The following is a 230686-nucleotide window of genomic DNA, read 5'->3' as shown; positions in this document are numbered from 1 at the left end:
TGGCGCTGGGATGCACGGTGGTGGCCGGCTTCCTCACCACGGTGGTGATGTTCCTGCTCGGGGTGAATGCCGGGGGCTACACGGGCGGTACGGTGATGGCGTCCATCCTCTGGGTGGCATACGGCTTGGTGATTGGGCGGGGGCAGACGAACTTCTGGGGCATTCCGTTGTCGGGCAATGCCTTCGCGGGCATTGGCGCGGGCTTCGTGGTCCTGGGAATCCTCACCTCGCCTGGTGGCATCCTGGTAGGCGTGTTGGGCCACCTGCCGGAGATCTTCGGCCTGTTGCTCGCCTTGGGCTACGTGAAGGGCGGGAGCCCGCGAGGGCTGTGGCTGCACTTCAACCACTGGCGCCTGCAGCGTCAGTTGCGCAATCGCTCGCGCAACCTGCACGTCATCTCGTCGGATCGCCCGGACGACCGGTACCTCAACTGATCGATCAGTTGGGGGCCTCCGGGTGCCCGTACTGCTTGAGCTTGCGGTAGAGCGTCGCAAGCCCGATGTCGAGCTGCTCGGCTGTACGTGAGCGGTTGCCTCCGTTGCGCGCCAGCACCGCGAGGATGTACTCGCGCTCCATGTCCTCCAGCCGCTGGGGCGTGCTCCCAGGCAGGAAGCTGGGGGGCGCCGCGCGGACCTCCTCGGGCAGGTCATCCCGCTCCACGCGGGTGCCCTCGCATAGCGCCACCGCTCGTTCGATGGCGTTGCCCAGCTCGCGCACGTTCCCGGGCCACGCGTAGCGCAGGAGCTGGTCCGCTGCCTCCGGAGCGAAGGACATCACCCTCCGCCCCAGTCGCTCCGTCGCGTCCACCAGGAGCAGCCGAGCCAGCGGGAGGATGTCGTCGCGCCGCTCTCGCAGCGGAGGCACCCTCAGCTCGATGACGCGCAGCCGGTAGTACAGGTCCTGCCGGAAGCGCCCACCGTTCACCTCTTCGAGCAGGTGCCGGTTGGTGGCCGCCACCACCCGCACGTCCACCTTGCGGCTCTGGTTCTCTCCCACGCGCCGCACTTCCTTCTCCTGCAGCGCGCGCAGCAGCTTGGCCTGCATCGCCGGAGGCACCTCGCCCACCTCGTCCAGGAAGAGGGTGCCGCCGCTGGCCGCCTCGAACAGGCCCGGCCGATCATGCGTGGCGCCCGTGAAGGCCCCCTTCGCATGGCCGAACAGCTCGCTCTCCAGCAGGCTCTCCGTCACCGCCGCGCAGTTGACGGCCACGAAGGCCTTGTTCGCCCGGCCGGACTCGTCGTGGATCAAACGCGCGATGCGCTCCTTGCCCACACCGCTCTCACCGGTGATGAGCACCGTGGAGTCCACCTTCGCCGCCCGGCGCGCCAGCCCCAGCACCCGCTTCATCTCCTCCGTGCGCGCCACCATGCCTGAGGGATCGTCCGCCTGCCCCGTCACCCGCGCCAGCGTCCGCCGCTTCTGCCGCAGCTTCTGCTCCGCCTGCTTCAGCGCTTCCGCCACCTGCCCCAGCGTCCCCTCCATGCACTGCGTCTCGAAGAAGCGCAGCGCCTCCACGCAGTCCGGGCCCCACTCCTCGGCCGGCTTGCCGACGATCTGGCAGACCGCGTCTCCCTTCCCCACGCACCGTGTCTCCAGGCAGTAGATCTGCTTGCCGTGGCAGTAGCTCATGTACCCGCTGGCGAACCCCGTCAGGCTCCAGCACACGGGCTGATCCGCCCGGCCCAGGTGCAGCAGGTGCTGCTCCGCCTCGTAGGACTCTCGCCACTGCGCCTCGGCGAATGGGGGCGGGCCGTCCTCGGGCCGGCGCTCCATCGGCTCGAACACCACCTGGCCCTGCAGGGTGTGCAGCCGGCCTCCAGCTCGCCTCCACGCCGCCTCGTCCGGCCAGGGGAAGGCCGTCTTCATCGCCTCGGCCGTCCGCCAGCCGTGCGCGTAGCCCAGACGCGTCAGGATGCCTCGCGCCGCCGTCATCCCCACCGTCCCCATCAGCTCCTTGCGCAGCAGCCCCAACGCCACCGCGTCCATCAGCAGTGCCCGCTGGCCCGCGAAGTGGATGAGGCCGCCTCCCGGCTCGAAGGTCAGCAACTCCCGAAGGTCCAGCTCCAGTCGCCCCGCCACGTCTCAGCTCCTTCCAGAACGATGCGGTTTCCTATCAATTTGAGAGCCCCCGCGCACTCCTCCCTGCAGGGGGGGCTGTTATTTCACGCACTTGCAAGGTTCGAGGAGGATGGCGCGGCTGTTGCTGTAGTGTGCGTCGGCCGTTCTACTCCCCGCGCACTGACGCGCTGGGAACTCGAGCCCGCCTTTGGAGAGACACATGAAGACTCTGTTCAAGTCCGCCGTTGCCGTTGCTGCCCTGGCCCTTCCCTCGCTCGCGCTGGCGAGCACCTGGGATGCGGATCCCGCTCACTCGACCTCCACCTTCACCGTGAAGCACATGATGATCACGAACGTGACGGGCGCGTTCGGCAAGACCGAGGCCACGATCAACGTGGATGACAAGGACATCACCAAGTCCACCGTCACCGCCACCATCGACGCGAGCACCATCGACACGCGCGAGCCCAAGCGCGATGCCCACCTGAAGAGCCCGGACTTCTTCGACGTGGAGAAGTTCCCGTCCATCACCTTCAAGTCGAAGAAGGTGGAGAAGGCCGGCGAGGGCAAGCTCAAGGTGACGGGCGATCTCACCCTCCACGGCGTGACCAAGGAGGTGGCGCTCGATGTCACCGGTCCGACCTCGGAGGTGAAGGATCCCTGGGGCAACACCCGCTCGGGCGTCACCGCGAGCACCAAGCTCAACCGCAAGGACTTCGGCCTGAACTGGAACAAGACCCTGGAGACGGGTGGCGTGCTGGTGGGCGATGAGGTCTCCGTGGTGCTGGACCTCAGCCTCATCAAGAAGGCCGCGGCTCCCGCGCCGGCCAAGACCAAGTAACGCCGGACCGCTCTTACGAGCGGACTTCGCGAGGGGCCTCGGTGAACGAGGCCCCTCTTTTCATTTCGGGCTACCCCTCGGCGACGGCCTGGACGCTGGAGCGGTAGACGAAGATGCGCGCGGTGTTGGTGCGGTTGTCGGCCGGGATGAGGAAGAAGCCCTGGCCGCCTTCCTTGAAGTCCTGCGAGAAGCCCGCGACCTGGCGGCCATCATTGAAGGTGACGCGGATCTTCTGTCCCGAGGCCTGCGGCAGCCGCGCGCCGGCCGGGAGCATGAAGAAGATGGCCTTCACGCGCTTGCCGGGGATGCGCTCCGGCGTGAAGCCCGTCTGCTGCTCCAGCGCGATGGCCTCGTCGAGCAGATCCACGTCGCGGATGATGCCGCGCTTCACCTGGCCTTCGATGGTGTGGATGATGACGCGGTGCTCGCCCTCCACGAAGCAGGAGCGCGGGCCGGCATCCGAGGGCGCCAGCGGAGCGCCCTTGGGCTCGAAGAGCGGCGCTTCCTCGATGGCGATCGCGGCCTCGGACTGGGCCGCGCGAGGCGCCGGAGGAGGCATGACCACCGGTGCCTTCGCCGCGGCGGGGGCACGAGGCGGAGCAGGCGGGGGGGCGGCCACTGGCGGCGCGGGCGGAGGCAGCGCCACCGCGGAGTTCATCGCCTGCACGCTCGGAGCCGGACGCGCACTCGCCGGGGAGGGGAGCGGGATGGCCGCGGCGGGAGCCCGGGCTGCGGGAGGCGGCGCGGGAGGCACCACCACCGCCCCGGCGTGAGTGGCCGGGGATGACGCCAGACGGGCCGCCGGAGGCGCGGGTGGAGGCATCGGTACGGCGGCGGCGGGCGGAGGCATCGGGATCGCCACGGGCGCACGCGGAGCGGGCGGAGGCATCGGGATCGCGGCAGGAGCCGGTGCGGGAGCCTCCTCCGTGAACTCGATCTCGGCGACCTCCATGACGGGCAGCTCCTCGCTGGCGCTCGGCACGGGGGGCGGAGTGGGAGGCACGTCATCGAAGGTGACGTCGATGCTCGGCTCGGCAGCGGCCTCGGCGGGAGGCGGGGCCGGAGGCGCGTCATCGAAGCTGACGTCGACGCTCGGTCCAGCGGCTTCAACCTCCACGGGAGGCGGGGGCGGAGCGCTGGGAGCACGAGTGCGGCGCGGCTCCGACGCGGAGAGGTTCTGCATCGGCTTGCCGAAGGCCGAGTGGTCCGCCTGGTGCTGCTGCGCGGAGTGCGCACCAGCGCCCATATTGTCCATGGACGCATCGAACGGGCTGGGGCCTGCGGGCCACTGCTCGCGCGGGGCGTACTCGTTCTCTGCTTCGGAGGCGAGCTTGCCGATCTCGGAGGTGGCTCCGAACAGATCCCGCGAGGGCGGATCATTGGCCCACTCGGGCTCGGGCTCGGCCCACTCGGCGCGCTCGGGCTGCTTCGGCGGCTGAGGAGGATGCTGGGCTGGCGGGGCGTGGGCGTGCTGCTGCGGAGACCACTCCTCCACGGGATCCACGGGCGTGGCTTCCCAGTCGGGCGTTTCGGCGGCGGGCTCCGGAGCCTGCCAGCCCGTGTCCTGGGCGGGAGCAGGGGACCACTCGGCCTGGGCTGCGGGCTCGGGCTGCGCCGTCCAGGGCTGTCCCTGATCCTCGGGGGTGGCTTCGAGGACCGGTTGCTCAGCCTGAGCCGACGGGCTCCACTCGGCCGTGGGCTGAGCCTCGGGAGTAGCGCTCCACTCGGCCGTGGGCTGAGCCTCGGGAGTAGCGCTCCACTCGGCTGCGGGCTGAGCCTCGGGGGTGGCGCTCCACTCGGCTGCGGGCTGCGGCTCGGGAGTAGCGCTCCACTCGGCTGTGGGCTGAGCCTCGGGCGTAGCGTTCCACTCGGCCGTGGGCTGAGCCTCGGGGGTGGCGCTCCACTCGGCTGTGGGCTGCGGCTCGGGGGTGGCGCTCCACTCCGCTGCGGGCTGAGCCTCGGGAGTAGCGCTCCACTCCGCTGCGGGCTGAGCCTCGGGAGTAGCGCTCCACTCGGGGGCGGCAGGGGCCTCAGGAGTGGCGCTCCACTCGGGCGTCACGGCAGGCTGAGCGGTGGCGCTCCAATCGGAGGACGCGTCGGCTGCGGGCGCTGCGCTCCACTCGGGCGTTGCGTTCGCCTCGGGTGTGGCGCTCCACTCCGAGGGCGATGCGGGCTCGGCCCACGGGTTCTCCGGGGCGGGTGCAGCACCCCATTCGGGGGCCACATCCGTCGCGGGAGCGGGGGAGCGTGACGTCTCCAGCCAGTCAGGCTGGCCGCTGTCGGAGGCGGTGGACCAGTCAGTGCCTTCCGTGGTGGTGCCTGCGGCCTCCTGGCCTGCGGGAGCCGTCTGGGCGCTGGCATCGGAGCCGGCCCAGTCCTGCGCGGCGGGCGACTCGGGCGAAGCCTCTCCCGCGCTCCAGGTATCGATCGACGCGGCGGAGGACTGCGCCGGCTGCGCTTCGATCGACGACTCCGTGAGCTCGATGACGTCGCTGCCCGTGCTCTGCGAGGGCTCGGAGGACAGCTCGATGGACCGGTCCGTTGATTCCCACGCGTTGCCCGTGGCGGGCATGTCCGGCACGAGGTCCGCATTGGTCGCAAGCGGGACGGCCTCCTCCGGATCACCGGAGAGGTCCACGTCGTCGACAGCCACAGCAGAGGAGGCGCTGGCGGCCTCGCTCGTGGGCTCGGGCGAGGCGGCGGGCTGCGAGGTCTCGATGGAGTCCTCGGTGAGCTCGATGGTGTCCGCCTGGAGATCCGGTCCGACCTGCACAGGCCGCAACTCGAGCGAGGGCGGCTGCAGGGTCTCGGCCAGGGACGGAGCCGGGGGCGTGGGTTCGACCTCGGCGCCGAGATCGCTCACGTCGAAGGTGGGCGCCTCTTCCGGGATGCTCGCAGCGGGAGCCGCTGCGGCTTGCTCAGGCACGGGCGCGGGCGCGGGCGGCGGAGAGACTTCCGCGCCCATCTCCATCTCGAACTCGGAGACCTCGAGCGTGGGCTGCTCGGAGCTGGCGGGAGCCTGTGCAGGCGCGGGCGGCTCCTCCACGGGCGTGGCTTCGAGGACCAGGGTGCTGTCGGCGCTCGTGGCCGGCGACGGCATCTCCTCCACCGAGGGCTCGGCGAAGGCTGAGGGCTGGGGCGCCGCGGGAGCGGGCGTCGCCTCGAGCATGTCAGCCGAGGAGAGCGAGATCTCCTCCGCGGGCTCGGGGATGGCCTCGACGGGCAGAGCCTCGAGCGTTGGCTGCGGCTCGGAGGGCTCGATCGCCGTCGTCTCCACCGCGAGCGGCGCGGAGTTCCAGCTGTCGCCCTCGGACGGAGCGGGCTCGGCGATGAGCTGCGACTCGCTCGTGGCCGCCGCGGGTTCGGGAGCCGGGAACGACGAGGAGACCGGAGGCTCCGGCTGCACGTCGTCCAGGGACAGCTCCTCGAGGGGCGAAGTCTCGAGAGGCTGCGGCTCGAGCTGCGGAGCCTCCAGTTCGGGAGCGGGCTGCGCGGCCACGGGAGCCTGGGGCTCGGGCTCCGCCTCGGCGTCGATCAGCGAGACGTCGTCTGCTTCCAGCTCGATGGGCTCGGCGACTTCATCGGCCGAGAGTTCGGTCAGCTCGCTGTCAGCGGCCGGCTCGGCCTCGAACGTGGGGGTCGCAGGCTCGGCGATGGCGGCCTGGATTTCGGGGACAGGCTCGGCGGCGGGCTGCGAAGGCGCGACCTGGGGGGCAGCGTTCAGATCCGCGAACGAGGAGGCATCGTCCGAGACGTCTTCCGCCTCCACGCTCTCCACTTCGTCAGCGGACACCTCGACGAAGTCATCCGCCTCGGCCTGCGGCACGGCCTCGTCGCTGGAGAGTGCCTGCACGGGCTCGGGAGCGGCCTCGGTGGGCGCGTTCCAGGAGGTAGGACCGCTCAGCGAGCCGAAGTCCACCTCTTCCGCAGCGGATGGAGCCAGCTCCTGCGTGGGCGCGGGAGCCGGCTGCTCGTAGGAGGACGCATCGGGAGTGGACTGCCAGTCCGTCTGCGCCGGAGCCTGCTCCGGGTAGTAGGGCTGTGCGTAACCTGCGGCGTAGCCCTGGTTGGGATCCGCCGGGTACGGCTGCTGGGCCTGCGTCGCGTAGCCCTGGGCCGCATAGCCCTGAGCGGCATAGTTGGGATCCGCGTAGCCCTGGGCGCCATAGCCCTGGTTCGGGTCATAGCCCTGATTGGGATCGTAGGCGGGAGCGGGAGGATAGCCGCCGTAGCCCTGGGCCTGATTGGGGTCGTAGGCAGGAGCGGGGGGATAGCCGCCGTAGCCCTGGGCCTGGTTGGGATCGTAGCCCTGCGCGGCGGGGTAGCCCTGGTTGGGATCGTAGGCGGGAGCGGGAGGATAGCCGCCGTAGCCCTGGGCCTGGTTGGGATCGTAGCCCTGAGCGGCGGGGTAGCCCTGGGCATAGCCCTGGTTCGGGTCATAGCCCTGCTGCGGATAGCCAGCGGGGTAGGCGTACCACTGGCCATCCGCGCCGTAGTAGCCCTGAGGCTGCGGCGGGTAGGGGGCCGGAGCGGCGTACCACTGGCCATCCGCGCCGTAGTAGCCCTGGGGCTGCTGTGGCTGGGCATAACCGGCGGGGTAGGCGTACCACTGGCCATCCGCGCCGTAATAGCCCTGGGGTTGCTGAGGGTAGGCCTCGGCCGCAGGTGGCTCCTGGTACGGCGCGTCCTGGACTCCCAGGAGTCCACGCAGCTCGTTCCAGCGAGCCTCCTCTGCGGGGGACAGGCTCCCCATCTTTCGCTTCTCATCGAGGAAGCGAAACTCTCTCATCGCCGCGCGCGTGTCGGACATCCGTCCACCTTGCTACGGGGGGTATGGCGTAGGCAGGGCGAGGTTCCCGCCAGAACGCCTGAAGCGCAAATTTGGAGGCGAGAGTGTAGGAGAGTCTCATCAACGGGTAAACGGACCAGAATGGCTCGATCGCCCGCTACCTCTGGGAGAGGGTGGATTTCACCTCTTCGTCCAGCTTCGCAACATCCATGTCGTAGTGGGTCTGGAGCGCCTGGTCGAAGGGGGTGCCCTGTCCTACCTCGCGGATGAGGGCGAGCAGGCGGGGGGCCCCTCCCCGGCGCATCAGCTCCCGGACGGCGACCGCTGAGGTCGCATAGGCCATGGAGGGGTCCGAGGTCTGGATGAGCGCGCCTTGGGAGAGGGCGTTGAGGCTGGGGAGCCGGCCGCTGCGAGCCGCGTTGCGCAGGGCATTGCCGGTGATGACGGGGGGCCCGTCTCCGCCCAGGTAGCGCCACTCGACGTACTCGGCGAGTCCCTCGTTGAGCCAGGTGGGCAGCTGGTGGTCGGCGCCGCCGCAGAAGTCGTCCACGGCGGCGTGGACGTACTCGTGCACGAGGGTGGCCTTGGTCTGCTGGGTGAGCTCGGTGGCATCGTTGATGCGGATGGCGCCGTCCGAGTACAGGCCGGCGGCGGCGCGAGCCAGGGAGGCGCCCTGGTGGGTGCGGAACTCCTCGCGGGTATAGAGGATGACGTCCACGGGGGACTCGCGCGCCTCGCCGAGGATGCCGCGGGTGTGCTCGTAGGCCTCGTCCAGGGTGGCGATGATGCGGCCCTCGTAATCGGCGCGCTGGCCGAAGTCGCGGTTGTTGTTGAAGTACTTCACGACGAAGCGCCGGTTGGAGCGGGTGCGCATGCCGTCCTCGCCCACGCCGGACTCGTAGGTGAGGCTGGCCGAGCGCGTGTCGCCCTCATCCTGAGCGATGGCGGGCTTTGTCTTGCCGCCGGCGGGGCCGGGCTCGCCGTTCATGCGGCGCTCGAGGTTCTCTGCCTGGGCGCGGGCCTGGCTGTCCTCGGCGGAGAGGCTCAGGGCCTTCTGGAGGAGCTTCTTCGCCTCGGCGGCCTGGGGGGAGCGGGGCGGCACCTTGCCGAGCGCCTCGGCGGCCCCGGCACCGTCCTTCTCCGCGAGCAGCAGCTTGCCCAGCTCCAGCCCGAAGGCGCCGTCCTTGGGATAGGTGGTGAGGCCCTTGCGCAGTACCTCCTCGGCGGTGCCGTGCTGCTCCGTGGCGCTGGCCGCGCGGGCCAGACAGTGCAGGCCGGGGGCGGACTCCTCGAAGGCCACGGCGCGCTCTCCCAGCGAGTAGGCCATCACGGCGTCATTGGCCACCAGGGCCTCGCAGCCCTTGAGCAGGGGGCCGGCGATGGCCTTGCGCTCGGCGGGCGGGTAGCCCTTGGGGTCCACGGATGAGTAGGCCAGATACAGGTCCTCCCATGCCTTGTCCTTGGCGAGCTGCTGAGCCTTCGAGGCCGGAGGAGGCGCGGCGGCGAGGAGGAGGGTGAGGAGGAGGGTGCTCATGGCGGCCCAGTATGGCCGAGCCCCCACGTAGGGTTGAAGGGCCCCCTGGCTATGTCTCCTCGGCCACCTGCCAGCCCTGGCGGCCGAGGGCGTCGATGAGCTCCAGGATGTGGGGGCGGCCGGTGGTTTCCAGCGTCACCTCGACGGTGACTTCGCCGAGGCTGGCCTTGGAGAAGGCGCGGTTGTGGTGAATCTCCACGATGTTGGCGCGCCGCTCGGCGATCTGCGAGGTGAGCAGCGCCATCATTCCGGGGCGATCGGGCAGGCGCACCTCCAGGCGCACCAGGCGTCCGGCCTTCACGAGGCCTCGCTCGATGATGCGGCTGATGACGTTCATGTCGATGTTGCCGCCGCCCAGCAGGACGACGACTTTTTTATCGTTGGCGCTGGGGATGTGGTTGTTGATGAGGGCGGCCACGCCCACGGCGCCCGCGCCCTCCACCACGCTCTTCTCCTGCTCGAGCATGACGAGGATGGCGTTGGCGATCTCCTCCTCGTCCACGGTGACGACCTGGTCCACGTACTTGCGCACCATGGAGTAGGTGAGCTCGCCGGGCTTTCGCACGGCGATGCCGTCCGCGATGGTGGCCCCCGCGGGCAGCTCCACCACGTGCCCCGCGTCCAGGGACGCCTTCATGCTGCCGAGCACCTCCGTCTGCACGCCCACGACCTGGATGCGCGGGTTGGTCTCCTTGAGCGCGCACGCGATGCCGGAGATGAGGCCTCCACCGCCAATGGGCACGACCACCATGTCCACGAAGGGGGTTTGCTCGAGCAGCTCCAGCCCGATGGTGCCCTGGCCTGCGATCACCTGTGCGTCATTGAAGGGGTGGACGAAGACGAGGTTCTGCTCCTGCTGGATGCGCACGGCCTCGGCATAGGCCTCGTCGAAGTTGGCGCCGGTGAGGACGACTTGCGCGCCGTACTCGTCTCGGGTGCGGGACACCTTGATGAGCGGGGTGCGCTCGGGCATGACGATGGTGGCTTTCACGCCGAGCTTGCGCGCGTGGTAGGCGAGCCCCTGCGCGTGGTTGCCTGCCGAGGCCGCGATGACGCCGCGTGCCTTCTCCTCGGCCGTCAAGGTGAGCAGCTTGTTGAGGGCGCCGCGCTCCTTGAAGGCGCCGGTGCGCTGCAGGTTCTCCATCTTGAACCAGACGGCCGCGCAGCCCGTGCGCTCGGTGAAGTAGTCCGAGGCGGGGCAGGGCGTGGGACGGATGGCGCCGCGGATGCGCTCCCGCGCGGCGAGGATGTCCTGGAGTTTCACCATGCGGTGGCCCCATAGCGGAAGCGGAGCGCCGGGACAACCTGGGCTTCACGGGGGCCTGCTGACCTGGACGTTGGTGGTATCAGAGTCGATCCTGGAAGGCGGCTCGAAGCCGAGCCTCCTCGCGTGTGAAGATGCTGCCTTCCAGGGATAGCTCGATCACGTGGGGGCGCGAACGCTTAGAAGCAACGCGACTCCCTGCGACAGTGGAACTGCATCTGCTTGGGCCGGAGGCACAGAGGCCTGTGCGTCACTCGGCCTCAATCGTCCGTGTTCGATCCGGGTCCGCATGGGGAACACCCGCATCGAGAGCCGTTGGAACGGCGCGCTCAGCACGAATGCGTACCCGAGCGACGTTCTTGACGTCGACAGCATGGTACGCAACCACCGCTTCGAAGCACCGAGGACTCGGCTGATGGGTGGCGTGCTCGGCGAAGAGAAAGAGGCGTACCTGTTTCCCGTACCAGAAGCCGGGCTTGAGCGTCAGGATGTCCTCGTCCCGGCGCGATGGCGCCGATGCATCCAGGATGAGGTAGGGAATGGCTTCACCCGTCTCGCACGACACGACGGAGTCCACTGTCAGGTCGATGCTCTCGATAAGGCGCTTGTCGATGCGAAGCTCCACCTCAATAGGGCTGATCAGGAGACGACCCCAGAGGTTCTCCCCGTCATAGGAAGCCTCTTGGAATTCCAGGTGGGCGTGGGCGAAAGCCCCATCAACAGTTCGATGGGATTCTTCTCCGCCGCTGGTGCGCGTCGAACCGTGAGAGAAGAAGGGCAGGCCTTTGCAACCTGCGAGTATCAGGAAGAACGTGGGGACAAACAGGAGCGGGCTCAATCGCATGGCAGGTTCCCATCGTCACCAGGTACCCCGAGCCCCTGGTTGTGGCGCCAGCCGCACGCATGCGCCAGTTCGTGGACCATGGCTTTGGCTCGGCAGTCCCGCGAGGCGGGCTGTTCGCACCAGTTGACCTCGGTCCAGGGGCTGTTACACGAAGTAGGACGATCGGAGAACCTCACCACATAGCCCAGGGCTACGATGCCTTCATTGCTCTGCTCCTTGCATTTCTGCTGTATCTCCGGGCTGCCGCAGTTGATTTTGACACCTGCGCACTGCATCTCCACACTGCCTGAGGCAGTCGTTCGTGATGACTCCTGCGGCTGCCTGACATTCCTCGACGGTAGGCAGCTCGCGGCAGGTCGTACTCATCGGCGTGCCGGGGTGGATGCAATTGCTCCAAAGTGACAGCCCGAGCAACAGGACTGGCCATGCGCGGCCAGTGTCGCGCAGAGCTCCGTGTGTGGAGAGTCGCAGCATGTGAAGGAAACGTGCCGCCGGAGGCTGACTGGCATCAGATGCCGCGCATCACCGTGGCCTTGCCCACTCGGCCGATGGCGAGGATGAAGGCCGCCGTGCGCAGGGGCACCTTGCGCGAGCGGGCGATCTGCGTCACGCGCTCGTAGGACTCCTTCACCGTGCGCTCCAACTCGACGTTCACCCGGTCCTCTTCCCACGACAGGTGCTGCAGATTCTGCACCCACTCGAAGTAGCTGACCGTGACGCCGCCGATGCTGGCCAGGATGTCCGGCACCACGAGGATGCCGCGCTTCTCCAGCAACTCGTCCGCCTCCGGAGTCGTCGGGCCGTTCGCGCCCTCGATCACCAGGCGTGCCCTCACCGCGCTGGCATTGTCCTTGGTGAGCACATGGCCGAGCGCCGCCGGGATGAGCACTTCGCACTCCGAGGCCAGCACGTCCTCGTTGGAGCAGGCCTGTCCACCGGCGTAGCCCGTCACCGTTCCGGTGCGCTGCACGTGCTCGAAGAGGTTGGGGATGTCCAGCCCCTGCGGGTTGCGCACGCCGCCCAGCACGTCCGACACCGCCACCACCGTCCCCCCGTCCTCCCAGAGCAGTCGAGCGATGTGGCTGCCCACGTTGCCGAAGCCCTGGATGGCGAACCGCGCGCCCTTGATGGGCACGTGCACGTCCCGGAGGATCTCCCGGCAGATGTAGAGCAGCCCGCGCCCCGTGGCAGCCTCGCGGCCCTTCGAGCCGTAGAGCTCCAGCGGCTTGCCCGTCACCACCGCCGGCGAGTGCCCGTGGTAGCGCGAGTATTGATCCATGATCCACGCCATCACCTGGGGGTTGGTGTTGACGTCCGGCGCGAGGATGTCTCGCGTGGGGCCGATCACGTCCTGCACCTGGTCCACGTACTTGCGCGTGAGGCGCTCCAACTCCTTGAGGCTGAGCTGGGACGGATCGCAGGTGATGCCGCCCTTCGCGCCGCCATAGGGCAGGTGGGCCACCGCCGTCTTCCAGGTCATCAGCGAGGCCATGGAGACGCACTCGGCCTGATCGAGCCTCGCGTGGTAGCGCAGGCCACCCTTCATGGGGCCGCGGCTGTTGTCGTGCTGGATGCGGTAGCCGGTGAAGGTGCGGATCTCTCCGGAGTCCATCTCGATGGAGACCTGCACCTTCACTTCACGCAACGGGGTGGCGAGCAGCGTCTCGATGGGAGTGCCCACGTCCATGATGCGCGCGGCCTTGCGGAAGAAGTAGTTGGTCTCCTCGACAGCGTTCATGAGGGCGACCTTAACAGATGGGGTGCGCTACCATAGGAAACGGAATGCGCCCCGGTTCTCCGCACGCACCAGACACGAGCGGACACCTGCAGGGGCTCGCGCGCCGCATCCGGGCCCTGCGCGAGCGCCGAGGGCTGACCCAGGAGGACTTCGCCGCCCGTTGCGGCATCTCCGTGAGCTTCGCCTCCCTGCTGGAGCGCGGCGAGCGCAGCCCCAGCTACGAGACGTTGCTACAGGTTGCTGCAGCGCTGGGACTGCCTCCCTCCGAGCTGTTCCGGCTGGAGGAGGAGGACGACACCGGAGCGGATCGGCTGGTGCACTTCATTCGCGCGCGGCAACTTCGGCGCGAGGATGTGGATCGGCTGCTCACGGTGGCGGAGCTGATGTTCGCCGAGGTGGGGCCCCGGTTGGAGGAACAGGCCCCGGATCCGGCCCGCTGCTCCGAGCCGGGCTGCGGCAAGCCAGTGCTGGCCCGAGGCCTGTGCGTGGCCCACTACCACCGGGCCCGCAGGGCGAAGAGCCCCTCTCCGTAGCAGAGAGGGGCCCGCGCGCTACCGCTTCCGGGCGCGCTCGATCTTGAGGGTCTTCTCGCCTTGCTGCTTGCCGTTGAGGGCCTCGAAGGCGGCCACATCCTCGTCGGCGACGAAGACGTAGGCGTACGTGGGCCGCAGATCGACCCGGATCACCTTGCCCGCCGGGGCTCCAAGCCCCTCGAGCGCGGTGGTGACGCCTGCGTCATCGAGCCCCTCCTGCTTGCCCAGGCCCACCCACAGCCGGGCTTGCCCTGGCACCTCGGGAGGCTCCTCGCGCCGCTCGCGGCGGCGGTCGTCGCGGGAACCGCGCGGACGGTGCCGCTCGAGCTTGAGGGCCTTCTCGCCATGCGGCTTGCCGTTGAGCGTCTCGAAGGCGGGAGCATCCGCCTCGGCCACGTAGGCGTAGCCGTAGGTGGGGCGCAGCAGGGCCTTGATGACCTTGCCCGCGGGAGCGCCCGAGGCCTCCAGCGCCGCGATGAACTTCGCGTCGTCCAGGCCGTCATCCATGCCCAGGTTCACCCAGAGCTTCACCTCGCCAGGGCCGGCATCGGGCGAGGGTGCCGGACGAGGCCGGTCCTCGGTGCGCTCGCTGCGAGGCTTGCTCTTCTCCACGCGCAGCGTCTTCGTGCCGTGCTGCTTGCCGTTGAGGGCCTCGAAGGCGGCCACATCCTCCTCGGCCACGAAGACGTAGCCGAAGGTGGGGCGCAGCTCCGCGCGGAGCACCTTGCCCACGGGAGCGCCGGCATCCTCCATCGCGGTGGCGATGCTGCCGGGCCCCAGTCCATCCGCGGTACCCAGGTTCACCCACAGCTTGGCCTCTCCCGGGCCCGCCTCCAGGGTGGGAGCTGCGCGCCGGGTATCATCCCTACGGGGCGGCCGGGGCTGGCGCTCACCGTGCTCGGTGCGCGGTGGGCGATCCCGGTCGCGCTCGCGATCCCGGCGCTCTCCGCGCTCGCCTCGCTCCTTGCGTCCCTCACGGCCCTCGCGGCCTTCACGGCCCTCGCGGCCTTCTCGGCCCTCGCGCCGGCCCTCGGACTTGCGCTCGGGGGCGGGAGCCTTCTCGGTCTCCTGCGCCGCCTGGGCCTTCTCCATGCGCAGGTGGCTGAAGAAGTATTTGATCAGGAAGGCGATGAGGTCATCGGCATCCGGGCGCTGCTTGAGCTGGGTGGCCAGGGGCAGGAAGCCCTCGAACACGCTGCCGGAGGCCCCATCGCGGATCTCCCGCAGGTGGCGCTCGGTCCACAGGCGCATGGCCTCCTCGGGAGCCGGCATCTCGCGCTTCTCGAACTTGATGCCGTACTTCTTCTCCAGCGCGGTGTACGTGGCCAACTCGCGGCCGGAGAAGAGGTTGATGGCCGTGCCCTTGTTGCCGATGCGGCCGGTGCGGCCCACGCGGTGCAGGTACACCGCCGGATCCTCGGGCAACGAGTAGTTGATGACGTACTCCAGCCCGGAGATGTCGATGCCGCGCGCGGCGATGTCCGTGGCCACCATGAAGGCGACCTCGCCGCGCTTCACCTTGCCCATCACCCGCTCGCGCTCCTTCTGCGGCAGGTCTCCGTTGAGGAGCTCCGCGTCGAAGCCGTTGCGGTTGAGCACCGCCGTCACCAGCGAGGTGTCATCCCGCGTGTTGCAGAAGATGATGGCGTTGGGCGGCTCCTCCTTCTCCAGCACGTAGATGAGGTTGCGCGGCTTGGGGAATGCGTCCGACACGTCGTAGCGGATGTGGTGGATGTGCTCCACCGTGAAGACGTCGCCGGACAGCAGCAGCGTCTCCGCGTTCGTCGTGTAGCGGGCAATCAGGTTCTGGATGTCCGTGGGAACCGTGGCGCTGAAGAGCAGCACCTGCCGGTTCTTCGGGAGCCTGTCGAGGATGCGGGTGACTTCCTCGTAGAAGCCCTGGTTGAGCATCTCGTCGGCTTCGTCGAGCACCGCGTGGTCGCAGCCCTCGAGCTTGAGGTTGCCGCGGTTGATGTGGTCGAACACGCGGCCCGGCGTGCCGACGATGATGGGCGTGCCCTCCTCGAGCGCATCCTCCTGCTGCTTCATGGAGGCGCCGCCGTAGATGGCCGCCACCTTGATGCCCTTGTGCTTGCCCAGGGCGCGCAGCTCCTCGGCCACCTGGAGCGCCAGCTCACGCGTGGGGCAGAGGATGAGGGCGCGGACGTGCTTGTCCTCCGGGGAGATCTTCTCCAGGAGGGGCAGACCGAAGGCGGCCGTCTTGCCGGTGCCCGTCTTGCTCCGGACGATGAGATCCCGGCCTTCCATGGCCGGTTGGAACGCCTTGGCTTGAACAGGGGTGGGGTTGGTATAGCCGCGCTCGGCGATGGCGCGTCGAAGGGGCTCCGAGAGATTCATATCCGCGAAGCTGATGTCCGCGACGTACTCGGCAGGGCGGCTCGGAGCTTGGGACTCGGGGGCGCCCGAGGAGGGGTTCGGGTCTTGGGGAATGTCGCTCATCAGGCAGGGGCATAGCCCCTGCATTACGCTCTGGCAACAATAGCCGTACTTTGCTGTATGGAGTCCCCATGGCGAATGGGCGGAAGAGAACCAAAAGCCCGGCCTCCCGGCCCCGGGCGAAGCGTCCGGAAACCCCGTCCTCCGAGGCGGAGGCTCCCGAGGCGGAGGTGGAGGCTGAGGGGGGCACGGAGCCGGAGGCGCTCGAACCGGAGCCCGAGGAACTGGCCGAGGTGGACGCCGAGATCGAGGGGGCGGAGGCCCCGGTGGCGCCCACGGCCGCTCTTGTTCCGGCTGGAGAGGCGGGGCTTACGCGGAGGGATCCCCTCCAGGCCTACATGGCTGAGGTCACCCGGCACCCACTGCTGACGCGGGAGGAGGAGCACACGCTCGCCAAGAAGTACCAGCAGACCGGGGATGTGCAGGCGGCCTACCGGTTGGTGGCCTCGAATCTGCGGCTCGTGGTGAAGCTGGCGCACGAGTACCACCGCAACCCGCTGTCCCTGTTGGACCTGGTCCAGGAGGGGAACATCGGGCTGATGCAGGCGGTGAAGAAGTACGACCCGGACCGGGGGGTGAAGCTGAGCTCGTACGCCGCGTGGTGGATTCGGGCGTACATCCTTCGTTACATCATGGACAACTGGAAGATGGTGAAGCTGGGGACGACGGAGGCCCAGCGGAAGCTCTTCTTCAAGTTGCGGCAGGAGCAGGACAAGCTGATTGCGCAGGGCTTCGAGCCGAACCCGAAGTTGCTGGCCGAGCGGCTGAACGTCACCGAGCAGGACGTGGTGGAGATGGACCAGCGGCTGGGGCACGACGAGCTGTCCATCGACGCGCCGCTGGGGGACGACCCGAAGAACACGCGGGCGGACCGGTTCCTGCCGTCCTCGGCGGCGGGGGCGGAGGAGCGGCTGGGGAATGAGGAGCTCAAGGAGCTGTTCCGGGAGAAGCTGGCGGAGTTCGCCAAGTCGCTCGAGGGCAAGGAGCTGTTCATCTTCCAGAACCGGCTGACCGCGGACGAGCCGCTGACGTTGCAGGACATTGGGGACAAGTACGGGGTGAGCCGCGAGCGGGCCCGGCAGATCGAGGCGGCGCTGATCAACCGGATGCGCGAGTACATGCGCGAACAGATTCCGGACTTCGACATGGTGGCGGTGCCCAAGGGTTGAGGCCCGGGCCGCGGATGCCGGCGAGGAGGAGCGGATGAAGAGGCTTGCACGGCTGCCGGTGTGGGTGGTCATGGCGCTCTGCCTGGTGACGGGCTGTGCGTCTCAGCGGGAGAGCTTCCTGAGGGACAGGGCAGGGGAGCACGTCTACAAGCAGCCGCTCTCGGAGATCTGGCCGCGGGTGAAGGCAGTGCTGGATGACCAGGGGTACTATTTCGAAGAGGCGCCCGAAGGCTTCCTGCTGGAGACGGATTGGAAGCAGACGGACCGGACCAACAATCTGGGGAGCGCGTACGCGAAGCTGCTGGTGCAGGGCACGGAGGTGAAGGAGGGGGGGACGAACCTGCGGGTGCTGCGCAAGGAACTCTCGGCGCGGCAGGTGGTGGTGGACCAGATGGGCCGGCCGGTGGGGCCGATTACCAGCGCCCAGTCGGCCATGGTCGATTCCTCCCACACGGGCTACTCCATCCAGACAGAGGTCTGGAAGCACGCGGAGAGGGATCTCCAGATGGAGTGGGAGTTGCTCCGGGCCATCGAGCCTGAGACCGCCGCTTCGCTGCAGAAGGATGCAGAGGCGAAGTTCCCGAAGTGAGTGACTCCTTACCGGAGCGGTAACTCGCGGAAGAGGATGTCCTCTTCATAGCCAAGCCTCCGCACGGCATCTACGAAGCGCTCGGTGGCGATGATCATCGTCATGAAGTCCCCCATCCGGAACAGATCCAAGCCAGCCGGTAGGGTGGTTGCGTCGAGGATGGGCTCCTCCGGGAGCGACAACCCAAGTCGGCCGCACCGGCTACAGGGGGGACGGCGATCCACGGGCAGACAGTCTGGATGCACGTGGCCGTGCGGCAGCAGCTCCAGTTCCAATAGCTCCGGTGGGTTCTTCTTGCGAAACCGGAACTTCGCTCGGTAGCCCTTCAACCCTCGGACACCTTCAGAGGTGAGCCGCTCCAACGGTTCCGGCCTTATCAGCAGGGTCCAGGGGTTGTGCAGGCACAGTGGGCCGAACTCTCCGCGAGCGGCACCCACCATGGGGCCAAAGTGGGTTCCCGGACCTAGATGGACTCCGGCGGGAGCGAGCGGACGTACCAACTCTCGCAGCCGCTCGAACTCAGCGTAGTCCTCCTCCAACCGCGCCGCGTACTTCTCCTGCTCCGGGAAGTCGGACAGATCCACAGAGGGATAGGTATCCGAGCCATCCGACCAGATGGCACCACACGTGGGACAGTGAATGCCGGGCAAGCTCCACTTGTGTTCATCGTCGTAGCTGCCCGAATAGCGTGGATGCTCGACATCCCGTAACCAGTAGAAGCGCATGGCTCCTCAATAGCTTTGGATGGGGGGAGGAGGCAGCAGCCCTCGGCGGCCGTATGGAGTGACAACGCCGAGCAGGCCGAACTCGTAGATGAGTTTCCCCGCGTACCGATAGATCTCCTCCTTGGTCGCACTTCGGTTGCTCTCGATGAACTTGCGCCATGCCGCATTCCATGGGCCTCCTTTCGTGCCGCGGTGGATGCGATGGTGCTCCTCCACTTCGAGGAGCAGCGTGAATTCATCGATGTCGATTCTCTTGCTGGTGAACCACTCCCTGAAGGCCTGCGGGAAGATGTGGTGCTGTTCGTGCGGTCGCTTTCGAAAGGTCTCTGCCTTAGCCAGCAGGTGCTTCTGACTGGGGAGCAGCTCCAGCGGTGGTGGTGGTCCCCAAGGGATGATGAAAACCGGTCGCGTGTCCTGGGGGAGTTCCTGAGCGCTTCCCCAATACCGCTGCACGCCCAGCCCAGCGCCTGGCAGAGCGAGTGCTCCTCCTCTTGTGAGGACCACCTGCCCTGTCGAGAGGTGATCCAGCACCTCCCTGCAGGCGTACACCCCACACCCTCTTTGCCCACAGAGAGCCAGCAGGCTGTTGTCTTCCTCGCACAACTGCGCGAAGGGAGCAGGGCTAGCTGCTACCTCACACCCTTCTTCCAGGTTCTCCTGAGGGCGTGATGTCGCACAGGCCGCCAGCAGGCCGCACACCAGCAGGCACCACCTTCGTAGTCCGCTCATGGTGCCTTCCAGGTTCTGGGTGCGCTCTTGCAATGGCTCAGCGCCAGGGGCGCGAGATGACACAGGCGTTGATGCCGCCCACACCCATGGAGAGCTTGCCCGCCACGCCCGAAGGCGTCGGCGTCTCCTGGTTGAAGACGAACCGGCTGTGCACCTTGCCGATCTCCTTGTTCAGCTCCGCGTTCTGCAGCGGCGTGGGGAAGATGCGGCCTCGCGCATAGCCCAGGTACTGCGCCGTCAGCTCCCACCCACCGCCCGCGGACATGCCGTGGCCGAATGTGCCCTTGCGCGCCGTGACGAGCACCGACTCCGGCAGCAGCCCCCGCAGGGTCTCCACCTCCAGGAAATCTCCCGGAGTCGCCGTGGCGTGCAGATCCCAGCTCCCCACCTCGGAAGGAGCACAGTGCGCCGCCGTCAGCGCCGCGTGGATGGCCGCCGTCGGGCCCTCCTTCGATGGCGTGATGATGTGGTCCGCGTCCGCCGTGACGCCCACGGCCAGCGGCTCCATGCCCAGCGGCTTGAAGCCCTTCGCGGTGAAGTGCTCCAGATCCCCCAGGATCCACAACACCGACCCGCCCGCCACGTGCGTCCCTCGCAGCGCCGTGAGCGGCTTGGACACCGTCCCGTCCGCTGCGATGACCCGGGCGTTGTAGAAGCCTCCCACCACGAGCGGATGCGGCGGTGGATCCGTCATCCCCAGCACCACCGCCTTCGCGTCACCGCGCTGGATGGCGTCCAGTGCCAGCTTCAGCCCGTAGCCGAACGACGAGCACGCCGCCACCGGAGCGAACGTCATCCCGGTGATCTTCCCCAGGATGGATACCTGCGAAGCCGGGCTGTTGTGGATGTTCCACAGCACGTTCGACGACACCGAATTCCACGGCGGCTCGGGCGCTCCCCACTTCTTCTGCAGCTTCGCGTTCCGGGTCCGCTTCTCCTTGATGACCGCGAGCTTGGCGGACTCGACATCCCCCTCCACCCCCAGCGCCTCGATCTCCCTCAGCTCACCCAGGTACTCCCGCAGCTCCGTGGACTGCGAGGCCCAGTAGTGCCACCAGGCCTCCTCGGCCTGATCGCGCTCCAACTCGTCCACCGTCGCCGGCTCCGCGGGCATCCCCGGCCGAGCCTCACGCGTCTCCTGCCACTGGCGCAGCGCCGCGTTGCGCGAGGGGTCCGCCCAGAACCGGTCCCACCGCCGCTGGGCCCGGTGCAGGTCCAGGGTGATGTCATGGATCGTCGGCAGGTCTCCCAGACCCGTGCCCACGTACACATGGGCGCGGATGCCCAGCGCCTGCAACTCCTGCTCGAGCCCCGGGTTCTGCCCCAGCGCCTGGATGAACGCACCCACCGCGTACAGCGACGGCTGCCCCATCTTCTTCTCCAACTGCGCGAAGCGGCTGGACGGGAAGCGCGCGTCGATCCACGGCTTGTACTCGGCGAAGTCGAAGTCCGGCTTGCCTACCAGGAAGTTGTCCGGCCCGAAGCCGTTGAAGGGGGACAGCCAGCTCTCCCCAGAGGCGAGGTTGCGCTCGAAGGCTTCGATGTCCTTGGAACGAGGGGCCACGACACCCCAACCGAAGATTCCTACTCTGCGCACGTGTCTGTTCCTCGAGTCCACCAGTCGCGGACTACAGCGGCTGGATCTTCAAGTTGTCGAAGTAGACCTTCGTCTCCCAACCCGAGAACCCGAAGTACTGGTTGCGCGGGCCTTCGAGCGGAGATGCATCCCGCAGGGAGAGGAAGGGCTGGCCGTCAATGCTCCACTCAATGGTGGCGCCACGGCGGGTGATGGTGAAGTGGTAGTGCTTTCCGGGCTCCACGGCCTTGCCGTCCCGGACGGCCCGGTCAGGCGTGTGCTCGGTCTGCCGGGCGATGACGGACTGGGTGTTGCGCCAGCCACCGAAGATGAAGACGTACCCCGTCGCCGTGTACTGCATCCGCAGATCCCCCGAGTAGAAGGCGCGGCCGTCGCCCCACGCCTCCACCTTGATGTCCCCCTGGGGATTGTCCGTCCAGGCGTCGAACTCGATGGTGGCGTTGGTGGGAATGGGCTGCTTGAGCCACACCGGACGGTTGTGCGTCATCTGCAACGTGAGCGCCCCGTTCTCCAGCGTCACGGCGGACGGGTTGGTGACGTTCCAGGCATCGCCCAGCGTGGCGCGATCGAAAGTGTCCGCGAAGGGCCCGGGGGGCGGGGGAGGAGGCGCTGCGGGAATCGCCGGGAGGGGAACCGAGCCATCCAGCGGCAGCACGCGCAGGTTGTCGAAGAAGATCTGCGACTCGAAGCCGGACAGGCCCATCCGGTCATGTCCCGAGCCCTTGAGCGGGAACGGATCGTTGAGCTCGAGGAAGGGCTGCCCGTCGATGCTCCACCGCAGCACCGTGCCGCGCCGCTCGATGCGCCAGTGGTAGGTGCGGCCCACCTGCACGGGCAGGGTGTTGGACTCCACGCGCACCTTCGTGTCCGCTTCGTACACCCCCGATTTGACCAGGTCCGCCGACGGCAATCCCAGCTTCTGGGCCGCCTGCTGCGCCTTCTGTTCGAGCGAGCGCATCGGGGGGGCGTTCAGGTCCTGGCGTGCGATGACCGACAGGGAGTTGTTCCACCCGCCGTGAACCAGCACGTAGCCGGAGGCCGGATCGATGCCGTTGCCGAACAGCTCCAGCCGGACATCCCCCTCGGGGTACTCCGAGCGCACATCGAACTCGATGAGCACGTCATCCGGCAGCCGCGTCTGGAGCCACAGCGGGTTGTTCTTCACCTGGGGCGCCAGGAGCTGGCCGTTGACCACGCGCCAGAAGCCTCCGACGCTGGAGAAGTCCCGCTCCACCACGCCGGGATCCGAGAAGTCCTGCTGATAGGGCACCTGGGCGGTGACCGCGGCCTCCGGGCGGAGCAGCGCGCGGTGGATGAGCGGGAACTGCACCACCAGGATGACGGCCACGATGAGGGCCCAGCCGCGCGGAGACAGCCCCTCGGGCTTGACCCAGGGCGTGAACGCGGTGGCATCGCCCTCCGCGGGCTTGCCGGGAGCGGCCTCCACGGGCTGTTCCCGAGCCACCTCCACGCTCTTCCCGAGAGCGCGCTCCTGGCTCTTCGCCTTCGCCTTTTCCTTGCGCTTGGCTTGACCCATCGGTGTCGGTGTGCCCTGGAGGTGGGAAAGGGCGGCGGACTCTACGCGCCGCAGCATGTCAGGTAAAGCGTGCCGACCGGCGCCCGGAAGCCTGTCCGGAGGTCTACTTGACACCCCAGCGTCGCTCGAGTGCCTTCTGCTCGGCCTTGCGCAGTTTCAGCCGCTCCTTCTCGGCGCGGATGCGGTCCATTTCCTCGGGAGAGGGGCGCACGGCAATCTGGTACACGCTGCCGGCCAGGGCGAACAGGCCCGCGGCGATGATGACGCCCCAGGGCTGGTTGGCCACCGTCGCCACCAGTCCCACGAACTGGTACAGCGCCGCCAGGGCGCCGATGACGAGGATCCACGCCCCCACCACCGAGGACACCACCGCCCCAATCACCCGGTGCATGATGGCGGCCACCAACCCACTGATGAGCAGCGTGGGGATGAAGCCCAGCAGGAAGTCCTCCTGGCCGGCGATCTGCCCGGCGAGCAGCCCCAGGGGGACGCCCACGCCCAGGAAGGCGATGGCCGGAGGGAACAGGAAGCCCATCACCGCCAGCACGGCCCCCAACAGGGTGGGCAGCCGAGGGTCCAGGTTGGTGAACCCCAGCTTGGCGGCGATGAAGGCAGTCCACATCAGCCCGATGAGCGCGCCCACGGGACCGGCCACGAACCGGAAGATGCGCCCGCCGCCGAAGAGCAGCAGCAGCAGCCCCAGCGCACAGCACACGATTCCCGCCCACATGGGGAGCAGGCGGTAGATGCCGACCCAGCCCTGGGGATTGTACGTCTGGTACGCCTTGAGCGCCTGGATGAGAGCTTCCACGGCTCCACCTTAATAGCGAGAGAGTGCCAGTGCGACGAGCAGCCCGAGGATGACGAGCACGAGCACGGCGAAACCATACACGGCGGGCGGCGTCCGGGTGCGGCTCAGCAGCTCCTCGGCCTGGGCCCTGTCCTCGGCGGAGGGGTTGGAGGCGAGGAGGCGCGAGGCCTCCCGGCGAGCGCCGGCCACGTCCCCGGCCTCCATCCGCTGCCAGGCGGCGCGCATCTCCGGAGAGGCCGGATCCTGGGGCGTCTGTCCGCCTTTCGCCATGGGGGGCCTCTATAGCGGGGAATGCAAGGACGCGTCGACGGTATATAGAGCCTTCCTATGAGCGCCCGGCGAGTCACCCGTCGAAACCTCCTGCTCGGCACCGCCGCGCTGCTGCCCCTGGTGTCGCGGCAGGCCTCCGCCTTCGGAGAGAAGAGCCGCTTCATCCCCGCCGTGGTGAAGCACGGCGGCCGGTGGGACGCGCGCCTCAACGGCCTGCGCCGCATCGCCTGGGAGCTGCAGCGCCGCACCTCGGTGGAGGTGCTCCCCGAGGCCCGGCCCTGCCTGCTCGACAGCGCGGAGATCTTCGAATACCCGTTCCTCTACTTCGGCGGGGAGGGCGAGTTCCCACCGTTGAGCAGCGCCGAGGTGGAGAACCTGCGGCGCTACCTCACCTTCGGCGGCTTCGTGCTGGCGGACGCCAATGACGGCAGCGACGGAGACGGCTTCGACGAGAGCTTCCGTCGGGAGATCGCCCGGGTGCTGCCCCAGAGCCCGCTGTCGACGGTCCCCTCCACGCACGTCATCTTCAAGTCCTTCTTCCTGCTGGATGCGGCGCCGGGTCGGCTGCTCAACAAGCCGCACATCCAGGCTTGCATGCTGGGCAAGCGCGCGGCGGTGATGTACTCGCAGAACGATCTGGCGGGTGCCTGGAGCAGAACGGAGGCGGGGGACTACGAGTTCGATGTCTCCCCTGGCGGAGAGCCCCAGCGTGAGTTAGCCATCCGCATGGGCATCAATCTGTGCATGTATGCCCTCTGCCTGGACTACAAGGACGACGCCGTCCACCTGCCCATCATCCTCAACAAGCGGCGCTGACCGAGGGGCCTGGCTCCCCGCCGAGCGCGATTGATGAACTCTCAGCCCTTCAACGACTGGAAGCTGGTCAGCCTCTCGCCCCTGCCCGTGTGGGCGATGGTCCTGTTGGGCGTGGGGCTCGTGCTGGGCATCGCCCTGGCGGCCTGGGGCGTGCGCCGCGAGCCCTCGCGCCTGCGCAAGGTGCTGCTCTGGGTGCTGCGCGTGGGCGCCGGGGTGGCCGCGCTCTTCTTCCTGCTGGAGCCCGGCATCCGTCACCTGCAGGTGGCGCGGATGAAGAACCGGGTGGCGGTGCTGGTGGACCGCTCGGCCTCCATGAGCTTCCCGGGCGAGCCGGGAGGGCCCACGCGCTCGGCGATGGTGGGCACCTTCCTGGAGAAGGCGGCTCCGGCGCTGGCGGCGATGCAGGACCGCTTCACGGTGGAATTGTACGGGTTCGATCCGGAACTGGCACCCGTGACTCCGGCCGTGCTGCAGAACGAGCCGCCGCGGGCGGGCACCACGGACATCCTCTCGGCGCTGCGCTCGGTGGGCGCGGGCTCGCAGGGCGCGCGGAAGCTGTCCGGGGTGCTGCTCTTCAGTGACGGCGCGGACAACGCGGAGCTGGCGGCGGGCGTGGTGGGCAAGGCGCGCTCGGCGCTGAAGGACCTGAATGTGCCGGTGTCCACCTTCGTGGTGGGCCAGGAGGCCCTCAAGGATCTGGCGGTGGAGGGGCTGAAGGTGGACGACTTCGCCTTCGTTCGCAACTCGCTCACCGTGGAGGTGGAGATCCACGGCCGGGGCTTCTCCGGCAAGGACATCCCCGTGGTGCTCAGCCAGGAGGGCAAGACGGTGGCGAGCAAGACGGTGCACCTGGGCTCGTCGGATGACGTGCAGCAGGTGGCGTTCACGTTCACGCCGGACCAGACGGGGCGCTTCGTCTACACCGTTACGGTGCCCACCTTCCCGGACGAGGCGGTGAGCGACAACAACACGCGCTCCTTCACGCTGAAGGTGATCCGGGACCGCGTGCGCGTGCTGCTGGTGGTGGGGCGGCCCTCGTGGGACGAGCGCTTCCTGCGAGGCCTGCTGCGCCAGGACGCGAACGTGGACATGGTGTCCTTCTACATCCTTCGGACGATGTCGGACGATCCGGGCGTGGTGAGCCAGGAGCGCGAGCTGTCGCTGATCCCTTTCCCCATGGAGGAGATCTTCGACACGAAGCTGGACACGTTCGACGTCGTGATCTTCCAGAACTTCGGGTACGCGGATCCGTCGCTGGCCATCACCGAGTACGAGCGCAACCTGGAGCGCTACGTCTTCAACGGTGGCGCCATCGTGATGATCGGCGGAGACAGCGTGCTGGGCGAGGGCCGCGCGGCGATGCCCACGCTGATGGAGGCACTGCCGGTGGAAGCTGCGGGGCCGGCCAATCCGGAGCCCTTCAAGGCTCGTCTGACGCCGGACGGCCTGCGGCATCCGGTGACGGCGCTGGGCACGGGCGTGTCGAGCACGGAGGCGGCGTGGGCGGAGCTGCCGGCCATTCCGGGCATCAACTCGACGCGGGCGCGGCCGGGGGCCACGGTGCTGGTGGACCACCCCTTCCACCTGGTGGACGGGAAGAACGCGCCGCTGGTGGCCGTGTGGGACTACGGGCGGGGCCGGGCGATGACGGTGGCCACGGACGGCAGCTGGTACTGGGCCTTCACCTCGCACAAGGGCGGCTCGCCGAACCGGACCTATGACCGCTTCTGGAGCAATGCGCTGCGCTGGCTGGTGAGGGATCCGGACCTGACGACGCTGAAGGTGACGGCGGATCCGCCCTCGGTGGAGCCGGGCAGACCGGTGGGCGTGGTGGTGTCGGCGCGGACGGCGGACTACCAGGCGGCGCAGGACGCGCAGGTGCGGGTGGAGCTGTTCTCGGTGGCTACGCAGAAGCCGGTGGCGGTGCAGACGGGGACGACGGGGCCGGACGGCGTGGTACGGCTGGAGTTCCCGCCTCCGGCGCCGGGCCCGTACAAGCTGCTGGCCACGGCGAAGAAGGGCGAGACGGATCTGGGCCAGGGCGAGGACGCGGTGGCGGTGCGCGCGGTGGGGCCGGAGCTGTCGGACGCCTCGGTGCGGCCAGAGCTGATGGAGCAGATCGCCAAGGTGACGGGCGGCAAGGCGTACCGGCTGCTGCAGGAGAGCGCGATGCCGGAGGTGCCGCTGCTGGATCCACCCGTGGTGGAGGTGGGCCGGGCGAAGGATCAGCCCCTGTGGGATCGCTGGTACTACCTGGTGGTGCTGGTGGCGCTGGCGGGCACCGAATGGTTCCTGCGTCGTCGGTTCGGCTACGTGTGACACGGCAGCTCGACCGTGAAGGTCGAGCCCTCATCTGGCTGGGTCTTCACGTGGACCGTGCCTCCCAGCGCCTCCACGATGCTCCGCACGATGTAGAGCCCGAGCCCGAAGCCCCCGTAGTGCCGTGTCGACACCGCGCGCTCGAAGCGCTCGAACACGTGGGGCAGACGCTCGGGCGGAATCCCGATGCCGTGATCCTCCACCACGAGGCGCGCCATGCCGTCCCTGCGTGCCACGGCGAGGGTGACAGGCTTGCCCGCACCGAACTTCAGGGCGTTGTCGAGCAGGTTGGCGACCACCTGCTCCAGCCTGCTGCGATCCCATATCCCCACGACGGGCTCGGGGGCGCGGAGCCCCACCTGCGACCCGCTCTGCGCGATGCGCGCGGCGAAGTACTCCACCACCTCATGCGCCACCGCTGACAGGTCGACCTGTTCGCGCTGGAGGTCGAGGTACCCCGCGTGAAGCCGAGAGACTTCGAGCAGTTCGTTGACCAGATGCAGGAGCCGATCGAGCTGCTTCTCCGTCGTCCGGAGGACCTTGCCGAGGTGCTGCTCGGGGAGGTGCTCGTGCCTTCGAAAGAAGGCCTGGAGGGTGAACCTCATCGTGGTGATCGGGGTCTTCAGCTCGTGGGCGGCGATTCCGAGGAACTCCTCGCGGACGCGGATCCCCTCCTGGGCTTCCTGGTAGAGCCGCGCGTTGTCGACGGCCATCGCGGCGCGGCGGGCCAGCTCCTCGGCGAAGGTGACATCCGACGGCCCGTAGGCGCGCCGCGCGTTGGAGGAGCCCACGGTGATCGCTCCCAGTGTCCTGCCACGAGCGATCAGGGGCACGGCGATGAAGCTGCGCGTCGCGAGTTCTCGGACGAGCCGGGCGTTCTCGGCATCCCGGGAGTGGGTGACGACCAGGCTCTCGGTGAGCTGCGGCACGAGGACCGGCTGCCCGGAGAGCATGGCGCGGACCGACGGCTGGGGTGAGCTCCAGTCAGGCGCGGCCCGCTCCTCGAGCGCGCGGAGCACCCAGGCCTTCGTGGGATCTGAGTGGTTCCACGCCACGCGGCGGATCTTCCCCGTCTCCTCGACGACATCGATGATGCACCACTCCGCGACCGTCGGGACGATGAGCCCCGTGAGGCTCCGCAGTGTCGTGGGGTAATCGAGCGATTCGGCGAGCACCTTGCTCACGTTGGCCAGGAAGCGGACGGTTTCCTCCGCACGCGTTCGCTCCTCGACCTCCACCTTGAGCTTCTCGAAGAGCAGGCTGTTCTCGAGCGCGATGGCGATCTCGGCGGACAGGAGCTCCAGCACCCGCACTCGCTCCTGCGTGAAGGCGTGGGTCGTCAGATCGTTCTCGAACAAGAACGTGCCGAGCAGGGACTCCTTTCGCTGGATGGGGAGCACGAGGACCGATTTCACATGGCCCTGGGCCAGGGAGGGCTCGGACACGAAGGCCGGATCCCCGGATGCATCGTCGAGGACGAGGAGCTTCCGTGACCTGCGGACGTGCTCGATGAGCCTGCGAGGGAGCTGCTTCGCTCCGGCGAGGGGGATCCGCTCGGTGGTCGCGGTCTCCCCAGCCCGCGCGATCGCCCGGACGAACGGCCCGCCCTCCTCCTCGAAGACGAGCACGCCCCGCTCGGCTCCTGCGGCCTGGATGCAGACTTCCATCAGCTTTCCGAGGAGGCGGGTGAGCACGATCTCGCTCGAGATGGTCTCCGCCGCCTTGAGCAGGCTGAGTGCATCGAGCGCGACTCGATGAGCGCTCTCCACCGGGACGCCCAGGCCTGGAAGTCCTCCACCCAGGGCGAATTCGTCATCGAGAGCGCGGGCCTTGCCCAATGCTCCCCAGCGAGCCCAGCCTTGCATGGCCGAGCGGAGGTAGAGCTCCGCGACGCGGCGCCGGCCGAGCGCGCGGTACAGGCGCCCACAGAGCTCGTTGCCCAGGGCCTCATCCTGAAGGAATCCCAGCTTCGCCGCCGCCTCGATGGCCTCATCGTAGAGGCCGGCGGCATCGAGGAAGCGTCCCTCCAGCCGGGCGAGCTCCGCCTCCACGAGGAGGCACTTGTGGCGCGTATTCTCGGCACAGCCCTCCCCTCGTTGCTGGAGGCCGTGTTTCAGGCTCTCCACGCGGGTCAGCAGCTCCGCCCGCTCCTCGGTCTTGGCACCCTCGCAGAGCACGAGCAGGGTCAGCGCCATGAGGAACGTGCCTTCGATGAAGTAGACGTAGCCCACCAGGGGGTGGAGCTGGCCGTGTAGGATCTCGGACCAGGTGCGAGCCGCAGCGAAGTCGCGGAACAGGTACGTGCTCTGGAGGCGGAGGATGCTGTACCGGTACTGCGTCGTCTTGTTGTTCCGGGTGGCGGCGAGGAATGCCTGCTCGTCGAAGTCGGCATCATCGAAGCAGCTCCGGCCCCGCGTGAGCCCCTTGAGGCAGCGAATCGCCTGACGGTAGGTGGTGAGATAGAGGAGCGTCCCCTGGCTGCCGACCCTGCGGCAGAACGACATGCCTTCATCGAGCTCCGCGAGGATCCGATCCAGCTCCCGGCCCGAGGCGAAGGAGGTGAGAAAGACCTGCGAGAGGGCATAGGAGGCGGTCCTGAACTCACCGGTTCGGGACGCCAGCATGAAGGCATGCGAGGCATCGGCCACGCAGGAGGCGAGCGGCTGTCGCCACGGACAGAGGTACGCATGGATGCCGAGGGCTTCGGCCTCACGCCCGGTGTCGCCGTGTTTTCGAGCCAGCGCCAGGGCGAGACAGATGAACCCCTCGGCCTCCACGAGTTCGCCCGTGACCGCCAGGAAGAAGGAATAGGTGGCATACGCCGTGGTGGCATGAACGCTCTGGCCGTGCTCGAGGGCGAAGCGGATGGTCCTGGCTGTCACGAGGGCATAGATACCGGGCTCGAAGAAGTAGGTCGCCGGTAGCATGATCGAGAGCAGCTTCGCGCAGGCTCCTTCCTCGGCGGTGGATACCCCTGGCGCGTCGAGCAGCTCTAGCGGGGCGCGACTCGCGAGCAGTGTCCGGATGGCCGCGCGCTCCGATTTCAGAGCACGGTCGGGATCCTCCAGGGGCAGCTCCACGCCCAAGGCTCGCAAGGTCTCGCTTCCCCCTTGGAACGCCGTCCTGAAGTCTCCCGAGGTCGTCGCGCTCATGATGTGGATGCCATGGAGCTCCGCCTTCTCGAGCAGTGAGATGGCATGGCGGAGCCCCTCTTCGACCAGCGTGCCGCACAGCGGATGATCCCCCGTCAAATAGGCGCACTCGGCCGCGTCGCGGTGGAGCGAGAACGCCAGCTCGTGGTGCGCCTCCCATGCTCCCCGCGGGAGGAGGAGGATCCCCATCCGGAAGTAGGCGAGCGCCGGCCCGTAGGCCGCGGAGCTCCGGGCCCTGTTGCCAGCGCGATGGTTCATTCGAGCGAGGTCGATCCGCTCATCCTGGGTGAGCAGCTCCGCGCCCAGGTTGAGCTGGTCGGCGATGTCGAACAACTCCACCGAGAGCTCTTCGTCGCGCCGGGACCCGAGCAGGGCGCGGCCGATTCTCAGGTGGAGCTCCTTGCGCCGGTCCTCCGAGAGGAGCGTGTACGCTGCATGCTGCACACGGTCGTGGACGAAGCGGAAGCCGAGCTGACCCTTGGGGCCGGATGCGTCATCGGGAACGAGCAGCCCCTCTCGCAGTGCCTCGCCCAGCCGCGTGGTGGCCTCGTCGACCGGTCTGCCCCACACGGCCGCCAGCAAGGAGAGTTCCACGCGCTTGCCAACGCATGCGGCGATCTGCAGGAGCTGTTGCGCCTCCCCGGACAATCCGCGGATGACCGTCGTCATCAGCTCGACCACGTTCTCGGTGATCCCGACCCGCTCGAGCCGGCGCAGATCCCATGTCCACGTGCCCTGTGACTCCTCGAAGACGAGCAGCCCGTCGCGCTGCAGTGAGCGCAGGATTTGCTGGATGAAGAAGGGATTGCCAGCGGTCTTGGAAGAGATCAACTCCGCGAGGGGTCTTGCTCGCTCCGGTTCGCAGCGGAGGACGTCGGCGAGGAGCGCCACCAGCGCTTCGAGACTCAGGGGACCGAGGTCCAGCCGCGTGACAGCGGCGCCCACTCGCTGGAACTCATCGAGCGTGCGCGTCAGGGCGTGCGCGGAGTCGACCTGCCGAGGGCGGAACGCACCGAGCAGCAGCAGGTTCCGGTTCTCCACGTCCAGGACGAGCGAGCGCAAGACTCGCAGGGACGCCGCGTCGGCCCATTGCAGATCATCCAGGAACATCACGAGGGGACGGCTCGCGGCCACGGCCCTCACGAACACCCGGAGCGTGAGGTGGAAGCGCGTCTCCCGCTCCGCGGGGCTGGGCGGGAGAACCTCTGGCATGTCACCGAAGATGTCTTGCAGCTCTGGGACGAGCTCCGTCAGCACGCGGCCGCTCAGGCCTACCGCCTCGCGGATCCGCTGGAGCTCTTGCGCTCGGAGTTCCTCGGGCTCGGACAGGAGCGAGCGGGCCAGGGCGCGGAGTGCCTCCAGGACCGACGCATACGGCACGTTGGCCGCGCGCAGGTCGAACTTTCCCGAGACGAAGCGTCCTCCCTGGGTGACGGCCTCGTCTCGCACGGCCTCGACGAGCGCTGTTTTGCCCACGCCCGCCTCTCCCGCCACGAGTACGAGCTCGGAGCCCTGGCTCGAGACGCGGGCGAAGGCCTTGAGGAGGAGGGCGAGCTCGTCCTCGCGCCCATACAGGCGCTTGGGCAGCGGCAGTTCCCGGGCGAGGTCGAGCCGGCCCAGCTCGAAGGGTTCGATGGTCCGGGACGCGAGCCATTGCCGCCGTGCCTCGCGTAGATCAGAGGCAAGGGACTCCGCGCTCTGGTAGCGCCGCTCCGGCATCTTCGCGAGCAGCTTCTGCACGATGGCGGAGAGCAGGGGTGGCACGCGCGGGTTGACGATCGAGGCTGACACCGGCAGGCGGGCCAGGTGCGCGTGGATGAGTTCGAGGGGATCCGCCGAACGGAAGGGCGGTGCGCCCGCGAGCATCGCGTAGAGCGTGACTCCCAGGGAGTAGAGGTCCGAGCGCCAATCGACGAGCCGGTTCATTCGCCCCGTCTGCTCGGGGGAGATCCATGCCAGCCGGTGAGCTGACTCGATGTCGAGCGGTCCGGGAATGCTGGTGAGCGTGGAGGCGTCACTGAAGTGGACGAGGGTGACCTTCCCTGCGCTCCCAAGGACCACGCGAGCGGGAGAGAGCGCTCTGTGGACGACACCCCTGGCGTGGATCAGCGTGCAGGTGTCCGCGAGCGCGAGCGCGATATCGAGGAAGGCATCGAGAGGAAAGGGCCCGGCCCGGAGCCGCTGCTCGGCATCCTCGCCTCCGGCGTCCTCGAGCACGAGTGTCGGGAGCTCCTTCGGTCCTTCGAGCGCGAGTGGCCGCACGACGCCGGGCACGTCCAACCTGCGCAGCACGGCATGCTCGTGATGCATCAGGGCGGCCGCGTGCGGGGACGGGATCCACTCGCGGAGGGACTTGAGCACGACCGCGGCTCCATCCCTCGTCGTCCTGCGAAGCACGAAGTGCCGACACCGGTGAATCTCGAGCAGTTCGTCTGGCATCGCACACTCCCCCCAAGGATGTGCTCTCCTGACTGTTTGCGGCCTGGCACCCGGAGCGCAAGCGGAGGGGCAGGCCTCGGGCCCACCCTTGGCCGCCTGGCCGGTTCTGGTCGGTGTGGCTACTTGGAGACGATGCCGCAGGCGATGCGGCCGCCCGCATCACCGGCCGGATCCGTCTTGTAGTCGTCCGCCTTGGCATGCACGACGACCGCCGAGCCGTCCGCGTCCAGCAACGACTGCGTGGTGAGGCCATCGTTGGCGAAGAACTCGAATTGGACCTTGCCGTCCTGGCCGGCGACGAGGTTGGGCAGATCGCCCTCGTGCTTGCCCCCCGGGGACAGCATGCCGTGGGTCTTCTTGCTCGGGTTGAAGTGGCCTCCGGCAGTCTTGAACTCGGGGGCCTCGCACTTGCCCGTCTCGTGGATGTGGATGGCGTGCGTGCCCGCGGGCAGGTTGGAGAGGCTGCCCTTGATGAGGACGCCATGGGGCGTCTGCTCGAGCGTTACATCGCCCACCGGCTGGCCCTTGGCATCCTTGAGCGAGGCCTTGAGCGTCTCGGAGGGCTTGGCCTCCTGGGGAGGGGTCGCCGGCTTCTCATCCTTCTTCGCCGCATCGACAGTCTTCTCGCGGACGGCTCCGGGAGTGGCCTTCTGGGCAAGCGAGGGAGCGGCGAAGGCGAGGGTGGCAACGGCGAGCAGGGTAGGTGATTTCATTCGGGGGCCTCGTGTTGGAGTAGGTGAAGCGCAGCGGGCTGCACACTAACCACGGTTGAAGCCACCCGCTCGCATGGAAGTGCGCTCCTGCTCGTGGCTCAACAGCAGCTGGGAACAGGCTCAGCGCGGCGGTATCGGCACGGACACCACGCGCGAGGCGCCGAACACGGGCGCCCAGTGCTCCTGCACCTCCGGACCGTTGAGGAAGCGGACGAGCTCGTGGAAGACGTGCAGCGGGCCGCCCAGGTGCTCGGCCCAGGCAAGCCCTCGGGGGGAGAGGTTGGGCACGAGCGGTCCCAACTCCTCCACGGAGCGCACATTGCGAGCCACGGAGAGCCCCTCCTCGCGGATCCGCTGTGGCACCAGGAGCGGGGCGAAGCGGGCATGGCGGTGATCGTGGACGCAACCTTCCTCTTCGAGCAGGGCCGCTGAGAGCGGAAGCTCGCGCACGTTGAAGAGGAGCTTCACGGCGCCCAGGTGCGGATCATACGGCCCCCGCAGGCGGTGATCGCCCCGAGGGATGAGCCGCCGATCCAGGTAGCAGTAGGCGCGGGCCTCGGGAGGCAGGGAGCCTCGGTGGCGGGCACCGGCGTAGCGGAAGAAGGGGCGCACCTGGGACAGCTCCACGCGCAAGGGGGGCCCGTGTTTCAGCGCTTGGAGTTTGGGGAGGAGCGTGGAGGGAATGCCGTGGGCTCGTGCGAAGGCAGGGAGCCCACGCGGCGGAGTCCGGGCGAAGTGGCGCAGGCGCTCGATCAGCCGCTGCGGATCCTCGTCGACGAGCAGCTCATCGAATCGGGTCTTCAGTCCGGGGAAGCTCACGGGGACGAGTGTGGTGAGGGGTTCACCCTGGGCCCTCCAGCGCGAGTCGAGCGTTGCGGCCTCTCCAGGCGTGGGGGCGAGGCGCCACTCGGGGGCCTCAGGGGTGAAGCTGAGGTGCTTGCCCTCTCGTTCGAATGAGGGAGGCCTGGCGCGGCCGGGGAGGGAACTCCAGACCGTGATGCAGGTGCGCACCTGGGTTCCACTGAAGGCCCCAGAGCCCAGATCCACCACGGCGTGGAGCCGCAGCGTGCCCAGCAGGGCCTGGCGCAGCGGGGCATAGAGGAAGGCGTCGAGCAGGCTGGAGGGGGTGATGAAGGCGAGCACGCCTGGGCGCGTGGAGAGCCGGTGCGCCGCGAGCAGGAGGAAGAAGGCGAAGTCGTCGCGCAGGCTCGTTCCACGAGGTAGGGCGAGCGGCATGAGCGAGCGAAGGCGGGCCCAGGCCGCACGATCCTTCAGGAGGGCGGAGGTGCCGTTGTAGGGAGGGTTGCCTACCCACAGCTCGCGGTGGCCCGAGGGAATACGCGCCAGCAGGGGTGCCAGCCCACCACGCAGCGCGTCACCCACGTGCACCTCCGCGCTGGGGACACGGGCCTGGCAGAGGCGGGCGACTTCGGGCAGCAGCTCGAGCCCACACAGGTGGGCTTCCGGTCTCATCCGTGCCGCGGCGGCAAGGAAGGCGCCCGCGCCGCAGGCTGGGTCCACCACGGTGAGGGGCCCGTCCTGCAGGTGCGTGAGCGCGAGTCTCAGCGTGCGTTCCACCAGCGGCGCGGGGGTATAGAAGGCCCCCAGGGCGCGCCGGTCGATCTCCGGGAACTGATGAACGAGCGCCTCCTCATCGAGTTCGAGCGGCGCGAGACGTGCACGGGGCATCCAGGACCCATCCTAGCGGTCGCCGGGAGTCGATTCCGATCTCTCGTTTGTTCTTGCACCTTTCGCTGCCGTGCTAAGCACGGTTTCTCCGCGCTTCGACTGCCGCGATTCGCGGTGGGGGGATGAACATGCAGAGAACGTCTCGTGTCGCGCTCCTGGGAGTCCTGGTCCTCACTCTGGGGGCCTGTTCTTCGGAGTTCCCGGAGGGCGAGCCTCCGGACAGTGTTGCCACACAGCAAGCCGGACTGACGGGCCCATGCGCGGGCAACACGTCCTTCCAGGTGGGCTCGGGCATCTACGACATCACCGGCCCGGCGGCGGAGCTGGGGATGATGGGCTACGCGATGGTGGACCAGAAGACGGCGGGCATCCACCAGCGGCTGCGCGCGCGGGCCTTCGTCATCGCCTCGCCGTGTAACGGCAAGCGCGTGGCGTTCGTCAGCGCGGACCTGGGGCAGATCTTCCAGGGCGTGAAGCAGCAGGTGGTGGAGCGGCTGCAGGCGCGCTACGGCACGGTCTACTCGGACGCGAACGTGCTGCTGAGCGCCACGCACACGCACAGCGGGCCGGGAGGCTTCTCGCACTACGCGCTCTACAACCTGACGATCCTCGGTTACGACCAGCAGAACTTCGAGGCCATCGTGGACGGCATCGTCCAGGCCATCGTCCGGGCGCACACCAACCTGGTGCCCGGCTCCATCCGCATCAACTCGGGGGACCTGCTCAACACGAGCACCAACCGTTCACCGGAGGCGTACCAGCTCAACCCCGCCACCGAGCGCAGCCAGTTCGCCTACGACACGGACAAGAAGATGACGTTGCTGCGGATGCAGGGCACGGATGGAACAGAGGTGGGTGAGCTCAACTGGTTCGCCGTGCACGGCACGTCCATGGGCAACGACAACCGGCTCATCAGCGGAGACAACAAGGGTTACGCCTCCTACCTCTTCGAGAAGGCCAAGGGGGCGGACTACCTGGCCTCCAAGACGTTCGTGGCCGCCTTCGCCCAGAGCAACGAGGGAGACGTGACGCCCAACATCTACGGCGGCACCAACGGCGGCGGCGCCAACGACATCGAGAGCACGGAGCTCTCCGGCAGCAAGCAGTACACTCTGGCGAAGTCCCTCTATGATGGTGCATCCACGCTGCTCACGGGCGCGGTGGACTACCGGCACACGCACGTGAAGATGGACGCGGTGCAGGTGGCACCGCAGTACGGAGGGGGCACGGCGCGCACCACGTGCACGGCGGCCATTGGCATCTCGATGCTCGCAGGTGCCGAGGACGGACCGGGCTACGGCAGCGAGGGCGCAAGCTGCGCGCAGATCCACGACTTGTGGAGCGCCTTCACCTGCGCGGTGACGACCAAGCCCTGCCAGGGCGAGAAGCCCATCGTGCTGGAGATGGGGAGCATGACGCCGTACCCGTGGACGCCCGAGGTGTTGCCGCTGCAGGTGGTGACGCTGGGGAACCTGGCGCTGGTGGCGGTGCCCTTCGAGATGACGACGATGTCGGGCCGGCGGCTGCGCCAGGCCGTGCTGACGCAGCTGGCTCCTATCGGCGTGGACCAGGTGGTCATCGCGGGGCTCTCCAACGCGTACGCGGGCTACCTGGCCACGCGCGAGGAGTACGCGAAGCAGGACTACGAGGGCGCCTCGACGCACTTCGGGCCGTGGACACTGGGCGCGGTGCAGCAGGAGACGGAGAAGCTGGCGGCGGCGCTGCGCGATGGCACCTCGGTGCCGGCGGGCCCCACGCCTCGGGATCTGCGCAACGAGCAGACGACGCTGCAGACGGGCGTGGTGTTCGACGACAAGCTGCTCTGGGTGGACTTCGGCAGCGTGGTGACGAACGCCAACGCCTCGTACACGCGAGGGCAGACGGTGACGGTGAAGTTCTGGGGCGGCCACCCGAAGAACAACCTGCACAGGCAGGGCTCGTTCCTGCAGGTGCAGCGCAAGTCCGGCTCTTCGTGGGTGACGGTGGCGTACGACTGGGACTGGGAGACCAAATATCTTTGGGAGCGCAACAATTGCGTGCCCACGCTGGCGTGCTCGCACGTGACGATCGAGTGGAAGATCCCCTCCACCGCGACGCCCGGCACCTATCGCATCCGGCATGACGGCGACTGGAAGTCGGGCTGGGATGGGCTTATCCGCCCCTATACGGGGTACTCGCGCGAGTTCACGGTGAATTGAGAAAGTTGAATGCAGGATGTCCCTGTGCGTCAGTAGGGACAGATACCCCCAACAAGGAAGCAGCCATGAGGGCTCTCGCCCTTTCCGTTGTGATGCTGATGTCCGCCGCCGCCGCGGCCCAGACCGCCCCGACCCAAGCTCTCCAGCGCCAGCCTCCCCCCGGCCAGGCTACCGGCCCCGCGCAGCCCTCCACCCCCGTTCCCGGCTACAACAACGGCCCCGCGTACGGCTATGACGACTGGGAGGTTCCCCAGGGCTTCCGCCGCCAGGGCGTGCTGGTGGTCGTCGAGCGTGAGCAGATCATCGATCGGCTGGCCCGGATGGAGGAGCAGTTGGGCAGGGCCCTGGAGCGCGCGGATCGCAACAACAGCCGTGACAGCCGGGACCTGCGTGACGCTCTGAGCAAGGTGCGCGCGGAGATGAATGGAGTCCGTGCGGACGTTTCCAATGCCCCGGACCTGCGCGTCTTCCGTCGGCGGTCCACTCCTCCTCCTCCTCCCCCCGCTCCGGTCCCGGTGGCGCAGCCGATCTCCGAGGGCCAGCTCCAGCAACTGCTGAACGCCATCAACAAGGAGTCGTTTGGGGATGGCAAGCTCCGGGTGCTCGAGTCCGCGTCCCCGACCCAGTTCTTCCTGGTGTCCCAGGTGCAGAAGATCCTCCAGCGCTTCTCCTTCGGTGACGACAAGCTGGATGCGGTGCGCACCCTCTGGCCGCGAGTCCTCGACCGCGAGAACGGGTACCAGCTCTACGGCTCGTTCAACTTCCAGGGTGAGAAGGACAAGCTGCGCGACATCATCGGCAGATAGCGGTCTGGCCGAGCCGTGGCCGAGCGGGTACACCTAGACGGGTGTCCAGCTCGGCCGCGGCGATCCCCCCGGAACTCGGGGGCCGCAGTGGACCGTACGGATTGTGACCAATGAATGACTCTGTAGATGCTGGTCCGTCCGTGGGGGTTCCACTAAAACCCGGAGTATGACTACGGAGCGTACTCCCTACGTCCCCAAAGGCTTTCCCTTCGTCGGAGTCCTGCTTCGCCTCCGGCGCGATCCTCTGGGGACATTCACCCAACTGGCGCGAGAGCACTCCGGGCTGGTGCAGTTGAGGAAGAACTGGTTCTTCGTCTCCTCTCCCGCGGACGTGCAACGCGTCCTGGCGGGCCCCGTGCCCTACACCAAAGGGGCATTCTCCAAGGCCGTGTCCAGCAACACCGTGGATCCGCTCCAGGAGGCTTTGGGCGAGGGGCTCCTCACCAGCGAGGGCGATGCCTGGAAGCGGCAGCGGCGGCTGTCTCAGCCCGCCTACCACAAGCAGCGGCTGCGGACGCTGGTCCCGGCCATGGTGGGAGCCGCGCAATCCCTGGTCGACCGATGGGCAGTCCCCGCTCAGCGCGGTGAGAGCATCGATGCCGTGGAGGAGATGCGCAGGGTCGGTCTGGACACCATGGGACGTACGCTCTTCTCGGTCCCCATCGGAGGGGATGCCGATGAGTTCGGCTCGGCACTCGGCGAGAGCGTGGTGATCACCAACGAGAAGTTCTGGTCACTGATCCCCAACTTCGCCTGGTTGCCCACGGCCAGGAATCGCCACTGGCGAAAGCTGATGGACACGATCAACTCGGGTGTCCACCAGCGCATCCAGCAACGCCAGAAGGACTCCTCCGAGTACTCGGACATGCTCTCCATCTACATGAGTGTCCGGGATGAGCAGACGGGCGAAGGGATGAGCGAGAAGCAGTTGCGCGACGAGATGATGACGCTGCTGATCGCGGGGCACGACTCGACCGCGCAGGCGCTGTGCTGGACGCTCCATCTGCTCGCGGAGTACCCCGAGGCCCAGCAGCGGGTTCGCGCGGAGGTGAAAGAGGTGCTGGGAGACCGTCCGCCCACGGCGGAGGATCTCCCCCGCCTGGCTTACACGCTCCGGGTCATCCACGAGTCGATGCGGCTGTATCCCCCCGCCTGGTTGCTGGTACGCAGCCCCACCCAGGATGACGTCATCGATGGGTGCCACGTGCCTGCGCGCTCGGTCGTGTTGTCCTGCCCCTTCGTGACGCACCGGCGCCCGGATCTCTGGGAGGACCCCGACCGCTTCGATCCCGACCGCTTCACCGCGGAGCGCTCGACGTCACGCCCGAGGTACGCCTACTTCCCCTTCGGGGGCGGAGGGCGTCAGTGCATTGGTAACACCTTCGCCCTGCAGGAGATGCAGATCATCCTCGCGCTGGTGGTGCAGCGCTACCAGCTCACGAGCATGCCGGGGCACCCCGTGGAACTGCAGGCGGCGCTCACCCTCCGGCCCAAGAATGCCCTCCGGGTGAAGGTGTCGGCGAACGCCGCCTGATGGGCTCTGGGGGGCACCTGCCCCCCTCCTTCAGCGGCCCAGGAAGAGCTCGCTGCGGATGAAGGGCATGTCGGCGGTGAGCCCCTGCTCCCGGCAGTAGTCGAGCAGCTTGCGGGACTCGATGAGCTGCGGAGACGTCTCGGTGTAGCCCATCACCATCACGTGGCTCAGCCAGGGCTCGCGTCCCATGGCGTAGACGTACACGTGCTTGGGATGCAGCCGCTTGACGATCTCGATGCCCCGCTCGCCGTTCGAGCCATTGAGCCGGCGCGACTGGTCCATCTTGCGCTGCAGCGGGGTGTGCAGCAGAGGCCCGTACATCCAGCTCATCGGCGCGCCCTCGCTCTCCATGCCGAGGAACAGGGCATCGATCTTCCCCACCACCCGCTGAACATGATCGTAAACGCGGGGCTCGATGGCGTTCGAGTCCGCGGCCATCAGCATGGACTGGCCCTGGAGCCGGATCAGGTGGGCCGTCTTGGCGCGGATGTTGAGATCGCCGTGCTCACCGAGGAAGGGCAACCCCGTCAGTGAGCCTCCTGGGATCTCGAGGGAGTCCAGATCCTCGATCTCGATCACGCGGGGGAAGCCCACGTTGCGCAGCAGCAGCTTCAGGGAGGGATCCGCCAGGGAGCCACCGGTGCTGCGCGGCACGATGATCGTGCCAATACGGCCGCGCAAGGGAATCAGCGTCTCCAGCATGAGGTGATCGGCGTGGCCGTGGGTGATCAGGACATAGTCAATCCGCTCCGGCAGATCCGCATGGGTGAAGCGAGGAAGATCCGTGGGGAAGTCGTAGCTGACCACGGGATCCGTGAGGATGCTCACGTCCTTCGACTCGATGAGCAGGCAGGCATGGCCGAAATAGCGCAGCCGGACGCCCTCTCCGTCGTAGCGGGGAGCCGCGCGCGGCGGCTCCTCCGTGAAGAAGGTGGAGAATGTCTTCTCGTCCGCCGCGCCGATGCCCAGCTTCTCGCGGATGGCATCCACAGAGCCCGGCTGCTTGCGCATGGCGAACAGCGCATCCACGCCCTCGTGGCGGAACGGGAGGTGCAGGTGAATGCCGCCGTCCGTGTCCAGTCGCGGAGTGCTGAAGATGTAGGAGCGCGCGTCCTTGTCGATGGTCCGCAGCAGCATGCTCTGCGAGGACTCGCGGTAGTGGGGGCTGTGGTACAGCAGCGGCTCGATGAAGCGGGCGGTCGCGCGGTTGTTCAGATCGTACGTCAGCTCCACGTAGCCGCGGAGGATGTCGGGGACCTTCGGATAGAGGCTCTCGAGGGAGTGGCCCGTGGACGCCAGGAGCATCTTGTCCAACTCCGCCAGCGCTTCCACGAACTGGTACGAGGCGGCCTGCTCCTTTTGCGTCTTCTCCAGGAGGAGTTTGACTTCGTTGGCCCTGTCCGCGGGGTAGTTGATGTAGGGCCCGCCCATGAGAGCTGGGTTCTTCAGCGCCGCGACGTGAATATCCGGGGCAGCCACGAAGGACTGCATGATCCGCGTGTGCAGTTGCGCCACGAACATGGGCGCCGTCTGGGGAGGGATCAGGTACCACCACGCGTACCACTGATTGTAGAGGGGCTCCAACGCGACGTTCTGCTTCAGATACATGGGCTGCGGCATGACGACTCCTATGCGAAGTTCTGGACGCCGAGCGCTGGGGGAGGAGACACCAGCTTGCCGGCTTCGAGCCTGAGGATGCGATCGGCGATGTGGAAGTAGCGATCGTCGTGGGTGATCACGAGCACCGTCTTGCCCTGGCTCTTCAGCTCGGGCAGGAGTTCCTCGTAGAAGACCGCCTTGAAGGTCGGATCCTGATCCGCGGCCCACTCGTCGAAGACATAGATGGGCCGGTCCTCGATGTAAGAGGCCAGCAGCGCCAGCCGCTTGCGCTGACCCTGTGAGAGGCTGGTCGTGGAGAACCGGCCCTGGGTGATGCGCACCTTGCGGTCGAGGTGGAGCCGGGTCAGGTAGCCCTGGATGCGCGCCAGCGTCTCGGGATCCGACGGGGCGCCGAGCAGGCTCTCGAAGAGGTGGAAGTCCGAGAAGACAGCCGAGAAGTACTGGCGGTACTCCTCGCGGTTCTCGTGGGCGATGAGCTTGCCGTTGAGGCGGAGCTCTCCCCCCTCGGGGGCATAGAGGCCGGTGATGAGCTTGGCGAGCGTCGTCTTGCCGCTGCCATTGCCGCCAATCAAGAAGACGAGCTCTCCTTGGCGCAGGGAGAGATCGATAGGCCCCAGGGTGAAGCGATCGTCTTCCTGCTCGCGGTGATACGCGTGGGTGACGGCGTTCAGGGAGAGGTGCTGGAACGCCGGAGTGGCCTCCCCGGCTGGGAGGAGGTGTGGCCCGGCGGGCTCGGTGGCGGGTGCCAGCCCCAGCGATTGAATCCTCCGCAGGGCCACCCCTCCCTGGTTCAGCGCTGGGAGCGCTTCGAGGATGCCCGCCAGCGGCTGCTGCAGGTAGAGGATCGCGAAGACATAGCCGGTCAGGACGCGCACGCTCTGTTGGCTGAAGTGGGGCAGGACGAAGAGCACCAGCCCGATGAGCAGGAAGAAGAGGAACAGGCCCCAACTCGAGGTGGCGCCGTAGATGTCGTGGGTGCGGACGGTGAAGCGGCGCAGATCATCCGCCGTGGGATCCAGGCACTCGGCCAGGAAGGCCTTGCGCCGCGACTGGTTGAGCCCCAGCTCCTTGGCGCCCTCGGTGAGCGAGCGGATGTACTTGAACAGATCATCCTCTCTCGCGCGGGCTCGCTCGGAGACGCGGACCGCGCTCTGGGTGGGGAGCCAGTAGCTGAGGACTCCCAGCGTCCCGAAGGCGAGCAGGGCGAGGAAGGCGGACCACGAGAGCCATGCCAGGTAGACGAGGCAGCCCACCGCGCTGGTGAGGCTGATGAAGAACGAGGGGAAGAGGCGGAGCCCCTCGCCGAGAGCGAAGATGTCCGCTGTCAGCGTCGCCTGCAGGCGCGGGGTCCCCACCTCTTCGAGGATGCGCAGGGGGGTTGCCAGGATGCGGCGGCTCAGGTGCCGTCGCAGGTTGAAGATCGCTCCCTGCTGAAGCCGACTCAGCAGGCTCATGAAGGCGATCCGCGTCAGCAACGAGAAGAGCGCGACCGCGGCGAACAGGTAGCCCGTGGAGGTGAAGTCTCGGCTGAGGGTGTCGCTGATGAGCCAGATCAGCCCCGCTCCGCACGCTCCTGAGACGACGCCCAGGAGCAGTGACAGGATCGCGGTGCGCCTGGAGCTCGAGATGAGCCGCAGCAGCTCTTTCATGCCGATGCCTTCGTCTTCGCGGGGAGGAGGTTCTGCTCAGGCAGCCCGGGAGCGAGCTCCAAGACCGGCTCCGTGGACCAGTGGGGCAGCTTCTCCAGGGTGGCGCGCAGGGCTTCGAGCATGATCTGGATGGTCTCCGGCTCGAAGCGAGCGCTCTGGTAGGCGATGTGGAGGAAGAGCTCCGACTGCGGGAGCACCGTGAGCATCAGCGGGAACGTGAGCCGCATCACCGTGGCGTGGAAGTCCCGGACGTCCAGGCCGCTGGAGGTGCGCATGTGCTCGACGAGCCGGGCCGCGCCGTCCGCCTGGGCCTGGGAGATCGCCTCCTTCGAGGAGGCTTGCGTCTCGCGCGTCCCCTCCAGAGGGAAGTTCTCGACGACCAGCACGCTCTCGAACAGCGAGGAGCCCTCGGGCAGCTCGCTCCACCCATGGAGCCGGGAGGTGTCGACGTGCTCATACTGGCGCAGCTCGATCTGCTGCGCCTGGATGGACTGGAGCCACGTCAGCAGGTCCATGTTGCCGGGCAGGGCGATGCGTATCGGGAGCGAGGTGGTGAAGAGGCCGATCATCCGCTCCACGCCGGGCAGCTCCGCGGGACGGCCGGAGGACACGGCGCCGAAGAGGACCTCCTGCGTGCCGGCGTGACGGCCCAGCAGCAGGGCCCAGGCCGCCTGGATGAGCGTGTTGAGCGTCAGTTGGTGCCGCCGGGCGTAGGACTGCAGCGACGCCGTGGCCTCTTCCGAGAGGCAGAGGCTCTGGTCGCCCATGACCGGCTGTCCCTGGGAATAATGGCCCGGCCCCTTGTCTCCGGGCACGGGAGTGGGCTCCGTCAGGCCTTGGAGTGTCTTTCTCCACCACGCCTCGAGCTCCGCCTGGTTCTGCTTCCGGATCCAGGCGATGTACTCGCGGAAGGGCGCGCTCGGCTTCAGACGCGGCGGCTGGCCGCTGACGAGCGCCTTGTATGCGGAGAAGACGTCCTGGAAGAGCACGCTCATGGACCACCCGTCCAACGTGACGTGATGGTGCGTCCAGACGATCTGGTAGACGTGCTCCTTCAGGCGCAGCACGGCCACGCGCATGAGCGGAGCGCGGGACAGGTTGAAGCCGTGATCGTAGTCCTCTCGGAGGAACGCCTCGAACTTCGCCTGTTGCTCCTGCGGCGGCAGGCCGCGCCAGTCGTGCTCCTGCCAGGGCATCGTGGGCTGCGGGTAGACGACCTGGTGCAGCTCCTTGAAACCCTCCGCGGCGATGCCGGTGCGCAGGGCGGGGTGATGCTCGACCACCGCCGTCCAGGCCACTCGGAAGGCGGAGAGATCCAGCGGCGAGTAGCAGCGCCAGTGCGATTGCACCAGGTAGACGGTGGAGGTGCGATCCAGGATCGTCTCGTAGCTCATCTCCCGCTGCATGGAAGTCAGGGGATAGATGTCCTCGATGGCGGCGCCCGGGGGGAACATGTGATCGAGCTCGGGCTGCGTGACGCGGGCCAGCGGGAAGTCCAAGGGGATGTAGCGAGAGGCGTCCAAGGACTTGCGCTGGGTGATGAGCTCGCGGAGCGCGTCGAGGAATTGGTTCGCGAGAGTCTCGATGGTCTCGCGTGAGTGGAGGTTCTCGCTGTAGGTCCAGGACAGGCGCAGCTGGCTGCCCTCCGCGTTGCGCACGACGATGCCATCAATCACGAGGACGTGATTGCGGTTGCCGCGCGTGGAGTGCGCAGGCCCGGTGGGCTCCTGGGTGAAGCCGAAGAGGGCATCGGCTTCGGCGCCGGTGGTGGCCTGGCCCAGGTAGTTGAAGGCGATCTGGACGGGGGGCAGGGCACGCAGATCCTGAGCGGACTCATTCTGGCAGAGGTAGCGCAGCACTCCGTAGCCCAGGCCCAGGTTGGGCACGCGCCGCAGGGTGTCGCGCACCGAGCGCAAGGCCTGAGCCGGCGAGGCGTTCTGGGCCAGATCCAGGCGCACGGGGTAGACGCTGGTGAACCAGCCCGCGGTGCGAGACAGGTCGACCTCTGGGAAGAGGGTTGTACGGCCGTGGGACTCCAGGTCGACCCAGAGGGAGTCTGCATCGGCCCATGGCAGAACGCTCTGAGCCAGAGCGGTGAGCAGCACGTCGTTGATCTGAGCGTGGTAGGCGGAGGGGACCTCCTGAAGCAGGAGCTTGGTGTCCTCAGGCTCGAGAGAGACGGAGACGGTGCGCTCGGAGTCCAGGGAGTTGGGACCGCCCTTGCCGTCAGTGGGAAGAGGCTGGTGCTGGCGAGGAGTGAGCCAGTGTGGCAGCTCCTGGAGCAGAGCGTCTGACTGAGCGTAGTTGGAGAGGTGCTGAGCCCAGGACTTGAAGGAGGTGGTCTTGGGGGCAAGGGAGGGGGGCTGTCCCTGGAGCAACTGGCTGTAGAGAGAGCTGAGGTCCTCCAGGAGGATGCGCCAGGAGACGCCATCGACGGCGGCGTGATGGATGACGATGAGCAGGCGGGCTTCGAGCTGAGGTCCGCGGTTGAAGAGAGCGGCGCGCAGCAGGGGCCCGTCAGTCAGGGAGAGGCTGGACTGGAGGCGGGAGGCGATGGGTTCGATGTCCTGCGTGTCGAAGGACTGGAGGACGGAGGGGTGCTCAATGCCGGAGAGCTCCTGGTGCCACTGTCCGTCGGAGCGGGAGAAGCGCAGGCGCAGAGCATCATGGTGAACCAGCAGGAGCTGGAAGGCCTTCTCGAGCAGCTCCGGCTGTAGGGGCTGGAGGACCCTGAGCATGACGGACTGGTTGTAGTGGTGAGGCTCAGGCAACTGCTGCTCGAAGAACCAGTGCTGGATGGGCGTGAGGGCCACGGGGCCCTGCACCACTCCCTGCTCGTCCCGCGTGGATGCCTCGCTCGCTGCCACCTCGGCGAGCGCCGAGATGGTGTGGTGATCGAACAGTTGCTTGGGCGTCAGGTGGATGCCCGCCTGTCGCGCCTGCGCAATCACCTGGATGCTGATGATCGAGTCGCCACCCAGCTCGAAGAAGTCGTCATCGATGCCGACCCGGTCCACGTGGAGCAAACGGGTCCAGATCTCCGCGAGCCGCCGCTCCGTCGAGTTGCGAGGAGCGGTGAAGGCCTTCGCCAGCGAGGAGCGGGTGCCATCGGGGGCTGGCAGCGCCTTGCGGTCCACCTTGCCGTTGGGCGTCAGGGGGAAGGCGTCCAGCGCCACGAAGATGGAGGGCACCATGTAGTCGGGCAGCCGCTCCTTGAGGAAGGCGCGCAGCGCGTCCGTCTCCAACGTCTCTCCCGACTGCGGGACGGCGTAGGCCACCAGACGCTTCTCGCCCGGCACGTCCTCCCGGATGATGGCGACGGCCTCGCCCACCGTCGGGAAGAGCCCCAGCACGCTCTCGATTTCGCCCAGCTCAATGCGGAAGCCGCGCAGCTTCACCTGGTGGTCGATGCGGCCCAGGCAGTCGATGCGGCCATCCGGCAGGTATCGCGCGATGTCTCCCGATCTGTAGAGGCGCGCACCCGGTGTCTTGCTGAAGGGGTTGGGGATGAAGCGCTCGGCCGTGAGATCCGGGCGCCGCCAGTAGCCGCGCCCCAGCTGGATGCCGCCGATGAACAGCTCGCCCGGCACGCCCACAGGGGTGGGCTGCAGGTTCTCATCGAGGATGTAGAGCTCGGTGTTCGCGATAGGCCGGCCAATGGAGATGTTGCCCGTGATGGGATCGTCCGGGGACACCTCGTGGATGCAGCAGCCGACGACGGTCTCGGTCGGACCGTACTCGTTGATCAGCCGCGAGGCCGGAGCGTGCTTGCGCCAGAAGGCCGCCGTGTCCGCCGTGAGGGCCTCGCCGCCGATAATGAAGGCGCGCGTGCGGCCCGCGGCCGAGGTGGCGTCCAACTGCTGCGAGAGCAGACGCAGGTGGCTGGGCGTGAGCTTGACCAGGCTGAAGTTGTGGGCCTTGCGCAGCGCCTCGCCCAGGCTCTCCGCCTTCAAGTCATCCGCCACGAGGATGGCCGGCTTACCCACCATCAGCGGAGCCAGGAGGCTGGTGACGGTGAGATCGAAGGCCACCGAGGAGTGCACGGGCGAGCCCGTCCCCTCATCGATGCGGTATGCGCGGGTGCACCAGCTCAGGTAGTTGACCAGGCCTCGGTGGGGGAGCATGGCCCCCTTGGGGCGTCCCGTGGAGCCCGACGTGTAGATGACGTACGCCAGGTTGTCTGGGAGCGAGTGGACCGGAGGATTGGTCTCCGGCTGGCGCGCGATGTGGGGCCAGTCGGAGTCCAGGCAGACGAGCTGCTCGCCTCGGGAGGGCAGGTTCTCCGCGATCGAGTCCTGGCTGACCAGGACGGGGATGGCGGCGTCCTCCAACATGAATGCCAGACGCTCGATGGGGTAGGACGGATCCAGCGGGACATAGGCACCCCCCGCCTTGAGGATGCCGATCATCCCGACCACCAGATCTCCCGTGCGCTCCATGCAGAGGCCCACGCGTGTATCCGGACCCACCCCGAGCTGGCGCAGGTGGTGGGCGAGCTGATTGGCGCGGCGATTGAGCTCGCGGAAGCTCCACTGTGTCTGTCCGAAGACGACCGCGATGGCATCCGGGGTGCGCGCCGCCTGCTGCTCGAAGAGCTGCTGCGCGCACAACTCCTCGGGGAAGGCCGCCTGGGTGTTGTTCCACTCCACCAGGATCTGGTGACGCTCCTCCGGCGACAGCAGCGAGATGTCATCGAGCCGCTGGGTGGGCCGCGCCACCATGTTCTCCAGCAGGGTGCGCAGGTTGCCCAGGAGCCGCTGGATGGTGTCCGCGTCGAAGCGGGACACGTGGTACGAGAGCCGCAGCGAGAGTTCCTTCTGCGGGACGACCGTGAAGACGAGCGGGAAGGTGACTCCCTCGTTCACCTGAACGTCCTGGACGTCCAACCCCGCGGACAGCTCCTTGACGGAGGCATCCAGGGGGTAGTTCTCGAAGACGAGGAGGCTGTCGAACAGCGACGCGCTGCGAGGCGCCTCGCTCCAGCCCTGGATCCGGACCAGCGGGGTGTATTCGAACTGCTGCTGCTCGGCCTGCTGCAACTGGAGGGCCTGGAGCCACGGCAGCAGCTCCGTTCCCCGCGGCAGGCGGACGCGCACGGGCAGCGAGTTGATGAACAACCCCATCATCGACTCGACGCCCGGCAGATCCGTGGGGCGTCCCGAGACGGTGCCGCCGAACATCACATCCCGCTCACCGCTGTAGCGGCTGAGCAGCAGCGCCCACGCGCCCTGGATCAGGGTGTTGATCGTGAGCTGGTGCTGCCGCGCGAAGTTCTGGATCCGCGCCGTCGCGGCCGCGGAGAACTGGAAGGACCGCTCGTGGGTGCCCTTGGCCGCGCTCGCCTCATGGCTGGGGCGCTCGCCCGGCAGCGGGGTGGGCGAGGTGAAGCCACGCAGGGCTTGTCTCCACCAGGCCTCCGCGCGGCTCAGGTCCTGCCGCTGGAGCCAGGAGAGGTACTCGCGGTAGGCCGGCTTCCGCTCCAAGTGCGGCTGCTTGCCACTGGCGAGCGCTTTGTACGCGTCGAAGAAGTCCTTGAAGAGCAGGCCCACGGACCAGCCGTCCAGGATGGCGTGATGGTGCGTCCAGACGATCTGGTAGACGTTCTCCTCCAGGCGCAGCACGGCCATGCGCATGAGCGGAGCGCGAGACAGATCGAAGCCGCGATCGAAGTCCTCCCGGAGGAAGGCGTCGAGCTGCTCCTGCTGCTCGTCCGGCGCCAGGTCACGCAGATCGCGCTCCTGCCACGGGAGCGTGCTGCGGGAGTGGACGATCTGAACCGACTCGGTGATGCCATCCCAGCGCAGCGAGGTGCGCAGGATGGGGTGGTGCTCCACGAGCGCATCCCAGGCTCCCCGGAAGGCGGTGGGGTTCAACAGCGAGTGCACCCGCCAGCGAGACTGGACCAGGTAGACGCTGGAGTTGGGATCGAGCAGCGTGTGGAAGAGCAACCCCTGCTGCATGGGCGTCAGGGGGTAGATGTCATCGATCGCGGAGCCCGGGGGCAGGATGTGATCGATCTCGGGCTGCGTGAGGCGAGCCAGCGGGAAGTCCGAGGGGGTGTAGCGGCCGGCATCCAGGGACTTGCGGTGGGCGATGATCTGGCGCAGAGCGGCCAGATACTGGTTCGCGAGTGTCTCGATGGTCTCGTGTGAGTGGAGGTTCTCGCTGTAGGTCCAGGACAGGCGCAGCTGGCTGCCCTCCGCGTTGCGCACGACGATGCCATTGATGGCGATGACGTGGGTGCGGTTGCCTCGGGCGGAGTAGGTGGGGCCCGTGGGCTCCTGGGTGAAGCCGAAGAGGGCGTCTGCTTCGGCGCCGGTGGTGGCCTGGCCCAGGTAGTTGAAGGCGATCTGGACGGGGGGCAGGGCGCGCAGGGGCTGAGCGGCGTCGTGCTGGCAGAGGTAGCGCAGCACTCCGTAACCCAGGCCCAGGTTGGGCACGCGCCGCAGGGTGTCGCGCACCGAGCGCAGGGCCTGACCCGGTGAAGCGCTCTGAGGCAGCTCCAGGCGCACGGGGTAGACGCTGGTGAACCAGCCCGCGGTGCGTGAGAGGTCGACCTCTGGGAAGAGCGTTGTACGGCCGTGGGATTCCAGGTCGACCCAGAGCCTTTCCGAGCGAGCCCAGGGAAGAACGCTCTGAGCCAGAGCAGTGAGCAGCACGTCGTTGATCTGAGCGTGGTAGGCGGAGGGGACTTCCTGAAGCAGGAGCTTGGTGTCCTCAGGCTCAAGGGAGACGGAGACAGTGCGCTCGGAGTCCAGGGAGTTGGGTCCGCCCTTGCCGTCAGTGGGAAGAGGCTGGTGCTGGCGAGGAGTGAGCCAGTGTGGCAGCTCCTGGAGCAGGGCGTCTGACTGAGCGTAGGTGGAGAGGTGCTGAGCCCAGGACTTGAAAGAGGTGGTCTTGGGGGCGAGGGAGGGAGGCTGTCCCTGGAGCAACTGGCTGTAGAGAGAGCTGAGGTCCTCCAGGAGGATGCGCCAGGAGACGCCATCGACGGCGGCGTGATGGATGACGATGAGCAGGCGGGCTTCGAGCTGAGGCCCGCGGTTGAAGAGAGCCGCGCGCAGCAGGGGTCCGTCGGTCAGGGACAGGCTGGACTGGAGGCGGGAAGCGATGGGTTCGATGTCCTGCGTGTCGAAGGACTGGAGGACAGAGGGGTGCTCGATGCCGGAGAGCTCCTGGTGCCACTGCCCGTCGGAGCGGGAGAAGCGCAGGCGGAGGGCATCATGGTGAACCAGCAGGAGCTGGAAGGCCTTCTCGAGCAGCTCCGGCTGTAGAGGCTGGAGGACCCTGAGCATGACGGACTGGTTGTAGTGGTGAGGCTCAGGCAACTGCTGCTCGAAGAACCAGTGCTGGATGGGCGTGAGGGCCACGGGGCCCTGCACCACTCCCTGCTCGTCCTGGGTGACTCCCTGGAACGCCGCCACTGAAGCCAGTCCCGAGATCGTCTGATGCTGGAACATCTGCTTCGGCGTCAGGTGGATGCCCACCTGACGGGCGCGAGCGATCACCTGGATGCTGATGATCGAGTCGCCACCCATGTCGAAGAAGTTGTCGTGAATGCCAACACGACTCACGCCGAGCAGACCCGCCCAGATGTCCGCGAGCTTCTGTTCCGTCGGGTTGCGAGGAGCGATGAAGTTCTTCGCCAGCGCCGGGCGATCGCCGTCCGGAGCGGGGAGCGCCTTGCGATCGAGCTTCCCGTTGGGAGTGAGGGGGAGAGCGTCGAGGGTGACGAAGACGGCGGGGACCATGTAGTCCGGCAGCCGGTTCTTGAGGGATTCACGGACGGAGGCAACGTCGATGGTCTCGTCCGGAGAGGCGACCAGGTAGGCGACGAGCCTGCGAGGCGAGCCCGGGTCTTCGCGGACGACAGCGACGGCTTCGCGAACGGAGTCCGCGGCGAGCAGAGCCGACTCGACTTCTCCCAGCTCGATGCGGAAGCCGCGCAGCTTGACCTGATCGTCAGCGCGACCCAGGTACTCGATCTGGCCATCAGCCAGGAAGCGGACCCTGTCGCCCGTGCGGTAGAGGCGAGCACCGGGAGAGGAGCTGAAGGGGTGTGGGATGAACTTCTCGGCGGTGAGCTCGGGCCTGCCGTGGTAGCCGCGAGCGATGCCGGGGCTCTCGACGAACAGCTCGCCAGGGATGCCGATGGGGGCGGGCTGAAGGGCCGAGTCGAGGACGAAGGTGCGGACGTTGTCCCAGGGCTTGCCGATGGTGATGCGCTCCGGGGAGACGGAGCCGCGGGTGATGGTGGCGCAGACGGTGATTTCGGTGGGTCCGTAGGCGTTGAGCAGGGTGCGTCCGTTGGACCAGCGTCGAGCCAGCTCCGGAGGGCAGGCCTCGCCCGCGGAGATGATGGTCTCCAGCAGAGGCAGGCCCTCGGGCTCGAGCTGAGCCAGCACAGAGGGGGTGAGCGTCACGGCGGTGATGCGCTGGCTCTCCAGGAGCGACTTCAGCGGAGCGCCGGGCATCATCTCGTCCCGGGTGCTCATGACGAGGCAAGCGCCCGCCATGAGGGTGGAGAAGACTTCGCAGACGGAAGCGTCGAAGCTCGCGGCGGCGAACTGGAGCACGCGGCTGTGAGGCTTGAAGCCGTGGAACTTGGCGGCGGCCAGAGCGGTGTTGCACAGGCCGTGGTGCTGGAGCAGGGTGCCCTTGGGCAGGCCGGTGGAGCCCGAGGTGTAGATGACGTAGGCCAGGTTGTGTGCCGTCACCTGGGTGACGGGGTTGTTCTCGGGCAGAGAGGCAATCTGAGGCCAGTCGGTGTCCAGGCACACCAGCTGTTCGCCCTGAGAGGGCAGCTCATCGGCCAGGGCGTCCTGGGTGACGAGGACCGCCATGGCCGAGTCGCGCATCATGAAGGCCAGGCGCTCCTGGGGATAGGCGGCATCCAGGGGGATGTAGGCGCCCCCGGCCTTGAGGATGCCGAGGATGCCGACGACCATGTCCAGTGAGCGCTCGAGGCACAGGCCAACCTTGACCTCTGGGCCAACGCCGAGCCGGCGCAGGTAGTGTGCCAGCTGGTTGGCACGTCGGTTGAGCTCGCGGTAGCTCCACTGGGAGTCACCGAAGGCGACGGCCGGAGCATCGGGAGACTTCTCGACCTGGCGCTCGAAGAGGTGGTGGATGCAGGCGTCGGCCGGGAAGTCGGCGCGGGTGTCGTTCCACTGCTGCAGCAGCTGCTCGCGCTCCGACGCCGGCAGCAGGGCCACGTTGGAGATGCGCTGCGCGGGATCCGCGATCACGTTCTCCAGAACGGTGCGCAGGTGTCCCAGCATGCGGACGATGGTGTCCCTGTCGAACAGATCGGTGCTGTACTCGCAGAGGCACAGCAGTCCTCGGGACGTCTCGCGCACGGAGAGCGTGAGGTAGAGCTTGGAGGTGCCGGTGTCATTTCCCTGCGAATGCAGCACCAGCCCGGGGAGCTTCAGCTCGTAGTCCGCGTTGTACTCGAAGGAGATCTTGACCTGGCAGATCGGCGCGTGGCCCAGGCCGCGCTCCGGGTTCAGCGCCTTGACGAGCTCCTCGAAGGGCACATCCTGGTGGGCGTACGCATCCAGCGTCACGTCGCGCACCTGGCCGAGGAGCTCCCGGAAGGCCGGATCCCCGGACAGGTTGCTGCGCAGCACGAGCTGGTTGACGAAGAAGCCGATCAGCCTCTCGGTCGCCGCGTGGTTGCGGTGGGCGACATCCGTCCCCATGACGATGTCCGTCTGGCCCGAGTAGCGGTGCAGCAGCAGCTTGAAGCCCGCCAGCAGGGTCATGAAGGGCGTGACGCCCTCCTTGCGGCTGAAGGCCAGCAGCCCGTCGGAGAGGCTCTTGGGGTACAGCACCGTCTCCTGGGCGCCGCGGGTGGAGCGCACCGCTGGCAGCGGGCGATCCGTCGGCAACTCCAGCGTCGAGGGGATGCCTTCGAGCTTCTGCTTCCAGTAGGTCAGCTGCTTGTCGAGCACCTCGCCGCGCAGCCACTCCTGCTGCCACACGGAGTAGTCCGCGTACTGGATGGGCAGCTCGGGCAGCAGGGGCGTGTTACCCGCGGAGAGGGCTTCGTAGAGCGCCGCCAGCTCCTGGATGAGGATGCCCACGGACCAGCCGTCACACACGATGTGGTGCAGCGTCAGCAGGAGCACCTGCTCCTGGGGCGCGAGGCGCAGAAGCGTGAGCCTCAGCAACGGCCCGCGCGAGAGATCGAACGGCAGCACAGCCTCGCTCGCCGTCAGCCGCTTCACCTCTTCCTCCCGCTCGACTTCCGCCAGCCCCTGGAGATCGATCTCCCTCAGGGTGGGCGTATTCGCGCCCGAGATCACCTGGAAGGGACCGCTCTCGTCCGACGGGAACACGGTCCTCAACGTCTCGTGACGGCTCATGAGCTCGCTGAAGCTGCGCACCAGGACCTTCTCCTGGAGTGTGCCCTTCATCCGCAGGCTCACCGGGACGTTGAAGAGCGGTGTTCCTGGATCCATCTGATCCAGGAACCACAGTCGCTGCTGCGCGAAGGACAGAGGCAGCCGATCGGTGCGGGTGACGGGCCGCAGCTCAGGGGCCTTCAGGCCCTGCTTCTCCTCGAGGAGGGCCTCGACGGCATGGGCCAGCTTCTCGACGGTGGGCGCGTCGAAGAGCGTGGCGAGCGGGACTTCGGCGTGGAAGAGCTCGCGCATGCGCGAGGTGACCTGGGTGGCGAGAAGCGAGTGGCCGCCCAGCTCGAAGAAGTTGTCGTGCGCTCCCACGCGCTCCAGGCCCAGCACGTCGGCCCAGATGTCGGCCACCATCTCCTCCATGTCGTTGCGAGGAGCGATGAAGTGCTTCTCCTGCTCCAGGATGCTTGCGTCGGGAGCGGGGAGAGCCTTGCGGTCGAGCTTCCCGTTGGGAGTGAGGGGCAGGGAATCGAGGGTGACGAAGAAGGCCGGGACCATGTAGTCCGGCAGCCGGTTCTTGAGGGAGTCGCGCAGGGAGGCGACATCAATGGAGTCGCCCGGAGAGGCGACCAGGTAGGCCACGAGCCTGCGAGGAGTGCCCGGGTCCTCACGGATGACGGCAGCGGCTTCGCGAACGGAGTCCGCGGCGAGCAGAGCCGACTCGACTTCGCCCAACTCGATGCGGAAGCCGCGCAGCTTCACCTGGGAGTCAACGCGTCCGAGGTATTCGATCTGTCCGTCAGCGAGGAAGCGAGCCCTGTCGCCCGTGCGGTAGAGGCGAGCACCGGGAGAGGAGCTGAAGGGGTGGGGGATGAACTTCTCGGCGGTGAGCTCGGGCCTGCCGTGGTAGCCGCGAGCGATGCCGGGGCTCTCGACGAACAGCTCGCCGTGGATCCCGATGGGAGAGGGCTGGAAGGCCGAGTCGAGGATGAAGGTGCGGACGTTGTCCCAGGGCTTGCCGATGGTGATGCGCTCTGGCGAGACGGAGCCGCGGGTGATGGTGGCGCAGACGGTGATTTCGGTGGGTCCGTAGGCGTTGAGCAGGGTGCGGCCGTTGGACCAGCGTCGAGCCAGCTCCGGAGGGCAGGCCTCGCCCGCGGAGATGATGGTCTCCAGCAGGGGGAGGCCGTTGGGCTCGAGCTGAGCGAGGACGGACGGAGTGAGAGTCACGGCGGTGATGCGCTGGCTCTCGAGCAGGGTCCTCAGAGGCATGTCCGGCAGCAACTGCTCGCGAGGCGCCATGACGAGGCAAGCGCCCGCCATGAGGGTGGAGAAGACTTCGCAGACGGAAGCGTCAAAGCTGGCGGCGGCGAACTGGAGCACGCGGCTGTGAGGCTTGAAGCCGTGGAACTTGGCGGCAGCCAGAGCGGTGTTGCACAGGCCGTGGTGCTGGAGCAGGGTGCCCTTGGGAAGGCCGGTGGAACCCGAGGTGTAGATGATGTAGGCGAGGTTCTGCGGGGTCACGCGGGTGCTGGGGTTGTGCTCGGGCTGGCTGGCAATCGAGTCCCAGTCACTGTCGAGGCAGACGAGCTGCTCGCCCTGTGAGGGCAGCTCATCGGCCAGGGCCTCCAGGGTGACGAGCACGGCCATGGCCGAGTCGCGCATCATGAAGGCCAGGCGCTCCTGGGGATAGGCGGCATCCAGCGGGATGTAGGCGCCACCCGCCTTGAGGATGCCGAGGATGCCGACGACCATGTCGAGGGAGCGCTCGACGCACAGGCCGACTTTGACTTCGGGTCCGACGCCGAGAAGGCGCAGGTGGTGGGCTAGCTGGTTGGCGCGTCGGTTGAGCTCGCGGTAGCTCCACTGGGCGTCCTCGAAGGCGACGGCCGGAGCATCGGGAGTCTTGTCGACCTGGCGCTCGAACAGCTGGTGGATGCAGGCGTCGGCCGGGAAGTCGGCGCGGGTGTCATTCCACTGCTGCAGCAGCTGCTCGCGCTCCGGCACCGGCACCAAGGCAAGCTCGGAGATGCGCTGCGTGGGGTCGCGAACGATGGACTCCAGCAACGTCTGCAGGTGCGCGCTCATCCGCGAGATGGTGGCCGGCTCGAAGAGCTCGGTGCTGTAGACCCACCAGCTTCGCAGCCCCTCGGGCATGTCCCAGAGCTCGAGTCGCAGCTCGAACTGGCCCGTGCCGCTGTCTCCCTCCAGCCCCGCCAGCTTCAAGCCTGGCAATGACAGCTGGGGCATGGGGTTGTTCTGCATCGTCAGCGCCACCTGGAACAGCGGAGAGCGGCTGAGGTTGCGCGTCGGCTGCAGCTCGTGGAGCAGGTACTCGAAGGGGATGTCCTGGTGAGCGTAGGCTCCCAGCATCACCTGGCGCACCCGGCCGAGCAGCTCTCGGAAGGACGGGTTGCCCGAGAGATCCGTCCTCAACACCAGGGTGTTGAGGATGGGCCCGATCAAGCCCTCCAGTTCCTTGCGGTTGCGGCTGGTGATCGGCGCGCCGACGCTGAGATCGGTCTGTCCCGAGTAGCGCGAGAGCAGCACCTTGAGCGCCGCCAGCAGGGTCATGAAGAGCGTGGAGCCCTCCTGATCGCTCAGGCGCCGGAGCGCCGCCGCCAACGATGGAGACAGATCGATGGGCTGCCGGGCTCCGCGATGGCCCGGCACGTTCGGGCGAGGGTGATCCGTGGGCAGATCCAGGGCCTCGGGGGCGTCCGCCAGCCGCTTCTTCCAGTAGGCCAGCTGTTCCTGGATCCAGTCGCCGCGCAGCTCCTGCCGCTCCCAGGCTGCGTAGTCGGAGTACTGGAAGGGCAGCTCCGGCAGGCCGGAGGGCTGCTGCGAGAGGCGGGAGGTATAGAGCGCGCCCAGCTCATCGACGATTACGGTCATCATCGACCAGCCGTCCGAGATGACGTGGTGCATCGCCATGACGAGGATGTGCTCGTTCTCGGCGAGGCGCAGCAGGGTGAGCCGGATCAGCGGTCCCTGGGTGAGATCATACGGCCGCCTCGGCTCCTCCTGGGTGTACTTGCGCAGCTCGGCCTCTCGCTCCTGGGCAGAGAGTCGCGAGAGATCGATGACGGGGATGGAGACGGGGACGACCGGCCCCACCCGCTGTACCGGGTGGCCTTTCACCACGGGGAAGGTGGTGCGCAGCACCTCGTGGCGCCGGATCACCTCGGTGAAGCTCCACTCGAGGGCCTCGCGGTTCAGCGCGCCCTCCAGGTTGAGGATGCCCGCGAGGTTGGCCGCGGGGCTGAGGGGCTCCAGCTGATGGAGGACCCAGAAGCGCTCCTGCGCGTAGGACAGGGCCACCTCCTCGCCATCCGCCTGCCGGCGCACCGGCAGGCTCTGCGCCTTCTGGGGCGCCTGGGCCGGAGCGGAGTCCAGCAGCGCGAGCAGCGAGGCCGCCAACTGCGCGGGGCTGGGACCGCCAATCAGTTCCGCGATGGGCAACGACAGCCCCAGGCGGCTCTGGACGCGGTTCTTCAGCTCGAGCGCCATGATCGAGTCGAAGCCCATGGTGTTGAGGGGCTGGGAGAACTCGAGCTGCTCTGGAGCCAGTCCGAGCACGCTGGCCAGCTCGCCGCGGATGAAGCCCTCCAACATGCGCTGTCGGCCCGCGGCGTCCTGGGCGAGCAGCTCGCTGCGCAGAGACAGATCCTGCGGCTTCGAGGCAACCTGGCGGGCTGGATCGGTGGCCAGATCCTCCATGAGCGAGAAGAAGGGCCGCGCCCCTCGCGTCTCGAAGAGGGGCCGCAGCACGGACCACTTCACCTCCATCACCGCTGTCTGGGCGGAGCCCGAGGCGAGCAGGGGGCCCATGGCGCTCATCGCCTGATCCGGGGCCATGGGGTGGACGCCGCGGCGGACGAGCTGCCGGGTGCGTTCCGAGTCCGCTGCCATACCGGCCTCGGCCAGGGGACCCCAGTTGATGCTCAGGCCGTGCAGGCCCACCGCCTTGCGCTCGTGCGAGAGCGCATCGAGGAAGGCGTTCGCCGCCGAGTAGGCCGCCTGGCCGGGCAGGCCCAGGAGCGAAGCGGCGGAGGAGAAGGACACGAAGAAGTCCAGGGGCTGGGCTCGCAGCACGCGGTGGAGCACCCAGCCGCCCAGGACCTTGGGCCTCATCACTTGATCGAGCGAGTCCGGCTCGAGCTGGAGCAGAGGCTGCTCCTGATCCCCGAGCACGCCCGCGGCGTGGATGACGCCGCGGATCTCCGGCCACTCATCCTGGAACTGGCTCAGGTAGGCGGACAGGCCTGCCTCGTCCGCCACGTCGACGGACGCCACGTGCACGCTGACGCCCTGGGACTCGAGCTGGCGGATGGTGCGGATACGCTGAGCGAGGGCTTCGTCCCGCTGCGCCTCATTCCACTTCGAGCGCGGCGGGAGCTTCGTGCGGCCCATGAGGATCAGCCGGCGTGCTCCGCTGTCCACGAGCCACCGGGCGATGCTCGGGCCCGCTCCGCCCAGGCCGCCCGTCACGAGATAGGTGGCGTCCGGACGCAGGCGCGGTGCCGCCTTCTCGGGCGCGGCGAGTTCCCGCCTGCGCACCAGCCGCGAGGCGTAGGCCTGACCGCCGCGAAGCGCGAGCAGATCCTCGGCGCTCAGCGAGCCCAGAGCCTGCGCAAGCTGCGCGCCGGCGGCTCGCGGCTCGGCGCCGGGATCCAGATCCACCATGCCACCCCACAGCTCCGGATGCTCAGAGGCCAGGGTGCGGCCCAGGCCCCAGAGCGTCGCCTGGGCGACGGCCACGCGCGGAGTGCCCTCTCCCACGGGCTGGGCGCCACGCGTCATCAGCCACAGCCGGCAGGTGCTCCCCGCCGGCCTGCGCGCGAGCTCCCGCAGCAGCCGGAGCACAGGCACGCAGCCCGACTCCAGCGCCGCGCGGAGTGCCTGCGCGTCGTCCTTCTCGGGCAACACGCCATCGAGGCTCCGGAAATAGAGCACTCGAAGCTCGGCGCGGCCTTCCTCCTGGAAGCTCTGCGCGAGCGCGGAGGCCGGATCCTCGTCCGGAGAGACGGTACGCACCCGCTCCCCCTGGCTCTTCAGGGCCTCGGCGAGAGCCAGGCCCGCGCCCTGGCGATCCGAGAGGATGAGCCAGCGGGAGCCCGAGCTGTTCCGCGGGCTGCTGGAGAGGGGCACGGACTGCCACTGGGCCTCGTACAGCCAGGTGGCCTCGGCCTGGGGAGCGACGTCGGCTGCCTCGGGCAGAGCCCGTGCGGCCCGGGCCTTCGGAACATCCAGCCAGTAACGCTCGTGCTGCCACGGGTAGGTGGGCAGCGCGGCATCCTCCCCGCGAACGGGGTACAGGGTGCTCCACTTCACCTCTCGGCCCTGCGCGTAGAGCGCGCCGAGCGAGCCGCGCAGGACGGTGACGTCGTCCTCGCCACGGCGCAGCGAGGGCAGCACCAGCCCGGGGCGGTTCTGGTTCCGGAGGATCTGCGCGATGTCCGCCGCGAGCACCGGGTGCGGGCCCACCTCGACGAACAGCTCGTGGCCCTCGGCGATGAGCGAGCCCAGCGCGCCGGCGAAGCTCACCGGCTCGCGCAGCTGGCGTGCCCAGTAGCTCGCGGTGAGCTCGGGGCCCTGGAGTGTCTGGCCGGTGACCGTCGAGATCATCCGCAGCGAGGTGGAGCCAGGGCGCAGCTCCGCCAGGGCCTGCTCCAGCTCCGCGCGCAGCGGCTCCATCTGCGGGCTGTGGAACGCGTAATCCACCGGCAGCAGGCGCGTGGGGATCTTCCGCTGCTCCAGCGTGGAGAGCAGCTCCGTCAACGCCGCGGTCTCCCCCGAGAGCACGGTGGCGCCAGGGCTGTTCTGGGCCGCGATCGAGATCCGATCCTCGTACCCCTTCAGGAGCCGCGCCGCCTCCTCCAGCGGCAGCTCCACGAGCGCCATCTTCCCCTTGCCGGTCGCCCGCTGCATCAGCCGGCTGCGGTGGTACACGAGGTGGATGGCCTGCGGCAGCGAGAGCGCTCCCGCCACATGGGCCGCGGCGATCTCACCCACGCTGTGTCCGACGACGGCATCTGGCTCGATACCCCACGAGCGCCAGAGCGCGGCGAGCCCCACCTGAAGGGCGAACAACGCCGGCTGGGCGACCTCCGTGTGAGACAGGCGCGAGCGGGCTTCCTCCGCCTCGAACTCCTCGAGCAGCGAGCTCCCCATCAGCGGGCGCAGCAGCGCATCACACTGCTGGATGGCGTCCCGGAAGACGGGCTCCTGCGCCAGGAGGGCGCGCGCCATGCCCCAGCGCTGCGAGCCTTGCCCCGCGAAGGCGAAGACGACGCGGGACCTGGCGCCAGCGGTGAGCTGCCCCACTCGCAGGCCCAGCCCGCCGTTGCCGGAAAGCAGGGCCTGGGCATGCGCCTGGAACTCCGAGGCGTTGCGGCCCAGCAGCGCCAGCCGGTGCGGCAGGTGGCTGCGTCGCAGGCTGGCCGTGCGGCAGATCTCCTCGAGGGACGGCCCGTGGCCCGCCTCCGCCTGGGAGATGAAGTCCAGGTGCTGACGGACCTGGGCCTGCAAGGCCTCGGGACCGCGGGCCGACAGTGGCAGCACCCACGGGGCGGAATCCGGCACCGGCTTGAGGGCGCGCCCCCGCTGCGGAGAGGACTCCAGCACCACGTGGGCATTGGTCCCCCCGAAGCCAAAGGCACTCACTCCTGCGAAGACCGGCTCGGAGGAGGTCGCCAGCCGCTCCAGGCGATCCTGGACCCGCAGGGGCTGCTCGGACAGACGGAGGTGGGGATTGGGGGTCTGGAAGTGAAGGGAGGCAGGCAGGGCGTTGTTGCGCAGCGAGAGCGCCACCTTCATGAGCCCGGCGATGCCCGCCGCGCTCTCCAGGTGGCCGATGTTGCTCTTCACGGAGCCGATCGCGCACAGCTCACCCGGCGCACGATCCGTGGCGAGCACCGCCCCCAGGGCATGCACCTCGATGGGATCGCCCAGCGCGGTGCCGGTGCCATGCGCCTCCACGTACCGCACCCGGCCCGGCGACACGCCCGCGTTGCGGTAGGCCTCGCGGAGCACCGCCTCCTGCGCCACCCGGTTCGGCGCGGTCAGGCCGTTGGAGCGCCCGTCCTGGTTGACGGCGCTGCCGCGGATCACCGCGTAGATGGTGTCTCCGTCCGCCTGCGCGCGCGACAGCGGTTTCAAGATGACGACGCCGGCTCCCTCCGAGCGCACGTAGCCGTCGGCGCGCGCGTCAAACGGCTTGCACCGTCCGTCGGGCGCCATGAAGCCCGCCTTGCTGAAGTTGACGGTGATCTGCGGCGCGAGCAGGGCGTTCACGCCTCCCGCGATGGCCACCGTCGACTCGCCCGAGCGCAGGCTGCGGCAGGCCAGGTGCACGGCGACCAGGGACGAGGAGCACGCGGTGTCCACCGCGATGCTCGGCCCCCGCAGATCCAGGGTGTAGGACAGGCGGTTGGCGGCGATGCTCAGCGCGCTGCCCGTGCCCGCGTAGGCGTCCGACAGCTCCGAGCCCGACATCTGGAGGATGCCGTAGTCGCTCGTCGAGATGCCGATGAACACCCCGGCCTTCGTCCCCGCCAGGTGCTCGGCGGGGAGCCCTGCGTTCTCGAGCGCCTCCCAGGTGACCTCCAGCAGCAGCCGCTGCTGGGGATCCATGCGCGAGGCCTCGCGGGGAGAGATGCCGAAGAAGCCCCGGTCGAACTGGTCCAGTCGCTCCACGAAGCCGCCCCACCGCGTGGTCATCTTCCCGGGCTTCGTGGGATCGGGATCATACAGCTCGCGCAGATCCCACCTGTCCGCGGGCACTTCCTGGATGGCGTCCTTGCCCTCCTCGAGCAGCTTCCAGAAGGCGTCCACTCCCGACGCCTGGGGGAAGCGGCAGCCCATGCCGACGATGGCGATGGGCTCATCCTTGGGCGGCGCCGCGCGGACTCCGCGGGCCTCGGGCGGGGGGGCCTGCGTGGCCAGGTGGCGCGCCAGGCCGCTGATCGTCGGGTAGTCCCACAGCAGCGTGGCCGGGAGCTGGCGTCCGGTGAACCGCTCCAGATCTCCGGCAATACGGACCGCCGTCGTGGAGTCCACGCCGTACATGACGAACGGCTGGTCCGGATCGATGGTGGAGGCGGCGACTCCGCCCGTGGAGGCCAGGGCCTCGATCAGCCACTGCCGCAGGGTGCGCTCCTCGAGGCCGGCGGGCTGTGAAGGCTGCGAGGGCTGCGAGGGCTGTGAGGGCTGCGCGATGGGCTCGGGGGGCGGCACGCTCGCGGCGCGCCAGACCTTCAGCGTCTCCAGGCTCTCCTCCAGGAAAGCCTTCTTGGTGGCGCGGCGCTGGATCTTCCCGCTCGTTGTCTTGTGAATGGCGCCCGGGGGCAGCAGCACGAGGGCATGAGGCTGCACCTCGTGCGACTCGACCACCGCCCGCCGGAGGGTGCTCATCACCTCATCCAGATCCACGCTCTGGCGCGTGTCCACCTCCTGGACGATGACCAGCCGCTCCTCCCCCTCGACTTCCACCGAGAACGCCGCCGAGCACCCGATGCGCATGGCCGGGTGGCTCTGGACAACAGTGGCCTCGATGTCCTGGGGGTAGTGGTTGCGCCCGCGGATGATGATGAGGTCCTTGTGGCGCCCCACGATGAACAGCTCATGGTCCTGCTCGAAGGCGAGATCTCCAGTGCGCAGGAAGGGGCCTTCTCCCGTCGGGACGATGCGCGCCTGGAAGATCTCCTTCGTTGTCTCCTCCCGGTTCCAGTAACCCTGGGCGGAGCTGGGGCTGTTGAGCCAGACCTCTCCAATGCGTCCGGGGGGGCACCGCTCCAGCGTGACGGGATCGACGATGGCGATCTCGTGCTCGGGCATCTTCATGAAGCCGGAGCTCACCAGCACGCGCGCGCCGGGCTGCTCGGGCGCGGCGGGGATTCCCTGGCCCTGCTCCAACCCCGCGGAGTTGACGACGCGGTGCACGGGCGCGGTGCCATAGGGCTTGTTGGCCACCAGCAGCGTGGCCTCCGCCAGGCCGTAGCACGGCAGGAATGCATCCGGACGGAAGCCGACGGGGCCGAACAGCTGCGAGAAGCGCTCGAGCGTCTTCGGGTTGATGGGCTCCGCGCCGGAGAAGGCGACATCCCAGCTGCTGAGATCCAACTGCTGGCGCGTCTCCGCGGAGATCTTCTTCACGCAGAGATCGAAGCCAAAGTTGGGCCCGCCCGCGTGGGTTCCCTTGAAGCGGGTGATGGCCTCCAGCCACAGCTGGGGCTGCTTCAGGAAGTCCAGGGGCGACATCAGCACCGCCAGGCATCCCGAGAACATCGGCACGAGGATCATGCCGATGAGCCCCATGTCGTGGTAGGCCGGCAGCCAGCTCACCGCGACCGACTCCGCGCTGAAGTGGAAGTACTTGTGGGCCAGCGCCAGGTTGTGCAGCAGGTTGCCGTGGCTCAGCATCACGCCCTTCGGTACTCCCGTGGAGCCCGAGGTGTACTGGAGGACCGCCAGCGTGCTGGATTCCGCCGCGGGCTGCTTCCAGCTCTCCTCCAGGCCGGGCTCCATCGCGTCCGTGGCCACCCACTTGAGCTCCTTCAGGTCCGGCGCCTGCTCCTGAAGGAACTCCGCCATCCCGGCGATGAAGGAGGTGGTCAACACCACCGTGGCCTGCGAGTCCTGGATGATGGCGCGCAGCCGGGGGAGCGTTCGCGCCAGGCGCGACGGATCAGGCGGATACGCGGGGACGGCGATCAGCCCTCCGTAGAGCGAGCCGAAGAGCCCCACGATGAAGTCCGCGCCAGGCGGATAGAGCAGAACCGCGCGCTCGCCCTCCGAGGCCACCTGGCGGAGCGACGCTCCAATGGCGCGAGCCTTCTGATCCAACTCGGCATACGTGAGATGGGTCTCTTCCGTCCCCATATCCCCCAGGAACGTATAGGCACGTCGATCAGGCGTCTCCGTGGCTCGCGTGCGCAGAAGGTGAATGAGAGTCGAACTCTGGTAGCCAAAGGGGGAATTCATGATGGTGGATGCCAGGAGAGTGCTCGGTGATCTCGTAGGGGCCGGCACGAGAGGGAATGCGGTGGTGAATGTGAAGCGCGCGAAGACCGTAATCGCACTTAACAGTTTTTACTAGGCAACTCGCGCGAAGCTTGGATGTCGCTGAAATGTTGCTTTCTGGGCGAAAGCGGCCAGTCTGGCCCCCCGATCGCTTGACTTTCCAGGCGATACAGGGGGGACAAATTTCACGGCGACTCGGGCTTCATCGAGGTCTCCCATCGCATCGCGATGGAGATCCAGGAGGCCTTCGAACCGGATTCTGGGATCACTCTCTGATGATGCTCTGGGAGTTCAGGAGGATCTGTCCGGGAGGCTCTATCAGGTTCAGCGGGATTGTGTCGCCATCTGCTTGCGCAGGCTCAGTGGGCGCATGTCCGTCCACACCTGCTTGATGTATTCGAGGCATTCTTCCTTGGGGCCCTGCTTGCCAGCATCGCGCCAACCCGGAGCGTTCTCCCGGTCCGCTAGCCAGATGGAATACTGCTCTTCGTGGTTCAGGACGACCTTGTAGACGCCATCGGCAGTCTGCTCGCTCATCGAAGATGCTCCTGTGCTTGCTGGGATGAAGAAAGGATCATCTTCATACCATCTCAGCTCGCAGTTACCTCATGAGAGGCAGTCGCTCCCAAGCGCTACAGGTGTGGCGTTCATTGTGTGCCAATCAGGTCACGGTCGGTGCCTGTACCCTGTACCCACACGGTATACCCTGCACGCATGTCGCAAGAGCCCGACGACTTCTCCGAACTCTCCCAGTACCCGCTCGACCGCAACTCGCTGAGATTGCTCCCGGAGCCCTTCTGCCGCCGCCACCTCGTGGTGGTGCTGGGCAAGGTCGATCCCACCGCGCCCAACGCAACGGTGACTGTGGGCATGCTCGACCCGGACAACGCACACCTGCTCGCGCGGCTCGGTGATCTCCTGGAGCGCTCCATCCACCCTGTGCGGCTCAACCGCTACGAGATCGAATCCGCTCTGGAGACCGGTTTTGGCAAAGGGCCTCGCGTCACCGCGGACCTGGTCATCAAGCCTCGGCCTCCGTCGCGGACCCACCCCAACGCCGTGGAGCTCGTTGACTACATTCTCTCCATGGCTGTGGAGAAGAAGGCCTCGGACATCCATATCGAGAGCTATCCCGGCGACGTGGACCTGCGCCTGCGCATCGATGGCATCCTCCACCAGATGTACACGGACATGAGCCCCGAGTCCGTCCAGGAAGTCGTCAACCGCATCAAGATCCTCGCCGAGCTCGACATCACCGAGCACCGCAAGCCCCAGGACGGCCGCATCCAGGCCGTCATCGACAAGGGCGAGGACAATCGCAAGGTCATCGACTACCGCGTGAGCGTGGTGCCCAGCCCCGCGGGCGAGGACGTCGTCATCCGCATCCTCGACTCGGGCGCGGGGCTCGTGCCCGTCACCCAGCTGGGCATGAGCGCGGACATGCAGCGCGTCCTGCTCCAGCTCCTCAACAACCCTGAAGGCCTCGTGCTCGTCACCGGCCCCACCGGCAGCGGGAAGACCACCACCTTGTACTCGGCGCTGGCCCAGCTCAATGACGGCCGCCGGAAGATCATCACCGCCGAGGACCCCATCGAGTACTTCGTCCCCAAGGTGAACCAGAAGCAGGTCAGCACCCATATGCCGTACGCCGTGCTGCTGCGCGCCCTGCTGCGGCAGGACCCCAACGTGCTGCTCATGGGAGAGATCCGCGACCTGGAGACGGGCAGTACCGCCCTCAACGCCGCGCGCACGGGACACATCGTCCTGGGCACGCTCCACACTGCGGATGCCGTGGGGTCCATCGGCCGTCTGCGAGGCCTCGAGCTGGACGACACGGACATCGCCGACGCGCTGCTGGCCGTCCTGGCCCAGCGGCTCGCGCGCCGCATCTGCGAGAAGTGCGCGGAGCCGCGCGAGCCCACCGAAGAGCAGAAGGTGTTGCTCGGCCGCCTGCTGGAAGGTGTGAGGCTGATGGCGGGCCGCGGCTGCGACCACTGCCACCATACCGGCTACCGCAAGCGCATCGGCCTCTTCGAGCTGCTCGTGGTGGATGCGGGGCTGCAGGATCTCATCGTTGCCGGGGCGCACAATGCGCAGCTTCGCAAGTACGCTCGCGACCACTCCTTCAAGACCATGGTCGACGACGGGCTGGAGAAGATCGCCGCCGGGCTGACGACGCTGGATGAACTCATCCGCGTCATCCCCTACCGCCACATTGTCGCCACCCGGGACGAGCGGCAGAAGTGACAGGCTGGCTCAAGACGCCTGGATGATCAGGACGATGAGCGCGAGGACCGCCAGGACGGCCAGGATCGTCACCGCGACCTTGGCCCAGGAGATGGGCTTCTCCCCGAGGACGCAGTCCATGTCCTGCCCGTGCACCACCACGCGGTACAGCTTCTTCCCGTAGCGGTACGCGAGCACATAGGCCGGCAGCGCGTAGTGCCGGGTCTCCAGGCCCGACAGCGCCACCGCCACCCGCAGGTTGCGATGCCGGTTGCCAGGGAGCGCATCCTCGGTGATGTGCTGGCGGGCCGCACCTTCCACCGCCGCGAGGATCTGCCGCCGGGCACCGGAGCGTGTCACGTCGAATAGCTCTACCTGCGCGCCAGGAGGACCCTCGGGCTTCGGCTTCATCTTCGCGATGTCGTAATGCGGAGAGAGCTCCTGAGTCTCTCGCTGGGTCAACCCTCGCGAGGCCGAGACGAGGATGTTGTCGAGACGGAGCTGGGTCGAGCCCGAGTGGGGTGCCCAGTCGCTCCGGCGAGCGCCCGCATTCGTGTCGGCCGTCCAGGAAGTCTCCACCTGTGCGTTGAACTCCCAGCCTGGCCACCATAGCGGGCGCAGCGAGTCCACCGCCGAGCGGCTCGCCAGATCCGCGGGCCGGAAGAAGCCGCCCTTGCCCAAGAAGGCCATCAGCGCCTGCTGTGCCTGCTCCGGACTCACCTCGAAGGGGACGAAATGCTCCGCCTGATCGATGGGATCCTCTTGCGTCTCGGTGCGCATCTCCGACGCGCAGTAGGCGCACTTGGGGGCCTGCGCCTCCACCGAGTACGCAACGGCTGCCCCGCAGGTGCCGCAGCGGATGACTCGGGCACGTTCGCGCTCCGCGGTTCGAGGAGGCCTCGGCGTGGGCAGCGCGCAGACGGGACAGCGGAGATCCTCGGCCTCCAATCGGCTGCGGCAGCGCTGGCACTGTGAGTCGACGGATGTCATCGCGGCCCCTTCATCTCGACGACAGCAGGAGATACAGGCCGCCCAGCACCAGCAGCGCCAGCAGCACGGCGATCAGCACCTTGATCCAGGACACCGGCACCCGGCCGTACACCTTCCCCGTTTGCCCATTCACCAGGAAGCGCAGCGGTGGCGACTGGGGATCGTGCCTCAGCGCCAGCACCCAGACGGGCAGCAGGCACACCACCAGCGCCTCCTGGTGGAACTGCGTGGAGTACTGGAGTTCCCGGTGTGAATCGCCCGGCATGAAGGACGCGAGCCGCTGGCGCAACTGGGCCATCACCTCCGCTCGGGCCTGCTCCAGGCACTGCGCCTGGGGCAGCGAAGGCTCCTCGCTGATCCACCCGGAGATGATCGCATCGTCGTAGCGGCGCAGCGCCCGGAGATCGAACGGTTCGATGTGCTCCAGCTCCTCGTTGGGCAGGCCGGAGGACGCGGTGACCAGCACATCCGGCACATACTCCGCATGGCGGCCGTGGAGCGAACGCCACTCGGTCCGAGTCACCTGCCGCGTCTTGGTGACCGTCTTGCCGTTCTCCGTGGTCGTATAGGTCTCTGTCTCCGTGTAGTTCTCACCGATGGAAGCGCTGAAGTCGGACTCGGCGAGCGCACTGTAGAGCCACGCCGGGACGTAGATGCCCTTGAGCTCCTCGACCGAGGCATTGCGGACGCTGGAGGGCGCCCAAAAGCTGCGGCGGAGCAGGTTCTCCCGCGCCAATTCCCGAGCCCTCTGCGGCGTCTGCACGAAGCCGAGCGCGAAGGTGGGGGCCGGACGATCCGGACTGGGTGGGCGCTCCACCACGGAGGGCGCCGCGCAGTACGGGCACGTCGCGGTTCGCAGCGTGTCCGCCACCACGAGCTGGGCACCACAGGACTGGCAGGAGAGGTTCACCTTGGGAGCTCCTGGCGCAGGCTATTCGGTGTCATGGAGTGTTGCCAGGAGGCTCTGCCTCGCGGCACAGCCGGTCCACGCGCTTGAGCAGCGTTGGCAGCCGCGAGGGCCCGTGCATGCGTTGGATGCACGCCGCGGCGGTCTGCACATCCACGCCCACGGACGTCACGAGCAGGGGGCGCTGGCTGGTCCCTCGCAGCACCGGGACCGCGACCCGGCTGGCCTGGAACGCTGTCTTGGCCACGCCGATGACAGGCACCCGCCGATCGAGCGCCTCATACAGGTGAGCCCCCAGCCCGGGCCGATCCTCTCCCGCGAGCCACACGTAGCCATCGATGACCACGGTCGTCAGGGCATCCGGCACCAGCGCCAGCACGCGCAGCAGCCCCGGCAGCTCCCGGCGGTAGAACTCGCCCGGGATGTAGGGCTCGGCGGGAGGCCCCCGATCCACGAAGTGCGCAGCCTCGGCCTCATCGCCCCAGTCCCGGAAGGCGACGCACGCCGCCACGGTGGCATCCGGCCGGTAGTCCACGTCGACACTGACGAGCATCGGGGAGCCCTCTCCTCACGTGGCGGTCGCCGCGAACCTCTGGAGCGCCTCGCCTGTCATCCGGCACAGCTTCCACTCGGGAGACACGACCGCGCCCAGGGATTCGTAGAACTGGATGGCCGGCGTGTTCCAGTCGAGCACCATCCACTCGAAGCGCCCGCAGCCGCGCTCCACGGCCACCTTCGCCAACCGGGTGAGCAGCGCCTTGCCGTGCCCCTGGCCGCGGTTCTCGGGCAGGACGAAGAGATCCTCCAGGTAGAGGCTCGGGCGGCCCAGGAACGTCGAGTAGGTGTGGAAGTAGAGCGCGTAGCCCACCACCTGGCCCGCCTCCTCGGCCAGCAGCACCTCGGCGTAGGGCCGGGCACCGAAGAGGTGCTCGCGAAGCTGGGCCTCGGTGATCACGACCTGGTGGGACAGCTTCTCGTAGTCGGCCAGAGCGCGGATGAGCCGGAGGATGGCGGGAATGTCAGAGGACGTGGCGGGGCGGATCATTCCCGCGATGCTAGCGCCTCCTCGTGGGAAGCGCGTGCTCGGGATGGAGGCTCGGCGTATCGCGAAGGGACGGGCGCTCGTGCCAGAGTGAGAGCAGGAGGCATGGCATGGAGACGGGCAAACCGGAGTTCGGCCCCCCCGATGGTGCGGATGAGCTGGCCGCGGCGGCGGACATCATCGCGCAGTCGTTCGCCATGACGCCGGCCGATGGAGGCTCCTGGGTGGAGAAGGCGCGTGCCACGAACCTCCGCGTGCTGCGCGAACAGGGCTCGGTGACGGCCACGGCGCTCCCCATCCCCATGGGGCAGTTCTTCTGCGGCCGGCGTGTCACCATGGCGGGCATCGGCGGGGTAGGGGTCGCCCCCAGCGCCCGAGGCCAGGGCGCTGCCACCCGGCTCATGCGGCACACGCTCCAGGAACTGCGCACCCAGGGGTTCGCGCTCTCCGTCCTCTATCCCGCCACGCAGCCGCTCTACCGCCGCGTGGGCTTTGAGCAGGCGGGCTCCCGGTATGAGATCCGCGTGCAGGCTCACGGGCTCGATTTCAGCGAGCGGTCCCTTCAGTTGCGCCCGGTGAAGGACTCCGACCTGCCCGTCATCCAGGAGCTCTATCGCCGCTCCGCGGCCTCGCGGCAGGGCTACCTCGACCGGGGCCCCTACGTCTGGGACCGCGTCTTCAATCCGCGCAACGAGACCGCCTATGGCTTCCTGGTCGAGGGTGCCAACGGCGTGGAGGGCTACCTCTACCTCGTGCGTCGGCGCAAAGTGGACATCCTGCAGGAGATCGCCCTCACGGACTTCGTCGCGCTCACCCCTGCCGCGGGGCGGCGACTGCTGAGCTTTCTCGGGGATCATCGCTCGCTGGCCCGCGAGGTGGTGTGGACCGGTTCCCAGATGGATCCGCTCCTGCTCCTGCTCCCGGAGCAGACCTACCAGGTGAAGCTGCTCTTCCATTGGATGTTGCGCGTGCTGGATGTCCCCGCCGCGCTCGAGTCCCGGGGCTACCCGCCTGGTGTCTCCGGCACGCTCCACTTCGAGCTCGAGGACGAGCTCTTCCCCGAAAACCGCGGGAACTACATCCTCGAAGTATCCGGAGGCGCGGGCCACGTCCGCCGCGGCGGCAACTCGCTCATGCACATGGACATCCGCGCCTTCGCGTCGCTCTACACGGGCTTCCTGTCCCCAGACGCCCTGCGCTCGGTGGGAGCGCTCGTGGCGGATGATGCCTCCGTGCGCCTGGCCACCACGTTCTTCTCCGGTCCGGCGCCGGCCCTGCCCGATATGTTCTGACGGCCCGGGGTGGCGGCGTGCTGGCGGAAGCCCGGGAACGGTAGTAGGCGTGGGACCCTCGGCGGGGAGAGAGCATGCGCGCATTCATCACGGGTGGTTCGGGATTCGTGGGCAAGCGTCTCATCGCGGCGCTTCGCGAGAAGGGGCACGAGGTGCGAGCCCTGGGCCGCTCCGAGGCCGCCCAGGCGGAGGTGCGCCTCGTGGGCGCCGAACCGGTTCCGGGAGATCTCTCGGACGTGGAGGCCCTCAAGCGCGGCATGGAAGGCTGTGAGATCGTCTTCCACTCGGCGGCCTACGTGAAGACCTGGGGGCCTCGCGCCGACTTCTTCGAGGCCAACGTGCGTGGCACGGAGAACGTGCTGGAGGCGGCTCGGGCCTCGGGCGTCAAACGCCTGATCCATGTCAGCACCGAGGCGGTGCTCGTGGACGGCTCTCCACTCGTCAACGTGGACGAGACGCGGCCCCTCCCGTCGGCGCCCATCGGCAATTATCCCTCCACGAAGGGCGCGGCGGAGCGGCTCGTGCTCTCGGTCAACTCGCCCGAGTTCACCACCATCGCCATGCGTCCGCGCTTCATCTGGGGCAAGGGTGACAACACCGTGCTCCCCGAGATCATCCGGGCCGTGAAGGCCGGCCGGTTCCGCTGGATCAATGGCGGCCACTACAAGACGTCCACCTGCCACGTGGCCAACTGCGTGGAGGGGATCATCCTCGCGGCCGAGAAGGGGCGCGGCGGCGAGGCGTACTTCCTCACGGATGGCGACCCGGTGGACTTCCGCGACTTCATCACCGCGCTGCTGAAGACCCAGGGGGTGGATGCGGGGAAGGGGACCGCTCCCTTCGGGCTCGCCATGGGCGTGGCCACGGTGTCCGAGCTGATCTGGAACTTCCTCTCGCTGCCCGGGCACCCGCCGGCCGTCCGCTCGGAGCTGCTCCTCATGGGCCAGGAGGTCACCGTGAGCGACGCGAAGGCCCGGCGAGAGCTGGGCTACCAGGGCCGGGTGTCGCTGGAAGAAGGCATGCGCGAGCTGGAGAAGGCAAAGAGCTGAGCCCCCAGTGCCTCCGGTCGTAGTAGCCTGAGGGCTCCCAGGCCGGAGGTCCATGGCATGCGCAGGTTCGAGTTCGTCGAGGGTTCCAGCTCCAAGTTCTGGAGCCCGGAGCTTCAGGGCAGCACCTTCATCGTGACCTACGGCCGTATCGGCACCGCGGGGCAGCGCAAGGAGAAGGCGTTCCCGGACGAGGAGAGCGCCCGGCGCGAGTACGAGAAGAAGGTCGCGGAGAAGCTGCGCGAGGGCTACAACGAGGTGACCGAGGGCGGTGGCGAGGCCCCGGCCCCCGTTGCCGCACGCAAGGAGAAGGAGGCGCCTCCCCCCAAGCCGGTGCTCCCTCCTCGGGTGCGGCCCGCGAAGCCCACGGCGGAACAGGTGGCGGCTGCGGCCCAGGCGCTCTCGGCGCTGGAAACCCGGCTCGGCAAGCGGAGCTGGCAGGTGAGCCGCCTGGCGCGGCGGGCCCGAAAGGCGCTGAGGAAGCTTGGGGGCATCGATCCAGCGAGCAATCCCACGCTGAGGCCCGCGCTCGAGTCGCTCATCGGCCGGGTCACGGCTCCCTCGAGCAAGCAGCGGCTCCCGCTCCGGCTGGCCATGTCGCTGCTGGCCGAGCTGGATGTGGCGGCGTTCACCCGGGCCCTGGAGCAGTGGAAGCGCGCGCCCGCGGGGACTCCGGCGGTAGGGGGCTCCGTGGCGGTGGCCCGCGAGGCGGAGGCATTGGCCGATCCGGAACTCGCGCTGCGCCTTGGTGTACTCCTCACCGAGCGCACGGATCTCCGAGGTGGCTCCGAGGCGGGGTGGCAGCGGCGCTGGAGCGCGCTCAAACCCTCGTTGGAGGCGCACCTGCAGGAGAAGGGCGGGGCGTTGCAGACCCATCTGAAGGCCATCGAGACCGGAGGAGACGCGCACCTCGCGCAGCGCGTCGCGAAAATGGGCGCATGATCCGCGTGTTAGCTTCGAGGCCATGAATGGATCCTCGAAGTGGTATCTGCCCGTGGCGCTGCTGTTGCTGGCTTCGGGTTGCTCGTCAGGCAAGGCGTCGACGCGAGGCGGCTCGCTCGATGCGCGCGCGGATGCGCTGGAGGAGAGCAACCGCGCGCTCGAGCAACAGCTCAATCAGAAGAACGCGCAGGTGGAGCAGGCCTTCGCCGCGGCCACTCAAGCGGAGAACGCCGCCGGGCTGCAGGGGCTCGGGTGCGTTGGGGTGATGCCGGCGAAGAACCCGCCGAAGGGAATGCCTCGCTCGGGAGATGTCCACGGCAAGGTGACGACCGCACACCAGAGCTACCGGATGACGGCCACGTACTCCGCGCCTCGGGCCGTGGGTGGCTGGCGCGTGGCTCAGGGCAACTGCCGGGTGACTTCGCCATGAGCGCCCGTTCCCTTTCGAAGCTCGCGCTCGCCGCGCTGGGAGTGAGCGCACTGCTGGCAGGCTGCGCCGCGGATCCCCGCCTGCGCGTGAAGCGGCTCGAGGATGAGCAGCGCAGCCTCAACGCGGCGGTCCAGGCGGCGGATCAGTCCATCCAGGACTCCTCCGCCTATGCCGCGGAGCTCTCCTCTCCCGGGCAGGGCGGGTCGACGTTCTCCCTGTACTTCACGCCCGCGATGCTGGAGCAGCTCGCCACCCAGATGCTGCCGTACCGGATGTCCGGCAGGGAGTTCCACAGCAAGCTCGAGGGCGAGATCGTCATCGAGAAGCTCTCCAACTTCCAGCCCCTCTCCCGAAACCGCGTTGCGTGCGTGGCGTTCCTGCGCGGCGTGAACGTGCGCTACACGGGCAGCGTGCCGTCGTTCGCCAAGAAGCAGGTGAAGGACTTCCAGAACGCCATCGCCAACGGAGTGGTCGCTGAATTGGAGGTGCAGCTCACCCTGGAGGGCAACATCGTCCATGCCCTGGCGCGCGCCAACGCGGCGCGGCTCGTCTCGACACGAGACGCCTCCGCTGAGAGCACCCTGCGGGACGAGATGAACAAGCGCGCCCTGCGGACGCCGCTGGACTTCGACCTGGCCATCAGCGGCAGCAGCGTGGTGCCGCGCCGGCTGATGGTGACGGGCAACCACGTCGTGGTCACCTACGCGCAGTAGGCGGCCACTGCTGCCGCTCCGGCCATCTCCGAGCCTCCTCGTGACGCGCCGAGGAGGCTCGCGTCCGGGCGATTACTCCTTCGCCTCGGTCTTCTTCTCGGCGCCGACCTTGTCGATCTCCTCGGCGGGCAGGCCCTTCGCCGCGTCCAGGTAGCGCTTCTCCTGGATGCGCTTGCGATCCTTCTTGCTGATGGTGTCGGGGATGATGACCGCCGGCTCGGCACCCGAGGCCTGCTCCACCACGATGCCGTCGCAGAACATCCAATGCGTCTTGCCGTGCGGCTCCTCGCGGGCGAAATACAGGTCCCCGCTGCCCACCTGCGTCTTCGCCGTGCAGAACGTCTGCTTGGCGGCGACCTCGCGCGCGTTGGAGTCCTCGCGCCACTTCTTCTCCGCCAGGCGCCGGTCCGCGTCCGCCAGCACGGTGGGGGCCTCGTCCAGCCGGGCCTTGGCCGCCGTCAGCACCTCGTTCCCCTTCTTGGTGATGTCCGGGAAGGGCGGCTTGGTCTTGAAGCCGCACGCGTTCAGCCCCGCCAGGTTCTTGGTGTGCGCCTGCACCACGGGCCCCAAGGCCTTGGAGCCCTCGCGCAGCACCTCCACCTGCTCGGCCGTCGCGTCCGGCTTGGTCGCGTCCTCGGACTTCGCGACGAACTGCTCCAGCAGCTCGTTGATCTTCTGCAGCTCCGGCCCGAGCCGGCGCGGATCCGAACCGCACAGCGAGCCCTTCACCAGGCCGTAGTCGCGGTACTCCACCTGGCTCTCACCCAGGGTGAGGCGCTGAGGGGGAGGCGGCTTCTTGGCCGCGCAGGCAGCCAGTGCGGCGCACAGGCCCAACAGGAGGATGCGAGGTGCTCTCATAGCGACTGGATCTCCGAATGGTTGAGGGGGCAGTTGAATCCGATGCTTCTCGATGTGCGGGGGTGTCGGTCCTATGGGAACCCATCCCAGTTGTCGAGCCGTCTTCGTACCCCCAAAGGCCTGCTTCGTGACAGTGCTGTGACAGGGACGCAAGAAGCAGGTGAGTTATGGGTCGACCTCTTGAGCTGCGGGATGCGTCGTAACACTGTCGACACCCGAAGCCGCAAGGGGAGGAATATAGCGATGCGGACGTCTCATGTCGTCGGGTTGCTGGCCTTGGTGCTCCTGGCGGCGTGCAAGGAAGAGGCTTCTCCTTCAGGGGCAGGCGCGGTGAGGGCGCAGGAGGGCAAGCCGGGCGCCGCGAGCAAGCCGGTGGTTCTCACGGTGGCCTACGGCAGCGAGAAGAAGACGTGGTTGGAGGAGCAGGCGCGCGCCTTCGAGCAGAGCGGGGCGAAGACGAAGTCCGGCCGCTCCATCCGCATCGAAGGCAAGGCGATGGGCTCGGGCGAGGCGGTGCAGGAGATCGTCTCCGGGCGGCTCAAGGCGCACGTGTTCAGCCCGGCCTCGAGCGCGTACATCCCCCTGCTCAACAGCGCGTGGACGACGGCCACCAGCCGCACCCAGCCGCTGGCCAGCCCGGGGGAGCCGGTGCTGCTGTCCCCCATCGTCATCGCCCTGTGGAAGCCCATGGCGCAGGCGCTGGGGTGGCCGGACAAGCCGGTGGGCTGGGCGGACCTGCTGAAGGTGGCGGCGAGCAAGGAAGGTTGGGGCACCTACGGACATCCGGAGTGGGGCAGCTTCAAGCTGGGGCACACCCACCCGGAATATTCCAACTCCGGCCTGCTGGCGGTGCTGGCCGAGGCCTATGCCGGGGCGGGCAAGACGCGCGCGTTGAGCGCGGCGGATGTGACATCCGAGAAGACGCGGAAGATGCTGAAGGACATCGAGGGCACGGTGGTGCACTACGGCAAGTCCACGGGGTTCTTCTCGGACAAGATGTTGCAGCGCGGCCCGGGCTACATCTCCGCGGCGGTGCTCTACGAGAACCTCGTCATCGAGTCCTACGGCAAGCAGACGGATGCGCCCTTCCCGCTGGTGTCCATCTACCCGGTGGAGGGGACGTTCTGGTCGGACCATCCGTACGCGGTGCTGGACGCGGAGTGGGTAGGAGCGGATGAGAAGGACGCGGCTGCGGCGTTCCTGGACTTCCTGAAGGCGAAGCCGGCGCAGGAGCGGGCGCTGGCGCTGGGGTTCCGGCCGGGGGATCCGGCCATTCCGATCGGCTCGCCGGTGGATGCGGCGCACGGGGCGGATCCCAAGCAGCCGCAGACGCTGCTGGAGGTTCCGGACGCGGTGGCGCTGGAGAAGCTGCTGGACGTGTGGCGGGAGACGAAGAAGGCCACGGACATCATCTTCGTGTTCGACAAGTCCGGGAGCATGCAGGGCCGCCCGCTGGCCGAGGCCAAGGTGGGCGCCCGGAAGTTCATCGAGTCGCTCACCGATCGGGACGAGGTGACGCTGATGTTCTTCGACAACAACGTGTACCCGCCGGTGGGGCCGATCTCGATCAAGGAAGGACGCCCGGACCTGCTGAACCGGTTGGATGGGACGATCGCGCAGGGAGGCACGGCGCTGTACGGCGCCACGCAGCAGGCCTACAAGGTGGCTCGGGCGCGGGCCCAGACGGAGCCGGGGAAGATCCACGCGGTGGTGGTGATGACGGACGGCAAGGATGAGAGCAGCACGATCACCTTGAAGGACCTCAAGGCGGGCCTGGTCGGCGAGGATGACCGGGCGCCCGTGCGCATCTTCACCATTGCCTACGGCAAGGGGGCGGAGGGCAGCGTGCTGGAGCAGATCGCCGAGGCGGGCAAGGGCTCGAGTGCGAAGGGCGACGTCCAGGATATCGTCCAGGTGTACCGGGACATGGCCTCGTTCTTCTGAGGCGGAAGGGATGATGGGGGCGACGGCAGCGATGGGACGACAGGAGAGGGCTCGATGGCCGAGCGGGGCATGACACCGCTGGTGAAGCAGCTCCCCAAGGTGTTGGGGCGGTCCGCCCTGGGCACTGTCAACCTGATCGTCGCGGGCTCGGCGGCGCTGGGGGCCGCGGCGCTGCAGTCCTGGCCCATTCTCGCGCTGGGAGGGGCGGCGTACGCGGCCCTGGTGGCGTGGGACGTGGCCACTCCGAAGTTCTGGCGCGAGACGCTCTCGGGCAAGACCGAGGGCCAGATGAAGCTGCCGGACCCGAACAAGTTGCAGGATCCCCGGATGCGGGACGCGGTGCGAGCCATCCGGGATGCCCACCAGGAGCTGCAGCGGGCGCTGGAGGGGGCTCCTCCGGGCGTGCGCAACCACATGGGGTTGGCGCTGCTGTCACTCACGGAGCTGGAGGAGCGGGCGGCTCGGCTGGTGGCGCGAGGCGAGGATCTGGCGCGGTACATGCGCACGGTGGACCTGGGCGCGGTGCGGGAGCAGATCCGGTTCGCGGATGAGCAGGCCCGAGCGGCCCGGGACGCGGAGGCGCGGACGCAGTTCGAGAATGCCCGGACGGCGCGCGAGGAGCAGCTCGCGGCGCTGGTGGACATCGACGCGGCGAGGGAGCGGGTGTTGGCGAACCTGTCTCGCATCGCGGCGACGATGGAGAGCTTGCCGGCCAAGGTGGTGCGCCTGCGCGCGCTGGATGCGCAGGCGACGGAGAGCATGTACGGGGACCTCAACGAGGAGCTCGGCCGGATGAACGGCGAGATTGGCGCCTTCGAGGAGACCCTGAAGTCCTTTCATGAGGTGCGTGTCACATGAACCCCAGGGTGTTGATCATCATTGGCTTCCTCGCGGCGGTGGGCGGGGTGTTCTACCTGTCCCGGCAGCGCAATGACGGTGGAGACGCGGGGAGCGGCGGGCAGGGGAGCACGGCTCCGAGCAAGCCGGCCACGCCCAAGGATGTGACGGAGATCACCTTCCTCTACAGCACGGAGAAGAAGGACTGGGTGGAGTCCGCGGCGGCGAGCTTCCAGACGGAGAACCCGTCCATCAAGGTGAACCTGGTGGGGCGTGGGTCGCTGGACGCGGCGCAGAGCATCCTGGATGGGCGGGAGAAGCCGACGGTGTGGAGCCCGGCGGACTCGGCGGTGTTGCGGATGCTGGAGTCGGACTGGGCGACGGAGCCCTCTCGCGGGCCGTTGTTCGCGAAGGACGGGGATGATGCGCCGCAGCCGCTGGTCATTACTCCGCTGGTGTTCGTGGTGTGGGAGGACCGGGCGAACGTGCTGTTGAAGGCGGGCGAGGGGAAGGCGGTGTCCTGGAAGACGATCCACAAGGCGGTGGCGAGCGACCAGGGCTGGCCGGCGATTGGGGGCAAGGCGGACTGGGGCTTCGTGAAGCTGGGGCACACGGACCCGACGCGTTCGAACTCGGGCCTGCAGGCGATGCTGCTGGCGACGTTCGAGTACTACAACAAGCGGTCGGGGTTGACGGTGGGGGACCTGCTGGATCCGAAGTATCAGGATTGGATCAAGCAGTTGGAGAAGGGCGTGACGAAGTTCGAGACGTCGACGGGGACGTTCATGACGGACATGGTCCGGTTCGGGCCGTCCAAGTACGACATCTCGGTGGTGTACGAGAACCTGGCGATCTCGCAGATCGCGAATGCGCAGGGGCGGTGGGGGAATCTGAAGGTGTATTACCCGCCGTTGACGCTGTGGAGCGACCACCCGGCGGCGGTGCTTCAGGCGTCGTGGGTGACGCCGCAGCAGAAGGAGGCGGCGCGGCAGTGGCTGGCGTATCTGCGGAGCCGTCCGGTGCAGGAGAAGGCGCTGGCGTTTGGTTTCCGGCCTGCGGATCCGACGGTGCCCATCAAGACGGCGGATGCGTCCAACCCGTTCACGCGGCTGGCGGAGCACGGGATTCAGGTGGATGTGCCGCCGGTGGCGGAAGTGCCGGAAGGCCCGGTGGTCCGCAACCTGCTGACGATGTGGTCGCGCGTGGTGGCTGCCAACCGCTGAGTGGAGTCATATGCCTCCACGACCAGTCCGGCCCAGGTCCGCGCTGGTTCGCGAGGTCTTGTCATCCCTGATCAAGGATCTCGGCATGACTGCGGTGGCTGTTACCAGCCATCGGGGTTAAGTCTTTTCAGAGGAGCGAGTGAGCGCGAGCCAGGCGCTGAGCGGTGCGGAAGAGCTGAGAGCAGGAGTAGTCCAGAGGCGCTTCCTGGCTCTGGAGGGCATGGCGGGCCCGAAGGAAGGGCAGCCAGGCTCTGTCACCGATGATGACAGCGGCCTCTTCGAGCTTCTTGCGCGGCACCCAGCGTCCGCCGAGGACATCCACCAGATAGCGACCGAGGAAGGCCCCCAGGGCAGGGACGAGGGTCTCTCGCTGCTCGTGGGACAGGCTCTTGCCCCAGCCCGCGTGCCACAAGTGCCAGTCGAGGTGAGGTAGGGCCTCCAGGGTGCCTTCCATGACCTGAGGCACGTCGGTGTGGAACAGGGCAACAAGCTGCTCCGCGTAGAGGTCCTCGTAGGTGTCGATGGAGGCCTGGACGTTGTCCACATCCGGCGCGGGAGCCTGAGAGGCTGGCAACCACTCCGAGACGGCAGGAGGGTGGTAGTGGTTGAAGCGCTCGACGAGCGAGCGTTTGCCGCCGAGCACGCCTTGGAAGTCCGCCTCCTTGCGGAGGATGTCGGCGACGTCCGGGTCGAACTCCATGAGGATGGGGACGAACTCGAGCGAGCGCTGACGCAGGGTGGCCAGGGTGGAGTCCAGTAGGAGTTCAGGGCGCAGGTGGACGAGGGCGCGAGCTTGGGCGAGGCGGGCCTCCTCGGAGTCGAAGTCCGCGGGAGTGGGGCGTGTGAGCCAGAGGACGGCGCCGTGGGGCAACTCCTCCATGAGGACGGAGGGAGTGGACAGCAGGCGTTGGCGGCCGATGGCTTGCACCATGGCCGAGCCGTATACGTTGAGCCAGAACGTCTCGTAGATGGGCCGGGGGGTGCTCATGTCCTCCTTGCGGGGATCAGTGCCCAGGCAGAGATCGGTGAAGCTGTGGCCCAGGCCGAAGGTGAGAGGCAGACGGGAGGCGATGGCTCGTACAAAGGCGACAAGTTGTCCTGCGCGTCGCTCCGACTGACCTGGCTCGCGGAGGAACGCGAAGGGGCTGATCGAGATCTCCACGGAGGAGATGGGCTGGTTGTCATGCTCCCAGCCATAGAGTCGGACCCCCACTGCAGGAGGCTGGGAGCGCACCAACCGGATGACAGTGTTGGTGTCGGTGTGTGACTCGTGAAGGCGTTGATGCAGCTTCTGTCGTGAGTACTTCAGTACGCGCTGGGTGTGGTGGATCCGATCCGGGCGCAGCTCATCGCTGAGCGACTCGATCACCTCGAGCAGGGGCTCCAGTGCCTCGAAGCCTTGGTCCAGCGGGCGGATGTGGGAGAAGAGCTGGAGATGAAAGCTTCCGGACTTGTTCCACTCGTCAGGGGACATAGAGGTGAAGTTGGACACCCTGGAGGGGGGCGGCTTCCAAGAGGGCAGCCTTGATTTCGGGATCAAGAGTCTTCGCGTCATAGACGAGATGCGTCCGGGAGACGCGGACCTTTTGTTCGAAAAGGGGGTGTCCAGGCCTGCGCACCTCGACTTCCCCACCATACTTGGCCCGTGCCTCGCGGGCGTCCAACTCCAGTTGCCTGAGCGCCTCATCCTCGCTCAGGCCCCCGAAGTTGCGTTGCTTGTTGCTGAAGGAGTGGACAGAAGGTCGGAGGCCCGGGCCGAGGGTGGCCTGGTCCACGGCGAGCTGATCGACGTAAACAGGGGAGGCACGGCCCTCGAGCTGGAGCCCCGTATTGTCGGTGATCAGGGGTTGTTTCATCCCCGGCAGCCACTGCCGCGAGCCTTCCGCCTGCTGGAGCCAACGGGTGACGGCGCGCTGGAACTCCAGGGAGCGCTGGAACGTGTTGAGAAGTCCCGAGTAGCTATCCCAGGTGAGAGGGGGCTTGGCTTCGGACACCCTGGGTGGCAGGGGGCGTGTACCGGCCAGCTCCTCGTAGCGGCGGTGCCAGTAGGCCACGTAGCTGGTCCAGCGCGGATGATCGGCCTCAACGCCCGGTGGAGGCTGCGAGGAAGCAGGACGGTGACGTGCGAGCTCCTTGAGGCTCTGAGGGTGACGAGCGCCCGTCTCCAGGGACTCGGCTTCGGCGAGGCGGGCCTCCAGCGCGGGGAGTTCCTCTGCGGCGATACGAGCCTCCAGGCCTGCCAGCGCCAGCCTTCCAGCCTCTACCGGGGTGGCGGCTTCCGCTGCCGCAGCCTTGGCGTCGGCCGTTGCCCCTTCAGCTCCCGTGGCACTGGCCGCGCCTCGCCTCAAAACGGTGCCCACCAACAGCACATCGAGCACTGCGGCAATGGTGGTGTTTCTCACATGCTGGAGCCTGGCCTCTTGAGAGAAGCTGGAGGCCATCACCTGGCGCAGGCGCATGCCCCCTTCGCCACGCGAGGGCATGAACTCGTCCAGTTTGTGCCACTGCACCACGCAGGCGGGCATGGAGCCGCAGGCAATGCCCAGGGATTTGCGGGCCAACTCCTGTCCGGTGGTGCGGAGGGTGTTCTCCAACTGCGCGAAGAGCGCCTGGGCGCGCGAGTTGCCGGCCCGGGAGTCGGCGTAGACGCGCTCAAGGTGTGCAACGCGGTAGACGAGGAACACGGCGGAGCGGTTTCCCACCAGGGTCCCGTTCTCGTCGCAGTACAGGGCATAGTCGAAGGGGGGACCAACGTCCTTCTGGAGTTCCTCGAGGGGAACAGCGTCGGGTTCAGAGCAGGATCCGCCCAACTGGATGGAGGCCAGCAGGGCCAGGATTACCCAAGAGCACAGGCGTGGCATGGAGTGGAGCCTGTCATTGCCCCTGGGTGGGCGAAAGGACCTTACAGGCAGGAACCTGGGATGGACGAGGGACTGGAGATCTGCCGCACCGACCCCTGGCGCGTGGCTCGACACTCACGGACCGGACAGTCGGAGCATTAGGCTGACGTGCAACAGCCCTCCCTCGCAATGCCATGAGTGGGCAGGAACCTGCACCAACAATGTGATTACAGGCCCAAGCCGGCGGGCGCAGCCTGTAATGACGGTAACATTTGTACTAAGGAAGACGAGTGTGACGACGCTGGTAAATGCTTCTCCGATGTGCTCACTACGAGAGCTCTCATCGCCGATGAGTTAGTTTAGGGACCGGTTTCTCCAGGCTTCGTGATGATGTCCTCTTCAGTCACCATGTGAGGGGGCAGCAGGCCCTCGCTCGTTGGCACAGCCACGCGCTGATTCATGCTCGCCCCTGTGAGCGCGTGAAACATTTCCTCGCTTGCCTCGGAGGCCCCATAGGGGCTGCCCAGCGCAGCAAGGCCCTCTCGCAGATCCATTTCCAGCACAGCCGCCGACGGGTAGCGGTCCTCCGGCTCCCGCTGGAGCAAGCCCCGGAGGATGGAGCGCAGGGGAGGAGGAAGCGGCTGGGTGAGTTCCTCCACGTCCTGCGCAGTGAACGTGGCCGCTCGCAGGATGCAGTCCTCCGCGTGGTCCGGAAGCTCTGCCTCCATGGCCGTCACGGCGGCTTCCAGGACCTGCTCCTTCACCGCGGGCGTGAGCGCCTCTTCCAGATCGTCCGGCCGCACATGGGCCATGTTGTACAGGTGGCGCCAGGTGGCCAGCTCCAGCAACATCAGCCCGAGCGAGAACAGATCCGAGCGCGCATCCAGCTCTTCGCCCAGCAGCGCCTCGGGTGAGCAATAGAAGACGTCACCTTGAGGACGCGGGAACGTCGTGGGCTCCCGGCCCGGCAGCAGGGAGCGCGCTCGGGCGAAGTCCGTCAGCACCACCCCGCCCTCGGAGCCCAGGAGGATGCGAGCAGGGTTCACGTCCCGGTGGACAATGCCCAGCGGAGCTCCGTGCTCGTCCTGGCGTGTGTGGGCGTGATGCAGGGCGCTGGCAATCTCGGCCCCCACGTAGAGGCAGAACGCGGGGGACAGGAGCACTTCACGCATCTGCGAATAGCTGAGCACCGTGTTGAGCGAGGTGCCCTCGACGCGCTCCGACACCACGTAGAGAACCCCCTGGACTTCATACCTCCCGAAGACGCGGGCGATGTTCGGGTGCTGCAGGTACGTGGCCAGGCGTGCCTCCTCACTGAGCCGTGCTCGCATCCTGGCCAATGCTTCGGGCTCATCTGCGGTGGGCGGCAAGCTGCGGACGATGACTTCTCGCAGGCGCTTGGCGTGGGTGCGCTCCCAGGCCGGGACGGTTCTCTCCCCGAGCCTCGATTGCGCTAACTCCTCGACCAGCGGGCGCGTCAGATCCACCTCATACGAGAGCTCACCGTGAGAGAAGAGAATCACTCCTGGGACGCTCCAGGATTGCCGAGATGTCGCCATGCGGAACCGGCTCCTCGCAGCGCACGAAGGGCGCCGCACTTGAGAGCGACATACTACCCGGCACGTGGGAACAATGAGAACGACCCTGGAGGTTGGAAGCGGCGCGAGACTGAACTACAGAGTCAGCGGAACTCGTCGCTCTACCGGCGCGGGTCCAGCCAACGTTCGTCGACTGCCATCGATTGGGCGACCTTCCTGCCTACAGCATGGCCTGGCTTGGAGCCCGCTTTCTTGTCGATGCCCGGACGCCGGCCCCCATCCGTCAGTTCGACGCAGATCGGCACGGTCCGGCCATCGCGGAGGTGGGCCCGGATATAGCGGCCGTAGATGAAATCGCCCGTTGTCCACAGGTGCCCATCCAGCCGCATCCCCGCGGGAGCCTTCCCCAAGGGCTCGATCAACGCCCCCGTCACGGGCCCGTCCTTCCAGACGGTCAACGGGTTCTCGCGCGCTTCTTCAGCATCCCCCTTGGTTACGTCGAGCAGGATGAAGGGGCCATCGGGACTGTTCAGGACCCACCCGAGTTCTTGCCTCATCACCCGCATGGCTTCCTCGGAACAATCCCCAGGCGCTGGCTGCGTTTGCACCCCCGCGCAGCCCGCTTCAAACCATGCGAGCGTGGCCACGAGGAGCGCACACTTCTCGGTCCTTGAGAGCACTCGCCGCTCCTGTGTCTTCTGGGGCTGCGGCGGATTGGGGACGCCGCTGGTGAGCGTCGGGGTGTTGCCGGGCTGGTTCACGGAAGGGCTCGCCTCCTGCTGGGTAGGGAGTGGCGAGGCTAACCGAGTGGGGGGGCTTGTCGGCTTTTCGGCCAGAGAGGACGCTGCGTGGGGGACCGGCCTGAGCAGCACGAATGCGGCGACGGCGATGGCAAGGACTCCGAGCGCCAGAGGTACGGTGACCATTGGACTTGGTAGCGCACGGCGAGGTCGGGGGCCCTCGGCTGCTCTCACGGCAGAGGGGGCGAGCGCGGCCTCTCCCGGCAACGCCGCTGCTTCGGCGGCTTCTGGCGGAAGTTGAGCGGCTACCGGGTGAACGCGAGTCTCACGCCACTCCGGGCCGCCGAACCGCGCGAACTCCTCCAGCGGGCCCATCGCCTCCTGGGCGGTCGCATAGCGCTCCTCGGGTTTGTGACGGAGCAGCTTCATCGCGTAGGCGCTCAGCTCCAGGGGAACTCGTCCGCCGGTGGCCTTGTGCGGGCTGGGCGGTTCGAACGCCTCGTGACCGAGAGGGGGCCTCACCTTGGGATGTGTCGGCGTGGGATCCGTCAACACGTCGTAGAGGTCGGCCCCGAGCGCGAAGAGGTCATCGATTGCCTGGAACGCATATCGGGCCTTGGGGTTGAGGCGGTTCTCCTTCCAGAAGCGCACGGCCTGTGGGCTGCGGTTGCGCGGTGTTCCTGGAGGGATGGGTCCATTCGTCAACTCCTCCGCCGTGGCGTAGTCGGCCACGCCAAAGTCGATGATCACCGGCTCACCTTGCAGGCTGACCATGATGTTTCGCGTGCTCAAGTCGCGGTGGAGGACGTTGTGCCCGTGCATGTGCATCAAGGCATCGAAGAGCTTGCGAAACAGGACGACGATCTGATGGGGCGTGGGGTGGGTCTGCTCGACCCAGCGCGCCAGCGTGTAGCCTTCCACCAGGTCCAGAACGATGTAGAGGAAGCCTGAGCGCGGATCCGGCCAGCGCCCCTGTGCCCACAGGCGGATGATGTGGCGGTGGTTGAGCTGCTGCAGGCAGGCCACCTCTCGTCGAGCGCGTGCGTCCGTCTGCTTCAGATCGCCGCTCTGCTCTGCCTGACAAGCGATCTTGAGGGCGAAGCGCTGGCCGTTTTTCTCTACCTCGTAGACGACAGCATACCCCCCTTTTCCGATGAGCCGCACGATGCGCCAGCCATCCACCATCTGGCCGGGCTCGAGCTTCAAGGGATCCAGTTCCGCCATCATTCCGAGCACCTCGCGGCTGTTGCTACAAGTTCACCAGGGAAAGGGACAGGCAGCGGGTGCCTTCGGCGTTGCACACCCGCAGCGTGTGCGGCGCGGTGAGCCATTGTTTGAGCTCTCGCGTGGGCATCTCGATCTCAATGGCCACTGGCACCGACTCTCCCGAGGAGATGAGGGCGTGCCCAGAGAGCACAGTGCGAGCGCGGCGAGTGTCCCCTCCAGCCACGGGTGTCACTTCTGCCCAGGCGGGCTCCCAGGGCTCCGGTCCGGCATTGAGCACTTCGAGGACGACCACGCTCCACGTAGACGCCCCGAGCCCCTTGCACTTCACGGGGCGGAGTTCCCCGTGAATCTCGTGGCACTCATTCTGGAAGACCATTGCAAGCAGGCCCTGAGCGTCCACCCACCCCGCGAGCGCCACAGCAGCCGGGCTCACCGCTGGGGGATGTGCCTTCAGCTCCTCCAGTTCCCTGCGCTGTGTCTCGTATCGCTCGAGCGTGGCGGACAGCTCCACGCGGCACGCCTCCACGGTCTGCTGCGGGCGGCTGACGTTCACCACGTCATCGACGGTGCCCGGCTGCCCGGTCAGGCGGAACACGACGCTTCTCGGAGAGCCTTCGCGGTAGGTGACGCGCAGCGTGAGCTGTTCGCCTGGGCCGAGCGGTGCCGCGGGCGAGAGCGTGATGGTTCGAGTTCCCACTTCCACCACCGCGAAGCGGGGGCGGTCCTCCAATTCGACGGACTCCCGCACGATCGGCGCGTCCAGGGTGATGAGCGTGAGGGTGCCGGGAGCCAGGTAGAGCAACGGCGACTCACCCACCTTGCCCGTGAACTCCACGGAGCGGGGAGACGAGGGCACCGACGTGGCGGTCTGGGCCGTGGCGGCGAGTCCCACCAGCAGGGCGGAGAATGCGAGATGTGAGCAGAGAGGTCGGATCACGCCCAGGGAACCTATCAGGTAGGTCCCCACAGTAGCAGACACCTGAGCGCGGACGTGCCGAAGTCAGAGGATTTCAACGTGCAGGGCCGCGCATGCTCTTCCGGCCCGGAGACTGACAGGACGGCCGTGACTTGCGTTTATGTGGGGCCGTGGACATTCTGCCGAGTCAAACTCGTCGCGGCCAGTCCGGTCCGACTCCCCACTGGAGGAGCTTCTGTGCGCCGGACCATCCCTGTACTTGAGGACGATGACGATGTTCGCGAGGCCCTGTCCGCCCTGATCCTTGATCCTCCTCGACTGGTGGGGGGCGACCCAGTGGGGCCGTGATTTCCTCGAGGGCCTCAGAGCGGATCCTGACATGTGCGAAGTGCCCGTGGTGCTGATGACGACAAGTGATGTGGAGCCAACGCCTGGCATCGCGGGCTGTCTCCGCAAGCCGTTCGGCGGTCTCCAATTCGAGGCACTCCTGTCACTTCATTGCTCTCCTAAAAGGAGGTGCAGCGACGTGGCTGGATGCCTAGAATGAGGGGCCTCGTGTCCTCGGAATCGGTTCGCCCCACGATCTGGCTCCTCGACGACAGCCCCACGGAGACCGACGTTATCCGTGCGGCGCTGTCCCCCTCCTGTGATGTCACCAGCTTCACGGACGGTGCGACGCTGCTCGAAGCGCTCGGTCGTTCTCCGCCCCCCGATGTGGTGGTTCTGGACTGGGAAGTGCCGGGCCTGTCTGGCATCGAGGTGTGCGAGTACCTTCGGAGCGACCGCGCCACCACGGCACTGCCCGTGCTCCTGCTGACTTCGCATCACTCTCCGGAAGACGTGGCGCGTGGCATGGAGGCGGGTGCCAACGATTACGTCTTCAAGCCCTTCCGGTCCGTGGAGTTCGTGGCGCGGGTGCGGGGGCTTGCACGGCGCGGCCTGATGCAGCGGCGGGCGCTCTCGGACGAGCGTGCGCGCCGGGTCCTCGCGGAGGAGGCACTCGAAGTCGCCCAGGTCGCGGAGCAGCAAGCCTGGACGATGGAGGCCGAACGTTCCCGGCTCCTGGAGCAGTCGCAACAAACGCAGCGAGACGCGGAGGCACGCGAAGCGAAGACCCTCCAGCGCGCCGACTTCGAGCGCCGGCTGATCGGGATCGTCAGCCACGATCTGCGCAACCCCCTGAGCGCCATTGGCCTCACGGCCTCGAACCTGGTGCGTCAGGCGCCCGACGAGCGGCTGCGGCGGGGCCTCGAGCGCATCCTGCTCTCGGTGGAGCGGGCCAACCGGATGATCCGGGACCTGCTGGACTTCACGCGGGCTCGGCAGGGGAGTGGCATCCTGATCGAGCGCAAGTCTTCGGACCTGCATACGCTGGTGCGCGCGGTGGTGGACGAGGTGAGGACGGTTCACCCGAAGCGGTCCATCGTCGTGGTGCAGAGCGGGAGCGGCGGGGGGGAGTGGGATCCGGATCGGCTGGAGCAGGTCATCACCAACCTGCTGGTCAACGCGCTTCACTACAGCCCGCCTGACACTCCCGTGCGAGTGGAGACGCAGGGGTACGGGGACAGGGTGGTGCTGGAGGTCCACAACAGCGGCGAGCCCATCGACCCGGAGTTGCTGCCTCGAATCTTCGAGCCGCTGGAGCGGGGCTCTTCACTCGCGGATCAGTCGGGGCGAAGCATTGGCCTTGGGCTCTACATCGTCCGTCACCTCGTGGAGGCGCATGGGGGGAGCGCGAGCGTCCGGTCCACCGCCACCGAGGGGACGGCGTTCACGGTGGTGCTGCCGATCCGGCCTTCAGCGGAACAAGGCCTGGAGTAGCGGCATCTCCAGTGCATTCACGGTGTCAGTTGACCTTCGGATCCCGCTTCTGGCGCTCGATCCAACTGCGGTAATAGAAGGTGCTCGTGAACCAGGATTCATAGCCACCTTTGGCCTTGGTGAACCCACCGTTGATACCGACAAGCCACCGTCCTTCGTCCGTCTCGCGGAAGCACGGACCGCCGCTGTCGCCTGAGAGGATGTGAATCCCGCCCGCGGTGAAGCGGAACTCCTTGGTCTCGCGTGTCGTGATGACTTCCGTCACGGTGTTTCTGCCTGAGCGCCTTACGCCGCCATTGTCGCCTCTCTCGACACTCGGCCCGAAGCCCACCACGACAAGCGACTCATTGGGTTTGACTTCAACCTCAGGCATGTTGCCATCGGGATTGATGCCCAGCGCGGCCGTCTCCAATTGAATGACGGCGAGATCTGCTCGGTGGCTCTTGACCTTCCCGTCCTGGATCTCCGACCTGAAGTCTTCGTGCGCGACGACAGTGCCTTCGTAGAACTCCGGCGAGCGAGCCCACTTCCCGTTGACTTGCTGATAGCGATACACCTTGACGGTCGCATTCTGCTCGCACTTCTCACTCGTATAGAGCCACTTTCCAGCGCGGGTCCCGAAATCTGCGGGTAGACAGGCACAGTGAGCTGAGAAGAGTACGAGACGCGGAGCGATAAGGACGCCGCTGCAGTCGCCGAGGGGGGTAGTCACCAGGACCGTGGATTGATAGCGGTTGGCATGATCGTTCTCCCCTTTCGCCACGGCAAAGTAGGAATCGGGCGTTGAGGCGCACCCACTTTCAAGAAGCCAGAGGACGATGACAAGGAGCCTCGCGAGGTTGGTGTCACGGGCGCACATAAGGCCTCACTGAGAATGTTCGGCTGCTGGAGGAGCCGAAGTGGAAGCTGCTGTCGCCACACGCTGGAACTCGGCACGCAGCCAGTCCCTGAAGAAGTACGTGCTCGTGCAGGTGAGTTCGAGCTCTGTGCCGACACTTGCTATTCCCACGAGCCACCTCTGACCCGAGTCTTCCCGGAAGCAAGGTCCACCCGTGTATCCGTTGTAGACAAAAGCACCCTGTTGCTCGTAGAGGATCCTTCCGTCCGAGTTTCCAGGGACCTTGGTGACCTTGTTGTGTCTGAAATAGCGCAGGCCTGGCTCGTCGCGAAAGCGCGGATCATCTCCATAGCCTGCCATCACGAGCGTTTCGTTTTCCTGAGCTTCCTTCTCGGCAAACGGGATGCTCTCAACAGACTCATCCTCCGGGGAGTCAAGGATGATGAGGGCCAGGTCCGCCCTCGTTGACAGGACTGCGCCTTGCTCATTGAGTTCAATCTTGAAAGCGGGATGAACGCGGACCTTGCCCCTGAGGGGGCGCTGCATGATTGAAGCCGGCCGCTCCGTAGACTTCCAATCCTCCCTGGTGCCGTAGCGCACCCTCGTCATGAACGCATGCTCAGCGCAAGCTGAAGGCCCAATCGGGCCTTTCTCGGGCCTCTCTTGCGAGGTGACGTACCGCGGCGGGCACACGCAACTGGCTGCGGTCAAGGCCACGCGAGGGCTCAGGAGAATCCCGCTGCAGTTCGGCCAGACACCCTCTGCATCCTTCAAGAACATGAGGGTCGATTCGTACCTGTTGCTGACGTCCACCTTTCCTGCTGCTGCGCCACCTCTGAATCTCAAGGCAATGGCGGGTTGCCACCCCTCTGGGAGAGGGGGGGAATCGTCATCATGCGAAGAGCTTGAGGGGGAAGCGTGTCCGAGAGGCGCCGCCCCATCGAGCCCAGCCTCCTCTCGAGTTGCTGGAGCCTGCGTGCTGTTCTGCTTGCATCCTTCCGCGAAGGACACTCCGACGACGCAGACGAAGACTACTTCGATGGGGGCCAGCGAACGGCGCACCTCGACCTCTCAGAGACAGGGGGGAACTCGTAGTGAGCATACTTCGTCCCCGATGGAGGCGCTGGGACCTCAGATCTGCCCGTCCCACCCGTGGTCGTTGCGCCGGAACGCGTCGCGAATGTGCGCCACGTGCTCCGGTGCGAGGGGCCCGTGCTCCAAGGCCCTCACGTTGTGCTGGAGGTTCTCCAGCCGCGTGGTGCCCACGAGGCACGTCGTCACGCCCGGAACGTAGGCCGCGAAGCGCAGCGCGAACTCGCTCCCATCCAGCCCGCGTGGATCCAGTCCCATCTGGCGCATCCGGTCCCAGTACAGCGCCACATCTTGCGCCCACGGACGCTCCGAATACCGCCACGGTGCATTTCCCAACGTGCGCTTCGCGATGACTCCCACGCCGCGCTCTCGCGCCATCGCCACGCCCCAGTCGATGGCGCGCTGGTCGAACAGGTTCACCGACGTCTGCACTGACCCGAATCGCCCCATGTTCAGCGCATGTGCCAGTGAGTGGTTGTCCCCGGAGTATGCAGCCACGCGAACCTTGCCCTGCTCCACCGCTCGCGTCAGCGCGTCCACCACACCCGGCCGCTCCAGCACATCGATCGGGCACGAGTGGAAGTGCATCACGTCGATGACGTCCGTGCGCATCCGCCTCAGTGCCAGCTCGATGCCCTGTGTGATGCACGGCCCCGTCCAGTCCTCCACCCCCGGCACGCCGTAGCCGCACTTCGTCGAGAGCACGAACTCTCCGCGCCGCCCCTGCAGGTGCCGGCCAATCCGCTCCTCGGAGAGCCCATAGCTGGGCGCGGTATCGATCAGGTTGATCCCTGCATCCAGTACGCCATGCAGCAGCCTCGCCGCCTCATCCTCTGATAGCGCTCCGTCCCCTACGGGCCCTGCTCCGAATCCCAGCGCGGAGACCTGCAGGCCTGTGTTTCCCAGGGGACGGCGCTCCATCACGTTCCTCCACGCGCGGCCAGATCGATGAAGCCGCGGATCCAGATGAGGTTCACTGCGTGGCTGGACGCTAGCGGAGTCCGCGTCGTCGTCTCCAGCGCGGCCGTGTAGGGCACTCCCTGGCGCGTGAAGTAGTCCGTCACGCTCCCATCATGCGAGACGATGAGCCCGTCCCCGTCCGTGTGGTGGTTCTCGTCCACCTTCTGGTTCCGGATGACGCTCGCGTGGCTCGCAGCCGCCTCCATCAACGGCCGATACGCCGCCGCGTCCCCAAACGTGTACGCGTACGTGGCCGCGACGCTCAGGTAGTTGTCCTGGTGGATGTCCAGCGCCGCGGCCGGAGCCGGGAAACGGACGATGTCCGCTCGCACCGCCCGCGTCTCTTTCGGGCCCCCGTCGTACAACTCCCAGCGCAGGAAGGACTCGCCCCGCGCCAGCTCTCCCTTCCACGTTCCCGGCGCCACCTCGTAGCGCAGGAAGTCGTTGTTCGGCTTCTCCCCGCTGCGGTTGTAGCGCGTGCCCACCTCGAAGCCCGATGGGTTGATGCACGGGTACACGCGCAACCCCACGTCTCGTGCCCTCGCGTAGGCGACGATTTCCGCGAAGCTCTCCGCCAGCGTCAACGGCCCAGCCGGTTCCTCCCCATGAAACCCCGAGGTGATGACGAGCCAGCGCGAACCGGGGACGGTCAGCCGAAAGAGCGGATACTCCCTCCCGGCCTCCATCACCCGGCCGTACTCGGCCACGTCCGCTAGCGAGGAGTGGGCCATCAGGCGGCGGGCATAATCCGTGTATTCCACGCTCCGAACATAGTGAGCCGCCGTCTCGTTTCCCACCTTCTCTCACCCGTGCCGTTCAGTGCGGCACGGCGGGCCCCGCTCCGAAGTCAGCGGGGCGTTGGCCGAGAACACTCCGCTCAGTGGACGTCCATCTTCTCGCGGTACTCCGTCGCCAGCTGCTTGCGCTGCGTCGGCGAGAGGATGCGGTGCACCTCCAGCGCGGAGTCCACCACCTTGTGCGCGAAGGCGCGCAGCGCGTCGATGCGCGCATCCACCAGCGTGTGCAGCTTGCTCGCGTCCGGCGTGTCGGACTCGAGCTGCGTCAGGAACTCCTGGCGCGTGGCCTGGTGGTCCTCGGCCAGCTGCTTGCCTTCCTCGAAGAGCCGGTCCTTCACGCCCTGTACCGCCTGCTTCTGGCTGTCCGAGGCGTTGATGTCCTCCAGCTTGTCGTCCAGCTTCCAGGTGATGACCTGCTTGATGCGCTCGGGATCCCGGTTCCAGCCCCAGCCTCCTCCCCGGAAGCCACTGAGCAGCACGACGGCGAGGACTGCGGAGGCGGCGATGGCGATCTTCTTCTTCATGACGTGTTCTCCTGGCGGGACCCTCAGGGCCCGGTGTTCGGCTTCGCCTCGATGGCGACGGTGCAGAAGATGACCGGGCGCCGTTGAGCGCGCTTTTCCTCCCCGTAAAGAAGTGTGAAGCCCTCACTCCCTATGAAGCGTTGAGGAGGGCACACCCCGCGTATAGCCCCAGGAACACGAGCAGCCCTACCCGGCAGCCGAGCACCAGCGAGCGGCCAGGCGGCGGTGGCGAGTCGGGGGGCCCGGGCGTTACATCCTCAAGAAGGTCCAGCCATGGTCCTGAATACAGGGGCTTACGTCCGGAGGGCCCGCAAGGAGCGTGTGCCGGGCGTCGTGTCGAGCGCCGAACCACCTGGCACGTCTCCTGTTCTCCTTCCCACCCTACACGTAGTAGAAAACCCGCCCGAGGCCGATTTTCCGGATGCGGCGCGCGGTCCGGAACCCTATTGTTCGCCACCGCTTTCCGCTCGCCCTACGAACAGCCATGTCCTTTACCCATCTCCACCTGCACACCCTGTACTCCCTCCTGGATGGCGCCATCCGGATGAAGGACCTCATCAAGACGGTGAAGGAAAAGGGGATGACGAGCGTGGCCGTGACCGATCACGGCAACATGTTCGCCACCATCGACTTCTACAAGAAGGCGAAGGATGCCGGCATCAAGCCCATCATCGGCATGGAGGCCTACGTCGCCGGCACCAAGGGCCGTGAGGACCGCACCGAGAAGGTCGCCCACCATCTCATCCTCGTCGCCCAGAACGCCGAGGGCTATGCCAACCTCCGCGTCCTGGCCTCCCGCGCGTACATGGACGGCTTCTACTACCACCCGCGCATCGACAAGAAGCTGCTGGCCGAGCACAGCAAGGGCCTCTTCGCCCTCACCGCGTGCCTCGGCGGTGAAGTCACAAGCGCCTGCTTCCGCGGGGACATGGACCACGCCCGCAAGGCCGCGCTCGAGTACAAGAACATCTTCGAGCCCGATCACTTCTTCCTCGAGGTCCAGTCCAACGGCTTGCCCGAGCAGGACAAGGCCAACGAGAACCTCATGACGCTCAGCCGGGACCTGGACATCCCGCTGTGCGCCACCGCGGACGCCCACTACATCAAGCGCGAGGACGCTCGCGCGCACGAGCTGCTCATGTGCATCGCCAGCGGCAAGACGTTGGCCGACGGCAAGCGCATGAAGCACTCCACGGACAAGCTCTACGTCACCAGCCCCGAGGAGATGCTCCAGTTCTTCAAGGACACCCCCGAGGCCGTCCACAACACCCAGCGCATCGCCGAGCAATGCAACCTGGAGCTCAAGCTCGGCAAGCCCATGTTGCCCACCTTCAAGGTCCCCGAGTCCCACACGCCGGACAGCTACATGGCGGAGCTGGCCTTCGAGGGGCTCCACGAGCGCTTCAAGGAGCTGCACAAGGCCGGCGCCAAGTTCGACCCGGACTTGTACCGCGCCCGCCTCACCCTGGAGCTTGGCGTCATCCAGAAGATGGGGTTCAGCGGCTACTTCCTCATCGTTCAGGACTTCATCAACTGGGCCAAGCGCCACGGCATCCCCGTGGGGCCGGGCCGTGGCTCGGGCGCCGGTTCGCTCGTGGCCTACGCGCTGCGCATCACCGACCTGGATCCCATCCCGTACAACCTGCTCTTCGAGCGCTTCCTCAACCCCGAGCGCGTGTCGATGCCGGACTTCGATATCGACTTCTGCCAGGACCGCCGGGACGAGGTCATCAAGTACGTCTCCAGCAAGTACGGCGAGAACAACGTCGGGCAGATCATCACCTTCGGCAGCTTGAAGGCCAAGAGCGTGCTGCGCGACGTGTGCCGCGTCTTCGGCCTGCCCTTCAGCGAGGGTGACCGCATCGCCAAGCTCGTCCCCGAAGTCCTCAACATCACCCTCAAGGAGGCCATCGAGACCGAGCCTCGCCTCAAGGAGATGATCGAGAAGCCCTCGAACATCGGCGAGGTGGAGGGCAAGCCCGTCACCACCAAGGACGTGCTGGAGATCGCCCTCGCCCTCGAGGGCCTGCACCGCCAGCCCGGCATGCACGCCGCCGGCGTCGTCATCGCCGACAAGCCGCTGTGGGAGTTCGTCCCCGTCTACCAGCCTCCCGGTGAGAAGACCCTCATCACCCAGTTCGCCAAGGACGAGGTGGAGGCCGCAGGCCTGGTGAAGTTCGACTTCCTCGGCCTCAAGACGCTCACGGTGATCCAGAACGCGCTGGATCTCATCAACCGCAACCACCCGCGAGAGAAGCCTCTCACGCGCGACGACATCCCGCTCTACGACGACGCGATGTGGGCGTTGATGGCCAAGGGCGACACGGCCGGCGTCTTCCAGATGGAGTCCAGCGGCTTCACCGAAATGGTGATGAAGCTCAAGCCGTCCTGCTTCGAAGACGTCATCGCCGCCGGCGCCCTCTACCGGCCCGGTCCGCTCGACTCGGGCATGGTGGACGTCTTCATCAACCGCAAGCACGGCCGCGAGTCCGTCGTCTACCCGCACCCCTTGCTCGAGCCCGTCCTCAAGGACACCTACGGCGTCATCGTGTACCAGGAGCAGGTGATGCAGATCTCGCAGGTCCTGGGTGGCTACACCCTGGGCCGCGCCGACCTGCTCCGCCGCGCCATGGGCAAGAAGAAGGCCGAGGTGATGCAGGCCGAGCGCGCCGGCTTCCTCGAGGGCTGCAAGAAGAACGAAGTCGACCTCAAGGTGGCCGGCGAGATCTTCGACCTCATGGAGAAGTTCGCTGAGTACGGCTTCAACAAGAGCCACTCGGCCGCCTATGGCCTCGTCACCATCCACACGGCGTGGCTCAAGGCCCACTACCCCGTGGAGTTCATGGCCGCCCTTCTCACCAGCGAGAAGGACAACACCGACAAGGTGGTGCGCCACATCGGTGAGGCTCGCGAGTCCGGCACCCAGGTGCTCCCGCCGGACGTGAACCAGTCGGACATGGCCTTCGGCGCCGTGGACGGGAAGATCCGCTTCGGTCTGGGCGCCATCAAGGGCGTGGGCGAGGGCGCCATCGAGTCCATCGTCGAGGCCCGCAAGGAAGGGCCCTTCAAGGGCCTGTTCGACTTCTGCGAGCGCGTGGACAGCCGGCGCGTGAACCGGAAGGTGCTCGAAGCGCTGGTGAAGGCCGGTGCCTTCGACTTCGAGAAGCGTGCGCGGCGCCAGTTGTTCGAGACGATCGAAAAGGCGATGAACCGCGGCTCGTCCAGCCAGAAGGACAAGGCGGCCGGGCAGAGCTCGCTGTTCGGAATGCTGGCGGGGCCGGCCTCGAGTGGCGGAAATGCGCTCAAGGATGACTTCGTGCAGGTGGAGGAGTGGCCGGAGAAGGAGCGCCTGTCCTTCGAGAAGGAGGCCATCGGCTTCTACGTGTCCGGCCACCCGCTGCACCAGTACGAGAAGGAATTGAAGCGCTACGCACGGCCGGTGACGGCGGTGCAGCGCGCCCGCCGGGACGAGAAGATCTCCGTGGGTGGCATCATCGCCGCGCTGCGCGAGCGGCCCACGAAGACGGGCAAGCGCATGGCGTGGGTGACGCTGGAGGACCTGTCAGGCTCCATCGAGCTGGTGTGCTTCCCGGGCAAGGACGGCACCCGCTCGGTGATGGGCAAGGATGGCAAGTGGACCAAGGCCGGGCCCAAGCCGGGCTATGAGCACTGGGAGACGCTGCTCAAGGGGGATGATCCCATCCTCGTGACGGGCTCGGTGCAGGTCAGCCAGCGCGACGAGGATGCTCCCACGACCGAGCTCATCGTCGAGGACATCCAGAGCCTGAAGGCCGTTCGCGAGAAGCGCACGAAGCGGCTGGAGCTGCGCGTGCCCGCGGATCTGCTCACCGAAGACCGGTTGTCGAAGCTGATGGCCATCGCCAAGCAGTACACCGGCGCCACGCCCGTGGCCGTCAGTGTGCTGTTCCCAGGCGAGGCCGAGGCGCTCATCGGTGGCACGCAGCTCAAGGTCCAGGTGAGCGATGAGCTGCTGCTGGCCGTCGACAAGCTCTTCGGGATGAAGGTCGTCGAGCTGGGGTAGGCGCGCGCACCCACTCGTGCGCGCGCCCGGGCCGCCAGGACTCAGTGCACCAGGGTCTCCGTGCGCCGGATGAAGTTCACCGGCTCCTCGGATGTGCCCTTTGCGAAGTTCGGCCGCACATCGAGGATCTTCTGCACCAGGGACAGGTCGCGGATCGCTCCCACTGGGAACTTCGGCCCCTCGATCGGTCCCACCGGGTCGATGGGCACCACCTGGGCGATCTCCCCGATCTGGTTCAACAGGTTCGGATCCGCGCGGACGACCGTCGTGCACTGCGTGCAGAAGGCCACCTCGTACAGCCGCTGCCACCGCCGCTCGAGGTCCGCGAAGAGCCACTTCGGCGTCGTGAACTGCGTGTCATTCACCCCGAAGGCCAGGCCCGGTCCACCACCCGTCAGGAACCTCGACAGCGTCACCGGGATGCCCGTGGTCGTCACGTGCGTGAACGCGGTCTGCGTGTCGCCGAAGTGGCAGCCGCTGCACGTGTTGACGGAGAACTCGTGCCGCGCGCACACGTCCGCGGGGTTGGCTCCGCTGGCGCCCGCGGCGGGCCAGAAGTTCGGCGGCACGAGCGAGTTGCCGCCTCGGAACGGTACCCCCAGGAAGGAGTACGGCACGGTGTGCGCCGTCGAGCAGTTGGACGGCAGCGGCCCCACCGGCAGCGGCACCGAGGGCTTCACGACGCTCAGCACGTAGTTGCTGATCGCCGGATGCCCGCTCGGGTAGGCGCCGTCATCCGGCGTCTGCGCCACCGTGTGCTTGCGCAGCAGTCCGTTGGAGGGCGTGCTGATGCCACTCACCGGATCCTCGTCGCTCAGCGTGAACTCGCGCAGCTCCCAGGGGCTGGCAATGGAGCGCTCGTTGGTGCGCAGCTGGTTGAGGGCGCTCTGGTTGCCCTTGCCCGGCGCCGCCCCGTGCAGCACCACGCTCTCGGTGATGGCCTGCAGCTTCGTCAGGTACGTCGGCGTGAAGCCTCCCAGCGTGTTGAGCTCCGTCCACTTGCGCGCATACTGGACCACGTTGGAGCAACCCGTGACGGGCACGCCGTACTCGAAGATGACGGTGAAGGGCTTCAGGCCGCACGTGGCCTGCGAGCCGCCGCCCCATGGGTTCGGCTGGACGACTCCGAAGATGAAGCGCAGCTCACCGGCGTCCACTGGACGGCTCGTCGTCGTGCCGCCATAGCCGCTGCTGCCCGAGACGGTGTTGCCCACGTCCAGGCGGTTGACGATCGACAGCAGGCGGAAGGGCGCGATGTTCAGGTTGAGCGGGCCGCTGAGCTGGACGAACTTCTTCCCCGAGGAGTCCGTGAGCACCGCCGCGGTGACGCCGCTGGCGGTGGCCCAGGGCTGGATCACCCCGCTGAAGATGTTGGGCCGGGCCGGCACCACGTCTCCGTTCACGACGTACGGGTTGAGCCACATCTCCAGCCACCGGAGCACGAACGTCTCGGGCGTCGAGCCCGAACTGGTGGCCATCTCACGGATCAGGTGGGCGAAGGTCCACGCGCCACCCTGCGTGCCCGCGCCCGTGCACGGATCCCACGTGCGCGCCGGATCCAGCACCACGGCGGGTGAGGTGATGAACAGCGACTGGCCCCAGCCCTGCGTCGTGGACGCAGGCGTCGCCGGGCACGTGCTCAGCGGTTGGGGCTGGAACTTCGTGAAGGTATCCCGGTCGAAGCCAATGCCCTGCGTGATGCCGATGGGCGTGCGGCCGTTGAAGACGATGGAGTCCTCGGTGATTTCTCCGAACTCGCCCGAGGCCAGCAGCCGCTCGTTTTCGATGCGGCGTTCGATTTCCCGCGAGCTGAGTTGCCCGAAGGAGGTGAAGAACCCGGAGCCCGGGCTCGAAGGAATGGCTCCCAGCTTCGCCAGCGCGTCCGAGCTGAAGAGCACCGTGGGGCTCGAGGTATCTCCGACGATGCGGACGAGGCTGCCCTCCAGCTCCTTGTTGGCGGGGGGCGGCAGCTTCACATGCACCGCCACGTTCTCCCCGAGCTTCGTCGTCTTCTCGAGCTGCTGGAGCGACGTCTGCGAGGCTTCTTCTGGCTTGATGGGCGGCAGCGAGCGGATCTCGACGGTATCGCCCTCGTCGGCGGCCTGTTCCCGGGTGCTCTCGGAGGTCGGAGCTGGTGGCGGGGGCTCAGGCTCTCTTGAGCAGCCTGCGGCGGTGAGCAACGTTCCGGTCAGTAGCAGTGTGGACCAGCGAAGGCGACTGCGTAGCGTTCTCGGCATGAGGCTCCTCGGGGCTGATGGAGGTGAGGCGCCGGGAGTGTGGCCTGCTCATGACTTCTCGTGAAGATGGAAAAGCTCGCTTGTCTCGGGTGTCAGGCTTTCATGGTAGAGGCGCCCCCCGCCTGCGCGGGGTTATCCGGTCGTGGACGGCGCTCGGGCGTTTCTGGTCAAGTGCCGCCCCCGACGGAGGGAAGGGATGACCACCGCTTACCAGTCACTGCGTGTCGAGAAGGCCGAGGGTGTCGCCGAGATCGTGTTGCTGGGGCCCGGCAAGGGCAATGCCCTGGGACCGGACTTCTGGCGCGAGATGCCGGAGGTGCTCCGCGCGCTCGATGTTGACGAGTCCGTGCGCGTCGTCCTGTTGCGCGGCGAGGGTGCTCACTTCTCCTATGGCCTGGATCTGGCGGGGATGACGGAGACGCTCGGGCCCCTCATCTCCGGGGACAACAACACGGCCTTCGAGCGGACGAAGCTGCTCCAGCTCATCCACCAGATGCAGGGCGCCACCGAGGGACTCTCCCGCTGCCGCAAGCCCGTCATCGCTGCGATCCACGGCTGGTGCATTGGTGGCGGTATCGATCTCATCGCCGCGTGTGACTTCCGGTACTGCTCGCGCGAGGCGAAGTTCAGCCTCCGTGAGGCGCGTGTCGGCATCGTCGCGGACCTGGGCGCGCTCCAGCGCCTGCCGCGCATCATCGGCGAAGGCAACACGCGCGAGATGGCCTACACCGCTGGGGACTTCGACGCGGAGCGCGTGTTGCGCATGGGGCTCGTCAACGAGGTGTTCGAGTCTCCCGAGGCGCTGCTCACCGCCGCGCGGGCCACCGCCCGGAAGATCGCCGAGAACCCGCCGCTCGTCGTCCAGGGCGCCAAGCAGGTGATGGAGTACTGCGCGGACAAGTCCATCGAGGACGGCCTGCGCTACGTGGCGGTGTGGAACTCCGCCTTCTTGCAGTCGAACGATCTGACCGAGGCGTTCTCGGCCTTCATGGAGCGGCGGCCTCCGCGCTTCCAGGGGAGATGAGTCATGGCTGAAGGGGTATTCAAGGAGAAGCTGCTCGCCGGCAAGGTGGCCTTCGTCACCGGCGGCAGCAGTGGCATCAACCTGGGCATCGCCGAGCGCTTCGTGAAGGCCGGCGCCAAGGTGGTCATCAACGGCCGCAACGTGGAGAAACTCGAGGGCGCCGTGAAGGAGCTCCAGCAGCACGGCTCCGCCATGGGCGTTCCTGCCGATGTGCGCGACTATGCCTCCGTGGAGAAGGCCTTCCAGACGGCGCACGATGCGTATGGGGAGATCGACATCCTCGTGTGCGGCGCCGCCGGCAACTTCCCGGCGCCCGCGCTTGGCATGTCCTCCAATGGCTTCAAGGCGGTGATGGACATCGATGTGCTGGGCACCTTCAACGCGTGCCGCGCCGGCTTCGAGCACCTGCGCAAGCCCGGCGCCACGGTGATCAACATCTCCGCGCCCCAGGCCTTCCTCCCCACGGCCATGCAGGCCCACGTGTGCGCGGCGAAGGCCGGCGTGGACATGCTCACCCGCGTGCTGGCCATCGAATGGGGTGGGGCGGGCGTCCGCATCAACGCCATCTCCCCCGGGCCCATCGACGACACCGAGGGCATGAAGCGGCTGGCTCCCTCCGAGGCCGCGCGCGACAAGATCATCCAGTCCCTGCCCCTGCAGCGCATGGGTGCCAAGTCGGATATCTCCAACCTGGCCCTCTTCCTCGCCTCGGACGCGGCGTCCTACATCACGGGCTCGATCATGCTGTGCGATGGCGGCTGGTCGCTTCTCGGCTCGGGAGTGATCATGCAGGCCATCGGCAGCTGACGGTCTGCTGAGGCAACCGGGCGCCGAGGAGGCTCCCCTCCGGGCGCGGTTCGGGCCAACCTGTATGCTTGGTGGACAGGTTCGGCTCATGTCCGCCGCCCGTGGGGTCTCCCTTTCAGGTGGGGCCTCGTCGTGCGAGGTGTGCGCCTCCCCTTCTTTCCTGAAGGGGGGTAGAAAGGGCTCGGGCCTCGCAGGAGTCCTCCCGTGACGCGGGACTCCGTGCGTCCTCGGGAGTCGTGCATGCCGCTGCCTTCGTTCTCGCTCGCCCGCTGGTTCGGGATGGGTGTCTTGTGGCTCGCTCTGGTCATCGGTTGCGGTGGAGGGAGCTCGCCGTCTCCCTCCGAGCCTCAGGTGCCTCCGGATGCGGGGCGCTCGTCGGTCTCGGTGGATCGCTCCACGGGGGTTCGGGCGGATGGGGCGGAGCGGGTCACCATCACCGTCACTGTCCGTGATGCCGCCGGAAAGCCCTTGTCCGGTCGCACCGTGCAGGTGGAGGTGTCGGGCGATGGCAACACCGTGACTCAGCCCTCGGGGACGACGAGCGCCAGCGGCGTGGTGACGGCCTCGGTGGTCTCGGCTCAGGCGGGGAACAAGCAGGTGAAGGCATCGGTCGAGGCCGAGGGTGGGGCGGTGGTGATCTCCGAGCAGCCCACCATCGCCTTCGTCGCGCCTCCTGCCGTGAAGCTGGCCTTCCTCACCCCGAGCCTCTCCGCGACCGCCGGTGAGGCGGTGTCTCCCGAGGTGGAGGTGGCCATCCAGGATGGGCTCGGGCGCACCGTGGTGAGCGCATCGGGAGAGGTCTCGCTCCAACTGGCCGCGGGGCCGGCTTCGGCAGGGCTGGAGGGTACCCTCACCGCTCAGGCTGTCGGTGGCATCGCGCGGTTCCCTCGTGTGGTGTTGAAGCAGGCGGGTTCGGGCTACAGGCTGAAGGCCACCTCGAGTGGCCTCGCTGATGCCCTCAGCCCCGTCTTTGAAGTCGTGCCCGCTCTGCCCGCGTCACTTTCGCTGGCGCTGCGTGGCGCCACGGTGGCGGGGACCCCGATGAACGCCACGGTGACGATCCGGGACGCCTTCGGCAACCAGGCCGCGAACTACCGCGGCACGGTGCACTTCAGCTCGACGGCTCCGGGGGCCCTGCTGCCTTCGGACTCCACCTTCACCGAGGCGGATCATGGAGCGAAGTCCTTCGCTGTCACCTTGAGCCAGACGGGGGCATGGCAAGTCCAGGTGGAGGACTCCGAGACTCCGACGCTGGCCGCCAGCGTATCCGTGACGGTCCTGCCGGGACCCATGGCTCAGTTCGCCCTGTCGTCGCTCCCGGGGCCCTTCGAGGCGGGGGAGGAGTTCTCCGTGGAGGTCTCGGCTCGCGATGCGTTCGGGAACGAGGCGACGGATTATCTCGGCACCATTCATTTCACGGCGACGGATCCGTCCGCCGAGCTGCCCGAGGACTACACCTTCACTGAGTCCGACAATGGGCGCCACTCCTTCAATGTGGCGTTCACGGTCGCCGCCAGCCCCCAACAGGTGACGGTCACGGATACCGCCGTGGCTTCGCTCTCCGCCACGTTGGAGCGGGAGATCATCCCCGCTGCTCCGAGCCAGCTCCGCTTCGCCGTGCCGCCGGTGAATGGTCCGGTGCATGCCGTGCTCCCGGCCGTGCAGGTGGAGTTGCTGGATGCGTTCGGCAACCGGTCTCGCGTCTCCACTCCGGCCGTCACGGTTGCGATCAAGGGTGGCAATCCCGTGGCCGTCCTGAGCGGGACCTTGTCCGTGAGCCCCGTCGATGGGCTGGCCACCTTCTCGGATCTCTCGGTGGATCAGGCGGGCAACGGCTTCCAGCTCACGGCCACGGCCGACCTGCTTCCCGCGGTGGACAGCACGGGCTTCGATGTCTCCGCGGCGCTCAATGCCTGCTCCGGTGTCGTCTGCGAGGTGCCCGCGCCCACCTGCGCGGCGGATGGCGTCTCCCGCGTCACCTTCACCTCCTCCTGCGTGCTCGTCGACGGGCTGCCGAGCTGCCGGGACACCGAAGTGCGGACACTCGTGAACGTGAGGTTGCTCGGAGGGGACTATGGAACGCCGGGGCAGTCCAATGAGACGTGCGGGATGAGCGCGGCGCCTGCCGAACCCACCGAGCCGTAGCCGGGTGGGTGGCGGTCCGGCTCAGTTCGCCCGAGGCAGCCACTGCTCCAGCAGCCGCAGCGAGCTTCGGAGGTCCGAGGAAGCCGCCGCGGGAGGTGCTCGCCGCGCCCGCTCCAGCCGCTGCCGCGCCGCGGCCATGCACTGTTCCACCTGCTCGGAGAAGACCTCCGTCCGTGCCCTGGTCAGGTCCACCGCGGCGCGCAGCAGGGACACCAGCTCGCTCAAGACGGGATCCTCACGCAGCTCGGGGGCGGCCTCCAGCGAGAGGAAGCCCTCCTGCGCCACGGCCACCTGTCCCAGCGCCGCATGCACCGCGGCGAGGTAGGCGGAGAAGCGCAGCATGTGGCCGCGCGACACCTCGGACAACGAGGCAATGGCCTCCCGCAGATGCGCCTGGGCCTTCTCGTGCATGCCCTGCGCCAGGTAGGCACGGCCCAGCTCTCCACGAGCGCACGCCTCCAGGATGCGGCTGCCGAGCTGCCAGCCCACGGGCACCGCTGCCTCCAGGTGCTCGACGGCCTCGGCGGCCCGGCCGTCCTCCAACAGCAGACACCCGATGTTCACCTGCGCGATGGCGTAGCTGAAGCGATTCCCCACGTGGGTGGATTTGCGCTGGGCCTCCTCCAGCAGCGCCACGGCCTCCCGCATCCGCCCCAACTCGCCAATGGCGAAGGCGTAGTTGATGAGGAAGATCAGCTCGAACGTGGCATCCCCCAGCTCACGGAACATCTCCAGCGCCGCATGGAGGTGCGGCACTGTTGCCGTGGCTCCGCTGCGGAACAGCTCGAAGAGGCCCAGGTTGCCGACCGCGTAGCCTTCCAGCCACCGGTCTCCCCCCGAGGGCAGGGCCTGCGCCTCCTGCACCAGTGCCCACCCCGCGCTCATGTCTCCCTCGTGGCGAGCCACGATGGAAAGCTCCACCAGCACCCGCTTCTCCTGCGCAGCGGATTCCAACTCGTGGAACGCCTGGCGCGCCTCCTCCAGGTCCCTGCGCGCGGCGGGCCGTGCGCCCATCTCCAGGTGGGCCCGGCCTCGCACCGCGAGCGTCTCCGCCCGTAGCCGCGCGTCCACGGGCACACTCGTGGCCAGCTTCAAGGCCCGGTCCAGCCTCTCGAGCGTGAGGTCCATGGGCCCGCGCGCCGTCATGTCCGGCTCGAGGACGATCAGTCCGCTCAGCGCTCGTGCCAGGGACTCGGGTGTCGAGGGGCGCTGCGCCAGGGCGTTGTCACATACGGCCAGCAGGTTCTCGCGCTCCGCCTCGAGCCGGCGCAGTGCCTCGACTCCACTGCTGCCGTGCAGCAGGCGGGTGAGCATGCGGGCATGGCTCAAGAAGAAGTCCGCGTGCCGCTCCACCACCGATGCTTCCAGGCCGGGCTCCGCCAGCCGCTCCGAAGCGTACTCGCGCACGCTCTCGTACAGCGCCAGGCGCCGCTCTCCCGTGGAGTCGCCCGCGGGCGCCGTTCGCAGCAGCGACTTGGTGCGCAGCGACTGGATCACATCCAGCACCTCCGGGCCTTCCGAGGGCAATGCCAGCACCGACTCGGCCGCCTCCAGGGTGAAGCCGCCCCGGAACACCGAGCACTGGGCCAAGGCCTGGCGCTCGGCGGGCTCCAGCAGGTTCCAGCTCCAGTCGATGGCGCCCCTCAGGGTGGCCTGCCGTGCCGAGGCATCCCGGCGTCCGCCTCGCAGCAACTCGAAGCGCCGCGACAGCCGCTCGCGAATCTGGGCCACGCCCAGCACCGGCGTGCGCGCCGCGGCCAGCTCGATGGCCAGCGCTATCCCATCCAGGCGCCGGACGATCTCGGACACCAGCGGTGCCTCCCGGGCCGTGAGCACGAAGTCTCCCTGGGCCGCCTGAGCGCGCTGCACGAAGAGCCGCACCGCATCCGAGCGGGAGATGGCCTCCAGCGACGTCTCGTCATCCGCGGGCAGCCCCAGCGGCGCCAGATCCAGCACCCACTCGCCGGGCAGGTGCATGGTCTCTCGCGAGGTGACCAGGAAGCGTGCGTCCGGGGCCAGCGCCAGCCACCTCCCCAGGGTGGAGGACGCGTGGCGCATCAGGTGCTCCATGTTGTCGAGGATGAGCAGCACCTGCCCCCGGCCCGCGAGCGCACGGCCGATCTGCTCGGCGGGATCTCCGTCCTTACCTCCGTGAGAGAGCGCCACCCCCAGCGCCTGTCCGACGACGTGGCAGATGTCTCCGGCGCTGGAGGCCTCCGTCAGCACGCACAGCCACACGCCGCCCGCCCAGCGCTGCTGCGAGTTCAGCACCGTGCTCCCGAAGTGCGTGGCCAGGCGCGTCTTGCCCATGCCTCCAGGCCCCAGGATGGTGACGAGCCGGGCGCCATCGAGGAAGCGCTGCCTCAACAACTCCAGCTCTTCCTCGCGGCCCACCAGTGCTCCGGTGACGGAGGGGAGGTTGCCGTGCCGCTCCTCCTGCGCGCGTTGAGGGCCGAAGCTCCGATCCGCCAGCGAGGCGGGGAGCACCTCGACCAGGGAGAAGGGCTCCTCGATGCCCTTGAACCGGAACTCTCCCAGGGCCCTCACAGCGGGGTGGCCGACTTCCTCGAGCTGCTGGGCCAACTGGGACCAGGCTGCGCCGCTGAGCAGCACCTGTCCGCCATGGCCCGCGTTCGCCACGCGTGCCGCCACGTTCACCGTGTGGCCCAGGTAGTCCACCTGGCCCGTGTGCTCGTCGATGCGGCACTCGGCCGGGCCCAGGTGCACCCCCATGCGCACGCGCAGGCCCCGGTGCAGCGCCCGTCCTTGGGGCCCACGCTCCTCGGCGGCTTGAGGATGGGCGAGGAGCGCCGCGGGCCAGGGCGCTTGCAGCAGCGCCTCCTGCGTCTCCAGGCACCAGCGCACCGCCTCCATGACGGACGGGAAGGCCACCATGAAGGAGTCGCCCTGGGTCTTCACCTCATAGCCCGAGGCGGTGGACAGCCGCGCGCGCAGCACCCGGTTGTGCACGTCCAGCGCCACCTGCATGGCCTCGCCGCACTGCGCCCACAACTGGGTGGAACTCTGCACGTCGGTGAAGACGAACACCACCGTGCCGGTAGGAATCGGCGGAGGAACGGGGGGAAGCGGGCTCCCCTGGGCCTCACCGGAGAGGAGAGGATGGTGCACGGGCATGGCGATGGGGGGAGATAGCAGGGCTGCCTCGAGAGAAGGAGGAGTTCGCGCGAGGAGCTGGACGAGGGGGGCATTCTGGCAGACCCGTCTGACCTCGGTGAAGCCGCGCGAGACGTGTCCCGCCGGGTCCCCGGGAGAACCTGGCAGGGAGTGTCACGGACGGAGGGACACGGATGCAGGGGGCCGGTGTTTCACTGCTGGCCCGGAGTTCGCAGAGACAGGCGTGGGACGAACGCTGTCAGGGCCACGGTGGCCCAGGCGGCCAGGGGTGCCGCCCTGATGGATCGTTGCGGCCAGGCTGTTTTGTCAGACCCCCCTGGTTGGATGCGCGCATCGGTTGGGCAGGACCTACGAACTCAGGAGGGGAGCAGTCATGGAGATTCTTACGGAGCGAGTCACTCGATCGGAGCGCATGAGCTGGGTGGCCACCCTGATGCTGCTGGGCAGCGTGGCCTGTGGCCGTCCGGACACTGTCTCCGGGCCGGATGTGGCTCCCACCTCCCAGGAGCAGCAACTGGTGGGGGGCAACGGGCTGACGCAGAACGGGCTGACGCAGAACGGGTTGACGCAGAACGGGTTGACGCAGAACGGCCTGGCCACCAACGGTCTGGAGACCGCCGACTTCGCCGGTTGGTTCTCCCAGGACGGCGCCCTGAATGCCACGGTGATGAAGTACCTGGTGCAGTGCGCGCTGCCCGCGGGGGAGACGCGTGGCTACCAGGATGCCTCCACGGGCACCTCCTACCTGTGGGAGGGCGGGCTGGGGCTGGCGACGGGGTGGGCCAGCGGCCAGCCGATGTCCGAGGCGGAGCAGCAGCTGGTCTCCGCGTGCATGGCGGCGCACGTCAACAAGTACGGGCTGCATGTGTCCCTCTCGGTGCTCGGGCGGACGGCGCAGCAGGAGCCCATTCCGTACACAGCGGAGGAGCTGCAGAACTTCCCCCGTCGCGAGGGGTGCTTCTTCGGCAACCTCTTCACGGGCGAGGGCGTCTTCGCCGCGACCGATGGCGAGTATCTGGATGAGGCGGAGAGCAGCCCGCGTGCCTGTGCGCTCTCGACCCGCGAGAACGCTTCGGTCTCCGAGTGCAGCCCGATCGTCCATGTGAACAGCTGCGAGCAGTACTGCACGCTGGATCCGTCGGGGCTGTTCTACACCCAGTGCACGTACAACGGCCGGACCTACCTGCCGCTCACCACGCGCATTCGCTCCGAGGACGTGTACACCTGCGGTGACGGCGTGTGCCAGTTCACCGAGAGCTGTGGCTCGGACACGCGGGCCAACAGCTGCATGAACGACTGCGGCCGGTGCCCGTGAGGGAGCTGAGGCGCTGCGGAGTGAGGGCCCCAGTGCCACGGGGAAGCCCTTTGACGCTGCGTTACGCAACAGCCGTGCTGTGATTTGCGGCAGCTCGCTCGAGGCAAGCTGAGAGCCGCGGGTCTTCCAGCCGACGTTCAAGACGCTGCCGTTTCCATGGCCGTCTGCCTTCCACAGTACCGTGGGGCAGCGAGGGCACGGGGCGAGGCGTTCAGTGGCAGCCAGCAGGGCGTGGATCCTGCTGCTCCCGGGCGCGCTCCGGTCTAGGTTGCGGTGCGAACCAATCCTAGGAGCAGAAACCGTGCCTGCCACTCCCGACGCCGCACGTCTCGTCACCTGCACGCCGGATGAATTCCGCCGCGCCAGCGAAGCCGCCCTGGCCACCGCGCGCTCCGGCATCGAGCGTCTCAAGTCCCTGACGGCCCCGCGCAAGCCTCGCGAGGCCCTCGAAGTCTTTGACGAGGCCACCGCCGCCCTCTCGGATGCCAGCGCTCGCGCCAGCGTCGCGCGACACAGCCACCCGGACGCCGCCCTGCGCCAAGCCTCCGAGACGGCCGAGCAGGAACTGGAGAAGCTCGCCACGGAGATCTCCCTGGACCGGGGCGTCTATGACGTCATCGCCTCGCTGGAGGTCTCCGCGGAGGACGCGGCGACGAAGAAGTGGGTGGAGAAGCTGCTGCGCGACTTCCGCCGCGCCGGCGTGGACCGGGATGAGGCCACCCGCGCCCGGGTGAAGGAACTCCAGGAGGAACTGGTCCGCATCGGACAGGAGTTCGACCGCAACATCCGCCAGGATGTGCGCACCGTGGAGCTGTCGCCCTCGGCCCTCGAGGGCCTGCCCGAGGACTACGTGCGCGCCCACCCGCCCGGTGCGGACGGCAAGGTGCGTATCACCACGGACTACCCGGACCTCGTGCCCTTCATGACGTACGCGAAGGACGGCTCGGCGCGCGAGAAGCTCTGGCGGGCCAACCGCACCCGGGCGTACCCGAGCAACGTCGAGGTGCTCCAGCGGCTGCTGCTGCGCCGGCACGAGCTGGCCACGCTGCTCGGGTATGCCAACTGGGCGGCCTACGCCACCGAGGACAAGATGATCCGCAGCGAGCGGAACGCGGGGGACTTCATCGAGAAGATCGCCACGGCTTCGGCCGAGCGCAGCCGCCGCGACTACCAGGTGCTGTTGGATCGCAAGCGGAAGGACCAGCCGAGCGCCTCGCGCGTGGACCCGTGGGACCAGGCGTACCTGGAGGACCGGGTGAAGGCGGAGCAGTACAGCTTCGACTCGCAGGCGGTGCGCCCTTACTTCGAGTACACGCGGGTGAAGCAGGGTGTGTTGGACATCACCTCGCGCATCTTCGGGGTGAGCTACCGCCGCGTGGCGGACGCGCCCGTGTGGCACCCGGATGTGGAGGCCTATGACGTGTTCCAGGGCGCCGAGCCGGTGGGGCGCTTCTACCTGGACATGCACCCGCGCGCGGACAAGTACAAGCACGCGGCGCAGTTCACGCTGGCCACGGGGAAGAAGGATCGCCGGCTGCCGGAGGCGGTGCTGATGTGCAACTTCCCCAAGCCGGGCGCCGAGCCCGCGCTGATGCAGCACCACGACGTGGAGACCTTCTTCCACGAGTTCGGCCACCTGCTGCACCACCTGTTCGGTGGGCACACTCCGTGGGCGGGGCTGTCCGGGGTGCGCACCGAGTGGGACTTCGTCGAGGCGCCCTCGCAGATGCTGGAGGAGTGGGCGCGGGAGGTGGGTTCGCTGCAGACGTTCGCGAAGCACTACCAGACGAGCGAGCCGCTGCCCGAGGAGGTCATCGCGCGGATGAAGCGCGCGGACGAGTTCGGCAAGGGCCTCTGGGTGCGCCAGCAGATGTTCTACGCGGCGCTCAGCCTGGAGCTGTACCGCAGGGATCCGAAGAACCTGGATCCGTTGGCCGTGGTGCGCGAGCTGCAGAGCAAGTACACGCCCTTCCCGTACGTGGAGGGCACGTACTTCCATCTGGCCTTCGGTCACCTGGATGGGTACTCGGCCATCTACTACACGTACATGTGGTCGCTCGTGATCGCGAAGGACCTGTTCACGGTGTTCCAGGACAAGGGGCTGCTCAATCCGGAGCCCGCGCAGGCCTACCGCCGCGCCGTGCTGGAGCCCGGCGGCTCCAAGGATGCGGTGCTGCTGGTGAAGGACTTCCTCGGCCGCGACTACGACTTCCGCGCCTACGAGCAGTGGCTCAACGCGGGCGGCGGCGCCACGGCGTAGCCGGTTTCCTCCAGCCCGCGGCGAAGCAGGATCGCCGCGGGCTTTGCGAGAGAGCGGAGGAGGGTGCCGCTCACGGATCCACGGGGATCTGCTTCACGCGCCAGATCTCCTCGGCGTACTGCTTGATGGTGCGGTCCGAGGAGAAGATGCCGGCGCGCGCCACGTTGAGGATGCACTTGCGCGTCCACGTGTCGTGGTCGCTGTAGGCCTGGGCCACCTCCTCCTGCTTCTTCAGGTACGCGTCGAAGTCGGCCATCACCAGGTACCGGTCCTCTTCCAGCAGGTTGTCGATCAGCGGCTTGAAGAGGTTCTTGTCCTCCGGCGAGAAGAAGCCCGTGTTGATGAGATCGATGGCCTCGCGCAGCTCCAGGTGCGAGTTGTAGACGTCCCGGGGCCGGTAGCCGGCCTTCTTCCGGGCGATCACCTCGTCCGCGGTGAGGCCGAAGAGGAAGAAGTTCTCGTCTCCCACGGCCTCGCGGATCTCCACGTTCGCGCCGTCCAGCGTGCCCAGCGTCAGCGCGCCGTTGAGCATCAGCTTCATGTTGCCCGTGCCGGACGCCTCCCAGCCCGCGGTGGAGATCTGCTCGGACACGTCCGCCGCCGGGATGATGTGCTCGGCCAGGCTCACCCGGTAGTTGGGCAGGAACACCACCTGCAGCCCCGTGGTGCCCGCGTCGCTGTTGATCACCTCGCCAATGCCGTTGATGAGCCGGATGATCAGCTTGGCCTGCTGGTAGCCCGGCGCCGCCTTGGCTCCGAACAGGAAGGCCCGCGGGTGGACGATGGTGGACGGATCCCTGCGCGCGCGCATCCACAGCACCACCACGTGCAGCGCGTTGAGCAACTGCCGCTTGTACTCGTGCAGGCGTTTGATCTGTACGTCGAAGATGGCCTCGGGGTTCAGGCTGACCGAGCGCAGATCCTTCACGTGCCGCGTCAGATCGTGCTTGTTCTGCTGCTTCACCTCGCGGAAGGCGGCGCGGAACTCCGCATCCGCCACGTGCTCCTCCAGCTTGCGCAGCCGCTCCAGGTCCGTCTCCCAGCCCTTGCCGATGCGCGAGGTGATGAGCTTGGACAGGCGCGGGTTGCACCACGCCAGCCAGCGCCGCGGCGTCACCCCGTTCGTCTTGTTGTTGAAGCGCTCGGGGTACATGGCCGCGAAGTCCGGCAGCACGTCCCGCCGCAGCAGGTCCGTGTGCAGCGCCGCCACCCCGTTCACGCTGTGGCTGCCCACCACGGCCAGGTGCGCCATGCGGATGCGCTTCTCCGGACCCTCCTCCACCAGGCTCATGCGCGCCATCCGCTCCTGATCGAACGGGTAGCGGATCTGCACCTGGCGCAGGAAGCGGTGGTTGATGTCGTAGATGAGCTCCAGGTGGCGCGGCAGCAGGCGCTCGAAGAGCGACACCGGCCACTTCTCCATGGCCTCGGCCAGCAGCGTGTGGTTGGTGTAGCCGAACGTCTGCTGGGTGATGTGGAAGGCCTCTTCCCAGTTCAGCCGCTTCTCATCCACCAGTACGCGCATCAGCTCGGCCACGGCGATGGCCGGGTGCGTGTCATTGAGCTGGATGGCCACCTTGTTGGGGAACTGCCGGAAGTCCGAGTGCGTCTTCAGGTAGCGCCGGACGATGTCCGCGATGGAGCACGCCACGAAGAAGTACTGCTGCTTGAGCCGCAGCTCCTTGCCGGCCTGGAACGCGTCGTTCGGGTAGAGGACCTTGGAGATGACCTCCGAGTCGTTCTTCTCCACCACCGAGCGCTCGTAGTCGCCGGCGTTGAACAGCAGCAGGTCGAACTCCTCGCCGGCACGGGCTTGCCACAGCCGTAGCGTGTTCACCGTGTTGTTCCCGAAGCCGGCAATGGGCGTGTCGAAGGGCACGCCCACCACGGTCTTGCCGCCCACCCAGCGAGCGATGCGCTGTCCGTCCGCGCCCTGGTGGTGTTCCACGCGCCCGAAGAAGCGCACCGGCACCGCCTTCTCTGGCCGGACGATCTCCCACGGGTTGCCGAACTTGAGCCACTCGTCGGCGCGCTCCACCTGGTAGCCGTCGACGATGTCCTGCGTGAAGATGCCGAACTCGTAGCGGATGCCGTAGCCCATGCCCGGGTAGGACAAGGTAGCCAGCGAGTCCAGGAAGCACGCCGCCAGCCGGCCCAGGCCGCCGTTGCCCAGGCCCGCGTCCGGTTCCATCTCGATGAGGGTAGTGAGGTCCACTCCCACCTCGCGCATGGCCTGGGCGGCGGCCTCGTACAGGCCGGTGTTGATCAGGTTGTTGCCCAGCGCGCGACCCAGCAGGTACTCCGCGGACAGGTAGTAGGAGCGTTTGACGTTCTGCTCGTAGTAGGTGCGCGCCGTCTTCACCCAGCGGTGGGCCAGCCTGTCTCGCACTGCGAGTGAGAGCGCCATGAAGCGGTCATGGGGCGTGGCTGTCTCCGGGTTCTTGCCGCGGGAGTAGCGCACATGATCCAGGAAGCCGCGGCGCACATTCGCCGGCTCCCTGCCGGTGCGAGAGACATCCTCCTCCTCGGACTGCGGGGAGTGGGGGGGCTGGTGCCTCGGCAGGTCGGCCATCGAAGGAGGTCCTCTCTAGGGCCGCGTGCTGAGAGTACTTTCGCGGCCGGAACCCTCCGTTTACCCTGACTGCCCGGCCGCCTCCACCGTTGCGTGAGGGTCTGGTAAAAGGACGGTCGGAAGTCGGGGGGCCACCCTGCATTCGAGCCAGGAGGCCAGCGTCTCATGGTCAGCGGTGACAGCACCGAACTTGCCCGGCGGCTGGAGCTGGTGCGGCCGGTTCATACCGTGCGGGGCCTGGCTTTCAACGCCATCCTGGCCCTGATCGCCCAGCATTTGGGCGAGGAGGCCTCGGTGCGGCTGTCGCGAGAGTTGGGGCTGCGGCGGATCGTCGACTTCTTCTCCTACCCAGCGAGCGATTTCACGCGGCTGCTCTATGCCGCGGCGGACGTGCTGGCGCCCCAGGTGGGCTCGCAGCCGGAGGCCCTGCGGGCCTGCGGAGCAGCGTGTTTGAACCACTTCTTCTATTCGTCCACGGTGGGGCGGGCGCTGGCGAAGATCATGGGCCGGAATGATCCGTTCCGAGCCTTCTCCAATACGCCCATCGCCTACGCGACGCTGGTGAACTACGGCACGCACGAGTGCGAGCTGATGGGCCCGAAGCAACTGCGCCTGGTGTTCCGGGGAGACATGCAGCCGGCTGCGTTCCACGAGGGCACGCTGTCGGCGGCGCTCCACGTGACGGGGGTCCGGGGGAAGGTGGCGAGCATCGTCCACGGGCTGGACCACGCGGAGTTCTTGCTCGAGTGGGAGTGAGCCCGCAGGAGCGAACGGGTCGATTGAGGACGCGGGAACATAAACGCGGTTGGAGCCCATGCAGTGGGGAGGGCCCGCAGAGGAGGCCGCTCCTGGCGGCTCGACAGAAACAGCGTTCCCGTGCCATGGTATTCGAGCGGGCTCGCCGAGGGTTGCCAGTTGATGAAAGGCAAAGTCATGTCTTCATGCCATCATCCAAGCTGTTGGCTTTCGCTGCTTGGATTATGGATGAGCATGGCGTGCGCCACGCCCCAGGCAGCGGATCCGGACACTGTGCGTCCCCGTCCAGGCGAACCGCCGCTAACGCAACTGTCGGGCCCATTGCGTATCTTCGATTCCTACCAGAACGCGCTGCTTTCAGCTTGCCAGAAGATTGTCTCCAAGCCGAGGGCCACGGCTGGCCGCAGGGACGCGCAAGGTTTTGACACGCGCTGGCGTGTTGGCACTGAGTATTGCGCGTGGATCTATTACACGCCCGACGGGAAGTACGTACTCAGTAAGTTGACGGATCAAACGAGCGTTGCCGCTACGGGCCAGAGCAAGCACTGTTTGATACCTTCGTATGTAGACGATCAGCGATTCCCAGCGGACAGTATCAAGTACATCTTCGTCATCCATAACCACCTTTATGACGACCTGCTATCGGACGACGATCTATCCGTCACCCTGAAGCAAGGGCGTCATCATGGATTTGAAGCAGCCACCAAGGATGGACGCATCCAACTCTCCGCTATTGCATTCTTCGCGAATGAGGTGGAGAGCCCCAAGTGCGCAGGCTTCTACCAATACCTTCCCCTGACAGGTCAGATATTGAAGTGGTCTCGAACAACGCGGTGGGAATGCGAGCAAACTCACACAGTCGAGTGGGATGCGGACTTCGCGAAACCACACTTAACGGAAGCGAAGGGTTTTTGCTTCAAGGATGCCACTCCATGAGATGGCTGCTCCTCATGGGTGCCCTCATGTTCTCATCCTGTCTGCGGAGCGCCGGAGTGCCTTCAGCGCCGTTGGAGGACAACAAATCCATCGTGTTCCCCATGTTCTTCGGCGAGGAGGGAATGGATGTTGGCGGTGAGGGAAAGCCTTCTGCAATGGATGGGGCCACGCTCCGTGCGCTGATGGTCGCGACTCAAGACTTCCTCCCCTCAAACGCACCGGGGAAGCCTTGCTGGAGCACCCCGGAAGGGCACCGCTACGGAATCATCCGCCAGGGTGATATTGTCTTCATCGAGATCAGCGCGGATTTCAGCAATTGCTGGCACGAGTTCATGCCGTTGGATTACGGGGCTGTGTATGCGATTGGCATGGACGGCCGTATTCTGCGGCGCCTCTTCGTGGGCCACCCGGACTATCCCACTCCTCCGAGGCTCTCCTCGGACGCCGGGGTGTCAGGGCCCAAGGACGACAGGGATTACTCGGACTTGCTGGGATACACAGGGCGCGTCACGGAAAACCGCCTCATTCCCAATGCAGGCTCCCGTGTGGATGGAGGCGTCCAGAACGATGGGGGCGCCCCCACACCTCCCGATCCCTGAGCTTCAGCTGCCCTGCGGTGGCGCGGCAGGCGCAAACTCAGGCAGCGGCGGAAACCCGGGTCGCGCTCAGGGCGTGGAGGAAATGGCGGCCTTGGGGCCCGCGCCGGGACTGCCCGCCACGGCGGCCATGGAGGCGGACACCGCATCCAACTGCGAGGCCAGCTCCTTGGCGCGGGCGAGGAAGCCCGACAGCTCGGACTTGGGCAGAGGCTCGGCGCGGGGGTACTTCTGGTTGAGCGGGTTGACGAACTGCCCGTTGCGCTTGAGGGCGAAGTGCAGGTGCGGCCCGGTGCTGCGGCCGGTGTTGCCCGAATAGGCAATCACCTGCTTCTGGCTCACCCGGGAGCCCGCGCGCACGCCCGCGCCGTACTTGGACAGGTGCAGGTAGCACGTCTCCAGGCCGTTGATGTGGCGCACGCAGACGGTGTTGCCACCCGCGCCGGTGTTCTGCGCCTTGGTCACCGTGCCATCGGCCACGGCCCACACGGGGGTGCCCACGGGCGTGCCGTAGTCCACGCCGTTGTGGTTCTTCACGTACTGGAGCACCGGGTGGAAGCGCGAGCCGAACGTGCTGGTGATGTGCGCGTACTTCAGCGGGCTCTTGAGGAACGTCTTCCGAGCACTGGAGCCGTCCTCCTGGAAGTAGTTGGCCTGCTCGTTGCCGGGCTGGTAGCGGAACACGCGCTTCTTGCCCACCAGACCGCCTTCGTACGCGGCGGCGAGCACCTCGCCGTAGCGCAGCACGCGGCCCTTGGAGACGAACTTCTCCACCAGTGCCCGCGCCTTGTCGCCCTTGCGCGTGTCCCGGTAGAAGTCGATGTCCCAGGCGAACACGTCCGCCAGCACCACGCCGATGCTCGGATCCTCGCCGGCGGCCAGCGCGGCCTCGTAGAGCGAGCTGGAGATCTCCAGCGACACCAGGGAGACCTGCTTCTCCACCTCGATGGTGCGCTTGCTGCCCACGTACTTGTCGCCGTCGCGGCGCACCTGCCACTCGTCCACCGCGCTCTGACGGTAGTCGAAGAAGTCCAGCACGCCTTCGCGCATCACCAGGCGGAACTGATCGCCCGGGCGGGACTTGCGGAAGTCGAACACGCCCTCGAGCGCGGAGATGACGGCCTCCACCTGCTCATCGGGGAGCGCTGCCTCATGGAGGGCTCCGGCCAGGGTCTGCCGGGGCTCGATGCGGCGGTTCTTCACCTGGTAGGTGTAGGAGGCGGAGGCGAGCGGTGCGGCCAGCAGGGCCGCCAGGCAGAGCAGGGGAGCGATTCTCATGGGCGCTGATACAGGAGTGTAGAAGAGGATCTCGCCCCTGCCCAAATACCGGCCAGGAAATTTCGTGGGCTCGGCTGGCCGGCTGCTTCCGAGCGTCTCAGGGCGAGGGCGCGTTTACGACGGCCTCCATCCACTGTCGCAGTGCCAGGGGATCCGAGGGGAGGTCATCCAGCCACAGCCGCACGGTGCCATCCCAGCCGCTTGAGACGAGCTCCCGGTCATTCAGGAAGATGACCCCGGTGACGCGCTGGGCATGTCCTCGCAGCACACGACTCTCATGAGTCGCCAGGTCCCACAGCCGCACCGTCCGATCCTGGCTCGCCGAGGCCACCCGCCGCCCATCCGGCGAGAGCGCCATGGCGAGGATCTCGCCCTGGTGCCCCGAGAGCATGCCGCGCGCCGCCCCTGTTCGTGCGTCCCAGAGCCGCAGGCTGCTGTCCCTCAGGCTGGCGCTGATGAGCAGTTCGCCATCCTGCGACAGGAGAACCTGCTGGACGCCACTGCCGCTGATGTCCGTCCGGCGGTTTCCGCCCGTGGCCAGGTCCCAGATTCGCAGGGTGTGGTCCAGGCTCGCGCTGATGAGCCGCTGGCCATCCGGCGAGAAGATCAGGTGGCGCACCGCGTCCCCATGGTCCCGCAGCGCCTGGAACGTGCCCGTGGCCAGGTTCCAGAGCTGGATTTCCCCGTCGGTGCTCCCCGAGGCGAGCCGCTGGCCATCGGGCGAGAACGCGAGCTGGCAGACCTCGCGCTCATGGCTCTCCAGCGCGCGGGCCTGTCCGGAGCCGAGTTCCCACAGGCGCACCCCTCCCTTCGCATCCGCGGTAGCGAGCTGCAGGCCATCGCGGCGGAAGAGCAGAGCGGTGACGGCGGCCGTGTGTCCCTCGAGCTGCCGTGAGAGCTGTCCGGTGGCCATGTTCCACAGCCGCACCGGGCCCGTCTCCTTGCCCACGGCAAGCCACTGGCCATCCGGCGAGAACTGGAGTGCGGGCCGCTCGCGAGTGCTGATCTCCTCCAGGAGGGTGTCCGTTCCGGAGCCCACGGCGAGCAGGTGCAGCGCACCTTCCGCGTCCATGGCGGCGAGGTGCTGGCCATCGGGAGAGGCCAGCAGTGTGTGGAGGGAAGCGCGGGACTTCGCGAGGATGCGATTGGCCTCTGTGTTCACGGCGAAGAGGCGCACGGTGGTGTCGTAGCTGCCCACGGCCACCCACCGCTCGTCTGGAGAGAGCGCCAGGGCGTACGCTGAGCCCTCGGGCCCGCGCAGGACACGGCTCTGTCCGGTGGTCAGATCCCACAGGCGCGCGGAGCGGTCATCACTGCTGGTGGCCAGGAGGTTGCCATCCCGGGAGAAGCGCACCTGACTGATGCGGCCCTCGTGACCTCCGAGGAGCTGATTTTGTCCCGTGCCCAGGTTCCAGAGCAGCAGCTGGCCTTCGGCGCTCCCCACCCCCAGCCGTGTGCCGTCCGGGGAGAAGGCGAGGCTGAAGGGAGAGCCCGGCTGCTTGCCCAGGACCCGTCCCTGGCCGGTTCGCAGGTCCCACACGTGGAGGGTCTCATCCAAGGCCCCCGTGGCGGCCAGGTCTCCTCTCGGAGAGATGGCGAGGGTCACCACCGTGCCGCCATGCTCCAGCATGCGCGAGGTGCCATGCTCCAGATCCCAGAGCTGCGCGCGTGGGGACTGAAGGGCTCGGACGAGTGCGTACCGGCCGTCCCTGGAAAGCTCAAACTGGCTGAGCGGTCCCAGCCCGGTTTTGAACGCGCGGACGAGCGTCCCCGTGGCCACATCCCAGACGTGCAGCAGATCATCACCCCGGCACGTGGTGATGACCTGTCGGCCATCGGGAGTGAAGGCCATCCCATCCACGGGGCCGGCGTGGCTCAGGGGCGGGCGGCTCTGTCCCGTGGCCAGGTCCCAGAGGCGCAAGGTCCGGTCCTTGCTGCCGGTGGCCAGCAGTTCTCCCTGAGGTGCCAGCGCCATGTGCCAGACCTCATCGGAGTGGCCTGACAGCACACGCTCCACCTTCTTCTGCTTCACGCTCCAGATGCGGACCGTGTAGTCGTCGCTGCTGGACAACACGTGCTCGCTGTCCGGAAGGAAGAGCACCTCGTTCACCGTCTGGTGGTGGCCGCGCAGGACGGTGGCGAAGCCACGTGCCTGCGCATCCGCCGCGATGGTCCGCACGGCCGACCAGTGGGTGAACCCTGAAGAGAGGCTGCGCAGCCAGTCGATGGCCGCGTTGGGGTTTCGCTCCACAGCGCTGCGGGCATGCTGCAGGATGAGCTCGTCGGCCCGCATCAGCGCTTCCTGGCGCGCCTGCTCGGCTTCGGCCTGCTTGAGCTCGGCCTGATCGCGCGCGGCCATGATGCCGAGGATACTCACCGTCCCGATTCCGGTGAGCACCAGCAAGGCCACCGCTGTCACTGCCACGACGGCCCGGTGGCGCCGGGCGAAGCGCCGCCCTCGCTCCTGCCACGAGTACTCATGCGCCCTGACGATCTGCCCTGTCTCGAAGCGGCGCAGATCCTCGGCCAGTTCTCTCGCGGTGGCATAGCGGCCCGCGGGCTCTCGCGACATGGCTTTGGCCACGATGGCCAGCAGGTCCGCGGGGATTCCCCGCTGGCGCTTGTCCAACGGCTCGGGTGGCCCCTGCACGACCTGAGCGAGCACCTCTTGGGAGGAACCGCTGTCATAGGGCTTCGTGCCCGCCAGCAGGTGGTAGAGGATCGCGCCCAGGGCGTACACGTCGGCGCGCTCGTCCACGGGGTGGCCCAGGGCCTGCTCCGGAGGCATGTACGTGGGCGTTCCCATCACCGCGCCCCGAAGCGTGAGGTCGGACTCCTGGGAGCCCGGTGATGCTGCCGCGACCACGGGCTCGCTGAGCTTATGGGCCAGATCCTTGGCGAGCCCCCAATCGATGACGACCGTCTCCCCGAAGGGCCCCACGAGCACGTTGGCGGGCTTGAGATCGCGGTGGATGATGCGCTCGGTGTGCGCGTAGGCGATGGCCTCGGCCACCGCGAGCACGTGCGGCAGCAGCGCGAGCCGTTCCTCCAGGGTCTTCGTCAGAGCAATGACGTCCGCGAGCGAGCGGCCCGAGACGAGCTTCATCGCGAAGAAGGGTTCGCCCGAGGGCTTGCGCCCCGCGTCGTACACGGGGACGATGGCGGGATGCTGGAGCCGGGCGGTGATGAAGGCCTCCGCGACGAAGCGCGCGTCCGCATCGCCGTGGGGGAGGAGCAACTCCTTGATGGCGACAGGCCTGCTCAGGCGGAGATCTCGCGCTCGAAGGATGCGGCCGATGCCGCCGTGTGCAAACTCTTCGGAGAGTTCGTAGCGCTCCGCGCCCTGTTCCGTCAGGGCATTGGCGGATGACCCAGAGGCGACACTCTTTTGGCCCGTGAAGGTCAGGGTCGACTCCACGCTTGGGTCCGAATCATCCTTGAGCTGAGGGGGCACCCCGCCGGGAATGTCGTCCTGGTTCATGAGAGGCGCTCCGAAGGCAAACCTCCCCAACTTGCCAGAGGTGCCCTACATCATGGGATCCGAGCCACAGCTGGCTTCACTTTGCTCAGATCCCTGCCTTCTCTCAAGAGCAGGAATGCCGCCCAAGGAGTCGCTCCAGGCCCCCCGGTTACGCGCTGGCCTTCATGGTGATGTGCACCGGCGTGGCCTGGGCCAGGTTGTCGCTCACGGGGCAGCGCGCCTCGACTTCGCTCTGGAGCTTCGCGATCTGCTCCGCGCTGGCGGTGCTCTTGATGTGGATGGTCACCTCGAGCGACTGGTACCCGGCGCGCACGCTGCGGTCCGTGCCGGCGAACTTCCCGGGATCCAGCAAGCCCTTCACGGAGATCTCCGTGCCAGACACGGGAATGCCCAGCTCCTTGGCGATGAAGAAAGTCATGTAGTTCAGGCAGCCGGCGTGCGCGGCGAGGATGAAGTCGAGCGGGCTCGGGGCGCCATTGCGGCCGCCCAGCTCCGGGGGCTCGTCCATGAAGATCTTGAACGCGCCGACCTCGGTGGTGCTGCGGGCCATGCTCTCGCCGATGGTGCGGACCTCTCCAGTGTAAAGCTGCTTCGCCATGACTCCCCCTCTTGTTGTGGATATCGCGCGGGTAGCCCTTTCTATACGCCACCGGGGCGACACCCGGGGGCTCAGCGCGTGGCGGTCTTCGAGGGCAGCTCCCAACCGGGCGAAACCGGGTCCGTGATGCCCGTGGAGCCATCCTGCTCCAGCCGGGAATTCACTCGGGGTGGGGTACCGACGAGCACATCCCGTCCCTTCTCGAACTGCTGGGCCCTGACCAGCGCCAGCGAGGCGCGATCCAGCATGAGCGCCCGGTGGGGCGAGGGCACCAGCAGCGTGGAGATGTCCCGTGCCAGCGCCTTGGTGGCCTCGGGCTTGAGCGTGCCGTCCTGGCGGAAGAAGCGCGCCTGGACTTCATCGTTGCTGCGGAAGTCATCGCCGCCGCCCACCTGCTCGAGCCAGTGCGCGTACTCGCCCTTTCCATCCGCGCGCTTGGGCTCCGGGATTCCCTTCAGGCCGCGCTCGCCCCAGTGGTACCAGCCGCCGCGCAGTGCCGAATTCGCGTCCAGCTTGCGGGCGAAGCTGAAGGTGCTGTCCGTCGTGGCACCCACGCCGCCGTGGCACCCGATGCAGGCGGCGGTCTCCTCCACGCTCTGCGGCCGGAGCGAGCCCTGCGCATCCTCGATGAAGCCCTGCATGCGCCAGCCAGTACCGGTGCCCACGCCGCGCTCCCCGTCTCCCAGCACGGTCTTGAGCTTGTCGGGCTGCTGCGCCTTCTCGCGCGTCTCGGCCTCCACGGCCAGCTCGAGGTCGGCATACGTCTGCCAGCGCATCTTGCGCATGTAGCGCAGCTCTTTCATCCGAGCGGCCATGCGCACCTGCTCTCCGTCCACGTCCAGGTAGCGCAGGCTGTGGAGGAACTCGGTGCCGCGAGGGTAGAGGCCCGCAGCGGGCCAGCCGTCCTGGGCCCGGTCCAGCTCCGCCGCCTTTCCCACGTAGCCGAAGGTACGCTCGGGCTTCGGAGGCCACACGAACGCCACGCGCGTGGCCACTCCGAGCACGCCATCTCCATCCAGGTCCGAGCCGAGTTCGCGCTCATCCGTGGGCGGCAGCGGCACGTCCACCCGGCGGATGTACGCCTCCAGGATGGAGAGGTTGATGCGGTAGATCGTCGTGCTCTCGGCGCCCGTTCGGTCCTGGCGGAAGGCCGCGGGGAGCCGGATGAAAACGTCCCCGGCCGAGCCGTTGGTCGGCCAGAACATCCCAGGGAACGGCGCATAGGCGAAGGCTCGCCAGCCGCTCAGGCTGCCATCGGGCGCATGATCGAAGCCCTCGTCATCGGGCTGGAACCAGCAGTCCGGAGTGTAGCCATCCCACTGGCCATTGCCGTCCGAGTCCCACTGGGCCGGAGGCTTCTCCAGCGCGGCGGCGAGCCGCAGCCCTCCCTTCGCGTCGAGGTAGTTGTTCGTCCGCACCCAGGTCAGCAGCGCGGCGTCCGGAATCTCCACGGGCTTGGGAGGACTCATCACATGCGTCCACCGGTTTTCGGTGGCGTGCTGCGGCACGGAGAGGACCGTCTGGACCGCGGAGTCATCGGTGAAGTTGGGAGCGAGCGGCGTCTGGTGGCACGCGAAGCAGGCGTTGTGGACGCGGCCTCCCGGCGTGTCCTGCGTGGCCGCGTAGCACTGCGCTGGCAGGTAGGCCGCCCGGTTCGACAGCGGCGGTGGCCCGTGCATGGACGCGAGCGCCGAGGACGCCTGCGCCTCCTGGACGGGGACGGCGGGAGCGGGAGTCGGAGGGTGCACTCCTCCCATCATCCAGCGGCTCCCCATGACAGCGCCGCCTCCAAGGAGCCCGACGCACAGCACAACCCCAGCAACCCGACGATCCATGATGCACTCCCACTGCGGGCACCGAGGGGCACCCCGGGGTTCACACCCCGCGAGAGCCCCTCGGGCCATCGAATGATCTGCTGTGCTGCTTCAGTCCATCGCCGGGAGGGGCCCGATGTACCCGGTGTACGACTGCTTCACGCTCGCATCCGCACCGACCTTGTCCGTGTCCGACTCGCCGTAGGGGTGCTGGATCTGGGCCTTGATGTACGCGTGCCCGTTGATGTTCGGGTAGAAGTAGACGCCCGTCGTCTCCGAGCCGTAGGGCGTGGAGAAGATGCGCGTCAGCTCGCGGGTGACGATGTTGTAGGCCCACACCACGTCGTTCTGGTGCCCGTCGGTGCTGTCCTCGCCGATGAGGAGCGTGTCGTAGCCGGGGATGAACGCGAGGTTGTCCGGGTTGGCGATGCCGTTCACGCTGCAGACGTTGCCCGGGGAGATGACGGGGGCGCCGCTGCTGTTCGGCAGGGTGAAGGTGGCATCGTAGTACGGGCTGGTGGTGGGGTAGGGGTTCGCCTTGATCCACGCGCCCTCGACGAGCGCCGAGGCGGACTCCGCCACGTAGTCACTGCCAACCTCCGGGTTGGGAGAGATGACCATCTCGTACACCGCGCCGCAGTCGTTCTGCGCCAGCTTGACGTGGTTCGGTCCGCCCAGATCCCGGGTGGTGGGATCGTCCATCATGCCCCGGTTCAGCTCGCTGAACGCGACGTAGAGCCGGTGGGCGGCCGCGTTGTAGGTGATGCCCTCCGTCTTGCGGAACTCGGTGGTGCCCCCGACGTAGGCGGCGTAGCGGCGGCTCTCCAGGCGCGAGGCCGCCAGCTCCTGGCCCGACTTCAGGCGCAGGCACTCACGGCCCGTCTCGGTGTTGATGGCGCGGAACCCGGAGGCCGCGTTCGGGCAGGTGCCATCGCCGACCTGGGCCTCGGTCTCGAAGATGTCGGAGAACTTGATGCCGCCATCGATGAGCGCCTTCACGTCCGCGTCCTTGGCGTTGGGGCCGAGCGGGATCCAGTAGATGTCCGCCCTGCCAGCCGACTGGTTCACGGGGCTCGTCTGGAACCAGCGCGCCGTGTACAGCTGGCCCTCGGACAAGTCGCCAGCCGTCTTCGCCACGAACATGTAGAAGGCGTCGTTGGTGCCGTCGTCGCTCAGGTAGACCGTCTTCCGGTCAGGCATCACGTACGCGAGCTCCAGCGCGCGCCGGCCCGCCGCGTAGTGCTTGGCCACCGTGGTGTTGCCCGAGCCGTCCACGGACACTTCGACCACGTAGCCATAGCGGTACGGCTTGTACGCGGCCTTGGCGTCCTCGATGGAGGCGGTGGCCGCGTCGATGCCCCAGTACCGGAGCATGCTCTTCTCGTCCGCGGTGAGGCTGCTCGCCGCGGTCACGGTCTCATAGAGCCGCGCATCCGGTGGATACTCCTCGCTGCCCAGGTGCGTGCCCCAGGGAGACACGGAGCCCGCGCACGGCGTCCACAGCCCGTCCACACCGGAGAAGTCGATGGGCCGGGTGCTGGTGGCGGTGAGCTTGCCGTTCGCGTCCTGGCTGAGTTCGGACACGTACATGGCGGCCGGCGTGGTTTCGAAGTGGGTGACCTCGAACAGCTTTCCGCCCACGGGAAGGATGGAGGAGAAGTCGTTGGACGGGGAGATGAAGTCCGAGCCGTCCTGCGCCTTCACGGGGGTGCCGTCCTTCTTCGTCAGGCGCCCGAAGACGTGGGAGCCCTGTGTCTGACCGCTGCGCAGCACGGCCTGGTACTGGATGGCCACCTCCTGGCCGTTCACGGCCGCCTTGGGGGTGGCGAGCACGGCGCGCTTGGCGGCATCGGTGAGCGCCGCCTGCACGGGCGTGAAGGCGAGGCTCTTGCCATTGCCGGCGGGCCCTTGAGGACCGGTAGGCCCCTGAGGCCCTTGCGTCCCGGGGTTGCCACTGATGCCTGGATCACCCTGAGGGCCCTGGGCTCCATCCTGACCCGCATCGCCGCTGCACGCGGAGACGGCGAGCGCGGCCAGGGAAGCCACTGCGAGGCGCCGCGTCCGGGGCGCCCACTTCGAAAGACCACGACGCATGCTGTCTTCACCTCTGCGGTAGAGGAGGCCGGAGAACCGCACCGGTCCGCTCCTCCTCGGGGGTGCCGACGGCGAGCCGGCTCCGAAGGCGGAGGCACGCTACAGAGCGCGAATGGCGGGCACGCGACATGTTCGTGTCGCGAATGACACGGCTGCAGAGGAGGGCAGATCCCTCCTCAGGCAGGCAGGCAGGCAGGCGAGCGAAGCCGAGCGAGCGCCAGGCGCTCGGGCTCAGGGCTTCTGCATCCGCTGGCGCTTGAGGCGCTGGTACTCCTGCCACTCGGATTCAGCCCGAGCCAGGAGCCGAGACAGCTCCTCCTCTTCGGCCGTGAGGGGCTCCTCGGGGGGCTGCTCTCCGCCCTCGCCCGAGGCACCCACCGAGCCACCCTCGGCCGCGGCATGGGCCAGGCGGACGGCGGCGGACTGGGTGGCCAGGCCGGGCCAACTGGTGCGCCCGTTCTCCACGCTCACCTCGACCCAGGGCTCCTTCGAGGTGTTGTCGCGCGGATCAAAGACGACCCGTGCGCGCAGATCGCCCTGGAACCGCACCATCAGTGCGCCCAGGACCTTCTGGAAGAACGCTCCCTGGGTGTCCTGGGAGACGCAGATCTCCACCAACTCGGCGGCGTCTGCCTCCAGGTGGAAGCGCAGGAAGCTGTCCTGTCCCTGCTGCTCCAGGATCAGCGTGCCGTCCTCGTCCCGCTCGAGCCGCACGGGCACTGCCGAGCCCAGCTCCCCGGGGAGCCGCTCCAGCGCGTGCCGCGGCAGCTCCAACCGGAAGGAAAGCACCTCCACTGTTTCGATGCGCGAGCCCATCCGTTCGTCACTCCGGCAATCCAGAAGCGCTAGAGATCGACTTTCTTCTCCGAGTGGTTCTGGCCGTCATAGCGTAACATGACCCCCTTGCCGTCGTACTTCGTAACGATATTGACAGGTCTGCGCCAGAGTGACTGCAAATTTCTAAGGGTTTCGCGCGCGTAGTCGCCCTTCAGGTCCTGTCCGTCGTGCTTGTGGGCCAGGAGCAGCTCGCTGCGATTCTCGAAGTTGCCGTCGATCACTTCAATGATCGGTTGGCCAAAGTTGGTCAGGCCCTGGAGCAGCTTGGCCTTCACCTTGCGGAACTCGCGGTCGAGGATCTCCCACGAGTTGCGCTTGTCGTTGAAGCCATAGACGAACAGCTTCTGCTCGATGGCGAACTCGGCGGTGAGGAAGGTGTCGATGAAGGTGATGTCGTTGTAGTGCTTGCGGACCTCGAAGATCTTCTCCCGGCCGGCCCCCAGCTTCTTGTCCCACGAGCTCCGGGCCCGCAGGTCATCGCACTCGTCCCATTCCTTGCCGAAGCGGCCCTTGTTCCAGCGCTCTTCAATGTCGCGCCACAGCTCGATGCCCAGCTTGTAGGGATTGAGCGCACCTGGGCGGGTACCCATGGTGCCGGAGTGGCGGTCCGCGTAGTCGATGATCTCGTCATCCTTGAGGGCGCGGCGGGTCATGATGGTGGAGTGCCAGTAGCTGGCCCAGCCCTCGTTCATGATCTTCGTCTGGCCTTGGGGAGCGAAGTAGTAGGCCTCGTCCCGGAGGATGCTGAGGATGTCTGCCTCCCAGGGCTCCAGGGGAGCGTACTCGAGCAGGAAGTAGAGCACGTCGCGCTGGGGGCGCTCGGGGAACTTCTTGGCCTTGGCCTTCTCGTCCTCGACCTTCTTGCGCTGACTCTCGAGGAACTCGCTGGGGTTGATGAAGCCGCGCATGTACTCGCGGTTGACCTTGAAGCCCTCGACGCGCTCGTTGGCCTTGGCCTCGTCCTCGGCTCGCTTGGGGTCCGGGTTGCGGCGGATGTGCGGCGCGTGCTGATCGATGAGGTTCTCCAGACTGAGCGTCCGGTCGATGAAGTCCTCGACCTTCTCCACGCCGATCTTGTCGATCCAGCGCCGCACGCGGGTGGCGTGGTTGGCCATCTCGTCGATCATCCGCCGGTTGGTGTGGCGGAACGAGAAGTTGTTCTTGAAGAAGTCGCAGTGCCCGTACACGTGGGCCATCACGAGCTTCTGGTCCACGTCCGCGTTGCTCTCCAGGAGGTACGCGTAGCAGGGGTCGTTGTTGATGACGAGCTCGTAGATCTTCGACAGGCCGTACTCGTAGCCCTTGGAGAGCTGCTCGTACTCCATGCCCCAGCGCCAGTGGGGGTAGCGGTTGGGGAAGCCTCCGTAGGAGGCGACCATGTTCATCTCGTCATAGGTGACGACTTCGAAGACGGTCTCGAAGAAATCGAGACCGAACTCGCGGGCGTACCCGAGGACCTCGTCCTTCAGCTTGGCCAGGTGGGGTGTGAGGCTCTTGGGCATCGGGCAGGTGCTCCGTGGGGGGCGAGGCGGCGCATCATCGGCCCTTGCCGAGGAAGTCCTTGATGGAGTTGTAGATGGCGTCCTTGTCGGCGATCTCGCTGAGGGCGACGTTCGTCTGATCGCCCACGGCCTCGCGCAGGTCCTTGATGAACTGGCCGCTGCCGTAGGGGCTCTCCACCTGGCCATACGCGAACTGGTTCACGCCGGGCAGGATGTCGTTCTTCAGCATGTCGATGCACTGGCGCGTGTCGTCCGCGCTCCAGTTGTCGCCGTCCGAGAAGTGGAACGGGTAGATGTTCCACGCGCTCTTCGGATAGTCGGCCTGGATGATCTCGCGGCACAGCTTGTAGGCGCTGGAGATCATCGTGCCGCCGGACTCGCGGGTGTGGAAGAAGGTGTCCCGGTCCACCTCGCGAGCCACCGCGTCGTGGATGATGTAGCGGGACTCCAGCCCCTTGTACTGGTGGCGCAGCCACGTATCGAGCCAGAAGCTCTCGATGCGGACGATCTCCTTCTGCTCGTCGCCCATCGAGCCGGACACGTCCATCATGTAGATGATGACGGCGTTGGTCTCCGGCAGGTCCTGCAGCTTGTAGCTGCGGTAGCGGCGATCCTCGCGCGTGGGGATGATGACGGGCTTCTTGGGATCGTACGTGCCGGTGGCGATCTGCCGCTTCAGCGCCTGCTTGAAGGTGCGCTTGAAGTGGCGGAGCGACTCCGGACCGGTGGTGTTGATGCCGGTGTACTTGATCTTCTGGGTGACGATCTTCTCGTTGTGCCGGCGCTCGATGTTGGGCAGCTGCAGCTCCTCGCCGAGGATCTGCGCCAGCTCATCGAGGGTGACGTCGACCTCCAGGGCGTGCTCTCCCTCGCCCTGGCCGGCCTGGCCGTGTCCGTCCCCGGGCTGAACCTGCCCGGGGCCGAGCGACTGACCCACCTCACCATCCCCCTGCCCGACGCCGCCCTGTTCCTTGTGGCCATACTTGAAGCGAGGGATGTCGATGAAGGGGATGGGGATGGAGATGGCATCCTTCCCCTTCTTGCCGAGCATCTCGCCCTTCTGCACGTACTTGCGCAGATTGGCCTTGATCTTCCCTCGGACGATCGCCTTGAAGCGGGCGTGGTCTTGGTGGATCTTCAGGGACACGCCTACTCCTTCGCGTCGCCGCGGGCGAAGATGCTCGCCACGAAGTTGAGCACGTCCGTGGAGCAGATCTCGCAGTAACCGTAGTTCTTCATCATCCGGTCCTTCACGAGATCGATCTTCTCCTGAGTCTCCTTGTCCACCACGCTGGACACCAGGTTCTTGAGCTTGATGCTGTCCTTCTGGTCCTCGAACAGCTTGAGCTCGAGCGCCTTGTGGAGCCGCTCGTTGGTCCGGTAGTTGAACGTCTTGCCTTCCACGGCGAGCGCGCCGATGTAGTTCATGATCTCGCGGCGGAAGTCATCCTTGCGGCTCTCGGGGATGTCGATCTTCTCCTCGATGGCGCGCATGAGGCGCTCATCCGGCTCCTCGTAGAGACCGGTGTACTTGTTCTTGACCTTCTCCTTCTGGGTATAGGCCTTGATGTTGTCGATGTAGTTGCCGCACAGCTTGGCAATCGCGTCTTCGTCGGCGGAGATGGCGCGCTGGACCTCGTTCTTGACGATGTCCTCGTACTCCTGCTTCACGGTGGTGAGCAGCTCCTTGAAGCGCTTGCGGGAGTCCTCGCTGTTGATGAGCGAGTGAGTCTTGAGGCCCGCGTCCAGCTCGTTGAGGACCATGAAGGGGTTGATGCATCCCTCACCCTTGTCGCTCACCAGGGCGTTGGAGATCTTGTCCTGGATGTAGCGGGGGCTGATGCCCTCGAGGCCCTCGCGGATGGACTCCTTGCGGAGCTCCTTGATGTTGTCCTCGGTGAAGTTGGGCAGCGTCTTGCCGTTGTAGAGCTTGAGCTTCTGCAGGAGCGAGAGGTTGTGCTTCTTGGGCTCCTCCAGGCGCGTCATGACGGCCCACATGGCGGCCATCTCGAGCGTGTGCGGGGCGATGTGCTTGCCCTTGATGGCGCGCGAGTTGAAGTCCTTCTCGTAGATCTTCACCTCTTCGCCCAGCTTGGTGATGTACGGCACGTCGATCTTCACCGTACGGTCTCTCAAGGCCTCCATGAACTCGTTGTTCTCGAGCTTCTTGTACTCGGGCTCGTTGGTGTGGCCGATGATGACTTCGTCGATGTCCGTCTGGGGGAACTTCTTCGGCTTGATCTTGTGCTCCTGCGAGGCGCCGAGCAGATCATAGAGGAAGGCCACATCCAGCTTGAGCACCTCGACGAACTCGATGACGCCGCGGTTGGCGATGTTGAACTCGCCGTCGAAGTTGAAGGCGCGCGGGTCCGAGTCGGAGCCGTACTCGGCGATCTTCCGGTAGTTGATGTCACCGGTGAGCTCGGTGGAGTCCTGGTTCTTCTCGTCCTTGGGCTGGAAGGTGCCGATGCCGACGCGGTCCTTCTCGCTGAAGATGAGGCGGTTGACGCGCACGTGGCTCATGACCTTGGCGAAGTCGCCCTGGTACTGGGTCATCAGCTCCTTGAAGACGAAGCGGCAGGCGGGGCACAGCTCGCAGCCATCCGGGATGACGTAGCCGCTCTCGGCGGGGGACAGCTCGGCGAAGATCTTCGGGCGCCACTCGCGAGGGATGAGGTTGAGGGGCTCCTCGTTCATGGGGCACTTCATCTTCTCCTTGGTCACCGTGCCGTCCGGCTGCTTCTTGTCGGTGGTCCAGGAGTAGGTGTACGCGGCGCCCTCGGGCGTCTTCGAGTACTCCTCGCTGCCCTTCTTGAGCAGGCGGGCGATGGTGGACTTGGAGGAGCCCACGGGGCCGTGCAGGAGGATGACGCGCTTCTCGGTGCCGTAGCCCTGGGCGGCGGACTTGAAGACGTTGACCAGCTTCATGAGCGGCACGTCGAGACCGAAGATGGCGTCGCGGCCACCGAACTTCTCGTCGCTGAAGAAGTGGTAGCGGATGAGCTTCTTCTTGTTGTCGATGTACTCAGTCTTCCCGTGGCTGAGGATCATGTCGTAGATCCTCTGGTAGGCCGTGCGGGTGATCTTGGGAGTCTTGCGGACGATCTCGAGGTAGTCCTCGAAAGAGCCCTCCCAGTTGAGCTCCGCGTAGGTCTTCGTGTCCTGGAGTGCGGCGATCTTGGAGACCCACGAACCCTTCTCAGCGTTCTGCATGTCGCTCCTCGGGGCCACCCGTGAACGCGGGAGTCGCGCACACGAGGGGCCAGAATTTGAACCTGGGGGGGTGGAGACCCATTCCGATGCACCCCGTCAGCGGGTCCCAGGCAACAACGCTTCTGGCGCCCCTTCGGGACCCCGCCGCGGAGTGGGACCGCGTGGTCAGCACGTGTCGGGAGGGCCTGATGGGGGCACCCCCTCCACGGGGTGAAAAGGCAGCTTGATTATAAGGACCTGAGCCCCGGCGGGTAGGGTCCTTCGGGGCTTGTCCCCATCAGTGAACGTCCGAGGGCGGTGTTTCCCGGATCGCACCTCCCCTGTGTGGGGCAATGTCTCATGTAGAGGGACATAACGATGGGGGGTTGTGACATGCAACCCACGCTCTGGGGCGGGAAGAGGTGGAAGTAGGACATTCCCCAGGGAGGCGGGAGTGTCGGGGAGTGAGCAGGGCGAGGGGTTGGAGAGGGAGCAGGCAAGGGAGCAGGGGGCGCTTGGAAATGATCCCTGCCTGCGTATCCTGGCGCGCTCCCATGGCGTCCGCTCTGTCTCCTGTTTCCGCACCCACCCCCTCTGCCGAGCCCATGTTGTCGGCGGTCCCCGAGCCTGAGCGTGAGCCGAGCACGCGGCTGCTCCTTGGACTGCTGATCGTCGCGGCGTTGGTGCCTCGGCTGGTGGTGTTCCCGGTGAACGAGAACCTGTACGGGGACGCGGTGGCGCGCACGGAGTTGGCGGAGCGCTGGCTGCAGGTGCCGCACTTCATCCGATCGTTCCAGGACGGGGCGGCGCAGTTCGGACCGCTGCACCTCTACATGGTGGGGGCGGCGCTGACGGTGGTGGAGCGCGAGCACGCGGGCCGGGCGGTGAGCCTGCTGTTCGGAGTGCTGTCGGTGGTGCCGCTGTTCGCATTGACGCGGCGCTTCTTCGGATGGCGTGCGGGGGTGTGGGCGTGCCTGGCCTTCTCCGTGTGGGGGATGCACCTGCAGTTGTCCACGACGGCGGCGAGCGAGGCGGTGGCGCTGTTCTTCATGTTGAGCGTGTTCGCGCTGTTCGGGCAGGCGCTGGACGAGCGCCGGTTCGGGCCACTGTTCGGCGCGGCGGTGGTGCTGAACCTGGCGTGCGCGTTGCGGTACGACGCGTGGATGTATATCCCGCTGTTGGCGGTGATGCCGCTGCTGTGGAGCCGGGACAAGGTGGCGGGCGTGACGATGGCTGTGTCGTTCGGGCTGATGTGCCTGCCCTTTCCGCTGCTGTGGATGCAGGGCAACGAGCTGGCGCACGGCGATCCGTTCTATCCCATCACGTACATCGACGAGTTCCACAGGAGCTGGGTGGCGAGCTCGGGCGGAGGGGCGAAGGACTGGTGGCTGCGGGCGCAGGGGATCGGCTTCTGGCCGGCGATTGCGCTCTTCACGTTGACGCCGGGGGTGGCGCTGCTGGGCGTGGTGGGGATGGTGAAGGCGTGGCGCGAGCGGCCGGAGCTGCGGTGGCTGGTGCTGGCGGCGCTGGTGCCCGCGGCGTACTACGCCTTCCGGGCGGCGGTGCTGCTCAACTTCCTGCCGCTCGGGCGCTTCACGGTGACGCAGGTGGTGTTGCTGCTGCCGTTCGTGGTGCTGGGCTTGCAGGCGTGCGTGCGGGCGTGGGGCGAGGGGGCGGGCAAGGCGGTGGCGGGAGGGAGCATCGCGCTCGCGGTGGTGATGCCGGTGGGGCTGGGGATCTCCACGTTCCGCGAGGACGGGGGTTGGCGGGATTCGCTGCGGCCCGTGAGTCCGATCTCCACGAACCCCCAGCCGGTGATGGAGGCGGTGCGCTTCGTCGAGGCGGAGGTGGCGGGGAAGGGCAAGTCGCTGGTGCTCGACAGCGATGACCGGTACATGGACTTGCAGCTCGCGTTCTTCGCCGGGCTGCCCGAGGAGAGGCTGGTGCGGCTGCGCTGGCCCGATTTCCAGCAGCGGGTGGAGAAGAATCGGCCCGAGTACCTGGTGCGCTTCGACGCGGGAGGGCTGGCCCGGGAGTCCTGGGTGAAGCTGGAGGGGCGCATCCTGACGCTGGGAGCCGTCTCCTATGAGGAGATGGAGGGCTTCTCCGCGCCCGTGCATGTGTATCGGCTGCGGCCGTAGTGGGAGGCTGCGCCAGTCTGGCGCTCATGCCTCCGGATCGAAGTCGTCCGCGTGGACATCGGCGGTGGCGCTGCGGGCATCCAGCCAGCCCTGGAGGATGAACTGCGCGGCCACCTGATCGATGACCTGGCGGCGCTTGGCTCGGGAGAGGTCCGCTTCGAGCAGGGTTCGCTCGGCGGCCACGGTGGACAGCCGCTCGTCCCAGAACTCCACGGGCAGGCCCAGCGCTTGGCTTGCCGCGTCCGCGAACTTCCGGGAGGCCTCGGCGCGCGGGCCCTCCGAGCCGTCCATGTTGAGGGGCAGGCCCACGACGAGGCGTGAGGCCTCGTGCTCGCGTGCGAGGTCCGCGAGGGCCACGAGGTCCGCCTTGAGGTTGGTGCGCCGTATCGTGGTGACGGCCTGGGCCGTCAGCCCGAGCCCGTCCGAGACAGCCACCCCGATGGTCTTGGTGCCCACGTCCAGGCCCAGGGTCCGCATGGGCGCGGGACTCTAATCGCAATCTCGTTCCGTAGACCGCACCGTCCGCGAAGCGAGACGGAGCGCCGTTGGGTGCCGAACCTAACCGGCTGAATTCGTTGGGAGCGGAGCAGCCGAAGGGCTCGGCATCGCGGGTGCAATCGGTCTGGCCCGTCCGATGCGCGGCGGCTTGCTGCACCCAACTCTTTCCCGACGCGCGGGAGGCAACATGCTCGATTTCATCAAGAACGCAGTGAACACGTTGGCCGGGCCGATGGCGTCCGCGGTCGATTTCGCGGGGGACAAGCTGGGCCTTCCCCCGATGCTGACGAACTCCATCAAGGCGGCGGTCGGAGTGGTGTCCGGCAACGTGATGATGACCGCCAGCGGCGCGCTGGGCGTCATGTCGGAGTTGCAGAAGAACCCGCCGGCGCAGACGGAGTTCTGCCCCAGCCCGGATGCGGCCAAGGCGCAGGAGGGCTACGCGCCCGAGGAGCACACGGCCTCGGCGGCTCCCAAGACGAAGAAGATGACGTGGGAGGCCATTCAGTCCACGGCCAGCGCGATTCGCGAGCGGGCCGCGAGTACCTCCAGCACTGGTACGAGCAGTGCCGGCACCTTGGATCCCTCCGTTCTCGAGTACCGGGATGCGCTGCGCACGCTGGCCGCCAACTTCGACATGCTCGACACGCTGTGCGGCAAGCGGGACGGGAAGATCGACGCGCAGACGCTCGCGATGGCCGCGAACCTCTCGACGCTGTCTCCCGCGCTGCGCAACGCAGCCCGCTTCCTCGTCGAGCACCCCGAGTACCGCAACATGGTGGACACGGCGGGGAAGGGAGGGAGCGTCGATGGCACCATCAGCCAGTTGGACGTGCAGCAGGCGTTGACGAAGGTGAACAGCGACATCGCTCGCCACGGTGTGCGTCAGCCGTCACAGCCGCAGCCGACTCCCGCCCCGTCCACGCCAGCTCCCGCGCCGTCGGCTCCGGCGCCGTCGCAGGGCTCTCCACCGTGCGGTCAGCCGACGACTCCCGTGGAGACCTGTCCGCGGCCGACGACGCCCGTACCGAGCCCTCTGCCGAAGCCCCCGGCGAGTTCGAACAGCGTCAACGACATCATCAACAACCCGAACATGAGCCTGGAGGAGAAGTTGCAGGCCATCCTCACGCTGATCACGCGCGACACGGACGACGAGATCCTCGACGTGATGAAGGAGATGGCGAGCGTGCGCGACGAGCGAGCGGGCCTGGGCACGGACGAGAGCAGCCGGGCCCGCGAGGCGAAGCTGGAGACGACGATGGAGCAGCTGAACCTGCGCCTCCAGAAGCTGATGGAGAAGCGGAAACAGATGTTCGACCTGATGAGCAACATCTCTTCCAAGTTCAACGAGATGGCGAAGCAGGCCATCGAGAACATGGGCCGAGCCTGAGCCGCCATGGGACGCATCATCAAGTACCAGGGAGATACGACGATGGAGAACCAGACGGTGCAGAAGCTGAAGGCGTTCGCGCGAGGCGAGGCGACGTGGGCGGAGGTGGAGGGGATGACCTTCGAGGAGGCGAAGGCGATCGCGCAGGTGGGGTGTGAGCTCGCGGCGGCGGGGCGCTACGAGGAGGCGCGCATCCTCTTCGAGGGGCTGGTGGAGGGGAACCCGAAGGACGCGGCGAGCCGGGCGGCGCTCGGAACCGTGTACCAGAAGATGGGCCGGCTGCCGGAGGCCATCACCGAGTACAGCGCGGCGCTCGAGCGCGATCCTCGCAACCCGGTGGCGCTGGTGAACCGCGGTGAGCTGTACCTGCGGCAGGGGCAGCGGCAGGGCTTCACGGACGTGGCCAACGCGGTGGAGGCGGATCCGCACGGCGAGACGGCCGCGGGCCGCCGGGCTCGGGCGCTGGTGAAGGCCATCACGCTGGTGGCGGTGGAGAAGATGAAGGGCAACCCGCAGGCGTAGTGCCAGCGGTCAGGTGGGGAAGGGGGTGATCAGGGACCGTCGGGCTCTTGGGGAGCGTTCGGCGGCGGTGGTCGGCGGGTGGGCCCGTGAGGGAAGCGGGCATGGTGAGAGGGCCCCCTGCCGGCCGCTGTTTTCAGGGAGTGGAGACATCGGCGATGCGCTCGCCGATGGGCGGGTGGGTGAGGCCCTTGATGACCACCCACCGAGGAGGTTCGGGGTCCATCTTGTTCAGCCGCGCGGCCTTCACGAGCATCTGACGGAACGTGGCGGGATCCTGCGTGAGGCGCAGGGCGTAGCGGTCGGCTTCGCGCTCGCGTTCCCGGGAGAATGCGGCGGAGAAAGGCGCCGCTGCCGTCATCACGATGTAGAGCAGCAGAGGGATGAGCGGCAGGGTGCGAGTGTCCGCGAACCGGGTGGCTCCGAACCAGCCGCGTGCCGCTGACAGCCGCAGCAGCCGGTCGAGAACGAAGAGGAAGGCCACCAGCGCCACGGAGGAGGCAATGCGAGCGGGCCACTGGGACTCATTGACGTGGCCGGCCTCGTGGGCGACGGCGGCGAGGATCTCGCCCTCGGTGAACTCGCGGATGAGGACATCGTTGAGCACGATGGTGCGCGTGGGGCCCTGGCCCGCGAAGTAGGCCTGGACGCGATTGGAGGCGACGGACGTCTTCTCCACCAGCACATCCGAGAAGGGGATGTTCGCGCGGGCCATCAGCTCGGTGAGGTGGGTGCGCAGGGGGCCGGGCTCCAGCGGCGTCTGATCGAAGAAGGCGCGGCTGCGGTACGGGTCGAGTGCCGCGGCCACGAGCATGAGCAGGGCCACGGGCACTCCCAGCACGAGCCACCAGCGCCGGAGCCGCCGCGCCAGGCCATAGAGTCCCAGCACCAACGCGGAGACGATGAACACGCTCGCCAGCAATTGCTTGAGCTCGTCCCTCGCATACCCGAGCGGTGTGTACGTGGACATGCCGTAGCGGTGCTCGAGGATGTAGCCGAAGTAGAAGTCGATGGGCGCGGTGACGAGCTTCAGGCTGAGATCGACGAAGAGGGAGAACAGCAGCGCTGTGCCCCAGCCGGGCTCGCCCCAGAGCGTGTCCAGGGCTCGGAGGAACACGCGGCTGACGGGTGCGGTGCGCAGGAAGCCCAGCCGAGCATCGAGCCAGGCCGCCGTAGCCTGGGCGAAGCGGTAGAAGGGCCCGTTGAGCGGCCCGAGCATCAGCGCCAGGAACCCCACGTAGATGAAGGGGTTCACGGCGGCACGGATGTAATAGGGCAGGCTGTACGCCTTGATCTCTGCCAGCTGGTCGGGAGTGAAGATGGGCTCCATGGACGGGGGAGAGGCTATGTCGGCTCACCCCTGGGTGCCCAGATGCCCTCTCTCCGTGACATGGAAGAGCGCCGCACTGTGTTATAGGCGCAGCCCACGCCACACCCGAACGAGGAGTTTCCGATGCGCTTCATGTTGCCCGTGGTTGCGCTGCTGTTCACGACCGGTCCTGCCCTCGCCGAAGAGTCCGCCCGCGTTGCTCCGAAGGCGGTGGCTCCCGAGGCGGGGCCGACGCTGCGCTTCGCCTGGTCCGCACCGTCGCGGGTGACGGTGACCGAGCGCATCCTCAAGAAGGGCAAGCGCTCGGTGGTGAGCTACGACGCGGTGCTGTCGGCGCGTCAGGGTGGCGGGTACGAGTTGAAGCTGGACAAGTTCCGCTTCCTGGAGGTGGACGGTCGGGCCGTCTCCCAGGGCGCGGTGCCGCCGGAGCTGAAGGTGGCCACGGCGTTGGCGAGCGTTGCTCCCACATTGTTGATCTCGGCCGAGGGGCAGGTGGAGGACGTGGTCGGGATGGAAGAGGCCTTCGAGCGAGCCCTCGCGCTCATCCCCGAGGAGAAGGGCATGCGCGAGCAGGTGCGCAAGGTGCTGGCACAACCGGCGATGGCGCAGATGATGAAACAGCGGACGGCGGACTTCTGGAGCACGTGGGTAGGGGCCTGGGTGGGCACCGATCTGGCCGCTGGCGATAAGCGCTCGGGGACGTTGCCGGTGCAGCTGCCCTCGGGCTCCGTGGACAGTACGGTGACAGTGCACCACCGTGGACCGGATGCGGCCTACAAGGGCTCGGCGCGCCTGGAGATGGAGACGGTGCTCGAGGGAGAGCCCTTTCGCAAGGCGATGGTGGGTGTGTTCTCGCAGATGATGCAGTCCTCCGCTCCCCAGAGCCAGGCGCCGGACTTCGACGCGATGCTCAAGTCGGCGCGCCGCGTCTCCACGGTGGCGGTCGTGACGGATGTCGCCACCCTGCGCCCCTACAGCGCACGCATGGCGCAGGTGACGAAGATGCAGGTCTCGGACCAGGAGCGCGAGGAGCGCGAGGAACGCGAATACAGCTTCGCCTGGCCCACCCCGGCAGCCGGCAAGCGCCGCTGAGCCGCGGGTACCTCGCATGCGTCCACCTGGGGCCGGGGGCTACGCTTTGCGTCCACGTCGCCGGCTGCTCTGCCGCTCGGGCACTGGCTCCTCGCTGTAGCCCTCCACGTGCATGCCCAGGAACAGGGCCAGCAGCACGGCGCTCTCGACCGGGATGCGTGTGCCCTTCACGTTGTTCTTGGCGGGATTCAAGAAGGCGCCGTCCGCGGTGGCGAAGTTGGCCAGGGTCAGGTCCGAGTCCTCGAAGTTCGCGCCCGTGAGTTGGGTCTGACTGAAGTCCGCGTGGGCAAGGTTGCACTGGATGAAGTTGGCCTCGGCGGCCTTGCACGCGCGGAAGACGGCCTTGCTCAGGTTCGTTCCGACGAATGAGGAATATCGAAGGTCGCACTCCTCGAAGCTCAACACGGGATTGCGTGCCACCTCGGTCCAGTCGATGCCCATCAGCTTCGACTGGCGGAAGGTCACGCCCATGGCTCTCATCTGCGAGGGGTTCATGCGGGTGAGATCGCAGTCCTCGAAGACGCAGTCCTCGAGGCGAGCCCGGTTCCATCGGCTCTCCTGTAGCTTCACGTGGCGGAAGGTGCAGCCGGAGAATTCCTTGCCGGAGAGGTCGGCGTGTTGGAGGTCCAGATCGGTGAAGACCTCGTTTTGATGGATCTGCTCTGTCGTCAGGCGCGTCATGTCTCTCGAGCTCTCTCAGGGCACCATCTCGCGCCATTAACGAGGCGCCGCGTCACTTCCCGTGCTTGTCCGGCTCAGGCCGCCTTGGCCAGCTCCGCGTCGATGGCCTGAACCAGGCGTGGGTCGTCCGCAGTGATGTCGGGAGCGAAGCGGGCCACCACGCGGCCGTCCCGGCTGATCAGGAACTTTTCGAAGTTCCAGAGCACGTCCGGTACAGGGTTGGGTTCGATGCCGTGGCCCTTGAGCCGTGCCCGGAAGGGGCCGTCACCGGTGGCGTTGGGCTGCGAGCGGGTGAGCCTCTCATAGAGCGGATGCTGATCGCCGCCGACCACGGAGATCTTCGAGAAAAGCGGGAACTTCACGTCGTAGTTCAGCGTGCAGAACTGTTGGATCTCCGCATCGGTGCCGGGTTCCTGGCCCAGGAAGTTGTTGGCCGGGAAGCCCAGAACCTCGAGGCCCTTCTCGCGCTTGCCCTCGTAGAGCTTCTCGAGGCCCTCGTACTGGGGCGTGAGCCCGCACTTGGAGGCCACGTTCACCACCAGGAGCACCTTGCCCTTGTACTGGTCCAGGGTGAGCGGAGAACCGGCAATGGACTTCACGGGGATGTCGTAGATCGTCGGGTTCATGGTTCCTTGGGAGAAGGAGATGGGGCTGCTCGGCTCCGGACCGATAGCACAGGGGGACGCTACTTCTGCGGATCCTTCGAGGTGGGAGTGCGCTTCTGCTCGTATCTGGGCAGATAGCACCCGCCCTTCCACTCGTACCAATCGTCGTCACAGGGCGGGGAGAAGTCGTTCAGCTTGATCCAGCATCCACCACGGACTGCGACCTCGCGCTGGCGGCAGGGCGGCCGCCGCTGGCCTGGCAGGGGCTCCTCCGGCATCTCCGTCGCGATCGCCGACTCATAGTGGGGGGGCTCCTTCGTGAGAACTCGGGTGGGAACCGAGGCATCGGCCAGTGATGCTTCCGCGCTGTTCCGAGCCTCTTCGCGCTCGGGTTCTTCCACCGGGGCATACGTGCGGGAGTGCGAGTACGGCCCGTGTCCTATCCACCACGTAGCCGCCATCACCGTCAGCGGCAGCCCGGCAACCAGCGCAAGCCGAACTCTCGACCTCCAGCGTTCCACCGGTATCTCCTCGCAGCGACTCACCGGCCCGTTCACCTCTTGGGCAGGCGGTGAAGGAACGTCGGCTGGAACCTGCACGCTCACGGGAGGTTTTGCTTCAACCAGCGGCTGGAATGGACCCATCAGCGGCACGTCCGCCTCGGGGCCCGCGTGCTCTGCTACCGCCTCCGCTGCCTCCGCCACCTCTCTCGCAAGACCCCTCTGCTCGGGCTCTGCCGCCAGCATCCTCTCGATCAGTGCCGACAACTCCTCGATGACCCGTGGGTTGATCTCTCTCGGCACGTCCACCAAGATGTTGTCCCCCTTCACGTCCCGGTGCAGCCCTCCGGCCCGATGCAGCACCTCCAGGCCCCAAGCCACCTGAGCCACTACCAGGAAGCGCGGGTCATACGCGAACAGCGCCAGCTTGAGCGCCACTGGCACTGAGCCTGGGTGGCCCGCTCGACGCGCCTGGTACACCGCTCCGTAGCTGCCTCGCCCCGCATACCCTTCCACCCGCCACGGTCCCACTAGACTGCCCACCCGGAGCCCGTCGGGACTCTGCTCTTCCTTCATCGCTGACCTCGGCTTCCTGGGGCGGTTGGCTCCGCCCCCTTCAGCCTACCTCATGCGTAGGCCCGCGCGATGACGCTCGCCTAGGTTGTCTCCATCGCCAACGTTTCACCTCGGACCCACGGGTCTGCTTGTCGTACCAGTTCGCTCCGAAGGGCTGGGCGACAGGGCTTCCGCCGTGCGCTAGAACTTCGTGGAGCGAGGTCTCCCATGAGGACGTTTCCGTCTCGGCTCTTCTGCTTCGTCACCTTGCTCTCTGCCCTGTCCTGGCAGGGGTGCTCGAAGGATGCGTCGGCTCCCTCCTCGTCCCCGTCCCCATCGTGCCCGGACCCTGGCTGTCAGGGAGAGGACCCGGGAGATTGGAGGGATACCGGAGATCTGGCGGCATGCAACTACGAAGGAAACCCGTGTGACACGCTGCATCCGGTCACGCTCACCGCCTGCAAACGCGACTCGCTGTCTCGGTTCCGCGGGGACGGAGTCTATCTCGTCCAGGACCGCTTGAACGGCAACTTCACGTACAAGGTGCTGCGGGTGCTCCCCACGGAGCGTGTGGTCCCTCCCAGCTCGTATCAATACAACATCAATTATCACTTCCAGGATCTCTCCAACGGGAACTTCCATTTCGCTGACAACGAGTGGATCCCGACTCACAGCTACAGCAACAGCTCGCAGACCATTCTGGAGGGTTGCGAAGCCCCGTCACCCGACGAGCTTCGAGGCTGCAGGTTCAACTGCGGCAACGGCGTGTTGTACAGCATGGCCACCTTCCGGGCCGTGAGGCTCTCCCAGTGCGCCAGCGCGTCCAACCTCTCCCTGGAGGCCGAATATCCCCGGACCCCACCGGACCCGCCGAACGAGCCCCTCCAAATCTACGCGAAGGCGCACCTCTTCGAATCGAGGCGGCCCTACTCCCCGCTCTTCGACACCAGCCAAAGCCTTCTCGTCCACGACGTGACGGATCGCTCCAAGCCCCACCTTCAGGCGGCGCTCACGCTGCTCCAGGGCAAGTTCGCGTATACGAGCCTGGGCGTCCTGGGAGATGCGCTCTATGTGACCCTCTTCGACGGGCAGGGCCAACTGCTCATCTTCGACATCCACGATCCCTCCCAGCCCACGCTTCGGAAGAGCCTGCCAGTACCGGGGGCCTACAGCCGTCAGTTCGTGGTGGGTAATACCCTCGCCCTGAGTCCCTACAACCTTGGCTATGGCCCACCTCCGGTGGGGCGCCTCTACGATGTCTCCGATCCGTTCGATCCCCAGCTACAGGCCGAATTTCCCCTGCCTGGGGGCACCTTCTTCTTCCCCTTCGAGGGGCGGCTCTACCTGCCGCAGAAGGGGGCGGGCCTGCAGATCGCCGAGGTGCGCGACGGCGCCCTGCAGGAACTCGGGCGCTACTCCTATCCACTCGCCACCAGTGCCGTGGTGGCGGTGGGCCGCTTCGGGGATCGGGTCATCGCCTTCGAGGGCGGCCGAGGCTGGTCAGCCCACCTGCGGATCCTCGATGTGACGGATCCCACCCATGTGTACCGCGTGGCGGAGTACCGCGTGGGCGAGGGCGTCTCCATCGCCGAGGTGACGCTGCTGGGGACACGGCTCTACGTCGCCTACCATCAGCGAGGTGTCCGGGTGCTCGACGTGTCCGATCCGGCGGCCCCGCGAGAGATAGGGCACTACGACACCTATCCGGCCAGTCCCCTGCGTTGCGAGGGCTCGTCCTGGGAGGGGAGCGACATGGGAGGCAACTCCTTCTATGAGGGAGCCACGCGGGTGCTGGCTCCGGGAGATGGCTACCTCTATGTCGAAGACTCGCTGCGCAGGCTGCTCATCCTCCGCGAGCTGTAGCCCGCCTCAGAACTTCAGGAGCAGGAGCGCGGGCACCTTGTCCTTCCCCCAGGACTGAAGGACTGCGCCGGTCAGCAGCAGGTGGCCGTCGGGAGTGAAGAGCAGCGCCTTCCCGACCGAGCCTTCGGCGAGGTTGAACTGACGGATGCGCTGAAGTTCCCCTTGGGGGGTGACCTCGAGCAGGAAGGCCTGGCCGAGCTCCAGCAGCCCCTCCGCGGCATCCGGAGCCCACCTGCCCCTGGTGGAGCCCGTCACGAAGAGCCTTCCCTCCGGGCTGAGGACGATGGCGTTGGCCTCGTCATCGCTCGCCGTTCCAGCCTGAAGGGTCCACTGGCGTACCCCGGCTGCATCGAGGTACGAGACGAAGACGTCCTTGTCTCCCAAGGGAGGCTTGGAGGTGTCGAAGCTGCCGGCCGTGTACCCCGTGATGTAGACACCGCCGTTCCCTGAGAGGGCGAGCCCTGTGCCCACGTCCTCTCGGCCGGTGCCGAATTGGGTCAGCCACAGGCGCGTGCCCTCGGCGTCATACTTCGCCACGAACACGTCCTTCAGTCCCGAGGAGGTGTTTCCTTCCAGTGTTCCTTTCATCGCGCCCACCACGTAGGCATTGCCTGCGGTGTCGATGCGGACGGCACTGACCACCCACTCCTGGGCTGGACCGATGCGGCGATCCCACACGCGCGTGCCGCTGTCCGCGTAGCGGGAGAGGAAGCCTTCTTGTTCGCCGAACCTCTTCTCGGCCCAGCCGGTGACATAGAGGTGTCCGCTCCCATCCCTTGCGACGGAGCGTGAATGGACGGTCCAGTCGGGATACGAGAGCAGGAGGTTCCACACGAGCGTTCCCGCCGCGTCGTACTTCCGGAAGTACGTATCCATCGCGGCGTAGCTGTTCATCGTCTCATCGAGGGCGAAGTCGTAGAGTTCCGGCCCCATGTCGTGCGTCCACTCCAGCGTGCCCTGGTCGTCGAAGCGGCTGAGGAAGACGAAGGGGACCTGCCTGGCCCCCGAGCCGGCGATGTAGAGGTGCCCATCTGTGCCCAGGCTCATCGCCAGGGCCAGTCCGCTGCCCACGGCCTCCTGGTGTTGCCACAGCGCACAGATCTGGCCATCACCGGTGAAGCCGGGGTTGCAGGTGCAGGCGCTGGCTCCCGGCAGGTTGGTGCAGGTGGCGTTCTCGCCGCAGACCCGCTGCCCGGTCTCACATTCGTTGATGTCCTGTTCGCAGGAATCCCCCGTCCAGCCTGACGCGCAGTGATCACAGTCGTAGCCGGCCCAGTGGGGATTGCACTGGCAGACAGTGCGTCCCTCGAGATCCTGGCACACCGGGCCGGGCCCCTGCGGGGGCTTCGGATCCTCCGAGGGACAGCCCGTCAGTGAGCAGAGCAGCAGGAGCGGGAGGATGAGGGAATGGGGACGCATGCGGACTCCCAGGGACAGGTGAGCAGGGGGCTGGATTGTAGGACTGGGGTCCCTGCTCTCAGGGTGGGGGAATTGCCGGGGTGCCTTCGACAGGCCCGACCTCCACGACATGGCTGCTGGGGAACCGCAGGTTTTTCAGCGTGATACGCACCCCAGGCTGTCCATTCGTGCTCGGGATGGCGGTGCACACGATGGTTCCGCTGGTGGCGTCTTGGAGAATAGCGGAGGGGGGAAGCACCGGAACGGCTGCCCCCCACGGGAGGAACTGGCGGACGTTCTTCACCTGGTAGAGGAGGACACGGGTCTCGCCTCCCACAGAGGTTCGGTATTCCGGCTGGCACCCCTTGGCCTCTGGCAGGACGAGTTTGAGCGCCGCATCTTCGTCCACCAGGAACGTCTCCACTCCGCCGTTGTGCCAGCCGTGGACGACGACCTCTCTGACTTGCAGGCGCAGCTCGGGTGTTCCAGCCGGAGGAGGCCGCTGCTCGCTCGGCTTCGAGGGTGTTCCAGCGGCTCTTTCGGAGGTGGGCTCCTCACGAGCCGTTGGCTTTGCCAAAGGCTTGTCGCAGGCAATCGCTATCAGGAATCCTCCTGCGAATAACAGCCGGGTCCATCGCATCGAGTCTCTCAAGAGCGCTCCGGGGTCGGTGCAGGCATGGAACTCCCTCCACCGTACCCGGATTCGAAGGCGCTTGCGTCAATGGCCGGTCACACGCTTTCCGGTGGGCTGGCCTTCAAGGCTTGCGTGAGAGACGCCGTATACTGCTCGCCCTCATGGACATGACTGAGCGCAGGGTGAAGTCCAACGGAATCGAGCTGTGGACCGAGAGCTTTGGTGATCCCGGAGCCCCGCCGATCCTGCTGGTGATGGGGGCCTCCGCCCAGGCCCATGGCTGGCCGGAGGCATTCATCGATCTGCTCGTGGCTGGAGGGCGTTACGTCATCCGCTACGACCATCGGGACACCGGTCAGTCCACCTGCTTCGACTTCCAGAAGAATCCCTACACGCTGGACGACCTCGCCGCGGACGCGCTGGGCGTGCTGGATGCATACGGTATCGCCCGAGCCCACCTGGTGGGAGCTTCGCTGGGCGGGATGATCTGCCAGCTCCTGAGCATCCTCCACCCCGAGCGTGTGCTGACCCTCACCTCGATGGTGTCCACGCCGCTGCGCACGGACTCCAATGAGACGTTTCTGCAGGCCTTGCTGGGGCAGCCCTACACCGGGACGCTGCCTCCGCCGGCCCCTCGTGCTGTCGAGATGTATCGAGCCGTGGCCGCCAGCCCGCCCAGCAACCGCCAGGAGGCCATCGAGGTACAGATGACGATCCTCCGGGCCCTGGCGGGTCGCGCGGCTCCGTTCGACGAGCAGGAGATCCGAAGCAGGGTGGAGCGGATGTTCGACCGTGCGCGTGACTATTCCGCGTCGATGAACCACGGACTTGTGCCATCGCCTACGCGCGAGCAGGCCGAGGCGCTCAAGCGCCTGCGCGTGCCCTCGCTCGTCATTCACGGGGAGGATGATCCCATCTTCCCGCCGGGGCATGGGGTGGCTCAGGCCGAGATCATCCCTGGAGCGAAGCTGCTCATGATCGAAGGGATGGGGCATGAGATTCCCCGTCAGCAGTACGGGACGCTCGTGCAAGCGATTCTTTCGCACACCGGCTCGATCGCTACCCGCTGAGGCGGGGCGTTACATCGGCGCTTGGATGTCCGGCTCCGCGACGTAGCGCTGCGTCTCGGCAATCACCGCGAAGGTGCCCGTCCGGGGCCGCTCCAACCGCTCGAAATCGTCTGTCTCGAGTTCGAGCACTTCATCATGAGAGCCCGCCCGTACGATCATGCGCTCCTCCTCCCGGAGGGAGTCGTCCATGAGGACCGGAATGCCGAAGAGGCTGCCGAAGGGCGGCTCGGCGCCCACCTCGCACTCTGGGAAGAGGCCGGCGAACTCCTCCTCGTCGAGGAGCCGGACGTGGCGCTTGTCGAGGATCTCCCCCAGTCGGTCCGTGTCCACCATTCCCATGGCGGGGAGGACGGCCATCCAGCGCTCGCCCTCCACCTCGAACAACACGGTCTTCGCCACCTGATAGCCGCTGACATGGACGGCCTGGGCCACCTTCTGCGCGGAGATGGCACGAGGATGGGGATGGCGCACGAAGGGAATCTGCTTCGACTTCAGATGGTCGATGACGCGTCGAGGAATCATGGTCCGCTCCCTGTTCTAGAAAGAACTTGGGGCTCTCCGGGACCATCCGCACCCGCTCTATCGAGCGGCTGTCCGCGACCTGTTCGCACAGGCCCTCGCCTGCCGGCTGCCCCAAACCGCGGCCCTTTCGGGTCCCCACCGTTCCTCGAGAGCAGGGCGGGGGGGCTCGCGCCCTGCGTGGGTTCACCGAGGCTCAGTACGTGGACGGGCACGCCGTGGAGAGCGCGGTGCCTCGCTGCCAGCACTTGTTGGCGCCGGAGGAGCAGGCGTACCAGGCGCACGCGCTGTTGTGCGCGTTGCACGTGGTGACGTCCGTGTAGCTGCGGCAAGGGTCGCACGCGACGGTGTTGGAGGTGCCCTTGGGCCAGCAGGTGTTGGTGCACGTGTACCAGCCGCAGGAGCTCCCGTACTGCTCGCACGAGGCCTGCGAGTTCTGCAGCGCGCACGGCCCGCAGGCCACGCCCAGCGGCGTGCCCGGAGACCAGCACGAGTTGGAGCAGGCGTACCAGGCGCACCCGGCCGCGTCGCAGCCGCTCAAGGTGGTGTTCTGGCCGCACCACGAGTCGGCGGGGCAGGCGACCTTGATATCCGTGCCCGTGGGCCAGCACGAACTGGAGCAGGCGTACCAGGCGCACCCGGCCGCGTCGCAGGCCGTCAGCGTGGTGTTGGCGCCACAGGTGCTCGGCTGCGTGGAGGCGACGGTGTCATCCAGGTGCACCAGGTAGCGCCACCAGTTGGGCGCGTTCTTCTGCCCGTAGGGCATGTGGTAGTACCACCAGCGCAGGAAGCCCTCTTGCGAGCAGCCCCACTCGTTGCAGTTCATGCTGCGGCGGGGCAGCGAGTCCGGGCTCACCAGCGGGTTGCGCAGCCACGCGTCGGCGCTCGAGGGCACATACGTGGTGTTGGCGTAGTCGTAGTCCGTGCCCATGGCCGCGTTGGGCGGGTGGTGCACCCAGCCCACGCCCGCGAGGTTCGGCTTCTCGCGGTGCAGATCATTGAACTTGTCCCAGAGGTTGCCGGCGGACTGGGCCCGGTACGCGCGGTTGAGGATGGACTCGGCGCGGTGCCCGTAGGAGTGCAGCGCCTCGGCCACTCCGCGCTCGTAGTTGTAGCCCATGACGACGAAGTTGCGGAAGCTCGTCACCCGCGTCTCCTCCGGAGCGTTGCACCAGTAGGAGTTGGTGCCGAGCATGCGGGACTCGTACATCTGCGTCCACGGCGGCGCCATCACCCAGACTTCGTCCAGCTCGTTGCCCTCCATGCGCGCCTTGAGGTTGAACTCGTTGGCGAACGCCACGTAGTCGAAGCGGGGACAGGTGCTCTCGTTGCCCGGCGTGGTGCACTTGCGCCGCACGTCGCGCGTGTAGGCATCCGGCGCGTTGATGATGTCCAGCATCTCAGTGGGCGTGTAGCGCCAGCCGCCCTCGAACCAGGGCAGCCGATCGGTGATGAGCCGCACATCGACGAGCTGATAGTCCACCGTGGAGTGCGAGCCATACTGCAGGCCCGCGCGCAGCGCGTTGGTCAGCGCCTTGGGCTCGTTCCAGCCCTTCACGGTGTGCAGCGGCGTGCCCGAGTAGAGCGGATCATAGATGACCAGCAGCACCCGGGGCCGGAACAGGTACGTGCCCGCGTACGAGTAGCTCAGCTCGCCCTGCTGTTGGCCAGGGAGCGCCTCGTCCTCTTCCGGGATCGAGGGCGCGCAGCCCATCACGCACAGCAGCCCGAGCAGCAGCGCTTGCAGCGACATCGACAGTCTCGTCATGAGAACAAGCCTTTCGTGAAATCCAGGGTGAAGCCGGGCGGGCTGATAGTCCTGGAGCCGCAAGGCCGTCAACTGCTTGCGGATTTCGTGGCTTTCAGAGGGCGTTGCTGGAGTTCCTCAATCCGTTGTAGCGCCAGCAAACAGCCACGCACTCTCCGTTCCCCAGAAGTGGCGGGTTGTTCTGCCTGGAATCAGCGGCAATCTTTCCTGGCACGAGGCTTGAAGACTCATCCGCGCAACCCGACGGGATCTACCCGCGGGAGGGGGATTGGAATGAGAGCGCTCTTTGTACTGACGTGGCTGTTGGCGGGAAGTGTCCTGGCGCAGGAGGCATCGCCTCAAGTGGAGGCTGAGCCCAGCAGAGAACTGGGCCTGCAGTTGGGCTATGCGCGGAGTCGGGACGACGAGGGTGGTGAATATGGTGGGCCCGGAGTCCGACTGCACCTGCTCAAGCGGTTCGGCTCGTATTTCGCGATAGGGCCCGAGGCAGCGCTCTACGTCCATGCGGGCTCCGTGCTGAACGTCGGCTGGAACGGCTCGACACACAGCTACAGCACCACGTACAGGCCCCTGCTCCAGATTGGAGGCATCGCGCGCGCTGGGGTGGTGTTGGGCCCTGTGCGGCCCTCGCTCCTCCTGGGGGTGGCCTGGTACCACGGCGCGCGTCCGCTCCTGGGGGTGTCCCTGGGGGCCGAGATGGAGGTGCGCGTCACGGACTGGCTGCCCCTGGTCGTCGACGCGCGCATGCACGTGAGCACCCCATACCTGCGCTCCAGCTCCAGGGATTACTCCTACAGATCTTTGGGGGTGGGCTGGCGCCGGGTGTGGTGAGGCCCCGACCGGGACTGGGAGGCGGCTGAAAACCGTGGCCGCCTGACACTGCTGTCACAATGAGGTGGAGGCGAACTCCGGAAAGCGCCGAAGTCGAGGAGAGGAGAGAGCCAGGGGCCACTGCTGGGATGACCAAGCATCCGCTCCTGCGGTTGGAAACGAACCGCATCCTGATGGAAACATGCACGAAAACTCCAGGTGACGGATTGGGCTGTCAGGCTGTTTTCTGGACCCTGGAAACTCTGCCCTTACCTTGCGCGCCAACCTTGGCCGAGGTGCCGAGGGCAATCCATTGCTTCCAGGTTGATGATGATGAATCGAAGGACCCGTTCAATCTCTTGCGGACTCATGTTGTGCCTTGCGTTGGTGGCCATGAGCTGCGGACCCACCCAAACACCTGCCACGGAGGAGCCAGCTGTAGGAGGCGCGCACTTCGTGGCTCATACGAGCCAGGCTCTGACGGCGCAGCTCTCCCGGGTGACGGTCACCCTCACCGCGGCGGACGCTCCTACCGCCACGGTGGCATTGACGGTCTCGGAGGGAGCCTGGAGCGGCACCCTGCACAACATTCCCGCCGGTGTGAATCGCACCTTCACGGGAGAGGCTTTCGACGCCCAGGGCCAGCTGCTCTTCCGAGGAATCGCCTCTGGCGTCACCATTACAGCAGGGGAGACGGCCTTGGTGGCGCTCACCCTGCAATCCCTGAATCCCGTCCCGTCTATCGATAACACCGCGCCATGCATTGACTCGGTGGTGGCCTCGTCCAGCACCGTCAGGCCTGGCGGCACGATCGCCTTGCAAGTCACTGCGCATGATGCGGACGCAGGGGATTCGCTCAGCTACGCCTGGACCGCGGCTGCTGGCAGCCTCAGCGCCTCCTCCACGACGACGACAGTCTGGACAGCCCCCGCCACAGAGGGCCCGGTGATGGTGATCGTGACCGTGACGGACTCCCACGGCGCCTTCGCCACGGCCAACATCACCCTCACCGTGCTGCCCGCGAACGGTGCCAACCAAGGGGCCGCTTCGTTCACCGTCTCCTTCAATACCTCGCCCTCGGTGCAGAGCATCACCACCTCGCTCTCGCCCATCTCCGTGGGGCAGAGCGCCACGCTCACCGCGGTGGGCACGGACCTGGACGGAGACACGCTCTCCTACGCCTGGAGCGCGAGCTGCCAAGGCACCTGGACGAACGCGAACTCGCCCACGGCCAGCTTTACTCCGAGCGCGGTGCCCTCGGGAGACTCCTGTGGCAACTGCGCGCTCACCGTGACGGTGACAGATGGCCACGGGGGCCAGAACACAGGCACCCTGCGCGTCTGCGTCAACTCCGGAAGCGACAATGGCGTCAGCTTCCCGCCGCACATCATCCTGGCGCACCAGTCCGCGCAGAGCGTCACCGGGGGCAGCCTCGTCACCCTGCGCGTGCTCGCCGAGGATGGAGATGGCGGTGCACTGACCTTCTCCTGGAGCACCAGCTCGGGCACCCTGGGAACGCCAGCGACTGGTTTCACCTCGAGCGAGGTGGTGTGGACCGCACCTGCCTGCGCACCTGCGGATGCGGCGCCCTTCATCACCGCCACCGTCACCAACGCCCTGGGCTTCTCCGCTTCTCACCGCTTCACCGTCACTGTGCAGAGCGCGGCGGATTGCTCGGGAGGAGAGAACGGACCACCGCCTTCGAACTCCACCTGGGACATCACAGGCGCCATGGGCACGGCTCGCTACTCTCACAAGGCCTTGCTCCTGACCTCGGGCAAGGTGCTTGTGGCGGGGGGGGTCGACGGGGGCCGCTGGCTGGACACCGCGGAGCTCTACAATCCCGCGACGGGCACCTGGGCTCCCGCCGGGCGCATGCAGCAGATCCGCGAGAACAACTACACGCTGACGCTGCTGCCCTCGGGCAAGGTGCTCGCCATCGGAGGAACGCAGGGTTCACAGCAGCTCAGGAGCGCGGAGCTGTATGATCCCACCACGAACACCTGGAGCGCCGTGGCACCGCTCACCTTCACGCGCACCCGCCACACCGCGACGGTGCTGCCCTCGGGCAAGGTGCTGGTCATCGGCGGCAACTCGGATTCGACCGCGGGCCGCGTCCCCGAGCTGTACGATCCCGCCACCAATACGTGGTTGCCGCTCACCGCTTCAGCCGGCCATCACTTCGACCATCAGGCCCTGGTGTTGAGCACGGGGAAGGTGCTGGTGCTCGGGGGGAACTACCCTACCGAGGTCTATGATCCGGGGACAAACGCCTGGACATCGAGCCCTGGAGGCCTCTCGCAGACGGGCTGGCAGGCCGCGTGGGTGCTGGCTCCGGACAAGCTGCTGCTGCTGGCGGGGCGCTCCTTCTCCTTCTACGATCCCATTCATGGCGTCGAGACGGACGGCGGTGAGCTGAGCTACACCCGCACCTCGCACACGGTCACCCGGCTGGCCTCGGGCAAGCTCCTGGTGACAGGAGGAATCCAGAGCGCGAGCCCGATCGCGGAGCTGTATGATCCCACGACCGGTGCGACGAGCGTCACGCTGAGCATGCCTGCCGCGCGCGCCTACCACACCGCGACGCTGCTGCCCTCGGGCAAGGTGTTGGTGGTGGGAGGAAACACGAACCCAGTTCTCAATAGCGCGTTGCTGTTTACCCCCTGATGGTCGCTGCGGTGGCTGCCGAGGAGCGGTGTGGGAAGCTCCCGGCAGCTGCTGCCCCAGGGCAACAGCCCTTCCTGTTTTTCAATTCTATATTGTATTCCTGGTTTTTATTGACGTAGCACCCGGGTTTGCTTTTCGATGGGCGCCTCTCCAGGAGGACTCCCGTGCTGATCCCCCCGCGCCTTCAAGCCACCCCGTGGAAGACCGCAGTGCTGCTTCGCGTGATGGTGTGCAGCCTCTTCATGCTCATCGCGCCGCGCGCCCACGCTTCGGGGACGTTCGTCAATCCGCTGAACAACAGCGCGGACCCGTGGATGCAGTACTACAACGGCTACTACTACCTGGCGACCACTCAGGGGGGCTCGATCAAGATCTGGAAGGCAGCGTCGATCTCGGGCCTGCTGACTGCATCGCCGACGACCGTGTGGACTGGGTGCTGCAACGTCTGGGCTGCCGAGTTCCACCTGCTCAACGGCCCGAACGGCCTCCGCTGGTACCTCTACTACACCAAGGACGACGGGACCGACGTCAACCACCGCATGTATGTCCTGGAGAGCAGCGGGACGGATCCGCTCGGTCCCTACACGGACAAGGGCCGGATCGCGACCGATCCCAACAACCAGTACTACGCCATTGACGGCAGCGTCCTGCGCAAGAGCGACGGCTCGCTGTACTTCCTCTGGGCCGGGCACCCGGGGCACCTGATCTACATCGCGCCCATGAGCAACCCGTGGACCATCAGCGGCGCTCGGGTCAACATCCCCGCGTCAGGCTTTGGATGCACCGAGGTGCGTGAAGGCCCGGTGGTCCTCCAGCGCAACGGCCGGATCTTCCTGACCTACTCCGCCTGCGATACGGGCAAGCCGGACTACAGGCTCGGCATGCTCACCGCCAACGAGAGCAGCAACGTGATGGACCCCGCCTCCTGGACACAGACGGCCAACCCGGTGTTCCAGCGCAACGATGCCAACGGAGCCTTCGGGCCCGGGCACCATGGATTCTTCAAGTCGCCTGATGGGGCCGAGGACTGGATCATCTATCACGCGAAGACCACCGCCGAGTTCACGTACAACGGCCGCACGACGCGCGCGCAGCGCATCACCTGGAATGCCGACGGGACGCCGAACTTCGGCAGCCCGGTGTCCCTCGGTGCCACGCTGACCAAGCCCTCGGGTGACAACGGGCCCAGCCCCATCACGCTGAACGACAACTCCACTGGCACGGGCCTCCAGCAGTTCGAGTACACCGGGACTTGGAGCTACGGGCCTTCCTGCGGGGTCGGCTGCTATCAGGGAGATGATCACTACTCCAACACCACCAACGCTTCCGTGCAGGTGCGCTTCAACGGCACGCAGATTGTCATCTATGGCGCGAAGGATCCTGCCCACGGTATCGGGGCGGTCTCGATCGATGGGGGGGCGGAGACGCTCGTGGACTTCTACCAGTCACCGCGCCAGGGCCATCAGGTCATGTACATCAGCCCGGTGCTCAGCCCCGGTGCGCACACGCTCAAGCTTCGCGTCACCGGGACCAAGAATGGCTCCTCCGGTGGCTACTACCTCACGATCGATCGGGCCGACATCAGCGCCAGCGCGACCGACGCCACGCGGTACGAGGCCGAGCACGCGCAGTTGACGAATGCCCGCGCCTCCACCATCGCGAGCGCGTCGAATGGCCAGAAGGCTGGGTACATCGACTACGCGGACAGCGCGGTGCGCTTCACCGTCAACGTCCCCAAGGCCGGCACGCACGCGGTCACCGTGCGCTACGCCAATGGCTGGGGTACCAGCAGCCACAATGTCTCGGTCAACGGGGGAGCGCCCTTCAGCGTGAACTATGCCAACAACGGGGTGGATGTCTGGACCTCGCTGACGCTCCAGGTCCCCCTGAACGCGGGGAACAACACGATCACCTTTACGAAGGGCAGCAACTTCACCGAGCTGGACTACCTCGAACTGCCCCGCTACGAGGCCGAGAACGCGACGATCTTCCACTCCGCGATCGCCTCCCAGGCCAGCGCGTCGAATGGCCAGAAGGTGGGCTACATCGACTACGCGGACAGCTACGTGGAGTTCCGGGTCAATGTCCCCAGCTCGGGCACCTATACCCTGCGCACGGTCTACAGCAATGGTTGGGGTGCCAGCAGCCACAACATCTCGGTCAATGGCGGCGCATCCTTCAGCCAGGGCTATGCCAACAATGGCGTCGATGTCTGGACGGCGGCCACCACGACCGTGAACCTCAACGCGGGCACCAACACGATCCGTTTCACGAAGGGGGCCCAGTTCACGGAGCTCGACTACATCGAGGTCTACAGGTAGCAGCCATCGCTCCTCCAGCGGTCCTCCAGCGTGAGGTCCGTGAAGTTCAGCTTGGCCCACGCCGCCCGAGAACCGGGGGCTGATGTCCGCGTCCCAGGCTCTCGATGAGGTCGGCCTGACAGGCCCTACCGGCGATGGTCGGGAGCCGCCGCACGCCTGTCTGGTGCATGGTGAAGCGGCTCCGTCGGCTGCTCGGAGATCGAGACGGCGTCTTCGAGTCCGAGTGCCGACAGTACCGGCGCTCGATTGGAGCCCGGCCAGTCCAGAGTCATTGAGCCTCCGCCCCGTCCACACCCGGGTCCTTCTCAACCCGGGCTCTTCGGCCCGGGGCGCTCTCTCGGCGGGACTCCGGGAAGACGACACGAGGCCACCTTGCCCCCTGAACCTTGCCCCTCATGCGCGTGTAGCATTTCAGGTGTTTCACTGCGGCAAGGCGACTCGCCCCTGCCAGCACGGCCACTCCGCCTCGGAAACACGCTCATCCATGTTGAACATCCCTGGTTACAAGGTTCTCGGCACGCTTCGAGGAACGGGTTCGAACGTGCTCTTCCGGGCCGTGCGCGAAGCCGATTCGCTGCCGGTCATCCTCAAGACCCCGATGGCGCCATTCCCGGGTGCCAGCGAGAGCGAGCGCTACCGGAGGGAGTTCGCCATCCTGCAGCGGCTCCGGGACGTGCGGGGCGTGGCCAGGCCCTATGCCTATGAGCGGATCCACGAGCGGCCGGTGCTGCTGTTGGAGAAGGTGCAGGGCGAGCCCCTCTCCGAGTCCGTGGGCCGGCCGCTGGAACTCTCCCGCGCCATCGACCTGGCCATCTCCCTGGCCTCGACGCTGGCGGAGGTTCACAGCCGCAACGTGATCCACAAGGACATCAAGCCCTCCAACATCATCCTCGAGCCCTCGGGAGAGGCGCGCCTGATCGACTTCGGGGCCGCCACGCTCCAGAAGATCGAGCACCTGGACGCCGCGCCCTCGCACCTCATCGAAGGGACCCTGGCGTACATGTCTCCCGAGCAGACCGGGAGGATGAACCGCGCCATCGATTACCGGACCGACTTCTACTCGCTGGGCGTGACGCTCTACGAGTTGTTGACGGGACAGCGACCGTTCCATGGGAGGGATGCGCTGGAATGGTTCCACGCGCACATGGCGCACACCCCGAGGCCTCCGCATGAGCTGAACGCCCAGGTGCCTCCGGCCCTGTCGGCCATCGTGATGAAGCTGCTCGCTAAGGTCGCCGAGGAGCGCTACCAAAGCGCTGAGGGGCTCAAAGCGGACCTCGACCAGTGCCGGCAGGAGCCGGGCCCGCGCGCGCTGGAGGGGTTCACCCCCGGCGCCCACGATGCGCCCTCCGGCTTCCAACTGCCCCAGCGGCTCTACGGGCGCGAAGCCCAGGTCGCTACCCTGCGCGAGGGCTTCGAGCGCGTTGTTCGCGGAGGTAAGCCGGAGCTGTTCCTGGTCAGCGGCTACTCGGGCATCGGCAAGTCCTCGGTGGTGAACGAGCTGCACAAGCCCGTGGTGCAGCGGCGCAGCTTCTTCCTCCACGGCAAGTTCGACCAGTTCCAGCGGGACATTCCCTACGCCACCCTGGCGGAGGCCATTCGCGGGCTGACGCAGCATCTGCTGGCGGGCACCGACGAGGAGCTGGCGAGGTGGCGCGAGCGGCTGAACCAGTCCTGGGCGGCGGAGGGGCAGGTGCTCGTGGGCCTCGTGCCTCAGCTGGAGGTGGTGGCGGGCAAGCAGCCACCGGTCCAGGAGCTGCAACCCGCCGAGGCGCAGCACCGCTTCCATCGCGTGGTGCGCCGCTTCCTCCAGGTGTTCGCCACTCCTGAGCACCCGCTCGTGGTGTTCCTGGATGATCTGCAGTGGGCGGATCTCGCCAGCCTCCAGCTCATCGGGCAGCTGCTGTCCCAGCCGGAGACGCCTCCCGTGTTGTGGATCGGAGCCTACCGTGACAACGAGGTGAGCCCCTCCCATCCGCTGGTGCCGGTGTTGGAGGAGGCGCGCAAGGCCGGCGCGCGGATGACGGAGATCCGCCTGGAACCCCTGAGCCTGGAGCACGTCGCGCGTCTTGTGAGCGATGCACTCCCGGGCGCGGGCGAGGGTCTGGTGGCCCCGCTCGCGGCGCTGGTGCACGAGCGGACGGGCGGCAACCCCTTCTTCCTCCTCCAGTGGATGGTGACGCTGAACCAGGACGGACTGCTGGTGCGCACCCCCGGAACAGGGTGGCGGTGGGACTCCGAAGCGATCCGGGCCCGGGGGTACTCGGACAACGTCGTCGACTTCATGGTGGGCAAGCTGCGTCAGCTTCCCCCCACGACCCAGCACCTGCTCCGGCAGGCGGCGTGCGTGGGCAATGTCTTCTCGCTCCCGATGCTGGGCACTCTCACCAGCCTGGAGGAGCTGGGAGAGGTGGAGCAGGGGCTCGAGCCCTCGCTCAATGGGGGCATGCTGGCGCGCGTGGGGCCGGAGCAGTACCGCTTCCTCCACGATCGCATCCAGCAGGCGGCCCACTCCCTCCTCTCAGAGGAAGAGCGCAAGGCCACCCACTTGCGCATCGGCCGGCTGCTGCTCGAGCGCCTGTCTCAGGAGGAGGTGCGCGAGAAGATCTTCGAAGTGGTGAGCCAGCTCAACGCCGCCGTGGACCTGATCCACGAGCCCGCCGAGCGCCACCACCTCGCGCGGCTGAACGCCGAGGCGGGCCGGAAGGCCAAGGCTGCGGTGGCGCTGCGCCCCGCCATCACGTACGTCTCGACGGCCTTCTCGCTCATCCCGGGAGACCCCTGGGAGACGGACCACGCGCTGGCCTTCGAGGCGCGGCTCACGCGGGCGAGCTGTGAGTTCATGAGTGGCAACATCGCCGAGGTTCGTCGTCAGGTGGAGGAGTTCGGCTCCCGGGTACGGTCTCGCGCGGACATCGTGGCCGTCTCCATTCTGAAGAGCGACGTGTACTTCGCCTCGGGTGCGATGCCGGAGGCGGTGACGTGCCTGATGGAGCTGCTGGAGCTGCTGGGCATGCCGCTCTCGCGGAGCCCCACCTGGGAGGATGCGGTGGCCGCCCATCGGGAGACCTGGGCCCTGCTGGGGGAGCGTTCCATCGAGAGCCTCGTCGAGCTGCCACTCATGACGGACCCGGACATGAAGCTGGTCATGGGCACCCTCTTCAAGCTCTTCGGCGCCGCATTCGCTACCGACCCCCACCTGCTCATCATCGTCCTGAGCCAGATGGTCTCCCTCACCTTCCGCCACGGCTTCGTGGAGATCGGCGCGCTGGGGTGTTGCTGGTTCGGCGTCATCACCGGCTCGTTCTTCCACCAGTACCGGGAAGGCCTGGCCTTCGGAAGGCTCGCCGACGCCTTCGTCGAGCGGTACGATCTGTCCGCCCTCCGAGGCAATGTCCTCTTCGGCATGCATTACACCTGCTACTGGACCCAGCCCCTCGCCAGGGCGCAGGAGCTGCTCCTCGGTGGCTTCCAGCACATGCTCCAGGTGGGTGACACCATTCCCGCCGCCTACTGCTGCCCTACGATTGTCTCGAACCGCCTCGCCATGGGGCATCACCTGGATGAGATCCAGCAAGAGTCGGTCGTCCGCGGCGAGTTCCTGAGCAAGACCGGGTTCGTGGAGATCCAGGACTGGCTCCTCATCCATCAGCGCTACGTGCAGCAGCTGCGGGGGCACTCGCTCTCGTTCGGCACCCTGAGCGGAGACGGCTTCGATGAGCAGGCCTTCGAGGCTCGGCTGACACCCCAGCGCCTGACCGGCACGCGGGTCAACTACTGGATCGCCAAGCTCCAGTCGCGCTTCATGTGCGGCGCCTACCCGGAGGCGCGAGAGGCAGCGGAAAAGGCGAACGCGCTCGAGTGGTCCCTGAAGGGCGGCCTCTCCCTTCGCGAGTTCCACTTCTACCGGGCCCTGGCCCTGGCCACGGACTTCGAGGAGGCGACCGCGCAAGAGCAGCGGCAGCGGCTCGAGGCCATCCAGCGTCACCAGCAACAGCTCGCGCAGTGGGCGGAGCACTGCCCCGAGAACTTCCGCGCGCTCGAGCGGATGGTGTTCGCGGAGCTGGCCCGCCTCTCGGGGAAGCTGGAGGAGGCGACGCGCGCCTACGAGGAGGCCATCCGCTGGGCGCGCGAGAGCGGTGCCACCCACTTCGTGGGGCTGGCCAGCGAGCTGGCGGCGAACTTCTGGCGCACGCGGCAGGCGCCCATTGTCGCCCACGCCTTCGCGCGCGAGGCCCGGGCCGCGTACCAGCAGTGGGGAGCCCTGGGCAAGGTCCAGCAACTGGAGACGCTGTGGCCGAACCTCGGTTCCTCCCATGCCTCCGAGGACGACGCCTCCAGTAGCAGCAGCACGAATTCGACCCGGATCGACGCGCTCACGGTGGTCAAGGCCCAGCAGGCCATCTCCGGCGAGATCGTCCTGGAGCGGCTGGTGACGACGCTGCTGCAGGCGGCCATCGAGAATGCCGGCGCTCAGCGCGGAGCCTTGCTGCTGCCCAACGGGGACACGTTCTCGGTGGCGGCCGTCTCCGTCGCGTCCTCAGGCGGCCCCACCGTCCTCTCGGGCGAGAGCGCTGCCCACGAACTCCCGTGGACGATCCTCTCCTACGTGCGGCGCACCCGCGAGCACGTGCTCATCGGTGATGCCTCCAAGCCCCATCCGTTCTCCGCGGACGAGTACCTGGCGCGCAGTGGGGCGAGGTCCGTGCTGTGCTTGCCGCTGTTGCGCCAGGAGCAGCTCTCCGGAGCGCTGTACCTGGAGAACACCCTGGCCACCAACGCCTTCAGCCCCACGCGCCTGAGCTTGCTGGGACACATCGCCTCGCAGGCGGCCATCTCCATCGAGAACGCGCGGCTGTACGAGGACGTGCAGCGAGCCAAGGCGGAGCTGCGCCGCGCCAATGACGAGCTGGAGCAGCGGGTAGAGGAACGCACGCGCGAGCTGAGGCAGGCACAGGCGCGGCTGGTGGACACGGCGCGCGAGGTGGGCATGGCCGAGGTGGCCTCCAACGTGCTGCACAACGTGGGCAATGTGCTCACCAGCGCCGTCATCAACCTGGAGATGATGCAGAAGGCGGTGGGCTCCTCTCGCGTGGGCCGGCTGAAACAGGCCACGAACCTGCTGCTGGAGCACCGGGTGGACCTGCCGGGCTTCCTCGCTCCTGGCGCCCGCGGCGGCAACCTGCCCGACTACCTGGCGGCGCTGTCCGATGAGCTGGTGTCCGAGCAGACGCGCCTGATGGATGATGTCGAGGCGCTGGGCCGGCACGTCGAGCACATCCGGGCCATCGTCCAGGTGCAGCAGACCTATGCCCGGACCGCGCTGCTGGAGGAGGAGTGCGACCTGGTCCAGCTCCTCGATGACGCCCTGCGCATCCAGCTGGTGGCGCTCCAGCGCCATGGGGTGACCGTGCATCGGGAAGTGGCACCGGTACCCAGGTTGAAGGTGGACAAGCACAAGGTCCTGCAGATCCTCATCAACCTCATCAGCAACGCGAAGTACGCGCTGGACTCGGCACTCGAGGGAGAGCGCTCCCTGCGCGTGCGGCTGGCCGCGGAGGGGGAGTTCGTGCGCATCCAGATGGTGGACAACGGGATGGGAATCTCGGAGGAGGCGCGCGCCAGCCTCTTCATGCACGGCTTCACCACACGCAAGGACGGCCATGGCTTCGGCCTGCACTCCAGCGCGCTCGCGGCGCAGATGCTGGGAGGACGCCTCACGCTGGAGAGCGAGGGTCCGGGCAAGGGCGCCGTGGCCACGCTGGAGCTTCCGCTCTCCTGATATGAGGCTAGCTGGAGGGAGTGCCGGTCACCCGCCAGATGCGCGGATTGCCCAGCTCGAAGTCCTGGAGGCTGTTCATGAAGGCCGCGACCGCCACCCGGCGGATCTCCGCCTGCTGGGCCGTCACCCGCGTGGCATTGTTTGGCCTGGGCGCGACAGACTGCGCGGTGGCGTCAATCAGGATGCAGGCGACGGTGGTATGGCCTCGCGCGCCGTTCACCTGAAGCTGCAGGTTGGCCTGCCCCGTCCCCGTGTGCCCCTGGCAGTCGACGCGCATGGTCCCCACGATGGTCTGCGTCCCAGGCGCTGCCCACAGGTTCGCGTAGCTGAGGGCGTTGATGGCCGCGACCGCATCAACGTGTGTCGCGGGCGGGAGCGGAAAGGGGAACGGGTTGTTCAGGACAGCGCCTGCATTGGTCTGGATTGCCATGGAGTGTCTCCGATGAGGGGGTTGCATCTTCAAGACGCATGCGCGCCGGATTCGTGAACCGCGCTCACGGTCAGCGGCTCACCGCGCTGCCATGGGCCCTGCCGACACCACTGCGCGGCCCTCGTAGCTCACCGTCAGTCCCACCACGGCTGAGTGCAGCGCGGCCCGCGGGCTCTCGCCGGCGCCTTTGAGCCCGAAGCTCAGCCCGACCTTGTCTTTCGCCGTGTAGCGGACCAGGGCCGCGAGCGTCGCCTGGGAATCGGCACTGCCGGGGATGCCGATGGAGTGGGTGGCCTCGATCATCAGGACGAGCTTGGAGCCGCGCCATCGCAGGGACAGCCCGGCGTCCGAGCGGATGTCCGTGGACGCCGCCAGGGCCGGCCGCGTGCCGAGCACGCGCGCCTGCGCCGTCACCACCAGCGGCTCCCAGCGCAAGTCGTAGCTCAGCGCCGCGTACGAGTGCTGGATGCGGGCCGAGTCCCCGTCCTGGCGCTCCGGCCCCGGCAGCACCCACCTCGCCCCGGCGGAGAAGAAAAGGGCCTGGCTCCCATCGAAGGTGGCCTCGCAGGCCCTGACCGCGGCGTCGACCTTGCGGCTCACCGCCTCGAGCGCACGCTCGTATTCGACCGCGGGCTCACCGGGCCGCGGCAGGGGCAGGTTCAGCACGTCCACCGCGTAGCGCTGGGATGTCTGATCGAGGCAGGCGCTATAACGTGGCCCGTAGAGGCTGCGCTGTCCGAGCAGTTCCAGGCTCAGTCCAGCCCCCAGCGTGACGTAACGGCTCGAGCCCCGGCTGTCCTCGAAGGGAGTGCCCTGGCGCAGGCTCAGGGCCACCGTGGCATCCTGAAGGAGCGCGATGAGCGGCCCCCACCGCTGCTGGCTGCGCTCAGCGGTGAGTTCGGAGTAGCTCCGTGTCTCCCCCCACGACGCCAGGTAGGGATTGAGCTGCAGCGCGATCACTCCCTGTCCGTCCTGGAGTGGAGAGCCCAGCATGCGCACCCCGAGGGCAAAGGGGGCTCGGGTGGTGGGGTGCAGCACCTCGCCCACCGCGGTGTCATCGAGCCCTGCGCCCATCTCGGAGGAGGCATCCAGCTCACTGGGGGCCTCCACGCCCTCCGGGCCCTCAGTCGCGGCGTGCTGTCCCCGCGCGGGCGTCGAGTGCAGGGTGCTGGTCAGGGCGAAGGCGATTAGGAGGCGGCTCATTCGCTCACCCAGAAGAGAAGGGTGATCACCTTGCCGTGCGACACCTTGCCCTCGACAGTGGCGGTGACCTCCGCCCGCGCCTGCACGGCGCCGATGCTCAGGGTCCCAGCGAGTCGGACCTCGCTCGTCGCCAGTGCGGGCTGCTTGAGCACGACACCGGCCTGGACGAAGACGAGCGGCGCGGCCTGGAGCCTGCTGGCGGGGATGAGCTGGGGATCGGAGCTGTAGGGGCGGGGCCAGGGGAGCAACGGTTGACGGTCAGCCTGCGTCCCGGTGCTCAGCAGGAACTCCAGCGCAACCCCTTGGAGCTGCCCGGTGGGCGCGTCCAGGACGAGCCTTCCTCCTGCCGCGCGCTCCGCCAGCGGGACCTTCATTTCGACATTCCAGGGCATGGTGAGAGTTCTCGGTGTGAGAGTGGAGGGAGGCCGTCCTCACGCCTCCTCGAGGGTCTGCGGCGCCCTGAGCTCTTCTCTCAGCGTGCGCTTGATCTCGAGCGAGTGCTTGCCCGTGGCATCGCTCACGATGCGCGCCATGTGCACGTCGACGGACTCAAAGGACGCGTAGGGGATGCACAAGGCGCTCGCGATGGTCTGCGGGCGGAGCACCTGGCCCATGGCGTAGTCCTTGGCCTCCACCTCAGCGACGTAGAGCGCCAGTTGCAGGGAGAAGCAGACGTCGTTTCCCGGCTCCAGCTTGAATCCCAGGACAGGGTTCTCACCTCGATGCAGCGTCGCCAGCCGAGGCCCGAGCCCGGCCTCCACGAGGTTCACGATCTGGATGGCGCCCTCGGGGCCGTGGCTGGACGACCTCTTGATATCGAGCTCCTCACCTGGCTGCTGGCGGATCTCCCAGCAGTCCCCGTAGACGGCCTCCTCGATGTTCGACGTGGAGGACGTGCCAGAAGTCTCGGACTGGATCATCCCCGCCACCTGCAGAGCGCCAGGAGGCAGCTGGTAGTCCCAGTAGCCCCCATGGGCGAGCGGCTTGACCGCCAGCACGAAGGAGAGATGTCCCGTGGCGGGCTTTCCGCCCTCGGCGGACCTGTCCTGCTGAAACAAGACGAGCCTGCGCGGACCATTGGTGTCGTTCTTGATGCGGAACTTTACGGGGGTGCTCATGGAGCCTTGCTCTGTGGAGAGTTCGTCCTTGAGGACGCCTTCCACCCGCGGGCTGTGAATTCACACGCTCTGGAAGGCGCGCGTCTCCCGCATGGCCAGGCTGAGCCTGGCCACTCACCGCATCACGAGGAGCGTGTCCATGAGCAGGTATCTACCATCCCCGAGGGAAGCCATTGCGGCCACGACCCTCTTGTTGCTGTACATCTCCCCAGCGCTCGTCGCGACGGGGGTGTTCGTCACCAATAATGGGCTGCGGCTGCTGGAGATCACCGAGCAGCTCGAGATGGAGGCCCTGGCGTACCAGGGACCGGACGTGCCGCTGAAGGCGGAGGGGGCGAAGCTCAACGCCCTCTGGGCCCAGTACCTGGCCACGCATTGGACCGCCAGCCAGGGGAACCGGGAGCTCTTCCTTCAGGCGGTGTCCAGCAACCTGAGGAGCAAGATCCTCCATGAGCAGTTCAGCTTCAACGTCATCATGACGATGTGCCTCACCCTGCTGCCAGGCTCCCTGTTGGGTTTTGGCTTCGCTTTCCGGCGCAAGTGGACGGGACCGTTCCTGCCGCAAGCCCAGCTGGCGCTGCAGGACTGGGGTATCAAGTTCCTGGTCCAGGCAGTGATGGCGTTCGGCATCATCTACTTCTTCAACCCGTTCGGGCAGGGGGCGAGCACTGTCTACGGCCTGCTGAAGTACCGCGACCTGTTCTCGAAGGACTCGCTGCCCATCTATCTGGACGCGACGGCGCCCGTGCGGCCGGTGCTGGTGGGCTTTCTTGGCTGGTACATGCACCTGCTGGGGTACTTCGCCTTCCGGCTCTACAGGCTGGACGTGGTGAGCACCCGCGTCTACGGGATCGTCTTCCGCCACCTCATCTTCGTGATGGGCCTGTCGGTGAGCTTCACCCTCACCGGGAGCAATGAGCTCCTCTTCACGATGTTCCTCGTCGGCTACCTGCCGATGTCCGCGCTGGGGCTGCTCAAGCAGGTCCTCCTCAGCAAGATCCCCCGGGACGGTGACGAGGAGCTGTCGCTGCTGGTCCTGCCCAACATCACCCGGTTCGAGGTCCTCAGGCTCGAAGAGGAAGGAGTGGACAACGTCTCCGCGCTGCTCACGGCCAACCTGGACAAGCTCAAGGCCTCGTTGCCCATGAACGCGGGGCTGCTCGAGCTCTGGCATGGCGCGGCCAGCCTCATCTGCGTGGTGGGCATCGCGAAGTACCGGGAGATGAAGGAGCTGTGCCTGACGGGCGCGGAGTTCGTGAGGCGGGTGCAGGAGCCCGCCTTCCGCGAGCTGCTCCAGAGCAAGGCCGGCTTGGCCAACCCTGACGAGCTCGCCGTGCTCATCCGCTCGATGCGAGGGGGGAACTGGACCGCGTGAAACGGCCGCGGCCGCGCGGATGCCGAGGCCCTGTGCCCCGACACCCGCGCGGCCGTCAGCCTCGCCGCCCGTCTCGCCGCTCAGAGCTGGATGAAGTAGTGGGTCGTGCCGGCCGTGCCCGGCGCCGGCGTGTAGTTCGGCAGCGGGGTCTCCACCACGCCGTACCAGGGGTCCAGGCAGATGTAGTTGCCGGCGGCGTTCTTGCCGACGAGCACGACCCAGTGCCCGCCCGCCGGGGTCCAGGCGACGTGGAGGATGCCTGGCTTGCTGCGGGTGGCCTTCCCCACGTACTTCTGCACGTTGCTCCAATCCCGGACCATGTGCGCCGAGATGCCGTTCTTCGACAACACGCTGATGATGGGGCTCTGCGTCGCCGCCACGTTGGCGAAGTCACGCGTGCCGTACTGATCGATGTTGATGCTCCCTTCGGCCTCGCCGAACCAGCGGCGCACTGAGGTCTCATCGAGCTGCTTTCCCTTCACGAGCTGGATGACCATCATCGTGCTCGCGCAGGCACAGCTGTTGTTCTTCTCCTGCGAATAGAGCTGATACGTATTGCCCAGACTGTCATTGACTGCTGACCACGCCATGAGATGCCTCCTTGTTGGGGGGGTACCTCAGAGACGTGGGAGGACAGGGGGCTGTGAACGAATCGGGCGGGAGAGGATGCCCCCTCCCGCCCGAGCCACCGAGCACAGTGCTCAGCCTAGCTGGCCGACCGCCGGTTGCGCGCCGTCCACTGCTTCTTCCCCGTGTTCTGGTCCGCGATGGACAGCTCGATGTCCACCGCCTTCAGGTTGGTCAGGTCCAGCTCGAAGAGCTTGGAGGAGGACACGTCGGACTTGATCAGCTCACCGGCCTGGATGTCCGTGACGTAGGCGAAGTACAGCTTCGGGGTCAGCTTGAAGTTCGCCTGGTCCCCCTGGGCGATGCGGCGCTTCACGACCAGCGGCGTGCCGCTCTTGGCCAGGCCGATGTCGATGAGCTGCGGGGCCTCGTTGCGGCAGCCCATCAGCCCGTCCACCGTGGCGGCCGGGGCCTTCTCCAGGACGTTGAAGTCCCCATCGTTGGTGAAGCGCCACATCTGGCCCACCGGCGTCTCCTGGATGGTGCCGCGCGCCCGCGCATCGTAAGAGGCGGTGCTCTCCTTCACCATGATCTCGAGCTGCACGGGGTACGTGATGCTCTGCTCACCCCCGCTGTTCAGCGGCAACACCTTCCAGGCCACGGGGAAGAGGGTGTCGTACATCTCGTTGAGGTTCGTGTCCGGCTTCTGGAAGACCAGGATGTACTGCTTGCCCGCATCCTTGTTGCTGACCTTGATGTAGATGTCGTTGCTCATTGCATCTCTCGTTCGAGGCACCGGTTGGTGATCACTTCGGAGGGCGTGCCTTTGCCTTCCGGCCTTGATGACGATGCAGCGCTCACCGCCGTGAACGTCCATGGAGCTCCGGGCGTGCGGATGCCCGGAAATTCCTCTTCCAGCCTCGGCTTCCTGCGCCCTGTCGAGAGGGGGAATCTCTAGCGACCAGTCAGTGCGCGTTCACAGCGCCTCCCCTCCGTTCGATCAAGCCTCCGGAGGATCGCGATCACCATTGCGGCTGACTGATTCTTTGAAAGAGGAAGAGTACAGGCAATCCGCAGTCGAGACTGCCCCAGACGTCATTGCCACCCATCGAGAGACGGAGGCCCAAAGCGCCCAGGCGCTCTTCGAGGAGGTGTGGCGGCACCATGCGGAGCACCTCTTCATGGTGTGCCTTCGAAAGCTGGGGGACGAGGCGGATGCCGAGGATGCGCTGGCGAGCATTTCCGTCACCGTGTTCGAGAAGCTGCCTGGGACCTACGATCGGATCCTGAACCTGCGCGCCTGGCTCGTTCAGGTGGCCATCAACCACTGCGTGGACGTGCAGCGCCGGCGGCGGCGCTACAGCCGGTTGTTCCTGGAAGAACAGGCGTGTGACGAGGAGGTGAACTCTCTCTCCTCCGACACGCTCACTCCCGAGGAGCAGCTGCTGGAGCACGAACTCTGGCAGGTCGCCCGCATGCTGATCAAATCGCTGCCGCCCCTGCTCCAGGAAGCCGCGGACCAGCACATCCTCAAGCATCTCCCCTACCCGCAGGTCGCGGACAACCTGGGCGTCAGCCAGGCCAACGTGCGCAAGCGGATCCAGAAGGCCCGCGACCTTCTGCGACAGCAGCTCTATGCCTACCTGGAGGACTGAAGTGTTCCGCCCTTGGTGGATCCTCATCCCCCATGGCGCGCGTGGTTGTACATCTCCTCCCGCCCGCGCGCCTCTCGAGCGGCAGGCGGGTCGCCGGATCCCCCAGGAGGATGTAGGCCCCCAGCTCCTGGCGGAGCATCCAGAGCTGGGCGCGCCGCACGCGGTCCGCGAAGGAGGAGAGCCGGGCCAGCTCGAGGTTCGTCTCGGTGAAGGCACGCAGCAGCGCCCCCAGGCCGATCCCCACGCGCTTGCCGGCGAGCATCGCTCGGAAGACGGAGAGGAAGCTCGCGACGCGACTGAAGGAACTGTCTGGCTCCTGGAAGCCATGGCTCCACGCGAGTTCCATGGGCCCCAGCACTGCCAGAGGTCCGTCCGGGTTCGCCAGCGCCGCCTGCGGAAGTGCGGACACGAAGGGCCGCTCTCCTTCGCGCGGCAGCGAGGCGAGGATGGCCTCCAGCTGTCCCGCCTGGCTGCCCGTCGCGTGCAGGCGCCTGAGCCATGGGTGGAAGGCGCTCGCGGCGGGAGTGCCCACCCCGAAGCCGGCGAAGTAGAACCAGATGCCGCCCGGCAGGAAGGGGCCTCGCGCCAGGTCTCCAGGCTCCAGGTGCTGACGGCCACCCAGGCACATCGTCCCCTGCAGGTGCCGCTGCGCGTCGCGGGAGCTCCAACCGGCTCGCGGCGCTCCCAGGCCGTGGCTGAGCGTGAACAGGAGGCTGGGCGCCTCCATTCGGGCCGTAGCGAGAAACCGTTGTGGGCTCCAGTCAATCGGGTCGCCGATTTCCAGGATCTCCTGGGCGGGGCTCGCGCCCACCATCAGCTGCTCTCTGCACCGGGAGATGATGGGCGCCACCAGAGTGCTATAGCCGAGGAGCGTGGCTGCGGTCCCATCGTGGACGGTGTGGAACACGGCGCGCCCCCGCGCGGGTGGGGAGGGCGCGCGCTCCCAGCGCAGCACCTTGGCCACGTAAGCCTCGAAGCCCGCGTCGTCGCGGAAGGCCAGGCGCCCCAAGAACGAGTCGCTCGCCAGCACCCGCTGCAGCTCGAAGGACAGCTCGTCGAAGTCCCCAAGCAGGAGCAGATACCGGGGCTGCTCGGTCTGGGGGAATGCCTCGTGCTCGAGCGCACGCCTCTTCCATGCAACGGCCTCCGCGTCACCAAGGCTGGAGGGGGCACGATGGATCCGGACGGGCGCTCCGCCCTGGTCGGCCTGGCGCAGCTCCATCAGCGGCTGGATCAGCGCCAGCAGCCGCTCGCCGCGCGGGCCTTCCGGGGCGATGACACCCCACCGCTGCAGGGACAGATCGTTGGGATCCCCGTCCGGCTCCCAAGGGTGGAGCGGCTCTGTGCCCTGGGCGGGACACGGCTCGTTCGCTGCGGACTCCACGGGGAGCCCCTCTGGTGCGGTGGGCCGATGGTCATCGGCATGAGCAAGGAGCAACTCGAGGTTCATCTCCAGGCCTCCTGATGCATGCGCGCCGCGCATGCTCCTGAGCGAGGCGGAGCCCATGTCCCCGACGGGAACCAGCCCGGCGCTTCCAAGCGGCTCGCCTCATCTCTTCTGACGTTCGTCGGCACCAGCCGTGAACATCAACCCGAGCCGGGCCGCTCCAATCACGGCCCCACCGGCTCTGTCGTCTAGCCAGATGTCATGCCCAGAAAGCTTCTCATCGATACGGATCCCGGCGTCGACGACGCCCTCGCGCTGTTCCTGGCCCTCGGCTCGCCGGAGGCTGAGGTGGTCGGCATCACGACCACGTTCGGCAATATCGAGACGGGGGCCGCGACGCTGAACGCGCTCTACCTGCTCGAGTTCTCCGGGCACCCGGAGATCCCGGTGGCGCGGGGAGCGCGCACCCCCGTGAACGGGGCATGCCGGACTCCCGCCACGCACGTCCATGGCGAGAACGGACTGGGGAACGTTCTCATCCCCGCGCCCCTTACTGCCCCTCTCCGAGCCTCCGCGCCAGAATTCATCGCGCGGACGGTGATGGACTCCCCGGGAGAGATCACCCTCGTCACCCTGGGGCCCCTCACCAACCTCGCTCTGGCCCTGGAACTGGAGCCGCGGCTGAGCACGGCCGTGGCGCAGGTGGTGGTCATGGGGGGAGCGTTCCGCGTCCAGGGGAACATCTCGGGCACCGCGGAGGCCAACATCTTCAATGATCCCGTCGCCGCGTCGCGCGTGCTGTCGCAGGACTGGCCACTGACCCTCGTCGGGCTCGATGTCACGACCCGGGTGGTGCTGACGCCGGATCACCTCCAGAGGCTTCGGCAGCCCCCCCATCGCCTCGGAGAGTTCATCTGGCGCATCACCCGCGTCTACGAAGACTTTCACCTGCGGCGGTACGGCCTCGTGGGCCTCTACGCCCATGATCCCACGGCCATCGTCTGCGTGCTGGATCCCACCCTCTTCCAGTACGAGGAGGCCCTCGTGGCGGTGACGCTCGAGGGGCGCGAGGCCGGGCGCACGGTGATGAAGCCTCTCCCCCCGGAGTCGCTGCGCGTGGCAAGGCACGTCCCGAAGATCTGCACGGACGTGAACGCAGGGCAGGTGATCGACTTCATCCAACGGCGTCTGGCGCGATGAGCCTCCCGGCCCGAGAGCAGCTCCGTGAGAGCCTGCAGCGCGTGAGCGCCATCGGGGATCCGCTCGAGCGCGAGTATGCCCAGCTGGAGGAGGCGCAGCGCCTCGACCTGCCCGTGGAGGGCTACCGCCGGCTGCTGCTGGCGCAAGACGAGACGATGTGGTCGCGGGTGTGGCTGTTGCGGAACCTCTCCCGTGTCCTGGGAGGGTTGGAGCGCCGGCTCAAGGTCACCATCGACTGGATGCGGCAGTTGTCCCTCTTTCAACTCTCCGCGCTGATCGGCCAGCTCACGATCCTGGTCGCGACCGTCTCCTACTTCCTGGATGCGCCGAACCGATACCAGCAGCGCATCCGCGCGCTGCGGAGCGAGGCAGCCGAAAGCGCGGGCTCTCGGTACAGCACCACTCGGATCCGCAACCTCCAACTCCTGGCCCAGGAGTGCGAGGGGTGGCCGGGCCTGGAGGCGGAGGAGGCGGAGTTGACGGGGATCGACCTGGGGCCCTGTCGCCGTCTTCGCTTTGCCCTGGCCGCCCTTCGGCAATTCCCTCCGGTACTCTTCTCCGAGGAGGGGTTCGACCTGTCCCATGCCCGGCTCGCGCGCGCCAACCTCCGAGGCGCGAACCTGCGCGGCGCCAGGCTCGCCGGGGCGAACCTCGAGAAGACCCTCCTCCAGGAGGCGGACCTCCGAGGGGTCGATCTGCGCGGCGCCAACCTGGAGGGCGCCAACCTGGAGGGTGCCAACCTGGAGGGCGCGCTGCTCCGCGGAGCCTCTCTGGCGAGGGCCCGCCTGGATCGCGCCATTCTCGACTCCGCCGACCTCTACGCCGCGAACCTCTCAGAGGCGGACCTCGTGTGGACCTCGTTGAGGGGCACCCACCTCAGCCGTGCCCGCGTGATCGGCGCCAATCTCAGCCGGGCGGACCTCCGAGGCGCGGACCTCTTTCAGGCGGACCTCTCGCGCGCGGCGCTGCGGAGGGCGGATCTGCGACGCGCGGGCACCATCGGCCTCAACCTCACCCAGGCCCGGCTCGACGGCGTTCAGCTGTCGGCGAGCGATCAGCTCCAGAGCGTGCGTGGCTGGAGCGGCGCTCCCCCGCTCGTGAAGAGCCAGGAGCGCCCCCGCTTCGGGCTCATCCGAGACGGCGCCCAGGACACCTTCTTCCAGGACATCCTCACGGGCATGAAGGAGGGGTTGGCGGCTGACGGGGGAGACCCGGTCATAGAGACCTGCGAGACGGACGGCGGCTCGGATGTGATCGCGCGGGAACGGCAGTGCGTGGAGGAGCTCGTCTCGCGAGGCGTGGAAGCGCTCGCGATCGCGCCGCGCCACCCCATGGCCTCCGCGGCGGCCCTCCAGGCCGCGTACCAGGAAGGTATCGCGATCGCCTGCTACGACCGGTGCGTGGGCGAGGACGCGATGCGCTACGTCTCTGGGAACTTCCAGAGCGATCAGCTCGAGCTCGGCCGGCGCTCAGGGGAGGCGCTCGTGAAGTGGCTCTCCGCCCGAGGCCGGCGCGATCAGGAGGTGCGGCTGGGGATCCTCCACTGCGGTGATAACGAGAACTGCTACCTCCGGTACATGGGCTTGCGGAGCGCCCTGGAGCAGGAAGGCATCTCGTGGAGCGTGGGGGCCCTGCGCGGAGGCTGGACGCCCGAGAACGCGCCGCCTGCCGCGGCGGAGGTCGCCGCGCACCCGAGCGTGGAGGTGCTGTGGTCCGCGAACGGGACGGGGACGGAGGCCTTGGTGGATGCTGTGCTCGTCTCTCCGCGCCGCGAGGAGCTCGTGGTCCTGGGGATCGACATCAGCCCCAGGCTCGCGCGGATGCTGCTCTCGTCCGAGACGCCATCCCCGCTCCTGGCTGTCAGTGGGCAGTCTCCGCGTCAGATGGGACGCTGCGCCGTCGCGGCCCTGCGGGCACGTCTCGAGCGCAAGAGCGTCGAGGCGCTCCCCACTCCCTGCCGAGCGCCTCACACGCCCAGCCTCCTCTACTCGCGCGAGTCGCCTGAGCTTGTCCGGAAGTTCCTCGCCGAAGGCGGCTGAGCGCGTGCGCGCGATGGGTGACGTCCTCGTTTCACAGGCGCCGTCGCCTCGCGTCTAGAGGAAGGGATCGCCTGATCCTGGCACCTGCCCGGGTGCCCCACCGAACACACCTCAGGAGTCACGGACATGGTCCACGGAGTCCTTCTTTCCTATAGCGGCAAACAGGCGTGCATCGTCATCAGCCATCATGCGGGGTCCGTGACTGCGATCAGCCTCTACAGTCCGGACTCGGCCACCTACGATCACTACGCCGCGGTGATCAAGATGGAGGAGCAGGCGTACGGCCTGGCCAACAAGGATCCGTCGGACCATGAGGACATCCACAGTGAGATGGGCCGTCTCATGGGCCGCGATTCAGAGTCCACCAAGACGCACAACACCCACTTCCACTGGGTGGGAGGGAAGCCGCTGTCCCTGGAGCAGTTCGGGGGGCTCCTGCAGAGGCTCGTCAAGACGAAGGTCCTCTCCCGGCCCCAGATGACCGCGATCCTGCAGGTGCTCTCGGCGTAGGCGTTCACTTCGACTTGGCAGCGCGTTCGAAGGCCTCGCGGGCTCGCTGGATCTCGGGCTTGTGGCTTTGCGCCCAGGCGGCGAGCTCGCTCACCGGTTCGAGCAGCGTCTGTCCGAGCCGCGTGAGTTCGTAGTCCACGCGCGGTGGAGTCGTCGGAAAGACGGTCCGCTTCACGAGCCCGTCTCGCTCCAGGCCGCGCAGCGTGAGGGTCAGCATGCGCTGAGAGATCCCTTCGATGGCACGCTTCAGATCGTTGAAGCGCATCGTGCCTTGCCCGAGGTTGACGGTGACCATCACGCTCCACTTGTCCCCGACCAGGCTGAGGATCTCACGCGTCGCGACGCAGTCGTCGTCGAAGCGCCCGGTCATCTTTCCGTTCCCTAGTGACTTCAATGTGCCTCCTTGTCCGGCATCCGCACGGTATGCGAGACATCCCAGGTCACTATCCGTCACCAGGAACAAAAGGGTAACTACCCATGAGTGCTCCGATCGGCGGCAGCGCGAGTCCGTCCAATGCTCTTCCCATCAGCCTGTGGGTCGTCCAAGTGCTCCTGGCCATCGTCTTTGTCGGCACAGGGTTCTGGAAGCTCCTGACTCCGGTCCCGAAGCTCGCGGCGGTGATCCCGTGGGCAGGACAGGTCCCAGCAGGGTTCCTGTACGCGACTGGAGTGATCGATCTGTGTGGAGGGCTCGGCATCGTCCTGCCCTCGCTCACGCGCATCAAGCCGGGCCTGACTGTCCTCGCCGCGCTGGGCTGCGCGGCGCTCCAGGTCTCCGCGATTGTCTTCCACTTCTCGCGAGGCGAGGCCGCGAATACCCCCTTCAACTTCCTGCTCGTCGCGCTCTCGCTCTTCGTCTTCTGGGGGCGACGGTCCCGAGCCCCCATTCAGCCCCAGGGGGCAACGGGGCAGGGGTGAGCGCTCAGGCCGCCGCGCTCACCAGGGTCCAGTTGCCTCGAGATGCGTTCAGGCAATCCCCGAGGAAGCGTAGGTAGCAGTCCAGCCCCTTGGCGCCGATGGCCGCCAACCGGCGTGCCCTTTCGGGCTGAGGCACCAGCGCCTCCTCCATCATCCGCTCGTTGAGCGCCGTGTGTCCGACGTCCACCGCGGCATGCTCCTTGAGGAAGGAGAGCTGCTCCATGGACTCGCGTCCGAGCACTCGCGTCACCTGCGAGAGGATTCGCGGCACCAGCTCCACCGCGAGGTAGCCCACCTCGTACTCGATGGCCGCCTGGCCGATGGGCAGATCGCTCTCGATGGTGTCGTCATGCAGCTGGCGGTACGCCCGCATCGCCTCCGTGGGGGCCTGCGCAATCAGCGCATCCGCGTCGAGTTGCTGCGCGTAGCGCGTATTCCAGCGGCGTACCAGCACCCGCGCGTCCTCGATGGTCATCAGGTGGTGTCCGGCCTCGTGCTTCGAGTGGGTGATGAGCCCCTGGCCGAGCTTCTCCATCCCGAGCGCGATGCAGCGCTCGCCCGCACCGCGGATCCACCCCTCCACCGGCTCGGTCATGTACGCACCTCGTGCGGACCACTCGATCATGAAGCGCTCCAACAGTGCGGGGGAGATGTCGGAGGACAGCAGGGCTTGGACTGTGGGCTCCGTCTCCAACCGGGTCCGGGTCTCCAGGACGTGAGGTAGGTACATCGTTTTCATCAGGGTCATGACAGCTCCTTTTCTGAGAGGGTGGGCAGACGGCCTGCCGTCTGCATGTGGATGTGCTCCAGAAACTCGGGGACGAGCTCAGCGGAGATGAGCCAGAGGTACGGCTGCGCGCCGCCGTGCACGTCTCCCGCTGGGACTGCCGGGATGTGGCGGCCGAGCCCTTCCTCCTCCATGAGAACGAAGGTGTCGCGGCCCCGGCGGGAGTACCAACCGCGCGCTGCGTTCAGCAGGGCCTGGTGGGCCTCCTGCTCCTCGGGAGCCAGGGGAAACAGGCGCATGGCATCCAGCAGGCGGAAGGGATTGGCCCCGCGCTGGCCCACCTCCATCACCGCCGCCGCGACGGGCCGGCCCCGGCGGCGTGCGACCAGGATGTGACGCTCCCGCTCCAGTCCGGCCTCGCGCCACGCTCCGGCAGCAGCCGCCAGGTCCAGGGACTCCAGGCTCAAATCCAAGGCTTCGATGTAGCTGGCGGGGCGCAGGCGGGCGATTTGGCTCGCGAGCAGCTTCAGCTCACCCGGCGTTGCCGGACCGAGCGTCATGCCTACTGGGAGCGCTCCGCTCATCTCGGTGCTGGAGACGTCCACCATCCGCACGGGGAGCAGCAGTGTCCGGTCCGTGTCGGCCATGCGCCGCGCGAAGCCGCTGTGCGCGCGGTGGATGAAAGGCACGGTGCTCTCGATGTAGGCCCCCAGCCACTGGAAGCCAGGGTCGCTCTGCGCGTGCTCTACCGTTCGGACGTAGAGATCCCGGAGGACTCCTGCCGTGGAGCCCGGTGGCGGAGAGCTTCCCGGCCGTTTCGCCAACTGGTGAATCAGCCACGTGGCGCGGTACGGCTTCATGATGGCGAGCGTCCCCTCCACGCCACGCGAGGAGGGCCATGCCGTCAGGCACATGAGGTGTGGCAGGTGCGCGGCACGCCGTCCCAGGTCGACGAAGCTCGTGCGCAGGTCCTCGAACCCTTCCGCCGAGTGGCTGGCGAGGCTGAAGTAGCCTGAGTCGATGAAGAGCTGCCACAGCGGCTCCACCAGGCTTCCATCGGTCCGAGTGGTGGGGCAGAGCGAGCGTGTGACGAGCTCCCTCCAGCGGTTCATGTCCAGGCCGGTGAGCGGCTCGACCCGCAGGCCGCAGACACTCGTCCCCACCGCAGTGACCGACACGTGGCGGATCTCTGCGCGCAGGTGGATGGGCGCTCCGTCCTCGGTGACGAGCGTGCTGGAGGGCAGCACTGTGCCTGGCTCGAGTTTCTCCCCGGGCAGGAGCCGCACTCCCAGCCCTCCGAAAGAGACATCGAGTACTTCGCACTCTTGCCCGGGCCAGGTGGGGAGCGGCAGGTGGATGCGGGTGGCGGGCGGCGGCGCAACACGCCGGTGGGCACGGTGGCGGATGCGCAGGAGGCGCTCCGGCAGCGGCGTCCTGAGCTGGTCCTTCTCCCAGGTGCCCTCCTGCAGGCGCATGCGATAGACGGAGTTGTAGCCCGCCACCTCGGCCTCGCATGCGAGCGAATCTCCTCTCTCGGCGGGGACAGCGCACCTCCAGTGGAGGCACCCGGAGGAAAGGTCGACATGCTCCAGCACCAGGCGCGCTACCCGTCCGCCCCGGCGCAGGAGTCCCCGTCCGCCCAGGGAGGCTGCTGTCATGAGGGCTCGCTGGATGTGCTCGGGCTCGACGAGCTCCTCTTGAACCCGCGCTGTCCCGTCTGCTCGATCGAGGGCAGCCTGCGCCTCCCCTCGGAGAAGGGCTCTGCCGGGTTTCGCCCGTGTCTCTTCGATGAAGTCGTGGGTCCCAAGGTGCGGTGACATGGCGTCCATTCCCTGCGAGGACGACCGGATGCGCTCGTCCTCCTGGGCGCCGTCTTGAGCACGGGGCGTGCCAGCGAGTTTTCACCTGGCGCGCGGCCGCGAAGAGCCCTGGCCAAGGGCCGCCATCGCGGCAACGCCGTGGAATGATTCAGCCCATTCGCGGCCAGCAGGGCAGCGGTGGAGTCGCTGGCTCCCGGACCCGCGTGGCGGGACTACGCGGCCGCGTGTTCGCGACACGCCCGGGGCACGACTCCATTGGGTCAGGCGATGGCGGACAGCACGTTGACCGCTGCGCTGTGGAGGCTGGGCGCGGCAGCCAGGAAATCAGCGCTCGTCAGACTCCAGGGGCGGCCATGGGTGTCGGTGATCCTGCCGCCAGCCTCCTCGACCAGCAGGGCACCCGCCAGCAGTCCGGAACGGACCTGGGAGTATTGCCAGAAGACATCCATCCGCCCATCGGCGATGTGGATGAGCTGCAGGGTTGCGGGCACGGACACGTGCTGGACCAGAGCACTCTCCAGCATCGCGGTGACGGACTGGCCGATGCGGCGGTAGGTGTCACGGTCCTCTCCCGGCATGGCCTGACCCGTTCCCACAAGGGCCGCGTCCAGCTTCGTCTTCCCGGAGGCGTGCAGTCTCACTCCGTCGAGATAGGCCCCGCCGCCCCGGACCGCGGTGTATGTATGGCCAGTCATCGGCAGGTACACCCCTGTCAGCACCGGGATGTTGTCGCGCACCAGCGTCGCCGTGACACACCAGTTGGGCATCCCGTGGATGTGATTGATGTTGCCCTCCACGGGATCGATGACCCACCACTCGCCTGGAGGCAGTGCCCCCGTCTCCAGTTCATCCTCCACCCATCCCGCCCCTGGACGTGCCTCTGTGAGCAACCGGCGCAGGATGCCCAGCGACTCCACATCGTTTGCCTGGAGCGCGGCGAGAATGGCGTCCCGGCTTCCCGGACGCGCGTCGAAGGAGAATCGGTTCTTCAGGTGGCGACCCGCAGCTTGGACGGCGGCCACAGTGGTGTGCATCAATGTTTCATCATCCGCGAGCGTTGGCATGTGTCCCTCTTGAGACCGTCAATGGCTGCGGATAAGATGCGAGCATTCGCTCACATTCGCTACTCGCTTTCCGCCCATGGCCGCGCGCCGTCCTGCCCATACGATCAACCCGAGGAAGAAACCTGGCCAGAAGCGCTCGGAGGCGACTGTCGCCGCCGTGCTGGAGGCAGCGGCTCGCATTCTGGAAACAGAGGGCTTCGAGGGCTATACGACCAACGCCGTGGCCCAGCGTGCCGGCATCAGCATCGGGTCGCTGTATCAGTACTTCCCCAACAAGGACGCGATCACCAAAGCGCTGATCCTTCGGGAGACGAGTTCGCTCCTGGAGGAAGTCGCCGCCATCCGTACGGAGCGCCGTGGGCGCAAGGGTCTCCAGCGGTTGATCGAGGCCGCCGTCGCCTATCAGTTTCGACGTCCGGCCCTGGCGCGGCTCCTGGATCTGGAGGAGCGCCGCCTGCCTGTCAGCCAGGAACTGCAGAGCGTGGGGGAGCAACTCGCCATCACTGTCCAATGGTGCCTCGACGCGCCGGACATGGCGGCGGTGCCTCGAACCTCCTTCGCAGCGGAAGATCTCCTGGCCATCGCGAGAGCCATCGTCGACGCCGCGGGAGAGCGCGGCGAGCGCAATCTCGTGGCACTCGTCGAACGCGTCAGCCGGGCTGTCTTCGGCTACCTGGAATACGTCCCAGCCTGAGCGCTACGGCTGGGGCGGCAGCAGCAGCGCGTCCCGGACCTCGGTGGGCGGGTGGGCCCCGAGCGCCAGGTAGATCTCGAACCACGCCAGATAGGAACGCCAGGAGGGATCGCGCTGGTCGATGAGCGAGCGCTGCGCCTGGCCCAGCCTCTTGGGCACGTCGAAGGGCATCGGTGTGCTCCCCTCCGAGTGCAACTGCGCCGTGAACCAGAGCACATCCAGCTGATTGGCATCGACCGGTACCTGCGTGCGCTCGAGAAGGGTGTCGGCGTGCGCGATGGCCTGCCCCAGCCAGCGGGCTGCCTGCGCCGGGTCTCGGCGGTCCACGGCATTCTCGGCCAGCCGCATCTCCGCCAGCGTCACGGCGCTGATGTCTTCATCGCGGTCCGATTCGGCGAGCTGCTCCAGGAACAGCTCGCGTCGCTGTTCCAGTGCGCGTGCCGCGGCGTCCATGTTCCCGAGCCGGGTCTCCGCGTTGGCGCGCAGCCCCGCGGCGATGATGCGGTAGGAGCGCTGAACGTGCCGGGGCGTGGCGTGTGGCCAGATCAGCGTGGCCTGCACGGCGGGAGTGGCCAGATCTCGGTCCACGCTGTCCAGGTCCTCCAGCGCCCGCTGTGGCTGATTTGCTCCCAGTTCGGCGGCGCAGCGGGCCAGCCTCACCACCAACCGGTTGCGCAGCCCTTCCGTGTCTCGGGGAGCCGATTCCACGGTGAACATCTCGCGATTGTAGAGCGCCAACGCACGCTCGAACCGGCCCGCGGCAAGGTTGTAGAGCGCTGCTCGGTCAAGGACCAGGGGGACGAAACGGGCCAACTTCGGTGCGGCGTCCACCATGGTCAGGGCTTGATCGGCCGCCTTCGCTGCCTCCTCTTCGCGGCCAACGTGCAGGAGCGACCGGGCACGGGCCAGGGACACCGCCAGTCCCGCCGCGTTGTCCACATAGGGAAACTTGTCCCGCTGATCGAGGTAGCCCAGGGCGATGTGGTAGTTGCCCACCTGCGTGTGCAGCATTCCCAGCGCGCCGAGGATCATTGCCCGGTAGCGGATGTTGGTGCGCACCAGGTCCAGGGCAATCATGTAGTGCCGGTTGGCACGCTCGGCGGCGGCGGGATCGTGGCTGCGCAGGAAGTCCTCGTGCTGGATGGCGCCAGAGAGGGCGTGCACCGCGCGCTGGTTCTTGAGCTCCTGCCACGATGAACGCAGCTCCTTCACGGCCGCCGCTACCGCCTCGGCGTGGGCGCGGTCATCCTCCAGCTTGGGGAGCTGGCGCGCCATGACGTAGGCCTTCACGAAGTGCGCGAGCGGTTTGGCCATCTTCGCGGAGGTGGTGGTCACCTCCTTCTCCACCACTTCCGGGCTGGCACCGGCCCGCAGCCGCAGGTTGATGGATTCGACAGCGCTCTCCAGCGAGCCCGTCCGTTGCGTCACGAGATCGAAGTCGGCACGGGCTTCGTCCTGGCGCTGCCTCCCCAACCGGCGGTAGCCGCGGCCCATCAGCGCGCGCCGGTACAACCGTTCGGCCCGGCGGCGCTCTTCGGTGCCGGCCGGGGCGTCGTCGACGTACACCGTCGCCAATGCTTCCAGCACGCCGTCAGCGCCGAGGTTCGACGCGCGCTCGACGGCGTCTTGCACCAGGGCGCGCCGGCGGAGGGGATCCTTCTGCTGGTGGTAGAACGCGATCAACGCATCCCGGACAGGGCGGGGGGGACGCTCTTCGTGCAACGCGTTGACGTGCCGGCCCAGCTCCAAGGCAAACGCATAAGCCGAGCCAGCAGGGGCCGTGGCGAGCGCCTGGGCCATGGCGGCATCCGCCTCGTCGTAGGGGCGGCCCCGGTACAGGGCCCGGACGGCGGCGCGAGCGAAGTCGAGCTGATCGTCGTCTTTGAAGGCCTTGTTCATCGAGAAGAGGCGCGCGGTTTCGACCAGCGCCTTCCGGTCATCGAGTTGGCGGTACAGCGCGTCCGCTTGATCGAAATAGGCCTCCAGCACCCCGCGCGGCGTGGTGTCGGTCACCTGGGCCGCCTCCAGCTCCTGTCGCGCCTGCGTGAAGTCGCCCGCGGACATCGCCAGCTCGCTGCGCACCACGTGTCGGAAGACGGCGGAAGGCGGGCTGGGAGCGGCGGCGGGATCCAGCGCCGCCATGCGCTGCTGCTCGGTCTCCCCCTGCTCGTCCACCATGCGGCCGTGCTCGCGCTCCTTCATGTCACGCCGGTGATCGATGAGGATTCGCAGTGGCTCCGAGAGCCCGGCAGTGGCGGGATCGTTCACCAAGGACATGTGGCGGGCGTAGAACTCCGCCGCTTCGAAGTCCTCGAAGGCCAGGTGGAGCCGGCTCAGGCGCATCATCAGCAGGCGGCGGGGCTTGGGCCGTTCCTCGAGCAGCAGGCGGTGGCGGTAGAGCAGGAGTTCATCCGCGCGCCTGCCCACCATTCCCAACTCCTCGGTGAGGCGAGGCACGTCCCAATCGCTGGGAACCTGTCCGTCCAACGGCAGCTGATACACATCCAGCGAGTGATCGCGCGAGCAGGTCGTCAGGAGTGACGAGGCCGCGGGCGCCGGGTACTCGCAGCTCCAGGCCGCGCTGGTGAGCTGGTCAGGACTGGAAGCGGCGGCCAGCTCGGGAGCATCGTCCCGCTCGGAGGCGAAGGGCACCCGGAACAGCATTCCGCTGTCACTGGCGTCGATCACCCCGTCCTCGTTGGAGTCCGTGAAGAACTGCACCACGTACAGGAAGCGCCCATCCCGCGAGAACACCGGCTGGCCGGTCTGCCCCGGGAGATCGAGCGCCAGGGGGATGGGGACCGAGCCAGGGCGGTCCAGCCGGACTGCTTCCAGGTGGGGTGCGGCGCGCGCGGCGAATCCGGGGCCCACCTGTTGCACGGAGCGTTCGACCGGGACGTACACCAGCCAGCGCCCATCCGGAGAGAGGGTGGGACTGGTCAGGTTGCGCTCAAGCAAGGAACTCACGTTCCACTCGCGCTCCAGGGAGATGCGCGACAACTTCAGATCTCCCTGGATGGTTGCCCGGCTCACCAGCGCGACATGCGAGGCATCGATCCATTCAGCCTGCAGCGCGCTGGCCTCTTCCTCGAGGCAGCGGCGGCCCTCCCCACCTGGCAGATCCCGGACACACAGTTGGCCGCTGGCCTGGTTTCGGAACGAGATGTAGAGCAGGTGCTTGCCGTCGGGGCTGACCCGAGGCCACGTCACGTCGGCGCCTTCGTCGAAGAGGCGGTGCTCGCGGCCTCCTTCCAGATCCTGGATGTAGATCTCGGTCGCGATGTTCCGGTTGGACACGAAGAGCAGCGTCTTTTCATCGGGCGTCAGCTGCCCCAGGAATTGATCTCCCACGCCCACGGTGAGCCGTGAGGGCGTGCGCAGGCCTCCATCGTTCTCATCATCCTGCGCCCAGGCGACGCCCGCGATGAGGGCGACCAGGGCCATGAGGCAGCACCCTCTCCGGAGCGTCAGCACTTCTTCTCTCCCCAGGTGCCGTCATCGGCTTCCACCCAGCCGCCGCAGACCACTCCCTGCGCGTGGACCTGTTGCCAGCTCCGGCGCAGCGACTCTTCGGGCACGCCGGGGCGGACCGTCCGCATCCACTGCCACAGTTGCAGCCGGGCCCGGTTCACCCGGTCCACCAGGGCGACATCGTCGGCCGACATGCGCCCCGTCTGGCAGCGGCGCTTGCTGTCCAACTTCAGCAGCCCGTCCCGCCCTTCACCCACGCAGTGGCGCCGCAGCAGATCGTCAATGCGGTCCGCCTGCGTCCTGCCCATGTTCTCGACCAGCGGCGTGGGCTGCATACCCAGATCCTCCAACTGGTTGGGCGTGAGCGGCACGGGCGTCGGGCTCATGCCCGCGCGAGCCAGACGCTGCTCTACGTCTTTGAATGAGCCCGAGGCCTGTTGTTCGAGTGCCGTCGCGCGATCGACCATGACGATCTCCGGGGCGCGGATGCACCCGGGAGCGGCGAGGGCGGCAAGCAGCAGCAATCCGGGGTGTTTCACGGCGTGGCCTCCGGAGGGTTCAATGAGTGGACGACGCGGTCGACGATGGGGCCCATGGGAATGCCCCGGATCTCGTCGATGCTCAGCAGCCTGGCCAGGCCGCCCATGGTGATGCTCAGGCTGCCGAAGCCGTGGTTGAAGTTGACTCGCACGTGCTCCGGGTAGCCCACCCTCAACGCGTAGCGGACGCGGTTGGTGGCGGGATCGGCGTGGTGCGGATCCTCGAGATCGAGCAGGTCGAGCAGGTGGCGGTTGCCGATTCGAAGGATCTCCGCGCGTCCGTTGACGCTGCGGTCCTTGCCGGAGATGAGCACGGCGGCATTGCCGTCGAAGGGCTCGCCCCGGGACGACTTCACTCCGGTCGCCCGTACTCGGGCCTCCAGGGTGGAGTGGGCCCCTTGCCAGTCCAGCATGCACTGCCCGGTGATGCGTCCTCCCCGGACTCCCATCTCCAGCTGGCTCATGGAGAACACGTTCTGGTGGATGGACAGGTTTCCGGCCAGAGGGGCGATGGAGATGTACGGCGTGACGATGCTGCCCGCGGAGATGTAGCCGCTGCGCGAGAGCAGGGGATGCTGGTCGGCGAAACGCACCAGCGGATACGGGTTCAGGTCGATGTCGCTCAGCAGCCGCATCTTGCCCTCGGCGAGCTCCACGTCCTCGGTCAGCGGCACGTTGCCATCGAGCGCTTCGACGGAGATCCCCGACTCGGGTATCCGCACGTTCACGTTCTGGAAGAGGAGGCTGGACAGGGTGCGGAAGACCACCAGGTCGGGCGAAGCCACCCGGAAGTCGACCATGACCTTGCCGCTGCTTTCGATGAAACCGGGCTGTGCCAGTCGAGCCAGGTCCTGCGTCAGCTCTCCCCGGACTGCCAGACGGCGCCGGCTCTCGCTGAGATCGATCCAGCCTTGGGCCTTCAGTTGGGTGCTCGTCCCCGGGTTGGACAGTTGCAGGTCGGGGACGCGAATGATGCCGAAGGGCGTCCCTCGAGCGCTGAACGACCATGCCAGGTCCTGAACGGGATAGGGGAGTGGAGGCTTCTGCTCGAGAGAGCGGACCTTCAGGAGGTGTTTCAGCTCGGACTCCTCCGTTTCCCACTTGTCGGTGAAGGTCGCGGTGGTGTCGCTGGAGATGTCGGCGACGGACAGCCGGCGATCGTTCATTCCCACGCCGAGCTTTTCCACCGTCACCTGGCTGCGAACGGTGCGCCGAGGGCCCTCGGCGTGCGAGTCGACCTGCCAATGGAGGGCGGGGAGGTTGATCGACAAGGCCTCTTGTCTCCAACGGAGGCCACGCGCGTCCACCACCGCTGTTCCCTCGAAGTTGCCTGTGTGCAGGGGATCGGGAGCCAGGCTCGGGGTCCCGTCGGCGGCGATGTCCGTGATCACTCCGAGGAGTGTTCCGTGCAGTTCGACCCCCAGCGCGAGCTTCGAGGCATCCAGTTCCTTGGGCACCTGCGCCTTGGCCAGGAATGGGGACAAGGTCTCGATGGAGGGGAGGTCCCCCTTCACATCAGCCCGAAGCGCGCGGGCCTTTCGGTCGAACGCCAGGGCCGCATCGAGGGAGAGCTTCAGCCCGGCCTGGCTGGTGAGGCCCAGTCGAAGCGACGGCTTTCGGCGGTCGAGGTCCACCGTCAGGAGCTGGTGCTGAGCGCCCAGGTCGTTCTCACCGGCGCGCAGCCCTTCGACTTGAAGGTCCAGTTCGCCTTGATGCCGCCAGACATCTCCTCGAGAGCTCAGCACTGCGGCGACGTTGCTGGCCGATACGTCATCCCATCCCGGCCGCTGCAGGCGCAGCTCCGTCCGGTGCTCCAACCGAGGCGAGGCAGAGAAGAGCGCCGTCGCCTTCCCTGTGGAGGACAGGTTCACGCCCAGGTTCTTCCAGGGAATGCGCGCGGCAATCAGCTCGGGGATGAAGGGCCGAGCGGCTACGAGGTCCGGAGTCTGAACGGCCAGGGTGTACGCCACCTCATCGGTCCCCTTGGTGGCATCCGCCGATGCATGCATTCCTCCCACGTCGAGCTCCAGATGGGTACGCGCCCGGCTCAGCTTTGGGTCATCCCACTGGGGGAATGTCTGCGACGCGTCGATCTTCAAGTGCACGGGGCCCTGGATCACCTCGCGTCCATCCGCCGTGCTCACCTGGAGTTTCTTCACAGGCACGTCCGCTTGCAGGGCGAAGGGCGGCTCCCCCGCAAGGGGGGCTTGGAGATGAAGGCCCAGGCGCTCGGCCGTCGCACGGAGCCCGGAGGCACGGACGTCCAGTACATCCACCATTCCGGACAGGGTGACGTCCCCCGCAACCTGGATGAGCGAAGAGGGGTCGGGTCGCAATTGCTGCCCCTTCAGTTCGCCGGAAGCCTTCGGAACAAGGAGCGCGGTGGTCCCTTTGACATCGAGCCCCTGGAGTTCCCACGAGAGCTGCGCGGACAGGCCTTTTTGGGGATCAGGGGTCGCCACACAGGAGACGTGTCCACTGCCGAGGGCCACCCGAAGCTCGTCTCGAGCGAGCCGGAGCGTCGCGAGGTCGACCTCCAGCCCGAGTTTGCCCTGGGCACCCAGTTGCGGCATGGCGCTGAGCGTCACGTCCTGGGCATCCAGATGCACAGAGCCGCGCTCGATGGAGAACGGTCGCCAATCGGCGGGAATTGCTTGCAGCAGCCGTCCGAGATCCACATCCGCTAGGGCGCGCGTCACCACAGGTGGAACATCCGCCGCGTCCGGAAGCACCAACCGGGCCTGTACTTCAGCGCTGTCGGTCAGTTGGGTGCGATCCAGCTCGAGGGTGGTGTGCCGCTTCTCGCCATCGAACGTCGCCGAGGCCGTGCCGTGCAGCAGGGGACGGAGCGTGAACCGCGTGTCGAAAGTCTGCCGCGTGACGTCGAGGTCCACCTTCGCGCGAGCGGCCGACGCTCCAGCCTCCGCAGAGAGCGCCAGCTCCAACTGCGCCAGGGCCGGTGGAATGGCTGCTCCTTCGCGGTTTACCTCCAGGGGAAGGGGCTGATCGGTCCGGCCTGCATTCGCGAAGAGCTTCCAACCATCGGTTTGATGTTTCGCTTCGAGCTCGGCCGCGAGTCCACGCAACGCCCAGCGCTCGATCACTTCACCGTTCCGGACGCGGACGTAGCTCAACGACACGCCCGATACCTCGATCCTCCCGAAGGGCGGCGCTGAGGCCAGGAAGGCCGCGAGTTGCTGAGAGGTTCCGAGGGGAGCCGCAACGGGCGGCGGCTCGGGGGCTGCTGGCCCCATTACTCCCGAGAGCGACGTGGGCCCTGCATCGTCGGCCACCCAGGCGAGGGCCACGTCCCGTACCGTCACCCGCTCCACCCGGGGGAGCTTGCTCAGCAGCTCGCCGGGCGACCATTGCGCCTCGAGCATTCCCACGCGCAGCAGTTCGGGCGCGATGCTCTGGAACGGCGGCGGAGTCCGCACCACCAGCCCTTCCAGGCGCAAGCCCGAGAGCACGGCGATCCGGGCCACCTGGTAGTCCAGCTGCAGGCCCGTGGCCGCTTCCACCCGGGAGACGATCCGCTGTTTCAGCCAGGGAGAGTCGAGGTGGTGCAGCGTGACCACCACCGCGATCAGTATCAGCGCGAGGGCCACAACAAGCCCCAAGAGCACGCTTGCGATGATTCGGGCCAACCGCCGCCGAGCCCGTCCAGCTCCAGGGGAGTCCATGGTGTTCAATCAGGAGCGATCGGCCACCATCGTCCTACCATGTAGCGCAATCGGGTTTCAATCGGGGAGCGGAACCCCCTGGGGGACTGGCATGCCATGGGGCGCTGGCGGTTGTGCGAGAGCGCTCCATGGAGGCTGCGGCATGCTGGCCGTCAGCACCTCCTGGGTGCTGAGCACCTTGTCGATGTCCAGCAGCAGGACGAGCCTCTTGCTCGCCTCCACCCGGCCCAGGCCCAGCAGATAGTCCACGTGCACTCGCGTGCCGAAGGAGGGTGATGGCACCACGTCACCGGGCTCCAGTTCGAGCACCTGTCCGATGGAATCCGCCAGCACCCCGAGCACGAGAGGCTCTGCTCCGAGTGTCAACTCCACCACTACGATGCAGCTCCTCCGGGTGAGGGCTGCCGGAGGCAGGCCCAGCTTCACCGCCAGGTCCACCACGGGCATCACGTTGCCCCGCAGGTTGACCACCCCTCGTATCCAGACGGGGGCCCCGGGAAGCTGCGTGACGGTGTTGTACTCGATGATCTCCCTCACCTTCAGGATGCCGAGCGCGTACTCCTCTCCAGAGACGATGAAGCTGAGGTATTGCGTCCGTGTGCTCATGGCTGTCACCTAGAAGCGCTTGAACTCGCGCTCCTCGTCCGGGAGCCGGTTGGACATGGAGGCCAGGTGCGGCGCGGGCTCGGAAGCGCCTGCCACCCTACGCTCCTGCCTCGGGAAGAACCTGTGCGTCTCTGAACCCCCTCGGGAGCCGGGCTGGACCATCAGACGCGAGCTGCGCCCGTAGCCTTCGCCCAGGTGGAAGAAGGAGACCAGCTGACTGAGCGCCTCGGCCTGGGAGGACAGCTCCTCCGCGGTGGAAGCCAGCTCCTCGGAGGCCGACGCGTTGCGCTGCGTCACCTGGTCCACGTGCTGCATCGCCTTGTTCATCTGCCCCACTCCACCGGATTGCTCGGCCGAGGCGGCCACCACCTCCTGCACCAGCTCCGACGTCTTCCGGATGGAGGGCACCAGCTCCTCCAGCAATTGGCTCGAGCGCGTGGCCACCTTCACGCTGTTCGCGGCCAGCCCGGAGATCTCCCGCGCCGCCGTCTGGCTGCGTTCGGCCAGCTTGCGCACCTCGGTGGCGACCACCGCGAAGCCCTTGCCGTGCTCTCCCGCGCGCGCCGCCTCGATGGCCGCGTTCAGCGCCAGCAGGTTTGTCTGGTAGGCGATCTCCTCGATGATGGAGACCTTCTCCGCGATGGAGCTCATCGCCTCCATCGTTCCCTTCACGGCCTGACCGCTCTCCTCGGCATCCTTCGCCCCCTGCACGGCCATCCGCTCCATCTGCCGGCCGTGCTCCTGGTTCTGCGTGATGGTCGCCGTCATCTGGTCCAGGTTGGAGGTGGTCTCCTCCACGCTGCTGGCCTGCTCGCTGGTGCCTTGGGAGAGGTTCTGCGACGAGGCCGACACCTGCGCCGAGGCCGAGGCGAGCGCACCGGCCCCCTCGCGCACCTCACCGATGACCTGGCTGAGCCTCTGCACCATGCGCTTCAGGGCCGCCATCAGCCGGCCCGTCTCGTCCTCGGACTCCGAAGAGATGCTCACGGAGAGATCTCCCTCGGCGAGGCGATCGGCCATCTGCGCCGCATGGGTCAGCGGGCGCGAGATGATGCCGGCGATGAAGACGCTGAGCATCAGGCTGAGGACGAAGGCCAGGCCCATGGAGCCGATGATCCACCCCTTGGCGAGCGCATAGGTATCGTCCGATTGATCCGACGCCTTCTTCGAGTTCACATGGATGGCCGCCACCAGATCCTCCAGCTTGTCGCTGGCGGTCGAGTAGGCCCGCCGCGAGTGGTCGCGGATGCGGGAGAAGGCTTCGTCCTTCTGGCTCGCACGGGAGGACGCGATGACTTTGTCGTGCTCTTCCAGGTAGTCCCTCCAGAGCTGATTGAAGTCTTCGTACAGGCGCCGCTCCTCGTCGAGGCTGATGAGGGGTTCGTACCTGTCGAACCCTCGCTCGATACTTTCCTGCAGCGACCGCATCTCCCGCTCGTACTGGGCCATCTCCGCGGCATCGCTCGAGAGCACGTGCAACAATTCGGCGATGAAAAAGTCCGAGGTATCCGTGTTCGCGTCCGAGACGTAGGCGATGCTTGGCACCCGCCTTTCCGTCACCTCATCGGTCGCGTTGTTCATCTTCTCCATCTGGCTCATGGCGAAGAGGCCCAGCAGAAGGGTGAAGGCGCTCTGGACGAAGAAGGCGATGAGCAACTTGGAGGAGATCTTCAGGTTTTGGAACCAGGTCATGGGAATCCATGAGGCAGGGGAGAGTTAAGGCCCGTGGTAGTGCCTGGGGGCTACTTCGAGGCCAGCTGGCGGCGCGGGGGAACTGTCCGAGCGAGGAGTGATCAACGCAGCAGCTCCACGCATTCGAACACGTAATTCGACGAGCGCAAGCAGACGTCCGATCGCCCACGCTGACGGACAGTCTCTCCACGAGCAATCTTGGTTCCTGGCTGGCGAGCTTTCCTCCGCTTGCTACAAGGAACGCCCAGCATGGGCGCTTCACTCCAAGTCAGCTCGAGTGTGGCTCGGAGTTGGCTCGGCGCTGCTTCAGCGAGCGCTTCGACGCCGACGCAGGTACTCCACGAGTACGCGAAGCTTCAGGGGTGGGTTCCTCCGGTTCGGGTAGAAGAGGAAGAAACCGGGAAACGGCGGCGAGAAGGGCTCCAGCATGGTGACGAGCTCTCCGCGGGCCAGGTAGGGCCGGAACGTCTCCTCCATGCCGAAGGTCAACCCAGCACCCGCACAGGCCAGACGCACCATCAGTGACATCTCGTCGGTCGTCACCCGCGGATTCACCGCCACGTCGAAGTCGCGCCCTCTCTCCGTGAACTCCCAGCGGTATGGAGCCACCCGTGGGTTGCGACGCCAGCCGATGCAGTCATGGGACGGCAGCTCTCGCGGGTGCTTCGGCGTTCCGCGGCGCTTCACATAGGAGGGCGCACCCACGACCAACTGCCGCTGGGGCTCGGAGACTGGCACGGCGATCATGTCCTGCTCGATCACCTCGCCCAGCCGCACGCCCGCGTCGAAGCCTTCGGCGACGATGTCGCACGCCTCGTCGCTGACGGAGATGTCGAGGCGGAGTTCCGGATAGGCGGCCAGGAAGCCGGCCAGGCTGGGACCGGTCAGAAAGGTCTCCGCGATCGACGACACACTGAGGCGGAGCGTGCCGTTCGGACGTGACTGCGATTCGCCCACCGCCTCCATTGCCGCGCTGACGTCCGCGAGCGCTGGGCGGACACTCTCGAAGAGTCGTTCTCCCGCCTCGGTCAGTGAGACGCTGCGCGTGGTGCGTTGCACCAGCGCAACGCCCAATCGGTCCTCGAGCCGTTGCAGCGCCTGGCTGATCGCTGAGCGAGTCACTCCCAGCCGGTCGCCGGCAGCTCGAAAGCTGCGTGTCTCCGCCAGCGCCACGAAGCAGGAGATGCCACCGAAGTCATCAATCATGGGTGGCTGAGCCTTGCCACGCCCTCCGGAAAGGTCAACTCGGCCCACCCCGCGATCCTCCCGGGACGGAAGTCACAAGCCGGGTGGAGCGCCTCCATCCACACGAGACTTGTCCAACGCGCGAGCAGCATTCCCTTCCACCTCATTGCAGCGATGCGCCCGTCCTCGGGAAATCCATGGCAACCGATCCGCAACAGATATCCCAAGCGATTCATGATCTCATCTATGACTCACTGACTCGCGCGCCTGCGGGAAGCCAGCCCGCGATGAACGCTTCCTCGACGGTGTTGAGCCTGAGCGTTCCCGGACTGCCGCTCGATCCCGCGGAGTTCGCCAACCCGTGGACGCCCCTGAATCCAGGAGGCAACCCCGCGACGGCGGAGAACTTCGCATGGCTGGTGGACGCCATCCCCGAGGTGTCCTCCACCTTCGTCGCCAACGGGAACTCCATTGAGACGCTCTACGGGCAGCTCGTCCAGGCCAATACGCCCGTGACGGTCCCGCCGGCCCCAGCCCCCGTTCCCGCTCTTCCACCCGTGCGTCCCATTCCGGTACGCATTCTCCCGAGACTCTCCGGGCCCGTCGTCGCGGCAGGCGGGCGGCAGGGGGTTCTCCAGCGGCTCTTCACCGCGGCCACCGTGCCCACCCCCGAGGGGAGATCCATCAAGACCCTGGTCGAGACACCGGCGCTCCGCAGGTACCTCGACCTGCGAGCGGCCCGAGATGAGGCCGTCACGCGCTACATGTCGCAATTGCTGCAGGTCGACATGGACGACCCCGCCGAGAAGCAGCGCTGGGAGGCGAAGGCGGCGGTCCTGCGGACACAGCTCCAAGCGACGACCCAGGCCGTGGAGGCAGAAGGTGCTGGCGAGATCGAGGATGCCCTCTCCACCGTGGCCTCGAATGACGACGCTGGCCAGAACAACAGCGTCGCCACCATCTTCGCCACGGCTCGGCTGAATTTCGAGCTCAGCACACTCGGGAGCGTGCTGGGGCCTGGCTACACGTGGCACATGACGCTCGCGCAACCGGCAAACTGGTTCACGCCCGAGGCGACTTTCTTTGATGTCGACCTCAGGACCAGCCGGACGCTGCCCGTGAATCGGAGTTCCCGTTTCCAGCAGTTGGACAGACTCACGGGGCTGGACTCGGGGCTGTGGAGCTACCGCACGCAGGGAAAGACGTTGCGCCGTCCAGTCGCGCAGGAGTCCCTCGACATCCGAGTCCGCTTCAAGTTCGCGCGCGTCAGCATCCGGCGGCCGTGGCTCGACACCTCGTTGTTCTCCCTCGGGGGCTGGGCCATGGCCGGCAGGCGCCGCAATGACTTGTCAACCGGCTCGCTCGTGGGCAACACGGGCATCTTCCCGCTACTTCCTGGCGAACTCATCATCGCGCGGGATCTGCAGATCTCCGCGGCCTGGTCACAGTCCGATGTGGCCTTCATCCGTGAGCGCCTCGAGCAGAAGGACCTGGCCTTCGGTCCCTTCGCACTCTCGGGGAAGTACGCGCTTCCCCGCGCCGCGGCTGCAACCGTGACCCAGGCCTCTTTCGACGGCGTGAACATCACCGCCCCGGGCTTACAAGCCATTGGCCGGATGAGCCAGCTCGTTCCCGCCTGCCCACCACTCGACGGGTGAGAGGCGGCCAGATGCAGTGCAACGCAGTCCAAGGAGAAGGACATCATGGCAATTGATAGCAACAAGATGATGCAGGCGATCTACGATGCTCTCTACGGCTCCCTCACGGGGGATGTGCCGGGAGTCGCTGCCTCGCGTTCGGTCCCGCCAGGCAGCGGCTTCCTCACCTTGCTCAAGCCAGGCCTCCGCATCGAGCCGATGGTCTACGCGAACGCCTGGAGCCCGGTGAATCCCGAGGGAAGCGACACCGCGGGGCGCGCGCTGGCGGAGCTCGTTTCTCAGGCCCCCTCGCTCAACCCCATGTTCACGCCCATCGGCCGCGTGGAGGACTTCTACGAGGAGATCGTCCGGGCTGCGGTGGACCCCTCGCCTCCCAATCCGGAGCAGGAGGCTGCGGTGGCCGCGGCGGAAAACTTCCTGTTCGATGATGGCGTGGATTTCGACCCGGTCACCGGGCAGCCCGTGACGGTGCCCAACTCGGTGGATTCACCGGCCTACGCGAACTACAAGAACAAGTTCGCCTTGTTCGAGGCTGCGCTGACTTCGTACCTGGCCCAGTGGCAGCAGGTCGACCAGACGAACCCCAAGGACATGCAGGCCTGGGCGGTCATCTCGCCCATCCTCCAGACGAAGGTCCGGATGGCCTACGCGGAGTTCGATACCAGCAAGCCCGGTATCATCAAGGATAAGGAGAGCATCCTCGGGCAGGCGTCCCAGACGAGCCTCGTGCGTCGCTTCGCCGAGGCGCGGCGGGTCTTCGAACTGGCGCCTCGGGGTGAGGGCTTCAGCTCCTATCTGCCGGTGCAGGTCTTCCCCGCCAACTGGGCGACGACGCAGGCCTACTCGTCCGTGGATCTGACCTCGAACGAGATCCATACGTCGAGCAGCTCGAGCTTTGGCAGTTGGAACGCGGGCGGTGGGCTCGACTTCGGCTTGTTCAGCATTGGTGGTAGCGGCGGCCGCTCCTGGTCGAACTACACCCTCCACCAAGACACCACCAACCTCCGTCTCTCGTTCCAGTTCGCCCGGGTCGACATCCGGCGCGCCTGGCTCAAGGAGAACCTGCTGACCACCACGGGCTGGAGTGTCGAGGGCCGCGCCAAGAACAGCTACTCGAACGGCAATGTCGACCCGAGCAACACGGGAGTCTTCCCCCTGCTCCCCGTGGCCTTCATCGTGGCGCGTCAGGTCCGCGCTACCGCCAACTGGAGCGCCGTCGACAGGCAGACGTTCTCGCAGACGCTCCAGGGCGGCGGCGGCATCCGCATCGGGCCGTTCCACTTCGGTGGTGGAGCCAGCTCGAGCAGCACGACCTCGTCGACCTGGGCGGCCTCCAACCAGACGGATCTGTACACGCCGGATGTGGAGCTCATCGCGTTCTTGAACCGCGTCGTCCCGGCCTGCCCCCCCAAGTAGCGGGCCAGCGGTAGTAGCGAATGACGATCCTGGCAATCCCAGCCGGTGCCGGGCCGGCTCGGGATTGCGAATGCGAGGAACACGGACATGGCGAGCCAAGACGTGCTTCAGCAGCAACTGTCAGAGACGGGGTTGGGCTATGTGACGCTCGAGGTGCCTCCCCGCCCGGCAGTGGAACTCCAGTCTCCCGAGGCGCTCGCTCGCGTCGCGGACGAGGTGCCGTATCTGGAGCCCGAGCGGCGCTCCACGGGGCGAAGCGTGGCGGCGCTGTATGCGGAGATCCTCGGCGCTATGGTGGTGGAGCCACCCCGCGAGCAACCACCGGCGGTGATTGCCGCACGGCAGATGCTCTACACGGACGAGAGCGAGAGCGTTCCCTCTCGGGCGTACAAGACATATCTGAGTTACAAGCAGGCGTATGACGAGGCCCGCGCCGCGGGAAAGACCGGGGATGCCGAGTGGAGGAAACTTCAAACGGCACAGCCTGGACGCATCGAGGCAGCGCTGGCGACCCTCTCCTCGTTCCACCAGGGTGATCTGAGCGTGGCCTTCGCCTCCGCAAAGAAGGCGTTCGCCGCCGGGCAGCGCGACGGGGAAGGGGGGGCCTATTTTGTCTGCCATGCCACCCCCCCGAACTTCTGGGTCACGTCACCCGCGCAGGAGGAGAGTGGCGACGCACAGGACCGCACCTCCATGCGAGTGATGCTCGAACGTCCGTGGCTGCGTGTCGCGTTGCTGAGCCGCGATGGGTGGTCGGTCCCCGGACGAGAGGTTGGGGCCTACTCGAATGGGCGTGCGGACGGGAGCAACTCCGGGCTGCTGGCGCTCATCCCCATCGCGTTCTTCATCGGGTGGCAGGTGGATGGCACGCCGGTGATCATCGGCTGGGACAACCTGATCGTGCCGCCGTGCCCGCCGCGCGCATCCGCCCTGTGACTCGGGTGATGGAGTGAGTTCATATGTTCCGGACGGCCAGACTTCCGGTGTTGCTGCTGGTGGCTGTCGGTTGCGGCTCACCGGAGAGAGCGCCTCCCGTGGTTCCGGGGCCCTCCGATGCGGGCGAGGAGCCTTCCTACACGGCGGAGGTGGTGGCGAGCGCCTGCGATGATCTGTCGTCCGCCGAGGTGCTCGAGTTCGGAACGTTCACCCATGTGACGGATTACACGGACCTGCCATTCCCGTTTCCACTGTTTGGTGAGGGCGCGACCCGGTTCGTGGCCGCCGAGCAAGGGCTGATCTTCCTCGGAGGCTCGTCCCTGTTCGTCTCCACCGGTGGAGAGCCGCAGCAGCCTCCGGACATGCGGATCCCCAATGGCTGGGTGGCGCCGTTCTGGGACTCTCTGCTTACCTCCCTGGACAACAACTCGGGTGGCGTGCGCGTGCTGTGGACGGGCACCGGCGCCGACGAGCGCTTCGTGATGGGCTACGAGGGCTTCACGCTGCGCTTTCCGTCGGATGTGACGCCCAATCCCAACCTCCATCTGAGATTCCAGGTCGCCTTGATGCGCCAGAGTCGGGCGATCGAGTTCCGCTACTGCCAGCTCGATCCAGGCCCCGGGCCGAGCGAGGAACTGCGCGCTCGGGTGCTCGGCGCGGCGGCCGAGATAGGCCTCGAGTCGGCGGACGGCAGCCTCGGCTTTTCGTACTCATTCAAGGCCCCCCTGGGCTCGGACGGGATCGCGATCCGCTTCACCCCCGTGCCGTGAAGCTGGAGCTGTCCTTCTTGAAGAGAGGAGTTCGAACTGGAGCACGTGCGGTTCAACAGAGGCAGTTCGTTCACGGGCGTGAGGGAGGGAGCGAGGCTCAGCTCCCTCACGAGGACTTCAGCGCCTACGGGCTGAACATGCCGGTGAGCACGCTGGCGCGGCCTCGAGGCAGCGAGCGCTTGAACGGGCTCGTTGCGAGGTCCGAGCCAGGCTGGTACCAGCTCTGGATCTCCGCGAAGTACGTCTGGCCCGCCTGCAGCACACCCGGGGGCAGGTACACACTCTGGAGATCCGTGTGCAGCGTCGCCACGCGCGTGACGGTGGTGCCGCCATTGCTCACGCCCAGCCGATAGATGTTCACGATGTAGTTCGTGGCCGTGCCGACGAGCGGCTTGGACCAGCGCAGGGAGGCGTTGGTCCCCACGCCTGTGAGGTTCTGGAACGCGCCGCGCGTGTTCACCAGGGGCGCCTGTACGGGTCCGATGATCGGCTGCACGGGCGCGGCGGCGAACGCGGTCGCCTCCTGATCCATGCGGATGTCCACGCTCATGGTGTAGGGCGTCGCGGTCCCCAGCGCGTAGTTCTTCGTGAAGCCCGCGGCGGCGAGTGCCACCTTCTGCCAGGTCGCCGGGAGCGGGTTGTTGTACGCCATGTTCCCCGTGAGGATGTCGGTCCGCTGGGCGTCAGGATTGAGTTTCACGAGCAGCGGCGGGCCGCTGATGGATGCGAGCGCCGAGCCCAAGGCGGCCGGCCGGGCGGACATCCAGATCTCGTTGTACGTGCTGACCGCGTCCGGGTTCACCTGTGCGCGCATTGCTTCGAATGCCGAGCGCCGCCAGTCCACCGCGAAGGTGCCCGTCGCGGCGGGCTGGGTGAAGGTTCCGCTGACGGTGACGGACTGGCCCTCTACCTGCGTCACGCTCGCGTCGAGCACCTTGTGCATCGCACGGAAGGGCACTCCGTTCGTGCTCGTCTGCAGCCGCATCTGCGCCAGCGAGAACACATCTCCGCGACTGCTGTCGAGCAGCACCGGATTGAGCATGTCGGCGTAGTCGAAGCTCAGCCCGGAGAGCGAAGTGGCCCCCGCCAGGGGGAACCCCGTGGCGCTGCCGTTGATGTAGCCGAACGCGCCCGGGTTCAGCGAATACATGTCCAGGTAGTCCCCAGACTGCCAGGCAGACAGGCCGGTGGCGGACACCGTCACGGGTGTGGACAGCGAGGGGAAGGTGCCATCACGGCCCCACTCCGTGGAACCCAGATCGAATGAGCGGCCGGTGCTCACCAGGTAGCGCGAGCCCAGCTTCAGGTAGATGCGCCCGGAGGGGACGTTCGGCACGGAGATCGTGCCGTCCACCGAGCCCGTGCCCGGGTAGGCTGTGAACTCTTCGGTTGTCGAGTCCCGCGTGTATGCAACCACCGACGTGGCCGACTGATCGTATGGCTTTGTCTCGTTCCCCGACGTGGCGACGAAGGTCACCTGGCTGGTGCCGGTGACGGTGGTGATCAGGGCCCGGGTGACCTGGGAGGTCTCGTCCGCGGGCACGGAGGAGTCCAGCGCTTCGGTCTCGTCGAGCCCCGCGCAGCCGACCCCTGCCGTGCCCATGAAAAGCCCGAGAAAAATCAATGACTTCCGCATTTGGAATGACACCCTTTCGGCGGCACCCTCAGTGGTGCCGCGCAGGGAGAGTCATACCGGGGAGGTCTGACATTTCTGGGGGCACTTCGATTTCCGCTTTCCGCCCTTGAGGCTCAATTGCCGAGCAGCACGCGGAAGAGCTTCTCGTTGCTGTTGTTGGGGATGCTGTCCTTGTCCCCCGAGTTGCTCGTGGTGAGCCAGAGGTTGCCGTCCACGGACGGCTCGACCGTGCGGAGCCGCCCGTACGTCCCGACGAAGTACTGCGTCACGTTGGTGAGGCTCGAGCCCGAGATGACCTCCCGGTACAGCCGCGTGCCGCGCTGGCATGCCACATAGAGCACGTCACGCACGACGGCGATTCCACTGCACGAGCCCTCGGCCGTGGAATACGTCTGCTTGGGCGCGATGTAGCCCGGCGTCGCGCAACCGCTCCCGCTTTGCGACACCGTGCCCTCGCAGTCGGGCCAGCCATAGTTGCCGCCCTTCACGATGAGGTTGGTCTCATCCATCACGGAGTTTCCGAACTCCTGCTCCCAGAGCTGACCGCTCGAGTCGAAGGCCAGCCCCTGTGGATTGCGGTGGCCATAGCTCCAGACGAGATTGCCGAACGGGTTGTCGCTGGGGATGCTGCCGTCCGGGTTGATGCGAAGCACCTTGCCCGCGAGGTTCGAGGTGTTCTGCGAGTTGGCGCCGTTCTGCCCATCACCTGTGCTCGCATACAGCTTGCCATCCGGGCCCCACCGCAAGCGGCCGCCGTTGTGGAACTTGTTGCGCACCAATCCCTGCACCAGCACCTGCTCGCTCGCAAGATCGAGCGTGAAGTTCGCCGTGACCTTGATGCGCACGATCCGGTTGTCCGTGGGCGAGGTGTGCATGATGTACAGCCAGCGGTCCGTGTCGAACGTCGGCGCGACGGCGAGCCCGAGCAGGCCCCCCTCTCCATCCGTGCTCTGCACGTTGGGCACCGTGCCGAGTGTCGTCTTCACGCCCGTCGCGGGATTCAAGCGAACGATGTCCTGCGCGTCCCGGCGGCTGTAGAGCACCGTTCCGTCCGCGAGCGGCACGAGCCCCCACGGGATGTCCGTGTCCGTCGCGACCTGGGTCACCGAGCAGATGGGGTTGGTGCAGGCCGCACCCGTGGTGAGCGTGAGCGCATTGCTCGCGGTGGACACGTTGCCCTGAGCGTCTCGCGCCACGGCCGTATAGGTGTATGCGGTGCTCGCCGCGAGTCCGCTGTCCAGGAAGGTGGTGCCCGTCGCGGTTCCGATCTTGGCACTGTTGCGGAGCACGTCGTAGCCGGTGACGCCCACGTTGTCCGTCGAGGCATTCCAGGTCAACGTCACGCTCGTTCCAAACGCGCTGCCGGAGAGCTGCGTCGGCGCCGTCGGTGGCGTGGTGTCCGCCTGGCACTGCGGTGGTGTCACCGTCAGCGTGGGGCTTGCCTGCGAGACGTTGCCCGCGGCGTCGCGCGCGTTCACGTACAGGCCCCACGTGGCGCCCGGCACCACCGTGAGCGACGTCGAGAGCGTGCTGCCGTCCACGGACTTCATCTGCTGACCGTCGTGGTAGATGTCGTAGAAGGCGACGCCCACGTTGTCCGTCGAGCCCGTCCAACTCAGCGTCACCGAGTTGCAGGTGAGGTTGCTCGTCACGAGGTTGCTCGGAGGGGTGGGCGCTTGCGTGTCCGAGGGTACGGGACGGGACCACTTCTGGTTCGTCTGTCCGTTACAGGCCCAGATGATGATGGGCGTCTCGTCCGTAGTCAGTGCGCCCTCCACGTCCAGGCACAGGCCGCTCGCCGTGTGGACCACGGTGCCGTTCGCGTTGAAGACCCACTTCTGCGCCGGCAAGCCCGTGCACGTGGCGATGACGGCGCGCGTTCCCTGGGCCGTCTGCCCCGAAGCCGTGTCCACGCACAGCGTGTTGTCGTAGGTGCGCAGCTCTCCTGCGGTGGTGAAGGTGAAGGCCTGGTTGATGCGGCCGTGGCAGCCGTAGATCTGCAGCCCCGTGCCGGGAGTGCGGCTCTCTTGCACCACGTCGAGGCAGCGGCCACTCTGCGCACTCACGAGCGGCTCGCCTGCGAAGATGGCCGCGACCTCGGGTTTCGGCGTGGGTGACTCGGTCACGGCCCCAGCCCCGCATGCAGCCACCCAGAACAGGGTCGAAACGCCCAACAGGTCTTTCCACAGGACTCGCTGCGTGCGACGATTCATGGAACGCCTCCTTTGCGCCAGGGGAGTGGCGCGCGGCTCATACTCCTCGGCGCGTGAAGATGATCGCGCGTCTCCATCCCTTTGCGCGCGACTGTTCCGGAGTGGAAAGCTGCCGCCATCGATCGCTGACCGATCCATACGTATGGACTGAGCGCGTATGGATCCATACGTATGGATCCATACGCGCAATGCAGCAAGACGGTCATTTTCTACGGCCGTCTCCGCATGCCCCGTTTCTGCACCGCCCCGGTCTGGGCTCTTGGGGGAAACCAGCAGTGGCCCTCACCTCTCGTTTGAATGTCAGGCCCTCTCTCTAGGGTGCGCGCCTCCGCTGACCCGAGCCGGACAGCGATACCTGGAGAGGATGCGTGAAGAGCATCCTGGCGAAAGCAGTGATGGTGTCGTGGCTTGCATCCCTGGCGGCCTGTGGCCCCGAGATGGCGACCGATGAGCAGAACCTAGGCGTGGCCGATGAGCCGGCCCAGAAGATCTCCAAGACGCCGAAGTCCGTGGACTCGGTGCAGGTGCTTGCCGCGGTGGACTGCACCAGCACCTATTCGCTCAGCAACAACACTTCGACGAGCGCGCTGCAGGGCTCGTCCAGTACATGGTCCTGCATCTACACGCTGTCCGTGCCAGCAGGGGCGACGGACGTGCACTTCTATACGACCGGTGGCTCGGGTGACCCGGACCTGTACGTGAAGAAGGGGGTGGTCCCGACCTCGGACTCCTACGACTGCAAGTCGGACAACACGCAAACCGTGGAGCAGTGTTTCCTCGGCACCTCGCAGGGAGGGACCTACTACGTGCGGCTGTATGGCTTCGGCTCCTACCTGAATGTCTACCTGGTGGGTTCGTATACGGGGGGGAGCACGACTCCCACGGGGGACTGTAACACCACCTCCGCGCTCACCAACGGAGTCACGAAGAGCGGCCTCAGCGCGGGTTCGACCTATTGGTCCTGCATCTACACCCTGTCCGTTCCGGCGAGCGCCACGAGCGTGACGTTCACGACGAGCGGAGGGACGGGTGATGCAGACCTGTACGTGAAGCGTGGCTCCGTGCCGACAAGTGCCTTGTATGACTGCAAGTCCGGAGGCAGCACGAACGCTGAGACGTGCACCCTGACGAACCTTCAGGCGGGCACGTACTACGTGAGGCTGTATGGCTACGGTGCCGCCTCGTCCGTCAGCCTGGTCGGCCAGTACCGCTGAGCCTCCAGGCGCCTCACGGAAACGTTCGGGCGTGGTGTTGCTGCGGCACAACGTTCGTGAGCCTGAGCATCGCGGTGATGGATGTCCGCACGGGACCTTTCGTCGGCTCGGACCTCCGCCCACTCATCGTGGACCTGCGTTTGGGGGGGATTTCCCTCCCACTACCGCCCGCTGACCCACTGAGGACTTCGCTCCTGCGTCGGCCGTCACATTGCCTGTAGAGCTTCTCTGTCTTGAGGGCAGCATGCACCTCAGCCCCTGCTGGAGGGAGTTCTTGGAGGCTCAAGGGCGCCTGAAGAACGGTGGACGTCCGTAGGTGCGCTCACACTCTTCGTAGTGCTCCTGGGATTGCTCGCTGCTTTCGTCCAAGTAGGCCCGCCGGATCTCGGGGGGAAGGCAGTCGCTGTTGAGCTCACGAAGCAATTGCTGAAGCTCGGGAACGAAGAGGGGCCACACCCGCGCCGTATGGTCCTCGGATGCCGTGACCACGTGCCGTCCGTCCGGGCTGAAGACGGCCGACGTGACAGGGGCCTCATGTCCTCGGAGAACCAGAGAGTCCCCGTGCCCATCGATGGGCTCGAGGATCGCCGTCGCGTCTCCAATCCGAGGATGAACCGCGAGGCCATGGGAGGTGGAGGGGAGCAGGCCCGCAGGGAGTGCATCCTGAGCGAGAGGCTCCGGTGCCCCTGTTCCGTCCGCTTTCAACTCCCACGCTGTGAAATCCTCCAGGAGAGTGATGACGCGGAGCCCATCTGGACTGAACGCTGCCTGAAGAATGGGCTTGGAAGTGGCAATCACCACTGGGGGCCCACTGCTATTCACATCCCACACGCGGGCCGGGCCTTCGGGGGACGTGGTCACCACATGCCGCCCATCCGGGCTCAGCGCCGCCCGGTTCATGGGAGCCTCATGCCCTTGGAGCACGACGGGTGGCTTCGGTTCGTAGGCGCTCCAGAGCCGCATGGTGCCATCTACGGAGGTAGTCACAACGCGCTGGCCATCCGGGCTGAAGGCCGCATACAGGACGGGGCCTGAATGCCCCCGAAGGATCATGGGCCGCCCCGAGCCGTCAGCGTTCCAGATCCGGGCGGTGGAGTCCCATGATGCGGTCACCACGCGCGTTCCGTTTGGGCTGAAGGTGGCAAACGGGACGCGCTCCTGGTGGCCTCTCAGGACGACGGGTTGTGCCGAGCCACGGGTACTCCACCGGCGTACCGTGCCATCCCAGGATGAAGTCAGCACGTGCTGGCCATCCAGGCTGAATGCGGCGGAGATGACAGGGGCTTCATGCCCCTTCAGCACGAGCGGCTGTCCTGTGCCATCAAGGCTCCAGACCCGTGCCGTGTGGTCTTCCGAGGCGGTGATCAGGTGTTGCTTGTCAGGGCCCCAGGTGACTGAGGTGACGCCGGCTGTGTGTCCTCGAAGCAGGACAGGCTGGCCTGAGCCGTCGGTGTTCCACACCCGCGCTGTGCCGTCAGCGGAGGCGGTGACCACGTGCTGGCCGTCCCAGCTGAAGATGGCCGCCAGGACAGAATTCTCATGACCTCGGAGCACAACGGGCAGATCGGAACCGTCGGCGTTCCACACCTGCGCCGTGCCATCGGCATACCCCGAGACGACACGCCTGCCGTCCGGACTGAAAGCCGCGATCCTGCTCTCGCTCTTGGGCCCGTGCAGGACAACGGGCTCGCCGGAGCCATCCACGTTCCAGATCCGCGTGGTGAAATCCTCGGAGGTCGTCACCACGCGGCGGCTATCGGGACTGAAGGCTGCGGAGGTGACGATGCCTGTGTGCCCAGAGAGGCGGATGAGTTCCGTCGTGCTGCTGATGGTCCAGACCCTTGCGGTCCCATCCTCGGAGGCCGTGACAAAGTGCTGGCCACTTGCGCTAAAGGCAATGGAGCGGATGTGAGCTGTGTGCCCTGGGAAGACGATGGGCTTTTTTTCGCCCTGCGCGCTCCACCACATCTGGAGTTGGTGCTTCTCGGTCGCGACGACCACATGGTGTCCATCCGGACTGAAGGCGATCGGCGAGAACTTGCCGCCGTGGTTCTGGGTCACCAGCGGGGGACCCTTGCCGTCGGTTTGCCACACCTCCAGGGTTCCGTCCGCGCAGACCATCACCATGCGTTGACCGTCTGGACTGAAGGCCGCGTGGGCTGCTGCGTGGCAGTGCAAGGTCATCTCTGGCGTGTTCGACGCCAGGACATCCAAGGCCGTCTGCTGCCAACCCAGGGTGTTCTCTGGAGCGCTGAGTTCCAGCAAGAGCTTCGCTGCCAGCTCCGGCCTGTCCTGGCTGAGCAGCGAGCGCGCGCCTGCCATCAATGCGTGCGTGTGCGCGCGTGTTTCACGCAGCAATGCCCAGATCGCCACCAGGCCCAGGACGAGCGATACGCCCACGGCCACTCCGGCGATGATGGCCAACCTGCGCCTCGCCGCCCGCTCGTGCTGGAGCCTCTGGGCCTCCGCTTCCTTCCGGAGCCGCTCCTGCCGGAAGTCGAAGACCTTCTTGGCGAGCCAGTCGTGTCCGAGTTCGAAGTAGAGGCTGCCGTGATGTTGCTGGGCATGGAGAATGGCTTCGGCCTCCAGCCGGGACAGCACCAACCGGGCGTCCTGCTCCGAGAGCTCTGACAGCACTGCTCGGACTTGCTGCTCCATCAGCAACGTCCGGCTTCCGTCGCTGGTAATCAGGTGTTCTTCCAGCAGCTGCCGCGCGTGCTCCCGGTGGGGCCCCAGCCCCTCAAGCGTCATCTCCAGATGGTGATAGACCAGGGGTTCCGCGTCAGGCGAACCCATGATCCCCCCTGCGGACCACAGCGCACGACAGACGATTTGCGCGAACACCGCCTGTACCTCCGCTTCGTCAGTCGCGTCTTGTCCGGGCACTCGGACTTGGTGCATCAGCTCACGCACCTCTGCCTCCGGCCAAGCTTGCGCGGGCACCCCCTGGGCTGCCTGCTGGCATGCGATCTGTGCCATCTCTCCGACGGAGAGCGGCCTCAGCCGGAAGCCTTGGTCCCAGAGTTCCCGGCGGCCACGTGCGCGATCCCGCAGGAGGCCCAGGTGGTCCTCACGCAAGGCCAGCACGAGTTGGAGCCCGCGTCGGGGCCGGCGCACCAGGGACTGCAGGCCCTTCAGGAACGAATTCAGCTGCGCCGCATCGCGCTCTGGGTGAAGGAGTTGCTCGAATTGATCAAGGTAGATGAGGATGGGACGGTCCGATCGCAGCTCCGCGAGTTCCAGGACCGTCTCCAGGTCCCTGATGGAATGCGGGCTTGTGGGGGGGCCAACCAGCTGCAGTTTCTCGTAGAGTGTCTGGGCCAGCCGCTCCAGGGGCGCCTCGTTCTTGAGCCAACCTTCGATGTGGACAATGCGGAAGTCATGCGTCTCCGCGAGCAGGGGCATGACACCCGCTTGCATCAAGGAGGACTTCCCCGCCCCCGAGGGTCCGAAGAGCGTGACGCAGGGGTGGGCCAAGAGGCTGGTGACCAGCTTCTGGGTCATCTCCTCTCGACCGAAGAAGCGGTGCCGGTCCTCGGTGCGGTAGGGCTGGGGGCCTGGAAAGGGATTGCCGCTCATTTAGCGCCTCGCGGCGAATCGGCATCGAGGAACTCCGCCATTCCCAGGAATGCTGTCTGAACCACCTGAAGGCCCGTGTGTCCAGGCAGGCTTCTTCCCTTGCGCCACGCGTCGCCCTCAGCATCATGGGGCTCCAACAGCACGGTGCTGCGGCGAGGCAGCGGCCGGCGGCCAAAGAGACGGTGGAGCAGCATGCGGTGGTCCCACGACAACAGCGACAGGCCCACCAACAATGCGGGACGGCTGTCCAAGAGGCTCAAGACGGAGTCCGCAAGATCCGGCGGCAGCACGGACTCCAGCTCGCGCAACCCGAGCAGGTAGTCATCCTCGGTCAGGAGGGGAGTAGCGAGGACCCGGTCCGGCAGGTAGCCACGGTAGAGGCGCAAGAGGAGCGCATCCTGATCCGGATTGAACGTGCCCGGCAGTTTCGCCAAGGCGATCCATCCCTGCCGAGGCACATGTTGGCGGACGAGGAGCGATCCATCTCCCATCCGGGAAGGCTGGACCACATAGAGTGTCAGCTCGGGCTGACACCTGGCCACTGCGTCTTCCAGCAAAGGCAACCGGAGGAGCGTGATGTGGACCCCGGGCTTCAGCCGCCGGGCCAGCGCATCCACGAGTGGAAGCGAGGGTCTGGAGTGCTGGAACACCTCCTGAAACCTGGAACTGAGATGTTCATCCCCATGCTCCAGCATATACCGCTGCGCGAGGGCACTGATCGGCATCTCCTGGGGAGCTGCCCACGGTGTCTGGTGGAGTTGCTGGTGGAGCACTTGGCGGAAACCATCCTGGGTGGCCTGCCAGTGGTCTCCGAGCAACAGAGAAAAGGGACGCGCGAGCAACTCCTGTAGCGCGCGCACGGCAGGATCGTCCGAGGAGAAAGGCTCTCCGGAGGCAGACGCTTGCGGTGGCGTGAGGTTGCGACCCTTGAAGTCGAACAAGGTCGAGTCGCGGGATCGCAGATAAAGCACCGGAGAAAAAGCCTCGGCGCTCTCCTTGAACTCTGCCAGCACGGTGCGCCGCGCATCATGGAGGCTGCGAGCAACATCTCCCCGGCTCGCCACAGACCATGTGAGGGAGCGGTAGAAGGCCGAGGAGCAGCGTCGCGCCACATCCGCCATGACCGGCCACAGGTACGCCACCACGGCGTCTGCTCCAGCCTGAGCCAGCAAAGCCGCAGCGCTGGTCAGTGTTCCGGGGTGTGCTCCCTGACAGGATTCCAGCACCACGAGGCGGAGGTTGTCTCGGAATGCCACCTCCAGTTCCTTGGCCAGGAGTTCCACGCGCAGCCAGGCATCCTGGCTGTCGGAGTCTGAGAACTGCAGGACAGGTGCTCCTGCCTGGGTGAAGCCCCCATGACCAATAAAATGGAGGATGTGGGGGACGGGCTCCTGCCTCAGCCGCTGCAGGACATACGCTGCGGTGGCGCGCGGACCGGTGAGCGGGTCGAGCCACTCCACCTCTCCCTCCGAGATGCTTGGGTAGAGCATGGCTTCGAGACGGCTGGGAGCCAGCTCATCCGAGGGAGAGATGACCAGAAGCCGGACTGCCCCACGCACCTCTCGTGGCTGCCAGGGCTTGGTGGAGTGCACTCCTCGGGCAATGCACAGCTGCTGCGAGGTACCCAGGAAGTCAACGTCGGCCCCTGGGCGGCATAGGGCCTCCCAGGGAATGGAGTGCAGTTCGAGGTCTTGAGGGACCAGTCGTAGCAGCGTAGACATGCCCCCTGCTGACCGGAGCTGCACGAGCACTTCCTGGAGTTCATCCTGGAAGAGCGCCGCATGAAGGGCCTGGGCGGCAGGCCGCAGGGACTCGAGCGATGCTGCGCGGGATGCGGCTTCCTTCACGCGCTCGCCAAACTCGCGGACAGTGTCCGGCGAGTGCTGAGCCCCCAGGCTGTGGGGCCGAGGCTGTTCGCCCCGACTCCCCCGGGCTGTCGCCTTGAGTTCCGATGCCCCCTGGGCGATGTCGATTTCCAGCCACGAGCCAGTCGCTGCCGCCCCATTACTGTTCATGCGTGCCGGAGCTTAGCTGCTTTCCCAGCAAGGGGTGGCCTCTGCCCTGGAGGCGCCATACCCTGGTTCAGCCCCGATGCGCCTCATGGCGGCCTGCTTGCAGTCCTTGCAGATGGCGAAGGGCAGGCCGCCAGGGTCGCTCGTGGAAGGACTGAAGTGGCGCCAAGGCATGAGGGTGTGGGTCTCTTGCGTATGGATCCAGCGGCGGGTGGCCGCTATGGAGGCGTCAAGGGACCTGTACTCCGAGAGGTCCCTCTCTCTTCGTCCTGGTCTTACGCGGGCAGGGTGCCGTTGCCCGTCTGGATGGTGTCCCAGAAAGCCTTCACCTTGGTCACGTAGGTGGCGTCACCGGTGCCCGCGGGGATGGCGTTCGGGTTGCTCTTGTCCACGCCGTTCGGGCCGGAGTTGTAGGCGCGCAGGGCCAGATCCCAGCTGCCGAACTGCTCCTTCATGTCCTTCATGTAGAAGGCGCCGGCCAGGATGTTGGTCTCCGGATCCGCCAGGTTCTTGCCCTGGAGCTCCGGGTGCTTGGCCTGCAGCTCGCCGAAGGTGTTGGGGTTGACCTGCATCAGGCCGGTGTCCGTCAGGCCGTTGCCACCGTTGGTGGTGACGGCGGCGATGTTGCCGCGCGACTCCTGCCAGATCTGCCCGGCGATCATCGCGGCAGGAACTCCTGCCTTGGCCGCGGCCGACTCGATGGCGCCCTTGAACTGGCCCAGGGCCGAGGGGAACCCGGCGCCCAGCTTCGCGTCACCCGAGGCGCTGACGGAGCCGGAGTCCGTGGGGGCGGAGGCGGTGGGTTCCACGGGAGCCTGTTGAGTGGCGGGGACGTCTCCACCGTTGCCCGCGGGTGCCTCCGGAGCGGCCGGAGCGGCCGGAGCGGCGCTGGTGCCGCCGGCTTGCACGCCACCGGCTGGAGGGGTGCCCCCGGCGGCGCCCTGGATCATCTGCTGCTGCTGTTGAATCATCGCCTGCAACTGCTGCATCTGCTGCGCCACCTGGGCCTGGACCATCTGCGAATAGGCCTGGTTGATCTGCGCCTGCTGCGCGCCCGCGTCGAGGCCCTGCAGCCCCTGCAGGAACTGGGTCCACTGAGCGCCGGGCTGAGGACCCGCGCTGAAGCCGTCCTTCTGCAGGTCCAACCCGCCAGCGCGCTTGGAGCCGCTCTCCAGAGGGGCACCGGGCTGAGCGGCGGTCTGGGTGCCGCCCACGCGAGCGGTGGAGACGTCTTGCACGGGGAGACGAACAGCGAGGTCACGGGAGGAGATGGGCGAGGCCATGGTCGGGGTCCATTCGAGGCAGGGGATATGCCCTGGCCTTAAGCAGGGTGCATGCCAACGGCCCCCAGGCTCCCAAAGGCCCAAAAGGGGCCGTTTTTCCTCGAAAACGGTCCAGAGAGGGGTGGGGAAACTGGTGACTGCCGTGTTTTCCCTGCTGACTGGAGTCACCACCCCGGCCGCCCCTGGATGGATCAAGGGCCCGGAGCGACCACCGTCAGACGGATCGACTTCGCGACGTTTCCCGCCAGGGTCCGGCCAATGGGGCAGAACTGCTCGGCTCGCTCGGAGAGGGCCTGGAGGGTCTCCTCGCTCGCGCGGGAGACGATGCGCGAGGAGAGCGTGATCGCTTGGACAGAGGGCCGGGGGGCCATGTCCATCCGCAGCTCTCCCTCGAGCTCCAGACCCTCGTACGCAATCCCCGCCTTGTCGAGGATGATACCGAAGGTGATGAGGTAACAGCTCGCGACGGCGCTCAGGAGAAGGTTCTCGGGGGTCGCGGCTTCTCCGAGCCCCTGGAAGTCCTTCGGCAGCGTCACGCGGGTCTCGAAGCTCTCGCTTGCCTGGAGGAACCCGCTTCCTCCCGCGCCGCCCTTCCAGCGGGCCTTGATGTGTGTCTGGCTCATTCGTGACCTTCCTGTGAGGGGGCCTCTTCGCGAAGCGCAATCTCACCCAGGTTCTGCAGGAGCGGCGCGTTCTCGCAGGCCACGTACTCGGCCTCGAGCCGCGCGTCGGTGTTGACGTGGCGGTGCCAGGCCCAGACGGGAACGTAGACGGCATCACCGGTCTTCCACTCGATCTTCTGGTTCTCGACGAGCGTGTAGCCCTGACCCTTCACGATGTAGAGGATCGTCTCGTAGTTGTGCCGATGCAGCCGTGTGGACTGCCCGGCCCGCAGGTGCCCGATCGTCACGCTGATCGTTCGCGAGGGCAGGTCGACGATCGCCACGCCGTGGCCCCGCTCGTCGGAGAACGCGCCGTGGAACTGCTCCGTCACTCCCGCGTGGTGCAACCGTTCGGGCACTCGAGCGCGGAGCACAGCCCGCGTTTGAGCGAAATCCTTCGAGCTATAGTGCACCGGAGGCCCTCCTCGAAGCGCTGGCGGCTTGCGCCTCGGACACAGTGAGGGCAGCGAAGAACGCGCGTCGCGCCTCAATGATCTCCTCCGCGGCCCCGCGCAGCACGTCCCGCTTGCCAGGACGCTCGGTGAGCTCCCGCTCGATGATCTGCTTCATCGTCAACGCATGCTCATCATCCCCATCAATGTGCATGGGGAAGAAGATGAGGTCCTTCTCCGGGAAACCCGCGCTCAGAAGACCGGTGAGGATCTGCTGGTAGACGTGCGGGACGATGGCCTCCGCGCCCAGGCAGAGCGCGCCGAGTCCGACGAGAGGATCGGAGTCCGAACAGAGCCGCAGCATGTTCCTCACCAAGGAGGTTGTCTCCGCGAGCGGCGGCTGGGCCGAGGGCTCCAACCCGAAGGCTTCCAGCATCTGCCGGTAGATCTGCGAGTGGGGCACCTCGCCCATTCCGCCGAGCCCCATCTCCTCGAAGAGGTTCTCCGTCAGGGCGAAGCGGTCGGCCTCGCTGGCCAGGTTCGCCAGCAAGGCGCAGAGGTAGCGCGTGAAGTGGCGGGAGTAGTGGTACTGCTGCACGAGGAACCTCTCGAGCACGCCGCGACTTGCGATTCCTTGGCGGCAGCGGGTGAGGAACTCGGTGGCATCGAGTCGCTCCAGGGATTCCCTCGGGAGCAGGCCGTTCCAACGGGCCGAAAGCTGGGTTGCAGGGGTCATCGTAGGATTCCTTGTTTCAGGCAGAGGTCGCCGCCTGCGGCATGGGCCGGGTTTCATTCATCCGCAGAATCCGCTTCAGGACCTTGCCCGTGGTCCCAAGGGGAATGGCGTCCACACCGACGGTCAGGACGCCTCCCAGCGTGGGCAGGCCCCCGCGCGAGAGCTCCTGGTTGAATCGTCCAACGAGCGCTGATGTGTCCTGACTCGTGAGGTCCGAGTTCGGCCGGATCCGCACGTACGCCACCGCGCGGATGGCCCCCGTGGCGTTGTCCTCCTGGCCGAACACCGCGCAGTCCGCGATCGCCGGGAAGCGGCTCAGCAGGAACTCTTCGGTCTGCAGTCCATAGACCGGCCCGGTGGGCGTGAGGATCACGTCCGGAGTGCGATCCACGTGGAAGAAACGGCCCTCCGCATCGCGGTAGCCCAGGTCCCCGGTGAGGAAGTAGCCCGAGAGACGAGACTTGTACGTGAGCAGGCTGTTGTTCCAGTACCCCGTTGTCACCGAGGGTGCCTTCACCCCGATGCGACCGACCTGGAAGGGCGGAAGCTTGTCCCCCTCTTCGGAGAGGATCTGAGCCTCCACCCATTCGAGCGGCCGCCCGACGCACCGGTTGTAGAGATGGGTTTTAGGCGTGTGGACGTGGCGGAACAGCGAGAAGCCCATCTCGGAGGAGCCCATGCCGTCGATGAACACCGAGCCGGGCTGCCGCTGGCCGTTCTGCTCATGGAAGCCATGGCGGATGAGCGCCCGGATATGGCTCTCATGGGCCGCGTCGCCACCATTGAACCAGAGGTTCACCGAGGAGAGATCGAACGCGTCCATGTCGCACTCGGTCATCTCGACGTAGGTCTGCGGGAAGGAGACCACCATGCTGGGCTTGAAAGTGTCGATCTGCCGCAGCACCGCGCGTCCCGAGTGATCGGAGGCGATGTAGACCGGTGTCCCGCTCAGCAGCGCGAGCATGATGTAGGCGATGGCGCAGTTATGGGAGTGGGGGAGTGATGACAGGATGCGCTCGCCTCCGGTGACGCGGGGGACTCCCAGGCGGTAGCGCACGCCGTAGAAGAAGCGCTCGTGCTGAAGCAGCACAGCCTTGGGAATGCCAGTCGTTCCCGAGGAGTGAGCGATCATGATCGGGTCATCGGCGGTGAACTCGTGCCGCCGGTAGGTGGGCAGGGAGGACTCCTGGGTTCCACGGACATCGGCCTCGGTCACCAGGAACCCCGTCACGCTTCCCTGGAGGAGGGGACGCAGGGCCTCGATGTGGGACGCATCCGTGAAGACGCCGACCACACCGACGTTGCGCGCATGCGCCGCGGCGATCCGGGGCTCCATGTTGCCGTTGGTGAGGACGCCGATCGCGCCCAGGCGCGTGAGCGCGAGATAGTGGATGAGGTACTCCACCCCGTCGTCGAAGTAGACAAAGACGGGATCCGCGGTGCGCACGCCCAGCTTCTTGTAGAGCCGGGCGTAGAGGTGCGCCAGGCGGTCGAGTTGCTCGAGGCTGAGTTGCTGGAACGCCTCTCCGGTGAATGTCTTCAGCTCGCGCTCGAGATGGAGAATGGGCGCTCGCGGATCCGGGCTCACCTTCAGAGCCCCCTCCAGGAAATTACCGGCGCCCAGCATCGGGTCCTTCGCAAGGGTAAAGCGGCGCTCGTCAACGACGAGCGTTGATGGCAATGCAGTCATGTGTGGTGGCTCTTTCCTACGGGTCAGGCGTAATCCAATGACTTCCAGTCTTCGTTCTCTCCGAAGAGAAAACGGGGCTTCTGCATCGGGGCCTCTCGTGAGAGCAGCGCTTCCGGAACGAAGCACTCCGCCGAGACGGCGGTGACCCTCACTCGGACCCCTGGGACGGTGGCTTCAATGGCTTGCAGGATGCGCCTGCATGCCGCGTCTTCGTGCTGCGTCTCCACGTGGATCTGCGCTTCCAGCGCACCGTCCCGGACGCGGGCTCGCCAGAACCACAACCCTGTCTCCGCGGCGCTCGCATAGAAGGCCTCTTCCAACTCCACGGTGGAGAAGGCCCGGGCGCCAGCGCTCATCACGCTCGCCTTGCGTCCCAAGACGCGAACGGTTGGCAGCGCCTGGCCGCACGCACACGGTGCATGCGAGATCTCGACGACATCCTCTAGATCGTAGCGAATGAGCGGCATGGCCTGCCGGAACAGCGGCGTGACGACGAGGCTCCCTGTTCCTTGCTCACTGAACCCACCCGTCTGGGGATCGCGCACCTCGAAGTAGAGCCGGTCGCTCCACAGGTGGAGCCGCCCCTGGGCGCACTCTCCCGCCAGACTGCCCGTCTCCGTCGAGCCGTAATCGACGAGGACGCGCTTCCCGCCCCAGAGCGCCTCGAGGTGAGCGCGTTTCGCGGCGCTCAGGGGCTCGCCAGCGACCAGGAAGTTTCGCAGCCAGGGGAAGTCTCTCGCTGGGGCCCGTCCCGACCTTCGCGCGGCATAGGCCCAGAGGAGCACCTCGGTCGGCATGCACCAGGCGACTGTCACCGGCAGGTCGTGCAGCAACCGGAGCACCCGGGAGTAGGGCATGTTGGCCGAGCGGTTGTCCGCAGGGACGATCGTGGCGCCCACGGAGCGTGCCGCGCCATGCATCTGGTGAGCCGTCGTCACCAGCGCATAGGGCGTCTTGATCAGCACCATGTCTTCTCGGCAAAGCCTTACGCCATTGCGCAGGAAGCGCGAGAGGATGTCTTCCCAATCGCGCTCGGTGAAAAACGAGGAGATGGGGTGTCCGCTCGTTCCCGAGGACTCGTGGTAGGTGCTGAGCTGGCTCTGCGGGACAGCGAGGAGCCCAAAGGGGTAGGCCGCCCGCAGATCCTCCTTCCTCGTCAGTGGCAGTTGCTCCCAGCTCAGCCGGTCGAGCTTCTCCACCCTGGGCAACCGGCCTTCGTAATAGGGGGCGGCCTGGGCGCGCAGAAGGGCCTCTGCCAGCTGCTGCCGGGGAAATGCGTGTGCGGGCGAATTCATGAGCTGGCTCTCGCGAGGAGACGCCGGATGTTGCCGCCCGTGATGGCCTCCAGCTCCGCATCGCTCAGGGCGAGCTCCTGGACCTTGCAGAGCTCCGCTGTCGCGCTCTGCAGCGGGTACTCGGATCCATACAGGACCCGAGAGGCACCGAGCACTTCGGCCGCGTACTGGATCACGTGCTTGAAGGCCCCCGAGGTCTCGAAATAGAGGTTCGGACACCCGGCGATCGCGTCGACGCCGTCGTAGTCGAGTTCGCCGATTCCTCCATGGCCGAGGATCAGCCGGAGCCCGGTGTACCGCTCCGCCAGGCGCACCAGATCCGTGACACGGAATCCGTCGCGGTCCAGGCAATGCAGATAGACGGGGTGCCCGAGCTCGTGAGCCACATCCAGGTAGGCCGAGGTCCTTGGGGAATCGAGCGGCACCCCGTGAACCGCGGGCCCCAGCTTCAGCCCCGCGAAGCGCGGACCAAGCTCTCGGTACTCCTTCACGTCCTGCCAGGGATTGGCGAAGTAGAAAGGCACGAGCCGGCCCCCGGAGTGCTCGCAGAGCGAGAGGATCGAGCGGTTGTCACACGTCAATCCCTGCGTCTCTGCTTGCGCGGGCTGTCGCAGGATCTGCCGGGAGAGCTGCCGGGGCGTCAGCAACCCTCCTCCCACGACGACGCAGCGCTCAACCTTGAGCCGGTCCATCGTGGCAAGGAGCCGCTCGAAGGCTTCCTGCGTCGCCAACAGGTGGGCGTGGCTGTCAACGAACGCTGGCAAGGGCCATCTCCCGTTCACTGCGTGCAGGCTCGCCGTGCACGAGCCCCGAGAGGCGCTCCAAGAACAGCGCCGGACTCTTCTTCACGAAGATGTTGCGTCCAATGCAGACGCCTCGCGCTCCCGCCCGGAGCGCATTCGAGACGTGCTCCAGCAGGGGCTCGTCGCCTGTCAGCTCGCCCCCGGCGACGAAGACCAGGGCGTCGCTCTGCACGTCCTCGAGCGCTTCGCGGAGCAGCTCCGGCCGCTCACTCATGCCAATCTTGAGTGCATCGGTGCCCAGTTCCACGGCGGTGCGCATCAGCTGCTTGATCCGGCGCAGTCGCTGCGTCTCCTCGCTCACCTTGTCGTAGAGCATGGTGAGAACGGGCAGTCCGTAGCGAGCCGCTTCATCCACCGCCTGCCCCAGCATCTTCCAGTTCGCCCGGTCATTCCGGCCGTTGAAGTTGACCTGGAGAGACACCGCATCCGCCCCGAGCTGCAGGGCCGTCTCGATGCTCGTCAGCCATTCCTTGTCATCGACCGAGTCGGAGAGGTTGCTCATCCCGTTCAGGTGAAGGATGACACCCTTGCGATCCAGGGCACCCTGGTCCGCCAGACGTGAGAGGATTCCCTTGTGCGCGATGACTGCATCGATGCCGGGGTGGCCGATCCAGCGTGCGATGCGGGCCGTTGACTCGATTCCCGCCAGGGGCCCCATGGTGAGCCCATGATCGATGGGGACGATGACTGCCCGTTGGCTGCTCGCGCCCAGGATCTTCCCGAGCCGTACCTTCTTCGCCGTGTTCATCTCGGGACCTTTTTCAATTTTCCTTGATGTTCTCGTCGATCTTGATTCCGACGTGGCGGCCCGGCGCCGCCTTGTGAGCCAGGATCTGATCGCCCGGTCGCAGCTCGGTGATGTTGAGAGGCTTTGCCTCGGGCGAGAAGACACGCACGTGCCAGTCATCCTGGAGGATCACGTTGATCGTCTCTCCCGAGGCGAAGCGGGCCTCGATGAGCCGCAGCGGCCGCATCTCGGTCTTCATCCGGCCCACAGGCGCCTGCCGGGTGCTCCCGTCAGAGCTCACCACCATCACCGCCGAACCCGCGTTGAGTTCGCTCATGTAATGGGTCCTGTTCGCGGCGTTGTAGACGTAGCTGTGCACACCGCCCGCGTTGACGCGGAACGGACGCGTCTCCATGTACGGCAGGAAGAACACCTCCGGGCAGCACAGCACCCCGCCCTGCGAGGTGGAGCCGACGATCATCCCCTCGGTCGGCTCGAACAGCGTCGCCAGGTCGATGCAGCTCCGGAAGCCCATGCCGATCGGCTCGGACTTCGTGACGGTGGCCGGCTCGAGCGCGACGCGCTCCTGGCCCCGCTCGGCGAGCCTGCGCGCGAAGGCTTCCAACTGCTCATGCTCGACGGGCGAGAACATCACGCCATCCGCTCCCACCTCCATGACACCCAGGGTGACGATGGCGTCGTCGACATCCGTGGGGTTCGCGATCTCCTTGATGAGGGTGGTGCCGGTGGATTGCAGGGAGGCGATCACCAACTCCAGCGGAATGTTCGTCGGGTCGCGGAAGCAGATCATCAGGAACGGATGGCGGAAGCCCTGCTGGATGGACCGGTGCAAGGACTCGCCGTCGTCGACATACTGGTAGAGGCAGGTGGACAGGCCCGCCTCGCTCGCGCGGGCCAGGAGGTCCTGATTCGACGACACCGCGATCAGCGGGGATTGGACTCGCTGGAGGATCTCCTGGTGCGTGCCCGCCGAGAGCAGCGCTTCCAATTCCCCCAGAGACTCCAGGCGAATGGCGGCCTTCAGCCCTCCGGGAATCGCCGGCAGCAGGGCCTCGAGGTTCCGTGGATGCAACAGGACGCCCGTGTAGTGGAAACGCCCCAGGCGCAGGATCAGTCCCTGATGGTCCTGAGGCTCCGAGAAGTTCTTCGTGTCGAACCAGATCTGGGTCTGGCTCTGCTTCCCAGCCTTCGCGTTTCCGGTCATCGCCTCGAGGCGGATGGGCTTGCGGAGTACGGCGAGGTCCTCTGGGCGGGTACGGGAGTATCCATTCGTCAGTTCGTGTGTCATGCGACAACCTTCTGGAGGTGATGAGGGGAGTTCAGGGGAATCTCGGCTTCGTCGTGGCCGACCCAGGTGCCGCTCGCTTCATGGAAGGCGGAGCGCACGTGAAGGCGGACACCGTGACAGGACGCGAGCTGCACGGCGGAGCGCTGGAGAACCTGGGCCCCGGCTCGCACCAGGGTGTCCATCTGCGCGTAGGAGATGCGCTCCAGCTTCCGTGCGTGGGGATTGCGGCGGGGATCCTCGGAGAAGACCCCGTCAACGTCCTTGAAGAGCTCACAGGCGTCGGCGCGGAGGCTGACGGCGAGCGCCACGGCCGTCATGTCCGAGCCGCCGCGCCCGAGCGTGACGAAGCGTTCCTCCGCGTCAATGCCCTGGAAGCCCGCGATGACCGGCAGTTCTCCTCGGGAGAGCGAGGCCTCCAGCCGCGCCGTTTCGATCTCGACGATGCCCGCGTTGCCGAAGCATCCATCGGTGCGGATGCGGATCTGGCTGGCCAGGAAGGACCGGGCCCGGATGCCCTGTTGCTGGAGCGCCAGCGCCATCAGCCCCGCTGAGACCTGCTCGCCCGCCGCGAGCACCGCGTCGATCTCGGCGTGCGCTGGCTCGGAGGAGAGCTGAGCCGCGAGCGCGGCCAGGCGATCTGTCTCGTCGCCCATGGCGCTCACCACGGCGATGACTTGATGGCCTCTTGAGAACTCGGCTCCCAGGCGAGCGGCTGCGCGGCGGATGTGCGCGGCGGTCGCAAGCGCGGCGCCTCCAAACTTCATGACTTGTCGGCGTTTCACGCCACCCAGGCTGGTGGATGTGGGCATCACTTCTCCTTCTCGCGGACACCGCGACATGCGCGGAAGTCGTGAGAGGACAATTCCCACGAAGACTGACCCAGAGGGAGGGATCGGAACCGCAACCCAAGGTTCCACATGCTGGAACAACGACGGAGAACCCTTGTCTCGCGACATCGACCTCAACCGCATCGAGATCTTCAGAGAAGTCGCATCCAGTGGCAGCTTCACCAAGGCCGCATCGAAACTGAGACAGCCGAAGTCGCGTGTCAGCCGAAACATCTCGGCGCTGGAGACCGAGCTGGGCGTGCAGCTCATCCACCGCTCGTCGCGTCACTTCCGGCTGACGGAAGCAGGCCAGATCTTCTATGTGCGGATGCGGGGGCTGCTGGCGCAGGTGCGAGAGGTCATCAGCGAGCTCACGGAGAAGACCCATGAAGTCTCAGGGCCCATCCGGCTCAGCGTGGACGAGGACATTGGACAGTTCCTCATGAGCCGCATCTGCCGGGACTTCCTGAGATTGCATCCGGGGGTGCAGGTCGAGCTTCACCTCTCGAACGACCCTGTCGATCTGATCGGCGGTTCGTTCGATCTCGCCCTGCGCGTGGGCCGGCTCAAGGACAGCTCCATCCTTCAAAGGAAGCTGGGAGAGACGTGCCTGCTCCTTGCCGCGAGCCCGGGTTTTCTTCGCGAGAACGGGGGGCTGCCCAAGGAACCGGTCGACCTCCTCGGGTTTCCCTTCCTCGGCTTCTCCGGCTTCGGGTCCTTTCAGCAGAGGCTGTTACTGAGCAAGGGCGGCGATGAGTGCCAGATCCAGGTGGACAGCCTCTTCCTGAGCAATGACCTGCTGATCCTGAAGTCCATGGCCATGGAGGGCATGGGGCTCGCATGGCTGCCGGAGTTCCTCATGAAGGAGGAACTCCAGAGCGGCTCGCTGGTTCACGTGTTTCGTGGCTGGACGTCGCGGTTCTTCCCGATCCAGATCGTGCTACCCCCGCAGCGGGACATGCCGTTGCGGATCAAGAGCTTCGTCGACTTCATCGCCGCGGCACTCCAGAAGGAATTGCGAGAAGGAGAGCTCCTCGGCCGCGCCTGATAATGGCCAATACCCGTCAGTGGGTGCGGGGCTCCGCCGGGTGAGCCGCTGATCGGGCTCGGTCAGCGCACCTCGAATTCGTAGATGCGCGTCGCCGGGTCACCGTTCTGGGTCGGGGTGGTCACGTTGAGCTTGATGTAGCGCGCCGAGGTAGCGCTGATCGTGTGGGTCGAGCTGTTGGCGGTGTTGTTGGTCACCGTCACCGGGGTGCTCCAGGTGGTGCCGTTGCTGGAGGTCTGGATGGTGAAGGCCTTGGTGTTCCAGGTGGCCGACTCACCGCCTGCACCGGCATGCTTGACCACGAAGCTGCTGACCGTCTGTGCGGAGCCGAGATCGACCTGCAGCCAGGCCCCAGAGGTCAACGAGCAGAACTTGTCGGTGGTTCCGCCCGAGACGCTGCCGTTGACCGCCTTGGCCGGTGTTTCGGTGGTGTTGCAGGCGGTGGAGCCGGTCGCTGGCTTGTTGAGTGCCAGGTTGACGTTGCCTGCGCCGACCGAGACGGTCACGGTCTTGGTGTTGCTGGCTCCGCCGTTGTCGGTCACGGTCAGGCCGACGTTGTAGTTGCCGGCGCTGGCGTAGGTATGGCTGGGGTTGGTCGCGGTCGAGCTGCTGCCGTCACCGAAATTCCAGCTGCGCGAGGCGATGGTGCCGTCGCTGTCGGTGGAGGAGTCGCTGAAGGTCGCGAGCAGTCCGCTCACGGTGACGCCGAAGTTGGCCACCGGCGGGGTATTGCCGCTGACCGCGGTGTTGATCGCCGCCGCGTACTGCGCGGCCGTGCCCTGCGACCCGCACGCCTGGATATCGTCATACAGCCACATGAAGCCGCCGGAGATGCCGGCCGACGACTTCCAGGAGCTCATCTTGCTCTGCACCGTGGCCGGACTGTCGCCGCTGGCGCAGCCGCTGCCGTGGCGCGACCACAGGCCCGGGTCGACGGTCATGCCCATTGCGGTGTTCCAGCTCGCCGGATTGTTGCCGGCGCCGCCGTCGTACACCTGCAAGTAGATGGTGTCGACCGCGCTGCCGAGGTTGTCCTTGAGGCTCTTCCAGAAGCTCTGGTTGGTGTAGGGCGCGAAGGTGATCTTGTAGCCCAGGCCGATCAGCATCTGCCCGAACTGCGTGGTGTTGGTGAGATCGTAGGCGCTCTCGTCGTCGAAGTTGACCGCGGTGGCGCCAGTGGCCGTCTTCAGTGCCTGGAAGTTGCGGTACAGGATGCTGGTGCTGCCGGTGCCGCAGACGAGGGTGCTGCCGCAGCCGGTGGCGGTGCCGTTGACCAGCCGGGCCATGCGCTCGAAATCGGGGACGCCCCAGGCGCCAATCGACACTTCGATGCGGTTGACCGAGGTCGGTGCGGTCTTGAGGGTGGCCAGCCGCGTCGGCCATGCCGAATCGCCGATGTAGGCGCCGTTCTTGACCACGGGGATGTCGTTGTAGACGAGGTCTCCGTTGTCCTCGATGTGGAAGCTCCACAGCATCACGGTGGTGAAGCCCGAGTTGCGCAGGTCGTCCATCACCGCGGTGCCGCCGGAATAGAACGGGCCGCCGCCGTAGACCGCTGAATCGGCATGGGCCGCCGGCGCGATGGCGCCCAACGCGAGGGCGGCGAGCGTCGGCCAGGCTCGGAGAGTGGGACGGAGGCAGGACGAGAGCTGCTTCGACTTCGGCATGGGGAGATCCCTTCGGAGTGAGCTTCGTGGGCGCCAACATTGCGAGCCCCGGAATCGAAGTGCAATAGGTTTTGGCGGTTTAAGCTTGGAAAGAATGTTTTACATGGAATTGGTTGTTCTTGGGCGCAACGCCGGTGGACTCTGAGCGGCTGGGTTGATTGGAATGGCCTCATGGGACTCCTAGACCCGGCACCCACTCCGTACGATCCCGTCGAGTGGGCGGCCAAGCCGTTCCAAGAGAAGGCGCAGATGGTCTGCCGTGCGTGGGCCATGCAGGGCTATGGAACTCCGTTCGCCGGCTTCGCGCTCTACGCGTTCAAGGTCGTGCTCTACATCGGTGCCTGGATCGGGTTCTGCTCGTTCACCCCGGGGCTGGGGGGGCTCGGCTCGATGGACTGGTGGCTGCACCCGGTCGCGTTCCAGAAGGCGATCATCTGGAGCATGGCTTTCGAGGTGCTCGGCCTCGGCTGTGGAAGCGGCCCCCTCACCGGCCGCTACTTTCCTCCGGTCGGTGGGTTCCTGTACTTCCTCCGGCCGGGCACCACGAAGATGCCGCTGCTCGAGGGCGTGCCGGTGGTGGGGGGCAGGCGGAGGACCGTGCTGGACGTGGCGCTCTATGCCGCGCTGCTGGGCTGCCTGGGCTGGGCGCTCGTGGACCCGGCGCCGGGCTTCAAGCAATGGCTCCCCATCGCCGTGCTCGTGCCGTTGCTTGGCGTCCTGGACAAGACGATCTTCCTCGCCGCCCGCGGAGAGCACTATTGGGTCACGGTGGTGTGCTTCGCCTTCGCCGGCAACTGGATTGCCGGCGCGAAGGCGGTCCAGGTCGCGCTGTGGTTCGGGGCGGGCTTTTCGAAGCTGAACCATCACTTCCCCTCCGTGGTGTGCGTGATGACGAGCAACAGCCCGTTCACGCGCTTCGAGTGGCTCCGCCGCCGGATGTATCGCCACTATCCCGATGATCTGCGGCCGTCGCGCGTGGCGGAAGTGATGGCCCACATGGGCACGGCCCTGGAGCTCAGCGTGCCCCTCGTCCTGCTCGCGGGCTCGGGTGGAACCGTGACGACCGTGGGGCTGGTGCTGATGCTGATGCTCCACGTCTACATCACCAGCAACGTTCCCATGGGCGTGCCCATCGAGTGGAACTTTGCCGTGGTGTATGGCGCGTTCTTCCTGTTCAGCACCAACGCGGCTGTCAGCGTCACTGAGGTCTCGCCGCCGATCGCCGTGTTCCTGTTCGTGATGCTCGTCGTCGTGCCGTTGGTGGGCAACTTCGCGCCCCACCTGGTCTCGTTCCTGCTCTCGATGCGGTACTACGCCGGCAACTGGGCCTGCAGCGTCTGGCTGTTCCGAGGCGAGAGCTACCGCAAGCTCGACCAGCACCTCGTGAAGACGGCTCCATGGATTTTCGATCAGCTCGATCACTTCTATGACCGCAAGACCGCGATCGGGATGGTGGGCAAGGTGATCAGCTTCCGCCTCATGCATCTGCACGGGCGCGCGGTCCAGGAACTGGTGCCGCGCGCCGTCGAACGCTTGGAGGACTATGAGTGGGTGGATGGAGAGCTGGTTGCCGGACTGGTGCTGGGGTGGAACTTCGGTGACGGCCACCTCCATTCCGAACAGCTCCTGCGATCCGTCCAAGCGCAATGCGGGTTCGAGCCGGGGGAGCTGCGCTGCGTCTTCATCGAGGCGCAACCCTTCGGGCGCTCGACGCTCGCCTATCGGATCCACGATGCGAGCACCGGCCTGATCGAGGCGGGAAAGCTCTCGGTGAAGCGGCTCTGCGAGCTGCAGCCCTGGCCCGAGAGCAGCTCCGCTTCCCCGCCCATGCGAGTGGGGTAGTCCGGCTCGCGAGATGGGGGCCGATCGCGCTCAGTCGGAGTCCGAGAAGCAGAATAGAGAGGCCATGCGAGTCTTGCGATCCAGGAGCAGGAACGAGCGGTCCGTGCCCGAGTGTGGGTCGAACCAGTGGCCCCACGGGCCATGCGCCTTGAACGCTACCGTCTGCTCCAGCTCGTCTCGCAGGGTCGCACTCACCAGCGAGCGCGCGAGTTCGCGAGCCTCTCGCGCGGAGTGGTGCTGCCAGAAGGCATTGTACAGCCCATAGGAGTAGAGGTAGGAGGCCAGCTCGCCTTCGAGGAGGAAGGGATTCACCCAGGTGAACTGCACCTTCCGGAGGTTCTGCTCCAGTGCCGCCGGGTTTGCCTCGAAGGCAGAGAGCGCTTTGTGCGCCTGCGTCCGCGCCAGGAGTCGAGGGACCAGCTCCTCCTGCACGCCAGGGAAGAGGTGCACGAGCTCGAGCATGCGGTCGAGCTCCGGTTGCTCCGAGAGGAGGAACTCGTGGGCGAAGATGCCCTCGGAGGGTTCGATGTTCGTGTAGCGGGCGATGGCCTCCAGGTATCCATGGCGGGCCAGCGGAATGGATGCATCCGCGGCGACCGCCTCCGGCCACGAGATGCTGTAGGCCTGCATGGAGCTGGGGGCAGGGTAGCTGTAGGGGATGGGTCGCATTCGTCCCAGCATATGTGACGGGCTCGCCAGCGAGCTGCTCACCTGAGCGTGCAGCCCCGGCGAGGAGCAGGGCGTTGCCCGCTGGGCACCCGTCACACCTGCCTGCTCCGCACTCTCTCCAGCCGCTGGCGCCAGTGAGCCGGTACGTCGAGAGAGGAAATCACATGAGCAAGCAGTGGAGTGTCACCGGCCAGTCCGTCTCGGCCCTGTCGACCTTCGATGATGTCATCCAGGCGTTCATGGAGCAGAACGACATGCGGAATGGCGTTCTCGCGATCACCCAGGGCACGCGGCTGCTGCTGGCTCGCGGCTACACCTGGGCCGAGCCTGGATCCGAGGTGACGCAGCCGACCAGCCTCTTCCGGATTGCCAGTTGCACCAAGCCGCTGACCCGGATCGCGATCTACCAGCTCGTGGAGGCGGGACTTCTTCGGCTGAGCGACAAGGTCCAGTCCATTCTAGGCCTCACGGCTCCGGATGGAGGCCCGGTGCCCTCCAGCCCCGAACCGAAGGACAAGAACACGGCGGGCAAGTACTTCGGCGCCGTCACCGTCGAGCATCTGCTGAGCCACTCCGGCGGTTGGGACCGGGGAGTTCCTCCGACCGCCACCACCTCCGACGAGCCCACGTTCTACAAGGACACCCAGGCCGCCGCCGCCTTCAAGAAGGGGCTGCCCGTCACCCGGATGGAGTTGGCCCGTTGGGGCGTGACGCAGGACATGCAGTTCTACCCGGGATCGCGCACCGCCTACTCGAACTTCGGCTTCGCGCTGCTCGGGCTGGTGATCGAGAAGAAGACCGGTGTGGACTACATGCAGCGCCTGCATTCGGCGCTGTTCTCCTCGCTCGGAGTCTCCCGTCCGCGACTGGGGATGCCGCTGGAGCGCAGCCGCGCGCCGGGCGAGGTCGCCTACTTCCCGTCTCATGAAGAGCTGAAACCGGACCTCACGGGTGGTGGCGGCTTGGTTCCGATCCAGTACGGCGGTGAGAACAACATGAACTTCGCCTCGTTTGGCGGGTGGGTGATGGCGGCTCCCGATTATGCGCGTGTGCTCGCCGCGTATGCCGGGAAGCACTGGCCTACGGCCACCCATCTTCGTGACATGGCTGGGAGCCCCTCCGGCTCGCTGGGCGGCGGAGCGAGCGGCACCGAGCATGGTGGGGGCCTGCCCGGGAGCACGACCTACATGGCCCTGCGCAACGATGGAATCGGCATCGTCTTCTTCTGCAATGGCGACAAGTCCGGCAGCCTCCGTTGGGCGGGTAAGACCCAGCCCCTCTCGACCGTGCTCCACCAGATGGCGACCGACAAGGTGGCCTCGTTCCCGGCTCATGATCTGTTTCCCAGCGTGATGACGCCTCCGCTGCCGCCCGGTCCCGAGAAGTTGCATGTCTTCACGGCCGACTCGGTGAAGGGGATTCGGGAGGCCACCTGGGAGCAGAATGTGGCGGCAGCCCAGTGGGCCGGCTCCTGGAGCATGATCGAGGGTCGCGCCCCGAGTGGCAGCCCGGTGACCGCAGTTTCCCGTCGGCGCGATCAGCTCGATGCCTTCGTGGTGGGGCCTGACCAGCGCATCTATACGGCCGCCTGGCGTGAGAATACGGCCGCCGAGCGATGGGCCGGCTGGTGGCCGATCCTGGAGGGCAGGGCGCCAGTAGGCGCGCAGGTGACCCCTGTGGCCCGCGCCGAGGGCAAGCTCGATGTCTTCGTCGTCGGGCTCGATGGCGGTGTCTATACCGCCGCATGGGACGCCGCCGTGCCCGGCGGGTGGCGTGGGTGGTGGCGGATTGGCTCGCTGACCGCGAAGGCTGGGAGCACCGTTGCGGCGGTGGCCCGCGATCCGAACAAGCTGGATGTGTTCGTCGTTGGAGCCGATGGAAAGACATACACTGCGGCGTGGGCGGTGGACATGGCTTCAGGCCAGTGGCGTGGCTGGTGGAACATCCTCACGGGGGCCGCGCCTTCCGGGGGAGCCGTCTCGGCTGTCTCACGCCATCCGAACAAGCTGGACGTGTTCCTCACCAGCACCGATGGCCATGTCTACACTGCGGCGTGGGAAGGAGGCGTCGCGAACGACCAGTGGCGCGGTTGGTGGCAGATCGGCTCGCTGACCGCGAAGCCCGGGACTGCTGTCGCGGCGGTGGCTCGCGATCCGAACAAGCTGGACGTGTTCGTCGCCGGGAGCGACGGCAAGACGTACACGGCGGCCTGGGCCGCGGACGTGGCTTCAGGCCAGTGGCGTGGGTGGTGGAACATCCTTACGGGCGCCATTCCCGCGGGTGGGAGCGTCTCGGCAGTGTCGCGCCACCCGAACAAGCTCGACGTGTTCCTCATCAGCACCGACGGCAATGTGTACACGGCAGCCTGGGAAGGCGGTGTCGCGAACGGCCAATGGCGTGGCTGGTGGCAGGTCCGTGATCTGTCGGGGCAGGCAGGAGCGCTGGTGGGGGCGGTGGTCCGCAAGCCGGTCGATTAGACCGCGCGGCGGAAAGGCCGGTTCCACCTGAGCCTTGCTTCCCACTGGTCGGGTGTGAGTTCACGCGAGAGGAACTGGTCGTTCGGCTGAAGCTCTGCGGAGCCGAGGTGGAGAGCCTGCTGGGCCTCGTCCAGAGCCGCTTGGACCTCAGTTTCCACCGGCTGCTGGATTGAGCAGGCGGTGGCGCGCAGAGCCGCCTTGCTGGGATGGAGCTTGTTCACTATGCACGCTCCCTCCCTGCCCCATCAGGCAGGCGCAGGAAACGCCGTGTCTGCTCAATCCACCGAGAAACCCATGCAATCAACAAAGCCTCTTGCCCTTCTCTTGCTGCCGCTCGCGCTCGCTGTTTCTGGCTGCCGGTCGGAGCAACCCGCCGGTTCCGCCCAGTTTGCCGTCACCTTGTCTCAAGCCCTGGTCTCCAATCAGGCCGTCTCTCGCATCATGGTGACAATCTCTGGCGCGGATATGCCCTCCATGAGCGCGGAGTTGGCTCGGACAGGAAACCTCTGGGGCGGTGTCATCAGCAACATCCCAGCAGGTTCCAATCGCACATTTCTCGCAACGGCTGTCGACTCGAGCAATACCCCGCTCTTCGAGGGCTCTACTGCTGGAGTGACCCTTAGCGCAAATCAGACCACGTTGGTGGCCATCACCCTCCAAGAGCTCACTGCGCCTCCCTCCTTCTCAAACCAGGCTCCGATCATCCAATCCGTTGTCGCCTCTCCCACCACTGTCCAGGCGGGCGGCACTGTCTCGCTCCAAGCCACCGTGGTGGACCCCAATACGGGCGACACCATCTCTTACGCGTGGACGGCCTCTGTCGGTTCTTTCTCGGCAGCCACCAGCGCCACGACTTCTTGGACTGCCCCGGCAACCCCAGGCATCTTCACCCTCTCCCTCACTGTCAATGACTCCCAGGGCGCTACTGGCTCGGTCTCTCTCTCCATCAACGTGGTGAGTGGCACCGCCACCGGCAATGCCTCACTGGACGTCCGGTTCAACTCCTGGCCTCTCGTCTCGGCGCTCTCCGCCTCCGCTACCCGATTGGAAGTGGGCCAGTCCACCTCTGTCAGCGTCACCGCCTCCGATAGCGACAATGACTCGCTGTCCTACCTGTGGACGGCAACCTGCGCCGGGACGTGGACGAGTCCCACCTCTCCTACGGCCTCTTTCTCCCCCTCAGAGCTCCCGTCGGGCGCGTGCAACAATTGCCAACTGACTGCGACCGTCTCCGATGGACGCGGTGGGCAGAACACAGGCTCCGTTGCCCTGTGTGTCGCCTCGCCCACGACTACGCGGTTCCCACCCACTGTAACCCGCGCCTACCAGTCCTCCCTCACCGCACAGGCCTCTCAGCAGCTCACTTTCGAGGTGGGGGCAAGTGACCCGCAGAACAGCTCGCTTGCATTTTCCTGGACGGCCAGCGTTGGCGGTACCTTCGCCACGGCGCAGAACAGCGCGAACAGCAGTCGCATCGTCTGGACGGCTCCCTCCTGCGCACCGGCGAATCATCCTGCCTCGCTCACGGCTACCATCACCAATGCCTACGGCATTTCCATCACGCATACGTTTGGAGTCGCAGGGCTGCCTGCTTGCTCCCTCGGGGCGTGGTCTTCCGCGGGCTCCATGGCCACGCCTCGCTACTTCCACAGGGCGACATTGTTGCCTGGCGGGAGGGTCCTCATCACGGGAGGGTATGCCCTTGGCAGCGCCGTGCAATCGACGGCGGAGCTCTATGAGCCAGCCACGGGCACCTGGTCTTCCGCAGGCCCCATGGCCGCGCCTCGTGATCTGCACTCCTCGACGTTGCTCCCCAGCGGCAAGGTTCTCATCGCGGGGGGGATGAGCAGCATCGGAGTGATCGCGGCGGCGCAGGTCTATGAGCCAGCCACGGGCACCTGGTCGTCCACAGGCTCCATGACCACACCTCGCCACGCGCATACGGCGACGTTGTTGCCCAGTGGCAAGGTCCTCATCACGGGAGGTTCGTTCTCCAGTAACAGTGCCATCGCAACGGCAGAGCTGTATGACCCGGCCACTGGCACCTGGTCGTCCACAGGTTCCATGGCCTCACCTCGTGCCTTGCACACGGCAACTCTGCTCAACAACGGTCAGGTCCTCATCACGGGGGGTGAAATCAGCAGCAGCGAGGTGCTCTCAACGGCGGAGTTGTATGACCCGGCCACTGGCACCTGGTCATCCGCGAGCTCCATGAGTTCACCTCGCGACTACCTCGCAGCGACATTGCTCCCCAGCGGCAAGGTCCTTATCTCGGGGGGCGTGAACAACGGCGGTGGTATCGCAACGATGGAAGTGTATGACCCGGCCACTGGCACCTGGTCCCCCGCGTGCTCCATGGCTTCACCTCGCTACGCACACACGGCGACGTTGTTGCCCAGCGGCAAGGTTCTCATTTCGGGAGGTGTGCCTAACGGTTCCGGTGCCCTTGCTACGGCGGATTTGTATGACCCGGCCACTGGCACTTGCTATCCCGCAGGCTCCATGGCCGCAGCGCATGCCTTGCACACGGCAACTCTGCTCGACAACGGCAAGGTCCTCATCACTGGAGGGCTCAACGGCCGCGCCGATGCCACGGCGGAGCTGTATAGTCCTTGAAGCGGAGAAGATAGCGAATCCACGAACCGAAGTGCCGGATGCGTAAATTGCGCACGTCCGGAGCTGTGGGGGCCGGGGAGGGCAACTTCCCCGGTCTACCCGGCCGGTTTCTTGCGGGTGGCGGCTCCCGGGCCGCGAAGCCGCTCTACAGATCCCGCTTCTCGAGCTTCGCGAGCAGGATGGCCAGCCGGTCGGCTGCGGCCTGAACCGTGGCAGGGTCCGTCCAGGTGGGCAGATCCGGTCGCGCCGTGGGCGGAGTCACGCCGACCTGGACCAGGTTCACCGCCTCATTCGGATCCTTCGAGAGATCGTACAGCTCCCATTCCTGCGCCGCCGCGCCGGACGGATCGAAATAGCGCGCGAGCTTGTAATCCATCGTCCGCACGCACCTCACGTGATTGGGCTGCCTCACAGAGCCCGGAGACAGATGCACCGGCTGCCGGTTCGGGGTGCCCTCGCGCACTGCCTCCACGGTGGCCTTGTAGACCTCGAACTCCTTGTATGAATGCACCTCCTGCGCCGTGCGAGAGGGGGGCAGGGGAGCGGTGATCTCGTCATCGGTGATGAAGAGCACTCCCTCGCGCAAGGTGCCGTCCGGTTGAACCACGTGACGCGGATCCCAGTAGCCTCGGATCAGCGGGGACAGATCGACTCCCGGCAGCGGAGGCACGGGACGGCTCTCGGCGAGCGCGCGGCTGAGTTGCTCTCGCTTCTCTGAATGCACGCCGGCCAGCCCCAGGATCGTCGGGAGGATGTCGATGTGGCTGGTCAGGGCATCCACCTGGCGCAGGATGCCATTCAGTCCCGTGACGGGCTGGTGGGAGTCAGAGGCGGCCGCCCGGGCTTGTTGCTCCACAAGGGGCCTCGCCAGCGGCTTGATCACCACAGGCACGTGCAGGGCTTCCTGGTACGCGGTGTGCCACTTCTCCAGCATCATCCCATGGGCACCCCCATACTCGCCGTGGTCGGTGAGGAAGATGACGATGGTGTTGTCCGCCTGGCCGGATTCCTCCAACGCCGTGAGCACCGCGTCGATGTGCTGGTCCACCACGGAGTGCAGCCAGGCATAGAGCTGGAGGAACCGCAGGCAGCCCAGGTCGGGATGGGCCGCGAGCTGGAAGGGGATGCAGTTCTGCAGGGCCAGGAAGACCGCGAGCTCCGTGGCCTTCTTCAGATCGTCCGGGGACAGTTGGTTCGTGATGTTGAAGCCGGCCTTCGCCGACAGCGCCAGCCCCATCTTGTAGGCATAGTCACGTTGGCAGCTCGGCTTGTCGGCCAGCGACTCGTTCTGCGTGGGGGACGCCCGGGCGCAATCCTGCGGGAAGTCCAGCGGGTTGAGCGGCAGTTGCATGGTGCCCGGGATGGGCGGCGGCGTGACGTCGCCCTGATTCGGCACGGTGAGCGGTCCGAACAGGGACTGCGTCGAGGGTGTGGGGAGCTGCTTCCCATCCGGCAGCGTGATGGGCTCCGCGGGCTTGTCCCGAGGCAGGGCCTGCGCGATGACTCCAGGGTACGTGGCGATGTCGTGCGGGTTGGTGAAGGAGGCGACGGCGAACCACGGTTTGACGTGGTTGGGATCAGGAGGGTACGCGTCGGGATTGCGCGCCTGGGCCTCCGCGTAGGCCCGGTTGTAGTTGAGCGCCAGCCCCCTGCGACGGATGAAGGCGCAGGCCGAGTCGGTGAAGCCCTCATCGCGGTAGATGCCCAGGTTGTTGGGCTGCGAGCCGTGCGGTTCCGGATAGGACGACTCCCAGTCATCGAAGCCGTAGCGCTTGAGGGAGTGGTCCGGCGGATTGCTCACGTGCCACTTGCCGAAGTAGTGCGTGGTGTAGCCCGCCTCGCGCATCCAGGACCCGAGCGTCGGAATCCCATCCGGCTCCAGCCAGGGAAAGTTCGAGGAGTCCCCGTTCTTGAAGAGGCCATCCGTCTGCGTGACGCCGGTGCGCGTGCCGTACTGGCCCGTGTAGATGGTGGCGCGGCTCGGCGTGCACGCGCTGGCGGCGATGGTGTGGTTGCGGAAGACGACCGCGTTCTTCCGCAGGCGCAGCAGGCCGGGGAAGAACTTCGCGTAGGGATTGCTGTCGTCCACTTCCCCCTGGAAGCCCAGGATCTGCTTGAGCGGCTCGGCGAACCCGGCATCAGGCCCGTAGGAGAAGCGCGGGAAACGATACTGGTCGCAGGTGATCAGCAGGATGTTGGGGCGAGAGGGCATGGTGAAGCCTCCATGCCCCGACTCTGCCTCACCGGATGCGGCGCTTCCAGTGTTCCGGAGATGCTCCGCGAGCGCGGCGGGCGCCTGTTCTCACCGCGACAGACGCCACGCCGCTGGACGTAGGGCTACTGGACGCGCACCGTATACGAGCCCGTGCCTGACGCTCCCGTCACCTGGACGTAGTGGGTGCCTCCGCCCGCGACGCTCGTGAAGGTGCGGGGGCTCGAGCCACTGACGATCACCGTCGTCCCGTCCGGGGCGTACACGCGGAGGGACGTCGAGATACCGGTGGTGCTCACGGTGTACGAGGTGTTTGCCGCCAGCGTTACGGCGAAGACATCCACGTCTCCAGTGGTCTCAATCTTGCCGGCCGTGGCCGTCCCCAGCGTGAGGACGGTGGCTCCCGAGATGGAGTCCGCGTGATCATCCAGCCCCAGGTCCTGCAACTGGTACGTATAGGCATCCGTGGCGGCCCAGGTTGTGACGACCGCCCTCAGGTAGTAGGTGCCCGCGTTGGCGATCTCCCAGCGCACGCTCGCGCTCCTGAGGGTGGATGTGTCCGACACCAGGACCGCGCCCGTGGAATCCATCAGGTACACGTCGCAGTTGGCGCTCGAGGGGTTGCAAGCGAAGTCGTAGATGTGGCCCGCCGTGGCCGTGAACGAGAACCAATCCTCGTCTCCGGTCACCTCGAACCTCGCATTGCTGCTCGTGGTGGATGGCGTGATGGGCGTGGCCGTGGCCCGTGTGTCTCCGTGGTCATCCAGTCCCAGGTCCTGCAGCCGATAGTTGTAGGTGTCGTCGCTGGTGTACCAGTCCGTGACTGTCACCCTGACGTAGTAGGTTCCTGCGGTGGCCATCTCCCAGCGCACCTTCGCGGCGTTGAGGCCGGACGTGCTCGTCGCCAGGACCGTGCCCGTGGCATCCAGCAGGGATACATTGCCGTCGACCAGAAAGGCGTCAAACGTGAAGTCGTAGACGTGGCCCACCTCGGCTGTGAACGAGAACCAATCCACATCTCCTTGAATCTCGAACCTCGCGGTGTTGTTCGTGGCGGACGGCGTGAGGGGAGTGGCCGTGGCCATCGTGTCTCCGTGGTCCTCCAGTCCCAGGTCCTGGAGCCGGTATGTATAGGTGTCGTCGCCGTACACGTCCGTGACTGCTCTCGCGTAGTAGGTGCCCGAGGTGGCGATCTCCCAGCGCACCGTCGTGGCGGAGTTGGTGGTGGACGTTTTCGACACCAGGACCGCGCCCGAGGCATCCAGGAGGTACACGTTGCACGCGTAGAAACGCGGGTCACACGTGAAGTCGTAGACATGGCCCGCCGTGGCCGTGAACGAGAACCAGTCCTCGTCCCTGGGCACCTCGAACGTCGCATTGATGTTCGTGGCGGAGGGAGTGATGGGAGTGGCCGTGGCCAGCGTGTCTCCATGGTCATCCACCCCCACGTCCTCCAGCCGGTACGTGTATGCGCCGACAGTGGAGGTAGTGGACTTGAGGCGGAAGTAATACGTCCCCGCAGTGTTCAGTTCCGCCCTCAGTGAGGCGATGCTGCCAGCATCGGAGGCAATCACAGTCCCCGCCGCGTCCATCAACACGAGATCCAAGCTGTACCCCGAAGCGCTGCAGAAGACCTCGTAGATGTGACCGGCCACGGCTTCGAATGAGAACACATCCACATCCCACGACGCGTTGAGCCGCGCGTTCACGGTCACGGCGGCGGGAGTGACAGGTGTGGCATCGGCCGGCGTGTTGCCATGGTCGTCCGTCCCCAGGTTCTTGAGCTGGTACGTGTAGGCGCCCACCGTCGCCGTCCCGTTGTACACCTTCAAGTAGAAGGTGCCGGCGGTCCGCACGAGATAGGTCACCCGGGCGTTGGTGCTGGAGCCCGCGTCCGTTTGCACCACGGTGCCGTTGGAGTCATGGAGCACCACGTTGCAGTCGACGGCCGTGCTGGTGCAGCTGAACTCGTAGGTGGTGCTCACCGAGCCCGAGAACGAGAAGAAGTCCGCATCCCCGGCAGTCTCCAGCCGCGCGTTGGTGGCCGTGGACAACGGAGCAATCGCGGTGGCCGTGGCGAAGGTGTCTCCGTGATCGTCGAGGCCCTGATCTTCCAGCCGGTACGTGTAGCTGCCCACCTTGCCCGAGGAGAGGCGGAAGAAGTAGGTCCCCGCCTGGTCGTACTCGTAGATGATGGAACCCGTCCCCCCGTTGTTGTCGGTGGCCAGCACGTTGCCCGTCGCGTCGGAGAGGCTCACCAGGCAGTCCGTGGCGCCCCCGCTCGGGTTGCAGGTGAAGGCATAGATGTGGCCCGCCTGCGCCTGGAACGTGAAGACATCCACGTCATCCGGGCGCTCGAAGGCTCCGTTCGCCGGCGGTGAGCCAATGGTCACGGGCGACGAATCCGAGGGACCATCGCCGAAGTCATCCACTCCCAGGTCCGTGAAGGTGAAGGTGTAGCCCGCGCGCAGCGTCCCCGAGGGCTCCTGGATGCGCAGGAAGTAGTCTCCTGCGCTGGTGATGCGCGTGAGCGCCTGGGGCGCCACCTGCTGGCGCGAGAGCACCACCGTCGTCTTGTCCGGCGCGATGAGGTCGAGCTGCAGGGGGGCCGTGCTCGTGGCGCTCCATGCCGCTTCGAAGCGGTAGCTGTGGCCGGCAACGAGCGAGAGCTTCACCACATCCCGGTCCCCGTCGAACTGCAGCGCTCCGGACACAGGAGTCCCATTGGGCGCCGTCAGCCTCGTGGCGAACTCGGGCTCATCGGCGAAGTCGTCCACGCCCAGGTCCACGATGGAGAGCGTATAGGCTCCCGACTCGCCACTGACGAAGGCGTGGATCCGGAAGAAGAGCTGTCCCGAGCCTGCCGCCTTGTGAAGAATCTTCGCCACCGTCTGCCCGCGGTGGTCCGAGGCCAACACCGTGGTGCCATCCGCGGCATAGAGATCCAGATCCAGCGTCTGGCCCGCAGCCCCTGTGGCGATGGCCTCATAGAGATGCCCTGCCACCACGGGGAGCTTGAGCCAGTCCTCATCACCCACGGGGCTCAGCGTGTGCTCCTCGTTCTGTGTCCCCCCCGCTCCGATGCTGCGCGCGAGCGCTGGGCACTCATCGGGCTCGAAGGCGTCACCCGTCGAGTGCTGTCCCTCGCAGGTGATGGTCTGCTCCGGCTTGCACCCGTCTCCCTCCGGCACATAGCCGCTCACGCAGGCGCAGACAGCCTGTCCATCGGACACGCTGCAGATGGTCTTGTTGGGCTGGGTGCAGGGGTTCGGCTCGCACGGGTTGGGGATGACGCAGGCCCCATCAGGTCCCTCCACGGTTCCGGAGTCGCATCCACAGACAGCCTGGCCGTTCACAGCGGTGCACACACCACGGTTCGGTTGCATGCACGGGTTGGGCTCGCAGGGATTCTTCGGCGGCTCGTTGTCCTTGACGCAGGTCAACCCCTCCGCGTGGTGGCCCGGATCGCATTCACAGGCCGCCGTTTCGGCTCTCTCCACGCAGTGGCCGGGGCCGCAGACAATTCCCTCGCAGGGGTTCGGCGGATCCTGTGGATCTGGTGGGTCCTGCGGCGAGGTTTCGCTGGAGCATCCGGCAACGCTCACGGCAATAAACAACACACACAGCACGAGGCTTGGGGGCCTCAGATGATGTCTCATAGAGCTTGCGTTCCTGTCTTGAACGGGGAGGGAGAGGGCCCTTCCCCGGAACGCAACGGACTCAAGAAAAGCGCAGCTTATTCACCAAGAGCGATGTTTTCTGTTACCACCAGTATCTCGGGTTTTGAGAAAACATGCGTCTCCGCCGGGCTCAAGCTCGGGGAGCCTGGCTGACGATGTGAATCCCCAGCTCGACGAAGGGACGGAGCATCTCCTCGGGGACGTCCGGCTCGGTCGCCAGATGGGTCAGCCCCGTGGCCGGCCCGATGGAGAACGGCGCCACGGTGCCCAGCTTCTCGCGCGAGGCAAGGCCGACAATGCGATCCGCGCAGCCGAGCAGCACACGGCGCACCTCCACCTCCTCGTAGTAGGGGCCGCTGATGCCGTGGGTGGCGTTGACGCTCCAGATACCCATGAAACACACGTCAGCGGTGATACGCCGGTACGCCTCGATGACGTTGGCACCCACCGCCACCATGGCCCGCCGATCGAGCGTGCCCCCTATAAGGACAATCTCGATGCCGGGATGGCGGGCCAGCGCCGTGGCCACCGCCGGGCAGTGGGTGATGAACGTCCCGGTGTACCCCGGCGGAATGGTGTCCACCAGGTGCAACGCCGTCGTACCGCCATCGAGGATGACGACCTGTCCGGGTTGGAGCAGCGTCGCGGCGGCCCGTGCCGTGGCGATCTTTCCCGGCACGGCTTGCTGCTGGCGCGCCTCGTACGTGGGCGCCACCGAGGAGGGAGCGACCGCCCCTCCATGGACACGGTGGAGACGGCGGGTCTCCGCGAGCTCGTCCAGGTCCCGGCGAATCGTGTAGCCCGACACTCCCAGCAGCTCGCTCAGCTCCGTGGCGACGACGCGTCCCTCGGTGTCGAGGATCTCGAGGATCCGCCTGTGGCGCTCTTCCTTCAGCATCGCGGAGAGCCCATGACACCGTGCCGCTCGGCCCACTGCAGCAACATGATCGTCTTCGCGTCGGAGATCTCCCCGGAGTCCACCCTTCGCAGGGCCTCGGTGAGCGGCAGCTCGAGCACTTCGATGTCCTCACCATCGGACTCCAGCCCTCCGCCGGCCGAGACGCGATCGGCTCGGGTGTAGGGCGCGGCGAAGAAGTGCAGGCGCTCGGTGACCGAGCCCGGGCTCATGAAGGCATCGAAGACGCGCTTCACCTCTCCGACACGAACCCCGGTCTCTTCCTCGACTTCCCGCCGGATCGCCTCCTCGGGCCGCTGGCCGTCGAGCAGTCCCGCAGGGGCTTCGATGAGCATCCCGTCGGGGTTTCCATTCACATAGGAGGGCAGGCGGAACTGGCGGGTGAGCAGCACCATGCCCCGTGAAGCGTCATGGAGGAGGAGGGTCGCCCCATTGCCCCGGTCGTAGGCCTCGCGGCTCTGGCGGCTCCAGGTGCCATTCGAGCGCTGATAGTCGAAGGTGACCTTGCGCAGGACGTACCAGTTGGAGGACAGGACCTGGACGTCCACGAAGCGCACGGACTCGTTGCGTGAGGGCTCCGCCAACGGATCGCGGAAGCCGCCCGGCTCGCGACGCACCGGCGGCTGCGCTGACTTGCCAGCCTGGGGCAACTCCTCCACCTTGAAATAGACCGCCTTGCCATGCGCCCGGGCCAGGCTGACCATCTCGTCCGCTCCCGCCGAGGCGCCGCCGATGCGGAGCACGGCGTCGCAGCGCTCGACCAGCCGGCGGCCCACGGGGTGGAAGATCTCGTCGAAGACGCGGTCTCCGATGGCCCGGCTCCCGGCCAGCTCGATCAACGGCAGCGCCATGGCCTCGCCCGTCACCGGCAGGTGTCCCGCTCGGAAGACTTCGAGCGCGACCTCATTCATGGCTCGCACGTTCGCGGCGATCTTCGCGGGCTCATCCCCCGTTCCAGACCGATAGGGGCCAGCCACGAGGACCATCAGCGGGGAATGCTCGTTCATGGCCCGCAAAATGGCACAAACGCACATTTTTGCGCAAATTTGAGCGCGAATACGTGCAGATTCGCGCATTTCCGGGCATCTTCGCGGATTCCCTCGAACGCGCACCGTGCCCGTGCGCGTTCCTGGCGGGCTCAGTGGTACCCGACGGTGAAGGTCTCCCACGTGCCGAACGAGGTGCGGTTGGCGGTCAGCGGATCGGTCCCCGCGTTGCCGGTGCCCACGTACAGGCCGTTGACCTGGGCCCGCAGGGCGATGTTCCCATTGCCGGCATCGACCTCGGTGAAGGTCTCCCAGGCGCCCACCGCGGTGCGGTTGGCGATCAGCGGGCTGGTGCCCTGGTTATCGGCGCAGACGTACAGGCCATTGACCTCGGCGCGCAGGGCGATGTTCCCGTTGCCCGCGTCGACCACGGTGAAGGTCTCCCAGGGGCCCACGGCGGTCCGGTTCGCAATCAGCGGGTTGTTGCCCTGGTTATCGGCGCAGACGTACTGGCCACTGCCCTGAAGCTGGAGGGACACCCTCGCGCCGGGCACCAGCTTGCGGGGGGCCACGTTCGGCCAGCTGTTTCCCGAGACGGTGGCCACGAAGCCATTGGAGAAGTTGGCAAACGGAATCCTTCCCGGATTCAGATTGCTCACCGTGTTGCCACGGATCGTCGCGGACCCGGTGGGCGCAGGATAGTAGGGAGGAGAGATGACGACTCCATCCAGCCCGGGGTGGATGACGGTGTTGTTCTCGAAGAGGATGTTGGAGCTCGTCGAGAAGCCGACCCCGCTGTACAGCGAGTCAATCACGGTGTTGCCACTGACCGTGACGTTCGCGACCGTGCCCACGCCCTGGCCGTCACCGCCGTTGCCGATGTGCAGGGCGGGCTGTCCCTGATTGAAGCCGTTGCCTCCGCTGCGCACGACGACGTTGCCTGTCACCGTGCCCGAGAGCAGGTCCGACCCGTTCACGCCGAACTTCATCACGCCGAGGCCCACGTACCTCGCCGTGTCGCTCATGTAGTTGTCCCTCACCAGGTGCTCGCTGCCCCCGTAGATGCCGATACCCTTGCCGCCCCAGGGAGCAATCGAGGTGTTGTTGAGCAGCGTGGCGTGCGACATCGGCGTGTAGAACTGAGAGCCGTTGTAGTTGACCGAGTTGATGGCGATCGCATCGTCCCCCGTGCCTCGGACGAAGTTGTTCCTGCCGGTCAGGTAGTTTCCCACCGTCCCATTGAGGGCGACGTTGTTGAGGTTGAAGCCGTCGGCCCAGATGCTCGTGAGGCGGCAGTTCTGGATCGTCCCGCCCGTGCCCGAAGCCCAGAAGCCGGACATGGTGTGCTGGGTCCAGATGCTGTCCGCCAGCCAGTTGGTGCCGGTGGTGTCCATGGCGCCGCCACACCCGTCGACGACGGCCCGGCTGGGGGCGTTCGAGTCGAGGGAGAAGTTGCGGACCGTGCAGGACGTGAGGTTGAAGATGGCGCCCAGCGGGTTCGCGTTGGGCAGCGGCATGTTGCGGTAGATCGTGCTGTACCACATGCCCGCGCCCTCGATGGTGACGCCCGTCGCGTTGAGTCCACCCGTGGTCCGGACATAGAAGGTGCCCACGGGAATCCAAACGCTCTTGCCCTGGGACTGCGCGGTGTTGATGCAGTTCTGGATGGCGGAGGAATTGTCCACGGAGCTGTTGTTGGCCACGGCCCCGCAGCTGGTGATGGACAGGGAGTTGGCGGGCTGCGACAGGGGGGCCGGCGGGGCCTCCAGGTCGACGACGTCGACGTAGTAGAACGCCGCCGTGTTGGCCGCGTCCTTGCGAAGGCTGATCGTGTCCCCCGGGGAGACGGGCGCACCCGTGATGAACGTGTGCATGTCATCGAAGAAGACGCGGGGATAGCCGTCCGCGGGGTTCTGGCTGTTGCCCTGGTAGTTGTTGTTGCCCTCGTAGAGCCAGGTCTGCTTCGAGTTCAGGGTGAGGGCCTGACGGAACACGCCGTTGACGTACAGGTTGAGCGTGGCGGTGATGCCCCCTCCGTTCGGAGCGTCGGGGAGGCAGGCCCGCACGTTGATCGCGGTGATGTTCTGGCCCGTGGTGTTCACCCACTGCACGAACTGCCCGGTGCCATCGAGCCGGACGTAGGCATGACCCGAGGCCTCCAACTCCGGGCTCGAGTACTGCGTCACCGGTGGGGTGCTCAGCGAGACGGCCACTGCGCCGCCACCCACCGTCCCGGCCTCGGCCTCATAGCTGACGAAGGGGGTGGTTGCTCCCACGGCGGCATGGGCTGGGAGCCCAACGCATAGCAGGACGCTCAGGACGAGCAGGAGACATGGGTGTGGAACGGAGGATCTGATGGATGTCTGTGTTTTCATGACGGGCTCTCCCTGTGACAAGCATCAAGTAGCCATGAAAACGCTGTCAGCGCAAGGAATACTGGTATATCCTGCAAGTTGAGCCTAGTCAGTAAATCATGTGAATGAATTTACAAGCGAGGGAAATGAAAAACTCTCGCCATGTTGAAGTTTCTGAGGGAGGAGATCCTGCGATGAAGTGGTCCAGTCACGGCGCAAGGGGCAGTGTCACCGCGATGTTCACGTTGTCTTGCATTCTCGTGACAGGTGGGGGGGCTTCCGTGGCGAGAGCAAGTCCCTCCAGCCATTCATTCAACACGAGTGCAGGGACCTTGAGCGTGGACTCTGCGGGGTACCTGTCCAAGCACGATGTGGTGTTCAACGCGCCTGTCACTCAGCCCAAGAGCGGGCTGACTGTAGGCAATGGCCGCGTGGGTGCCATGGTGTGGGACACCTCCAACGGATTCACGATGCAGGTCTCCGGCGTGGATGCCTCCCAGGAGGGGTTCGCATCGCAAGGGTGGGTGAGCCTCTCGACCCAACCGGGCCTGAATACGGGTTACTCCACCTTCCAGCAGCGGCTCGCGCTGTACGACGGTGTCGTGAGTACCCAGTACGACTCGAACCGCACGGTCACCCTCTTTGGCGCCCCCAACTCCGAGGTGCTGGGCATCCATGTCGAGGACAGTCGCTCGGGCGTCTCCAGCATCTCGGTGGATCTGAGCCTCTGGGATGTCAGCGCGTTTGGCGGGGGAGATGTGCCGGACATCACCCCGTGGAGGACGGTCTCCACCTTCGTGGAGACTTCCACGGTGGGGCTCAGCCGAGGGCAGGGCGATGCGAACCGTTTCGGCTACACGCTGGCGGCGACAGTCGAGGGCGCGAGCTTCACCACCCAGTTCGTGAACGGCAGCAGGGTGCGGCTCACGATCATGCCCACGTCCAGCTATACGATCTGGATCGCCTGTGCCAGCCGGCTGAATGCCCCCGGCAATGACTCCATCACCCAGGCGAAGAACCTGCTCAGCAGCGTCAAGAGCACCGGGTACTCCACCGTTCTCAACAACTACAAGAACTGGTGGCACTCCTTCTGGAACAGGTCGTTCGTCCAGTACAGCAACGCTTCGGGTGATGCGGACTACCTGGAGAGCTTCTACTACTTGAGCACGTACATCATTGGCTCGGGGGCGTATGGCAACTACCCCTTTCACTTCATCAATGGGGTGTACAGCGCCGTTGCTGACAACGACAGTGGGAAGTGGAGCAATGCGTACTGGTACTGGAACCAGCGGGATGTCTACCACTCGTTCCTGGCGTCCAATCATGCGGAGGTGGTGAACACCTTCAACAACCTGTACAGCCGCAACTTCTCTGCCCTCAAGTCATACACCCTGACGAGGTACGGCATCGATGGAATCTGGGTGCCCGAGACCATGGGGTGGGACGGCAACGCGCGGGGAACCATTTACAGCGACTACACACAGGACACGCTCTCCACGGCGGCGGAGGCGGCGTTGAACATGTACAGCCAGTACAAGTACACGCAGGATGCCGCCTACCTGAGTGGGACGGCCTATCCCTTCATGAAGGAAGCCGCGAAGTTCTACGCGGGCAAGCTGTCGTACGACGCGGGGACGGGGAAGTATTACATGGCGTCATCCAACGTCCACGAGCAGCACTGGGACGTCCAGAACGCCATCACGGACCTGGCCGCGGTGCGCAGCCTGTTCCCCAAGGTCATCCAGGTTAGGAGCCGCGCAGGAATAAAGTTTCAGTTTGCGGGTGCCCGAGATCGTGCCCATCAATGTAGGCATGGACCTGGAGGAAGTCATCGCGGCGAAGTACCAAGCGCTTGAGAGCGGACTTACAGAGT

151 protein-coding genes and 1 pseudogene (1 of these 152 cut by a window edge) are annotated in these 230686 nt (G+C 66.8%); 57 read left to right on the top strand and 95 right to left on the bottom strand.

The genetic code is table 11. The features are described from left to right. A protein-coding gene (locus KY501_RS16685; RefSeq protein ID WP_224364124.1) for a rhomboid family intramembrane serine protease crosses the window boundary here: on the top strand, positions 1-434 show its 3' portion. The gene continues 304 nt to the left of window position 1, outside the view; only the last 434 of its 738 coding nucleotides appear in the window; the start codon falls outside the window, past its left edge; the stop codon is at positions 432-434. Positions 435-438: 4 nt separating this feature from the next. Here KY501_RS16685 and KY501_RS16680 read toward each other — a convergent pair whose 3' ends face one another. Next, on the bottom strand, positions 439-2079 hold the full coding sequence (locus KY501_RS16680) for a sigma-54-dependent Fis family transcriptional regulator (RefSeq protein WP_224364122.1): 1641 nt from the start codon (positions 2077-2079) through the stop codon (positions 439-441). A gap of 199 nt (positions 2080-2278) precedes the next feature. Here KY501_RS16680 and KY501_RS16675 point away from each other — a divergent pair, with 199 nt between their 5' ends. Continuing rightward, entirely contained in the window at positions 2279-2899 is a 621-nt protein-coding gene (locus tag KY501_RS16675; RefSeq protein ID WP_224364121.1) for a YceI family protein, read from the top strand. 70 nt (positions 2900-2969) lie between these two features. On the opposite strand, the gene KY501_RS16670 is transcribed toward KY501_RS16675, so the two are convergent. The 5 genes from KY501_RS16670 to KY501_RS16650 all read right to left on the bottom strand — a co-directional run bounded on the left by KY501_RS16670 (position 2970) and on the right by KY501_RS16650 (position 13068). Beyond that, complete coding sequence (locus tag KY501_RS16670; RefSeq protein ID WP_224364120.1) at positions 2970-7709, bottom strand: resistance to Congo red protein; 4740 nt, start codon at positions 7707-7709, stop codon at positions 2970-2972. 136 nt (positions 7710-7845) lie between these two features. After that, the gene (locus KY501_RS16665) at positions 7846-9222 is read right to left on the bottom strand and encodes a peptidase MA family metallohydrolase (RefSeq protein ID WP_224364119.1); all 1377 of its coding nucleotides are present in this window, start codon (positions 9220-9222) and stop codon (positions 7846-7848) included. 49 nt (positions 9223-9271) lie between these two features. After that, positions 9272-10489 carry a threonine ammonia-lyase gene (locus KY501_RS16660; protein ID WP_224364118.1) on the bottom strand — a complete coding sequence of 406 codons (1218 nt, stop codon included), beginning with the start codon at positions 10487-10489 and terminating at the stop codon, positions 9272-9274. Positions 10490-10736: 247 nt separating this feature from the next. After that, positions 10737-11324 (bottom strand): hypothetical protein, encoded by a 588-nt coding sequence (locus KY501_RS16655; protein ID WP_224364117.1) that lies wholly within the window; start codon positions 11322-11324, stop codon positions 10737-10739. Positions 11325-11838: 514 nt separating this feature from the next. Then, entirely contained in the window at positions 11839-13068 is a 1230-nt protein-coding gene (locus tag KY501_RS16650; protein ID WP_224364116.1) for a Glu/Leu/Phe/Val family dehydrogenase, read from the bottom strand. A gap of 44 nt (positions 13069-13112) precedes the next feature. Here KY501_RS16650 and KY501_RS16645 point away from each other — a divergent pair, with 44 nt between their 5' ends. After that, positions 13113-13601 (top strand): helix-turn-helix domain-containing protein, encoded by a 489-nt coding sequence (locus tag KY501_RS16645; RefSeq protein ID WP_224364114.1) that lies wholly within the window; start codon positions 13113-13115, stop codon positions 13599-13601. A gap of 18 nt (positions 13602-13619) precedes the next feature. Here KY501_RS16645 and KY501_RS16640 read toward each other — a convergent pair whose 3' ends face one another. Then, positions 13620-16061, bottom strand: coding sequence for a DEAD/DEAH box helicase (locus tag KY501_RS16640; protein WP_224364112.1), 2442 nt, complete (start codon positions 16059-16061; stop codon positions 13620-13622). A 68-nt stretch (positions 16062-16129) separates the two neighbouring features. Here KY501_RS16640 and KY501_RS16635 point away from each other — a divergent pair, with 68 nt between their 5' ends. Both KY501_RS16635 and KY501_RS16630 read left to right on the top strand, forming a co-directional pair. Then, the gene (locus tag KY501_RS16635) at positions 16130-17227 is read left to right on the top strand and encodes a sigma-70 family RNA polymerase sigma factor (RefSeq protein ID WP_224364110.1); all 1098 of its coding nucleotides are present in this window, start codon (positions 16130-16132) and stop codon (positions 17225-17227) included. 34 nt (positions 17228-17261) lie between these two features. Then, positions 17262-17816 carry a hypothetical protein gene (locus KY501_RS16630; RefSeq protein ID WP_224364108.1) on the top strand — a complete coding sequence of 185 codons (555 nt, stop codon included), beginning with the start codon at positions 17262-17264 and terminating at the stop codon, positions 17814-17816. An 8-nt stretch (positions 17817-17824) separates the two neighbouring features. Here the strand turns inward: KY501_RS16630 and sitI6 are convergent, their stop codons facing one another. From sitI6 to KY501_RS16600, 6 genes are all read right to left on the bottom strand, one after another. Next, positions 17825-18541, bottom strand: coding sequence for a SitI6 family double-CXXCG motif immunity protein (gene sitI6 / locus KY501_RS16625; RefSeq protein ID WP_224364106.1), 717 nt, complete (start codon positions 18539-18541; stop codon positions 17825-17827). Positions 18542-18547: 6 nt separating this feature from the next. Continuing rightward, positions 18548-19270 carry a SitA6 family polymorphic toxin lipoprotein gene (gene sitA6, locus KY501_RS54300; RefSeq protein ID WP_224364105.1) on the bottom strand — a complete coding sequence of 241 codons (723 nt, stop codon included), beginning with the start codon at positions 19268-19270 and terminating at the stop codon, positions 18548-18550. 37 nt (positions 19271-19307) lie between these two features. After that, positions 19308-20867: a beta-ketoacyl synthase N-terminal-like domain-containing protein gene (locus KY501_RS16615; protein WP_224364104.1), complete on the bottom strand. Its 1560-nt coding sequence runs from the start codon at positions 20865-20867 to the stop codon at positions 19308-19310. Positions 20868-20898: 31 nt separating this feature from the next. Beyond that, complete coding sequence (locus KY501_RS16610; RefSeq protein ID WP_224364103.1) at positions 20899-22404, bottom strand: DUF6250 domain-containing protein; 1506 nt, start codon at positions 22402-22404, stop codon at positions 20899-20901. 103 nt (positions 22405-22507) lie between these two features. After that, positions 22508-23215 (bottom strand): hypothetical protein, encoded by a 708-nt coding sequence (locus KY501_RS16605; RefSeq protein ID WP_224364102.1) that lies wholly within the window; start codon positions 23213-23215, stop codon positions 22508-22510. 9 nt (positions 23216-23224) lie between these two features. Beyond that, positions 23225-23485: a molecular chaperone DnaJ gene (locus KY501_RS16600; protein ID WP_224364101.1), complete on the bottom strand. Its 261-nt coding sequence runs from the start codon at positions 23483-23485 to the stop codon at positions 23225-23227. 57 nt (positions 23486-23542) lie between these two features. On the opposite strand from KY501_RS16600, the gene KY501_RS16595 reads away from it, so the two are divergent. Further along, complete coding sequence (locus tag KY501_RS16595) at positions 23543-24301, top strand: DUF4159 domain-containing protein (RefSeq protein WP_224364100.1); 759 nt, start codon at positions 23543-23545, stop codon at positions 24299-24301. A gap of 33 nt (positions 24302-24334) precedes the next feature. Beyond that, positions 24335-26620 (top strand): glutamine amidotransferase, encoded by a 2286-nt coding sequence (locus KY501_RS16590; protein ID WP_224364099.1) that lies wholly within the window; start codon positions 24335-24337, stop codon positions 26618-26620. Here the strand turns inward: KY501_RS16590 and KY501_RS16585 are convergent. From KY501_RS16585 to KY501_RS16575, 3 genes are all read right to left on the bottom strand, one after another. Next, positions 26611-32211, bottom strand: coding sequence for a sensor histidine kinase (locus KY501_RS16585; protein WP_224364097.1), 5601 nt, complete (start codon positions 32209-32211; stop codon positions 26611-26613). The two genes, KY501_RS16590 and KY501_RS16585, sit on opposite strands and share 10 nt — an antisense overlap. Positions 32212-32330: 119 nt before the next feature. Further along, positions 32331-32924: a superoxide dismutase family protein gene (locus KY501_RS16580; protein ID WP_224364095.1), complete on the bottom strand. Its 594-nt coding sequence runs from the start codon at positions 32922-32924 to the stop codon at positions 32331-32333. Between the two features lie 120 nt (positions 32925-33044). Next, positions 33045-34613 (bottom strand): N-6 DNA methylase, encoded by a 1569-nt coding sequence (locus KY501_RS16575; RefSeq protein WP_224364093.1) that lies wholly within the window; start codon positions 34611-34613, stop codon positions 33045-33047. Between the two features lie 128 nt (positions 34614-34741). On the opposite strand from KY501_RS16575, the gene KY501_RS16570 reads away from it, so the two are divergent. From KY501_RS16570 to KY501_RS16560, 3 genes are all read left to right on the top strand, one after another. Next, positions 34742-36811 (top strand): neutral/alkaline ceramidase, encoded by a 2070-nt coding sequence (locus KY501_RS16570; RefSeq protein WP_224364091.1) that lies wholly within the window; start codon positions 34742-34744, stop codon positions 36809-36811. Between the two features lie 65 nt (positions 36812-36876). Next, positions 36877-37617 carry a proline and serine-rich protein 1 family protein gene (locus KY501_RS16565; RefSeq protein ID WP_224364090.1) on the top strand — a complete coding sequence of 247 codons (741 nt, stop codon included), beginning with the start codon at positions 36877-36879 and terminating at the stop codon, positions 37615-37617. 166 nt (positions 37618-37783) lie between these two features. Next, on the top strand, positions 37784-39151 hold the full coding sequence (locus tag KY501_RS16560) for a cytochrome P450 (RefSeq protein WP_224364089.1): 1368 nt from the start codon (positions 37784-37786) through the stop codon (positions 39149-39151). 30 nt (positions 39152-39181) lie between these two features. Here KY501_RS16560 and KY501_RS16555 read toward each other — a convergent pair whose 3' ends face one another. The 4 genes from KY501_RS16555 to KY501_RS16540 form a co-directional block, all read right to left on the bottom strand. After that, positions 39182-40771, bottom strand: coding sequence for an MBL fold metallo-hydrolase (locus KY501_RS16555; RefSeq protein WP_224364088.1), 1590 nt, complete (start codon positions 40769-40771; stop codon positions 39182-39184). Between the two features lie 8 nt (positions 40772-40779). Next, positions 40780-42420 carry a cyclic peptide export ABC transporter gene (locus tag KY501_RS16550; protein ID WP_224364087.1) on the bottom strand — a complete coding sequence of 547 codons (1641 nt, stop codon included), beginning with the start codon at positions 42418-42420 and terminating at the stop codon, positions 40780-40782. Then, the gene (locus KY501_RS16545; RefSeq protein ID WP_224364086.1) at positions 42417-62759 is read right to left on the bottom strand and encodes a non-ribosomal peptide synthase/polyketide synthase; all 20343 of its coding nucleotides are present in this window, start codon (positions 62757-62759) and stop codon (positions 42417-42419) included. Before KY501_RS16545 ends, KY501_RS16550 begins: the two co-directional genes overlap by 4 nt. A gap of 363 nt (positions 62760-63122) precedes the next feature. Further along, complete coding sequence (locus KY501_RS16540; RefSeq protein ID WP_224364085.1) at positions 63123-63335, bottom strand: MbtH family protein; 213 nt, start codon at positions 63333-63335, stop codon at positions 63123-63125. Positions 63336-63512: 177 nt separating this feature from the next. Between KY501_RS16540 and KY501_RS16535 the strand changes: the two genes are divergently transcribed. Further along, a complete protein-coding gene (locus KY501_RS16535; protein ID WP_224364084.1) occupies positions 63513-65045 on the top strand; it encodes a GspE/PulE family protein in 1533 nt (510 codons plus the stop codon). Between the two features lie 9 nt (positions 65046-65054). On the opposite strand, the gene KY501_RS16530 is transcribed toward KY501_RS16535, so the two are convergent. The 4 genes from KY501_RS16530 to KY501_RS16515 are packed head-to-tail and all read right to left on the bottom strand — an operon-like array spanning position 65055 to position 67966. After that, positions 65055-66014 (bottom strand): zinc ribbon domain-containing protein, encoded by a 960-nt coding sequence (locus KY501_RS16530; protein ID WP_224364083.1) that lies wholly within the window; start codon positions 66012-66014, stop codon positions 65055-65057. Positions 66015-66024: 10 nt separating this feature from the next. Next, the gene (locus tag KY501_RS16525; RefSeq protein WP_224364081.1) at positions 66025-66924 is read right to left on the bottom strand and encodes a TFIIB-type zinc ribbon-containing protein; all 900 of its coding nucleotides are present in this window, start codon (positions 66922-66924) and stop codon (positions 66025-66027) included. A 31-nt stretch (positions 66925-66955) separates the two neighbouring features. Next, on the bottom strand, positions 66956-67474 hold the full coding sequence (locus tag KY501_RS16520) for an endonuclease V (protein WP_224364079.1): 519 nt from the start codon (positions 67472-67474) through the stop codon (positions 66956-66958). Positions 67475-67489: 15 nt separating this feature from the next. Beyond that, positions 67490-67966 carry a GNAT family N-acetyltransferase gene (locus KY501_RS16515; protein ID WP_224364077.1) on the bottom strand — a complete coding sequence of 159 codons (477 nt, stop codon included), beginning with the start codon at positions 67964-67966 and terminating at the stop codon, positions 67490-67492. Between the two features lie 107 nt (positions 67967-68073). Between KY501_RS16515 and KY501_RS16510 the strand changes: the two genes are divergently transcribed. The 5 genes from KY501_RS16510 (at position 68074) to KY501_RS16490 (ending at position 72386) form a co-directional block, all read left to right on the top strand. Beyond that, positions 68074-69255, top strand: a complete 1182-nt coding sequence (locus tag KY501_RS16510) for a GNAT family N-acetyltransferase (RefSeq protein ID WP_224364075.1) — start codon at positions 68074-68076, stop codon at positions 69253-69255. Between the two features lie 74 nt (positions 69256-69329). Further along, positions 69330-70304 (top strand): NAD-dependent epimerase/dehydratase family protein, encoded by a 975-nt coding sequence (locus KY501_RS16505; protein ID WP_224364074.1) that lies wholly within the window; start codon positions 69330-69332, stop codon positions 70302-70304. 57 nt (positions 70305-70361) lie between these two features. After that, on the top strand, positions 70362-71243 hold the full coding sequence (locus KY501_RS16500; RefSeq protein WP_224364073.1) for a WGR domain-containing protein: 882 nt from the start codon (positions 70362-70364) through the stop codon (positions 71241-71243). 22 nt (positions 71244-71265) lie between these two features. Beyond that, positions 71266-71673, top strand: coding sequence for a hypothetical protein (locus tag KY501_RS16495; protein WP_224364072.1), 408 nt, complete (start codon positions 71266-71268; stop codon positions 71671-71673). Then, positions 71670-72386: a hypothetical protein gene (locus KY501_RS16490; RefSeq protein ID WP_224364071.1), complete on the top strand. Its 717-nt coding sequence runs from the start codon at positions 71670-71672 to the stop codon at positions 72384-72386. Before KY501_RS16495 ends, KY501_RS16490 begins: the two co-directional genes overlap by 4 nt. A 72-nt stretch (positions 72387-72458) precedes the next feature. Here KY501_RS16490 and KY501_RS16485 read toward each other — a convergent pair whose 3' ends face one another. Next, positions 72459-73244: a hypothetical protein gene (locus KY501_RS16485; protein WP_224364070.1), complete on the bottom strand. Its 786-nt coding sequence runs from the start codon at positions 73242-73244 to the stop codon at positions 72459-72461. A 243-nt stretch (positions 73245-73487) separates the two neighbouring features. Here KY501_RS16485 and KY501_RS16480 point away from each other — a divergent pair, with 243 nt between their 5' ends. The 3 genes from KY501_RS16480 to KY501_RS16470 are packed head-to-tail and all read left to right on the top strand — an operon-like array spanning position 73488 to position 77248. Continuing rightward, a complete protein-coding gene (locus KY501_RS16480; protein WP_224364069.1) occupies positions 73488-75188 on the top strand; it encodes a VWA domain-containing protein in 1701 nt (566 codons plus the stop codon). A 54-nt stretch (positions 75189-75242) separates the two neighbouring features. After that, positions 75243-76046: a hypothetical protein gene (locus KY501_RS16475; RefSeq protein WP_224364068.1), complete on the top strand. Its 804-nt coding sequence runs from the start codon at positions 75243-75245 to the stop codon at positions 76044-76046. Then, entirely contained in the window at positions 76043-77248 is a 1206-nt protein-coding gene (locus KY501_RS16470) for a substrate-binding domain-containing protein (protein WP_224364067.1), read from the top strand. The genes KY501_RS16475 and KY501_RS16470 overlap by 4 nt, the downstream gene beginning before the upstream one ends. A gap of 127 nt (positions 77249-77375) precedes the next feature. On the opposite strand, the gene KY501_RS16465 is transcribed toward KY501_RS16470, so the two are convergent. The 5 genes from KY501_RS16465 to KY501_RS16445 all read right to left on the bottom strand — a co-directional run bounded on the left by KY501_RS16465 (position 77376) and on the right by KY501_RS16445 (position 84530). Beyond that, positions 77376-78722 (bottom strand): hypothetical protein, encoded by a 1347-nt coding sequence (locus KY501_RS16465; protein ID WP_224364066.1) that lies wholly within the window; start codon positions 78720-78722, stop codon positions 77376-77378. Continuing rightward, on the bottom strand, positions 78712-80109 hold the full coding sequence (locus KY501_RS16460; protein WP_224364064.1) for a hypothetical protein: 1398 nt from the start codon (positions 80107-80109) through the stop codon (positions 78712-78714). Before KY501_RS16460 ends, KY501_RS16465 begins: the two co-directional genes overlap by 11 nt. Positions 80110-80447: 338 nt before the next feature. Further along, entirely contained in the window at positions 80448-81647 is a 1200-nt protein-coding gene (locus tag KY501_RS16455; protein WP_224364062.1) for a serine/threonine-protein kinase, read from the bottom strand. A gap of 140 nt (positions 81648-81787) precedes the next feature. Further along, complete coding sequence (locus KY501_RS16450) at positions 81788-83593, bottom strand: serine/threonine protein kinase (protein WP_224364060.1); 1806 nt, start codon at positions 83591-83593, stop codon at positions 81788-81790. A gap of 22 nt (positions 83594-83615) precedes the next feature. Then, positions 83616-84530: a DUF2381 family protein gene (locus KY501_RS16445; RefSeq protein WP_224364058.1), complete on the bottom strand. Its 915-nt coding sequence runs from the start codon at positions 84528-84530 to the stop codon at positions 83616-83618. Positions 84531-85064: 534 nt separating this feature from the next. On the opposite strand from KY501_RS16445, the gene KY501_RS16440 reads away from it, so the two are divergent. Next, positions 85065-86330 carry a hybrid sensor histidine kinase/response regulator gene (locus KY501_RS16440; RefSeq protein ID WP_224364056.1) on the top strand — a complete coding sequence of 422 codons (1266 nt, stop codon included), beginning with the start codon at positions 85065-85067 and terminating at the stop codon, positions 86328-86330. A 25-nt stretch (positions 86331-86355) separates the two neighbouring features. Here KY501_RS16440 and KY501_RS16435 read toward each other — a convergent pair whose 3' ends face one another. The 6 genes and pseudogenes from KY501_RS16435 to KY501_RS16415 form a co-directional block, all read right to left on the bottom strand. Continuing rightward, entirely contained in the window at positions 86356-87189 is an 834-nt protein-coding gene (locus KY501_RS16435; protein WP_224364054.1) for a S1 family peptidase, read from the bottom strand. A 6-nt stretch (positions 87190-87195) separates the two neighbouring features. Next, the gene (locus KY501_RS16430; protein WP_373691615.1) at positions 87196-87714 is read right to left on the bottom strand and encodes a trypsin-like serine peptidase; all 519 of its coding nucleotides are present in this window, start codon (positions 87712-87714) and stop codon (positions 87196-87198) included. 63 nt (positions 87715-87777) lie between these two features. Next, positions 87778-87948, bottom strand: a pseudogene (locus tag KY501_RS54295) (hypothetical protein); the annotation flags it as partial. Positions 87949-88299: 351 nt separating this feature from the next. Further along, positions 88300-89181: an aldo/keto reductase gene (locus tag KY501_RS16425; RefSeq protein WP_224364052.1), complete on the bottom strand. Its 882-nt coding sequence runs from the start codon at positions 89179-89181 to the stop codon at positions 88300-88302. Continuing rightward, on the bottom strand, positions 89181-89981 hold the full coding sequence (locus KY501_RS16420) for a M14 family zinc carboxypeptidase (protein WP_224364050.1): 801 nt from the start codon (positions 89979-89981) through the stop codon (positions 89181-89183). The genes KY501_RS16425 and KY501_RS16420 overlap by 1 nt, the downstream gene beginning before the upstream one ends. Positions 89982-90097: 116 nt before the next feature. Then, on the bottom strand, positions 90098-90541 hold the full coding sequence (locus KY501_RS16415; protein ID WP_224364048.1) for a Spy/CpxP family protein refolding chaperone: 444 nt from the start codon (positions 90539-90541) through the stop codon (positions 90098-90100). A 484-nt stretch (positions 90542-91025) separates the two neighbouring features. On the opposite strand from KY501_RS16415, the gene dnaE reads away from it, so the two are divergent. Further along, the gene (dnaE, locus tag KY501_RS16410) at positions 91026-94583 is read left to right on the top strand and encodes a DNA polymerase III subunit alpha (protein WP_224364046.1); all 3558 of its coding nucleotides are present in this window, start codon (positions 91026-91028) and stop codon (positions 94581-94583) included. A gap of 41 nt (positions 94584-94624) precedes the next feature. On the opposite strand, the gene KY501_RS16405 is transcribed toward dnaE, so the two are convergent. After that, a complete protein-coding gene (locus KY501_RS16405; protein WP_224364044.1) occupies positions 94625-96820 on the bottom strand; it encodes a hypothetical protein in 2196 nt (731 codons plus the stop codon). Between the two features lie 196 nt (positions 96821-97016). On the opposite strand from KY501_RS16405, the gene KY501_RS16400 reads away from it, so the two are divergent. The 3 genes from KY501_RS16400 (at position 97017) to KY501_RS16390 (ending at position 100796) form a co-directional block, all read left to right on the top strand. Then, positions 97017-97844: a crotonase/enoyl-CoA hydratase family protein gene (locus tag KY501_RS16400; protein WP_224364042.1), complete on the top strand. Its 828-nt coding sequence runs from the start codon at positions 97017-97019 to the stop codon at positions 97842-97844. Positions 97845-97847: 3 nt separating this feature from the next. Then, positions 97848-98651: an SDR family oxidoreductase gene (locus KY501_RS16395; RefSeq protein WP_224364041.1), complete on the top strand. Its 804-nt coding sequence runs from the start codon at positions 97848-97850 to the stop codon at positions 98649-98651. 204 nt (positions 98652-98855) lie between these two features. Then, positions 98856-100796 carry an Ig-like domain-containing protein gene (locus KY501_RS16390; protein WP_224364040.1) on the top strand — a complete coding sequence of 647 codons (1941 nt, stop codon included), beginning with the start codon at positions 98856-98858 and terminating at the stop codon, positions 100794-100796. 21 nt (positions 100797-100817) lie between these two features. On the opposite strand, the gene KY501_RS16385 is transcribed toward KY501_RS16390, so the two are convergent. Further along, the gene (locus tag KY501_RS16385) at positions 100818-103925 is read right to left on the bottom strand and encodes an ATP-binding protein (protein ID WP_224364039.1); all 3108 of its coding nucleotides are present in this window, start codon (positions 103923-103925) and stop codon (positions 100818-100820) included. Positions 103926-104304: 379 nt separating this feature from the next. Here KY501_RS16385 and KY501_RS16380 point away from each other — a divergent pair, with 379 nt between their 5' ends. Both KY501_RS16380 and KY501_RS16375 read left to right on the top strand, forming a co-directional pair. Beyond that, a complete protein-coding gene (locus KY501_RS16380; protein ID WP_224364038.1) occupies positions 104305-105246 on the top strand; it encodes a hypothetical protein in 942 nt (313 codons plus the stop codon). Positions 105247-105547: 301 nt separating this feature from the next. Beyond that, complete coding sequence (locus KY501_RS16375) at positions 105548-107506, top strand: M3 family metallopeptidase (protein ID WP_224364037.1); 1959 nt, start codon at positions 105548-105550, stop codon at positions 107504-107506. A gap of 70 nt (positions 107507-107576) precedes the next feature. On the opposite strand, the gene KY501_RS16370 is transcribed toward KY501_RS16375, so the two are convergent. After that, a complete protein-coding gene (locus KY501_RS16370) occupies positions 107577-110078 on the bottom strand; it encodes a glycogen/starch/alpha-glucan phosphorylase (protein WP_224364036.1) in 2502 nt (833 codons plus the stop codon). 165 nt (positions 110079-110243) lie between these two features. Here KY501_RS16370 and KY501_RS16365 point away from each other — a divergent pair, with 165 nt between their 5' ends. The 3 genes from KY501_RS16365 to KY501_RS16355 all read left to right on the top strand — a co-directional run bounded on the left by KY501_RS16365 (position 110244) and on the right by KY501_RS16355 (position 112369). Then, complete coding sequence (locus KY501_RS16365; RefSeq protein WP_224364035.1) at positions 110244-110834, top strand: DUF2378 family protein; 591 nt, start codon at positions 110244-110246, stop codon at positions 110832-110834. A 162-nt stretch (positions 110835-110996) separates the two neighbouring features. Next, a complete protein-coding gene (locus tag KY501_RS16360) occupies positions 110997-111770 on the top strand; it encodes a hypothetical protein (protein ID WP_224364034.1) in 774 nt (257 codons plus the stop codon). Then, on the top strand, positions 111767-112369 hold the full coding sequence (locus tag KY501_RS16355) for a hypothetical protein (protein WP_224364032.1): 603 nt from the start codon (positions 111767-111769) through the stop codon (positions 112367-112369). The genes KY501_RS16360 and KY501_RS16355 overlap by 4 nt, the downstream gene beginning before the upstream one ends. A 66-nt stretch (positions 112370-112435) precedes the next feature. Here the strand turns inward: KY501_RS16355 and KY501_RS16350 are convergent, their stop codons facing one another. The 9 genes from KY501_RS16350 to KY501_RS16310 all read right to left on the bottom strand — a co-directional run bounded on the left by KY501_RS16350 (position 112436) and on the right by KY501_RS16310 (position 127183). After that, positions 112436-113644 carry a M23 family metallopeptidase gene (locus KY501_RS16350; RefSeq protein WP_224364030.1) on the bottom strand — a complete coding sequence of 403 codons (1209 nt, stop codon included), beginning with the start codon at positions 113642-113644 and terminating at the stop codon, positions 112436-112438. Between the two features lie 97 nt (positions 113645-113741). Beyond that, positions 113742-117125: a WD40 repeat domain-containing serine/threonine protein kinase gene (locus KY501_RS16345; protein ID WP_224364028.1), complete on the bottom strand. Its 3384-nt coding sequence runs from the start codon at positions 117123-117125 to the stop codon at positions 113742-113744. Positions 117126-117273: 148 nt separating this feature from the next. Next, positions 117274-117723, bottom strand: a complete 450-nt coding sequence (locus KY501_RS16340; RefSeq protein ID WP_224364026.1) for an OsmC family protein — start codon at positions 117721-117723, stop codon at positions 117274-117276. Positions 117724-117794: 71 nt separating this feature from the next. After that, positions 117795-119498 carry an Aq_1262 family (lipo)protein gene (locus KY501_RS16335; RefSeq protein ID WP_224364023.1) on the bottom strand — a complete coding sequence of 568 codons (1704 nt, stop codon included), beginning with the start codon at positions 119496-119498 and terminating at the stop codon, positions 117795-117797. Positions 119499-119648: 150 nt separating this feature from the next. Next, entirely contained in the window at positions 119649-121631 is a 1983-nt protein-coding gene (locus KY501_RS16330) for an alkaline phosphatase PhoX (protein WP_224364021.1), read from the bottom strand. Positions 121632-121862: 231 nt separating this feature from the next. After that, positions 121863-122447 carry a hypothetical protein gene (locus tag KY501_RS16325; RefSeq protein ID WP_224364019.1) on the bottom strand — a complete coding sequence of 195 codons (585 nt, stop codon included), beginning with the start codon at positions 122445-122447 and terminating at the stop codon, positions 121863-121865. 29 nt (positions 122448-122476) lie between these two features. Further along, positions 122477-123970 (bottom strand): SpoVR family protein, encoded by a 1494-nt coding sequence (locus KY501_RS16320; RefSeq protein ID WP_224364018.1) that lies wholly within the window; start codon positions 123968-123970, stop codon positions 122477-122479. A gap of 34 nt (positions 123971-124004) precedes the next feature. Then, complete coding sequence (locus KY501_RS16315) at positions 124005-125117, bottom strand: DUF444 family protein (protein ID WP_224364016.1); 1113 nt, start codon at positions 125115-125117, stop codon at positions 124005-124007. A 2-nt stretch (positions 125118-125119) separates the two neighbouring features. After that, complete coding sequence (locus tag KY501_RS16310; protein ID WP_224364013.1) at positions 125120-127183, bottom strand: PrkA family serine protein kinase; 2064 nt, start codon at positions 127181-127183, stop codon at positions 125120-125122. Between the two features lie 584 nt (positions 127184-127767). Between KY501_RS16310 and KY501_RS16305 the strand changes: the two genes are divergently transcribed. Further along, positions 127768-129303: an ArnT family glycosyltransferase gene (locus KY501_RS16305; RefSeq protein ID WP_224364011.1), complete on the top strand. Its 1536-nt coding sequence runs from the start codon at positions 127768-127770 to the stop codon at positions 129301-129303. A 24-nt stretch (positions 129304-129327) separates the two neighbouring features. Here KY501_RS16305 and ruvX read toward each other — a convergent pair whose 3' ends face one another. Next, the gene (ruvX, locus tag KY501_RS16300) at positions 129328-129780 is read right to left on the bottom strand and encodes a Holliday junction resolvase RuvX (protein WP_224364009.1); all 453 of its coding nucleotides are present in this window, start codon (positions 129778-129780) and stop codon (positions 129328-129330) included. Between the two features lie 208 nt (positions 129781-129988). Here ruvX and KY501_RS16295 point away from each other — a divergent pair, with 208 nt between their 5' ends. Together KY501_RS16295 and KY501_RS16290 are read left to right on the top strand one after the other, a co-directional pair. Beyond that, positions 129989-131191: a hypothetical protein gene (locus KY501_RS16295; RefSeq protein WP_224364007.1), complete on the top strand. Its 1203-nt coding sequence runs from the start codon at positions 129989-129991 to the stop codon at positions 131189-131191. Positions 131192-131197: 6 nt separating this feature from the next. Beyond that, positions 131198-131713, top strand: coding sequence for a tetratricopeptide repeat protein (locus KY501_RS16290; protein WP_224364006.1), 516 nt, complete (start codon positions 131198-131200; stop codon positions 131711-131713). Positions 131714-131846: 133 nt separating this feature from the next. Here the strand turns inward: KY501_RS16290 and KY501_RS16285 are convergent, their stop codons facing one another. Then, positions 131847-133040, bottom strand: coding sequence for a M48 family metalloprotease (locus KY501_RS16285; RefSeq protein WP_224364003.1), 1194 nt, complete (start codon positions 133038-133040; stop codon positions 131847-131849). Positions 133041-133163: 123 nt separating this feature from the next. Here KY501_RS16285 and KY501_RS16280 point away from each other — a divergent pair, with 123 nt between their 5' ends. Then, entirely contained in the window at positions 133164-134132 is a 969-nt protein-coding gene (locus KY501_RS16280; protein WP_224364001.1) for a hypothetical protein, read from the top strand. Between the two features lie 39 nt (positions 134133-134171). Here KY501_RS16280 and KY501_RS16275 read toward each other — a convergent pair whose 3' ends face one another. The 3 genes from KY501_RS16275 to KY501_RS16265 form a co-directional block, all read right to left on the bottom strand. Further along, entirely contained in the window at positions 134172-134813 is a 642-nt protein-coding gene (locus tag KY501_RS16275) for a pentapeptide repeat-containing protein (protein WP_224363999.1), read from the bottom strand. A gap of 74 nt (positions 134814-134887) precedes the next feature. Next, the gene (locus KY501_RS16270; protein WP_224363997.1) at positions 134888-135439 is read right to left on the bottom strand and encodes a glutathione peroxidase; all 552 of its coding nucleotides are present in this window, start codon (positions 135437-135439) and stop codon (positions 134888-134890) included. 59 nt (positions 135440-135498) lie between these two features. Beyond that, positions 135499-136494: a serine/threonine-protein kinase gene (locus KY501_RS16265; protein ID WP_224363995.1), complete on the bottom strand. Its 996-nt coding sequence runs from the start codon at positions 136492-136494 to the stop codon at positions 135499-135501. 207 nt (positions 136495-136701) lie between these two features. Between KY501_RS16265 and KY501_RS16260 the strand changes: the two genes are divergently transcribed. Beyond that, the gene (locus KY501_RS16260) at positions 136702-138336 is read left to right on the top strand and encodes an LVIVD repeat-containing protein (protein WP_224363993.1); all 1635 of its coding nucleotides are present in this window, start codon (positions 136702-136704) and stop codon (positions 138334-138336) included. Positions 138337-138342: 6 nt separating this feature from the next. Here the strand turns inward: KY501_RS16260 and KY501_RS16255 are convergent, their stop codons facing one another. Beyond that, positions 138343-139755, bottom strand: coding sequence for an SBBP repeat-containing protein (locus tag KY501_RS16255; protein ID WP_224363991.1), 1413 nt, complete (start codon positions 139753-139755; stop codon positions 138343-138345). A gap of 58 nt (positions 139756-139813) precedes the next feature. After that, a complete protein-coding gene (locus KY501_RS16250) occupies positions 139814-140311 on the bottom strand; it encodes a hypothetical protein (RefSeq protein WP_224363988.1) in 498 nt (165 codons plus the stop codon). A gap of 239 nt (positions 140312-140550) precedes the next feature. On the opposite strand from KY501_RS16250, the gene KY501_RS16245 reads away from it, so the two are divergent. Next, on the top strand, positions 140551-141438 hold the full coding sequence (locus tag KY501_RS16245; protein ID WP_224363986.1) for an alpha/beta fold hydrolase: 888 nt from the start codon (positions 140551-140553) through the stop codon (positions 141436-141438). A gap of 9 nt (positions 141439-141447) precedes the next feature. On the opposite strand, the gene KY501_RS16240 is transcribed toward KY501_RS16245, so the two are convergent. Continuing rightward, positions 141448-141960 (bottom strand): aminoacyl-tRNA deacylase, encoded by a 513-nt coding sequence (locus KY501_RS16240; RefSeq protein WP_224363984.1) that lies wholly within the window; start codon positions 141958-141960, stop codon positions 141448-141450. Positions 141961-142153: 193 nt separating this feature from the next. Then, positions 142154-143725 (bottom strand): hypothetical protein, encoded by a 1572-nt coding sequence (locus KY501_RS16235; protein ID WP_224363983.1) that lies wholly within the window; start codon positions 143723-143725, stop codon positions 142154-142156. Between the two features lie 273 nt (positions 143726-143998). On the opposite strand from KY501_RS16235, the gene KY501_RS16230 reads away from it, so the two are divergent. The 4 genes from KY501_RS16230 (at position 143999) to KY501_RS16215 (ending at position 155305) form a co-directional block, all read left to right on the top strand. Continuing rightward, the gene (locus KY501_RS16230; RefSeq protein ID WP_224363981.1) at positions 143999-144556 is read left to right on the top strand and encodes a putative outer membrane beta-barrel protein; all 558 of its coding nucleotides are present in this window, start codon (positions 143999-144001) and stop codon (positions 144554-144556) included. Positions 144557-144991: 435 nt separating this feature from the next. Continuing rightward, the gene (locus KY501_RS16225; RefSeq protein WP_224363979.1) at positions 144992-147202 is read left to right on the top strand and encodes an Ig-like domain-containing protein; all 2211 of its coding nucleotides are present in this window, start codon (positions 144992-144994) and stop codon (positions 147200-147202) included. A 164-nt stretch (positions 147203-147366) separates the two neighbouring features. Beyond that, the gene (locus KY501_RS16220) at positions 147367-149523 is read left to right on the top strand and encodes a family 43 glycosylhydrolase (protein WP_224363976.1); all 2157 of its coding nucleotides are present in this window, start codon (positions 147367-147369) and stop codon (positions 149521-149523) included. A gap of 484 nt (positions 149524-150007) precedes the next feature. Further along, entirely contained in the window at positions 150008-155305 is a 5298-nt protein-coding gene (locus KY501_RS16215) for a trifunctional serine/threonine-protein kinase/ATP-binding protein/sensor histidine kinase (protein WP_224363975.1), read from the top strand. 7 nt (positions 155306-155312) lie between these two features. Here KY501_RS16215 and KY501_RS16210 read toward each other — a convergent pair whose 3' ends face one another. The 4 genes from KY501_RS16210 to KY501_RS16195 all read right to left on the bottom strand — a co-directional run bounded on the left by KY501_RS16210 (position 155313) and on the right by KY501_RS16195 (position 158056). Continuing rightward, positions 155313-155735, bottom strand: coding sequence for a hypothetical protein (locus KY501_RS16210; protein WP_224363974.1), 423 nt, complete (start codon positions 155733-155735; stop codon positions 155313-155315). A gap of 78 nt (positions 155736-155813) precedes the next feature. Continuing rightward, entirely contained in the window at positions 155814-156938 is a 1125-nt protein-coding gene (locus tag KY501_RS16205) for a hypothetical protein (protein ID WP_224363973.1), read from the bottom strand. Continuing rightward, the gene (locus tag KY501_RS16200; RefSeq protein ID WP_224363972.1) at positions 156935-157312 is read right to left on the bottom strand and encodes a hypothetical protein; all 378 of its coding nucleotides are present in this window, start codon (positions 157310-157312) and stop codon (positions 156935-156937) included. The genes KY501_RS16205 and KY501_RS16200 overlap by 4 nt, the downstream gene beginning before the upstream one ends. A gap of 57 nt (positions 157313-157369) precedes the next feature. Then, complete coding sequence (locus tag KY501_RS16195; protein WP_224363971.1) at positions 157370-158056, bottom strand: hypothetical protein; 687 nt, start codon at positions 158054-158056, stop codon at positions 157370-157372. A gap of 139 nt (positions 158057-158195) precedes the next feature. Between KY501_RS16195 and KY501_RS16190 the strand changes: the two genes are divergently transcribed. Beyond that, on the top strand, positions 158196-159431 hold the full coding sequence (locus tag KY501_RS16190; RefSeq protein WP_224363970.1) for a hypothetical protein: 1236 nt from the start codon (positions 158196-158198) through the stop codon (positions 159429-159431). Between the two features lie 80 nt (positions 159432-159511). Here KY501_RS16190 and KY501_RS16185 read toward each other — a convergent pair whose 3' ends face one another. Next, positions 159512-160021, bottom strand: a complete 510-nt coding sequence (locus KY501_RS16185; protein ID WP_224363969.1) for a C39 family peptidase — start codon at positions 160019-160021, stop codon at positions 159512-159514. Between the two features lie 116 nt (positions 160022-160137). Next, on the bottom strand, positions 160138-160773 hold the full coding sequence (locus KY501_RS16180) for a hypothetical protein (protein ID WP_224363967.1): 636 nt from the start codon (positions 160771-160773) through the stop codon (positions 160138-160140). A gap of 253 nt (positions 160774-161026) precedes the next feature. On the opposite strand from KY501_RS16180, the gene KY501_RS16175 reads away from it, so the two are divergent. Then, positions 161027-161653, top strand: coding sequence for an RNA polymerase sigma factor (locus tag KY501_RS16175; protein ID WP_224363966.1), 627 nt, complete (start codon positions 161027-161029; stop codon positions 161651-161653). Here KY501_RS16175 and KY501_RS16170 read toward each other — a convergent pair. Next, positions 161571-163103 (bottom strand): hypothetical protein, encoded by a 1533-nt coding sequence (locus tag KY501_RS16170; protein WP_224363964.1) that lies wholly within the window; start codon positions 163101-163103, stop codon positions 161571-161573. The two genes, KY501_RS16175 and KY501_RS16170, sit on opposite strands and share 83 nt — an antisense overlap. A 198-nt stretch (positions 163104-163301) precedes the next feature. Between KY501_RS16170 and KY501_RS16165 the strand changes: the two genes are divergently transcribed. From KY501_RS16165 to KY501_RS16155, 3 genes are all read left to right on the top strand, one after another. Continuing rightward, a complete protein-coding gene (locus KY501_RS16165; RefSeq protein WP_224363962.1) occupies positions 163302-164240 on the top strand; it encodes a nucleoside hydrolase in 939 nt (312 codons plus the stop codon). Next, positions 164237-166279 carry a pentapeptide repeat-containing protein gene (locus tag KY501_RS16160; protein ID WP_224363960.1) on the top strand — a complete coding sequence of 681 codons (2043 nt, stop codon included), beginning with the start codon at positions 164237-164239 and terminating at the stop codon, positions 166277-166279. Before KY501_RS16165 ends, KY501_RS16160 begins: the two co-directional genes overlap by 4 nt. Before the next feature lie 126 nt (positions 166280-166405). Then, positions 166406-166789, top strand: coding sequence for a hypothetical protein (locus KY501_RS16155; RefSeq protein ID WP_224363959.1), 384 nt, complete (start codon positions 166406-166408; stop codon positions 166787-166789). A 4-nt stretch (positions 166790-166793) separates the two neighbouring features. Here the strand turns inward: KY501_RS16155 and KY501_RS16150 are convergent, their stop codons facing one another. Further along, complete coding sequence (locus KY501_RS16150; RefSeq protein WP_224363957.1) at positions 166794-167183, bottom strand: winged helix-turn-helix transcriptional regulator; 390 nt, start codon at positions 167181-167183, stop codon at positions 166794-166796. 83 nt (positions 167184-167266) lie between these two features. Here KY501_RS16150 and KY501_RS16145 point away from each other — a divergent pair, with 83 nt between their 5' ends. Continuing rightward, on the top strand, positions 167267-167707 hold the full coding sequence (locus tag KY501_RS16145) for a DoxX family protein (RefSeq protein ID WP_224363955.1): 441 nt from the start codon (positions 167267-167269) through the stop codon (positions 167705-167707). Between the two features lie 4 nt (positions 167708-167711). Here the strand turns inward: KY501_RS16145 and KY501_RS16140 are convergent, their stop codons facing one another. Together KY501_RS16140 and KY501_RS16135 are read right to left on the bottom strand one after the other, a co-directional pair. After that, positions 167712-168455, bottom strand: coding sequence for a hypothetical protein (locus KY501_RS16140; protein ID WP_224363953.1), 744 nt, complete (start codon positions 168453-168455; stop codon positions 167712-167714). Then, the gene (locus KY501_RS16135) at positions 168452-169936 is read right to left on the bottom strand and encodes a PilZ domain-containing protein (RefSeq protein ID WP_224363952.1); all 1485 of its coding nucleotides are present in this window, start codon (positions 169934-169936) and stop codon (positions 168452-168454) included. Before KY501_RS16135 ends, KY501_RS16140 begins: the two co-directional genes overlap by 4 nt. A gap of 81 nt (positions 169937-170017) precedes the next feature. On the opposite strand from KY501_RS16135, the gene KY501_RS16130 reads away from it, so the two are divergent. Continuing rightward, a complete protein-coding gene (locus tag KY501_RS16130; protein ID WP_224363951.1) occupies positions 170018-170251 on the top strand; it encodes a hypothetical protein in 234 nt (77 codons plus the stop codon). Positions 170252-170514: 263 nt separating this feature from the next. On the opposite strand, the gene KY501_RS16125 is transcribed toward KY501_RS16130, so the two are convergent. Further along, complete coding sequence (locus tag KY501_RS16125) at positions 170515-171318, bottom strand: inositol monophosphatase family protein (protein WP_224363950.1); 804 nt, start codon at positions 171316-171318, stop codon at positions 170515-170517. Between the two features lie 76 nt (positions 171319-171394). Between KY501_RS16125 and KY501_RS16120 the strand changes: the two genes are divergently transcribed. Then, positions 171395-172012 (top strand): TetR/AcrR family transcriptional regulator, encoded by a 618-nt coding sequence (locus KY501_RS16120; protein WP_224363949.1) that lies wholly within the window; start codon positions 171395-171397, stop codon positions 172010-172012. A gap of 3 nt (positions 172013-172015) precedes the next feature. Here the strand turns inward: KY501_RS16120 and KY501_RS16115 are convergent, their stop codons facing one another. From KY501_RS16115 to KY501_RS16090, 6 genes are all read right to left on the bottom strand, one after another. Beyond that, on the bottom strand, positions 172016-175456 hold the full coding sequence (locus tag KY501_RS16115) for a TolB-like translocation protein (RefSeq protein ID WP_224363948.1): 3441 nt from the start codon (positions 175454-175456) through the stop codon (positions 172016-172018). Between the two features lie 23 nt (positions 175457-175479). Next, positions 175480-176022 carry a DUF1318 domain-containing protein gene (locus tag KY501_RS16110; RefSeq protein ID WP_224363947.1) on the bottom strand — a complete coding sequence of 181 codons (543 nt, stop codon included), beginning with the start codon at positions 176020-176022 and terminating at the stop codon, positions 175480-175482. Beyond that, positions 176019-179705, bottom strand: a complete 3687-nt coding sequence (locus tag KY501_RS16105) for an AsmA family protein (protein ID WP_224363945.1) — start codon at positions 179703-179705, stop codon at positions 176019-176021. Before KY501_RS16105 ends, KY501_RS16110 begins: the two co-directional genes overlap by 4 nt. A gap of 57 nt (positions 179706-179762) precedes the next feature. Continuing rightward, positions 179763-180311, bottom strand: coding sequence for a chemotaxis protein CheW (locus tag KY501_RS16100; RefSeq protein ID WP_224363943.1), 549 nt, complete (start codon positions 180309-180311; stop codon positions 179763-179765). A gap of 9 nt (positions 180312-180320) precedes the next feature. Continuing rightward, positions 180321-182003, bottom strand: coding sequence for a methyl-accepting chemotaxis protein (locus KY501_RS16095; protein WP_224363942.1), 1683 nt, complete (start codon positions 182001-182003; stop codon positions 180321-180323). Between the two features lie 306 nt (positions 182004-182309). Next, on the bottom strand, positions 182310-183209 hold the full coding sequence (locus KY501_RS16090; protein ID WP_224363941.1) for a LysR family transcriptional regulator: 900 nt from the start codon (positions 183207-183209) through the stop codon (positions 182310-182312). A gap of 266 nt (positions 183210-183475) precedes the next feature. Between KY501_RS16090 and KY501_RS16085 the strand changes: the two genes are divergently transcribed. The 4 genes from KY501_RS16085 to KY501_RS16070 all read left to right on the top strand — a co-directional run bounded on the left by KY501_RS16085 (position 183476) and on the right by KY501_RS16070 (position 187968). Continuing rightward, positions 183476-184846 carry a hypothetical protein gene (locus tag KY501_RS16085; RefSeq protein ID WP_224363940.1) on the top strand — a complete coding sequence of 457 codons (1371 nt, stop codon included), beginning with the start codon at positions 183476-183478 and terminating at the stop codon, positions 184844-184846. Between the two features lie 45 nt (positions 184847-184891). Then, the gene (locus KY501_RS16080; RefSeq protein ID WP_224363939.1) at positions 184892-186262 is read left to right on the top strand and encodes a hypothetical protein; all 1371 of its coding nucleotides are present in this window, start codon (positions 184892-184894) and stop codon (positions 186260-186262) included. 87 nt (positions 186263-186349) lie between these two features. Further along, positions 186350-187198 carry a hypothetical protein gene (locus KY501_RS16075; RefSeq protein ID WP_224363938.1) on the top strand — a complete coding sequence of 283 codons (849 nt, stop codon included), beginning with the start codon at positions 186350-186352 and terminating at the stop codon, positions 187196-187198. 23 nt (positions 187199-187221) lie between these two features. Then, entirely contained in the window at positions 187222-187968 is a 747-nt protein-coding gene (locus tag KY501_RS16070; protein WP_224363937.1) for an NIDO-like domain-containing protein, read from the top strand. Positions 187969-188092: 124 nt separating this feature from the next. Here the strand turns inward: KY501_RS16070 and KY501_RS16065 are convergent, their stop codons facing one another. Next, a complete protein-coding gene (locus KY501_RS16065; RefSeq protein ID WP_224363936.1) occupies positions 188093-189604 on the bottom strand; it encodes an ABC transporter substrate-binding protein in 1512 nt (503 codons plus the stop codon). 113 nt (positions 189605-189717) lie between these two features. Beyond that, complete coding sequence (locus KY501_RS16060) at positions 189718-191817, bottom strand: PQQ-dependent sugar dehydrogenase (protein ID WP_224363934.1); 2100 nt, start codon at positions 191815-191817, stop codon at positions 189718-189720. Positions 191818-192185: 368 nt separating this feature from the next. Between KY501_RS16060 and KY501_RS16055 the strand changes: the two genes are divergently transcribed. Beyond that, positions 192186-193031, top strand: a complete 846-nt coding sequence (locus tag KY501_RS16055; protein WP_224363933.1) for a PPC domain-containing protein — start codon at positions 192186-192188, stop codon at positions 193029-193031. A 282-nt stretch (positions 193032-193313) separates the two neighbouring features. Here KY501_RS16055 and KY501_RS16050 read toward each other — a convergent pair whose 3' ends face one another. The 12 genes from KY501_RS16050 to KY501_RS15995 all read right to left on the bottom strand — a co-directional run bounded on the left by KY501_RS16050 (position 193314) and on the right by KY501_RS15995 (position 208328). Beyond that, the gene (locus KY501_RS16050; protein ID WP_224363932.1) at positions 193314-196610 is read right to left on the bottom strand and encodes an nSTAND1 domain-containing NTPase; all 3297 of its coding nucleotides are present in this window, start codon (positions 196608-196610) and stop codon (positions 193314-193316) included. Continuing rightward, entirely contained in the window at positions 196607-198625 is a 2019-nt protein-coding gene (locus KY501_RS16045) for a CHAT domain-containing protein (RefSeq protein WP_224363931.1), read from the bottom strand. Before KY501_RS16045 ends, KY501_RS16050 begins: the two co-directional genes overlap by 4 nt. 272 nt (positions 198626-198897) lie before the next feature. Then, positions 198898-199905, bottom strand: a complete 1008-nt coding sequence (locus KY501_RS16040; RefSeq protein ID WP_224363930.1) for a lytic transglycosylase domain-containing protein — start codon at positions 199903-199905, stop codon at positions 198898-198900. A gap of 191 nt (positions 199906-200096) precedes the next feature. After that, positions 200097-200528, bottom strand: a complete 432-nt coding sequence (locus KY501_RS16035; protein ID WP_224363929.1) for an OsmC family protein — start codon at positions 200526-200528, stop codon at positions 200097-200099. Further along, the gene (locus tag KY501_RS16030; RefSeq protein WP_224363928.1) at positions 200525-200980 is read right to left on the bottom strand and encodes a cupin domain-containing protein; all 456 of its coding nucleotides are present in this window, start codon (positions 200978-200980) and stop codon (positions 200525-200527) included. Before KY501_RS16030 ends, KY501_RS16035 begins: the two co-directional genes overlap by 4 nt. Next, positions 200970-201695 (bottom strand): iron-containing redox enzyme family protein, encoded by a 726-nt coding sequence (locus KY501_RS16025; RefSeq protein ID WP_224363926.1) that lies wholly within the window; start codon positions 201693-201695, stop codon positions 200970-200972. The genes KY501_RS16030 and KY501_RS16025 overlap by 11 nt, the downstream gene beginning before the upstream one ends. A gap of 16 nt (positions 201696-201711) precedes the next feature. After that, positions 201712-203385 (bottom strand): class I adenylate-forming enzyme family protein, encoded by a 1674-nt coding sequence (locus KY501_RS16020; protein WP_224363924.1) that lies wholly within the window; start codon positions 203383-203385, stop codon positions 201712-201714. Positions 203386-203408: 23 nt separating this feature from the next. After that, the gene (locus KY501_RS16015) at positions 203409-204680 is read right to left on the bottom strand and encodes a phenylacetate--CoA ligase family protein (RefSeq protein ID WP_224363922.1); all 1272 of its coding nucleotides are present in this window, start codon (positions 204678-204680) and stop codon (positions 203409-203411) included. Beyond that, a complete protein-coding gene (locus KY501_RS16010) occupies positions 204677-205444 on the bottom strand; it encodes an amidohydrolase family protein (protein WP_224363920.1) in 768 nt (255 codons plus the stop codon). Before KY501_RS16010 ends, KY501_RS16015 begins: the two co-directional genes overlap by 4 nt. After that, positions 205428-206231: a class I fructose-bisphosphate aldolase gene (locus KY501_RS16005; RefSeq protein ID WP_224363918.1), complete on the bottom strand. Its 804-nt coding sequence runs from the start codon at positions 206229-206231 to the stop codon at positions 205428-205430. Before KY501_RS16005 ends, KY501_RS16010 begins: the two co-directional genes overlap by 17 nt. A gap of 13 nt (positions 206232-206244) precedes the next feature. Beyond that, positions 206245-207519, bottom strand: coding sequence for a 3-dehydroquinate synthase II domain-containing protein (locus KY501_RS16000; RefSeq protein ID WP_224363916.1), 1275 nt, complete (start codon positions 207517-207519; stop codon positions 206245-206247). Then, complete coding sequence (locus tag KY501_RS15995; protein WP_224363914.1) at positions 207516-208328, bottom strand: amino acid kinase family protein; 813 nt, start codon at positions 208326-208328, stop codon at positions 207516-207518. Before KY501_RS15995 ends, KY501_RS16000 begins: the two co-directional genes overlap by 4 nt. A 133-nt stretch (positions 208329-208461) precedes the next feature. On the opposite strand from KY501_RS15995, the gene KY501_RS15990 reads away from it, so the two are divergent. Beyond that, positions 208462-209394: a LysR family transcriptional regulator gene (locus KY501_RS15990; protein WP_224363912.1), complete on the top strand. Its 933-nt coding sequence runs from the start codon at positions 208462-208464 to the stop codon at positions 209392-209394. Between the two features lie 62 nt (positions 209395-209456). On the opposite strand, the gene KY501_RS15985 is transcribed toward KY501_RS15990, so the two are convergent. Further along, positions 209457-211061, bottom strand: a complete 1605-nt coding sequence (locus tag KY501_RS15985) for a PKD domain-containing protein (RefSeq protein WP_224363910.1) — start codon at positions 211059-211061, stop codon at positions 209457-209459. Between the two features lie 171 nt (positions 211062-211232). Between KY501_RS15985 and KY501_RS15980 the strand changes: the two genes are divergently transcribed. Then, positions 211233-212903 (top strand): DUF3556 domain-containing protein, encoded by a 1671-nt coding sequence (locus KY501_RS15980; protein ID WP_224363908.1) that lies wholly within the window; start codon positions 211233-211235, stop codon positions 212901-212903. A 30-nt stretch (positions 212904-212933) separates the two neighbouring features. On the opposite strand, the gene KY501_RS15975 is transcribed toward KY501_RS15980, so the two are convergent. After that, positions 212934-213572: a hypothetical protein gene (locus tag KY501_RS15975; protein WP_224363907.1), complete on the bottom strand. Its 639-nt coding sequence runs from the start codon at positions 213570-213572 to the stop codon at positions 212934-212936. 164 nt (positions 213573-213736) lie between these two features. On the opposite strand from KY501_RS15975, the gene KY501_RS15970 reads away from it, so the two are divergent. Continuing rightward, the gene (locus tag KY501_RS15970) at positions 213737-216049 is read left to right on the top strand and encodes a serine hydrolase (protein WP_224363906.1); all 2313 of its coding nucleotides are present in this window, start codon (positions 213737-213739) and stop codon (positions 216047-216049) included. Between the two features lie 294 nt (positions 216050-216343). After that, positions 216344-218665 carry a Kelch repeat-containing protein gene (locus KY501_RS15960; RefSeq protein WP_224363905.1) on the top strand — a complete coding sequence of 774 codons (2322 nt, stop codon included), beginning with the start codon at positions 216344-216346 and terminating at the stop codon, positions 218663-218665. A gap of 145 nt (positions 218666-218810) precedes the next feature. Here KY501_RS15960 and KY501_RS15955 read toward each other — a convergent pair whose 3' ends face one another. From KY501_RS15955 to KY501_RS53920, 5 genes are all read right to left on the bottom strand, one after another. Beyond that, positions 218811-220877: a sulfatase-like hydrolase/transferase gene (locus KY501_RS15955; RefSeq protein WP_224363904.1), complete on the bottom strand. Its 2067-nt coding sequence runs from the start codon at positions 220875-220877 to the stop codon at positions 218811-218813. Positions 220878-221002: 125 nt separating this feature from the next. Further along, complete coding sequence (locus KY501_RS15950; RefSeq protein ID WP_224363903.1) at positions 221003-224194, bottom strand: RHS repeat domain-containing protein; 3192 nt, start codon at positions 224192-224194, stop codon at positions 221003-221005. 493 nt (positions 224195-224687) lie between these two features. Further along, complete coding sequence (locus tag KY501_RS15945; RefSeq protein WP_224363902.1) at positions 224688-225455, bottom strand: DeoR/GlpR family DNA-binding transcription regulator; 768 nt, start codon at positions 225453-225455, stop codon at positions 224688-224690. Continuing rightward, on the bottom strand, positions 225449-226480 hold the full coding sequence (locus tag KY501_RS15940) for an NUDIX domain-containing protein (protein WP_224363901.1): 1032 nt from the start codon (positions 226478-226480) through the stop codon (positions 225449-225451). The genes KY501_RS15945 and KY501_RS15940 overlap by 7 nt, the downstream gene beginning before the upstream one ends. A gap of 131 nt (positions 226481-226611) precedes the next feature. Beyond that, on the bottom strand, positions 226612-228735 hold the full coding sequence (locus tag KY501_RS53920; RefSeq protein WP_224363899.1) for a right-handed parallel beta-helix repeat-containing protein: 2124 nt from the start codon (positions 228733-228735) through the stop codon (positions 226612-226614). A gap of 416 nt (positions 228736-229151) precedes the next feature. On the opposite strand from KY501_RS53920, the gene KY501_RS15930 reads away from it, so the two are divergent. Further along, positions 229152-230669 carry a glycosyl hydrolase family 95 catalytic domain-containing protein gene (locus KY501_RS15930; protein ID WP_373691613.1) on the top strand — a complete coding sequence of 506 codons (1518 nt, stop codon included), beginning with the start codon at positions 229152-229154 and terminating at the stop codon, positions 230667-230669. Positions 230670-230686 lie beyond the last annotated feature (17 nt).

The organism is Hyalangium versicolor (genome assembly GCF_020103695.1).
Lineage (GTDB): Bacteria > Myxococcota > Myxococcia > Myxococcales > Myxococcaceae > Hyalangium > Hyalangium versicolor.
Note: the sequence above shows the minus strand (reverse complement) of the source record. Positions and strands in the feature narration are given on the sequence as shown.

What these genes read in the sequence shown, in the direction of transcription:
- KY501_RS16675 (WP_224364121.1), top strand. Translation starts at nt 2,279, where the DNA reads ATGAAGACTCTGTTCAAGTCCGCCGTTGCCGTTGCTGCCCTGGCCCTT.
- KY501_RS16670 (WP_224364120.1), bottom strand. Translation starts at nt 7,709, where the DNA reads ATGTCCGACACGCGCGCGGCGATGAGAGAGTTTCGCTTCCTCGATGAG.
- KY501_RS16665 (WP_224364119.1), bottom strand. Translation starts at nt 9,222, where the DNA reads ATGAGCACCCTCCTCCTCACCCTCCTCCTCGCCGCCGCGCCTCCTCCG.
- KY501_RS16660 (WP_224364118.1), bottom strand. Translation starts at nt 10,489, where the DNA reads ATGGTGAAACTCCAGGACATCCTCGCCGCGCGGGAGCGCATCCGCGGC.
- KY501_RS16650 (WP_224364116.1), bottom strand. Translation starts at nt 13,068, where the DNA reads ATGAACGCTGTCGAGGAGACCAACTACTTCTTCCGCAAGGCCGCGCGC.
- KY501_RS16645 (WP_224364114.1), top strand. Translation starts at nt 13,113, where the DNA reads ATGCGCCCCGGTTCTCCGCACGCACCAGACACGAGCGGACACCTGCAG.
- KY501_RS16640 (WP_224364112.1), bottom strand. Translation starts at nt 16,061, where the DNA reads ATGAGCGACATTCCCCAAGACCCGAACCCCTCCTCGGGCGCCCCCGAG.
- KY501_RS16635 (WP_224364110.1), top strand. Translation starts at nt 16,130, where the DNA reads ATGGCGAATGGGCGGAAGAGAACCAAAAGCCCGGCCTCCCGGCCCCGG.
- KY501_RS16630 (WP_224364108.1), top strand. Translation starts at nt 17,262, where the DNA reads ATGAAGAGGCTTGCACGGCTGCCGGTGTGGGTGGTCATGGCGCTCTGC.
- sitI6 (WP_224364106.1), bottom strand. Translation starts at nt 18,541, where the DNA reads ATGCGCTTCTACTGGTTACGGGATGTCGAGCATCCACGCTATTCGGGC.
- sitA6 (WP_224364105.1), bottom strand. Translation starts at nt 19,270, where the DNA reads ATGAGCGGACTACGAAGGTGGTGCCTGCTGGTGTGCGGCCTGCTGGCG.
- KY501_RS16610 (WP_224364103.1), bottom strand. Translation starts at nt 22,404, where the DNA reads ATGGGTCAAGCCAAGCGCAAGGAAAAGGCGAAGGCGAAGAGCCAGGAG.
- KY501_RS16600 (WP_224364101.1), bottom strand. Translation starts at nt 23,485, where the DNA reads ATGGCGAAAGGCGGACAGACGCCCCAGGATCCGGCCTCTCCGGAGATG.
- KY501_RS16595 (WP_224364100.1), top strand. Translation starts at nt 23,543, where the DNA reads ATGAGCGCCCGGCGAGTCACCCGTCGAAACCTCCTGCTCGGCACCGCC.
- KY501_RS16590 (WP_224364099.1), top strand. Translation starts at nt 24,335, where the DNA reads ATGAACTCTCAGCCCTTCAACGACTGGAAGCTGGTCAGCCTCTCGCCC.
- KY501_RS16585 (WP_224364097.1), bottom strand. Translation starts at nt 32,211, where the DNA reads ATGCCAGACGAACTGCTCGAGATTCACCGGTGTCGGCACTTCGTGCTT.
- KY501_RS16580 (WP_224364095.1), bottom strand. Translation starts at nt 32,924, where the DNA reads ATGAAATCACCTACCCTGCTCGCCGTTGCCACCCTCGCCTTCGCCGCT.
- KY501_RS16575 (WP_224364093.1), bottom strand. Translation starts at nt 34,613, where the DNA reads ATGCCCCGTGCACGTCTCGCGCCGCTCGAACTCGATGAGGAGGCGCTC.
- KY501_RS16570 (WP_224364091.1), top strand. Translation starts at nt 34,742, where the DNA reads ATGCAGAGAACGTCTCGTGTCGCGCTCCTGGGAGTCCTGGTCCTCACT.
- KY501_RS16565 (WP_224364090.1), top strand. Translation starts at nt 36,877, where the DNA reads ATGAGGGCTCTCGCCCTTTCCGTTGTGATGCTGATGTCCGCCGCCGCC.
- KY501_RS16560 (WP_224364089.1), top strand. Translation starts at nt 37,784, where the DNA reads ATGACTACGGAGCGTACTCCCTACGTCCCCAAAGGCTTTCCCTTCGTC.
- KY501_RS16555 (WP_224364088.1), bottom strand. Translation starts at nt 40,771, where the DNA reads ATGCCGCAGCCCATGTATCTGAAGCAGAACGTCGCGTTGGAGCCCCTC.
- KY501_RS16550 (WP_224364087.1), bottom strand. Translation starts at nt 42,420, where the DNA reads ATGAAAGAGCTGCTGCGGCTCATCTCGAGCTCCAGGCGCACCGCGATC.
- KY501_RS16545 (WP_224364086.1), bottom strand. Translation starts at nt 62,759, where the DNA reads ATGAATTCCCCCTTTGGCTACCAGAGTTCGACTCTCATTCACCTTCTG.
- KY501_RS16540 (WP_224364085.1), bottom strand. Translation starts at nt 63,335, where the DNA reads ATGAGCGAGCAGACTGCCGATGGCGTCTACAAGGTCGTCCTGAACCAC.
- KY501_RS16535 (WP_224364084.1), top strand. Translation starts at nt 63,513, where the DNA reads ATGTCGCAAGAGCCCGACGACTTCTCCGAACTCTCCCAGTACCCGCTC.
- KY501_RS16530 (WP_224364083.1), bottom strand. Translation starts at nt 66,014, where the DNA reads ATGACATCCGTCGACTCACAGTGCCAGCGCTGCCGCAGCCGATTGGAG.
- KY501_RS16520 (WP_224364079.1), bottom strand. Translation starts at nt 67,474, where the DNA reads ATGCTCGTCAGTGTCGACGTGGACTACCGGCCGGATGCCACCGTGGCG.
- KY501_RS16515 (WP_224364077.1), bottom strand. Translation starts at nt 67,966, where the DNA reads ATGATCCGCCCCGCCACGTCCTCTGACATTCCCGCCATCCTCCGGCTC.
- KY501_RS16510 (WP_224364075.1), top strand. Translation starts at nt 68,074, where the DNA reads ATGGAGACGGGCAAACCGGAGTTCGGCCCCCCCGATGGTGCGGATGAG.
- KY501_RS16505 (WP_224364074.1), top strand. Translation starts at nt 69,330, where the DNA reads ATGCGCGCATTCATCACGGGTGGTTCGGGATTCGTGGGCAAGCGTCTC.
- KY501_RS16500 (WP_224364073.1), top strand. Translation starts at nt 70,362, where the DNA reads ATGCGCAGGTTCGAGTTCGTCGAGGGTTCCAGCTCCAAGTTCTGGAGC.
- KY501_RS16495 (WP_224364072.1), top strand. Translation starts at nt 71,266, where the DNA reads ATGAATGGATCCTCGAAGTGGTATCTGCCCGTGGCGCTGCTGTTGCTG.
- KY501_RS16490 (WP_224364071.1), top strand. Translation starts at nt 71,670, where the DNA reads ATGAGCGCCCGTTCCCTTTCGAAGCTCGCGCTCGCCGCGCTGGGAGTG.
- KY501_RS16485 (WP_224364070.1), bottom strand. Translation starts at nt 73,244, where the DNA reads ATGAGAGCACCTCGCATCCTCCTGTTGGGCCTGTGCGCCGCACTGGCT.
- KY501_RS16480 (WP_224364069.1), top strand. Translation starts at nt 73,488, where the DNA reads ATGCGGACGTCTCATGTCGTCGGGTTGCTGGCCTTGGTGCTCCTGGCG.
- KY501_RS16475 (WP_224364068.1), top strand. Translation starts at nt 75,243, where the DNA reads ATGGCCGAGCGGGGCATGACACCGCTGGTGAAGCAGCTCCCCAAGGTG.
- KY501_RS16470 (WP_224364067.1), top strand. Translation starts at nt 76,043, where the DNA reads ATGAACCCCAGGGTGTTGATCATCATTGGCTTCCTCGCGGCGGTGGGC.
- KY501_RS16465 (WP_224364066.1), bottom strand. Translation starts at nt 78,722, where the DNA reads ATGTCCCCTGACGAGTGGAACAAGTCCGGAAGCTTTCATCTCCAGCTC.
- KY501_RS16460 (WP_224364064.1), bottom strand. Translation starts at nt 80,109, where the DNA reads ATGCCACGCCTGTGCTCTTGGGTAATCCTGGCCCTGCTGGCCTCCATC.
- KY501_RS16455 (WP_224364062.1), bottom strand. Translation starts at nt 81,647, where the DNA reads ATGGCGACATCTCGGCAATCCTGGAGCGTCCCAGGAGTGATTCTCTTC.
- KY501_RS16450 (WP_224364060.1), bottom strand. Translation starts at nt 83,593, where the DNA reads ATGATGGCGGAACTGGATCCCTTGAAGCTCGAGCCCGGCCAGATGGTG.
- KY501_RS16435 (WP_224364054.1), bottom strand. Translation starts at nt 87,189, where the DNA reads ATGTGCGCCCGTGACACCAACCTCGCGAGGCTCCTTGTCATCGTCCTC.
- KY501_RS16430 (WP_373691615.1), bottom strand. Translation starts at nt 87,714, where the DNA reads ATGCAGCGCCCCCTCAGGGGCAAGGTCCGCGTTCATCCCGCTTTCAAG.
- KY501_RS16425 (WP_224364052.1), bottom strand. Translation starts at nt 89,181, where the DNA reads ATGGAGCGCCGTCCCCTGGGAAACACAGGCCTGCAGGTCTCCGCGCTG.
- KY501_RS16415 (WP_224364048.1), bottom strand. Translation starts at nt 90,541, where the DNA reads ATGAAGAAGAAGATCGCCATCGCCGCCTCCGCAGTCCTCGCCGTCGTG.
- dnaE (WP_224364046.1), top strand. Translation starts at nt 91,026, where the DNA reads ATGTCCTTTACCCATCTCCACCTGCACACCCTGTACTCCCTCCTGGAT.
- KY501_RS16405 (WP_224364044.1), bottom strand. Translation starts at nt 96,820, where the DNA reads ATGCCGAGAACGCTACGCAGTCGCCTTCGCTGGTCCACACTGCTACTG.
- KY501_RS16400 (WP_224364042.1), top strand. Translation starts at nt 97,017, where the DNA reads ATGACCACCGCTTACCAGTCACTGCGTGTCGAGAAGGCCGAGGGTGTC.
- KY501_RS16395 (WP_224364041.1), top strand. Translation starts at nt 97,848, where the DNA reads ATGGCTGAAGGGGTATTCAAGGAGAAGCTGCTCGCCGGCAAGGTGGCC.
- KY501_RS16380 (WP_224364038.1), top strand. Translation starts at nt 104,305, where the DNA reads ATGGAGATTCTTACGGAGCGAGTCACTCGATCGGAGCGCATGAGCTGG.
- KY501_RS16370 (WP_224364036.1), bottom strand. Translation starts at nt 110,078, where the DNA reads ATGGCCGACCTGCCGAGGCACCAGCCCCCCCACTCCCCGCAGTCCGAG.
- KY501_RS16365 (WP_224364035.1), top strand. Translation starts at nt 110,244, where the DNA reads ATGGTCAGCGGTGACAGCACCGAACTTGCCCGGCGGCTGGAGCTGGTG.
- KY501_RS16360 (WP_224364034.1), top strand. Translation starts at nt 110,997, where the DNA reads ATGAAAGGCAAAGTCATGTCTTCATGCCATCATCCAAGCTGTTGGCTT.
- KY501_RS16355 (WP_224364032.1), top strand. Translation starts at nt 111,767, where the DNA reads ATGAGATGGCTGCTCCTCATGGGTGCCCTCATGTTCTCATCCTGTCTG.
- KY501_RS16350 (WP_224364030.1), bottom strand. Translation starts at nt 113,644, where the DNA reads ATGAGAATCGCTCCCCTGCTCTGCCTGGCGGCCCTGCTGGCCGCACCG.
- KY501_RS16345 (WP_224364028.1), bottom strand. Translation starts at nt 117,125, where the DNA reads ATGAACCAGGACGACATTCCCGGCGGGGTGCCCCCTCAGCTCAAGGAT.
- KY501_RS16340 (WP_224364026.1), bottom strand. Translation starts at nt 117,723, where the DNA reads ATGGCGAAGCAGCTTTACACTGGAGAGGTCCGCACCATCGGCGAGAGC.
- KY501_RS16335 (WP_224364023.1), bottom strand. Translation starts at nt 119,498, where the DNA reads ATGGGGAGCCGCTGGATGATGGGAGGAGTGCACCCTCCGACTCCCGCT.
- KY501_RS16330 (WP_224364021.1), bottom strand. Translation starts at nt 121,631, where the DNA reads ATGCGTCGTGGTCTTTCGAAGTGGGCGCCCCGGACGCGGCGCCTCGCA.
- KY501_RS16325 (WP_224364019.1), bottom strand. Translation starts at nt 122,447, where the DNA reads ATGGGCTCGCGCATCGAAACAGTGGAGGTGCTTTCCTTCCGGTTGGAG.
- KY501_RS16320 (WP_224364018.1), bottom strand. Translation starts at nt 123,970, where the DNA reads ATGCCCAAGAGCCTCACACCCCACCTGGCCAAGCTGAAGGACGAGGTC.
- KY501_RS16310 (WP_224364013.1), bottom strand. Translation starts at nt 127,183, where the DNA reads ATGCAGAACGCTGAGAAGGGTTCGTGGGTCTCCAAGATCGCCGCACTC.
- KY501_RS16305 (WP_224364011.1), top strand. Translation starts at nt 127,768, where the DNA reads ATGTTGTCGGCGGTCCCCGAGCCTGAGCGTGAGCCGAGCACGCGGCTG.
- ruvX (WP_224364009.1), bottom strand. Translation starts at nt 129,780, where the DNA reads ATGCGGACCCTGGGCCTGGACGTGGGCACCAAGACCATCGGGGTGGCT.
- KY501_RS16295 (WP_224364007.1), top strand. Translation starts at nt 129,989, where the DNA reads ATGCTCGATTTCATCAAGAACGCAGTGAACACGTTGGCCGGGCCGATG.
- KY501_RS16290 (WP_224364006.1), top strand. Translation starts at nt 131,198, where the DNA reads ATGGGACGCATCATCAAGTACCAGGGAGATACGACGATGGAGAACCAG.
- KY501_RS16285 (WP_224364003.1), bottom strand. Translation starts at nt 133,040, where the DNA reads ATGGAGCCCATCTTCACTCCCGACCAGCTGGCAGAGATCAAGGCGTAC.
- KY501_RS16280 (WP_224364001.1), top strand. Translation starts at nt 133,164, where the DNA reads ATGCGCTTCATGTTGCCCGTGGTTGCGCTGCTGTTCACGACCGGTCCT.
- KY501_RS16275 (WP_224363999.1), bottom strand. Translation starts at nt 134,813, where the DNA reads ATGACGCGCCTGACGACAGAGCAGATCCATCAAAACGAGGTCTTCACC.
- KY501_RS16270 (WP_224363997.1), bottom strand. Translation starts at nt 135,439, where the DNA reads ATGAACCCGACGATCTACGACATCCCCGTGAAGTCCATTGCCGGTTCT.
- KY501_RS16265 (WP_224363995.1), bottom strand. Translation starts at nt 136,494, where the DNA reads ATGAAGGAAGAGCAGAGTCCCGACGGGCTCCGGGTGGGCAGTCTAGTG.
- KY501_RS16260 (WP_224363993.1), top strand. Translation starts at nt 136,702, where the DNA reads ATGAGGACGTTTCCGTCTCGGCTCTTCTGCTTCGTCACCTTGCTCTCT.
- KY501_RS16255 (WP_224363991.1), bottom strand. Translation starts at nt 139,755, where the DNA reads ATGCGTCCCCATTCCCTCATCCTCCCGCTCCTGCTGCTCTGCTCACTG.
- KY501_RS16240 (WP_224363984.1), bottom strand. Translation starts at nt 141,960, where the DNA reads ATGATTCCTCGACGCGTCATCGACCATCTGAAGTCGAAGCAGATTCCC.
- KY501_RS16235 (WP_224363983.1), bottom strand. Translation starts at nt 143,725, where the DNA reads ATGACGAGACTGTCGATGTCGCTGCAAGCGCTGCTGCTCGGGCTGCTG.
- KY501_RS16230 (WP_224363981.1), top strand. Translation starts at nt 143,999, where the DNA reads ATGAGAGCGCTCTTTGTACTGACGTGGCTGTTGGCGGGAAGTGTCCTG.
- KY501_RS16215 (WP_224363975.1), top strand. Translation starts at nt 150,008, where the DNA reads ATGTTGAACATCCCTGGTTACAAGGTTCTCGGCACGCTTCGAGGAACG.
- KY501_RS16210 (WP_224363974.1), bottom strand. Translation starts at nt 155,735, where the DNA reads ATGGCAATCCAGACCAATGCAGGCGCTGTCCTGAACAACCCGTTCCCC.
- KY501_RS16205 (WP_224363973.1), bottom strand. Translation starts at nt 156,938, where the DNA reads ATGAGCCGCCTCCTAATCGCCTTCGCCCTGACCAGCACCCTGCACTCG.
- KY501_RS16200 (WP_224363972.1), bottom strand. Translation starts at nt 157,312, where the DNA reads ATGAAGGTCCCGCTGGCGGAGCGCGCGGCAGGAGGAAGGCTCGTCCTG.
- KY501_RS16195 (WP_224363971.1), bottom strand. Translation starts at nt 158,056, where the DNA reads ATGAGCACCCCCGTAAAGTTCCGCATCAAGAACGACACCAATGGTCCG.
- KY501_RS16190 (WP_224363970.1), top strand. Translation starts at nt 158,196, where the DNA reads ATGAGCAGGTATCTACCATCCCCGAGGGAAGCCATTGCGGCCACGACC.
- KY501_RS16185 (WP_224363969.1), bottom strand. Translation starts at nt 160,021, where the DNA reads ATGGCGTGGTCAGCAGTCAATGACAGTCTGGGCAATACGTATCAGCTC.
- KY501_RS16180 (WP_224363967.1), bottom strand. Translation starts at nt 160,773, where the DNA reads ATGAGCAACGACATCTACATCAAGGTCAGCAACAAGGATGCGGGCAAG.
- KY501_RS16170 (WP_224363964.1), bottom strand. Translation starts at nt 163,103, where the DNA reads ATGAACCTCGAGTTGCTCCTTGCTCATGCCGATGACCATCGGCCCACC.
- KY501_RS16165 (WP_224363962.1), top strand. Translation starts at nt 163,302, where the DNA reads ATGCCCAGAAAGCTTCTCATCGATACGGATCCCGGCGTCGACGACGCC.
- KY501_RS16160 (WP_224363960.1), top strand. Translation starts at nt 164,237, where the DNA reads ATGAGCCTCCCGGCCCGAGAGCAGCTCCGTGAGAGCCTGCAGCGCGTG.
- KY501_RS16155 (WP_224363959.1), top strand. Translation starts at nt 166,406, where the DNA reads ATGGTCCACGGAGTCCTTCTTTCCTATAGCGGCAAACAGGCGTGCATC.
- KY501_RS16145 (WP_224363955.1), top strand. Translation starts at nt 167,267, where the DNA reads ATGAGTGCTCCGATCGGCGGCAGCGCGAGTCCGTCCAATGCTCTTCCC.
- KY501_RS16140 (WP_224363953.1), bottom strand. Translation starts at nt 168,455, where the DNA reads ATGACCCTGATGAAAACGATGTACCTACCTCACGTCCTGGAGACCCGG.
- KY501_RS16130 (WP_224363951.1), top strand. Translation starts at nt 170,018, where the DNA reads ATGCTCCAGCACCAGGCGCGCTACCCGTCCGCCCCGGCGCAGGAGTCC.
- KY501_RS16125 (WP_224363950.1), bottom strand. Translation starts at nt 171,318, where the DNA reads ATGCCAACGCTCGCGGATGATGAAACATTGATGCACACCACTGTGGCC.
- KY501_RS16120 (WP_224363949.1), top strand. Translation starts at nt 171,395, where the DNA reads ATGGCCGCGCGCCGTCCTGCCCATACGATCAACCCGAGGAAGAAACCT.
- KY501_RS16115 (WP_224363948.1), bottom strand. Translation starts at nt 175,456, where the DNA reads ATGGCCCTGGTCGCCCTCATCGCGGGCGTCGCCTGGGCGCAGGATGAT.
- KY501_RS16105 (WP_224363945.1), bottom strand. Translation starts at nt 179,705, where the DNA reads ATGGACTCCCCTGGAGCTGGACGGGCTCGGCGGCGGTTGGCCCGAATC.
- KY501_RS16100 (WP_224363943.1), bottom strand. Translation starts at nt 180,311, where the DNA reads ATGAGCACACGGACGCAATACCTCAGCTTCATCGTCTCTGGAGAGGAG.
- KY501_RS16095 (WP_224363942.1), bottom strand. Translation starts at nt 182,003, where the DNA reads ATGACCTGGTTCCAAAACCTGAAGATCTCCTCCAAGTTGCTCATCGCC.
- KY501_RS16090 (WP_224363941.1), bottom strand. Translation starts at nt 183,209, where the DNA reads ATGATTGATGACTTCGGTGGCATCTCCTGCTTCGTGGCGCTGGCGGAG.
- KY501_RS16085 (WP_224363940.1), top strand. Translation starts at nt 183,476, where the DNA reads ATGAACGCTTCCTCGACGGTGTTGAGCCTGAGCGTTCCCGGACTGCCG.
- KY501_RS16080 (WP_224363939.1), top strand. Translation starts at nt 184,892, where the DNA reads ATGGCAATTGATAGCAACAAGATGATGCAGGCGATCTACGATGCTCTC.
- KY501_RS16075 (WP_224363938.1), top strand. Translation starts at nt 186,350, where the DNA reads ATGGCGAGCCAAGACGTGCTTCAGCAGCAACTGTCAGAGACGGGGTTG.
- KY501_RS16070 (WP_224363937.1), top strand. Translation starts at nt 187,222, where the DNA reads ATGTTCCGGACGGCCAGACTTCCGGTGTTGCTGCTGGTGGCTGTCGGT.
- KY501_RS16065 (WP_224363936.1), bottom strand. Translation starts at nt 189,604, where the DNA reads ATGCGGAAGTCATTGATTTTTCTCGGGCTTTTCATGGGCACGGCAGGG.
- KY501_RS16060 (WP_224363934.1), bottom strand. Translation starts at nt 191,817, where the DNA reads ATGAATCGTCGCACGCAGCGAGTCCTGTGGAAAGACCTGTTGGGCGTT.
- KY501_RS16050 (WP_224363932.1), bottom strand. Translation starts at nt 196,610, where the DNA reads ATGAGCGGCAATCCCTTTCCAGGCCCCCAGCCCTACCGCACCGAGGAC.
- KY501_RS16045 (WP_224363931.1), bottom strand. Translation starts at nt 198,625, where the DNA reads ATGAACAGTAATGGGGCGGCAGCGACTGGCTCGTGGCTGGAAATCGAC.
- KY501_RS16040 (WP_224363930.1), bottom strand. Translation starts at nt 199,905, where the DNA reads ATGGCCTCGCCCATCTCCTCCCGTGACCTCGCTGTTCGTCTCCCCGTG.
- KY501_RS16035 (WP_224363929.1), bottom strand. Translation starts at nt 200,528, where the DNA reads ATGAGCCAGACACACATCAAGGCCCGCTGGAAGGGCGGCGCGGGAGGA.
- KY501_RS16025 (WP_224363926.1), bottom strand. Translation starts at nt 201,695, where the DNA reads ATGACCCCTGCAACCCAGCTTTCGGCCCGTTGGAACGGCCTGCTCCCG.
- KY501_RS16020 (WP_224363924.1), bottom strand. Translation starts at nt 203,385, where the DNA reads ATGACTGCATTGCCATCAACGCTCGTCGTTGACGAGCGCCGCTTTACC.
- KY501_RS16015 (WP_224363922.1), bottom strand. Translation starts at nt 204,680, where the DNA reads ATGAATTCGCCCGCACACGCATTTCCCCGGCAGCAGCTGGCAGAGGCC.
- KY501_RS16005 (WP_224363918.1), bottom strand. Translation starts at nt 206,231, where the DNA reads ATGAACACGGCGAAGAAGGTACGGCTCGGGAAGATCCTGGGCGCGAGC.
- KY501_RS16000 (WP_224363916.1), bottom strand. Translation starts at nt 207,519, where the DNA reads ATGACACACGAACTGACGAATGGATACTCCCGTACCCGCCCAGAGGAC.
- KY501_RS15995 (WP_224363914.1), bottom strand. Translation starts at nt 208,328, where the DNA reads ATGCCCACATCCACCAGCCTGGGTGGCGTGAAACGCCGACAAGTCATG.
- KY501_RS15985 (WP_224363910.1), bottom strand. Translation starts at nt 211,061, where the DNA reads ATGCCGAAGTCGAAGCAGCTCTCGTCCTGCCTCCGTCCCACTCTCCGA.
- KY501_RS15980 (WP_224363908.1), top strand. Translation starts at nt 211,233, where the DNA reads ATGGGACTCCTAGACCCGGCACCCACTCCGTACGATCCCGTCGAGTGG.
- KY501_RS15975 (WP_224363907.1), bottom strand. Translation starts at nt 213,572, where the DNA reads ATGCGACCCATCCCCTACAGCTACCCTGCCCCCAGCTCCATGCAGGCC.
- KY501_RS15970 (WP_224363906.1), top strand. Translation starts at nt 213,737, where the DNA reads ATGAGCAAGCAGTGGAGTGTCACCGGCCAGTCCGTCTCGGCCCTGTCG.
- KY501_RS15960 (WP_224363905.1), top strand. Translation starts at nt 216,344, where the DNA reads ATGCAATCAACAAAGCCTCTTGCCCTTCTCTTGCTGCCGCTCGCGCTC.
- KY501_RS15955 (WP_224363904.1), bottom strand. Translation starts at nt 220,877, where the DNA reads ATGCCCTCTCGCCCCAACATCCTGCTGATCACCTGCGACCAGTATCGT.
- KY501_RS15945 (WP_224363902.1), bottom strand. Translation starts at nt 225,455, where the DNA reads ATGCTGAAGGAAGAGCGCCACAGGCGGATCCTCGAGATCCTCGACACC.
- KY501_RS15940 (WP_224363901.1), bottom strand. Translation starts at nt 226,480, where the DNA reads ATGAACGAGCATTCCCCGCTGATGGTCCTCGTGGCTGGCCCCTATCGG.